Annotated in this window: 204 protein-coding genes, 10 pseudogenes and 1 riboswitch; of the genes and pseudogenes, 123 read left to right on the top strand and 91 right to left on the bottom strand. The window is 70.9% G+C overall.

The features are described from left to right. Nucleotides 1-44 precede the first annotated feature (44 nt). The 3 genes from ACFY1J_RS11360 to ACFY1J_RS11350 all read left to right on the top strand — a co-directional run bounded on the left by ACFY1J_RS11360 (nt 45) and on the right by ACFY1J_RS11350 (nt 1779). Entirely contained in the window at nt 45-1118 is a 1074-nt protein-coding gene (locus ACFY1J_RS11360; RefSeq protein WP_390706048.1) for an NAD(+)/NADH kinase, read from the top strand. Nucleotides 1119-1220: 102 nt separating this feature from the next. After that, on the top strand, nt 1221-1535 hold the full coding sequence (locus tag ACFY1J_RS11355) for a DUF6400 family protein (RefSeq protein WP_390706049.1): 315 nt from the start codon (nt 1221-1223) through the stop codon (nt 1533-1535). Continuing rightward, nucleotides 1522-1779 (top strand): hypothetical protein, encoded by a 258-nt coding sequence (locus ACFY1J_RS11350; RefSeq protein ID WP_390706050.1) that lies wholly within the window; start codon nt 1522-1524, stop codon nt 1777-1779. The genes ACFY1J_RS11355 and ACFY1J_RS11350 overlap by 14 nt, the downstream gene beginning before the upstream one ends. A gap of 84 nt (nt 1780-1863) precedes the next feature. On the opposite strand, the gene bla is transcribed toward ACFY1J_RS11350, so the two are convergent. Then, a complete protein-coding gene (gene bla / locus ACFY1J_RS11345) occupies nt 1864-2763 on the bottom strand; it encodes a class A beta-lactamase (RefSeq protein ID WP_390706253.1) in 900 nt (299 codons plus the stop codon). A gap of 99 nt (nt 2764-2862) precedes the next feature. On the opposite strand from bla, the gene ACFY1J_RS11340 reads away from it, so the two are divergent. Together ACFY1J_RS11340 and ACFY1J_RS11335 are read left to right on the top strand one after the other, a co-directional pair. Then, the gene (locus ACFY1J_RS11340) at nt 2863-3867 is read left to right on the top strand and encodes a LysR family transcriptional regulator (RefSeq protein WP_390706051.1); all 1005 of its coding nucleotides are present in this window, start codon (nt 2863-2865) and stop codon (nt 3865-3867) included. Further along, nucleotides 3864-4787, top strand: coding sequence for a serine hydrolase (locus ACFY1J_RS11335; RefSeq protein WP_390706052.1), 924 nt, complete (start codon nt 3864-3866; stop codon nt 4785-4787). Before ACFY1J_RS11340 ends, ACFY1J_RS11335 begins: the two co-directional genes overlap by 4 nt. Before the next feature lie 29 nt (nt 4788-4816). Here ACFY1J_RS11335 and ACFY1J_RS11330 read toward each other — a convergent pair whose 3' ends face one another. Continuing rightward, a complete protein-coding gene (locus ACFY1J_RS11330) occupies nt 4817-5734 on the bottom strand; it encodes an SGNH/GDSL hydrolase family protein (RefSeq protein WP_390706053.1) in 918 nt (305 codons plus the stop codon). Between the two features lie 375 nt (nt 5735-6109). Here ACFY1J_RS11330 and ACFY1J_RS11325 point away from each other — a divergent pair, with 375 nt between their 5' ends. Together ACFY1J_RS11325 and ACFY1J_RS11320 are read left to right on the top strand one after the other, a co-directional pair. Beyond that, complete coding sequence (locus ACFY1J_RS11325) at nt 6110-6949, top strand: chitosanase (RefSeq protein WP_390706054.1); 840 nt, start codon at nt 6110-6112, stop codon at nt 6947-6949. A gap of 261 nt (nt 6950-7210) precedes the next feature. Beyond that, nucleotides 7211-8410 carry an acyltransferase family protein gene (locus ACFY1J_RS11320; protein ID WP_390731107.1) on the top strand — a complete coding sequence of 400 codons (1200 nt, stop codon included), beginning with the start codon at nt 7211-7213 and terminating at the stop codon, nt 8408-8410. A 19-nt stretch (nt 8411-8429) separates the two neighbouring features. Here ACFY1J_RS11320 and ACFY1J_RS11315 read toward each other — a convergent pair whose 3' ends face one another. Further along, nucleotides 8430-8636 carry a twin-arginine translocase TatA/TatE family subunit gene (locus tag ACFY1J_RS11315; protein WP_363297924.1) on the bottom strand — a complete coding sequence of 69 codons (207 nt, stop codon included), beginning with the start codon at nt 8634-8636 and terminating at the stop codon, nt 8430-8432. Nucleotides 8637-8780: 144 nt separating this feature from the next. Between ACFY1J_RS11315 and ACFY1J_RS11310 the strand changes: the two genes are divergently transcribed. Continuing rightward, nucleotides 8781-9308 (top strand): STM3941 family protein, encoded by a 528-nt coding sequence (locus tag ACFY1J_RS11310; protein WP_390706056.1) that lies wholly within the window; start codon nt 8781-8783, stop codon nt 9306-9308. A gap of 181 nt (nt 9309-9489) precedes the next feature. Continuing rightward, nucleotides 9490-10191, top strand: a complete 702-nt coding sequence (locus ACFY1J_RS11305; RefSeq protein ID WP_390706057.1) for a DNA polymerase beta superfamily protein — start codon at nt 9490-9492, stop codon at nt 10189-10191. 9 nt (nt 10192-10200) lie between these two features. Here ACFY1J_RS11305 and ACFY1J_RS11300 read toward each other — a convergent pair whose 3' ends face one another. The 3 genes from ACFY1J_RS11300 to ACFY1J_RS11290 form a co-directional block, all read right to left on the bottom strand. Continuing rightward, the gene (locus tag ACFY1J_RS11300) at nt 10201-10569 is read right to left on the bottom strand and encodes an ArsR/SmtB family transcription factor (protein ID WP_390731106.1); all 369 of its coding nucleotides are present in this window, start codon (nt 10567-10569) and stop codon (nt 10201-10203) included. Between the two features lie 194 nt (nt 10570-10763). Beyond that, nucleotides 10764-11138, bottom strand: a complete 375-nt coding sequence (locus tag ACFY1J_RS11295) for a hypothetical protein (protein ID WP_390706254.1) — start codon at nt 11136-11138, stop codon at nt 10764-10766. Nucleotides 11139-11349: 211 nt separating this feature from the next. After that, on the bottom strand, nt 11350-12186 hold the full coding sequence (locus tag ACFY1J_RS11290; protein WP_390731105.1) for a maleylpyruvate isomerase family mycothiol-dependent enzyme: 837 nt from the start codon (nt 12184-12186) through the stop codon (nt 11350-11352). Nucleotides 12187-12542: 356 nt separating this feature from the next. Between ACFY1J_RS11290 and ACFY1J_RS11285 the strand changes: the two genes are divergently transcribed. The 13 genes and pseudogenes from ACFY1J_RS11285 to ACFY1J_RS11225 all read left to right on the top strand — a co-directional run. Further along, complete coding sequence (locus tag ACFY1J_RS11285) at nt 12543-13466, top strand: hypothetical protein (RefSeq protein ID WP_390731104.1); 924 nt, start codon at nt 12543-12545, stop codon at nt 13464-13466. 211 nt (nt 13467-13677) lie between these two features. Further along, on the top strand, nt 13678-13935 hold the full coding sequence (locus ACFY1J_RS11280) for a hypothetical protein (RefSeq protein WP_390706061.1): 258 nt from the start codon (nt 13678-13680) through the stop codon (nt 13933-13935). Further along, entirely contained in the window at nt 13935-15611 is a 1677-nt protein-coding gene (locus tag ACFY1J_RS11275) for a heavy metal translocating P-type ATPase (protein ID WP_390731103.1), read from the top strand. Before ACFY1J_RS11280 ends, ACFY1J_RS11275 begins: the two co-directional genes overlap by 1 nt. After that, complete coding sequence (locus tag ACFY1J_RS11270; RefSeq protein ID WP_390731102.1) at nt 15608-16129, top strand: copper chaperone PCu(A)C; 522 nt, start codon at nt 15608-15610, stop codon at nt 16127-16129. The genes ACFY1J_RS11275 and ACFY1J_RS11270 overlap by 4 nt, the downstream gene beginning before the upstream one ends. A 23-nt stretch (nt 16130-16152) precedes the next feature. Continuing rightward, complete coding sequence (locus ACFY1J_RS11265) at nt 16153-16836, top strand: hypothetical protein (protein ID WP_390731101.1); 684 nt, start codon at nt 16153-16155, stop codon at nt 16834-16836. Nucleotides 16837-17003: 167 nt separating this feature from the next. Continuing rightward, entirely contained in the window at nt 17004-17618 is a 615-nt protein-coding gene (locus ACFY1J_RS11260; RefSeq protein WP_390731100.1) for a sigma-70 family RNA polymerase sigma factor, read from the top strand. 199 nt (nt 17619-17817) lie between these two features. Beyond that, the gene (locus ACFY1J_RS11255; protein WP_390731099.1) at nt 17818-18891 is read left to right on the top strand and encodes an ABC transporter substrate-binding protein; all 1074 of its coding nucleotides are present in this window, start codon (nt 17818-17820) and stop codon (nt 18889-18891) included. A 2-nt stretch (nt 18892-18893) separates the two neighbouring features. Next, nucleotides 18894-19976 carry a FecCD family ABC transporter permease gene (locus ACFY1J_RS11250; protein ID WP_390731098.1) on the top strand — a complete coding sequence of 361 codons (1083 nt, stop codon included), beginning with the start codon at nt 18894-18896 and terminating at the stop codon, nt 19974-19976. Beyond that, a complete protein-coding gene (locus ACFY1J_RS11245) occupies nt 19973-20803 on the top strand; it encodes an ABC transporter ATP-binding protein (RefSeq protein ID WP_390731097.1) in 831 nt (276 codons plus the stop codon). Before ACFY1J_RS11250 ends, ACFY1J_RS11245 begins: the two co-directional genes overlap by 4 nt. Nucleotides 20804-20806: 3 nt before the next feature. Beyond that, a complete protein-coding gene (locus ACFY1J_RS11240; RefSeq protein WP_390731096.1) occupies nt 20807-22183 on the top strand; it encodes an MFS transporter in 1377 nt (458 codons plus the stop codon). A gap of 65 nt (nt 22184-22248) precedes the next feature. Then, nucleotides 22249-24075, top strand: a complete 1827-nt coding sequence (asnB, locus tag ACFY1J_RS11235; RefSeq protein ID WP_390731095.1) for an asparagine synthase (glutamine-hydrolyzing) — start codon at nt 22249-22251, stop codon at nt 24073-24075. Nucleotides 24076-24086: 11 nt separating this feature from the next. Continuing rightward, a complete protein-coding gene (locus ACFY1J_RS11230; protein WP_390706071.1) occupies nt 24087-25352 on the top strand; it encodes a cytochrome P450 in 1266 nt (421 codons plus the stop codon). Between the two features lie 62 nt (nt 25353-25414). Next, nucleotides 25415-26341, top strand: a pseudogene (locus ACFY1J_RS11225) (L-tyrosine/L-tryptophan isonitrile synthase family protein); the annotation flags it as partial. Nucleotides 26342-26347: 6 nt separating this feature from the next. Here ACFY1J_RS11225 and ACFY1J_RS11220 read toward each other — a convergent pair. The 4 genes from ACFY1J_RS11220 to ACFY1J_RS11205 all read right to left on the bottom strand — a co-directional run bounded on the left by ACFY1J_RS11220 (nt 26348) and on the right by ACFY1J_RS11205 (nt 28180). After that, entirely contained in the window at nt 26348-26626 is a 279-nt protein-coding gene (locus ACFY1J_RS11220) for a SpoIIE family protein phosphatase (protein WP_390731222.1), read from the bottom strand. Continuing rightward, the gene (locus tag ACFY1J_RS11215; protein ID WP_390706072.1) at nt 26623-27117 is read right to left on the bottom strand and encodes a hypothetical protein; all 495 of its coding nucleotides are present in this window, start codon (nt 27115-27117) and stop codon (nt 26623-26625) included. Before ACFY1J_RS11215 ends, ACFY1J_RS11220 begins: the two co-directional genes overlap by 4 nt. Before the next feature lie 316 nt (nt 27118-27433). Next, the gene (locus ACFY1J_RS11210; RefSeq protein ID WP_390706073.1) at nt 27434-27655 is read right to left on the bottom strand and encodes a hypothetical protein; all 222 of its coding nucleotides are present in this window, start codon (nt 27653-27655) and stop codon (nt 27434-27436) included. 99 nt (nt 27656-27754) lie between these two features. Next, nucleotides 27755-28180, bottom strand: coding sequence for an ATP-binding protein (locus ACFY1J_RS11205; protein WP_390706074.1), 426 nt, complete (start codon nt 28178-28180; stop codon nt 27755-27757). 187 nt (nt 28181-28367) lie between these two features. Between ACFY1J_RS11205 and ACFY1J_RS11200 the strand changes: the two genes are divergently transcribed. Together ACFY1J_RS11200 and glpK are read left to right on the top strand one after the other, a co-directional pair. Further along, complete coding sequence (locus ACFY1J_RS11200) at nt 28368-29135, top strand: IclR family transcriptional regulator (RefSeq protein WP_363297915.1); 768 nt, start codon at nt 28368-28370, stop codon at nt 29133-29135. Between the two features lie 39 nt (nt 29136-29174). Continuing rightward, entirely contained in the window at nt 29175-30689 is a 1515-nt protein-coding gene (gene glpK / locus ACFY1J_RS11195; protein ID WP_390706075.1) for a glycerol kinase GlpK, read from the top strand. A 129-nt stretch (nt 30690-30818) separates the two neighbouring features. Here the strand turns inward: glpK and ACFY1J_RS11190 are convergent, their stop codons facing one another. The 5 genes from ACFY1J_RS11190 to ACFY1J_RS11170 form a co-directional block, all read right to left on the bottom strand. Next, nucleotides 30819-32156 carry a jacalin-like lectin gene (locus ACFY1J_RS11190; RefSeq protein ID WP_390706076.1) on the bottom strand — a complete coding sequence of 446 codons (1338 nt, stop codon included), beginning with the start codon at nt 32154-32156 and terminating at the stop codon, nt 30819-30821. A gap of 232 nt (nt 32157-32388) precedes the next feature. Further along, nucleotides 32389-33804: a diacylglycerol/lipid kinase family protein gene (locus tag ACFY1J_RS11185; protein ID WP_390706077.1), complete on the bottom strand. Its 1416-nt coding sequence runs from the start codon at nt 33802-33804 to the stop codon at nt 32389-32391. A gap of 25 nt (nt 33805-33829) precedes the next feature. Then, nucleotides 33830-34195 carry a hypothetical protein gene (locus tag ACFY1J_RS11180; RefSeq protein ID WP_390706078.1) on the bottom strand — a complete coding sequence of 122 codons (366 nt, stop codon included), beginning with the start codon at nt 34193-34195 and terminating at the stop codon, nt 33830-33832. A 78-nt stretch (nt 34196-34273) separates the two neighbouring features. Then, nucleotides 34274-34957 (bottom strand): TNT domain-containing protein, encoded by a 684-nt coding sequence (locus tag ACFY1J_RS11175; protein ID WP_390706079.1) that lies wholly within the window; start codon nt 34955-34957, stop codon nt 34274-34276. Nucleotides 34958-35640: 683 nt separating this feature from the next. Beyond that, complete coding sequence (locus ACFY1J_RS11170) at nt 35641-36201, bottom strand: hypothetical protein (RefSeq protein ID WP_390706080.1); 561 nt, start codon at nt 36199-36201, stop codon at nt 35641-35643. Nucleotides 36202-36297: 96 nt separating this feature from the next. On the opposite strand from ACFY1J_RS11170, the gene ACFY1J_RS11165 reads away from it, so the two are divergent. Beyond that, the gene (locus ACFY1J_RS11165; protein ID WP_390706081.1) at nt 36298-36810 is read left to right on the top strand and encodes a PadR family transcriptional regulator; all 513 of its coding nucleotides are present in this window, start codon (nt 36298-36300) and stop codon (nt 36808-36810) included. 53 nt (nt 36811-36863) lie between these two features. Continuing rightward, nucleotides 36864-37448: a TetR/AcrR family transcriptional regulator gene (locus ACFY1J_RS11160; RefSeq protein ID WP_363297906.1), complete on the top strand. Its 585-nt coding sequence runs from the start codon at nt 36864-36866 to the stop codon at nt 37446-37448. Between the two features lie 189 nt (nt 37449-37637). Here ACFY1J_RS11160 and ACFY1J_RS11155 read toward each other — a convergent pair whose 3' ends face one another. Next, on the bottom strand, nt 37638-38063 hold the full coding sequence (locus ACFY1J_RS11155; RefSeq protein WP_390706082.1) for a tautomerase enzyme: 426 nt from the start codon (nt 38061-38063) through the stop codon (nt 37638-37640). A 172-nt stretch (nt 38064-38235) separates the two neighbouring features. On the opposite strand from ACFY1J_RS11155, the gene ACFY1J_RS11150 reads away from it, so the two are divergent. Further along, nucleotides 38236-39441, top strand: coding sequence for a cysteine desulfurase-like protein (locus tag ACFY1J_RS11150; protein ID WP_390706256.1), 1206 nt, complete (start codon nt 38236-38238; stop codon nt 39439-39441). A 6-nt stretch (nt 39442-39447) separates the two neighbouring features. On the opposite strand, the gene ACFY1J_RS11145 is transcribed toward ACFY1J_RS11150, so the two are convergent. Then, nucleotides 39448-40020, bottom strand: a complete 573-nt coding sequence (locus tag ACFY1J_RS11145; RefSeq protein ID WP_390706083.1) for a histidine phosphatase family protein — start codon at nt 40018-40020, stop codon at nt 39448-39450. A 120-nt stretch (nt 40021-40140) separates the two neighbouring features. After that, on the bottom strand, nt 40141-40512 hold the full coding sequence (locus ACFY1J_RS11140) for a winged helix-turn-helix transcriptional regulator (RefSeq protein ID WP_390706084.1): 372 nt from the start codon (nt 40510-40512) through the stop codon (nt 40141-40143). Between the two features lie 122 nt (nt 40513-40634). Here ACFY1J_RS11140 and ACFY1J_RS11135 point away from each other — a divergent pair, with 122 nt between their 5' ends. Then, entirely contained in the window at nt 40635-41285 is a 651-nt protein-coding gene (locus tag ACFY1J_RS11135; protein WP_390706085.1) for an FMN-dependent NADH-azoreductase, read from the top strand. Nucleotides 41286-41398: 113 nt separating this feature from the next. Here the strand turns inward: ACFY1J_RS11135 and ACFY1J_RS11130 are convergent, their stop codons facing one another. From ACFY1J_RS11130 to ACFY1J_RS11120, 3 genes are all read right to left on the bottom strand, one after another. Beyond that, nucleotides 41399-42298: a squalene/phytoene synthase family protein gene (locus ACFY1J_RS11130; protein ID WP_390706086.1), complete on the bottom strand. Its 900-nt coding sequence runs from the start codon at nt 42296-42298 to the stop codon at nt 41399-41401. A gap of 16 nt (nt 42299-42314) precedes the next feature. Next, on the bottom strand, nt 42315-42614 hold the full coding sequence (locus ACFY1J_RS11125; protein ID WP_390706087.1) for a hypothetical protein: 300 nt from the start codon (nt 42612-42614) through the stop codon (nt 42315-42317). Between the two features lie 129 nt (nt 42615-42743). Continuing rightward, nucleotides 42744-42959 carry a DUF4177 domain-containing protein gene (locus tag ACFY1J_RS11120; RefSeq protein WP_363297899.1) on the bottom strand — a complete coding sequence of 72 codons (216 nt, stop codon included), beginning with the start codon at nt 42957-42959 and terminating at the stop codon, nt 42744-42746. A 190-nt stretch (nt 42960-43149) separates the two neighbouring features. On the opposite strand from ACFY1J_RS11120, the gene ACFY1J_RS11115 reads away from it, so the two are divergent. From ACFY1J_RS11115 to ACFY1J_RS11075, 9 genes and pseudogenes are all read left to right on the top strand, one after another. Beyond that, a complete protein-coding gene (locus tag ACFY1J_RS11115; RefSeq protein WP_390706088.1) occupies nt 43150-43779 on the top strand; it encodes a DUF6629 family protein in 630 nt (209 codons plus the stop codon). A gap of 79 nt (nt 43780-43858) precedes the next feature. Next, nucleotides 43859-44404: a kinase gene (locus ACFY1J_RS11110; RefSeq protein ID WP_390706089.1), complete on the top strand. Its 546-nt coding sequence runs from the start codon at nt 43859-43861 to the stop codon at nt 44402-44404. 147 nt (nt 44405-44551) lie between these two features. After that, the gene (rpmG, locus tag ACFY1J_RS11105; RefSeq protein WP_390706090.1) at nt 44552-44716 is read left to right on the top strand and encodes a 50S ribosomal protein L33; all 165 of its coding nucleotides are present in this window, start codon (nt 44552-44554) and stop codon (nt 44714-44716) included. 53 nt (nt 44717-44769) lie between these two features. Then, nucleotides 44770-45030: a type B 50S ribosomal protein L31 gene (locus ACFY1J_RS11100; protein WP_390706091.1), complete on the top strand. Its 261-nt coding sequence runs from the start codon at nt 44770-44772 to the stop codon at nt 45028-45030. Between the two features lie 74 nt (nt 45031-45104). Further along, the gene (gene ykgO / locus ACFY1J_RS11095; RefSeq protein ID WP_046586208.1) at nt 45105-45227 is read left to right on the top strand and encodes a type B 50S ribosomal protein L36; all 123 of its coding nucleotides are present in this window, start codon (nt 45105-45107) and stop codon (nt 45225-45227) included. 210 nt (nt 45228-45437) lie between these two features. Further along, nucleotides 45438-45944: a SigE family RNA polymerase sigma factor gene (locus ACFY1J_RS11090; RefSeq protein ID WP_361613839.1), complete on the top strand. Its 507-nt coding sequence runs from the start codon at nt 45438-45440 to the stop codon at nt 45942-45944. 10 nt (nt 45945-45954) lie between these two features. Continuing rightward, nucleotides 45955-46479, top strand: coding sequence for a hypothetical protein (locus tag ACFY1J_RS11085; RefSeq protein ID WP_390706092.1), 525 nt, complete (start codon nt 45955-45957; stop codon nt 46477-46479). Nucleotides 46480-46559: 80 nt separating this feature from the next. After that, nucleotides 46560-47853 (top strand): annotated as a pseudogene (locus ACFY1J_RS11080) (glycosyltransferase). Next, nucleotides 47850-49124, top strand: a complete 1275-nt coding sequence (locus tag ACFY1J_RS11075) for a hypothetical protein (protein ID WP_390731094.1) — start codon at nt 47850-47852, stop codon at nt 49122-49124. The pseudogene ACFY1J_RS11080 and the gene ACFY1J_RS11075 overlap by 4 nt, the downstream one beginning before the upstream one ends. Here the strand turns inward: ACFY1J_RS11075 and ACFY1J_RS11070 are convergent, their stop codons facing one another. Together ACFY1J_RS11070 and ACFY1J_RS11065 are read right to left on the bottom strand one after the other, a co-directional pair. Beyond that, on the bottom strand, nt 49125-49328 hold the full coding sequence (locus ACFY1J_RS11070) for a hypothetical protein (protein ID WP_390731093.1): 204 nt from the start codon (nt 49326-49328) through the stop codon (nt 49125-49127). It lies immediately after the preceding gene. Then, nucleotides 49325-49618: a DUF6215 domain-containing protein gene (locus ACFY1J_RS11065; protein WP_390706095.1), complete on the bottom strand. Its 294-nt coding sequence runs from the start codon at nt 49616-49618 to the stop codon at nt 49325-49327. The genes ACFY1J_RS11070 and ACFY1J_RS11065 overlap by 4 nt, the downstream gene beginning before the upstream one ends. 94 nt (nt 49619-49712) lie before the next feature. On the opposite strand from ACFY1J_RS11065, the gene ACFY1J_RS11060 reads away from it, so the two are divergent. The 5 genes from ACFY1J_RS11060 (at nt 49713) to ACFY1J_RS11040 (ending at nt 55832) form a co-directional block, all read left to right on the top strand. Then, nucleotides 49713-49913, top strand: coding sequence for a DUF6229 family protein (locus tag ACFY1J_RS11060; protein WP_363297890.1), 201 nt, complete (start codon nt 49713-49715; stop codon nt 49911-49913). A 171-nt stretch (nt 49914-50084) separates the two neighbouring features. Continuing rightward, on the top strand, nt 50085-52985 hold the full coding sequence (locus ACFY1J_RS11055; RefSeq protein ID WP_390731092.1) for a type 2 lanthipeptide synthetase LanM family protein: 2901 nt from the start codon (nt 50085-50087) through the stop codon (nt 52983-52985). Between the two features lie 82 nt (nt 52986-53067). Next, entirely contained in the window at nt 53068-53628 is a 561-nt protein-coding gene (locus ACFY1J_RS11050; RefSeq protein ID WP_390706097.1) for an SMI1/KNR4 family protein, read from the top strand. Further along, complete coding sequence (locus tag ACFY1J_RS11045; RefSeq protein ID WP_390731091.1) at nt 53628-54875, top strand: DUF4241 domain-containing protein; 1248 nt, start codon at nt 53628-53630, stop codon at nt 54873-54875. Before ACFY1J_RS11050 ends, ACFY1J_RS11045 begins: the two co-directional genes overlap by 1 nt. Nucleotides 54876-54989: 114 nt before the next feature. After that, entirely contained in the window at nt 54990-55832 is an 843-nt protein-coding gene (locus ACFY1J_RS11040; protein ID WP_390731090.1) for a hypothetical protein, read from the top strand. A 440-nt stretch (nt 55833-56272) separates the two neighbouring features. Here the strand turns inward: ACFY1J_RS11040 and ACFY1J_RS11035 are convergent, their stop codons facing one another. Further along, entirely contained in the window at nt 56273-56884 is a 612-nt protein-coding gene (locus ACFY1J_RS11035; protein ID WP_390731221.1) for a restriction endonuclease, read from the bottom strand. 305 nt (nt 56885-57189) lie between these two features. Here ACFY1J_RS11035 and ACFY1J_RS11030 point away from each other — a divergent pair, with 305 nt between their 5' ends. Together ACFY1J_RS11030 and ACFY1J_RS11025 are read left to right on the top strand one after the other, a co-directional pair. Beyond that, nucleotides 57190-57987 (top strand): SAM-dependent methyltransferase, encoded by a 798-nt coding sequence (locus ACFY1J_RS11030; RefSeq protein ID WP_390731089.1) that lies wholly within the window; start codon nt 57190-57192, stop codon nt 57985-57987. Nucleotides 57988-58045: 58 nt separating this feature from the next. Beyond that, on the top strand, nt 58046-58705 hold the full coding sequence (locus ACFY1J_RS11025; protein ID WP_390731088.1) for a hypothetical protein: 660 nt from the start codon (nt 58046-58048) through the stop codon (nt 58703-58705). A gap of 28 nt (nt 58706-58733) precedes the next feature. Here the strand turns inward: ACFY1J_RS11025 and ACFY1J_RS11020 are convergent, their stop codons facing one another. Genes ACFY1J_RS11020 through ACFY1J_RS11010 form a run of 3 tightly spaced genes read right to left on the bottom strand, consistent with a single transcriptional unit; the run spans nt 58734 to nt 59832 of the window. Continuing rightward, the gene (locus tag ACFY1J_RS11020; RefSeq protein ID WP_390731087.1) at nt 58734-59237 is read right to left on the bottom strand and encodes a hypothetical protein; all 504 of its coding nucleotides are present in this window, start codon (nt 59235-59237) and stop codon (nt 58734-58736) included. 22 nt (nt 59238-59259) lie between these two features. Next, the gene (locus ACFY1J_RS11015) at nt 59260-59619 is read right to left on the bottom strand and encodes a hypothetical protein (RefSeq protein WP_390731086.1); all 360 of its coding nucleotides are present in this window, start codon (nt 59617-59619) and stop codon (nt 59260-59262) included. Between the two features lie 42 nt (nt 59620-59661). Then, the gene (locus tag ACFY1J_RS11010) at nt 59662-59832 is read right to left on the bottom strand and encodes a hypothetical protein (RefSeq protein ID WP_390731085.1); all 171 of its coding nucleotides are present in this window, start codon (nt 59830-59832) and stop codon (nt 59662-59664) included. A 340-nt stretch (nt 59833-60172) separates the two neighbouring features. On the opposite strand from ACFY1J_RS11010, the gene ACFY1J_RS11005 reads away from it, so the two are divergent. Next, nucleotides 60173-61684 (top strand): hypothetical protein, encoded by a 1512-nt coding sequence (locus ACFY1J_RS11005; RefSeq protein ID WP_390731084.1) that lies wholly within the window; start codon nt 60173-60175, stop codon nt 61682-61684. Between the two features lie 3 nt (nt 61685-61687). On the opposite strand, the gene ACFY1J_RS11000 is transcribed toward ACFY1J_RS11005, so the two are convergent. From ACFY1J_RS11000 to ACFY1J_RS10990, 3 genes are all read right to left on the bottom strand, one after another. Then, on the bottom strand, nt 61688-63334 hold the full coding sequence (locus ACFY1J_RS11000) for an APC family permease (protein WP_390731083.1): 1647 nt from the start codon (nt 63332-63334) through the stop codon (nt 61688-61690). Between the two features lie 138 nt (nt 63335-63472). Further along, entirely contained in the window at nt 63473-64009 is a 537-nt protein-coding gene (locus tag ACFY1J_RS10995) for a hypothetical protein (RefSeq protein WP_390731082.1), read from the bottom strand. After that, nucleotides 64006-64278 carry a hypothetical protein gene (locus ACFY1J_RS10990; protein WP_390706108.1) on the bottom strand — a complete coding sequence of 91 codons (273 nt, stop codon included), beginning with the start codon at nt 64276-64278 and terminating at the stop codon, nt 64006-64008. The genes ACFY1J_RS10995 and ACFY1J_RS10990 overlap by 4 nt, the downstream gene beginning before the upstream one ends. Before the next feature lie 355 nt (nt 64279-64633). Between ACFY1J_RS10990 and ACFY1J_RS10985 the strand changes: the two genes are divergently transcribed. From ACFY1J_RS10985 to ACFY1J_RS10975, 3 genes are all read left to right on the top strand, one after another. Beyond that, complete coding sequence (locus tag ACFY1J_RS10985) at nt 64634-65866, top strand: FAD-dependent oxidoreductase (protein ID WP_390731081.1); 1233 nt, start codon at nt 64634-64636, stop codon at nt 65864-65866. 138 nt (nt 65867-66004) lie between these two features. Beyond that, nucleotides 66005-67237 (top strand): glycoside hydrolase family 88 protein, encoded by a 1233-nt coding sequence (locus ACFY1J_RS10980; RefSeq protein ID WP_390731080.1) that lies wholly within the window; start codon nt 66005-66007, stop codon nt 67235-67237. A 98-nt stretch (nt 67238-67335) separates the two neighbouring features. Beyond that, nucleotides 67336-69033, top strand: a complete 1698-nt coding sequence (locus ACFY1J_RS10975) for a hypothetical protein (RefSeq protein WP_390731079.1) — start codon at nt 67336-67338, stop codon at nt 69031-69033. 44 nt (nt 69034-69077) lie between these two features. Here the strand turns inward: ACFY1J_RS10975 and ACFY1J_RS10970 are convergent, their stop codons facing one another. After that, complete coding sequence (locus ACFY1J_RS10970) at nt 69078-69470, bottom strand: DUF3883 domain-containing protein (protein WP_390706112.1); 393 nt, start codon at nt 69468-69470, stop codon at nt 69078-69080. Nucleotides 69471-69660: 190 nt separating this feature from the next. Here ACFY1J_RS10970 and ACFY1J_RS10965 point away from each other — a divergent pair, with 190 nt between their 5' ends. After that, nucleotides 69661-70836 carry a S1 family peptidase gene (locus ACFY1J_RS10965; protein ID WP_390731078.1) on the top strand — a complete coding sequence of 392 codons (1176 nt, stop codon included), beginning with the start codon at nt 69661-69663 and terminating at the stop codon, nt 70834-70836. 178 nt (nt 70837-71014) lie between these two features. After that, the gene (locus tag ACFY1J_RS10960; RefSeq protein ID WP_390731220.1) at nt 71015-73300 is read left to right on the top strand and encodes an AbfB domain-containing protein; all 2286 of its coding nucleotides are present in this window, start codon (nt 71015-71017) and stop codon (nt 73298-73300) included. A gap of 22 nt (nt 73301-73322) precedes the next feature. Here ACFY1J_RS10960 and ACFY1J_RS10955 read toward each other — a convergent pair whose 3' ends face one another. Both ACFY1J_RS10955 and ACFY1J_RS10950 read right to left on the bottom strand, forming a co-directional pair. Next, complete coding sequence (locus ACFY1J_RS10955; RefSeq protein WP_390706114.1) at nt 73323-73478, bottom strand: DUF6131 family protein; 156 nt, start codon at nt 73476-73478, stop codon at nt 73323-73325. 95 nt (nt 73479-73573) lie between these two features. After that, nucleotides 73574-74179, bottom strand: coding sequence for a TetR/AcrR family transcriptional regulator (locus ACFY1J_RS10950; RefSeq protein ID WP_390706115.1), 606 nt, complete (start codon nt 74177-74179; stop codon nt 73574-73576). A 178-nt stretch (nt 74180-74357) separates the two neighbouring features. Between ACFY1J_RS10950 and ACFY1J_RS10945 the strand changes: the two genes are divergently transcribed. After that, on the top strand, nt 74358-75149 hold the full coding sequence (locus ACFY1J_RS10945; RefSeq protein WP_390731077.1) for an SDR family NAD(P)-dependent oxidoreductase: 792 nt from the start codon (nt 74358-74360) through the stop codon (nt 75147-75149). A 300-nt stretch (nt 75150-75449) separates the two neighbouring features. On the opposite strand, the gene ACFY1J_RS10940 is transcribed toward ACFY1J_RS10945, so the two are convergent. The 6 genes and pseudogenes from ACFY1J_RS10940 to ACFY1J_RS10915 all read right to left on the bottom strand — a co-directional run bounded on the left by ACFY1J_RS10940 (nt 75450) and on the right by ACFY1J_RS10915 (nt 81964). After that, a complete protein-coding gene (locus ACFY1J_RS10940) occupies nt 75450-76067 on the bottom strand; it encodes a hypothetical protein (RefSeq protein WP_390706117.1) in 618 nt (205 codons plus the stop codon). Continuing rightward, nucleotides 76064-77770, bottom strand: coding sequence for a PHP domain-containing protein (locus tag ACFY1J_RS10935; RefSeq protein ID WP_390731076.1), 1707 nt, complete (start codon nt 77768-77770; stop codon nt 76064-76066). Before ACFY1J_RS10935 ends, ACFY1J_RS10940 begins: the two co-directional genes overlap by 4 nt. Before the next feature lie 163 nt (nt 77771-77933). Then, nucleotides 77934-78065: pseudogene (locus tag ACFY1J_RS10930) on the bottom strand (cold shock domain-containing protein); the annotation flags it as partial. A 118-nt stretch (nt 78066-78183) separates the two neighbouring features. Beyond that, nucleotides 78184-79626, bottom strand: a complete 1443-nt coding sequence (gene argG / locus ACFY1J_RS10925) for an argininosuccinate synthase (protein ID WP_390731075.1) — start codon at nt 79624-79626, stop codon at nt 78184-78186. Between the two features lie 143 nt (nt 79627-79769). Then, the gene (locus tag ACFY1J_RS10920) at nt 79770-81368 is read right to left on the bottom strand and encodes a glycerol-3-phosphate dehydrogenase/oxidase (RefSeq protein WP_390731074.1); all 1599 of its coding nucleotides are present in this window, start codon (nt 81366-81368) and stop codon (nt 79770-79772) included. Beyond that, a complete protein-coding gene (locus ACFY1J_RS10915; RefSeq protein ID WP_390706120.1) occupies nt 81365-81964 on the bottom strand; it encodes a TetR/AcrR family transcriptional regulator in 600 nt (199 codons plus the stop codon). The genes ACFY1J_RS10920 and ACFY1J_RS10915 overlap by 4 nt, the downstream gene beginning before the upstream one ends. 78 nt (nt 81965-82042) lie before the next feature. Here ACFY1J_RS10915 and ACFY1J_RS10910 point away from each other — a divergent pair, with 78 nt between their 5' ends. Continuing rightward, complete coding sequence (locus tag ACFY1J_RS10910; RefSeq protein ID WP_390731073.1) at nt 82043-83638, top strand: FAD-binding oxidoreductase; 1596 nt, start codon at nt 82043-82045, stop codon at nt 83636-83638. Nucleotides 83639-83721: 83 nt separating this feature from the next. Further along, the gene (locus tag ACFY1J_RS10905; RefSeq protein WP_390706122.1) at nt 83722-84603 is read left to right on the top strand and encodes a YegS/Rv2252/BmrU family lipid kinase; all 882 of its coding nucleotides are present in this window, start codon (nt 83722-83724) and stop codon (nt 84601-84603) included. Nucleotides 84604-84657: 54 nt separating this feature from the next. On the opposite strand, the gene ACFY1J_RS10900 is transcribed toward ACFY1J_RS10905, so the two are convergent. From ACFY1J_RS10900 to ACFY1J_RS10870, 7 genes are all read right to left on the bottom strand, one after another. Then, entirely contained in the window at nt 84658-86661 is a 2004-nt protein-coding gene (locus ACFY1J_RS10900) for an acetoacetate--CoA ligase (protein ID WP_390706123.1), read from the bottom strand. Beyond that, the gene (locus tag ACFY1J_RS10895) at nt 86658-87287 is read right to left on the bottom strand and encodes an RBBP9/YdeN family alpha/beta hydrolase (RefSeq protein ID WP_390731072.1); all 630 of its coding nucleotides are present in this window, start codon (nt 87285-87287) and stop codon (nt 86658-86660) included. Before ACFY1J_RS10895 ends, ACFY1J_RS10900 begins: the two co-directional genes overlap by 4 nt. A gap of 8 nt (nt 87288-87295) precedes the next feature. After that, the gene (locus ACFY1J_RS10890; protein ID WP_390706125.1) at nt 87296-88636 is read right to left on the bottom strand and encodes an MFS transporter; all 1341 of its coding nucleotides are present in this window, start codon (nt 88634-88636) and stop codon (nt 87296-87298) included. Between the two features lie 34 nt (nt 88637-88670). Continuing rightward, complete coding sequence (locus ACFY1J_RS10885; RefSeq protein WP_390706126.1) at nt 88671-89591, bottom strand: TauD/TfdA dioxygenase family protein; 921 nt, start codon at nt 89589-89591, stop codon at nt 88671-88673. A 20-nt stretch (nt 89592-89611) separates the two neighbouring features. Then, nucleotides 89612-90586: a quinone oxidoreductase family protein gene (locus ACFY1J_RS10880; RefSeq protein ID WP_390706127.1), complete on the bottom strand. Its 975-nt coding sequence runs from the start codon at nt 90584-90586 to the stop codon at nt 89612-89614. Nucleotides 90587-90629: 43 nt separating this feature from the next. After that, a complete protein-coding gene (locus ACFY1J_RS10875; protein WP_390731071.1) occupies nt 90630-91688 on the bottom strand; it encodes a 3-keto-5-aminohexanoate cleavage protein in 1059 nt (352 codons plus the stop codon). A gap of 344 nt (nt 91689-92032) precedes the next feature. After that, nucleotides 92033-93043 (bottom strand): AraC family transcriptional regulator, encoded by a 1011-nt coding sequence (locus ACFY1J_RS10870; RefSeq protein WP_390706129.1) that lies wholly within the window; start codon nt 93041-93043, stop codon nt 92033-92035. A gap of 176 nt (nt 93044-93219) precedes the next feature. Here ACFY1J_RS10870 and ACFY1J_RS10865 point away from each other — a divergent pair, with 176 nt between their 5' ends. Beyond that, on the top strand, nt 93220-94350 hold the full coding sequence (locus ACFY1J_RS10865; RefSeq protein WP_390731070.1) for a TauD/TfdA family dioxygenase: 1131 nt from the start codon (nt 93220-93222) through the stop codon (nt 94348-94350). Between the two features lie 58 nt (nt 94351-94408). Here ACFY1J_RS10865 and ACFY1J_RS10860 read toward each other — a convergent pair whose 3' ends face one another. From ACFY1J_RS10860 to ACFY1J_RS10850, 3 genes are read right to left on the bottom strand one after another with little or no spacing between them, the layout of a single operon-like run. Beyond that, a complete protein-coding gene (locus tag ACFY1J_RS10860; protein WP_390731069.1) occupies nt 94409-95260 on the bottom strand; it encodes a GNAT family N-acetyltransferase in 852 nt (283 codons plus the stop codon). Between the two features lie 6 nt (nt 95261-95266). Continuing rightward, nucleotides 95267-96400, bottom strand: coding sequence for a DUF6745 domain-containing protein (locus ACFY1J_RS10855; RefSeq protein ID WP_390731068.1), 1134 nt, complete (start codon nt 96398-96400; stop codon nt 95267-95269). 32 nt (nt 96401-96432) lie between these two features. Beyond that, complete coding sequence (locus ACFY1J_RS10850) at nt 96433-96759, bottom strand: hypothetical protein (RefSeq protein ID WP_390706133.1); 327 nt, start codon at nt 96757-96759, stop codon at nt 96433-96435. 195 nt (nt 96760-96954) lie between these two features. On the opposite strand from ACFY1J_RS10850, the gene ACFY1J_RS10845 reads away from it, so the two are divergent. From ACFY1J_RS10845 to ACFY1J_RS10810, 8 genes are all read left to right on the top strand, one after another. Beyond that, nucleotides 96955-97914, top strand: a complete 960-nt coding sequence (locus ACFY1J_RS10845; RefSeq protein WP_390706134.1) for an STM4015 family protein — start codon at nt 96955-96957, stop codon at nt 97912-97914. Between the two features lie 11 nt (nt 97915-97925). Further along, entirely contained in the window at nt 97926-98876 is a 951-nt protein-coding gene (locus tag ACFY1J_RS10840) for an STM4015 family protein (RefSeq protein ID WP_390731067.1), read from the top strand. Next, the gene (locus tag ACFY1J_RS10835; protein ID WP_390706136.1) at nt 98857-100062 is read left to right on the top strand and encodes an STM4014 family protein; all 1206 of its coding nucleotides are present in this window, start codon (nt 98857-98859) and stop codon (nt 100060-100062) included. Before ACFY1J_RS10840 ends, ACFY1J_RS10835 begins: the two co-directional genes overlap by 20 nt. A 109-nt stretch (nt 100063-100171) precedes the next feature. Then, nucleotides 100172-100999: an STM4013/SEN3800 family hydrolase gene (locus tag ACFY1J_RS10830; protein ID WP_390706137.1), complete on the top strand. Its 828-nt coding sequence runs from the start codon at nt 100172-100174 to the stop codon at nt 100997-100999. Continuing rightward, on the top strand, nt 100996-102339 hold the full coding sequence (locus tag ACFY1J_RS10825; RefSeq protein ID WP_390706138.1) for an STM4012 family radical SAM protein: 1344 nt from the start codon (nt 100996-100998) through the stop codon (nt 102337-102339). Before ACFY1J_RS10830 ends, ACFY1J_RS10825 begins: the two co-directional genes overlap by 4 nt. Before the next feature lie 10 nt (nt 102340-102349). Next, nucleotides 102350-103237, top strand: a complete 888-nt coding sequence (locus tag ACFY1J_RS10820; RefSeq protein ID WP_390706139.1) for an STM4011 family radical SAM protein — start codon at nt 102350-102352, stop codon at nt 103235-103237. 75 nt (nt 103238-103312) lie between these two features. After that, a riboswitch (cobalamin riboswitch) is annotated at nt 103313-103454 on the top strand. A 35-nt stretch (nt 103455-103489) separates the two neighbouring features. Beyond that, nucleotides 103490-103711, top strand: coding sequence for a CbtB-domain containing protein (locus ACFY1J_RS10815; RefSeq protein WP_031170427.1), 222 nt, complete (start codon nt 103490-103492; stop codon nt 103709-103711). Nucleotides 103712-103732: 21 nt separating this feature from the next. Continuing rightward, on the top strand, nt 103733-104485 hold the full coding sequence (locus ACFY1J_RS10810; protein ID WP_390706140.1) for a CbtA family protein: 753 nt from the start codon (nt 103733-103735) through the stop codon (nt 104483-104485). 104 nt (nt 104486-104589) lie between these two features. Here ACFY1J_RS10810 and ACFY1J_RS10805 read toward each other — a convergent pair. Next, nucleotides 104590-105156 (bottom strand): annotated as a pseudogene (locus ACFY1J_RS10805) (thioesterase family protein); the annotation flags it as partial. A gap of 30 nt (nt 105157-105186) precedes the next feature. Here ACFY1J_RS10805 and ACFY1J_RS10800 point away from each other — a divergent pair. The 7 genes from ACFY1J_RS10800 to ACFY1J_RS10770 all read left to right on the top strand — a co-directional run bounded on the left by ACFY1J_RS10800 (nt 105187) and on the right by ACFY1J_RS10770 (nt 111895). After that, nucleotides 105187-105306, top strand: a complete 120-nt coding sequence (locus ACFY1J_RS10800; protein ID WP_390731066.1) for a hypothetical protein — start codon at nt 105187-105189, stop codon at nt 105304-105306. 35 nt (nt 105307-105341) lie between these two features. Beyond that, entirely contained in the window at nt 105342-105695 is a 354-nt protein-coding gene (locus ACFY1J_RS10795; protein ID WP_390731065.1) for a VOC family protein, read from the top strand. Nucleotides 105696-105997: 302 nt separating this feature from the next. Next, entirely contained in the window at nt 105998-106375 is a 378-nt protein-coding gene (locus tag ACFY1J_RS10790) for a hypothetical protein (RefSeq protein WP_390731064.1), read from the top strand. Nucleotides 106376-106394: 19 nt separating this feature from the next. Beyond that, nucleotides 106395-106970 carry a hypothetical protein gene (locus tag ACFY1J_RS10785; RefSeq protein WP_390731063.1) on the top strand — a complete coding sequence of 192 codons (576 nt, stop codon included), beginning with the start codon at nt 106395-106397 and terminating at the stop codon, nt 106968-106970. 171 nt (nt 106971-107141) lie between these two features. Further along, nucleotides 107142-109205, top strand: a complete 2064-nt coding sequence (locus ACFY1J_RS10780) for a discoidin domain-containing protein (protein ID WP_390731062.1) — start codon at nt 107142-107144, stop codon at nt 109203-109205. Nucleotides 109206-109520: 315 nt separating this feature from the next. Then, nucleotides 109521-111335, top strand: coding sequence for an ABC transporter ATP-binding protein (locus ACFY1J_RS10775; protein ID WP_390706145.1), 1815 nt, complete (start codon nt 109521-109523; stop codon nt 111333-111335). An 86-nt stretch (nt 111336-111421) separates the two neighbouring features. Further along, complete coding sequence (locus tag ACFY1J_RS10770; protein WP_390706146.1) at nt 111422-111895, top strand: carboxymuconolactone decarboxylase family protein; 474 nt, start codon at nt 111422-111424, stop codon at nt 111893-111895. Between the two features lie 92 nt (nt 111896-111987). Here the strand turns inward: ACFY1J_RS10770 and ACFY1J_RS10765 are convergent, their stop codons facing one another. After that, a complete protein-coding gene (locus tag ACFY1J_RS10765) occupies nt 111988-112608 on the bottom strand; it encodes a TetR/AcrR family transcriptional regulator (protein ID WP_390706147.1) in 621 nt (206 codons plus the stop codon). 307 nt (nt 112609-112915) lie between these two features. On the opposite strand from ACFY1J_RS10765, the gene ACFY1J_RS10760 reads away from it, so the two are divergent. Continuing rightward, nucleotides 112916-114991 (top strand): MMPL family transporter, encoded by a 2076-nt coding sequence (locus tag ACFY1J_RS10760; protein ID WP_390706148.1) that lies wholly within the window; start codon nt 112916-112918, stop codon nt 114989-114991. A gap of 84 nt (nt 114992-115075) precedes the next feature. After that, a complete protein-coding gene (locus ACFY1J_RS10755; protein ID WP_390706149.1) occupies nt 115076-115807 on the top strand; it encodes a hypothetical protein in 732 nt (243 codons plus the stop codon). Between the two features lie 24 nt (nt 115808-115831). Here ACFY1J_RS10755 and ACFY1J_RS10750 read toward each other — a convergent pair whose 3' ends face one another. Then, the gene (locus ACFY1J_RS10750) at nt 115832-116722 is read right to left on the bottom strand and encodes an NAD(P)H-binding protein (RefSeq protein ID WP_390731061.1); all 891 of its coding nucleotides are present in this window, start codon (nt 116720-116722) and stop codon (nt 115832-115834) included. A gap of 166 nt (nt 116723-116888) precedes the next feature. Between ACFY1J_RS10750 and ACFY1J_RS10745 the strand changes: the two genes are divergently transcribed. The 3 genes from ACFY1J_RS10745 to ACFY1J_RS10735 are packed head-to-tail and all read left to right on the top strand — an operon-like array spanning nt 116889 to nt 118780. Further along, nucleotides 116889-117815 carry a LysR family transcriptional regulator gene (locus tag ACFY1J_RS10745; RefSeq protein WP_390731060.1) on the top strand — a complete coding sequence of 309 codons (927 nt, stop codon included), beginning with the start codon at nt 116889-116891 and terminating at the stop codon, nt 117813-117815. A gap of 31 nt (nt 117816-117846) precedes the next feature. Further along, nucleotides 117847-118335 (top strand): ATP-binding protein, encoded by a 489-nt coding sequence (locus ACFY1J_RS10740; RefSeq protein WP_390706152.1) that lies wholly within the window; start codon nt 117847-117849, stop codon nt 118333-118335. A 1-nt stretch (nt 118336) separates the two neighbouring features. Beyond that, a complete protein-coding gene (locus tag ACFY1J_RS10735) occupies nt 118337-118780 on the top strand; it encodes a Fur family transcriptional regulator (RefSeq protein ID WP_390706153.1) in 444 nt (147 codons plus the stop codon). Nucleotides 118781-118817: 37 nt separating this feature from the next. Here the strand turns inward: ACFY1J_RS10735 and ACFY1J_RS10730 are convergent, their stop codons facing one another. The 3 genes from ACFY1J_RS10730 to ACFY1J_RS10720 are packed head-to-tail and all read right to left on the bottom strand — an operon-like array spanning nt 118818 to nt 122832. Then, nucleotides 118818-120695 carry a GMC family oxidoreductase N-terminal domain-containing protein gene (locus ACFY1J_RS10730; protein ID WP_390731059.1) on the bottom strand — a complete coding sequence of 626 codons (1878 nt, stop codon included), beginning with the start codon at nt 120693-120695 and terminating at the stop codon, nt 118818-118820. Then, nucleotides 120692-122149, bottom strand: a complete 1458-nt coding sequence (locus ACFY1J_RS10725) for a hypothetical protein (RefSeq protein ID WP_390731058.1) — start codon at nt 122147-122149, stop codon at nt 120692-120694. The genes ACFY1J_RS10730 and ACFY1J_RS10725 overlap by 4 nt, the downstream gene beginning before the upstream one ends. Next, on the bottom strand, nt 122146-122832 hold the full coding sequence (locus ACFY1J_RS10720) for a FadR/GntR family transcriptional regulator (RefSeq protein WP_390706156.1): 687 nt from the start codon (nt 122830-122832) through the stop codon (nt 122146-122148). The genes ACFY1J_RS10725 and ACFY1J_RS10720 overlap by 4 nt, the downstream gene beginning before the upstream one ends. A gap of 147 nt (nt 122833-122979) precedes the next feature. Between ACFY1J_RS10720 and ACFY1J_RS10715 the strand changes: the two are divergent. The 3 genes and pseudogenes from ACFY1J_RS10715 to ACFY1J_RS10705 all read left to right on the top strand — a co-directional run. Continuing rightward, a pseudogene (locus tag ACFY1J_RS10715) lies at nt 122980-123488 on the top strand (ABC transporter permease); the annotation flags it as partial. Further along, nucleotides 123458-124185, top strand: a pseudogene (locus ACFY1J_RS10710) (Gfo/Idh/MocA family protein); the annotation flags it as partial. The pseudogenes ACFY1J_RS10715 and ACFY1J_RS10710, both read left to right, overlap by 31 nt. Beyond that, nucleotides 124170-124490, top strand: coding sequence for an EboA domain-containing protein (locus ACFY1J_RS10705; protein ID WP_390731219.1), 321 nt, complete (start codon nt 124170-124172; stop codon nt 124488-124490). The pseudogene ACFY1J_RS10710 and the gene ACFY1J_RS10705, both read left to right, overlap by 16 nt. 26 nt (nt 124491-124516) lie before the next feature. Here the strand turns inward: ACFY1J_RS10705 and ACFY1J_RS10700 are convergent, their stop codons facing one another. Both ACFY1J_RS10700 and ACFY1J_RS10695 read right to left on the bottom strand, forming a co-directional pair. Next, complete coding sequence (locus ACFY1J_RS10700; protein ID WP_390731057.1) at nt 124517-125449, bottom strand: SGNH/GDSL hydrolase family protein; 933 nt, start codon at nt 125447-125449, stop codon at nt 124517-124519. A gap of 187 nt (nt 125450-125636) precedes the next feature. Continuing rightward, nucleotides 125637-126104 carry a winged helix-turn-helix transcriptional regulator gene (locus ACFY1J_RS10695; RefSeq protein ID WP_390706158.1) on the bottom strand — a complete coding sequence of 156 codons (468 nt, stop codon included), beginning with the start codon at nt 126102-126104 and terminating at the stop codon, nt 125637-125639. Between the two features lie 93 nt (nt 126105-126197). Between ACFY1J_RS10695 and ACFY1J_RS10690 the strand changes: the two genes are divergently transcribed. After that, nucleotides 126198-126707: a PaaI family thioesterase gene (locus ACFY1J_RS10690; protein WP_390731056.1), complete on the top strand. Its 510-nt coding sequence runs from the start codon at nt 126198-126200 to the stop codon at nt 126705-126707. A gap of 22 nt (nt 126708-126729) precedes the next feature. On the opposite strand, the gene ACFY1J_RS10685 is transcribed toward ACFY1J_RS10690, so the two are convergent. The 5 genes from ACFY1J_RS10685 to ACFY1J_RS10665 form a co-directional block, all read right to left on the bottom strand. Then, entirely contained in the window at nt 126730-127029 is a 300-nt protein-coding gene (locus tag ACFY1J_RS10685; protein WP_390731055.1) for a hypothetical protein, read from the bottom strand. After that, nucleotides 127026-127640: a hypothetical protein gene (locus ACFY1J_RS10680; RefSeq protein WP_390731054.1), complete on the bottom strand. Its 615-nt coding sequence runs from the start codon at nt 127638-127640 to the stop codon at nt 127026-127028. The genes ACFY1J_RS10685 and ACFY1J_RS10680 overlap by 4 nt, the downstream gene beginning before the upstream one ends. Before the next feature lie 159 nt (nt 127641-127799). After that, entirely contained in the window at nt 127800-128066 is a 267-nt protein-coding gene (locus ACFY1J_RS10675; protein ID WP_390731053.1) for an SHOCT domain-containing protein, read from the bottom strand. Between the two features lie 126 nt (nt 128067-128192). After that, nucleotides 128193-129473, bottom strand: a complete 1281-nt coding sequence (locus ACFY1J_RS10670; protein ID WP_390706163.1) for an MFS transporter — start codon at nt 129471-129473, stop codon at nt 128193-128195. Further along, entirely contained in the window at nt 129470-130849 is a 1380-nt protein-coding gene (locus tag ACFY1J_RS10665; RefSeq protein ID WP_390731052.1) for a rhodanese-like domain-containing protein, read from the bottom strand. Before ACFY1J_RS10665 ends, ACFY1J_RS10670 begins: the two co-directional genes overlap by 4 nt. Before the next feature lie 88 nt (nt 130850-130937). On the opposite strand from ACFY1J_RS10665, the gene ACFY1J_RS10660 reads away from it, so the two are divergent. The 7 genes from ACFY1J_RS10660 (at nt 130938) to ACFY1J_RS10630 (ending at nt 138291) form a co-directional block, all read left to right on the top strand. Beyond that, a complete protein-coding gene (locus ACFY1J_RS10660) occupies nt 130938-131615 on the top strand; it encodes an ArsR/SmtB family transcription factor (RefSeq protein ID WP_390731051.1) in 678 nt (225 codons plus the stop codon). Continuing rightward, nucleotides 131612-132868 (top strand): MFS transporter, encoded by a 1257-nt coding sequence (locus tag ACFY1J_RS10655; RefSeq protein WP_390731050.1) that lies wholly within the window; start codon nt 131612-131614, stop codon nt 132866-132868. Before ACFY1J_RS10660 ends, ACFY1J_RS10655 begins: the two co-directional genes overlap by 4 nt. Beyond that, nucleotides 132865-133164 (top strand): sulfurtransferase TusA family protein, encoded by a 300-nt coding sequence (locus ACFY1J_RS10650; protein WP_390731049.1) that lies wholly within the window; start codon nt 132865-132867, stop codon nt 133162-133164. Before ACFY1J_RS10655 ends, ACFY1J_RS10650 begins: the two co-directional genes overlap by 4 nt. Before the next feature lie 94 nt (nt 133165-133258). Next, nucleotides 133259-134434, top strand: coding sequence for a PP2C family protein-serine/threonine phosphatase (locus ACFY1J_RS10645; protein ID WP_390731218.1), 1176 nt, complete (start codon nt 133259-133261; stop codon nt 134432-134434). 78 nt (nt 134435-134512) lie between these two features. Next, nucleotides 134513-136966 (top strand): tetratricopeptide repeat protein, encoded by a 2454-nt coding sequence (locus tag ACFY1J_RS10640; protein WP_390706168.1) that lies wholly within the window; start codon nt 134513-134515, stop codon nt 136964-136966. Beyond that, nucleotides 136959-138056, top strand: a complete 1098-nt coding sequence (gene amcB, locus ACFY1J_RS10635; protein WP_390706169.1) for a cyclophane-forming radical SAM peptide maturase AmcB — start codon at nt 136959-136961, stop codon at nt 138054-138056. Before ACFY1J_RS10640 ends, amcB begins: the two co-directional genes overlap by 8 nt. Next, nucleotides 138040-138291: a hypothetical protein gene (locus ACFY1J_RS10630; RefSeq protein ID WP_390706170.1), complete on the top strand. Its 252-nt coding sequence runs from the start codon at nt 138040-138042 to the stop codon at nt 138289-138291. The genes amcB and ACFY1J_RS10630 overlap by 17 nt, the downstream gene beginning before the upstream one ends. Before the next feature lie 35 nt (nt 138292-138326). Here ACFY1J_RS10630 and gap (ACFY1J_RS10625) read toward each other — a convergent pair whose 3' ends face one another. Continuing rightward, on the bottom strand, nt 138327-139325 hold the full coding sequence (gene gap, locus ACFY1J_RS10625) for a type I glyceraldehyde-3-phosphate dehydrogenase (protein ID WP_390706171.1): 999 nt from the start codon (nt 139323-139325) through the stop codon (nt 138327-138329). Nucleotides 139326-139452: 127 nt separating this feature from the next. Continuing rightward, on the bottom strand, nt 139453-140409 hold the full coding sequence (locus ACFY1J_RS10620; RefSeq protein ID WP_390706172.1) for a GlxA family transcriptional regulator: 957 nt from the start codon (nt 140407-140409) through the stop codon (nt 139453-139455). Between the two features lie 84 nt (nt 140410-140493). Between ACFY1J_RS10620 and ACFY1J_RS10615 the strand changes: the two genes are divergently transcribed. Further along, the gene (locus tag ACFY1J_RS10615) at nt 140494-141351 is read left to right on the top strand and encodes a DMT family transporter (RefSeq protein WP_390706173.1); all 858 of its coding nucleotides are present in this window, start codon (nt 140494-140496) and stop codon (nt 141349-141351) included. Nucleotides 141352-141366: 15 nt separating this feature from the next. Here ACFY1J_RS10615 and ACFY1J_RS10610 read toward each other — a convergent pair. The 3 genes and pseudogenes from ACFY1J_RS10610 to ACFY1J_RS10600 all read right to left on the bottom strand — a co-directional run bounded on the left by ACFY1J_RS10610 (nt 141367) and on the right by ACFY1J_RS10600 (nt 144345). Beyond that, nucleotides 141367-142258: pseudogene (locus ACFY1J_RS10610) on the bottom strand (phosphorothioated DNA-binding restriction endonuclease). 76 nt (nt 142259-142334) lie between these two features. Then, nucleotides 142335-142904, bottom strand: a complete 570-nt coding sequence (locus ACFY1J_RS10605) for a hypothetical protein (RefSeq protein WP_390706175.1) — start codon at nt 142902-142904, stop codon at nt 142335-142337. A 103-nt stretch (nt 142905-143007) separates the two neighbouring features. Further along, nucleotides 143008-144345 carry a lanthionine synthetase LanC family protein gene (locus ACFY1J_RS10600; RefSeq protein WP_390706176.1) on the bottom strand — a complete coding sequence of 446 codons (1338 nt, stop codon included), beginning with the start codon at nt 144343-144345 and terminating at the stop codon, nt 143008-143010. Between the two features lie 188 nt (nt 144346-144533). On the opposite strand from ACFY1J_RS10600, the pseudogene ACFY1J_RS10595 reads away from it, so the two are divergent. The 8 genes and pseudogenes from ACFY1J_RS10595 to ACFY1J_RS10560 all read left to right on the top strand — a co-directional run. Then, nucleotides 144534-145143: pseudogene (locus tag ACFY1J_RS10595) on the top strand (DJ-1/PfpI family protein); the annotation flags it as partial. Next, nucleotides 145112-145393 carry a hypothetical protein gene (locus tag ACFY1J_RS10590; RefSeq protein WP_390706262.1) on the top strand — a complete coding sequence of 94 codons (282 nt, stop codon included), beginning with the start codon at nt 145112-145114 and terminating at the stop codon, nt 145391-145393. The pseudogene ACFY1J_RS10595 and the gene ACFY1J_RS10590, both read left to right, overlap by 32 nt. Before the next feature lie 100 nt (nt 145394-145493). Beyond that, nucleotides 145494-146699: an MFS transporter gene (locus ACFY1J_RS10585; protein WP_390706177.1), complete on the top strand. Its 1206-nt coding sequence runs from the start codon at nt 145494-145496 to the stop codon at nt 146697-146699. A 68-nt stretch (nt 146700-146767) separates the two neighbouring features. Further along, complete coding sequence (locus tag ACFY1J_RS10580) at nt 146768-147736, top strand: cyclase family protein (RefSeq protein ID WP_390731217.1); 969 nt, start codon at nt 146768-146770, stop codon at nt 147734-147736. Nucleotides 147737-147925: 189 nt separating this feature from the next. After that, nucleotides 147926-150754 carry a SpoIIE family protein phosphatase gene (locus ACFY1J_RS10575; RefSeq protein WP_390731048.1) on the top strand — a complete coding sequence of 943 codons (2829 nt, stop codon included), beginning with the start codon at nt 147926-147928 and terminating at the stop codon, nt 150752-150754. Nucleotides 150755-150883: 129 nt separating this feature from the next. Then, nucleotides 150884-152449: a sugar ABC transporter ATP-binding protein gene (locus ACFY1J_RS10570; RefSeq protein ID WP_390731047.1), complete on the top strand. Its 1566-nt coding sequence runs from the start codon at nt 150884-150886 to the stop codon at nt 152447-152449. Then, nucleotides 152446-153522 (top strand): ABC transporter permease, encoded by a 1077-nt coding sequence (locus ACFY1J_RS10565; protein WP_390731046.1) that lies wholly within the window; start codon nt 152446-152448, stop codon nt 153520-153522. Before ACFY1J_RS10570 ends, ACFY1J_RS10565 begins: the two co-directional genes overlap by 4 nt. A 43-nt stretch (nt 153523-153565) precedes the next feature. Then, nucleotides 153566-154729 (top strand): substrate-binding domain-containing protein, encoded by a 1164-nt coding sequence (locus ACFY1J_RS10560; protein WP_390731045.1) that lies wholly within the window; start codon nt 153566-153568, stop codon nt 154727-154729. 56 nt (nt 154730-154785) lie between these two features. On the opposite strand, the gene ACFY1J_RS10555 is transcribed toward ACFY1J_RS10560, so the two are convergent. Next, nucleotides 154786-155046, bottom strand: a complete 261-nt coding sequence (locus ACFY1J_RS10555) for a thioesterase family protein (protein WP_390731044.1) — start codon at nt 155044-155046, stop codon at nt 154786-154788. Between the two features lie 63 nt (nt 155047-155109). Here ACFY1J_RS10555 and ACFY1J_RS10550 point away from each other — a divergent pair, with 63 nt between their 5' ends. Both ACFY1J_RS10550 and ACFY1J_RS10545 read left to right on the top strand, forming a co-directional pair. Continuing rightward, on the top strand, nt 155110-155742 hold the full coding sequence (locus ACFY1J_RS10550; protein WP_390731043.1) for a DUF1345 domain-containing protein: 633 nt from the start codon (nt 155110-155112) through the stop codon (nt 155740-155742). Between the two features lie 120 nt (nt 155743-155862). Then, nucleotides 155863-156819, top strand: a complete 957-nt coding sequence (locus tag ACFY1J_RS10545) for a Dyp-type peroxidase (RefSeq protein WP_390731042.1) — start codon at nt 155863-155865, stop codon at nt 156817-156819. Nucleotides 156820-157083: 264 nt separating this feature from the next. Here ACFY1J_RS10545 and ACFY1J_RS10540 read toward each other — a convergent pair whose 3' ends face one another. Continuing rightward, nucleotides 157084-158688 (bottom strand): adenosine deaminase, encoded by a 1605-nt coding sequence (locus ACFY1J_RS10540; protein WP_390731041.1) that lies wholly within the window; start codon nt 158686-158688, stop codon nt 157084-157086. A gap of 142 nt (nt 158689-158830) precedes the next feature. Between ACFY1J_RS10540 and ACFY1J_RS10535 the strand changes: the two genes are divergently transcribed. The 3 genes from ACFY1J_RS10535 (at nt 158831) to ACFY1J_RS10525 (ending at nt 162558) form a co-directional block, all read left to right on the top strand. After that, complete coding sequence (locus tag ACFY1J_RS10535) at nt 158831-159997, top strand: AMP-binding protein (protein ID WP_390731040.1); 1167 nt, start codon at nt 158831-158833, stop codon at nt 159995-159997. Nucleotides 159998-160275: 278 nt separating this feature from the next. After that, the gene (gene ctaD / locus ACFY1J_RS10530; protein ID WP_390731216.1) at nt 160276-161973 is read left to right on the top strand and encodes a cytochrome c oxidase subunit I; all 1698 of its coding nucleotides are present in this window, start codon (nt 160276-160278) and stop codon (nt 161971-161973) included. Nucleotides 161974-161976: 3 nt separating this feature from the next. Next, a complete protein-coding gene (locus tag ACFY1J_RS10525) occupies nt 161977-162558 on the top strand; it encodes a hypothetical protein (RefSeq protein WP_390731039.1) in 582 nt (193 codons plus the stop codon). A 36-nt stretch (nt 162559-162594) separates the two neighbouring features. Here the strand turns inward: ACFY1J_RS10525 and ACFY1J_RS10520 are convergent, their stop codons facing one another. Continuing rightward, nucleotides 162595-164058 (bottom strand): membrane-associated oxidoreductase, encoded by a 1464-nt coding sequence (locus ACFY1J_RS10520; protein WP_390731038.1) that lies wholly within the window; start codon nt 164056-164058, stop codon nt 162595-162597. A 313-nt stretch (nt 164059-164371) separates the two neighbouring features. Between ACFY1J_RS10520 and ACFY1J_RS10515 the strand changes: the two genes are divergently transcribed. Both ACFY1J_RS10515 and ACFY1J_RS10510 read left to right on the top strand, forming a co-directional pair. Beyond that, the gene (locus ACFY1J_RS10515) at nt 164372-164815 is read left to right on the top strand and encodes a VOC family protein (RefSeq protein ID WP_390706187.1); all 444 of its coding nucleotides are present in this window, start codon (nt 164372-164374) and stop codon (nt 164813-164815) included. Between the two features lie 76 nt (nt 164816-164891). After that, a complete protein-coding gene (locus ACFY1J_RS10510) occupies nt 164892-166379 on the top strand; it encodes a dihydrolipoyl dehydrogenase family protein (RefSeq protein WP_390706188.1) in 1488 nt (495 codons plus the stop codon). Nucleotides 166380-166443: 64 nt separating this feature from the next. Here ACFY1J_RS10510 and ACFY1J_RS10505 read toward each other — a convergent pair whose 3' ends face one another. The 6 genes and pseudogenes from ACFY1J_RS10505 to ACFY1J_RS10480 all read right to left on the bottom strand — a co-directional run bounded on the left by ACFY1J_RS10505 (nt 166444) and on the right by ACFY1J_RS10480 (nt 173865). Next, nucleotides 166444-167322, bottom strand: a complete 879-nt coding sequence (locus tag ACFY1J_RS10505) for a sugar phosphate isomerase/epimerase family protein (RefSeq protein WP_390706189.1) — start codon at nt 167320-167322, stop codon at nt 166444-166446. Continuing rightward, nucleotides 167319-167777: pseudogene (locus ACFY1J_RS10500) on the bottom strand (Gfo/Idh/MocA family oxidoreductase); the annotation flags it as partial. The gene ACFY1J_RS10505 and the pseudogene ACFY1J_RS10500, both read right to left, overlap by 4 nt. Before the next feature lie 70 nt (nt 167778-167847). Further along, entirely contained in the window at nt 167848-169950 is a 2103-nt protein-coding gene (gene ligA / locus ACFY1J_RS10495; protein WP_390706190.1) for an NAD-dependent DNA ligase LigA, read from the bottom strand. Between the two features lie 425 nt (nt 169951-170375). Beyond that, complete coding sequence (locus ACFY1J_RS10490; protein WP_390706191.1) at nt 170376-171389, bottom strand: VOC family protein; 1014 nt, start codon at nt 171387-171389, stop codon at nt 170376-170378. Beyond that, on the bottom strand, nt 171386-172231 hold the full coding sequence (locus ACFY1J_RS10485) for an alpha/beta fold hydrolase (protein WP_390706265.1): 846 nt from the start codon (nt 172229-172231) through the stop codon (nt 171386-171388). Before ACFY1J_RS10485 ends, ACFY1J_RS10490 begins: the two co-directional genes overlap by 4 nt. A 35-nt stretch (nt 172232-172266) precedes the next feature. After that, nucleotides 172267-173865, bottom strand: a complete 1599-nt coding sequence (locus tag ACFY1J_RS10480) for a bifunctional 3-(3-hydroxy-phenyl)propionate/3-hydroxycinnamic acid hydroxylase (protein WP_390706192.1) — start codon at nt 173863-173865, stop codon at nt 172267-172269. Between the two features lie 122 nt (nt 173866-173987). Here ACFY1J_RS10480 and ACFY1J_RS10475 point away from each other — a divergent pair, with 122 nt between their 5' ends. Genes ACFY1J_RS10475 through ACFY1J_RS10465 form a run of 3 tightly spaced genes read left to right on the top strand, consistent with a single transcriptional unit; the run spans nt 173988 to nt 176503 of the window. Beyond that, entirely contained in the window at nt 173988-174623 is a 636-nt protein-coding gene (locus ACFY1J_RS10475; RefSeq protein ID WP_390706193.1) for a TetR/AcrR family transcriptional regulator, read from the top strand. Next, a complete protein-coding gene (locus ACFY1J_RS10470) occupies nt 174620-175408 on the top strand; it encodes a 2-keto-4-pentenoate hydratase (RefSeq protein WP_390706194.1) in 789 nt (262 codons plus the stop codon). Before ACFY1J_RS10475 ends, ACFY1J_RS10470 begins: the two co-directional genes overlap by 4 nt. Before the next feature lie 48 nt (nt 175409-175456). After that, nucleotides 175457-176503, top strand: a complete 1047-nt coding sequence (locus ACFY1J_RS10465) for an amidohydrolase family protein (RefSeq protein ID WP_390706195.1) — start codon at nt 175457-175459, stop codon at nt 176501-176503. A 43-nt stretch (nt 176504-176546) separates the two neighbouring features. Here the strand turns inward: ACFY1J_RS10465 and dmpG are convergent, their stop codons facing one another. From dmpG to ACFY1J_RS10450, 3 genes are read right to left on the bottom strand one after another with little or no spacing between them, the layout of a single operon-like run. Next, nucleotides 176547-177566 carry a 4-hydroxy-2-oxovalerate aldolase gene (gene dmpG, locus ACFY1J_RS10460; RefSeq protein ID WP_390731037.1) on the bottom strand — a complete coding sequence of 340 codons (1020 nt, stop codon included), beginning with the start codon at nt 177564-177566 and terminating at the stop codon, nt 176547-176549. Beyond that, nucleotides 177563-178507, bottom strand: a complete 945-nt coding sequence (locus ACFY1J_RS10455; RefSeq protein WP_390706197.1) for an acetaldehyde dehydrogenase (acetylating) — start codon at nt 178505-178507, stop codon at nt 177563-177565. Before ACFY1J_RS10455 ends, dmpG begins: the two co-directional genes overlap by 4 nt. Then, nucleotides 178504-179325, bottom strand: coding sequence for a 2-keto-4-pentenoate hydratase (locus ACFY1J_RS10450; RefSeq protein WP_390706266.1), 822 nt, complete (start codon nt 179323-179325; stop codon nt 178504-178506). The genes ACFY1J_RS10455 and ACFY1J_RS10450 overlap by 4 nt, the downstream gene beginning before the upstream one ends. Nucleotides 179326-179462: 137 nt before the next feature. Between ACFY1J_RS10450 and ACFY1J_RS10445 the strand changes: the two genes are divergently transcribed. From ACFY1J_RS10445 to ACFY1J_RS10435, 3 genes are all read left to right on the top strand, one after another. Continuing rightward, a complete protein-coding gene (locus ACFY1J_RS10445; protein WP_390706267.1) occupies nt 179463-180188 on the top strand; it encodes an IclR family transcriptional regulator in 726 nt (241 codons plus the stop codon). Between the two features lie 129 nt (nt 180189-180317). Continuing rightward, the gene (locus ACFY1J_RS10440; RefSeq protein ID WP_390706198.1) at nt 180318-180761 is read left to right on the top strand and encodes a universal stress protein; all 444 of its coding nucleotides are present in this window, start codon (nt 180318-180320) and stop codon (nt 180759-180761) included. Nucleotides 180762-180848: 87 nt separating this feature from the next. Further along, entirely contained in the window at nt 180849-181712 is an 864-nt protein-coding gene (locus tag ACFY1J_RS10435; protein WP_390706199.1) for a pyridoxamine 5'-phosphate oxidase family protein, read from the top strand. An 11-nt stretch (nt 181713-181723) separates the two neighbouring features. Here the strand turns inward: ACFY1J_RS10435 and ACFY1J_RS10430 are convergent, their stop codons facing one another. Further along, the gene (locus ACFY1J_RS10430) at nt 181724-182452 is read right to left on the bottom strand and encodes a CBS domain-containing protein (protein WP_390706200.1); all 729 of its coding nucleotides are present in this window, start codon (nt 182450-182452) and stop codon (nt 181724-181726) included. A 298-nt stretch (nt 182453-182750) separates the two neighbouring features. Between ACFY1J_RS10430 and ACFY1J_RS10425 the strand changes: the two genes are divergently transcribed. From ACFY1J_RS10425 to ACFY1J_RS10415, 3 genes are all read left to right on the top strand, one after another. Continuing rightward, entirely contained in the window at nt 182751-183653 is a 903-nt protein-coding gene (locus ACFY1J_RS10425; RefSeq protein WP_390731215.1) for a universal stress protein, read from the top strand. 46 nt (nt 183654-183699) lie between these two features. Next, complete coding sequence (locus ACFY1J_RS10420) at nt 183700-184590, top strand: universal stress protein (RefSeq protein ID WP_390731036.1); 891 nt, start codon at nt 183700-183702, stop codon at nt 184588-184590. Nucleotides 184591-184656: 66 nt separating this feature from the next. Beyond that, a complete protein-coding gene (locus ACFY1J_RS10415; protein ID WP_390706202.1) occupies nt 184657-185658 on the top strand; it encodes an Acg family FMN-binding oxidoreductase in 1002 nt (333 codons plus the stop codon). A gap of 23 nt (nt 185659-185681) precedes the next feature. On the opposite strand, the gene ACFY1J_RS10410 is transcribed toward ACFY1J_RS10415, so the two are convergent. The 5 genes from ACFY1J_RS10410 to ACFY1J_RS10390 form a co-directional block, all read right to left on the bottom strand. Beyond that, nucleotides 185682-186662: a GerMN domain-containing protein gene (locus ACFY1J_RS10410; protein WP_390731035.1), complete on the bottom strand. Its 981-nt coding sequence runs from the start codon at nt 186660-186662 to the stop codon at nt 185682-185684. A gap of 124 nt (nt 186663-186786) precedes the next feature. After that, nucleotides 186787-189237 (bottom strand): SpoIIE family protein phosphatase, encoded by a 2451-nt coding sequence (locus tag ACFY1J_RS10405; protein ID WP_390706204.1) that lies wholly within the window; start codon nt 189235-189237, stop codon nt 186787-186789. A gap of 160 nt (nt 189238-189397) precedes the next feature. Continuing rightward, nucleotides 189398-192085 (bottom strand): bifunctional acetaldehyde-CoA/alcohol dehydrogenase, encoded by a 2688-nt coding sequence (gene adhE, locus ACFY1J_RS10400; protein WP_390731034.1) that lies wholly within the window; start codon nt 192083-192085, stop codon nt 189398-189400. Nucleotides 192086-192266: 181 nt separating this feature from the next. Then, nucleotides 192267-192668, bottom strand: coding sequence for a hypothetical protein (locus ACFY1J_RS10395; RefSeq protein ID WP_390706206.1), 402 nt, complete (start codon nt 192666-192668; stop codon nt 192267-192269). Nucleotides 192669-192766: 98 nt separating this feature from the next. Beyond that, complete coding sequence (locus ACFY1J_RS10390; protein WP_390706207.1) at nt 192767-193471, bottom strand: response regulator; 705 nt, start codon at nt 193469-193471, stop codon at nt 192767-192769. Between the two features lie 212 nt (nt 193472-193683). Here ACFY1J_RS10390 and pflB point away from each other — a divergent pair, with 212 nt between their 5' ends. The 9 genes from pflB to ACFY1J_RS10345 all read left to right on the top strand — a co-directional run bounded on the left by pflB (nt 193684) and on the right by ACFY1J_RS10345 (nt 204841). Continuing rightward, the gene (gene pflB, locus ACFY1J_RS10385; protein ID WP_390731033.1) at nt 193684-195942 is read left to right on the top strand and encodes a formate C-acetyltransferase; all 2259 of its coding nucleotides are present in this window, start codon (nt 193684-193686) and stop codon (nt 195940-195942) included. Continuing rightward, nucleotides 195939-196676 (top strand): pyruvate formate-lyase-activating protein, encoded by a 738-nt coding sequence (pflA, locus tag ACFY1J_RS10380; protein ID WP_390706209.1) that lies wholly within the window; start codon nt 195939-195941, stop codon nt 196674-196676. The genes pflB and pflA overlap by 4 nt, the downstream gene beginning before the upstream one ends. Nucleotides 196677-196851: 175 nt before the next feature. After that, complete coding sequence (locus ACFY1J_RS10375) at nt 196852-197757, top strand: universal stress protein (RefSeq protein WP_390706210.1); 906 nt, start codon at nt 196852-196854, stop codon at nt 197755-197757. Nucleotides 197758-197781: 24 nt separating this feature from the next. After that, on the top strand, nt 197782-198804 hold the full coding sequence (adhP, locus tag ACFY1J_RS10370) for an alcohol dehydrogenase AdhP (RefSeq protein WP_363297762.1): 1023 nt from the start codon (nt 197782-197784) through the stop codon (nt 198802-198804). Next, a complete protein-coding gene (locus ACFY1J_RS10365) occupies nt 198801-199682 on the top strand; it encodes a universal stress protein (RefSeq protein WP_390706211.1) in 882 nt (293 codons plus the stop codon). The genes adhP and ACFY1J_RS10365 overlap by 4 nt, the downstream gene beginning before the upstream one ends. 69 nt (nt 199683-199751) lie before the next feature. Beyond that, entirely contained in the window at nt 199752-200765 is a 1014-nt protein-coding gene (gap, locus tag ACFY1J_RS10360) for a type I glyceraldehyde-3-phosphate dehydrogenase (protein ID WP_390706212.1), read from the top strand. Nucleotides 200766-200888: 123 nt separating this feature from the next. Then, on the top strand, nt 200889-203585 hold the full coding sequence (locus ACFY1J_RS10355; RefSeq protein ID WP_390731032.1) for a GNAT family N-acetyltransferase: 2697 nt from the start codon (nt 200889-200891) through the stop codon (nt 203583-203585). Nucleotides 203586-203598: 13 nt separating this feature from the next. Further along, nucleotides 203599-204327, top strand: coding sequence for a CBS domain-containing protein (locus ACFY1J_RS10350; protein ID WP_390731031.1), 729 nt, complete (start codon nt 203599-203601; stop codon nt 204325-204327). Between the two features lie 16 nt (nt 204328-204343). Further along, nucleotides 204344-204841, top strand: coding sequence for a flavodoxin domain-containing protein (locus ACFY1J_RS10345; RefSeq protein ID WP_390706215.1), 498 nt, complete (start codon nt 204344-204346; stop codon nt 204839-204841). A 52-nt stretch (nt 204842-204893) separates the two neighbouring features. Here the strand turns inward: ACFY1J_RS10345 and ppdK are convergent, their stop codons facing one another. Together ppdK and ACFY1J_RS10335 are read right to left on the bottom strand one after the other, a co-directional pair. Continuing rightward, nucleotides 204894-207581, bottom strand: a complete 2688-nt coding sequence (ppdK, locus tag ACFY1J_RS10340) for a pyruvate, phosphate dikinase (protein ID WP_390731030.1) — start codon at nt 207579-207581, stop codon at nt 204894-204896. A 167-nt stretch (nt 207582-207748) separates the two neighbouring features. Next, a complete protein-coding gene (locus tag ACFY1J_RS10335; RefSeq protein ID WP_390706217.1) occupies nt 207749-208414 on the bottom strand; it encodes a CBS domain-containing protein in 666 nt (221 codons plus the stop codon). Nucleotides 208415-209002: 588 nt separating this feature from the next. Here ACFY1J_RS10335 and ACFY1J_RS10330 point away from each other — a divergent pair. Next, nucleotides 209003-209212, top strand: a complete 210-nt coding sequence (locus tag ACFY1J_RS10330; RefSeq protein ID WP_390706218.1) for a hypothetical protein — start codon at nt 209003-209005, stop codon at nt 209210-209212. 167 nt (nt 209213-209379) lie between these two features. Continuing rightward, nucleotides 209380-210255 (top strand): universal stress protein, encoded by an 876-nt coding sequence (locus tag ACFY1J_RS10325; RefSeq protein ID WP_390706219.1) that lies wholly within the window; start codon nt 209380-209382, stop codon nt 210253-210255. 5 nt (nt 210256-210260) lie between these two features. Here the strand turns inward: ACFY1J_RS10325 and ACFY1J_RS10320 are convergent, their stop codons facing one another. The 4 genes and pseudogenes from ACFY1J_RS10320 to ACFY1J_RS10305 form a co-directional block, all read right to left on the bottom strand. Continuing rightward, nucleotides 210261-211571: a sensor histidine kinase gene (locus ACFY1J_RS10320; protein WP_390731029.1), complete on the bottom strand. Its 1311-nt coding sequence runs from the start codon at nt 211569-211571 to the stop codon at nt 210261-210263. 7 nt (nt 211572-211578) lie between these two features. Next, nucleotides 211579-212232, bottom strand: a complete 654-nt coding sequence (locus ACFY1J_RS10315) for a response regulator transcription factor (RefSeq protein ID WP_390706221.1) — start codon at nt 212230-212232, stop codon at nt 211579-211581. Between the two features lie 425 nt (nt 212233-212657). Then, nucleotides 212658-214940, bottom strand: a complete 2283-nt coding sequence (locus ACFY1J_RS10310) for a LuxR C-terminal-related transcriptional regulator (RefSeq protein ID WP_390706269.1) — start codon at nt 214938-214940, stop codon at nt 212658-212660. Between the two features lie 129 nt (nt 214941-215069). Continuing rightward, nucleotides 215070-215522: pseudogene (locus ACFY1J_RS10305) on the bottom strand (ATP-binding protein); the annotation flags it as partial. 570 nt (nt 215523-216092) lie between these two features. On the opposite strand from ACFY1J_RS10305, the gene ACFY1J_RS10300 reads away from it, so the two are divergent. Then, complete coding sequence (locus ACFY1J_RS10300; protein WP_390706222.1) at nt 216093-217223, top strand: ParB/RepB/Spo0J family partition protein; 1131 nt, start codon at nt 216093-216095, stop codon at nt 217221-217223. A 214-nt stretch (nt 217224-217437) separates the two neighbouring features. Next, on the top strand, nt 217438-226327 hold an 8890-nt coding region (locus ACFY1J_RS10295; RefSeq protein ID WP_390731028.1), incomplete at its 3' end, for an amino acid adenylation domain-containing protein.

The raw sequence follows: 226327 nt of genomic DNA, 5'->3' as shown, positions 1-226327 counted from the left end.
AGTGAGGATTACTGGCCGTTCCGCTGGGTTGTCTGGAGGCAGATATGACGGTGAATCGGCTCGGCCTGGTCGTCCACAGCGGGCGTCCGGAAGCCGTGGAGGCCGCACGGATCGTACGCGCGTGGTGTGCCGAGCACGACGTGCCGTGTACGGACATCGACGTGTGGCGCGACGGCGGCAGGCACAGTACGCGTGACGAACTCGACGCCGCGGGCGACCCGGACCTCATCGTCACGCTGGGGGGCGACGGCACGTTCCTGCGCGGCGCCCGGCTGGCCGCCGCCAACGACTCCCTGGTTCTGGGCTTCGACCTGGGACGGGTGGGCTTCCTCACGGAGGCCCCCGTGGCAGCGGTGCGTTCGGCTCTGGACGCCGTCCGGGAGGGGCGGCACCAGGTCGAGAAGCGCATGCTGCTCACGATGCGCGCGTCGTGCCGCCTCGAAGTGCCCTCGGACGTGGAGGGTCTGTTGCAGTACGGCCGCGGCCCGCTGCTGCCGCCACCGAGTGTGCGCCCCGAGTGCGAGGCCGACAGGGACTGGGGCATCCCCCTTCATGTCACGGCGCTCAACGACGTCGTCGTCGAGAAGCTGTCGCGGGACCGGCAGGTCTCGGTCGGCGTCTACATCTCCGGCAGGCTCCTCGCGTCCTACTCCGCCGACGCGCTGCTGGTCGCCACACCCACGGGCTCGACCGCCTACAGCTTCGCCGCCGGCGGCCCGGTCGTGTCGCCCCGCTCGGAGGCGCTGGTCTTCACACCGGTCGCTCCGCACATGACCTTCAACCGGTCGGTCGTCACGGCCCCCGACGAGCCCATCGGACTGCGTGTGCTCGAACGCTCCGGCCGGGCGGCGGTCAGTGTGGACGGCCAGGTGCGTGGCGTGCTCGATCCGGGGGACTGGATCGGGGTGTACGCCGCGCCGCAGAGACTGCGGGCCGTACGGCTCGGGCCCATGGACTTCTACGGCCGTCTGCGCGAGCGGATGAACCTGACCGACGCCCCGGCCGCCGTGGCCGACGGGACCGCCGCTCCGCTGTGGTCGGTCACCACCCCTCCGCCCGGCGACCTCGCCCACCTCGAATTCCTGAGGGGACCGGACGATCCGTCCCGGGTTCCCTAGGTACGGCCCACGGCTAGGTACGCCCCACGGCCCGGAGGACGGGCTGTGACTTCCCCCACCTGCCCTTGCCGCAGGCCAGGGGGCCTACCTAGGTTCGGTGACATGTCCTCCCATGGCCCCGCCCATCCTGTCGATCCGGACGAACCCGACGCGGTGCGCGGGAACGGCGCCGGACGACCGGACACCTCCGCGCCGGTCGACTTCTCCGTCGACCTCGGCGCCCACGAGGTGCTGCGGCGGGCCCATGTCCTGGACGCCCTCGGCCCCGACTGGGATCCCGTCGCCGTGCTCCAGGACGAGGAGGCGGCCTACGACCTGCTGTACTCCGGCCTCAGCGAGGAGCAGCGACAGATCTACGACGACCTGGTCGCGGCCGGTGTGCTGCCGAGGAGGGGAGACGGCAGTGCTGCCGCTTGACCCGCAGGCCGACATCGGGCGCCGCGCCTGGGTGAGCTGCCCGAACTGCGACGACAGCCAGGGGTGCGACACCTGCGAGCAGCGCCGCACCTGCTCCGAGCACTGGCGGTATCTGCTCCGTAACACCGGCAGCCTGCTCCATCTGCAGTGTCCGTCGTGCGGCCACATCTGGGAGCACGAGACCGGCTTCGGCGCGACCCGCTCCCGCTGGGAGCGCATCACCAGCGGCCTGCGCCGACAATGATCGGCAGTCGCGCCACGTAGGACTCGGTGTTACGTACGGCGACCGGGCGGTCCCCTCCCGCAAGCGCATCCGGCAGTGACCGCCTCACTCTCCCGGCGCGAGCGCGTGCGCGAGAATCCGGGCCGCGGACTCGATCAGTGCGTTGTCCACGGGCGCGTCCCGATTGGACTTCGACGACAGCACGGCCAGTACGACCGGTGTGCGCCGCGTGGTCCAGGCGACGCCGATGTCGTTCGCAGTCGCATAGTCACCGGTGCCTGTCTTGTCCGCGACGACCCAGCCGCCGGGCAGGCCCGCGCGGAACCGCCCGCCGCTGGTGGTGTTGCCCTTCATCCAGGTGACCAGTCGCTCGCGATCGCCGTCGGCCAGGGCCCGGCCCAGCGTCAGTCGTTCGATGCATCCGCCGATCGCCGCCGGTGTGGTGGTGTCGCGTAGATCACCGGGCACGGCCGTGTTCAGGTCGGTCTCCCAGCGGTCGAGGCGGCTCACCCGGTCGCCGATCGAACGGAAGAACCCGGTGAGCCCGGCCGGCCCGCCGATCTCGCGCAGCAGCAGGTTTCCCGCCGTGTTGTCGCTGTACTGGATCGCGGCCGCGCACAGGTCGGCCACCGACATGCCGGTTTCGACGTGCGCCTCGGTCCTCGGGGAGTTCGGCAGGAGGTCCGCGGGCGGGTAGTGGATCACCTTGTCCAGCGGTGAGCAGTGGCCATGAGCGCGCAGGACCGCCGCGGCGGCGACCGCCTTGAACGTCGAGCACATCGCGAAGCGCTCCCGCGCCCGATGGGAAACCACCTGCCCGGTGCGGACGTTACGGGCGTACACGCCGAGGCGAGCGGCGTACCGCCGTTCGAGGTCACGCAACTCGCCTTCGGCACTGCGCAGTTGGGGCGACGTCCGCGCCGAGGCCGACGACGTCGTGACAACAGGGGTGAGTACGGCGGCGGAGGCGGCGAGGCCGGCCTTGAACAGGCCGCGGCGCGGCATGGATGCGGAAGTGGTCATGTGCAGAGGTAAACAGCAGAACCCCACTCATGTCCAAGAGTGAACTTTGAACGCACCATAACCAATTGATATGACTGCTGGATGGACCTGCTCGCACACCTTGAGGCCTACGTCGCGGTCGTCGACGAGTCGAGCTTCTCGCGCGCGGCCGACCGGCTCGGGATCGCCCAGCCGCTCCTCAGCCGGCGTATCAAGACGCTGGAGGCGCACTTCGGCGGCTCGCTGTTCGACCGTTCACGGCGTCGGATCACGACCACCGAGTTCGGCGTACTGCTGCTGCCGTACGCCCAGGACGTGCTGGACCGGGCCCAGCGGCTGCGGCATGTCGCGCGGTCGGCCCGTGAGGCGGCGGCAGGCGCGGTCGGAGTGCCTGCGGACTGCGGTCCGGCGGCCCTGGCGCGCGTCATGCGGGCGGGCGCCGAGCACGGCACCACGCTGCGCGTGCACGAACTGCCGCCGCGGGAGCGGCTGGTGGGTCTGGCCGACGGATCGCTGACGTACGCACTGCTGCGCGTGCCCCCGGAGCACGCCGCGCTCCGCGTGCCCCTCGGTCTGGCCTCCGCGCCGCCCGACGGGCCGGACGGTACCCGCACCGGACCGGTCGAGGGCGGCGGGCAGCGGCCTCGTCCGCGTGCGGTCCACCTCGAGGACCTGCGGCCCGCACGCGGCCGACTCCGGCGGCCGGCCGCGGTTCCGATCCTCACCATGGTGGAGGACCAGGTCCCCTACGCGCAGGACCGGCTGACCCGGGCGGCCGCGCGGGCCGGGCTGCCCGAGGGTCTGATCCGTCCGGCCGGCCCCACGGCGACGGCGCCGGCCGAGACCCTGGCCGGCCGGGTGACCCTGCTCTGCGCGGAGCCCTACGCGCGGCTGCACGGGGCGAGTTGGGCGCCGCTCGCCGACGCGTTGCTGCACCGGGGATACGACTTCGGCACCACACGGCGTCAGGAGGGCGTGACGAGCGTGCCGGACTGGCTGGTCACGTTGCTGGCGGCCGCCGTCGGAGCCGCGCGGAACACCCCGGCCGCGCAGCCGCCCGGGACACAGCGCCGGGACGCCTCCGCACGGCTGGCGGCGCACGGATGAGCCCCCGCCCGAGCCATGTCGCGAGCGACGGCGCCCTGCTGGACGTCGCCGAGGCGATCGCCGCGGACTGGGCGGCCCTCGGAGTCCACGGCTCGTTCCTCGCCCGCGGCATCGACACCGGCGAGCAGCTCGGCTTCGACGTCGACGAACCCGTGCCCCTGGCCTCGGTGGTGAAGGTCCCGCTGGCCCTCGTGGCACTGGACCGGATCGCGAGCGGGGAACTCGACCCGGCACGGCCGGTGACCGTCGAGCCGGACGCGAGCAGTGTCGGTGCCACCGGGCTCGCCGCGTTCCGGCACCCGGCCACCGTGGCCGTCGGCGACCTCCTCTTCCTCATGCTCTCGGTGAGCGACAACGCCGCTGCCGACGCGCTGCTGGACCTCCTGCCGGTGGAGGACGTCGATGCCCGTCTGCGCACCTGGGGGTGCTCCGGCATCCGGGTGCGCCACCGGCTCAACCGCATGTACGAATGCGCCGCCGGCGCGGCGGGCAACGACTTCTCGCTCGCCCTCGAACTGGCCATCCGTGACGACCGCTCGGGGCGTCACTCCATCGAGACGCTGGATCCGGCCCACGCCAACCTAGGCACCGCGGCGGCGCTCGTCGATCTCCTGGAGCGCGTGTGGCAAGACAAGATCGCGCATCCCGACGCCACCTCCGAACTGCGCAGACTCATGGGCCTGCAGGTCTTCACCCAGCGGCTCGCGAGCGAACTGCGCGCGGACACGCTCCGGGTGAGCGGCAAGACCGGAACCTTCCTCCACCTCAGGCATGAGATCGGCGTCGTGGAGGCCGAGTCCGGCGACCGGGTGGCGCTGGCCGCGCTCACCCGCTCCGACCGCCGGGCCAAGCTGGCGCCGGACGTCGACCTGGCGATCGGAATCGGCGCACGGCAGGCCTTCGAGGCGCTACGCCGCTGAAGCGCGTCGCCTTTTGGCCACCGGTCTGCTCAGTCGCGTCCGCGTCCCTTCCCCAGGCGTTCCAGTACCGCACCCGCCATGGCTTGCTCACCCTTGGCGTTGGGGTGTGCGGGGGCCGCGGGCGAGGCCGGCTGCAGCGGTTCGATCCAGCGGTCGGCCGGGGCCTTGCACATGTCGTGGTCGCGCGTGGGCGCGTAGGTGTCGACGTACTCCGCGTGGTTCCAGGCGGCGACCAGACGCAGCATGACGTTCAGGCGCTTCTCGGTGTCCCGCAGATAGGGGAAGTCCTTCGACGCGAACGGCACCGAGGGGTAGCAGCCGGTGCCGTCGTCGGGCAGGAGGTCCGGGTAGCCGACGACGAGCACCCGGGCGTGCGGCGCCCTGGCGTGCACGGCGCGCAGCACACGGTCGACCTTCGGCGCGGTCTGGACGATGTCGAGCGTCAACTGGTCGATCCCGGACGAGGCGTAGTAGCGCTCGCAGGGGTTTCCCGACAGGTCCTGGGCGGCGAGCCGGGCGCAGGCCTGGATGATGGAGCCGAAGCCGACGTCGTTGCCGCCGATCTGGACCGTCACCAGGTCGGTGTCCCGCCGCACCGCGTCGAGTTGGGGACCGTTGGTGCCCTGCGGCTTCCACATCTCCTCGGTGGTCGCACCGGCGCAGCTCACGTCCTTGAACGCGGACACACCGCGCTGCGCCGCCACCAGCGAGGGGTAATTGTGGTCGGAGCGGGCGCAGTTGGCGTCCACCTGCTGCGGGATGAGCGGGCCCGAGGTGTAGGAGTCCCCGAGCGACACGTACTGCGTGTCGTGGCCGCGTCCCGCGTCGTGCGCGGAGGCCGGTACGGCGGAAGCGGCGACGAGCGTGCAGCCGCCGAGCGCCGCCCCCACCGCGACCGGCCACCGCCGACGTCTGGCCGCTTCTTCCGGCTTCGTGTCGTTCAGCATCGAAGACCCCCCTGAGCACGGAACTTCGCGCGCAGCCGCCACCAGGAGCGGCTCTCGCGCGTTCGACCAGGCTTGTATACCGTTCGGTATGTCCCGGGGGCCAGAGGTCGGAACCGAGTAACAGACCGGACAGGGGCGAAGGGCAACAGGGCGCCGATGCGTTCAGGTTGCTGCCCACTCCCGCTCCTCGCCGCCCGCCGTGTTGCCGCGCGGGCCGTCCGGGCGAGCCGACTCGCCCCTTGAGTCACGACTTCGGCTTGTTCGATGCTACGAACTTCCGCCGTAGGGCTTCCGGCGGGGCATCTAATAGGAAACCTTCCTATCAGTACGCTAGAAGGAACAACCTTCCACCCCCCACTTCCAGTTGGAGCCCCCGTGGTGCAACTCGACGATCACGCAGCATCCCCGTCCGGCCCCTCCCGCCGGACCTTCGTCGCCCTGACCGGCGCCGTGGCCCTCGGCGGTTTCCTGGCCGCGCAGCACGCCACGGCGGCGCAGGCGGCCGCCCCGGGCCTCGACGACCCGGCGAAGAAGGAAATCGCCATGAAGCTCGTGTCGAGCGCGGAGAACTCCTCGCTCGACTGGAAGGCGCAGTACAAGTACATCGAGGACATAGGTGACGGCCGTGGCTACACCGCCGGCATCATCGGCTTCTGTTCCGGCACCGGCGACATGCTCGACCTCGTACAGCTCTACACCGACCGCAAGCCCGGCAACGTCCTCGCCAAGTACCTGCCGGCACTGCGCCGCGTCAACGGCAGCGACTCGCACGACGGACTCGACCCGAACTTCCCCAGGGACTGGCGCAAGGCCGCACAGGACTCGGCGTTCCAGCAGGCGCAGAACGACGAGCGCGACCGCGTCTACTTCAACCCCGCGGTGCGACAGGGCAAGGCGGACGGACTGCGGGCGCTCGGCCAGTTCACGTACTACGACGCCATCGTCATGCACGGCGACGGCAGCGACCCCACCAGCTTCAGCAGCATCCGCAAGCGGGCGCTGCGCCAGGCGAAGCCGCCGGCGCAGGGCGGCAACGAGACGACGTACCTCAACGCCTTCCTCGACGCCCGGGTGTGGGCCATGAAGCAGGAGGAGGCCCACAGCGACACCAGCCGGGTCGACACCGAGCAGCGCGTCTTCCTGCGCAAGGGCAACTTCGACCTGAACACGCCGCTGGACTGGAAGGTCTACGGCGACAGTTATCACATCGGCTGATCGCAGGGGCGCGAGGACAACACGAGGCGCCGGGACGGCCCGACCGCAGTCGGACCGTCCCGGCGCCTCACGCTGCTCCGCGGCGTTGCCCAGGCCCCCGCTCGGTCAGCCATTCGGGTGTGTTCCCCGCCGTGGAGCGTGTGAGGTCGACGATGTTCTTCGGCACAGGTGTGATGTTTGTTAAAACGCCGGAATGAAAGGGGGCGAATGGGCAACGTTCCCTTTCATGCCCCAAACGAACCTCCCCCGGCAGGTGACACGATGACGACGGCGACCAGGGTGCCGAGGCCACCGTCCACCAACGCCACCGCAGCCGACCCCACGACTTCTCAACCCGCCGCGATGCCCTCGCTGCCGTCCCTGACCGGACTGCGGTGGGTGGCCGCGCTGCTGGTCTTCGGACTGCATGTGCGCAACTTCGGCTACTTCGGAGGCGACGGCGGCCGGATCGTGACATGGGGACTGGGGGCCGGCGCCGTCGGCGTCTCGTTCTTCTTCGTTCTGTCCGGGTTCGTACTGACTTGGTCCGCGCGGCCGAACGACCGCGCGCTCGCCTTCTGGCGGCGCCGCATCGCCCGTATCTACCCGGTCCATCTGGCCACCGCCGCGATCGCGCTGCTGATGGCGTACACGCTGGCCCGCCAGCCGAAGCCGACGCTGCCCCAGGCCCTGGCCAACGTCCTGCTGGTGCATTCCTGGTGGCGCCCGTGGTGGCAGACGCTGGACCCGGTCAGCTGGTCGCTGGCCTGTGAGGCGTTCTTCTACGCCACCTTCCCGCTGCTGGCACTCCTGCTGCGCCGCCTCGGCCCCCGGGGGCTGACGGCTCTGGTCGGGATCTCGGCACTTTCGGTCCTCGTGCTGGCCTGGGCGGAGGCGCACCACTGGGCGGACCAGCCGATCAGCTCCTTCCCCGCCGCCCGGCTGCCCGAGTTCGTCCTCGGCGCCGCCTCGGCCAGGCTGGTGCTGCTGGGCCGGTGGCGCGGCCCCGGCCTGGAAGCCTCCCTGGCCCTCGCCATCATCGGCTACTTCTTCGTCCCTCAGGTCACCGCCGGATACCCCGCCACCGCCTGCACCCTCACCGGCTTCGCCCTGCTCATCCCGGCGGCCGCCGTGGCGGACCTGCGCGGCCTGCCCTCCCTGTGGCGCGGCCGGCGGATGGTCCGGCTCGGTGAACTCTCGTTCGCCTTCTACATGGCCCACCTGCTGGTGCTGCGCGCCGCCACCAGCGTGCTCGGCAAGTACCCGCACTTCGGCGTGGCGGCGGGGCTGGCCGTCACCGCCGCCCTGTTCACGGTGTCCCTCGTCCTGTCGTGGGTCCTGTACGAGGCGGTGGAGCGCCCCGCGAGGCGACTGCTCCTCCGCAAGCGCCGCTCCGTCAAGCCCCAGCCGACGCCACCCGCCGCGGCAAAGCCCGCGCCGCTCAGCAGGTGCACCGAGGACACTCAGCAGACCGGCGACTGAACCGACGAGTTCGACACGCTCAGGAGCGGGGCGGGTCATCGCGGTCGACGACGGTGCCCGGGATGACCTTCCCCGGGCCGGTGTCCTCGTCCTTCAGTGCCCTCGCCTCGCTCTTGAAGATGCGGGCCGCCTTGCCGGCCGACCGCGTCAGCTCGGGGAGTTTCTTGATCCCCAGGACCACGACGACCACCAGGAGGATCAGGGCCAGCTCGCTCAAGCCGAACATCAGGTTGCTTCCTTCCGCAATCTACAGTGCTGTAGAAGTGTCTCCCGCGAGGCGATCACTCAACAAGCCCTCGCGGGAATCCGGCCCCGGCCGGCGGTCATCGACTGTCTGAGCCGACGCTCATCGACTGTCTAGAGTGACCCCGTGACCAACGAACCCGCGGAACCGCCCAGAACCGTCTACCCGTCCTCCATACGTCGCACCGCGCTCGTCGCCCTCGGCTCGATCGTGTTCGTGGTGCTGTGCGCATGGGCTCTGCTCGGCCATTCCAGCATCAAGGCCGTCCTCGCGGGCGCGGTGGGCGTGCCGTTCTTCGGTCTGTGCGCCGCCGTCGCGATCGGCCGTCTCGTACGACGGCGGCCCGAGCTGGTCATCACCGGCGAGGGTGTGACCCATGCGATGCTCGGCTCGATCAGCTGGACGGAGATCGCCGCGGTCGGGATCCGGGAGATCAAGGTCAGTTCAAGGCCCCAGCGCATGATCGAGCTGATCCTCCACGACCCCGGCGCCTACCTCGCGCGCGCACCACGCATGGCTCGCGTCACCGGCAAGGCCAACCTGCGCCTGGGCTACAGCCCGGCGACCATCTCCGCGACCACGCTCCCGGTCGGTGTGGACGAGGTGCTGGCGACCATGCGCCATCACCACCCCGAGTTGAACATCGGCCGCTAGGACGACGAGCCCCGCCGATTACATGGGCGCTGATGCTACATGGCGTGTATGCGTCAAATGGGTCAGCGTGCCCGTCGGTGAATATCCGGGTGACCGCCGCCCGGCACGTCAAGACAATGGAGCCCACGCACCAGGCTCACTGCGCAAGTACAAGGGCGCAAGCACAGGAAGGCGGCCGCCCGTGACCGTCCCGAACGTCATCCTGTCCGGGATCGTCGGTTCCACCGCGTACGGACTCGCTCACGAGGGCTCCGACGTCGACCGCCTCGGCGTCTTCGCCGTACCCACCGCGGAACTGCACGGTCTGCACCGGCCGAAGGAGTCCCACGTCACCACCAAGCCCGACCGCACCCTGCACGAGGCTGCCAAGTGGTGCCGCCTCGCCCTCGGCGGCAATCCGACGGCGATGGAACTGGTGTGGCTTCCGGACGAGTTGTACGAGGTGCGGACGCCGTTCGGGGACGAGCTGATCGGCATACGGTCCTCGCTGCTGTGCGCCAAGCGCGTCAGGGACGCCTATCTCGGCTATGCCACACAGCAGTTCCGGCGCCTGGAGGCCCGCGGCGACGGATCGTTCTCCGCGGACACCCGCAAGCGCACCGCCAAGCACGCCCGGCACCTGAAGCGGCTGTGCCACCAGGGCCTGGAGCTGTATGCCACCGGCCGGCTGACCATCCGGGTTGAGAACCCGCAGGAGTACCACGACTTCGGTGAGCGCGTGGCCGCCGACGCGTCCGCTGCTCTGCCCGTGCTCCGGGCCTACCAGGCCGCGTTCGACGAGACGACCAGCGTGCTTCCGGAGCAACCGGACGAGGCGGCCGCCGAAGCGTGGCTGCGCCGAGTACGGGGCCACCTGTATGCCGAGGCGCCGGCGCGGGGATGACCTCGGCCGTCACCTGTGACTGCTGGTGGTGGTCGTTGGCGGTAGGGACGAGGGAGCCTGTTGCAGCGCGGCCAGCAACTCGTTCCGGCCGACGAGCAGTTCGGTGAGGATGCGGCGGGCGGCGGCCAGCAGTTCGGCGACGTCACCGCCGGCCAGTGCGTAGAGGACCGTGGAGCCCTCCCGGGTGGACACGACGATCCCCGATCGTCTCAGCACCGCCAACTGCTGCGAGAGGCTGGACGGTTCGATCTCGATGTCCGCCAGCAGATCCCGTACGGGGACGGGGCCGTGCTGCAGCAGCTCCAGGACCCTGATGCGTACCGGGTGACCGAGCATGCGGAAGAACTCCGCCTTGGCCTGGTAGAGGGGGACTTGCACGCGTTCGCTCCCTGCCGGGTCGGAGTGGTCGCCAGGATGCGGCGGCACCCGAAGGTGCCGCCGCTCGATCCGGCTTCATGAGTCGATCCTTGTCGCCCGGGACCGTACGCATCCACGAGTTGGGGTCATGCTGATCTCGTGACTTGAAGAAGTCTTCACGTTCTGGGCATGCGTGTGCCCGGGCCTACGACCGCTCAGACCTCGATCTGTTCCTCCACCCGCTTCAGCTGGTGCCGGGCCATGGCCAGATTGGACCGGGACTTGTCGAGCACGAGATAGAGGAACAGCCCATTGCCGTTGCGCCCGCTGACCAGGCGGATCAGGTGATACTGCCCCTCAAGCGTGATCAGGATGTCCTGAATGTCGCCCTTAAGGCCCAACTGATCCATCGTGCGCACCTTGGCGCGGATGACATCCGTGTTGCCCGCCGAGGCGATGTTCAGGTCGAGGTCCTTGTTCCCGCCCAGAGTGCCCAGCGCCATGCCGCTGGTGTAGTCGACGACCGCTGCCCCGAGCGCCCCCTCGACCGAGGCCATGATCTCCTTTAAGGACACTTCGACATTCGCCATCGTGCCTCCCCTTGGTTGTCGGCTGCGGCGGCGCGGCGCATTGCCGTCCCGCCCGGTGGTTGCACCGTAGACATGCATATGCAGCCCGATGGGGGCGTCTCCGGGACTGACGGCCGATGCCTGATAGATCACATAAGACGACTGATCTTGAATCGAGGGACGATCGACTTCGATTGACTCGGACCGGCGACCGACGGCGTCACGCCAGGGGTCAGGGCGCGGTGAACAGGTTCGGGAAGCGTGGCGCGAGCCAGGGCTTGCGTCCCCAGGCGACGATCTGCCCCCGCGCCATGGCCGGCCACGGGCTGCGCCGGCCCAGCGCGACGAGCAGGAAGGCGACGGGCTCGATGAGGATGGTGCAGTCCGGGCGCTCCTGCGGCTCCGCAGTCACCCGCACGGTGCCGTCCGCCAGGGTCACGCCGAACGCCGTGCCGCCCCTGAGTCGCACGGTGTAGCGGGCGGTGAGACCGGCCGTGGCGGCCGCGTCGGCCACGCGCGGCATGACCGAGAGCATGAACGGCATGCACAGCCCGACACGGTCCGGGTCGATCATGTGCGGGCGCTTCACCGCGCGAGCGAGGTCGTAGCCGTGGCCCAGCATGTGGGTGAGCAGGTAGGACGCGAGAACGGGTCTGGTCAGGGGGCCGAGCGGCGTGACGAGCGGAGTGTCGCAGGCGGTCGGGTCGGCCGCGGCCCGCGCCACGGCGGCCAGGAAGGCGTCGGCCTGCTCGGTGATCACCGCCGCCAGTGGATCCGCCCGGCGCTCCCCGTAGGTGGCGAGGGACTGTTCATTGGCGGCGGCCAGGCTCTGGGGTGTTCCGTCCCCATAGGGGCGCTCACGCCCGGCCGCGAGGTCGGCCATCAGCTCATTGGCCAGTGCCAGATGGGCGGCCGCCTCGCCGAGGGTCCACTCGGATCCCGGTACGGGGACGGTCGTGTCGGGCACGCCCCGCACCAGCGCGGCGATGTCTCCTGCGGTCTCACGTATCGCCTGCCCGAGCCCTTCGGGCAAGGGCTCCCTGATGTCCTGCCGTACCGTCGGACGCACGCCGCACGCTCCCGTTCTGCCTGCCGCGCCCATCGCGCGCCGGGGTACCCAATCAGACTCGGCGCCCCGCGACAAGCCTCGGCGCACGGCTTCGCGGGGCGGCCCCCGGCGCAGGCCAGGGGCGGCTGCCCGCCCGCCCTGGTGCGCCGAAGAGGTCCTTTGCGCGACTCGATGTGCCGAACAGGTGAAGAATTGACGGGAGTTGTGAAAGGCGGCAAGAATTCGCTTACTTCGCTGGGCCTGAAGCGAGCGAAGTGACGCGAGTGACTCGGTCGTCCACGCCCTTCATGGTGTCTGCCCGTGTCGGCGCTCGCGGTCCACCACCTCCCACACCTTCACCTTCACAGAGGCTTATCTTGTCGCGTTCGCATCAATCGAGAACTCTGGCTGCTCTCGCAGCAACCGCTTTCACCGGCGCGCTCGTCCCCCTGGTCGCGGCCGGTGCCGCAAGCGCCACCACGGCCGCCGACTGCCAGTCCGCCACCGTCCAGTACCGCATCGTCGACGCCGACGGAAAGCCCGTCGGCGCGGACTGGACCTCGCAGGGCGGGTTCCACCAGTGGGACAGCGCTCCTGGAACCGTGGAGGTCCGGCTCGCCCCGGGCCAGACCGTGGGCGACGGCTGCAAGTACCCCGTCTCCCTCGCCGAATACACCACCGAGGGCTCGAACTGGTACACCTCCGGTCACCAGACCCTGGTCGACAAGGCCACCGTCTACCTCACCGCTGCCGACGTGGCCGGCTCGGACGACGCGAAGCGGACCTGGCAGCAGCTCTCCGTGCAGACGCCCCACTGCTACGGCCAGATCGACCTGTACGGCGACGACGTCTCGTACGACGGCAAGACCGGTGAGGGCCACGGCCCCGTTCCCTACCAGCCGGACAACGTCATCACCCCCTACCACCTGATAGCCGCGTGGAACGGCGGGGACAAGGCGTGCACCCCCGGCACCCCTGACTCGCCCACCCCTACACCGTCCGAGCCGACCCCGTCCACGCCCGCGACCCCGACCACTCCGGCGCACAGCACGCCGCCGAGCCACGCGACCACTCCGCCGACCACCCCCAAGCCCTCCACCACGCCGCCCACGACGCCGGACGTGCCCCCGCTCCAGTCGACACCGCCCACCACCCCGAAGCCGTCGCCCAGCGACAGCAAGCCGCCCCTGGCCGAGACGGGCGCGAGCGCCCCGGTCGGCCTGATCGCCGGCGCCGCCGCCCTGGTGATCGTCGCCGGAGCCGGAGCGGTCTACATGACCAGCCGCACGCGCCGCTCATGACCCGGGGCCACGGGATCGTCCTCGTGCTCTGACACACCCCGCCGGCTCCGCCTCCGTACCGGCCCGGAGGCGGAGCCGGCGCCTTCGGGCCGGAGAGAGGGCCGGGCGCTTCGCGTGACGCGCGCCATACCCGTGCCCCGGAACTCGGCCGCCGGTCGCTCCGACTCCTGAAGCGGTACGGAGGTACGGACGTGATCTGGAGACGCGGTTGATGGACGATTCTCGGCAGCCTTCCCTCGGCAAGGGCCCGTTGCCGCTGCGCAGGCTGCTGCCTCCGCCCGCCCTCTGCGGGTTCCTCGTGCTGCTGGCGCTGCTGTTCACGGTGTCGTACGCCGTCGGCGCCTCGGTCGGACCCGTCGCCCCCGGTATGCACGGCACCGGGACGAGCCGTGGAGGCGAGGGCGATGGCGGCGGAGGCGGCGGGGGAGGAGGCATGGACATGGGGGACATGCACGGGGGAAGCCACTGATGGGTGCGGAACAGCTGGACGATCGTGGGCAACGGCAGGACCGGGAGCGGCTGTTGGTCACAGCGCTGCTCGCGATGCCGGTGCTCGTCCTGTCCATGGTGCCGGGCCTGCAGTTCCGCAACTGGCAGTGGCTGTGCTTCGTGCTGGCCGCGCCGGTCGCGGTGTGGAGCGCGTGGCCGTTCCATGTGCGGGCGGTGCGCGGGCTTCGGAATGCGTCGGCGACCATGGACACGCTGGTGTCGCTGTGCGTGGCGGTCTCCTTCGCATGGTCGGCGTACGCGCTCTTCCTCGGCGGTGCGGGCGAGCCCGGCATGCGGATGCCCTTCAGTCTGGTGCCCAACGCGTTTCAGGGCACCCCCTACGTCCACCTCGAAGCGGTCGTCGGAGTACCGCTGTTCGTGCTCACCGGGCGCTTCCTGGAAGCACGCCTCCGAGGCGATACGCAGGCGGCCCTGCGGTCGCCGATACAGCGGCTCGCGGACTCGGCCGCGGGCGTCTTCGTGCCTGTCGTGCCGGCGCTGGCCGTCACGGCACTCGGCTTCTGGCTCGGCGCCGGAGCCGATCCGCAGGTGGCCGTCTCCGCGTGCGTCGCCGTTCTGGTCGGGGCCTGCCCGTGCGTTCTCGGTCTGGCGACGCCGACCGCGGTGATGGCGGCCACCGGCCGGGGTGCCCGACTGGGTGTACTGGTCACCGGTCCGCAGGCCCTGGAGGCGCTCAGGCACATCGATACCGTCGTCCTCGACAAGACCGGCACGCTCACGTCCGGCCACATGAGTGTCGTCCGGGTCACCGCCGTACCGGACGGTCTCGGCCGTGACGCGCTGCTGCGGCTGGCCGGAGCAGTGGAGCAGGGCTCGGAACACCCGCTCGGCCGGGCCGTCCTGGCATACGCCCGCCGCGAGCTGCCCGGGCAGCGGCTGCCGGACGTGACCGGGTTCCGCGCGCTGCCGGGGCGGGGCGTGCGCGGCAGGGTCGAGGGGCGCCTGGTCGAAGTCCTTGCCGTGGACGGCGAGTTGCCCGCGTCCCTCGCTGCCGCCCTGCCGGTCGGCGAAGCCTCCGCCCACACACCCGTCCTGGTTCGCGTGGACGGCGTGGCCGAAGCCCTGCTCGAAGTCAGCGACGTCATACGGCCGGGCAGTTACCGGGTCGTGGAGCGGCTCCGGCGTCTTGGTGTGCGCCCCATGCTCGTCACCGGCGACGCGCCCGTGCCCGCCCGAGCCGTCGCCGAGGCGCTGGGCATCGACGACCTGCACTCCCGCCGCACCCCCGAGGACAAGGCCGCCCTCGTACGCGACCTGCAGCAACAGGGCCACCGCGTCGCGGTTGTCGGCGACGGCGTGAACGATGCCGCCGCACTGGCCGACGCCGACCTCGGCATCGCCATGGGCAACGGCGCCGACCTCGCCGTCCGGGCCGCCGACGTGACGCTGGCGCGCGGCGAGATCGACGCCCTCCCGGACGTGATCCGCCTCGCCCGCCGCACGCTGCGCACGATCCGCGCCAATCTCGTATGGGCCCTCGGCTACAACGTCGTCACCCTCCCGCTCGCCATGGTCGGCCTGCTCGACCCGATGCTCGCCGCGGCGGCCATGGCGGCCGGCTCGCTGCTGGTGGTCGGCAACAGCCTGCGGCTCCGAGCGTGGCAGCCCTCACCCGCCCGGAGGCCCACCCGTTGACCGAACAGCACCCCTGGCGGCCCACCCGCCGCCGGCTGACCGACACCCTGCTCGCCGCGATCGCTCCGCTCGCCGCGTGCGGCCTCGCCCTGGCCGGACTGACCATCTGGGTCGGTGCCGGGAAGGCGGGCAGCCCCGCACGGATCACCGTCTCGGCCGGGCGGGTCTTCCTGCCGTACGGCGACAGTACGGAGACCGCCGCCTTCTTCGACCTCACCAACCTCGGCGGCGTGGACGACCGGCTGGTCAGGGTGACGTCTCCGGCGGCCCGGGGTGAGATCACCCTCAGCCGTCATCGCACCACCCGAAGCGGGGCCGCCTACAAGGCCGACACGGCCTCGGCCACCGTCCCGGCGGGCGGGAAACTGGCCATGTCCCGGCACGGCGTGGACGTGAGCCTGCGTGCCGGGGCAAGGTGGCAGACGGGTGACCTCGTCTCGTTCACCCTGCACTTCGAGCGCAGTGGGACGGTCCGGGCCGTCGCCGTGGTGGTCCGGCCCGGCGGGCGTGCCTCGTGACCCGGATGCGAGGATGAGGCGCCATGACAGCAGGGTGGTGTTCTCGCACGATACGGGCCGCGGTGTTCGCGGCCGTGTGCGTGCTGCTCGCCGCCCTGGGCCACGTGCTGATGTCCGGGTCCGACGTGCCCGGCTGGACGCTGGCCGGTGGGGCGGCGGTGACCGGTGGCGCGGGCTGGTGTCTGGCGGGCCGTGAGCGCGGCCTGCTGTTGATCGTGACCGTTGTGGTCGCCGCCCAGACGCTGCTGCACGAGGCGTTCTCACTCGCCCAGTCGGCAGTGGACGGCCCGTCCTCCACGGACATGAGCGCCATGGACTCCATGGACATGGGCTCCATGGATATGGGACACATGGGCTCGGGACACATGGCCGCGCCCCACATGGGCGCAAACCACATGAACGCGCCCCACATGGGCCACTCGACGGGCGCAGACTCGTCGTCCCTCGGCATGCTCGCCGCCCACCTGCTCGCCGCGGTGCTGTGCGGGCTGTGGCTGGCCTACGGCGAGAAGGCCGCGTTCCGCATCCTGAGGGCCGTGGCCGGCCGGCTGGCGGCGCCCCTGCGGCTGCTGCTTGGCCTGCCCGTCACCCCGGACCGGCCGCGGCTCCGTGTGCCGCGCCGCTGCTCGGACCGCACGCCGCGGCGCCTCCTTCTGGCCGACTCGATCACTTCTCGGGGCCCGCCCGTGGGGACCGCTGTCGTCTGAGGACAGCTGGATCACCCGAGGTCGCGCAGTCGCGCCTCGGGTCACGGCCGTACGCACGCACAAGCGCCCCGGCGCGCAAGCGGCGTAGGCCGTCTCCCCACTCACCGGACCGTTCGCGCGTGCGCGCGCCATCGGTCCGGATCACGGATGACCGAGAAGGACACCAGGTGACCATCCCTGCCCTGCCCACCTCGCGCCGCAAAGGCGACAACACCGGAGCGCTCGACGAGTCGACCACCGCATGGGCGCTCGCCGCACGAGGCGGAGACACGGACGCCGTCGAGCACTTCGTCCGCGCCCTGCACCGCGACGTCCATCGCTATGTCGCCCACCTCTGCGCCGACCCCCAGGCGGTCGACGACCTGGCGCAGGACACGTTTCTGCGGGCTCTCGGCAGCCTGCACCGCTTCGAGGGCCGCTCCTCGGCGCGCGCCTGGCTGCTCTCCATCGCGCGCCGCGCCGTGATCGACAGCTATCGGTACGCCGCAGCCAGGCCGCGCCTGTCCGACGTACCGGACTGGCAAGTGGCCGTGGAACTCGCCCAGCCGCAGAACCTGCCCGGCTTCGACGACGGCATAGCCCTGCTCGATCTGCTGGCGTCGTTGCCGGACGAGCGACGGGACGCGTTCGTCCTGACCCAACTGGTGGGCCTGCCCTACGCGGAGGCGGCCGAGGTCAGCGACTGCCCGGTCGGCACGGTCCGCTCGCGCGTGGCCCGTGCCCGGGCGACCCTGATGGATCTGCTGGACGAGACGGACAAACCTGCTGTCGCGGCCGCCTGAGCCGGCTGCTGCGAGGGGCCGGTCCCGGTGACAGCCGGAGCCGACCCCTCGTCAGCGCCCATGCGCCACCGACAGCGAATCATTCGAGTCATTCGAGACGGACTGCCAACCGGCGGGAACTCACGACGCGTTCGTCCCGACTACTGGACCGGGTGACGGAAATTCGCCCCGTGTACCGAGTAGATCCTGGAGATTTTCAATGCGTTCTCGTGTGTGGGCCGGTACGGCGGCCGTCGTATTCGGCGGCCTGCTGGCGGCGGGGTGCGGAGGTGCGGGGAAGGGGAAGGAGACGGCGGACGCGAACGCCGGAAAGGCCGGCTCCAGCGCCTACCCGGTCTCCGTCACCGACTGCGCGGGTGCGAGGACCACCTTCTCCGCCGCACCGGCGAGGATCGTCACGAGCAACGCCTCCAGCCTGGAGCTGCTGCTCCGCCTCGGTGCCGGTGACAAGGTGATCGGCACCGGTTTCCCGCCCGGCAGGGGCACCCTGCCCGGCGCCCTGGACGCGCAGGCCAGGAACGTGAAGGTACTCAGCCGGAGCGTGATCCCGAAGGAGAAACTGCTCGGCTCGGGTGCCGACCTGTACATCGACACCTTCGCCTCCATGGGGAGCATGGGCGGCGGCATGGGGGACGCGCCGACGGCGGCGGAGTTCAAGGCGGCCGGGATCAAGCACATCTACCTGAAATCCACCGCCTGCGCCGCGCAGAGCAAGGACCCGGTGACCGATTTCTCCGCGGTGGAGGCCGACATCACCTCCCTCGGCGCCGTCACCGGAACCCGTGCACGGGCCAAGGAGATCGTCGCCGGGATGAAGAAGAAGGTGGACGCCGTCCAGAAGGCGGTCGGCGGCACGGCCGAGAGCAAGCGGCCGACGTACTTCTTCTTCGACTACGACGCCGGTACCAAGCAGCCCACCGTCGTCTGCAACCGCCAGATCGCCAACGCCGTGATCACCTTGGCCGGTGCCCGCAACGTCTTCGCCGACTGCGACGGCGACTACAAGCAGGTCGGCTGGGAGGACGTGATCGCCAAGAACCCCGACTGGATCCAGCTCGGGGTGCGCAACAGGGGCAGCGCGGCGGCGAACGAGAAGGCGTTCGACGAGGCCGAGCACTGGCTCAGGTCCAACACCGCCACCACGGGTCTGAAGGCGGTGCGGGAAGGCCACTTCCTGCGCATCGGCTCCGAACCGACCACCATCGCGGGGGTCGAGAACGCCGACACGGTCGAGGCCATCGCCAAGACCCTCCATCCGGGCAAGGTCGGCTAGCCGTGCTGTCCGCACTCTCCCCGTCCCGGCGCCGGGCGTCGGCCGGGAAACGTGAGGCGCGCGGCCTGCCCGCCGCGCCGCTCGCCCTGGCGCTCGGGATCGCGCTGCTCGTGGCGCTGACCGTGGCGGTGGGCCGTGGCTCGACCTCCATCCCGCCCGGCGAGGTCTGGAGCGCGGTGTGGCGACGGCTGTCCGGCGACGCGCCACGCCCCGGCACGGACGACCTCATCGTGTGGCAACTACGGCTGCCCCGCGCCCTGTTGGCCGCGCTCGTCGGCGCCGGCCTCGGACTCGTGGGTACGGCCATGCAGGCACTGGTGCGCAACCCGCTCGCCGACCCGTACTTCCTGGGCATCTCCAACGGCGCCTCACTCGGCGCCGTCGCCGCGATCGTGCTCGGCGTCGGCGCGGGCGGGGCCCTGGGCCTCGGGCTGTCCGGTGCGGCCTTCGCCGGTGCGCTGGCCACCTTCGCACTCGTGTGGGCCGTGGCCCGGCGTGGCGGAGGATTCGCACCGCTGAGACTGGTGCTGGCCGGTATCGCGGTGGGCCAGTTCCTGTCCGGCTTCACCAGCTATCTCGTGCTGCAGACCGGGGACGAGCAGCAGACCCACAGCGTGCTGTTCTGGCTGATGGGCAGCCTCAGCGGGGCGAGTTGGCCGCTGCTGGCGGCTCCCGCGGCAGCCGTGCCCGTCACCCTGCTGTGGCTGCAGGCACGCGCCCGGGCTCTCAACGCCCTGACCATGGGCGACGAGACGGCGGCCGGGCTCGGTGTGGACGCCACCCGGCTGCGCCGCGAACTGTTCACGATCACCAGCGTGTTGACCGGCGTACTCGTCGCGGTGTCGGGTGCGATCGCGTTCGTCGCCCTGATGGTGCCGCACGCCTGCCGGCTCGTCGTCGGCGGTGACCATCGCCGACTGCTGCCCGTGTCCGCCCTGTTCGGAGCGCTGCTGCTGGTCGTGGTGGACATCGTCTGCCGCACAGTCATGGACACCCAGGAGCTCCCGGTCGGTGTGGTCACCTCGCTGATCGGGGCTCCGGCCCTGCTGTATCTGCTGGATCGGCGCCTCGGGAGCGGCAGTTGAGAATCGACATCGAGGACCTGCACGTCGCCTACGCCGGCCGCACGGTCGTGGCGGGGGCCCATCTGGTGGCGGCCGAGGGCGAGATCACGGGACTCGTCGGCCCGAACGGAAGCGGCAAGTCCACGCTCCTGCGCACCGTCTACCGGCATGTGAAGCCGACGGCCGGACGGGTCCTGCTCTCCGGCACGGATCTGCGCGAGCTGACCCCGGTCCGGTCGGCGCGGCACGTGGCCGCGCTTCCGCAGGAGCGAGGGGGCGATTTCGAGCTGACCGTGCACGAGGTCGTCGCCATGGGCCGTACGCCCTACAAACGGGCCTTCGCCGCGGAGGACGCCGCCGACCGGGACATCGTCGCCCGTGCCCTGGCGGACGTCGGCATGAGCGAACAGGCCGGACGCCGGTTCACGGACCTGTCCGGCGGGGAACGCCAACGTGTCCTGCTGGCCCGTGCGTTCGCGCAGAACCCGGACGTTCTGGTCCTGGACGAGCCGACCAACCACCTCGACATCCGCCACCAGGTGGAACTGCTCGCCCTGCTGCGGGCTCACCGCCGTACGACCCTGGTGTCGCTGCACGATCTGAACGCGGCAGCGTCCGTCTGCGACCGCCTGCACGTGCTGCACGCCGGGCAGGTGGTCGCCTCCGGTCCACCGCGCGACGTCCTCACGCCCGCGCTGATGGCCGAGGTGTTCGGCGTCAGCGCGGCCGTCGTCGACCACCCGCTCACCGGTGACCCGCTGATCGCCTTCGACCACCGGGCGTCGGCCGACGCGGAACCGTCCCGGGCGGCGCGGTCACCAACAGGGCGCACACGAATCGGCGGCTGACCCATGACACTTCGCAAGGATGAGGACCGCTGGCTGCTGGTCGCCGTGGCGGGCGTGCTGGCGTTCGTGGCGATGCTGGACATGAACATCGTCAACGTGGCCCTCGCGGACCTCGCGGACAGCTTCCACATCCCCGCCGCGACCGCTCAGTGGGCCGTGCTTGCCTATCAACTCCCCGTCGTCGCCCTGCTGTTGCCTGCGGGGCGGTGGCTGGACGGCGTCGGGCTGCGTTCCGCCGTGCTGTTCGCGACGGCCGGTTTCGGAGTGTGCAGTGTGCTCGCGGCCGCCGCGCCCTGGGTGGCCTGGCTGATCGCGGCCCGCCTGGCGCAGGGCGTCTTCGGTGCGGTGTTGTTCGTGCTGATGCCGGTCCTGGCCGTCCGTTCCGTACGGCCGCAGTCGCGCGGACGGGCGATGAGCGTGCCCGCGACGCTGGGTCCGCTCGGGGCAGTGACCGGACCGGCCGTCGGCGGCCTGCTGCTGGACCACTGGGGCTGGCATGCCGTCTTCCTGGTCAAGGTCCCGTTCTGTGTGCTCGCCCTCGTTGTGACCCGGAGGGCGATGCCGGGCGACGGCCGGCTGCGGCTGCCCGACCGCCGGTCACTGCTGGACGCGCTGCTGGTGGCCACCGGTGTGGCGGTGCTGTTGCTGGCGCTGACCTCGGCATCGGACGGTCCGTCCCGGCTGCCGCTCGCCATCGCGGCCGTCCCGCCGCTGTGGTGGTGGGCGCGAGGACCGGGCGGCCGCCCGGTGGCCGGGGTGCTGCGGACGGCCGGCCTGCTGCGGGCGCACGGGGCGGTGCTGGCCCTGGCGGCCGGGTTCGCCGCGATGCACTACGTCGTCGCCCTGCACCTCCAGCGCGACGACGGAGTGAGCGCCACGACGACCGGGCTGACCGTCCTCGCCTTCCCGCTCGGCATGGGGCTGGCCGGGCCGCTCGGCGGGCGGCTGGCCGACCGGTACGGGGCGCGCCCGGTCGCGGTCACGGGCGCCGTGCTCACCACGGCCGGCCTGCTCCTGCTCGTCCCGCTGGGAGACGACTGGTCGCCGTGGCAGGTGGCCTGGCGGCTGGCCCTGGCCGGCGTAGGGATGGGCCTCAACGGCGGCCCGACCCAGGCCCTGGTCATGGGTGCCGCCCCGCCGGACCGCACGGCGAGCGTCGGATCCACCGCGCAACTCGCCCGCAGTCTCGGTTTCACCCTCGGCCCCGCGCTCGCCACGGCCGTATGGGGACTCACCGGGCCCGACAAGGGCGTACACACCGGGCTCGCCCTGGCCGCCACGGCCGCCTGTCTCGCCGTACCCCTGCTCGCCGTGCCCGGACGACGGCGTGCCCCGGCACCGGGCACGACCACGGACACGGCACCCGCCGCTCGTCCTTGACCGACGAGCGGTCCGATCCACCGACGCGGCGCCCCGCCGCCCGTCCCTGACCCCGGAGTCGTCCCATGTGCGGAATCACCGGCTGGGTGTCCTTCCATCACGACGCCCGCACCCGCGCCCCGGTCATCGAGGCCATGACCGCCACCCTCACACCCCGCGGCCCCGACGCGGGCGGCGTCTGGCTCGGTGAGCACGCCGCGATCGGGCACCGCCGCCTGGCCGTCATCGACCTGGCCGGCGGGGTGCAGCCGATGACCGACCGGCCCGACCGGCCGACGGCCGTGCTCAGTTACAGCGGCGAGGTCTACAACCACCACGCGTTGCGGGCCGAACTGCGCGGCAGAGGGCATCGCTTCGACACCCGCAGCGACACCGAGGTGGTGCTGCGGGCGTACGCCGAGTGGGGCGAGGACGTCGCCGACCACCTGGAGGGCATGTTCGCCCTCGCGGTCTGGGACGCGTGTGCCCAGCGGCTGGTGCTGGTGCGCGACCGGCTCGGCGTCAAGCCCTTGTTCTGGGCGGCCGTCGACGGCGGCCTGGCCTTCGCCTCCGAGCCCAAGGCCCTGTTCGCCCACCCCGAGATCAGGCCCGAGGTGGATGCCGACGGGCTGCGCGAGGCGTACAGCCTGCTGTTCAACACCGGGCCCACGGTGTGGTCCGGGGTGCGGGAGGTCGAACCGGGTGGCGTGCTCGTGCTGGACCGCGACGGCATCCGCGAGCGCCGCTACTGGCAGTTGACGGCGGGAACGCACGACGACGACCAGGACGCGACGGTGGAGCGGATCCGCGAACTGGTGGGCGCCGCGGCCCGCAGCCAACTGGAGGCCGACGTCCCGCTGTGCAGCCTGCTGTCCGGCGGCATCGACTCCACTGTCCTGACCGCCCTGCTCGCCGGCGAACTCCGGCTGCGCGAAGGTCCGGACGCCCGCATCCGCTCGTACGCCGTCGACTACAGCGACCAGGCCGAACGCTTCACGGGTGACGTGCTGCGCACCGGTCACGACACCCCGTACGCCACCGAGGCGGGCGCCTTCATCGGAACCGACCACAGCACGGTCGTACTGGACCCGAGAGCGCTCCTCGATCCCGAACATCGCAGGGCGGTGGTCGTGGCCCGCGACTCGCCGATCGGCGTCGGCGACATGGACACCTCGCTGTATCTGCTCTTCGGCCAGATACGGCGACACTCCACCGTCGCCCTGTCCGGAGAGGCCGCCGACGAGGTCTTCGGCGGCTACCCCTGGTTCCACAACCCCAAGGCCCTCGCCGCCCCGGCCTTCCCCTGGCTGCTGGTGACGGGCGACGAGGCCGCCATGCCCCTGAACCCGGAACTCGACCTGCGCATCGGCGAGTTCCGCAAGGACACGTACCGCAGCGCGCTGGCCGCCGTACCGCACCTGGACGACGAGAACCCCGTCGAACACCGGCAGCGCGAGATGCAGCACCTGTCGCTGACCCGCTGGCTGCGTCAACTCCTGCACCGCAAGGACCGGTTGAGCATGGCGCAGGGTCTTGAGGTGCGCGTCCCCTACTGCGACCACCGCCTCGTCGAGTACGCCTTCACCACCCCCTGGGCGTTGAAGAGCTTCGACGGCCGGGAGAAGAGCCTGCTCCGGGCGGCGGGCACCGGACTCGCCCCCGACTCCGTGCTGCACCGCCCCAAGAACCACTACCCGGCCACCCACCACCCCGCCTACAACCGCGGCCTGCAGAACATGGCCCGCGACGCGCTGGCCACCGAACAGGTGCGTGCCCTGGCCGACGAGTCCCTCGTCAAGCCCTGCCTCGACACCCCGCCCGACCGACTGGAGTGGGGCCACCGTCTGCGCCTCGAACGCGTCGTCGACCTCGCCCTGTGGCTGGACCACTACCGGCCCGAACTCGCCCTCTGAGGAGCCTCGGCATGACCATCCAGGAAGAACCCCCACCGGCCGCGGCCCCGGAGACGCTCCCCGACCCCGTCCCGCTGACCGGCTGCCCCTACAAGGCCGACCCGTACCCCCTGTACCAGCGCATGCGCGAGGCCGGACCGGTCCACCGCGTCCTCTTCCCCAGCGGCGTACGGGCCTGGCTCGTCACCGGTTACGACGCCGCGCACGCCGCCCTGAACGACGACCGCCTCGGCAAGAACCACGACCGGGGCAACGACCGCTGGCGCGCCCGCGCCTCGATCATGCCGGAGCCGCAGCACTCCCAGCTCCAGGTCCATCTCCTCCACCAGGACCCGCCGAAACACACCCGCATGCGGCGCTACGTCACCGACGCGTTCACCCCGCGCCGCATCGAGCAACTCCGCCCCCGCTTCCAGGAACTGGCCGACGCGCTTGTCGACGCCCTGCCCGAACAGGGACCCGCCGATCTCGTCACCGGCTTCGCCGCCCCCTTCCCCTTCCAGGTCCTGGCCGAGGTCATCGGCCTCCCACCCGAGCTCGCGGCTCGCTTCGACCGCGACTGGGGCAAGGTCGTCCAGCCGGTCGGCCCCACCGACCCAGGACGCCCGCGGTACGAGGCGCGGCTGCACGGCCTGCAGAGCTATATCGCCGAAGTCGTCGCCCACAAGCGGGAGTACGGGGACGACGACCTGCTCGGCCGTCTCGTGCTGGCCCGCGACCGCCGCGAACTCTCCCCGGAGGAACTGGACTCGATGGTCTTCCAGCTCCTCGTGGCCGGACAGGAACCGGTCACCAACCAGATCACCACGGCCCTGACAGCCCTGTTCCGGCACCCCGACCAGTCGGCCCGGCTACGGGACGAGCCGGACCTCCTGCCCCGCGCGGTCGAGGAACTCCTCCGCTACGACAGCGCCTTCGAGCTGACCACCTGGCGCTTCTTCGCCGAGGACAGCGACCTGCACGGAACCCGCGTCCCGGCCGGTGACTCGGTGATCGTCTCCCTGTGCGCGGCGAACCGCGACCCCCGCCGCTTCCCCGAGCCCGACACCCTCGACCTCGACCGCAGCCCCAACCCCCATCTCGCCTTCGGCCACGGAATCCACTTCTGCCCCGGCGCCGCCCTCGCCCGCACCGAACTCCAGATCGCCCTGAGCACTCTGCTCACCCGTCTGCCCGGACTCCACCTGGCCATCAGGGACGAGGACATCGAGTGGACCCCGGCCGTCCTCGGCCGCGGCACCACCCACCTGCCGGTCGCCTACGACCGACGTCGCTGACGCCGGCCCGGCGCCGACGCCAACCCATGTCCGACATGCCCGCATCCCACCCGGAGACCAGCATGCCCCTGACGACCCTGCCGGACGACACCCGCACCACGGCCATCAGCATCGCGATCCTCGACCTGCTCCTGCCACACCACCGCACGACCGACGACGCCCCCGCCTCCGCGGAGGCGTTCCCCCACCAACTGCGCCGGATCACCCGCTTCGTACACGACGGTGCCCCCGTCGTGTTCACCCTGCCCGGCTTCCCCTGCAAGTCCCCGAACCCGGCAAAGGTGCTCGGTCATCTCCCCGACCAGGCGGAACGCCTCTCCCTCGGCTTCCTGAACACCCTGTGCACCGAGATCGAGCGGATCCACCCGCCCGGCGCCCGCGTGATCATCTGCTCCGACGGCCATGTCTTCGGAGACCTGATCAACGTCCCCGACCCGCACATCGACGCCTACGCCGACGAACTGCGCCTGCTCATCGCCGAGTCGGGACTGGACAGACTCTCCGTCTTCGACCTGCGCGACGTGCTCGGCGACATCCCGTCCGACGCGAAGCGCGCCCATGTCCACGAGCGCTACGCCCCCGCCCTGGACGCCCTGCGCGGCGAGATCCGCACCGACGAGCACGCCCTCGCGCTCTATCGGGGGATCACCCGCTTCCTGGTCGAGGACACCGCCGACCACCCGGGCACCCGCTCGGCGCTCCAACGCGCCTGCCGCCGACGAGCGTACGGCGTCATCCAGCGCAGCCGGGCCTGGGGCAACCTGCTCGCCGAACACCACCCCCACGCCGTACGCCTGTCGATCCACCCCCAGCCGGTCGGCGCCCCCAAGTTCGGTATCCGCCTCCTCGACGCACCCGACGCCTGGACCACACCCTGGCACTCCAGTGCCCTCCTCCGCCCGGACGGCACTTGGACCCTGATGCCCCGGGCCCGGGCGGCCGGACTGGGACGCCTTGTGCGACGGGACGGCAGAGCCAGCCACTTCGAGGGCTGGTCAAGAGGGTACGGAGGACTGCCCCTTGGAGCGCAGCAGGAACACCGTGACATCGTCCGTGCACTGGCCGGTGGGCCAGGCGCAAGGGACGAGGCCGTCGATGAGGCCGTCGGTGTGGAGCGCGACGAGGGAACCCCTGGGCAGGGGAGCGGCGGTGAGGGGGTACCGGGCGTGTGTGTCGATGCCCAGGAGCGGCCCGGGTTCGAAGTCCAGGATGCGGGCCCGCCGTGGTGTGTGGCGCAGGAGGGGAGGTACGTGACCCGCATTGGCGAGGGTCAGTTCACCGCGGCGGAGGTCGACTTGGCATAGAGGCAGGCGACGAGCAGGTCGGAGTCCAGGTCGACCAGTAGCCGGTCGGTGCGGGCCAGGACCTGTCGCGCGGTGTCGCCTCGTGCGCGTGGTCGGCGGGCCGCATCAGCGCGATGGCGCCCCAGCAGCGGCGTGCCCCGGTCAGTGGGGCCGCGGCGAGGGCGAAGGGGTAGGGCAGGACCGCGGCGGTGCGGGGATATCGGCGCGCCATCTCGTCCTGGTTCCCGACCCACACGAGCACGTTCCGCCGGATCGCGTCGGTGACCGGGAGGGGGGGCGGTCAGCGAGAGCCGTTGCCATGGCGCGGTGAATTCGACGGGAAGCCCGCACAGTGCCACCGGACGCAGCATCGCGGCGGCCTCCTCGATCAGGAACACACCACCGTTCGCGGCACCGGTGCGGCGGACGACGTCGGCCAGCGCCGTCGCCAGGGCGTCGTCGGGGGATCCGCCACCGCTCATACAAGGACGATATGCCCAAATGGCCGACCGCGTTCGGTCAGGACTGTCGAGCGTGCGACCCGCTGACGGAGCGGCAGAACCGGGGGACCGGCCGCTCCCCGAAACAGGGTCCCGGCCCCTCCCGAAAACCGGATGACCCGCAGGGGCGGCCCACGCTACGGTCTCCCTTGTTCAGGTGCGCAGGCAGCGGCTACTTCGCCTCTCAAGCGGGTAACGCGGGTTCGAATCCCGCCGCCGGTACCGGCCGGTGTCGTCCAGTGGCCCAGGACGCCTACGGTGCCGCCGCCGACCTCGATCTCTGAACATCCGGGACACGTCACTTCTGCTGCGGGCCCCACTGATCCGGCCCGACCTCGCGCCATTCGATCAGCGGTGAATGCGCGACCTCGTCCGGGTCGATGTCCAGCCCGGCCCGGCGCAGGAACTCGGCGACATCCGGAACGCCGTACGCAAGCCCGAGGATCTCGCCGTCCACCCGCACCCGGCGGCCTCCGCTCGGTGAGGGCGGCGAGACCACGACGCGAAACTGCCTGGTCACATCACCAGCATCAGGCGGTCGGTCCGGACGCGCATCCGGCGGGGCGTCGCCCTCGACAATCCGGTCGCAGGCAGTGGCCCCGCGTAGGCCGGACCGTGCTCACACCGCCACCAGGTCGGCCCACCGGGTGACCCCACCGCACTGGATGCGCACGCCGTGCCGAGCGGACAGTGCGTGGACGATCTGCTTGCCCCGGCCGTGCTCGTCCGGGTCGATTCCGTCGGGCGACTGCCCCGCAGCCAGTACGGGTCCCGCGTCGGTCACCTCCACGCGCAGGGTCCTGAGCTCGTCACGCAGGCCCCATGACAGCCGCAGCTCCGCCGGCGGCAGAGCATGGACGAGTGCGTTGGTGAGCAGCTCAGTCACCACCAGGATCGTGTCCTCGACGATCTCCGGAGACACGTTCCAGGCGGCCAGGACCGCCCTCACACGCCGGCGTATGGCCGAGACGGCGCCGGCGACGGGCGGCAACGGAAAGACGTGTTCGACTACCCCCCGAGGCCTGATTTCGAGCTGTGCCGCCATGTGCTCTCCTCCGGTGAGCGCTGCCGGCGGGTCGCCGGGGCTCAGTGCGCTTTCCCGCACGTTAGGCAGGCGCGCGGAGCCGGTCAATGAACAGTGGTCGGCATTGTCGAACGGTGGCTCTGACCTGGTGCTGAGCCGGTGACCTGCACGTAAGGCGGTCCCTCCACGGGCGTATTAGGCTCGTTTCATGGCCGGCCCAGTCCAGTCGATCGAACGGGCGGCGGCAATTCTGCGCCTGCTCGCTGGTGGGCCCCGTCGGCTCGGGCTCGGCGAGGTGGCGGCCTCGCTCGGGCTGGCGAAGGGCACCGCCCACGGTATTCTGCGCACGCTCCAGCACGTGGACTTCGTGGAGCAGGACGCGGCGACGGGAAAGTACCAGCTCGGGGCCGCGCTGCTGCATCTCGGCACGAGTTACCTGGACGTCAACGAGCTGCGGTCGCGCTCCATCAACTGGGCCGACGCCCTGGCCGCCCGCAGCGGGGAGGCCGTCCGCCTGGGCACCCCCCTGGAGGGCAGGGTCCTGGTCGTCCACCACGTCTTCCGGCCGGACGACACGCTCCAGACCCTGGACGTGGGCGCACTGCTGCCGCTGCACGCCTCCTCGCTCGGCAAGGTTCTGCTGGCCTTCGGGACCGCCCCTCTGGAGGCGGTTCTCGAATTCGGGCTGGAGACCTACACACGGCACACGATCGTCGACCCGGAGGAGCTCTCCCGGGCGCTCGCCGAGGTCCGGGAACTCGGGTGGGCCGCCGAGGTCCAGGAAATGAGCATGGGCGAGGCCGGCGTCGCCTCACCGATCCGAGGGCACGGAGGTCTTGTCGTGGGCGCCATCGGACTGTCCGGGCCGGTCGAGCGGATCTGCGACAGCCAGGGCCGTCCCCTCCCGAACCTGATCACCCTGCTCCGTGAGGCCGCACGGGCGATCTCCAGAGACCTGGGCGCAGCTCGCTGGTAGCCACCCGCCTCTTCGACACATCGGAAGGCAGAGCTGATCATGGTTGAACGGTATGTAATGTCCATCGATCAGGGCACCACCTCCACTCGATGCATTCTGTTCGACCAGCAGGGGCGGCTGGTGACAGTCGCGCAGCGTGAGCACCAGCAGCACTTCCCCAAGCCCGGATGGGTCGAGCACGACGCCCTGGAGATCTGGCGCAATCTGCAGCGCATCGTGCCCGAAGCCCTGTCCGGCACCGGGGTGGGCGCGAAGGACGTCGCCTCGATCGGTATCGCCAACCAGCGGGAGACGACGGTGCTCTGGGACCGGCGCACGGGTGCCCCGCTGGACAAGGCCATCGTCTGGCAGGACATCCGCACGGCACCGCTCGTCGAGGAACTGGGACAGCGCCCCGGCGAGGAGTTCTTCGTGGAGCGTTGCGGTCTGCCGCCCTCGACCTACTTCTCCGCACTGCGGCTGCGCTGGCTGTTCGATCACGTTGACGGGCTCGAACAGCGTGCCCGGGACGGCGAGGTGCTCTTCGGCACGATGGAGACCTGGCTCATCTGGAACCTCACCGGGGGAGCGGACGGCGGCCTGCACATCACCGACCCCACCAACGCCAGCCGCACGATGCTGATGAACATCCGTACGCTCACCTGGGACGAGGAGCTGCTGGAGTTCTTCGGGGTGCCCCGCACGATGCTGCCCGAGATCCGGTCGTCCGCCGAACGGTACGGCGCTGCCCGCCTGGTGCTCCCGGGCGTCCCCATCACGGCGGCCCTCGGCGACCAGCAGGCCGCCCTGTTCGGCCAGACCTGCTTCTCCCCGGGAGAGGTGAAGTGCACCTACGGCACGGGCAGCTTTCTGCTGCTCAACACCGGTACCGATGTCGTGCGGTCCCGCAACGGGCTGCTCACGACCGTGGGTTACAAGATCGGGGACCAGGCCCCCGTCTACGCCTTGGAAGGTTCGATCGCCGTCACCGGCTCACTGGTCCAGTGGTTCCGGGACCGTCTGGGCCTGATCAGCAGCGCGCCGGAGATCGAGACCCTCGCGCGCACGGTCGAGGACAACGGCGGCTGCTACATCGTCCCCGCGTTCTCCGGTCTGTTCGCACCTCACTGGCGCAGCGACGCGCGCGGTGTCATCGTCGGCCTCACCTCGTACATCACCAGGGGACACCTGGCCCGAGCCGTCCTTGAGGCGACCGGCTGGCAGACCCGCGAGGTCGTCGACGCGATGAACGCCGACTTCTCGGTCCCCCTGAAGCAACTCAAGGTGGACGGCGGGATGACGGCGGACAACCTGCTCATGCAGTTCGTCGCCGATGTGCTCGACGTGCCCGTGGTACGACCCATGGTCGCCGAAACGGTCTCCCTCGGCGCTGCCTACGCCGCCGGGCTCGCCGCCGGTTACTGGTCGGACCTGGAGGTCCTGCGCCGCCACTGGCACCGGGCCGCCCAGTGGCTGCCGGACATGGACCCCGAGCGCAGGGAGCGGGAGTACGCGGACTGGAAGCGGGCCGTCGAGCGCTCGCTGGGCTGGGTCAGATCGTCGAAGTCGTCTTGACCGGGGAACTCCGGTCCGCCGGTGGCCCGTACGCCTGGAGTCGCTTCCGTCCCACAGGTGTACGGGCTTGGCCGGCCGGCCGTCATGGGGACGGCGCCCGATGGATGTGCTTGGTGTCAGCGCTTGGTGTCAGCGCTTGGTGTAGATGAAGCCGACCTTGTCGAGCTCGTCGCCCGAACGTCCATGGAAGCCGGCGATCTGCCAGCCGGACGGTGCCGTACGGGTCACGCAGTCCGAAGTGGTGGTACCGCCCGCGAGGGTGCGGCCCAGGTTGGTGGTGAACCTGGCGTAGAAGATCCGGGTACGACTGTCCTTCACGCCTTCGCAGAGGTAGGCGGTCGTCACATATTCGCCGCTGCCCAGTGTCAGCGACGATGCCGTGCCGCCGGTTCCGCCGTGGGTGAGCGTGGTGCCGTTGCTCAGGGTGATGCCGACCTGGTCGACCCGTGACCCGGAGCGCAGCGCGACGGTGGTGGCGCGGGCGCCGGCGGGGACCTTGTCGATGTCCTGGTAGTAGTCGCCGTGCGGACCGCCGAACTGGTCGCCGAGCTGGAAGTCCGGGTTCTGCGACCAGGAGAAGCCGACCGTGATCGGGTCGTGGTCCGAGAGCATGAGCCCGTCGGAGGTCAGGAACTTGGCGTGCTCGTTGTTGTACGAGGTGGCGTTCAGCGTGACGAGCCTGCTGCCGCGGTACAGGACCTTGTCCACGACCTCACAGGTGTTCGGCACGGTGGCGCCCGTCTGGTCGCAGACCAGCGCGTCACTGCCCTTGGCCGGCGGTGTGCCGCCGCGGATCAGCTGCACCCAGGCGTCGGTCAGCCCGTTGGCCGCGGCGAACTCGGCGATGGTGTCGCCGGTGCGGGTGTAGCGGGTGTTGGTGTCACCCATGACCACGACCGCGTTGCCCGCCGAGTGCGACTGGATGAACGACGTGATCTGGTTCAGGTTGTCCGCGCGCGAGGCGAGGTCGCCGTCGTTCGTACCCGCGTTGGTGTGCAGGTTGTAGAAGTCGACGTACACACCCTCGGCGAGGCGTTCACGCATGAAGGAGAAGCCCTTCGGGGTGAGACAGTCGCCGGAGTCGAGCTGGCAGGAGTTCCACTTCACGCGCTCGAAGTCGTCACCGTCCCAGGCGTAGTCGGAGACGGTGTTGAGCCCACTGCCGATGCCCGCGCCGCCGCTGGTGGCGGTGCGGTAGGGGTGGGTGTCGGTGGAGTACAGGTACGCGTGGTAGTTGAAGTCCTCCTGGACGTTGACGATGTCGTACGGTGCGACGCGCCGGCCGATCTCCGTCGTGCTGGTGTCGCGCGGTGTCGATGCGCTGGACAGGGATTCCGGAAGGCCGGCGACGTTGTACGTGAGCACGCTGAACGTGCCCGAGCCGGCAGCCGCGGCCGGCGTGGCTGCTGTCGTGAGCCCGCCGAGGGCGGCGACCGCGGCCGCCAGGCAGGCGACGAGTCTGCGCATGGGGGTGTCTCCTACGGGGGGTGGACCGATCGGGGTGTGAGCATGCCAAAACTTAGCGGCAAACGCTTTCTGCGCACCCTCTTCGCGCCCGTCCAATCGGGGAATTCCATGTGACGAGGAATAGATCAACTACCGTTTGGAGACGGTTGGTTCACTTGTGCGCGGGTGGAAAGGGCTTGTAGCGGCAGCCACTTGCACCTGCACTCGCCCTTGCAGAGGCAGGCGCTTGCCGCTACCGGCTCTGCCGGCGCTTCGGGAGGGCCGTCCGCCCCACCGTCGCCGCCAGTTTGCGCAGCCGCCGCCACTCCAGGGGCGGTGTGACCGCGGGGACGCCGGGCCTGGTGCGGGGGACCCGGACCCGCAGGGCGCCGGGTCGGATGCGGCAGTCGACCGGTGCGGGCAGCACCAGGGCCTCGCCGTCCACGCCGGCCTCGACATCCCCTTTGTCGCAGTCGACGACGACCTGCCGGGCGGTGACCGCGGTGAGCCCCTCGGCATTCCGTCCGCGCAGCAGTCCGGCAGCGTGGGCAGCGCTCTCCACCTTGACGCTGAGCACCCCGAGCACGCCCAGGTCCATCCGCTCCCGATAGCCGAGGCCCGCCACGTCGTCCATGCGGTAGGGGTTGTTGCTGACCAGGACGGCTTGGGGCGTGTCGATGACGATGTCGGGGCCGCCGGTGCCCGCGACGCGCGCGGTGAGCCGCGGCCCACGCTCGTGGGTGAGCAGTTCGGGCAGCAGATCCAGAGTCGTGCGCACCTTGTCGTCCCGGTACGCGGGGCTCTGCACGACCGCGGCGTACGCCCCGAAGGACGCGTTGTTCACGAAGGGGTGCTCGCCCGCGAAGCCGAGGTCGACCCGGAGCTCGACCCCGTCGCGGAGCGCGTCCAGACATGCCGAGGGGTCGCCGCGATCGAGCCCGAGGTCCATGGCGAAGTGGTTGCGGGTCCCGGCGCAGATCACCAGGAACGGCACGTCGTGCTCCGCGGCGACGGCCGCGACCCGCGCCTGCGTCCCGTCCCCGCCGGCGACTCCGAGCAGATCGGCGCCTTCCGCGAGGGCGGCACGGGCCAGCGCCACGACGTCTTCGGGTCCGTCCGTCCGGCCGGTGCCGAGCAGATGCACGCGGGCTCCGAGTTCCTCGGCCTTCGCCTTCAGCCCGAACCGCTCGACCTTCCCGCCCCCGGAACACGGGTTCATGATCAGATACGGCTGTGCCGGAGGCGGCGTCTCGTACTCGACGACCCGTACGACGTGCGACCGCGTGCCGCTGAGCGCGACCTTCCCGGTCCACACGGCAAGTCCCCACAGGGCCAGCAACAGGACCGGCAGCCACAGCAGCCGCGCCACGGCGAAGAGCACGATCGCGGCGGCGGGCGCGGCGAGCGCAAGCACTCCCGCGGCGGCCCGGAGCCAACCCCGCCGGGTGAGCGTCCACCACAGCGCCGCCAGGCTCACGGCGATCGACAGTCCCCCGACCAGCACGAGTACCACCCCGGCCGAGGACGCGGTGCCGAGCGGTGCGATCACGGCCAGCCCGGCGAACGTCAACGACGCCCGCGCCGCCCACCGTTGCCGCGCGTGCGCCCGCTCGTCCAGCCCCGAGCCCGTACGCGGACCGCTTCCAGGATCCGCGCCCTTGTCCTTCAAGCCCTGCTCCGCCTTTCCAGTGAGCTCAGGAGCCGGCGTCCTCGTCGCCCTCGTGCCGTGCCGCGCGCCCGAAGTCCTCCCAGGCCTGCCGCTGGATCTCCGCGCTGTCCGCGAGCAGATCCTCCAGGGGCGCTGCCTTCCCGGTCGGCGGAGCGAGTGCCTGCGTGAGCATGTCGTAGAGGTACGCGCAGGCGTCGGCCTCGGTGGCGAATCGCCGTACGACACTGTCCTGGGAGCGTTCGCTCAGGCCGACGCACCAACTGTCCGCCGTACGACGCAGAAAGTAATGGGCATCGGGTCGGGCGGGTACGGCGGGGACACCGGCGATCTCGTAGAACGCCTCGGGAACGCCCGCCTCGCGGAGTCTTTCGACGAGTGCTGCTCTGTCCATCAGGTCGGTCGGTCCTGTCCGTGGTCGCCCGGGTGGTCTCCGGCGCTGCTGCCCGAGACCACCCAGCGTCTGCCGCAGTCAGGTTACCGGCAGCTCTTCCAGGTCCTTCGACATGACGAGCTGGGGGATCGGCTTGTCCGTGAGGTACTGGAGCCCCAGGCCGGGCTGGCCGAACCAGGGCCTGATCGGGCCCGCGTGGACGGTGAACGACTTGAGGACCCGGTAGAGGTGATAGCTGTACGGGTGGGCGGGGTCGAAGGTGTCGAGGTTGCTCGGCGGAATCGCGCGCTTGGCGTACGGCGTGCCCGCGGGCGCGAGGAAGCGGCCGAAGCCGCTGCCGAAGAGGTCGAGCAACTGCCCTGCGCGGAGCGTCAGATCACGCTCGACCGGCTTGCCGTTCTGGAGGACGAAGCCGTTGTTGTCGGGGTACCACCAGCCGGACTTCTCCGTCTGCGGATCCGTCTGCCAGTAGCAGCCGAGGAACCAGTAGGCGTCCGTCCCGTCCGTGCGGTGATAGCCCTTCAGCATCTGGCCGAGGGCGCCCGTGCGGGGAAGGTCCGCCGGTCCCAGCCGCCAGTCGTCCATGAAGTACTTCTGGAGCGCCGGTGGCGCGGAGTTGTTCCCGCGGCCGCGGTGCTCGGTCGGGCAGTGAGCGATGCCGACCGCACCCTGCTGGGCGGCTTGAGCCGTGGCCGGTGCGATGCCGACCATCAGGAGCAGCCATGCGAGGGTGCTCCCCATGAGAGCGCGCAGTACGCGCATCCGTTATCCCTTCTCCTGCTGGCGCCGACCGGCGCCCGCGCTTCGATGCAGGGCCCAGTTCAGGGGCGGCATATGCGGGAGGACCGAAGAAAACGCAGCCTGTCACCCGAACCGGTGGGCACAATTCATCGAATGGCCGAAGGGCCGGACACCGCGCAGCCGGGCGGTGCTTGAGGAAGACAAGGGGAGGCCACGCATGGAGGTCCGATCGGTCGTCGGACGAGGTGTCCGCGTGGGCGCGCGGCTCGGGGCATGGCCCGCGGGGATCCTCGCCGGCGGGTGCCTGGTCGTCGCCTTCGTCTTCCTGGTCGGGGGCCGATGGGGGACCGTGCGCACGCTCGTCAATTGGGGTGTCGTAGCCGCGCTTGCGAGCATGGCGGCAGGCGTGGTGCTGGGCGCCGGCGCAGCGCTCATGTTGGCGGTCGCACCCCAGCGGCTGCTCGTGCGTCCCGTGCTCAGGGGCACGCTCGCGGGGCTCACCGCCGGTCTGCCGCTCGCGGCACTTTCGGTCGCCTTCCTGTCAGGGGACGGCTACTCCCTTGCGAGCTACCCCCCTTCGATTCATGTCCTTACGTGGACCGTGCCGCTGGTGATCGCTCTGGTGGTGGCCGCGCACAGCGGCGAGATTGCCGGGGCCAGGGCCGCCGGGGGTGGGGTGCGGGCCGAAGTCGTGCGCGGGGTCGTCACTGGGCCACCTGCCCGGCCTTGGCCTGGACGTAGGAGACGTAGCGGATGGTGAACACCATCGGGACGGCGAAGCCCGCGATCTGGATGACCGTCGCGGTGGTGGAGTGGGCATCTCCGGCATGTGCCACCAGGGCGAGGACGACGGCGGTCAGGACGAAGGCCGCGGTCCATACGGCGGTGATGACGACGTTGGTGCGGATGAACGGCTTGAGCTTCCAGACCTCGGGCGGGGTGGTGCGCTTGGCGATGCCCAGGGTGAACGGCCTGCCGATGGCCAGCGAGACGCCCGCGATCACCGCGAGGGTGCCCGAGGAGAGAGCCGCGGAGTAGTCGTGCACACCGGAGTGGGGATCGGCGAAGGCGACGACGGCCAGTACGGCGAAGAAGACCGCCGAGCCCAACTCGATGATCAGCGCGTCGAATCCGCTGCCTGCCCTGACCTGCTGGGCGACGAGCGCCACGGCGACCACCAGTGCGGCCAGTGCTGCCCACTGCCAGTCCCCCGAGGGGAGTGCGGCGAAGACGATCCACGGCAGGAACGTACGCAGGTAGGACATGGTCTCTCCGTTTCGGGGCTTCTCATTTGACATGTCAAAAGTAGAATGTCCAGCATCGACATGTCAACACTGGAATATGAGAGGTACAGTGGAGGCATGAGCCTCAGACACGCACTGCTCGGTCTCCTCTCGGAGCGCCCCGCCAGCGGTTACGACCTGCTGAAACGGTTCGAGACCTCGCTGGCCAACGTCTGGCCGGCCACACAGAGCCAGATCTACACGGAGCTGACCAAGCTGGCCGACACCGGACTGATCACGGTGGCGGCCGAGGGGCCGCGCGGCCGCAAGGAGTACGCCCTCACCGAGGGCGGCCTGGCCGAACTGCGGCACTGGCTGACCGAGACGAAGCCGCAGCGCAACACCCGTAGTGATCTGCTGCTGCGGGTCTTCTTCCTCGGAGTGCTCAAGCCGGAGCAGGCGCGCGCGTACCTGACCGGGCTCACCGAGTTGTCCGAGCAGAGTTACGCGGAGCTCGACCAGCTGGCGCGGGACATCGACTGGGACGACGACAACCTCTCCGTCTACGGCCGGATCGCCCTGGAATACGGCCTGCGCTTCAACGCCATGCGTCGGGAGTGGGCCCGGTGGGCCGCCGACCAGATCCCGTAGGGAGTAGACTATGACGGTCGTTATATCCGGCGGAGTGCGAGGAGAATCCGCAGGTGAACCAGACCAGTCCGCAGACGCGTGAACGGATCGTGGCCGGCGCGGCCGACATGATCAGTCGACGTGGCCTGAATGCGACCAGCATCCGAGAGATGGCCAAGCATGCCAAGGCTCCGCTCGGCTCGACCTACCACTACTTCCCGGACGGCAAGCAGCAACTCGCCACGGAAGCCGTCCGCTACGCCGGTGAGACCGTCGCGCGGATTCTGCGCAAGGAACTGCGGGCGGGCCCGGCCGCCGGCCTGCGGGCCTTCCTCGACCTGTGGCGCAAGGTCGTCGTCGACACCGAGTTCCGTGCCGGATGCCCTGTCCTGGCGGTCTCCATCGAGGAGCCGCCGACCGACGAGGTCCCCGCGGCCGTGGCGGCGGCCGCCGAGATCTTCGACGAGTGGGAGGGCCTGCTCGCAGGGTCCCTGCGCGAGCACGGCGCCGACCCCGACCAGGCCGCGCAGCTCGCCACCCTCGTTGTGGCGGCCGTTGAGGGGACGGTCGCCATGTGCCGCGCCAAGCGCAGCACCCAGCCGCTCGACCACACCGCCGAGCAACTGCAGAAGCTGGTTCTCGCAGCGATCAAGGACTGAGTCGCTGCGCCAGGGGGGGCGTTTGGATCATCCCGGCGTCGCGAGCCCTGGCACGTACTCCCCCAAGCTCTTCGGGCAGGGGCCCCCAGCCGCGTTGTCGTCACTCGCCGACTCCCCCAAGTTCTCGGCTTCGCTCGACCAGGGGCACCCCCATGACCCCGCTCGGGGTCGGCCAGACCGCACCGTTGGTCACGGCCGGCCTGATCCAAACGACACCCCCTGGCCGCGGACGCCTCCGTCGCCGACCGTCGCGCGGACCGCCTTGACCTTCTCCTCGGTGAACACGCCGCTGTCCAGGAGCGACAGAATGGACAGCACGCCGCCGCGGGAGCCCCAGCTGCCCTCCTGGGTGACTCGGAAGTTGACCCACCAGGTCGGTGGCGGCTCCTCAAGGCCGCAGGCCCGCGCCATCGCGGCCAGGACGCGCTCGATGACCTCGGCGCGGACTTCCTGACGCCAGTCCCCGTCCAAGTGCACCTGGAACCCGCCCCGCGCGGCCGGGGCGAACTGGCCGACCTCCGGTACCAGAACGGCATCCGTCAGTGTCTCGGCCGGCGTGCGCCGCTGTTCGAGGTCCAGGCGTCCCTCACGGGCAACCACGGTGATCACGGTCACGGCAACCTCCTATGGCAGTCGTTATAGGGGCAGCGTGCACCGGATTATGACGAGTGTTATAAGGGTCTTCGGTGCTGTAAGGAGTCCTGGGCACTGTCATGGGGGAGAACCGGATGACATGCTTCCCGCGCACTTCGACTTCGACCCGGACCAGTCCTGGACAGGAGCACCCGTGAGCTACGACGTCACCGGCGTCCGCGCCCAGTTCCCCGCCCTCGCCGCCGGCATCGCCCACTTCGACGGCCCCGGAGGCACACAGACCCCGCAGCCGGTCATCCGGGCCATCTCCGACGCCCTCGCCCATCCCTTGTCCAACCGCGGCCACGAGATGGTGGGGGAGGCCAACGCCGAGGCGATCGTCGTCGAGAGCCGTCGTGCGATGGCGGACCTGCTGGCCGCCGACCCCGCAGGGATCGTCTTCGGCCGCAGCGCCACGCAGCTCACCTACGATTTCTCCCGCACCCTCGCCAAGAGCTGGGCCGCCGGCGACGAGGTGGTCGTCACCCGGCTCGACCACGACTCCAACATCCGGCCCTGGATCCAGGCCGCGCAGCAGACCGGTGCCATCGTCCGGTGGGCCGAGTTCGACCCCGCGACGGGCGAACTGACCGCCGACGACATCCGCGCCGTGCTCTGCGAGCGCACCCGGCTGGTCGCCGTCACCGCCGCGTCCAACCTGATCGGCACCCGGCCCCCGATCGCCGAGATCTCCCGTTCGGTGCACGAGGCCGGCGCGCTGCTGTACGTCGACGGCGTCCACCACGCCGCCCACTCCCTGGTCGACATCGACCGGCTCGGCGCGGACTTCTACACCTGCTCGCCGTACAAGTTCCTCGGCCCCCATCACGGCGTCCTCGCCGCCCGTCCCGAGCTGCTGGAATCCCTCCACCCGGACAAGCTGCTCCCGTCGACCGACACGGTTCCGGAGCGCTTCGAACTCGGCACCCTGCCCTATGAGTTCCTCGCCGGTACGCGCGCGGCGGTCGACTTTCTCGCTGGCCTCGACAGCACGGCGACGGGCACGCGCCGGGAGCGACTGGCCGCCGCGGCCGCGGCCCTCGAAGGACATGAGGACGCGCTGCGGACGCGGATCGACAAGGGCATGTCGGGACTGGAGGGGATCACGATCCACTCCCGCGCGGCCGACCGCACCCCGACCCTGCTCCTCACCTTCGAGGGCCGCGACGCGACGGACGCCTACCGCTTCCTGGCGGCCCGCGGCGTGCACGCACCCGCCGGCTCCTTCTACGCGCTCGAAGCCTCCCGGCACCTCGGCCTGGGCGACACCGGCGGTCTGCGGGTGGGTCTCGCGCCGTACAACGACGCGGCGGACGTCGACCGGCTCCTGGAAGGTCTCGCCGACTTCCTGCGGTCCTGAGGTACGTCAGGCCGCCCCGAGCCGGCCCCCCAGGCCCACGTTCCAGCGTCCCGCGCGACCGCTGAACTCGGTTGCGGTCAGGGGCGGTACGTCGAGACGCCAGAAGGCGGACTCCGGCGCTCCGAGCACACGCAGGGTCGCGGCACGGACGATCTCCGGCTCCACCACCGCCACGGTACGGCCGGAGAACTGTGCGGCCCCGTCCAGCCAGTGCGCAACGCGCAGGCACAGCTCGTGCACCGACTCCCCGCCGTGCGGCGCCGCCTGAGGATCCGTCAGCCAGCGAGCCATTCCGTCCGGCTCGACGGTGCTGACTTCGTCCAGGGTGCGGCCTCGCCAGCGGCCCATGTCCAAGCCGTTCAGCGAAGGCGAGTCGGTGGCGTCGAGGCCGAGCGCCGAAGCCGTCTCCCGACAGCGGACGGTGGGGGAGGCGAGGGTGCGGTCGGCGGCCGGGAGCGCATCGGCGGCCGAGCGGGCACGGGCCGTGCCGGCCGAGTCGAGCGGGGACCCGTCGTCGAAACGGGCCTGACGGAGGGCCGCGTTCATCGCCGGCGAGATCAACAACACCCGACTGGTCATCCATTGACTCCATTGCTCAAGCACCGCTGCTCAGGTGTGCGTCCGGGGCCGACCTGTGCGCCCTTGGTCGTACCCCCCTGTACGGCGATCGGGCCGTCGCCGGTGCGCCGGCCACGACCGTCACTTCCAGGCCGTCTCCACGCAGGGCCGGGTCTCCGGCAAGTGCTTCTTCGCCCACTCTCCGAGCTCCTTGAGCGCGGGCTCCAGCGCGGCCCCGGACTCGGTCAGCCGGTAGGAGACCCGCAGCGGCGGTCCTTCGTCGACCTCGCGCACCACGAGTCCGGCGGCGCCCAGCTCGGCCAGCCGGTCGGAGAGCATGCGCTCGCTGATGCCGGGGACGGCCCGGCGCAGATCGGCGAAATGTGCCGGTTGTTCCACCAGTACGGCCACGATCGGGCCGCTCCAGCGCTTACCGAGCAGCTGGAAGACGCGAGTGATGCCGTCGTCCACTCGCTTGCATGCCGCCACGTCGTGGTTCTGATCCGCCGCCATGGGATCAGGGTATCGCCCTGCCATGAGGGGGTGAAAAAAAGTAAGTACCTGTGTTAGATATAGCTGAGTACGAAAACTCAGCCCGTGGGCCTCGCCTCGGGCTCGCTCTTCTGGAGACACGCATGGCCACCTTGCTGCACATCGACTCGTCCGTCTTCCCGAGCGGGGGCTCCGCCTCCCGTGCCGTCGCGGAGGCCTTCCGCAAGACCTGGCAGGAGCAGCACCCCGACGGCACGGTGATCTACCGCGACCTGGCCTCGAACCCGGTCCCGCACATCACCGCCGATGCCCACACCGCCGGATTCGCCGATCCCGCGGCGCACACCCCGGAGCAGGCGGCGGCCTTCGCCGAGCGCGTGAAGCTGATCGAGGAGCTGGAGCAGGCGGACGCGGTGCTGATCGGCGCGCCGATGTACAACTTCACGATCCCGTCGACCCTCAAGGCATGGCTGGACAACGTGATCCTGATCGGCCGTACCGCCGGTGAGGCCCACTCCGCCAAGGGCACCCCCGTCACCGTCGTGGCCAGCCGCGGCGGCTCCTACGCGCCGGGCACCCCGCGCGAGCCCTTCGAGTACGTCCAGAACTACCTGACGGCGATCCTCGCCGACACCCTCGCCCTGGACCTGGACTTCATCGTCCCCGAACTCACCCTGGCCCCCCACAACCCGGCCATGGCCGAACTCGTGCCGCTCTTCGAGTCCTCCCGCGAACGCGCCCTGCAGGACGCGGCGGCCAAGGCGAAGGCTCTTGCCGAGCGTCTTGCCGCGTAACAGCGGCTGACTCGGCGACTGCTCAGCCGCCGGTTGCTCGAACGGGGAGCGGGCGAGCACGAGGAACGCTCCGCTCGTCGCGTGCGTCCGCTCCCCGTTCGGCCGCTGTCTACTTACGCCTTACGCCGACGAGCGCTCATGAGTACCCGCAGCGCAGCCACCGGCGACGGGCTCGCCGAGCCGTGCAGCAAGCGTGGCCCCCGCGCGAGTACCGCTTTCGCGGTCAGCAGTTCCATGTCGACCAGGGCGGTCAACAGCACCCGGCCGGGGGCCGTGGTCAGGGCGGGCAGCTCCCGAGCGGCCGCCAACGAGGCTCGGGCTGCGGCGACTTGGTGGCTCACCAACTCGGCGAGGCCCGCCGGCACCCGGCCCGCGGCCAGGTCTTCGAGGGTGACGGCGTGGCGTGCCAGCGCCTCGTCGGAGATGCCGATCCGGCCCTCACGCAGGTCCTCGGCCAGGTCGTTGACGAAGTCCAGCCGTTGACTTCCGTCGATGAGCGTCCGACACGCTGCCCGGAACGGGGCAGTGTCCGTGTCCGGCCCCAGCAGCACGCCGACCAGCATGAAGGCCGGCAGCGAATAGGCATCCAGGTAGGCCTGGTAGTCGGCCTCCGAGGCGAAGCGGTCGCACTCCAACTCCGCGGTGGCGGTGCACAGATACGACTCCACCGCCTCGCGCAGCCGCGGATGGGCGGCCGCGGAGTGCACGAGCGTGCGGACCAGAGGATCGTCACTCACCCCGGAGTCCAGCCCCTTGCGAACCTGCTGTTCCCACGCTGCCCAGGCCGCGAACCGCAGTGCCTCGGGACCGGAGTCCAGCAGGTTGTCACCGTGATCCATCACGGCCGTCGCCGCGACCACGTGCGGCAGCAACGACCGCGGCAACAGCAGCCGGGCCGCCAGGTAGGCGGTACGGCGGGCGTGCGCCACGAGCGCGCGTTGAGCGTCGTAGTCGCTGCGCAACTGCGGGTCCCGTATCCCCGCCGCATCAAGACTCTGGTTCCACGCGCTCATGGGGATGATCGTAGGCCTACTTCCGGAGGGCCCATGTCCGGTACAGGTGCTGCCACTCGTCGAGGGCGACCGGGCGCTCGTCGGGCGCGTCGGATTCCCACATGATCCAGCACCCGGCGTGCTCAAGTGCGGTGCGTACGACGGCCAGGAGCGGCACCAACCGCTCGGCGCTCGCCATTCCCCAGGGTCCGCCGTGGTGAAGGAGCCGCCACACGTCGTACTCGGTGCCCTCCATCCAGCCAGCGCAATACGCTGCCTCGGAGACCTCCGACATCGCCTCGGCGAGGGCGCGCTGCTGCGGGGTTAGGTCGGTCATGCGGCCCAGTATCGGCTCTCGGTGGGCGGCGTGGACCCGGAGTTGACGGTGTCGACGTGGACAGTGGCACCCGGCCGCCCGCTTCCCTCCGCGCGGCCGGGTGCGTGGGATGGTCTGCGGTCGGGGCCGTCAGCCGCGCGGGCGCTCGAAGGTCAGGAGGAGGCCCTCGACGGCTCCGGGGCCTATGCGGCCCTTGACGTCGGCGGAGGTGATGGCCTTGAGGGCCCAGCCGTCCTCCGCGTGCTTGTTGAGGACCTTCTCCAGCTTGTCGCTGTCCAGGGCGTCGCCGATCAGCGACTCCCGGAAGGTGACGACCTTGTACTCGTATGTGTAGGGGCTGCTCATGGTGCGGAGTCCTCCTGCGGGTCGGCCCGGTCGGGCCGGGGTGCGATGGCCGGGGTCAGCCAATCATCCCCGGGGGCCGATGGGTACCTCGGGGCGGCTGTCGTGTCACCCGGGCCGCCTGGGTATCAAGGACGCAGCGTGATCCGCGGCGAGGGCGGATGCGCACGACGACGGACCTCATGGTGGCGTGATGTGCTGGAGTGCGACGGCCGATCTCGTGGCCGGCACCGGTGTGGCGGCCATAGGGGTGGCCTGTGTGGCACGCGTACGCAGGCGCCGGGATCTTCCGCTCGCGGCCCTGCCGTTGCTGCTCGGGGCCCATCAGATCGTCGAGTCGATGGTCTGGGAAGCGGGCGGTGGCAGCGGACCCGCCACCGTCGTCTGGACCGTCATCGCGCTGCCGCTGCCGGCCGTCTGGGTCCCGGTGGCCGTGGTGTGTGCCGCCCCGCCGGGGGCCCGGCGTCGGCTGACGCTCCCCCTCGCGGCCGGAGTGCTGACGGGCGTGGTGCTCGCGTACGCCGTTGCCACCGGCCCGGTGACGGCCGAGATCCGCGGCCGCACGGTCGGCTACGCGGTCGACCTCTCCCATCCGCAACTGCTCGTCGCGGGCTACCTGCTGGCCACCGTCGGCCCGTTGCTCCTGTCCGGTGACCGGCGGGTGGTGGTGCTGGGGATCGTGGTCGCCGTCGGCGCGCTTGTCTGCTGGACCCTGTGGCGCCTGGAGTTCGTCTCGACCTGGTGTGCCCTCGCGGCGGTGTGTTCGGTGGTCCTGCTCGGTTGGGCGGGTGCGCGCCCGATCACCTCGGAGGTGCGTACCTGAAGCGGCTGGTTGACCGCGCAGGTGGGCGCGTCAGCCCGCCGTCGGCCCTCGCGGCGCGCGAGCCGGTAGCGTGCCGCGGATGAAGGCAGGCACCGAAGTGACCCGGCTGGTCGTGCTGCGCGGCAACAGTGCCTCGGGCAAGTCGTCCGTCGCGGCCGGATTGCGTGACAGATTCGGCCGCGGTCTGGCGATCGTGGGTCAGGACAACCTACGCCGCGTCGTGCTGCGGGAACACGATCGGCCGGGTGGCGCGAACATCGGTCTGATCGACACCGTTGCGCGCTACGCCCTGGACGCCGGTTATCACGTGGTCCTGGAAGGCATCCTGTACGCCGATCACTATGGCGACATGCCGGCCCGGCTGAGGGCGGACCACCGCGGACCCACCCACGGCTACTACCTGGACGTGCCGCTCACCGAAACCCTGACCCGGCACGTCGGCAAGCCGATCGCCGACGAGGTCGGAGAAGCGGACCTGCGCGCGTGGTACCGGCCGCTCGATCTGCTGCCCGGGGGCGTCGAGTCCGTCATCGGTGCCGACAGCACGCTCACCGAGACCGTCGGCCGCATCATGCGGGACACGGGCCTGGCCGGCCTTTCTGTCGTCGAGCGGCACGGTCTGTGACCGTGCAGGAGCGGGCCGGAGTCGGTCGTCCCGCGTACAGCTCCTCACCTCCCACTCGGAACCCGGGAATGCGGCGACGAGAGCGGCTGTTACATCGGTAGCTGACATGCCCGGGTCAAGATCGGGATGTGAGTGAAGGAGGAACTCATGGCACGCACCAACACGCGCCCCGTGGTCAGGCTGAAGTCGACGGCGGGGACCGGAGTCACCTATGTGACGCGCAAGAGCCGTCTCAACAACCCCGACCGGCTCGAACTGCGGAAGTTCGACCGAGTGGCGGGGGCACACGTCCTGTTCCGCGAGGAGCGCTGAACCCGGCCGCTGCCGCGGACGCAGTCGCCACGCACGCACGAGGAGGAAAACCCATGAGGCCTGGCATTCACCCCGAGTCCCGCCCGGTCGTCTTCCGCGACCGCGCCGCCGACGTCACGTTCCTGACCCGCTCCACGGCGGACTCGACCCGGACGATCGAGTGGGAGGACGGCAACACCTACCCGCTGATCGACGTCGAGATCTCGTCGGCCAGCCACCCGTTCCACACCGGAAACACCCGCGTCGTGGACACCGCAGGCCGGGTGGAGCGGTTCGAGCGGCGATACGGCCGTACCGCCTCGGCCGGGCGCTGAGCGCCGACCGCGGTCCGGCTCCCGAAGGAGCCCAAAGGAGTTCGAAGGAGCCCGAAGGAGAGGAGCAGGCAGCCATGAAGGTGCGCAAGTCTCTGCGCTCGCTGAAGTCCAAGCCCGGCGCGCAGGTGGTACGTCGCCGGGGCGTGACCTTCGTCGTGAACAAGAAGAATCCGCGCTTCAAGGCGCGCCAAGGCTGACGCAAGGCGCGTCAGGACCGACGGGCCGGGGCTGAGCGGCCCCCGACCCGTCCCCTCCGATGGCCTCGGACCGCGAGAGCGGTCCGAGGCCATCGGCATGCCCGGGCCCCGCCTCACGTGACGCGGATCACGCTCGCCGAGTGCAGCGCCGTGGGCAGGCCAGTGCCTTTTCCCTGATGTAGACAGCCGGCAAGAACGGGGACCGCAGGGATGGAGCAGACAAGGGCCGGTGAGTACGACGAGTTCGTGGCGGCCCGTTGGTCGGGGTTGTTCCATCTGGCCCGTCTGCTCACCGGAGGTGATCGGCATCGGGCCGAGGATCTGTTGCAGGAGTCATTGGTCAAGCTGTGGTTCGTCTGGCCGAAGATCGCCGACGAGGCGCCGGAGGCGTACGTACGCAAGGTGCTGGCCCGCGCCGCCGGACGCTCGGCCCGGCGTCGGTGGTGGGGCGAGCGCCCCGTGGAGGAACTGCCCGAGGTGGCCGCGACGGGCGACATGTCGGCGACCGTGGCCGAGCGTTCGCGACTGGAGGCGGCACTCGCCCAGCTGAGTCCGCGGCAGCGGGCGGCCGTGGTCCTGCGCTATTACCAGGACCTGCCCGACCGGCAGGTCGCCGAGGTGCTGGGGTGCCCCGTGGGCACCGCGCGGTCCCATGCCTCGCGTGGAGTGGCCCGGCTGCGTCAGCTCCTGGCCGACGTCATCGAGCCGGTGAGGTGAGGAAGGAGCCATGGACCACTTCGAGCGACAGTTGGCGCAACTGATGCACAGCGCCCAGGAGCACACCCCCTTCGAGCCCGAGCAGCGGGAGCGGCTGCGGGCCGGTGTCCGGTCCCGCAGGCGTGTCCGCGCCGTACAGAGGGCCGCCGGTTCCGCCCTGGCGGTCGCGGGACTCGGCATCGTCATCCTCCTGTGGCCCCACACCCCGGTCAGGAACGAACCCAGCGGTCCCCACCCGCGACCCGCGACCAGTCCCTCGGACCCCGCCACCACGTCACCCACGCCGGACGCCACCGAGAGCGAGACCCCCTCCTCGTCCGCGACCACGATCCCTCCGTACACCGGTGGCCCGCCGACGACCTCCGCGCCGCCTGCCACGGACGGGAGTTCGGACCCGAGCAACCCACCCGCGACCGAGTCGGCGGACACGGCCACCTCGGGGAGCACTGTCACCACGCCCCCGCCCTCGGCGTCCTCGACGGCACGGGTCGACACGTCCAGCGAACCTTCGTCGGTGGTCAGTCCGAGCGGTTAGCACGCGCGGCACTCGCCCCGGAGCCCGCTCTTCCCCACCTCACCTCCTTATCCGACTCAGCCCCCCGGTGTGCCTTCGGCATGCCCTGCGAACGATCACAAACAAGGAACAACGTGACGAATCCAAGGTCGGCCTCAGCGCTGGACATCGCCCCTCTGCCACCACGGTCACCACTGCCGACGCAGCATGGCGAGCCCGTGCTGGACGTGGCGGTGCCGGTGTTCAACGAGGAGACGGACCTTGAGCCGAACGTGAGGCGGCTCCACGCGCATCTGTGGGAGACGTTCCCCTACCCGTTCCGGATCACCGTCGCCGACAACGCCAGCACCGACGCAACCCCGCGGATCGCCGCGCGCCTCGCCGAGGAACTGCCCGAAGTGGAGTGGATACGACTGCCCGAGAAGGGGCGCGGCCGGGCGCTGCACGCGGCCTGGTCTGCATCGCGGGCCCCTGTCGTCGCCTATGTCGACGTGGATCTGTCCACCGGTCTTGCGGCGCTGCTGCCCCTCGTCGCCCCGCTGATCTCGGGCCACTCCGACCTCGCCATCGGCACACGTCTGGCCCCCGGCTCACGGGTGGTCCGCGGACCCAAGCGGGAGGTCGTCTCGCGCGGCTACAACGCCCTGTTGCGCTGCACGCTCGCCGTGGGGTTCTCGGACGCCCAGTGCGGATTCAAGGCGATACGGCGCGACGTCGCGGAGCGGCTGTTGCCGCTCGTGCGCGACTCCGGCTGGTTCTTCGACACCGAGCTGCTGGTGATCGCCGAGCGGGCCGGGCTGCGTATCCATGAAGTGCCGGTCGACTGGATCGACGACCCGGACAGCCGGGTCGACATCCGCGCCACCGTGCTCGCCGATCTGCGTGGCATCGCCAGGGTCGCCAGGGCATTGGCCCGTGGCACGCTCCCCTGGGCCGCGCTGACGCGGAGCAGAGCCGGTGAGTCACCCGGCGGGCAGGCCAGGCAACTGGCGTGGTTCGCGGTCATAGGAGCGGTGAGCACGCTCGCGCATCTGCTGCTGTTCACGGCGCTACGCCCGGCCGCCGGGCAGCAGGCCGCCAACGCCCCTTGCCCTACTGGCCTGTTCGATCGTCAACACGGCCGCCAACCGGCGACTCACCTTCCGGCTGCGCGGGCGGGACGGCGGGCTGCGCCATCAGGCCAGAGGACTGGTGACCTTCGTCGTCGGCCTGACGCTGACCGCGGGCTCGCTCGCCGCCCTGCACCTCGCGGCGCCCACGGCCGGCCACGGCGCCGAACTCGCCGTACTGGCCGCCGCCCATCTCGCCGCGGCGCTGCTGCGGTTCCTGCTCATGCGGGCCTGGGTGTTCCGCGCCCGACCCCGCCGACACCTGACAGGACCCGCCGCTTCATGAACTCCCGCACCGACCCGATGCCGAACTTCACGTCAGCCGCTCTGCCTGGCCATGAGCCCCCGTCGTTCCCGGCTCCAGGCCCAAGCCACCGCATACGCGAAACGGCCCGTCACTACGCCCCCGCCCTGGCCCTGTACGGCGCCCTGAAGCTCCTCGGCTTCTGCACCTTCATGTACCTGCTGCACTCCGCAGGGGACTACCGTACGAAGCACCCGCGCTTCGGCGGCGGAGCGCATGCGTGGGACGTCCTGGGCACCTGGGACGGCTGGTGGTACCAGCAGATCGCGTTGCACGGATACCACCCGGAGCTGGTGCCGGTCCCCGGTGCCACCGGACTGATCACCCTTGAGGGCAATTCGGCGGCGTTCTTCCCGCTCTACCCCGCGTTGATGCGGCTCACCTCCGAGATCACCGGACTCGGCCCGTACGGCGCAGGCCTGGTGGTCTCCGTCGTCGCCTCGTTCGTCGCGGCCATGGGGATCTTCGCGGTCGCCGAGTTGCTCGGTGGCTCGCGAGCCGGGCTGGCCGCGGCCGGCCTGTGGGCCGTATGGCCCGGTTCCGGCGTGGAGTGGGCGGTCTACTCCGACTCCCTCTACGTGGCTCTCGCCGCCTGGGCCTGCTACGCCGTACTCACCCGCCGTTGGCTCACCGCAGGTCTTCTCACCTGCGCGGCGGGACTCAACCGCCCGACGGCCGCCGCCCTGATCGCGGCGCTCGCCGTCGCCGCGGTCAGCGCACTGCGCCACCGTCGGGACGGCGTCCTGCGCCCGCTGGCCGCGATGGCCCTGGCACCGCTCGGCCTGCTGGGATATCTGGCCTGGGTCGGCCACCGAATGGGCGACTACGGCGGCTACTTCAAGCTCCAGGCCGGTGCCTGGGCGCATGAGTTCGACTACGGCCGGCAGACCCTGGATGTGCTGACATCCGTCCCGGTGGGTCACTTCGACTATCTCTTCGCGTTCCCCTTCGAGGATGTCATCGGCGTCGGAACGGTACTGCTGGCCGCCGCGCTCATCCCCCTGCTCATCCGGCTGCGGCCCCCGGTGGTGCTGGTCGTCCACACCGTCCTCACCATCGCCCTGGTTCTGAGCAGCCAGCAGATCTTCGGCAACGTCTCGCGCTATCTGCTCCCGGCCTTCCCGCTGTTCATCCCCCTCGCCATGGCCCTGCGCCGTCTCAGCCTGCCGCTCCAGTGCACGCTGCTCGGCATCGCCGCTCTGGCCTCCGGCTCCTACGCGGGCTATGCCCTCTTCGAGCTCGGCGTGCCGTAGTCAGCCGGCGGTCCAGCCCATCAGGCAGCGGGCGATGCCCCCGGGGCCGGTATCGGCCTTGCTGCCGTTGAGCGTGATGGCGATGGTCCGGTCCGAGTAGAGGACCGCCTGGTGTCCCAGGACCGTTTGCTTCTGCGCGCTCCCGCCCATGAGGTCGGCCATCTCGGTGACCGAGAGGTCGTCGTCGGAAGCCGAAAGCTTCACAGAGTAGGACGGTTCAGCGCCGTGCACAGCTGCGCCCCGGACACACGCTTCGACGACTGCTTCTTCGTAGGAGTGCTTGTGACATGAGTGCTTGAGCAGGCAGTCGGCTTGCTGTTCGCGCCCGATGCGCGCGCTGCGGAGCCTAATCGGTGATCGTCTTGTGGGGAAACAGAGTTATGACTGTGAAGATCAGGCTTGCGGCGAACCCAAGTCGGGCGCGCCCTGTGCCGGGGGCCGTGCCGTCGCCCCGGACGCCTCACGGACCACGACACACCGCACGAACAACGCATGACTGTGGCCGGATTAGCCGTCTGAGGGGTGTTCGAAGCCGGTGATACTCAGGGCTGGGCAATCCGCCCGATTTCCTACGTCCGGAGGCCGCTGATGCCCCAGACCCGTGTTCACACCGCCGCCGTGCTCGACGCCTGGCTGTCGGGTGCCGAGAGCGCGTACGGCCAGATCAACCCCGCCGGGCCGCTCTACGTCGGCGGCGCAGCCGCAGAGGCCGCGCTGACCGACCCGAGCGACTCCCTCTACGGCTTCTGTTCCAGCCCGAGCGGGTCGCGCGGCAGTTGGTGCTGCTGATCGCCTGGGGCGTCACCAGACCCTGGGGCGCCACCACGGAGTGAGGTCCGAAGACAGGAGCGTGGGGAACCGCGTGCCGAGCACGGCCGGTCGCGCGGTTCCCCACGTGGGTTCGGGGCGTCTGGCAGGGCGCGGACGCGCGGCGGAATGCGGAATGGGGGCGGTGGACGGGTGAGCGGATCGGCGCCGGAACAGATGGAACAGATGGAGCAGGCGGAGCAGGCGGAACAGGCAGACGAAGCGGGAGGGGGAAGAAAGAGCGACGAGACGGAGTGGTTCACCCAGCCCGTACGCGGCATCGCCCGTCCCTGGCGGGAGGACCTTGCCCGGCGGCTGACTGCCGTGGACGCGTTGGGCTCCGCGGAGCGGGACGTGGTGCTGGAGGCCGGCCACACCGCCCTGCTCAGGTCCCTGCACGCGAAGCTGTCCCGGCTGTTCCTGATCGAACTGCACGCACTGCGTATGGCGGCGGGCGCCGGGCCCGCCGACGGCGGCGCGACCGGGGCCGGCTCCGACACGGACACATGGGCCTCGTTCATCGAGCAGGCCTGCGAGGAGGGCTATCTCGACCGGCTGGCCGTCAGATACCCCACCCTCGGCTCGCGGATCGCGACCGTGGCACGGCTGTCGGTGGCGGCGACAGCGAGCTTCGCCGAACGGCTCGCCGTGGACCGCGAGTTGCTGCGGACATTGCTGGGTGCGCCCGCGGGGGAGTTGCGCGGGGTCGCGTTCGGGGCGGGCGACAGTCACCGCGGCGGGCTGACCGTCAGCCGGGTGGACTTCGTCGGCGGCAGCGTCATGTACAAACCCCGGCCGTCCGAGGCCGATGTGGCACTGGGCGCGCTGCTGGACGAACTGTTCGAGGGCTTCCCCGGTGCCCCGGCGCCGCACGAGCGCATCCGGGTGCCGCGCACACTGGCGCGCGAGGGCTACGGCTGGGCCGAGTTCGTCCGCCACCGCTACTGCGCGGACGACGCCGAACTCACCGCGTTCTACCGCAACATCGGTCACTGGCTGGCCGTCCTGCGCTTCACCGGCGGCACCGACATGCACGCCGAGAACATGATCGCCGCGGGCCCGGTGCCGGTGATCGTGGACGCCGAGACACTCTTCGACGCCCCCGCGCCCTTCCCGCCCAGCGGCCGGGGCGACGCCGTGGACGTGGCCGCAGCGGCCATCCGCCGTACGGTGCTGCGTACCGGACTGCTGCCCGTACGCGGCACCGGCTTCGCGCTCGGCGGGGTGGACATCTCCGGGGTCGGGGCGCTGCCCGGCCAGCAGCCGCTGATCCCGAATCCGGTGATCGCGGACGGCGGCACCGCCGCGGCCCGCTTCGAGGTGGACCTGGTGGCCATGCCCGGCGCGGGCAACCACCCCAGCCCCACACCGGTGCTGAGCGCGTACTGGGACCGGATCCTGGCGGGCTTCCGCGAGATGACGGCGTATCTGCACCGGCCCGGGAACGACCCGCATCTCCTGCTGCGCCGCTTCGAGGGCGCCCAGGCGCGACGCATCCTGCGGCCCACACAGGCGTACGTCGACATCGGCCGGATGCTGTGGCACCCCGCCTCCTTGCACGACGAGCCGACGGCCGTCGAGCGCGCCCGGGACATCCTGCTGCGCAACGCCGAGGTGCTGCCCGGCGCACCGACGGACCGCGCCGCCATCGACGGCGAGATCGCGGAACTGCTCGCCGGCGACGTACCGATGTTCACCTTCACCGTGGACGCGGCGGCCGTACGGACCACGGTCGAGGACTGGCGCACCGCCGACCTGGCGCTGGAGGAGTCGGTGATCCAGGACGCGCTGGTGGGCGCCTACCTCAATGAGCGTTCCCTGCCCGCGCGGGTGCAGGAGGCCGCCCGCGACCCGCACGCCCGCGACCGGGAGCGGCGCCGCCGTGAGTCGGCCGCGCAGATGGTACGGCGGCTGTGCGACGGTGCGGTGCGCGGCGAGGACGGTACGGTCACCTGGATCAGCCCCGTCTTCACCCCGGCCGGATGGTCCATCCGAGTACTCCCCGCCGACCTCTACACCGGGCAGGGCGGAGTTGCCCTGACCCTCGCCGAGTACGTGACCGAGGTGCGGGCAGGCAGGGCGGACGAGGTGCCGGGCGTCGCCGAGACGTACGAGGGGGCACTGCGGGTGCTGCTCAGCACCGAGGACAAGACGCCGACGCCGTCACCCGGGGCGTTCAGCGGTGCCGCCTCCCAGGTGTGGACGTGGCTCGCGCTGCACCGGGTGCTCGGTGAGGACCGGCTGCTGGAACGGGCCGCCGAAAGAGCGCTGCTGCTCGCCGAGGGGCGACTGGTCGAGGACGACATCGAGGTGGACCTCCTCAACGGGGCGGCCGGCGGAATCGTCCCCCTGCTCAACCTGGCCGCGGCGACCGGACAGGACCGCTGGCTCGGCGCCGCCGCGCACATCGGCCGCCGGCTGGCCGGGCTGGCCACGGTCGACGCGAACGGCGCCCGCTGGACGACCCGGCTCAACCCCGAGGGCATCGGCGGATTCGCCCACGGCGCCACCGGTATCGGCTGGGCGCTGGCCCGGCTCGCCCTGAGCGACGCGGGTTCCGCGGCGGACCGGCGTGGCTGGACCCACCTCGCCGAACGGGCCATCTACTACCAGGAGTCCCTCTACCGGCCCGAGCACGGCAACTGGCTCGACGTACGCGTCGGCGCCGAGGAGGACTTCTTCACCAGTTGGTGCCACGGCAGCGCGGGCGTCGGCATCGGCATGCTCGACCTCCACCGGCGCGCCGGCGATCCCGCCCACCTCGACATGGCCCGGCGCGCGGCACGCGCCTGCGCCGCCGAGGGTTTCGGCTGGAGCCATACTCTGTGCCATGGCGACCTCGGCCTGTGGGAGTTCCTGACGTCGATGGACTTCGGTGACCCGGCCGGCCTCGACGGCGAGCTCCTCACGGGCCTCGAACAACGGGGCCCGGTAGGCGGCTTGGCCCGCGAGGCGTTCTCGCCCAGCCTCATGTCCGGACTCTCAGGAGTCCTCCACACCCTGCTCCGCATGCACCCCGCGGCCACCCTGCCCAACCCCCTGCTCCTGGACTGATGCCTGGGCACCGGCAGGGGGGCGGACCCGAACCGACGTCGGCCCAGCACGCGGTGTCAGTGGTGGCTGCTTTCATGGCCCCATGAACACCGAGCAAGCGGATCCGGCCGAACTCAAGGCTCTTCGTGCCGCGTTCGACGTGGACGACGGCGAGTCGGCACTGGGCTGGGAGAAGGTCCATGCGTTCGAAGCACGGCACGGCATCGTGCTGCCCGAGCCGTACCGGAGTTTCGTCGCCGAAGTGACCGACGGCTCCTACGCCGGGCCGCCGGACCATGGCCTGCTGGGGCTGGGCGAGCTGCCCGACGACTGGGGCGGGGAGGCCGGGGAGCGCGACCTGAGCCGGCCGTTTCCGCTGGTGGAGGAGTGGCTGTGGGAGGACGCCGAGGACGAGCCGGACGACTCCGCCCTCGACGCCGTCTTCAACCACGGCTCCCTGGTGCTCGGCACCGACGGCTGCGGCATGTACTGGCACCTCGTCGTCACCGGCCCGCACCGCGGCCGGATATGGAACATCACGGACGTCGGCGCCGCCCCCTTCGGCGCCGAGTTCGGACACACCACCGCGGCCGGCGGGTTTGCCGGCTGGGTCGCCCACTGGGCGGAGGCCAAGCCGTGGTTCGACCAGGAGGCCGTGTCCTGATGAGCGACGAGAAGATCATCGACGTTGCCTACGGCGAGGGATGGGACGCCTCCCGCGCGGCCGTGCTCGGACCGATCGGCACCGCCGAGGCGGCCGGACGGGACGCGGCGGGGGAGCCCTACGCGGTGGTGCTCCGGCCGCGTGACGGTGCCGAAGTGATCGTCGCGCACCTGCACCACGCCCGCGACTACATAGGACTGTGGCTGTACGACACTCGGGGGCGCCGGTGCGTCGAGGTGGACCTGCGACGCCTGGCGCAGGACCGGCTCTTCCTGCTCTACCGCCGCGTCTGGGTCTACGAGAACGACGAGGCGCCGGAGTTCGCGCCGGACGCGGCGCGCGTGACCCTCCATCTCCGGCCCGACGGGAAGGGACGACAGATCGTCGAGCCCAAGGGCGACGGGGGCGGCTCGCGGCACACCATCGCCGATCTTCCTGAAGCGCAGCGGTGGTTCTCGCCTCCGGCCTTCGGGCAGTGGCTGCGCCTGCTTCCGGCGCTGTGCATCGAAGGCGCCGCCGACCACGAACTGCGGGAGAGCGCGGACCAGCCGGACGACGAGCGTGCCGAGCCCAACTGGCATACGCCCGAGGGGCTGCGGCCACGACACCTGGACGAGCTGTTCACCGCGGGGGCGCGATTCTCGGACCGCGACGAGGTGTACACCGTCCGCGAACCGACGGCGGCCGGCACGCTGCGGCTGCCCAGCGGCCGACTGGTGGCGCGCGACCCCACGTACGACACGTGCGAGCAGGACACCGGCTTCACCGTGACCGTGCCGCCCGGCGACTATCCCGTGCAGATCGCCTCCGCCGGGTACGACACCGAATTCTGGGGCAAGTCGATGACCATCGACGAGGACACCGCCGTCCGCATCCTGGTCTCCGACCGGCCGACGGTCGGCTGGGAGCCGGCCCTGCTCGACGGCCAGGACACGCGCCTGCTGCGGGAGGGCGAGTTCTACGGCTTCGGGGTGGACAGCGGGACCGGCGCGTTCGTCGATGCCGGCACGGCAGGCGAGCTCGGGCGGCGCTACGGCGAAGGCATGGCGAACGGCACGCTGGAGTTGGCCACGGACGAGAACGGCGTCCACATCCTGGAGGACCCGGCTACCGGGACCAACCTCATCGCCTACCCGAGCGGCCGAGGCGACGGCTCGTACCCCGTGTGGATCGGCCGGGACGCGGACGGTGCCGTCACCTGCTTCGTGGCGGACATGCTGATCCTGAACGACGCCGAGCTGCTGTAGCCTGCGCCGCCCTGCGCCTCGCCTCGTATGTCCTCGCCCCGGCCCGTGCCCGACCGCCGGGTGGGACGGCGTTTCGCCCGCCTGCCCGGCCCGGCCCCGGTCCAGGCTCGGCGCGTGGGGCAGCCCGAGCAGCGCGCCGAGGGCGCGGGACCTTTTACCACCCGGGTCACCTGGCGACTCCCCGGCGGTGACACCGCCGTCCGGGAGTCACGGACCGCGCGTCGGCGCGGGGTGCTCGCCGTCCGCCCGCCCGGGGCGGCGGCCGTCCGGCACACCCGAGCGGACCCGGCGGCCATCGCCCGGCTGCGCAGGCTCAACACCCTTGCCGGGATCGCCTTCACGATCGGCGGGGCCCTCTTCGCGGCCGGCGCGGCGGTCGCCGAGTTCGGCTCCGGCGACGCCACGTCGTCCGCCTCGGTCTACTTCGCGGGCGGCCTGTTCTTCAACACCGGCGGATACGTCTCGCTGCTCCAGGTGATCAACGCACCGCGCCATGTCGCCGGTGGCGAAGGCCGGCTCATCACCCGCCGCTGGCGTTGGTGGAGCTACGAGCCGATGAGGGTGGACTGGCTGAGCACCTTCGTGCTCTTCCTGGGCACACTCGTCTTCGCGGTGAACCTGCTGGACTCCTTCCTGAAGGGGCTGAGCGTCCAGCAGGTCAACCGGCTGATCCGGGTGCCCGACGTGATCGGTTGTGCGCTCTTCCTGGCCTCCGGACACCTGGCGTTCGTCGAGATCTGTCACGGCGGCCTCTGCGTCCGCCGGCGCAGCCTCGGCTGGTGGGTGGTTGCGGTGAATCAGCTCGGTTCCGTCCTCTTCATGGTCTCGGCCCTGGCCGCCTTCACCCGTCCCGCCACCGGCTTGCTGGTCAACACCGACATCGCGAACTGGGGCACACTCACGGGCGCCCTGTGCTTCTCGCTCGGTGGGCTGCTCCAGCTCTTCGAACACCCCTAGGGCAGCCGCGGAGCGACTTGGCCGGCACCCAGTTACGGCGAGGACAGCGAGAAGCACCCCGCAGTCCTCGCCGCGAGGGCCGTCATAGCAGTGGTGGGGCGGGGGGAAGCGCGGGGTGCGACGGCATGGCCGGTCTCGCCACCGGCGTGCCGGACTCGAAGGAACCGATGGAGTGCCCCGTCTGCATCACTGCGTCGAGGTCGCGCCGTATGCTCGCGGCAGCGTCGCGGACCCGCGCGGGCACATCACCGCGCTCGGCAATGAGCTGGTGATAGATGGGGGCGTCCTGAAACATGGGCAACGTGGCCTTCCGATCGGCGGTTTCAACCGCTTTGCAACGGCTGCCGAGTGTACGGCCCCCCATCACCACCCGTGTCCACGGGATCGCCCCCTGAGATGCCGCCGACAACTCCGTTCTCGCTGAGTACCGGGCCTGCCGTTCAGGACAGCGCCGAGCGCCGGTGCGGCGGTGGCATTGCGCGCAACAGCTCCCACAGGGGGCGCGAGCCGGATGCCCATACGCCCAGCGTCCGGCGGTCGACGACATGCAGGCGCTGCTGTTCGGCGAACGCGACCGCCGGTGCGGTGACTCTTCCGTTCGTCACGATCACCGCGACGTCCGCGCCGTGCACCTGCCGGGCCGTCCCGTTGAGCACTTGAAGATCCGGCGTGCCCACGGCCGAGCCCCGTACCCCGTTGCGGCGGTGCTTGCACTGGATCACCCACCGTCGCCCGAACGGGTCCGTCGCCTTCACGTCCGCGCCCAGATCCCCACCGCCGCCGACCCGTTGCGCGTCCGCACAGCCGTCCCTGCGCATCAGGTCCCGTATCGCGTCCTCGAACCGGGCATGATGCAGCGCATCCAACTGCGGCAGCGCATACCTCAGGCCCTGTGCGCGAACAGCCTCCCATCGGGCCCGTTGTTGCCGGTTGCAGAACCAGCCGACGGCTGCGAGCACGGCGAGCACCAGGCCGGCGACCAGGACCCACCAGTGCGCCAGCAGCCAGTTGACCACCATCACCACCAGCCCGATGACTGCGACGCCCGCCAAGAGAAGCCCGATCAGCCGGGCGTCCCGCTGCTGCTGCCGCCTGCTGGGCCGTCGAGTACGCCGCCGCGCGGGCGACCGCCGCCGGGTCACCGCTGCCCCCTGGCCGAGCGCAACCGGATCGGACACCGCACGCGCAACCGGACTCCGGACATGACAGCCTCCCCCTGGTAGCACTGACAAGCAGTCAGGGAATCATCACACAAGGTGAGCGAGGAAGACGGGAACAGGTCTCCTTACCTGCAACTCCGCTCCTGTGCACGGTAGTTGGTGTGCGAAACTGTTGGCACCGTTGAGAGGAGCGCGGTGTGACCCAGGACGGCGTGCGTGCCGAGGAGATAGACACCAGCAGGCCGCATCCTGCCCGGATCTACGACTACTTGTTGGGCGGCAAGGACAACTACGAGGTGGACCGCGAGGCCGGCGAGGAACTCGCCGCCGCGGCGCCCGAGGTCCGGATCGGTGTGCGGGCCAACCGCGCCTTCATGCAGAGGGCTGTCCAGTACGTCGTCGGCAGCGGTGTCCGTCAGATCCTCGATGTCGGTACCGGGCTGCCCACCTCGCCGAACGTGCACGAGATCGCTCAGGACGCGGCACCGGACGTGCGCGTCGCGTACGTCGACAACGATCCCATCGTGAGCGCGCACGGCAACGCGCTGTTGAGCCGCTCCGGCTCGACCAGCATCGTGCTCGGCGACCTGCGCGACCCGCGGGCCATCGTGGATCACCCCGACGTCCGCCAGGTCATCGACTTCGACGAGCCGGTCGCCCTGCTCCTCGTCGCCGTCCTGCACTTCCTCACCGACGCGGAGCAGCCCACGGAGGTGGTCGCCACCCTGCGCGACGCACTTTCGCCCGGCAGCTTCCTGGTGCTCTCGCATGCCACGGGCGACTTCGCCGATCGCAGTGGGGCGCAGGCCATCTACAACAGGGCCACGGCCACGCTGAATCTGCGGTCCCGCGCCGAGGTGGAGCGATTCTTCGACGGCTTCGAACTGATCGAACCGGGCCTGGCCCAGGTTCCGTTCTGGCGCCCGGACGCACCGCCACCGGCCAGATCCGCCGAGATCGGCTTCTACGGGGGCGTGGCGCGCAAGGCCGGCTGAATGGCCGAGGTCATCGCAACGGGACGGCTGGAGAAGCCGGGACGGTCATACTGTGCGCATGCATCTCGGGGTGGTCACGGCGATTCTCTACTGCCTGCAGTTCAGCCGGGAGCTGAGTGACGAAGAGGTCGAGCGCATCGCCGGCATGGTCATGGAGCGGCCGATCTACGACCTCACCGTCGAGGAGCAGTACGCGGGCATCGAGGCCGCCCTGACCGTGGACGCCTGGGAGCAGGACCTGTCCTGGCAACCGCACGACGAGCCGGCCGTACGGGATTTCCTGCGGCGCCTGCTGGAGCGTCTGGACGCGCTGCGGCCGTGGCAGGAACCGCCGACGCGCAGCCTCGGGTTCGACCGCTGGCAGGAGTACAAACGCGGGGCGCTCCTGGCTCACGTACGGCTGTACTCGCCGGCGCAGGACACTCTGCACGCCAGGCTGCGCACCGTACCCGAGGACGAGCACCGGCTGCGGGCGGTGGTGCTGCGGCTGCGCTCCGGGGACGAAGTCGCCGTGGTGGCACCGCCCTTGCCAAAGGGATACGACGCGGTGCTGATGGCCGTGCCACCGCATCGGCCCGCCGCGCAGGTGATCGAGGCGTTCGTGACCCACACGGGATATGAGCGCGAGCGGGTGTCCGAGGCGGTACGACGGCGGTGGGGACGGGGCAGGCAACGGGAGGGAAAGCTGCCTCCCGGGCTGCGGCCACTGCGCGACTGAACCGGGCGCCCTTCAACCGACGCCGAGGTCACCGCTGCGGGGAGACGACCTGGTCGTGCACCGCGGCATACAGCTTCGACATGGCATCCCGGACCCGTTCGAGATCCTCGTCGTCCAGCGCGGCGAGGGCATTGGCCGCCGCCTCGCGCACCGGATGGGGTACTTCGTCCTCGGCCGCGAGCCGATAGGCGACGGTGCGGCGTGCGGCGCGCTCGTCGTCCGTGACGCCACCGACGTTCATCGGGAAGACGGCCGCCTGGTAGTTGGCCACGCCGACGAGGACGCCGTGCGCGATGCCGTCGGCGTAGCCGCGCGTCGTCGCCTCCTGCCGGGCGGCACGGAAACCGGCCATGGCCCGCCGCCGAACGAGCAACGCGCCGACGACGGAACCCGCCCCGGCGATCACCCCTACGACCAGTGCCACGATCCAGCCGCCGAGCAGAGCGCCGAGAAGTCCGCCCGATGCGGTCACCAGGCAGGCTATGCCGACGGTCACCAGCACGAGGGCGCGTTCGGGTGTCAGGGTCTTCACGCCGTGCAGTCTGCCAGGCCGGTCAGCGCCGTATCGATGTCTCGTTCTCTTCCCTCCCACGGAAATTCCTTGGGACGTTGTCGATCTCGTACGGGAACATGGGGCTGTGCCACTGCCCTACGTCCACCGCGTCACCAAGTACGACCCCACCGACCGTGACGAACACGGCCACTACACCGGCGATGAGGACGTCGTCAGCGATCACGGCGAGGTCGAGTCGGCCTGTCTTGAGGCCGTCGAGGCATTCGCCACGGAAGCCGGTGTCGACCGCTTGTCCGTACGCGAGCCACAGATCCCCGCCCGTCTGCACTTCGGTGCCCAGCCGCCTATGAGGGACTTCGGGCTGGAGGGACTCCTCCCGGCCGGCCTGGCCGGCTTTCACGACGGAGCGGAGATATCGCTCGCCACGGGGCTGGAGCTGGTGCTACGTCGGCAGCAACCGGCCCTGCGAGAAGGCGCCGGCGCGGACCCGCGCGCTCGGCTGTTCCCGGAACGCCTGACCGCTTCCCCGTACGACATGGAAACGGACGGGGAACAGCAGGTCCAGCGACCCGGGCGACGACGAGTTCTGGGCCGGCCTGCACTGGTCGGTCACCTCGGGACGCGCCGGGCTCCTGGAGGAGACCTACGTCGAAGGTGCCTCACGCCGGCACCGCCTCACCTCCGCCACGATCGACTCGGTACGGGCCGGGATCGCTCCCCGCGCCCGGCCGGCCGTGTGGCCGGACCTGTCCTCCGACATCGAGTTGGCCGCCCCGATCTCGGGTGCGGAAACCGCGGCGCTCCTGGCCGCGTACACGGACGAGCGTGTGCCCTTGTTCACCGCCGTCATGCCCGACGCGGACGCACTGGTACGCGCCCGCCGGCGCACCGATCCGACGCCGGGTGGCCGGAGTTGGGCCTTCCGCAAGACCCTTCGGCGAGATGATACTTCCGTGAATCGTGTGCTGTACGGGCTCGCCCTCAACCCGTCCCTCCCGGCCGGGCTGGTCGACAGGCTGATCGAGATCGCGGACACCGAACTCGCCGAGGCTCTCGCGTACCGTCACGACCTGAGCCATGCCCAGGCGGTGGCGCTGGCCGGGCGCGTCGAGGAGGCAGCGGTGCAACTTGCCTACGAGGGCAGGCTGACCGTTGCCGACATCGATCCGGTGGCACAGCCGCGGGCCGCGCTCGCCCTGCTGGAAGAGAACGCGGGCAGCCCGGAGTGGGCCCGCCGGCTCGCCACGGACCCGGTCGTGGAGCACCGGGAGCGACTGGCTGCCTGTCCCGGCCTTCCGTCCGACGTCCTGGAGACACTCGCCGCCGACCCGGACGTACGAGTCGTCGCGGAACTCGCGCTGTGGACGACGCCGGACATGGCGGCCCGGCTCGCGCGGCACCCGCACGCCGAAGTCCGCAGCGCGGTGGCGGCCAACGAGTCGACGCCACCGGATGTCCTCGCGATGCTGGCTACGGGTGAGGGCATACCGCCGGCCCAGCGGTGCCTGGTCTGCGATCGCGAGGCCACGCCCTTCGTGCACGATCCGAACTGCCCACGGCCCGACTGCGATCTGCTGCCGGGCGCCGCGTGCGACGGTTCCCACGAGTCCACCCTTGACGCGCTGCGGGAGAGGGCGCTGCGCAACCCGGCCACACCGATCGACGTTCTCATCGGCCTTTCCGACCACTCCTCACCGGTGCTGCGCTGGGAGTTGGCCGCCCGCCCCGACCTGCCGCCGCGGCTCTGCGAACGGCTTGCCGATGATCCCGCTCCCGGTGTCCGGGCCGACCTCGCGAAGAATCCCGTGATCGGTGAGGCAGTGATGCGCGTGCTGGCCACCGACCCCAGCCCGGATGTGCGGCGCAGCGTCGCACTCAACCCGAACGTGCCCCTCGATCTGCTCACCGACCTGGCCGACACCGCAAAGATCGGCTCGACCCTGCTGCCCCGGATCGCCGCCGCTTCTCCGGCGGAGGTCATGAACCTGGCCAAGTCCCCGCATCCGGGCGTACGGATGCTCGTGGCCGAACGACGTGACCTGCCGGACGAGATCCGCGACGTACTTGCCGTCGACCCCGACGCGAAGGTGCTCAAGTCGATCGCGGGGCACCCGGGGCTCTCCGAAGCCCAGTTGTGCTCCATGGTCGACCGGCACGGCGTCCGGGTCGCCGCCAAGGTGGCGGCCAACCCGGACACGCCGCCCGCGCTGCTGGAGGAGCTGACACGGCATGAACCGCCGGTGCAGAAGGCGTTCCGCGTGGTGGCCCGGCACCGTAACGCCACACCCCTGGCGCTGCTGGTCTGCCTCGCGGACAGGCAGGCCCGGCCGATGGCCGCCCGGCATCCTGCCCTGCCGCCCGACGTCCTGATCGAGCTGCTCGGCGACGAGGACCGGCAGGTGGTCGAGGCGGCCGCCGCGAACCCCGCGCTGCCGCTCGCGGTGATGTCCGAGCTGGTGCCCTGACCCTCAGACGACGCCCTCCTCCTCCGGCACGACGACCTGGTCGACCATGTGCTGGATCTGTTCCGTCGGCAGCGCGACCGCCATGGCCCAGTAGTAGATGCCGACGCTGAAGGCGGCCGTGACGGCGATGTCCCACCACAACGGGAACCACGGGTGCTTGAGGGGCCCGAAGTCGCTGAGGTAGACGATCAGCCCCATGCCGATGAGGTAGGCGGGCAGCCACTGGGCCGCGCGCAGGTCGAGCTGGGGCGTGATGGGGTTCATCTTGAACACCCGGTTGGCGATCAGGATGACGTAGCCGATCAGGATCGCGACGCCGAGCTTCCAGTCGGTGGCCCAACCGGACCACAGGATCAGCAGGTTGGCGACGATGAAGGCGAGCGGCGACATCCAGCTGCCGCCGGGCAGCCGGTAGGGACGGTGCGCGTCGGGCAACCGCCTGCGGAACACACCGAAGGACAGCGGAGCACCGGCGTACATGAGCACACTGGCGCTGGTGATCAGTCCGACGAGGGAGCGCCAGCTGGGGAACGGCAGGAAGCAGATGCACCCGATGACGAACGCGGTGATCAGGCCGATCCAGGGGACTCCGCGCCGGTTGGTGGCCTCGAACGCGGAGGGAACGTAGCCGTTGCGGCTGAGGCCGTAGGAGACCCGGGAGGATCCGGTGATGTAGATCAGACCGGTCCCGGCGGGGGAGACGACGGCGTCGAGGTAGAGGATCGTGGCCAGCCAGCCAAGACCGATGAGCGTGGCGACCTGGGCGAACGGACCGCTCAGGGCGGTGAACGCGGAGGTGGCCCAGTGGCTGCCGATCTGCGAGGCGGGCAGCGCGGCGAGGAACGTGACCTGGAGGAGGATGTAGATCACGATGCCGATGACGATCGATCCGATCACCGCCCGCGGGATGTCGCGCTTGGGATGGGCGCTCTCACCGGCGAGCTGGTCGGCCTGCTCGAAGCCCAGCAGCGCGAAGATGATGCCGCTGGTGGAGACGGCGGACAGGATGCCCTTGGCTCCGTAGGGGGCGAATCCGTCGGCCGCGGTGAAGTTGCTCGTGTGGAACTGGGCAACGGCCAACACGAAGATCGTCAGCAGCGGGACGCCGACCTTCCACCAGGTCGCCGCGCTGTTGGTGCGGGCGAGCAGACGGATGCTGAGGAAGTTGATGGCCGTGATGACCGCCATCAGTCCCACCGCGACGGCGATGCCGGGCGGGGTCAGGACGTGCTCGCCGCCCTTGATCTTCTCCCAGCCGCTGGCCCAGGAGTAGTGCTGGGCGTAGGTGATCATCGCCAGCACCTCGATGGGTGCCACCGTGGCAGCCTGCAGCCAGGAGAACCAGCCGAAGGAGGCGCCCGCGGCTCCGCCGTAGGCGTAGTGGGGGAAGCGGGCGGTCCCGCCGGAGACCGGATACATCCCGCCGAGCTCGGCGTGCACCAGTGCCAGGATCAGGATCGCGAGGCCGCCGATGCCCCAGGAGATGATCGCCGCGGGCCCGGCCGCCGCCAGGGCTGCCTGTGCGCCGAACAGCCACCCGGAGCCGATGATCGACCCCTCCGAGGCCCAGATGAGGCCGATGAAGCCGATCTCGCGCCTCAGGCCCGGCCGATGGGTTCCCGCGGAAGGCGACTTTTCCGATACGGCCATGTGCCACACCCCCTGACAAGGGTGATGCCCCTCTCCATCGTGCCACCGTGCGAGGCACTCGGCCGTGGCCGTGAGCTGGAAAATTGACCTGCGCGTGGGCTGTCGCGGACCTGGTCACCGTGGGGGAGACGCTCAACGTCAGCGTGGTGGGTCCGCGTCGGGGCAGCCCGTCAGTTGGCGTGACGACCATTGGAGGTGCAGGAGCTTGTAGGCGCGGCGGAAGATGTAGGCCGCCGTGGGCAGTTCGACGAAGACGGCCAGCCCGGCGGACGCCCAGACGTCGGGCGTACCGACGGCGAGTGACGCATCGAACCACGCGTCGCACACGAGCAGCACCGCGGACGCCAGTGCCGGGATCACCACGGCACGGTGCCGGCGAAAACCGAGGACGGCCGTGGCCGCGAAGGCGGTGAGCAGCAGCAGGTCGAAGCCGACCCAGGTCACCCGCCAGGAGTGGACCTGATAGTCGGAGGGGAGCGTCAGGCCGAGGATCACCGTCCAGGGAATCAGCCCCAGCGCGGACGCGGCCAGCAGCTTTATGGTGTGCCGACGGCGCCGCTCGAACTGTTCGTCCCGGCCGGGGTGGCGCGCGGCGGCGGAGCGTACCGGCGGGGCGGTCTCCATACGCGGGCGCGGGGCGGCGGCCGCCGCCGGATTGCTGGTTGCCTGGCTCATCGCCGGACCGGTTCCTCGACCGATCCGCGCGTCCGTGCCGCGGGGTACCGGCTCGCCGTGCGGCCGGCGGTCAGCCAGCCGAGAGTGGCCAGCAGCACTCCGGCCAGGGCGTTCGGGAGCTGCCGGCTCAGCAGCATCACGAGGGCCGCCGCGTCCAGGCCCACGACCAGCAGAACCAGTACGGCACGGCGCCGTGCGGCCCGTGGATCCCCAATCGCCCGTCGACGGCCGGGACGGGCGTGCAGCAGGCCGGGTGTGAGAACGCTCATCGCCGTCACCTCTCCCGGCACTCTGGGGTGTGGTCCATGTCCGCCTCCAGCGAAAATCGCGGATGCACACGACAACCGAGGAAGCCCGCGCCGGTATTTCCGGATCCCGCCCGGAGAGCCGTCGTCGGCGCGTGACGTGGGACACACACTCCCCGAGCCCGTCTGCGCGGCCCTGAGTTCACCTTCTTACGATCAGCGAAGCGGATGGAGGCCGACTCGGCTGTCGCTCGATTCCAAGCGGCGGTACGCGTCGGCCGTACGTGGATCAGGGAGCGTCGACAAGTCGATCCGGGCAGGCGGGAGTATGATATTCATCGGGTGATGAATTACTGCTCTCCGGAAAGGCAGGGCCGTGATGGAGCGGACCACGTGCTGTGTGGTGGGAGGTGGCCCCGCCGGCATGGTGCTCGCGCTGCTGCTGGCGCGGGCCGGCGTCGCGGTGACGGTGCTGGAGAAGCACGGCGACTTCCTGCGTGACTTCCGCGGCGACACCGTGCACCCCTCGACGCTGGCGTTGCTCGACGACCTGGGTCTGGCCGAGCGCTTCGCGCAGTTGCTGCAGCGCAGGGTGCGTACCGTCCAACTGCCCATCGGGGCCGGCCGGTCGGCGGTCACCGTCGCGGACCTCGCGGTGCTGCGCGGCCCGTACAACTACGTTGCGATGGTGCCCCAGTGGGACCTGCTGGACCTCCTCGCGGACGAGGCCCGGCGCGAGCCGTCCTTCGACCTGCGGATGAACACCGAGGCAACCTCCTTCCTGGTCGAGGGCGGACGGGTGACCGGAGTGCGCTACCGCACCTCCGACGGCGCCACCGGCGAGCTGCGTGCCGTCCTCACGGTCGCCTGCGACGGCCGCGGATCGCTGGCCCGCTCCCGGCCGGAGCTGGGGCTGCGCCGGTTCGGCTGCCCGATGGACGCCTGGTGGTTCCGGCTGCCGCGGCACGAGGGCGATCCGAGCGGGCTCGTCGGCGGCGCGGGCGACCACTTCCTGACCGCGATGATCGACCGCGGGGACTACTGGCAGTGCGCCGCGCTCATTCCCAAGGGCACCGACGCGGAGCGCCGGGCCGCCGGTCTCGGCCGATTCCGGGCCGACTTCGCCGCCGCGGTCCCCTGGGTCGCGGACCGTACGGACCACCTGCGCTCATGGGACGAGGTCAAGCTCCTCGACGTACGTCTGGACCGGCTGCGCCGCTGGCATCGCCCGGGACTGCTGTGCATCGGTGACGCCGCGCACGCGATGTCCCCGGTCTTCGGCATCGGGATCAACCTCGCCGTGGAGGACGCGGTGGCCGCCGCCCGGTACCTCGTCGAGCCGCTGCGCCGCGGGAGCGTGGGCCTGCACGACGTACGCGGTCTGCAGCGCCGCCGCCTGCTCACCACGGTCGTCACACAGGGGCTCCAACGGATCGCCCATGCCCGTGTCATCGCTCCCGTCCTGCAGGGGCAGCCGCCCCTCGGCAGCGTGGAACGCGCCCGGCGCATGGCCGGTCTGCTCACCGGGTCACGGTTCGTACGCCGTCTGCCCGCGTACTTCATCGGGTACGGCGCGCTGCGTGAGCGTCCACCGGCCGTGGCTGTCCGATAGCCGCGGAGCGTCAGCCGCGAGGCGTGGCGTGACATTCACATACATGAAAGCTGCTCACGTGGGTGTACAGCCTCGGAGCTGCTGTGCAAGGCTCACGTCAACGTCCTTGCACCGCAGCCTCGTTGAGGGAAGGCGCCCATGAGTGTTTCCCGGCGTACTGTGCTGGCCTCGGCCGCCGGAGTCGCGACCGCGTGTGCCGCTACCGAGCAGACCGCGCAGGCAGCCGATCATCCGGCGTCGGTGACCGCTGTGCGCGTCCTGCGGGACGCGGCCGACTATGCGGTCGGGAAACTCGCGGCAGTCGGGCCCGGAGTCAGTGCCTTCCCCGTCGGGACGAAGTTCGAGAAATGGGTGTACTCCCAGAACGGGGACTGGGTCGGCGGCTTCTGGCCGGGGACGCTCTGGATGGCTTACCTCCACAGCGGGGACGACGCGTTCCGTACGCTGGCCCTCGATGCGGCGGGGCGGCTCGCTCCCCGCCGGTACGACACCACCACCCACGACCTCGGCTTCCTCTTCTCTCCCTCCTGGGTCACGGCCTGGCGTCTCACGGGTGACGACAAGTGGCGGACGGGCGCTGTGCAGGCGGCCGACTCCCTGCTGCGGCGGTACAACCCGCGCGGGCACTTCATCCGGGCATGGGGCGCGCTGAACGATCCGCACAACGCCGGCCGGATCATCATCGACACGATGATGAACCTCGACCTGCTGGCCTTCGCGAGCCGGCAGACAGGCGACGAGAAGTACCTTCGGGCCGCGGTGGACCACGCGAACACCGCTCAGCGGGTGTTTCCCCGCGCGGACGGGTCGACCCCGCACGCCTTCGACCTCGATCCGGACACGGGCGCGCCCGTCGGTCCCGCCACGGTGCAGGGCTACAGCTCCTCGTCCTGCTGGTCACGCGGGCAGGCGTGGGGGATCTACGGGTTCACGACGATCTACCGCCGGACCGGTGAGCGGCAGTTCCTGGCAACCGCCGGCCGACTGGCGGACTTCGCGCTGGGCGCGTTGAGCGGTGACTGGATTCCGGTCTGGGACTACCGGGCACCCCAGCAGCCCCATGACATCAAGGACGCGTCGGCCGGCGCGATCATGGCCTGCGGGCTGCTCGACCTGTCCGCCGCGACCGGCAGACGCCACTACCGCGAGGCGGCACTGCGCCTGCTCGTCGCGCTCTCGCAGACCTGCCTGACCAGGAAGTCGTCCCGTGCCGAAGCGGTCGTGGCCCGCTGCACGCGCAACCGGCCGGCCGAGGACGGGATCGAGATATCGCTCCCCTACGCCGACTACTACCTGCTGGAGGGCATCCTCCGCGTCCTCGAGCCGCAGGAGGTCGACCGGGCCATCGACCTGTCGACGGTACCCGCGTGAGACGACCTGAGGCGAAGCCGCCGAGGCCGCCGCGGGTACATCGCAACATTCCGGATGAACAGCGAGTTTTCCGTCGGCCCGGATAGGGTCGGAACACTGTGAACTACTACGAGCTGGGCAGCCACCGCCGACGCGTGACGACATCGTCCCCCGAGGCCCAGACCTGGTTCGACCGCGGACTGGTGTGGACGTACGCCTTCAACCACGAGGAGGCCGTCCGCTGCTTCGAACGCGCCGCCGAGGCCGATCCCGACTGCGCCATGGCCCACTGGGGCATGGCCTACGCCCTGGGCCCCAACTACAACAAACCCTGGGAGTTCTTCGACGAGCACGACCTGGCGCGGACCGTCGAACGCACCCACGCCGCCGTCGAGCGCGCGCACGCCACGGCGGCGTCCGCCACCCCGGTGGAGCGCGCCCTGATCGACGCGCTGCGCACCCGCTACCCGCGGGCTGTGGCCGAGGACCTCGCGGGTCTGTCGGTGTGGAGTGCCGCCTATGCCGAGAGCATGCGGGCCGTCCACCAACTGGCGCCCGACGACCTCGACGTGGCGACCCTGTACGTGGACGCCTTGATGAACCTCACCCCCTGGCAGCTGTGGGACATCCGCACCGGCCTCCCGGCCGCGGAGGCACGCACGCCGGAGGCCAGGGACGTGCTCCAGCGGGCGATGGCGACGGAGGCGGGCACATCGCATCCCGGCCTGCTGCACATGTACGTCCACCTGATGGAGATGTCCCCGACGCCCGAGGCGGCCCTGACGGCCGCCGACCGGCTGCGGGGTCTGGTGCCCGACGCCGGACACCTGCAGCACATGCCGTCCCATCTGGAAGTGCTGTGCGGCGACTACCGGAGAGTGGTTTCCGACAACGCCGCGGCGATCGCCGCCGACGAGAAGTACCACGCGCGCGAAGGCGCCTTGAACTTCTACACCCTGTATCGCTGCCACAACTACCACTTCCGGATCTACGGCGCGATGTTCCTCGGCCGCCTCCAGGACGCGCTCGACACGGCGGAGCGGCTCGAAGCCGCAGTGCCGGAGGAACTGCTGCGTGTGGAGAGCCCGCCCATGGCCGACTGGCTGGAGGGATTCCTCGCGATGCGGGTGCACGTCCTGATCCGCTTCGGACGGTGGGACGACGTGCTGCGCCTGCCCATGCCCGCCGACCCGCGGCTGTACTGCGTCAGCACCGCGATGCTGCACTACGCGCGCGGCGTCGCGCTCTCCGCCACCGGCAGGATCGCCGAAGCGGAGGAGGAGCGTGCGCTCTTCCGGGAGGCAGTGACCCGGGTCCCGCGGACACGCATGCTGTTCAACAACACGTGCGCGGACATCCTGGCCATCGCCTCGGAGATGCTCGACGGCGAACTGGACTACCGCAAGGGCGACTACGACGCCGCCTTCGCCGCGCTGCGCCGCTCGATCGAGCTGGACGACAACCTCCCCTACGACGAACCGTGGGGGTGGATGCAGCCGACCCGGCACGCCTACGGCGCGCTGCTGCTGGAGCGGGGCCTGATCGCGGAGGCCGAGGCGGTCTACCGCGCCGACCTGGGCCTGGACGACACGCTTCCCCGGCCGCAGCAACACCCCAACAACGTCTGGTCGTTGCACGGGTACCACGAGTGTCTCCAACGACTCGGCCGGACCGGTGAGGCACAGATCGTGGCCCAGCAGCTGAAGTTCGCGGCAGCGACGGCGGACGTGCCGATCACGGCGTCCTGCTTCTGCCGTCTGGACGCGGGGCCGCACGACGACGCCTCGGGTGACGGCTGCTGCACACCACGGGCGTGAGGTGAGTTCCCGTGGTGTCCGGCGCCGCCGCCGTACCGCGGAACTCAGTGCAGCCGCTCGGCCACGTCGTACTCGGCCGCCTTGAACGTGGGCCAGTACGTGATCTGGGGCTTGGACCGCTCGATCATCGCCAGCAGCGCCTGTCCGTGCAGGACGCGCACCGCGACCTTGGCGCCGTCGCGGCCCGCGAGGTTGTCGACCACGTAGAGGTAGTAGTGCTCGGGGTCGGCCTTCGCGGCTGTCACCTGCCGCTGTTCCAGCGGCAGCGCCTCGCTGCGCGCCGAGCGGCTGAAGGCCTTCACCTCGATCATCCGCGGCGGACTCTCGACGTCGTACGGGAGGCCCGAGGTGCGGACGTCCTTGGGATCACGTCCGGCGGCCCGCTCCAAGGCCATCACATGCGTGATGGCAGCCTGTTCCGTCTCCCTGTTGCCCACGGCACCCCCTCGTCGCGGCTACCCATGATGCCGTGAAGCTCCTCGGCTCGGGAAGCGATTCCGATTCGCCGCTGCATTGGCATGGACCTGACGGCCAGGGGTGGCTAGGCTCTGCTGCGCCATGAATGAGAGCGCTCTCGGGAATCGGCTGTTCCATCCCCCACTCCTGGAACGACGAAGGGCAACTCCCATGAGACGCACGAGAATCGCGCACGTCGGCCTGGCTGTTCTGCTGCTGCTCGGCGGCCTGGGTGCAGCAGGTACGTTCCCCGCCTCGGCGAGCGGCTCCGAGGCCGCGTCCGCCGAACCCGCAGCGTCCGCCGCACCCGCTTCCGACGGCGTGCTGTCCGCCATGCAGCGTGCTTTCGGCCTGTCCCGCGACCAGGCCGAGGCGCGGCTCGCGGCCGAGCGGACCGCCGCGGCGCTCGCTCCGAAGGCACGCCGCGCGGCCGGTGCCGCCTATGCGGGCTCCTGGTTCGACGACTCGCGCGGTCGTCTGACGGTGGCGCTCACACCGGACGCGTCGGCCGCCACCCGCCGCACGATCCGGAGCGCCGGGGCCGGCATCCGCACGGTCGAGCACAGCCTGCGGCAGCTGAACGCGGCGAAGGCGCGCATCGACCGGCTGTCCGCCCCTTCCGGGGTGAGCAGCTGGCGCGTCGATCCGATGGCCAACACCGTCGTCGTCGACGTCGTCCGCGACCGCCGAGCTGACAACGATGTCCAACGCTTTGTGTCCCGGGCCCGCGAGTCGGGTCCCGTGACCGTCGAGACCGTCGCCGCGGCGCCGCAGACCTTCGCCGCGGGCACGGTCGGCGGCGACCCTTACTACACGGGCAACGTCCGCTGCTCCATCGGGTTCTCGGTGTACGGCGGCTTCGTCACCGCCGGTCACTGCGGCCGGCCGGGCGCCGGGGTCAGCGGCTGGGACGGCTCGTACATCGGTACCTTCCAGGGCTCCTCGTTCCCGGGCGACGACTATGCCTGGGTCAGCGTGGGCAGCGGGTGGTGGACGGTGCCGGTCGTGCTGGGCTGGGGCACCGTGCCCGACCAGCTCGTGCGCGGCTCGGCCGAAGCTCCCGTCGGCTCCTCGATCTGCCGTTCGGGATCGACGTCGCACTGGCACTGCGGGACGGTGCTGGCCAAGAACGAGACCGTCAACTACAGCCAGGGCACGGTGTATCAGCTGACGAAGACGAGTGTCTGCGCCGAACCCGGCGACTCCGGAGGGTCGTTCATCAGCGGAGACCAGGCGCAGGGCGTCACCTCGGGCGGTTGGGGCAACTGCGCCGGCGGCGGTGAGACCTGGTTCCAGCCGGTCAACGAGATCCTCAACCGCTACGGGCTGACCCTGCACACCTACTGACCGCTCGCCCGCGGTCGCGTCCCTGGGGTTCCGCGCGAGGTCCGGCGGAACCCCACCGCCGCCGTGCCGTACACACCAGGGAGCAGACATCATGGTGAGACTCCTGTCCCCCCGATCGTCCTCGACCCCCGGGCCGCGCCGGACCTGGAGCCGACTACTGGCCACCGCCGCGGTGTTGATGCTGACCGTCACCGTCCTGCTGGCCTCCGGCGCTCACCCCTCCCGTGCCGCCGAGGCCGCCTGGACCCCCAAACCCGCGCCGATGTCCACCCCGTGGACGGACCAGGTCTCCGTGGACCACCCCCTGCCGGACTATCCGCGCCCGCAGCTCACCCGCCCCGACTGGGCCGATCTGAACGGCATTTGGGACTTCGCGGTCACCTCCCGAGACGCCGCTCGGCCCGCGACGTTCGGCGAGCGGATCCGTGTGCCGTTCGTGCCGGAGTCCGCGCTCTCCGGCGTCCAGCGCAAGATCACCGGGAACGACAAGCTCTGGTACAAGCGCGCCTTCACCGTGCCCGCCGGCTGGCGCGGGCGTCACATCCAGCTCAACTTCGGTGCCTCCGACTGGGAGACGACCGTCTGGATCAACGGCCGGCAGGCGGGCGCCGCACACCGCGGCGGCTACGACTCCTTCTCGTACGACATCACGCCCCTGCTGAACGACGGCACCAACACCGTCGTCGTGTCCGTGTACGACCCGACGGAGACCGGCGGCCAGGCCATCGGCAAGCAGCGTGTCCAGGACGTCACCCCGCACCCCGGCCACAGCATCGTCTACACCGCCTCGTCGGGCATCTGGCAGACGGTCTGGCTGGAACCGACCGCCGCGGCGCACATCACGCGGCTCGACATGGTCCCGCACCTGGAGGACGGCACACTGCACGTGACGGTGCGCGGCGCCGCGGCCCAGGGCGCGCCCGTCAAGGTCACGGTCTCCAGCGGGGGCACCCCCGTCGGCAGCGCCACGGGCACGGTCGGCACCGAATTCTCCGTGCCCGTGCCGAACACTCACCTGTGGACGCCCGACGACCCCTTCCTCTACGACATCACCGCCCAGCTGACCGGGAGCGCCGACGCCGACCGGGTCGGCGGTTACGCCGGTATGCGCTCGATCGCGGTGAAGGATGTGAACGGGGTGCGCCGGCCCGTGCTCAACGGCCGGTTCGTCTTCCAGACGGGCACCCTGGACCAGGGCTACTGGCCGGACGGCATCTACACCGCGCCCACCGACGACGCCCTCAGGTTCGACCTCCAGAAGCACAAGGACCTCGGCTTCAACATGGTGCGCAAACACATCAAGGTGGAGCCGCAGCGCTGGTTCTACTGGGCGGACCGGCTCGGGCTGCTGGTGTGGCAGGACATGCCGTCCATGGACAGCGCAAGGACTCCGGACGGCGCGGCCCGCACCCAGTGGGAGAGCGAGTACCGGGCCGTCATCGACCAGCACCGCAGCTCGCCCGCGCTGATCCAGTGGGTCGACCAGAACGAGGGCTGGGGCCAGTACGACCAGGCGCGCATCGCGGACATGGTCAAGGCGTACGACCCCTCGCGCCTCGTCGACAACATGAGCGGGGTCAACTGCTGCGGTGCCCAGGACGGCGGCAACGGCGACGTGATCGACAACCACAACTACGTCGGACCCGGCAACACCCCGACGGAGCCGGTACGTGCCTCGGTGCTGGGCGAGTACGGCGGCCTCGGCTACCGGGTTCCCGGCCACGAGTGGTACCCGGGTGGCGGCTTCAGCTATGAGGACCAGCCCAGTCCGGCGGCTCTCGACGACCGGCTCGTCGGCCTGCTGGACGGCATCCGGGAGAACTCCATGCCTGCGGGTGGTCTGTCGGCCTCCGTCTACACGCAGATCACCGATGTGGAGAACGAGGCGAACGGGCTGATGACCTACGACCGCCAGGTCGTCAAGGTCGACGAGGCCCGTGTCCGGGCGGCCAACCAGGCGCTGATCGCCGCGTCCCGTACGCTCGGGCCGACGGTGAAGCTGCCGCTGGAGCAGTATGTGTCGATCCGAGTCACCACACCCGGCTACACCGACCGTTACATCCGTCACTACGACGGGCTCGGCTACACCGAGGTGGTGACCGCGGAAAGCGGCGCCCTGCTGAAGCAGGACGCCACCTGGAAGGTGAGGCCGGGCCTCGCGAACAAGCTCTGCTACTCCTTCGAGTCCCGCAATTACCCGGGTGAATACCTCCGCCACCGCGACTTCCGTGTCCGGCGCGAGGCGGGCGACGACTCCGCGCTCTACAAGGCCGACGCGACCTGGTGCCCCGTCCAGGGCAGCGGAGGCATCCGGTTCTCGGCGTCCGACTACCCGGGCCAGTATCTGCGGCACATGAACGCCGAGCTGTGGCTGGCACAGCGGGGCGGCTCGCACGCCTGGGACAGCCCGGGCAGCTTCACCGAGGACACCACCTGGGCCGTCGAAGGCCCCTGGGCACCCTGAACACGGGAGTTGCCCTCCGTGACTACCAGTAATGACGTCGGCCGGCCACCGCGTGCCCCATGGAGCCCAGGATCCAGAAAATGGCACCGAGCACCATGAGAATGACTCCGATGGTCCACAGAATCGAGATTCCGGTGACGAAGCCGACAACGAGCAGGACAAGACCGAGGATAAGCATGACCGCCTCCTCTGCTGACTACTGAGGTGTCTCCGAGTTCGGGTACCCCCAGGAACGTTCGACTATCTGCTCGGCACCCGAAATTCCCACCATGCTCAGCCCTGTGTGACGAGCCCTTGGCCGGCGGACTCGTCGGCGGCTCCCCGTGCCACCAGCAGAAGGGCGTCGACGAGGTCGTCCGCCGGGCTGCCGGTGGCCAGGCGCCGCAGTTGCAGGCCCATCACCACGGCGACGGTGGTGGCCGCGAGGCGTTCCGCGTCCGGGACGCCCAGGGCGGTGAGGATCTGGGCGGCGAGCCGGTCGTAGGCCCGGAACGCCTCCGACGCCGCCTCGCGCAGCCGTTCGTCGCGCCCGGCGTGGATGTACAGCTCGAAGGGCGCGAGATGCGCGGTGTCCAGGGCCGTACCGCAGGCCACCTGGCCGGCCAGGGACGCCGCGTCGTCTATGTCGAGGTTCTCGGTCTGGCACTGGTCGGCCAGCTCGGTGAAGTGCCGGGCCTCCTCGCGCACGAAGTACAGCAGGCTCTCGCGCAGCAGATCGTGCTGCGTCTCGAAGTGATATGTGACGGAGCCGAGCGAGACGCCGGCCTCCTTGGCGATCCGTCTGTTGGTGACCGCCGCGACCCCACCGTCGCCGATGATCTGCAGGACGGCGGTGATGATGCGCTGACGTGTCGGGGTGGTGAGGGCGGCCTTGGGCATGCCGCCCATTGTTCCACCCGTGGTGTGCGCCGGATGACGTACGAGGTCACAGCGGTGCGGTCGGGCTGATGGCACCTCAGCCCCGCCACTCCGGCGGGGTGTTGGCGGGGGCCGCCGGTGGACAGGAACCCCCGCCCTCCCTATTGTTCGTTCGAACGAACAGGACCGGAGGGTAGTCGTGCACATCGCTGGGACAACCGTTCTGCTGACCGGAGTCACGGGCGGCATCGGAGGGGCGCTGGCCGCCGAGCTGTCGGCCCGGGGCGCGGATCTCGTCCTCACCGGTCGCCGCCGCGAGGCGCTGGACCCGCTGGCCGAGCGCTTCGGTGCCCGGACGATCCTTGCCGACCTCGCCGATCCGGACGATGTGCAACGCCTCGCCGCTGAGGCTGCGGGCACGCAGATCCTCATCGCCAACGCGGCCCTGCCCTCCAGCGGCGACGTACTGGACTACACGCCGGAGCAGATCGACAGGTCGATCGCCGTCAACCTGCGCGCGCCCGCGATGCTCGCGCGCCTGCTCGCCGAGGACATGGTGGCGGCGGGGCGCGGGCACATCTGCTTCGTCGGATCACTGTCGGGAATGGCCGCCACCAAGTCGTCGTCGATGTACACCGCGACGAAGTTCGGGCTGCGCGGCTTCTCCCTGTCCTTCCGCCAGGATCTGCACGGCACGGGTGTGGGTGTCTCGATCGTCCAGCCCGGCTTCGTACGCGAACTGGGCATGTTCGCGAACACGGGCTCCTCGACGCCGGGCGGCGTACGCACCGTTGCGCCGGAGCGGGTCGTCAAGGGCGTGCTGCGCGCGATCGAGCGTGACGTCGCCGAGATCAACGTCGCCCCGCTGGAGCTGAAGTTCCTCACCAAGATCGCTTCGCAGTTTCCGGGGTTCGCGGAGCGGATGCAGCGGCTGGCGGCACCGGACCGGACGATGAAGGTGATCGTGGAGGCACAACGGACCAGCCGCTGAGCCGCATGCCGTCCGCCCTGCGCTCGGGAGTCTGCACCTCATGCCGTGTCAGCTTCAAGCAGCACCCGTATCCGGCGCTGGAGCACCTGTGCCCGAACTGCGCCCGGCCCATGAGGTGTGCCGGGCGCGACTTCGCTCCGCCGCCGAAGCGGGATGTTCGGGCGTGGTCCGTGGTGGCCGCGGTCCTGGGCGAGGGCCTTCGATATGAAGGACGAGAGGTATGCGGGTGCGGCAAGGAGCCGAAGTATCGTCCGCGGACGCGCGCCGAACCGCGAGTACGCCGCAATCGCCGCCCCGCCCTCACGCGTGGTCGGCGCAGCACGGGGTGGGATTGGGTACCTCGAAGGGGGCCAGTGTGCCGCCTGCGGCCGGGACGAGGGCGAGGGTCAGGTGGCCGTCTCGCCACTCGGGGCGTACATGGTCGCGGGTGAGGACGGGTGTGGCGGGCTCGGGTCCGTCCGCCGTCGGTGCGCCGACCACGACGAGCCGGTCGATGGCGGTCAGGGCGAGCAGGTCGGCCACGGTGACCGTGCCGGTGAGGTGATCGACTCCCGGGAAGAGCACCGCTCGCCCGCCTCGGCGGTGGGCGTGTTCCTCCGCTGCCAGCATGGCCGCATGGGCGGCGGGTTCGGCGCCGTACGAGCGGCCGGCCAGGGCCGCGCCCATGCCGGGGTCTGCCGGCGCGACGACATGCGACCACGTGATGGCGGCGGTCCGGGCGTCCGGGAGCGCGAAGGAGACGGCCGTACCCCGACGCTCGTCGGTGCGGATCAGGTGCGTGCAGGCGAGAGTGCCCTGCGGGAGGCCGAGCCGTGTCACCAGGTCGTGGATCAGGTGGTCGGCCTCCCGCAGGCTCGCCGTCCCGGCGTCCACCCCGATCACGGAGTGGACGCCGGGCGCGCCGTGTGGTGCGCTCATGCGGGCAGGACCCACATGGGGTTGGAGTAGAACCACAGGTCCTTCCACGGGTCGGCGTCCCCGACCACGTCCATGGCCGGTCCCGCCGGGTCCACGGAGGCACCGCGCAGGCCGACGGCCGTACGGTTGCCGTCGGTGCCGCGCAGCCGGACGTAGCACGGCTTGTCGACCTGACCCAGGGAGTAGGTCAGCCGGACGCGGCCGCTGGACTTGTTGACCTCGAACGACGTCACGACCTTGGTGTCCGGCGTCGCCAGGGCGTCCCGGTCGGAGACCGGACCCGTGACATCACCCTGGATGACGTCGACACGGGCCAGGGCCGGCACGAACTGCGCCCAGTTGGGACCGTTGGCGAGGCTGATCTCGACGACCAGGTCGACCCGGCTGCCCCGGCGCACCGTCAGCGCGCCGCCGAGGGTGACCCCACGCGAGCCGGAGCGCAGCTGGGCGTCCAGGCCGCTGATGAGGCCGCCGTGGTCGACCCAGACACGGCCGGCACGGATGCCGTCCATGACCGCCTTGTACGAGAAGGACGCGGCGCCGACGTGGGTGCGGGAGTACTGGCCCGGCCAGAAGTCCGTGTCGCCGAGGTTGAGGCCGCCGCCGTAGACCGGGTCGTTGTAGCGGCCGTTGCCGGCGAAGTCGCTGTTCGGGCCGCGCACCGCGCTGTCGGCGTACACATTGTGGGAGTCCGAGTTGGCGGTGATCCACCACGGCTTGCCCTCGGCCAGCAGGCTGTCCCACAGACCGCCGACGGTGGCGGTCATCCAGTCGAAGCCGCCCCAGGTGCGGTAGCTCTCCAGCGGGTAGCCGGCGAAGGAGTCGGCGCCGGGGCTGTTGTCGTAGATGCCGCGCGCGGAACCCGCGCCGTTGGGGGCGGGAAAGCCGCCGGCCTGGTGGCCGGGGGCACCCTCCATGCCGACGGCGATGGTCGGCTGGGCGTCGCGCCAGGCGCGGATCTCGTGCGGGGAGTCGATGCCCTTGCGGGCGGGGTGGTTGGCCAGGAACAGTACGTCCTTCACCCGGCGGCGCTGCACCTGCTCGGCGAGGAAGTTGACGCCCGCGATGGCGAGCGCCTCATTGGCCGGGGTGCCGGCAGAGGCCTTCTTCACCGAGCCGTCGAAGGAGTTCTCGAACTCCTTCAGCACCGCCACCTCGTTCTTGCCGGGGTGGACGAAGACCGTACCGTGCTCGGCGGCCGGGATGTTCCACTCCAGGCCCTGGAAGACCAGGGTGTCGTCGATCCGGTCGCGGGCCTCGACGATGTCCGGATTGACCTTCTCCACACCGATCTTGGCGTGCGTGTCGCTGCCGTGGTCGGTGATCACCATCCAGTCCAGGCCGTGCGCGTTCGCCTGTCGCACCTGGTCGATGACCCGGTACTTGGCGTCGGAGCTGTACTGCGTGTGGATGTGGTGGTCACCGGCGAGCCACAGATACCCACCGGAGCGCTCGTCGTGGTGCGCCGCGGACGCGGGCACCGCTGCCGCGGCCTGACCCGCGCCGCCGAGGACGCTGCCGGCGGCGAGGCCCGCGCCCAGCAGCCCGGTGCGGCGCAGCATCGAGCGACGCGAGAGCTGGCTCGGAGTCAGTTCCTCGTCGGGGACCGACATGTCGAGGGCGGGCGGAAGGGAGGAGGCGTCGCCGCTCCCGTGGTGGTGGTGATGGTGGTGACCGTCGTCGTGTCTGTGGCCGTGGCTCATGCTCAACTCCCGCGGGCGGCAGGGACGTACACGCTTGGGACGTGCAGATTCTGAGAAGGCCGCATGAACGACGGAGAACCGGGTGATGGTGTGACGCGGAACGGTTGATGTGCGACGAGGGGACGTCGCCCTGCTCGACCGATCGGCCGGAAACCCGGCCGTGTCAGGTGGAGCGAGGCACGATGCTCACCGCGCGGTGGTCGTACCCGTCCAGTTCGAAGCCGGGGGCTTCCCACTTGAGGCCGACCTGTTGGCCGGGTGGCAGCGTGCGGAGGCCGGTCTTTTGGATGTCGGAGACTGCGGTGCCGCCGGCCCCTTGACTGCCGGAGTTCTGCAAGGGAAAGGCCGGCTCCACGCCCTGGGCGTCGAGCCGGCCTCTGCTGCTTGCCGAGCGTTCCGCTCGGCGGGGTCGGTCAGTCCGTGCCCGACTCCATCGCGGCGCGGTCAAGGAGTTCGTCGTCGTCGGCCTCGCCGCGGGAGGCGATGGCCTCGGCGCCGCCCTCCGGCATGCTGCCGATCAGCCCGGTCGCGGCCGCCTGGGCGGCACCGATGGCGGGATTGGCGGTGCCGATCAGGCCGAGCCCGGCGTACTGCTCCAGCTTGGCGCGCGAGTCGGCGATGTCGAGGTTGCGCATGGTGAGCTGGCCGATGCGGTCCACGGGGCCGAACGCCGAGTCCTCGGTGCGCTCCATCGACAACTTGTCCGGGTGGTAGCTGAACGCCGGGCCCGTGGTGTCGAGGATCGAGTAGTCCTCGCCGCGCCGCAGCCGCAGTGTCACCTCACCGGTGACGGCCGCGCCGACCCAGCGCTGCAGCGACTCCCGGATCATGAGCGCCTGCGGGTCCAGCCAGCGGCCCTCGTACATCAGCCGGCCGAGGCGCCGCCCCTCGCTGTGGTACTGGGCGAGGGTGTCCTCGTTGTGGATCGCGTTGACCAGACGCTCGTACGCGGCGTGCAGCAGGGCCATGCCGGGCGCCTCGTAGATGCCGCGGCTCTTGGCCTCGATGATCCGGTTCTCGATCTGGTCCGACATGCCCAGGCCGTGGCGGCCGCCGATGGCGTTCGCCTCCATCACCAGGTCGACGGGGGAGCCGAACTCCTTGCCGTTGATCGTCACCGGGCGGCCCTGTTCGAAGCCGATCGTCACGTCCTCGGGGAGGATCTCGACCGCGGGGTCCCAGAACCGTACGCCCATGATCGGCTCCACGGTCTCCACGCCGTTGTCCAGGTGCTCCAGGGTCTTGGCCTCGTGCGTGGCACCCCAGATGTTGGCGTCGGTGGAGTACGCCTTCTCCGTGCTGTCGCGGTAGGGCAGCCCGTGGGCGAGCAGCCACTCCGACATCTCCTTGCGGCCGCCCAGTTCGGTCACGAAGGCCGCGTCCAGCCAGGGCTTGTAGATCCGCAGATGCGGGTTGGCGAGCAGGCCGTAACGGTAGAACCGCTCGATGTCGTTGCCCTTGAAGGTCGACCCGTCGCCCCAGATCTGTACGTCGTCCTCAAGCATCGCCCGGACCAGGAGCGTGCCCGTGACGGCACGGCCGAGCGGGGTGGTGTTGAAGTAGGCGCGCCCGCCCGTGCGGATGTGGAACGCCCCGCAGGTGAGCGCGGCCAGGCCCTCCTCGACCAGTGCGGCGCGGCAGTCGACCAGGCGTGCGATCTCGGCGCCGTAGGTCTTCGCGCGGCCGGGCACCGAGGCGATGTCGGGCTCGTCGTACTGGCCGATGTCGGCGGTGTAGGTGCACGGGACGGCGCCCTTGTCGCGCATCCACGCGACGGCGACCGAGGTGTCGAGGCCGCCCGAGAAGGCGATGCCGACGCGATCGCCGACGGGAAGGGAGGTGAGGACCTTGGACATGGGAAGAGTATGCATGGAAACGCATGAACATGCAAAGGGTGTGTGCGACGCCTCGGCGTGGCGCCGCGAGCGACCGGGCGGTGCGGGCCGCAGGTGACATGGCGGCTGCCGTGCTCGGGCACGGCAGCCGCCATGTGCCGGTCTCAGCCCTGCCCTGCCAGGGCTTCGCCGAGGATTTCCTCCGCGGTCTTCAGGGCCGCGGCGCGGTCCTCGGTGACCAGGCCGATGCGCGTGCGTCGATCGAGCAGGTCGGCGGCGTCGAGTGCGCCTTCGTGCCGTACGGCCCAGAGCAACTCGGCGCGGGTGACGGGGTGGTCGGGCAGCACGAGGTCCCCTAGGTGCGGGTTCTGTGCGGCCAGGGCCTGGACGGCCGCCGCCTCGGTGCCGTAGCGCCGGACCAGGCGCCGCGGTGCGGGCAGAGTGGCGAGCCGGGCCGCAGCGGCGGCGCCGACGAGCGGGAGCGCGGCGGTGGGGGAGGGCCCGGCGTGCAGACGGCCGGCGGAGGCGGCGGCGTCGACGGCGTCCTCGGCCATGCGCCGGTAGGTGGTGAGTTTGCCGCCGACCACGGTGACGACGCCGTCCGGTGACGTCAGTACCGCGTGCCGCCGGGAGATGTCGGCGGTGCGGGACTCCTCGCCCGAGCCTGTCGGCGTGGTGTCCAGCAGGGGCCGTAGCCCGGCGAAGGCGCCCACGACGTCGGCACGGTGGACCGGGACGTCCAGGACGGAACCGAGGACGTCGAGCAGGAAGCCGATGTCGGTCTCCGGGACCTTAGGCACATCGGGCACGGGGCCGTCGACGGGTTCGTCGGTGAGGCCGACGTACACCCGGCCGTCACCCTGCGGCAGGACGAGGACGAAACGGTTGGTCTCGCCGGGGATCGGTATGTGCATCCCGGCCGGCAGCGAGCCCAGGCGCTCGGCGCGCAGCACCAGGTGGGTGCCCCGCGAGGGCCGGATCCGGATGCCGTCGACCAGTTCGCCCGCCCACACACCCGATGCGTTGATCACGGCGCGGGCGCGGATCTCGCCCTCCTCGCCGGTGAGTTCGTCGCGGACGCGGGCCCCTGTTCCGGTCAGCTCCAGTGCCCTGACCCGGGTGAGGATGCGGGCGCCCTTGGCGGCTGCGGTGCGGGCGAGGGCGGTCACCAGGCGGGCGTCGTCGGTGAGCCTGCCGTCCCAGGACAGCAGGCCTCCGCGCAGGCCGTCGGTGCGCAGGGCGGGGGCCAGGTTGCGGGTCTCCACCGCGGACAGCCGGCGCGGGCCCGGCAGGGTGGCGCGGGCCGTGCGGGCCGCCAGGCGCAGGCCGTCACCGGCCCGGAACCCGGCCCAGGCCAGAGCCGCCTGTCCGCGTGACACCAGCGGGGTCAGGGGGAGGACGAACGGCTGGGCACCGACCAGGTGGGGTGCGGTGCGCTCCATCAGCACGCCCCGCTCGACGGCGCTCTCGTGGGCCACGTCGAGCTGTCCCGAGGCCAGATAGCGCAGGCCTCCGTGGATCAGCTTCGAGCTCCAGCGCGAGGTGCCGAAGGCCAGGTCGTGGGCGTCCACGGCGGCGACCGTCAGTCCGCGGGCGGCGGCGTCGAGGGCGGCTCCGGCGCCGGTGGCGCCGAGCCCGACGACCAGGACGTCCACGGCCGGTCCGCCCACGGTCCGGGCCAGGTCGCGGGTGCGGCGTGCGGCGGACAGCGACGAACCGGGGACGGGCGCGGCGAGGTGGGCCGGGCTGCTGGTGGGGCTCATGGGGTGAGGGTCCTCTCCAGGATGGTCCGCAGCTCCGTGAGGAAGGCGGCGGTGGTCAGGTCCGGGTCGTCCTCGTCGGTCATGGTCCGCAGCGACAGGGTGAAGGACTGGACGATCAGAAGAAGGGATCGTGCCTGTCTGCCGGGGTGGCAGGCGCGCACCGATCCGTCGGCGTGTCCGTCGCGCAGGCCGGTGGCCAGAAGCTCCAGGAGGGCGTTCTGGCTCGCGCCGCGGCGGTCCAGTACGTAGGGCAGGAGCAGTTCGGGGTCGACGTCGACGATCTTGCGGAAGAGCGGGTGGTCGCGGAACGCCCGCACCCCGCCCACGAGTCCCTCGACGATCAGATCGCGCGCCGATCGGTCCGGGCTGGGCTCGGGCATGGCGCGGGTGGCCACGTCGACCCACTCGCGCGTCATCAGGTCGCCGACGAGTGTGCGTACGTCCGGCCAGCGCCGGTACAGCGTCATGCGCGAGACGCCCGCACGGCGGGCCACGTCGGTCAGGGTGGTGCGGCGCACGCCGACGGCCAGGACGCAGTCGCGCACCGCGTCGAGCACCGGATCGCTGTCCGCATGGTTGTGACGAATAGGCGTCATGTGTAACAGTGTAACGCCCTTGCGGCGGCGCCCGGCAGACGGGCACGACGCGGAAACGACCGATGAGGACAAACCGCCATGGACATGCTGTGGAGTGGCTGGGGTGACCCGGCCAAGGCGGCACCGCTGCCCGAGACGGTGATCGGGCTGCTGCGCGATCTGCTGGGCGTCAAGCCCCGTAGCGCACCCCCGCTGCGGCTGGAGGAGATCGCCGTCCCCGGCACCCCTCTCGACTCCGCCGTACTCGAAGAACTGTCCGCGGCCGTCGGCGGCGGGGCACACGTTTGTACGGACGCGGAGACCCGTGTCCGGCACACCCGCGGCAAGTCCACGCCCGACCTCCTGCGGATCCGCGTCGGAGACGTCACCGACACCCCGGCGGCCGTAGTCCTCCCGGCCGCACACGACGAGGTGCTGGCCGTCCTGCGCGTGTGCGCCCGATACGGCCTCGGTGCCGTCCCGTTCGGCGGCGGCACGTCCGTCGTCGGCGGCCTGGCCCCCGAGCGGCGAGGACCGTTCGTCGCCCTGGACCTGCGCCGCATGGACCGACTGGTCGACGTCGACCCGGTCTCCCGCACGGCGACCCTGCAGCCGGGCCTGCGCGCCCCCGAGGCCGAACGCCTGCTGGCCGAACACGGCTTCACGCTCGGCCACTTCCCGCAGTCCTACGAGTGGGCCACCATCGGCGGATTCGCCGCGGCCCGCTCCAGTGGTCAGGCCTCCGCCGGATACGGCCGCTTCGACGAAATGGTGCTGGGCCTCACCCTCGCCACTCCCGAGGGCACCCTCGACGTCGGCCGCGCTCCGCGCTCCGCCGCGGGCCCCGACCTGCGCCAGCTGATCCTCGGCTCCGAGGGCGCGCTCGGCGTGATCACCTCGGTCACCGTGCGCGTACGGCCGCAGCCGCGCGCCCGACACTACGAAGGCTGGCGCTTCGCCTCCTTCGAGGAGGGCGGCGCCGCACTGCGCCGGCTCGCCCAGGACGGACCGCGCCCCACGGTGCTGCGCCTGTCCGACGAGACCGAGACGCTGATCGGTCTCGCCCAGCCCGACGCGATCGGAGCGGACGGTCTGCAGCAGAGCGCCGGCTGCCTCGCGATCGTCGGGTTCGAGGGCACCGAGGAGGACACCGCCCACCGCAAGGAGTCGGCCGCTGCCGTCCTGCGCGAGTGCGGCGGCACCTACGTGGGAACGGAGCCGGGAGAGCGCTGGGCCCACGGCCGGTACTCGGCGCCCTACCTGCGGGACGCGCTGCTGGACGCGGGCGCGTTCGCCGAGACGCTGGAGACGGCCGCCTTCTGGTCGCGGATCCCCGAGCTGTACAACGCGGTCCGCACGGCACTGACCACCGCCCTCACCGAGGCCGGCACACCGCCCCTGGTCATGTGCCACATCTCCCACGTCTACGAGAACGGCGCCTCGCTGTACTTCACCGTCGTCAGCGCACAGGGCGACGACCCCGTCGCCCACTGGGCCCCGGCCAAGGAAGCGGCCAACGAGGCGATCCTCGCCGCCGGCGGCACGATCAGCCACCACCACGGCGTGGGCACCGACCACCGCGACTGGTACGTCCGGGAGGTCGGCACCCTGGGCATCGAAGCCCTGCGGGCCGTCAAGCGCAGACTGGACCCCGACCAGCTGCTCAACCCGGGCGTCCTCCTGCCCACCGACTGACCCGACCCGCCGACCGACCCCGCCCCTCGTCCGTACAGCCCCAGCACACCGGCTCCCGAATCACCGCCTCCGGAGGCTCACCCATGCGACAGTTCACCGCCGTCGTCAACCCCACCGCGGGCGGATCCAGCGCGGCGGCCGCGCTGATCCAGGTGGCACGCGTGCTGCGCGAGGCCGGGGCGGAACTGGAGACGGAGTACAGCCGCAGCCTGGCCCACGCCCAGGACATCGCCCGCGGCGCGGGGGAGCGGGGCCGGGTGGTGCTCGCCGTCGGCGGTGACGGCATCACCGGCGGCATCGGCGGCGCGCTCAGCGGCACCGACACCGTGTTCGGCATCGTCCCGGCCGGACGGGGCAACGACTTTGCGCGGGCGCTGGAGCTGCCCTCCGACCCGGACGCCCTGGCCCGGATCCTGCTCGACCGGGAGCCGCGCCCGGTCGACACCATCGAGGTGCGCTCGGCCGTCCACGACGGGACGGTCGTCCTCGGCAGCGTGTACGCGGGCGTCGACGCGCTGGCCAACCGCCACGCCAACCACGCCCGACTGCTCAAGGGCGCCGCCTCCTACTACGCGGGAGGGCTGCGGGCCGTGACCACGTGGCGCCCGGCGGACTACCGGATCACCGTGGACGGAGAGGAGCACGCCCTGCGCGGCTACACCGTCGTGGCCGCCAACTCCGCCTACTACGGCTCCGGCCGCATGATCGCCCCCGGAGCCCGCGTGGACGACGGCCTGCTGGAGGTCGTGATGATCCGCGAGGCCCCGCGCCACCTCTTCTTCACCCTGATGAACGAGCTCAAGTCCGGCGCCCACGTCGCGCGCCCGGAGGTCCGCATCCTGAGGGGCCGCGAAATCCGCATCGAGGCCGACCGCCCGGTGCCGTACGGCGCCGACGGCGAGGTGGAGGCGGTGCTCCCCGTCACGGTGAAGGTGCTGCCCGGCGCGCTGAAGGTGCTGCACTGACGACTGGCTGACGGCGCTGTACCGACGACCGGGCGATGCGTCACACATGTCAGCTCATCGCTGCCCCGCATCCGCATCCGCGGCCCGGCGTGCCGCGAAGTCGGCGAACCAGGACAGCATCCCGAAGTGCGTGACCGCCCCTTCGCTGCCGACATCGGCGACGCGAGCACCCTGCAGGATCCGTTTGACCGGCACCTCCAGCTTCTTCCCGGTCACCGTGCGCGGAACGGCGGGCACCGGCACGATCGCGTCGGGTACGTGCCGCGGGGACAGTTCCCGTCTGATCGCTGCCGTGATCCGTTGCCGCAGGCCGTCGTCGAGTGCCGCGCCGTCGGCCGTCACCACGAACAGCGGCATGTAGTAGTCACCGTCGTCCAGTTCGACGCCGACGACCAGACTGTCCACGACGCCCGGCACCTGTTCCACCACGGAGTAGATGTCGGCCGACCCCATCCGCACTCCCATGCGGTTGAGCGTGGAGTCCGAGCGCCCCGACACCACGAGCGACAGGTCCTTGTCGATGGTGATCCAGTCGCCGTGACGCCAGACGCCGGGATAGGTGTCGAAGTAACTCGCCCGGTAGCGGACGTCGTCGGGGTCGTCCACGAACCGCAGTGGCATGGACGGCAGCGGGGCCGTCACCACCAGTTCACCCTGCTCACCGGTCAGGGGCCGGCCCTCCACGTCCCACGAGGCCAGGGCCACGCCCAGGGAGGGACACGAAATGCGTCCCGCACGGACCGGGAGCAGGGGTGAGCCGCCCGCGAGTGCCGAACAGACGTCGGTTCCGCCGCAGATCGACTGGAGCTGGACGCCAGGGGCGAGCCGGTCGTACACCCAGTGCCAGGTGCTCCGTGCCATAGCCGACCCGGTCTGTACGACGGAACGCAGCGCACCCAGGTCGAGGTCGGCGGCCGGGTGCAGGCCCGAACGTTCCACGGCCGCGAGGTAGGCCGCGCCGACACCGACCACGGTGGCCCGGGTGCGCTCCGCGACCCGCCACACGCCGGCCGCGTCGGGGTGGGTGGGGCTGCCGTCGTACAGGACGACCGTGCTGCCGTGGAGCAGCCCGCCGACGAGGAAGTTCCACACCATCCAGCTCGTGGAGGTGACGAACAGATACCGGTCCTCGGGGCGCAGGTCGACGCCCAGCCCCAGCGCCTTCAGGAGTTCCACGACGATGCCGCCGTGCCCCTGCACGATGCCCTTGGGGATGCCGGTGGTGCCCGACGACCACAGGATCCACAGAGGATGGTCGAAGGGTACGTCGGCGAAGACCGGCGCCGCCTCGGTCGTCGGCAGCGCCGACCACACGCGGACGGCGACGTCGGAGCGCATCGGCCGCTCCAGGGATGTGCCGGGGAACAGGTGGTCGACGAGCAGCAGGTGACGGACCGTTGGCAGACTGTCCAACAGCTCGGCGACCGTGGTCCGCCTGTCGTACTCCTTGCCCCCGTAGCGGTATCCGTCCACGGCGATGAGGACGGTCGGCCGGGCCTGGCCGAGGCGGGCGAGCACGCTGGGCGTGCCGAAGTCGGGGGAGCACGCCGTCCATACGGCCCCCACGGCGGTGGTGGCCAGCAGGGCCACCACCGCCTGCGGCAGGTTGGTGAGATATCCGGCGACGCAGTCGCCGGGCCCAACGCCCATGTCGCGCAGTGCCGCCGCGACATCGGCGACATCACGGCGCAGTTGCTCCCACGACGTCTCGACCGGGGCGCCGTCCTCGGTCACGCTCACCAGCGCCGGACGCGCGTCGGTGGCCTGCGCGAGGCAGCGTTCCGCGAAGTTCAGTCGTGCGCCGGTGAACCAGCGGGCGCCCGGCATGGTGGCTTCGGCCAGTACCTCGTCGCACCCGGACACCGAGTCCAGCCCGTAGAACTCCCAGACGGCCGACCAGAATCCCGTCAGGTCGGTGGCGCTCCACCGCCACAGCGTGGCGTAGTCGGGGAAGTCCAGCCCCCGGGTCTCCGCCAGCCATTCCATGAACACGGCGACGTTGGAGTCCTCCAGTTCACGGCGGCCGGGAGACCAGAGCGGTTCAGTCTCCATGCTCATGCGTGCCGTCCCGTGGCCGGCATGGGGAGCGCAGTGCCGGCCGATGACCGAGGCGTCGTACGGCCGGACTCCAACTCGCGCAGGAGATCCTCCGCGAGGGACCAGTCACCGTGTCCGGATGCCGGGTTGAGGTGCCCGACGGGGCCGAGGGACACGAGGTGGCTGCCCCAGTCGCGCGCGAGTTCCGCGACGCGCTCGGCGGCGGCGAGCGGGTCGTTCGCGCTGGCCGCCACCACGCTGGGGAACGGCAGCGGACGGCGGGGTACGGGCGTCCAGCCGTGCTCCGCCAGTGCGCCGGGGGTGGGGTAGCCCTCCGGGAGGGGGGTCTCGAAGTCCGGCGGCGTCGCGAGCAGGGCGCCGCGGACCTCCGCGTGATGCCGTTGTGCCCAGTGCACCGTGGTCATCACGCCCGCACTGTGGGCGACCAGGACGACGGGCCCCGCCACAGAGGCGAGCGTGGTGGCCAGGTTGGCGACCTGGGCGTCGCGGCTGAGGCGGTCCTGCGCCACCGGGGGAGTGACACGGACGCTCCGGCCGGCTTGGGCGAGCCGAGTGGCCAGCTGCGTCTGCCAGTGTTCGGGGATGTGGTCGCGCAGGCCGGGGACGATCACCACGGTGGGTGCCATAGAGCGGGTCATGAGGAGACCTCCGATGGTGTCCGCGTCTCGGCACGTGCGGCGAGACCGGTGATACGGAGCAGATCGCGTTCGTACCAGTGGCGCCCGATGAGGAAGGCGACGCTGGCCGCGACCGCGGTGAGCGGCACGACGCGCAGGGCGCCGAGCAGTCCGATGCGGTCCGCGAGGGCGCCGGTGACGGCGGGTCCGGGTGCCAGTCCGAGCAGGCTGTTGGCGAGCGTGAGGGTGGCGAAGGCGGTCGCGGCGACGGATGCGGGGGTCAGATTGGCGACCATGGCGGCCGCCGGTCCGGCCGTGCCGGCCGACAGCAGGCACCCGGCGGCCAGAGCGGCCAACTGGGCCGGGCCGGTGGGCAGTCGGAAGGCGAGCGACAGCAGGACGAGTGAGCTCAGGCTGCAGGCGACGGCCACGCCCCACTTGCGGATGGGGGCGGTGGCGCTGATGCGGTCGGAGGCGATGCCACCGGCGATCATCCCGATGCCGATGATCAGCGCGAAGACGCCCGCGACCGCGCCCGCCCGTGCGGGGGCCATGTGGTAATAGCGGTCGAAGAAACTGGGCAGCCAGGCCAGGAGCGTGGCGGCCACGAACAGTTGAAGGCCGCTGCCGATGTAGGCGCTGATGACGGAGACGGAGGAGAACAGCCGGGGCAGATGACCGCGCAGCGGTTCATGCGTGGTCGTGCCGTCGGTGTCGTTCGCCGACCGTCCTTGCGGCTTCAGTCTGCTCTCCTTGACGACTATTCCGTACACCGCGGCGAGCACCAGCCCGAACAGGCCCATCGCCGCGAACGCCCAGCGCCATCCGGCGACTTGGGCCACGGCCCCGCCGAGGGCGACGCCGAGTACGGAGCCGAAGGCCCCGCCGGCGATGAACGCGCCGGAGAGAGTGGCCCGCATGGTGAGCGGGAAGATGCTGAGGACCACGGCGATGCCCACGCTGCCGTACGCGGCCTCACCGATGCCGACGAAGAGGCGGCCGACGAACATCTCGCCGTAGTTCGCGGAGATCGCGCAGCCCAGGGTGGCCAGGCTCCACAGCACGGCGGCGATGAGCAGGCTGCGGACCCGCCCCCACCGGTCGGCCACCAGGGACATGGGGAAGGTGAGCACCCCGACCGTCAGCGCCACCACACCGCTGAGCGATCCCAGTGCGGCGTCCGACAGCAGCCATTGCGCCTTCAGCATCGGGAAGACGGCGTTGAGCACCTGTCGGGACATGTAGTCGGACAGGAGCAGGCCGAAACCGAGCGCGAAGACGGTCCACGCATAGCCCCGGGACACGGGCCAGACCGGTACGGACGGGTCCGTGGCGGGCGCAGTGGTGTGAAACTCCATTGTCATCACCTCGACTGCTTGATTGAGGGGCAGGTCAGAACGGTCTGTCGCCGACGATCCCGGCGCGCTCCATCTTGCGGACGGCGGGCCAGTAGTCCTGGACGGCGTAGTGCTGGGTGGAGCGGTTGTCCCAGATGGCGACGCTGTTCGGCCGCCAGCGGAAGCGCACCTGGTGCTCGGGGATCGCCGCCTGGCTGATCAGATAGGTGAGCAACTGGCTCGCGCCCGGTGCGTAGTCCTGTCCGAAGCGGACGTTGCGTGGCGTGTGGTAGTTGACGAAATGGGTGGCGAACGCGTTGACGAAGAGGATCTTCTCGGCGGTCTCCGGGTGGGTGCGGACGACGGGGTGCTCGGCGTCGGGGAACCGCTCCTTGAGCGCGTGGCGCTGCTCCTCGGGCAGTATGGCGCCGAAGGAGGCCTCGATGCTGTGCCGGGCGCGCAGCCCCTCGATCTGTGACTTGATGTGCTCGGGAAGCCGCCGGTAGGCCTCGGCCATGTTGACCCAGATCGTGTCGCCGCCCACCGGGGGAGACTCGATGCAGCGGAGCACGGCGCCCATAGACGGGTTGGTGCGCCAGGTGCCGTCGGTGTGCAGGGCGTTCTCGTAGTGCTCGGCCGGGCTGTCCAGGTCCTTGTAGATGCGCACCAGCCCGGGGTGGTCGGGGTCGCTGCCGGCGACGGGGTGGTCCTCCAGCGGACCGAACCGCTCGGCGAAGGCGACATGGTCGGCACGCGTGATGTCCTGGTCCCGCAGGAACAGAACCTTGTACTGCAGCAGCAGGCTTCTGAGCTGTGCGAACAGGCCGTCGTCGCGGGCGGCGTCGGCCAGGTTCACGCCGCTGAGCTCGGCGCCGATCGTGCAGGTGAGCGGCTCGACCTCGATCGAGGTGCGCAGGGCGGCCGGGCGGACGAGCGCCGGGGCCCGCCCTTGTGACGGTGAGAGGGTGTCTGGCATGGGTGATCACTCCCTGGGTTTCACAGGACGAAGACGGACGAGCCCGTGGTCCGGCCGGCCTCCAGATTGCGATGGGCCTGTACGGCGTCCGAGAGGTCGTAGCGCTGGTTGATCTCGATGGCGATGCGGCCCGCGGCGACGTGGCCGAACAGCTCCCCGGCCAGGGCGTCGCGCTCGGCCGGGTCGGCGATGTAGTCGGCAAGGGCGGGGCGTGTGACGAACAGCGAGCCGTGGACGGCGAGTTGCATGGCGTCGATCGGTGGCACGGGTCCGGACGCGGTGCCGAAGCACACCAGCAGGCCACGGCGGGCCAGCGACGCCAGCGAGCCGGCGAAGGTGTCCTTGCCGATGCTGTCGAGGACGACCGGGACGCCCGCGCCGTCGGTCAGCTCGCGGACCCGGGCGGGTACGTCCTCGTGCCGGTAGCGGATGACGTGCTCGCATCCGTGCGCCAGGGCGATCTCCGCCTTCTCCTCGCTGGAGACCGTCCCGATCACACGGATGCCGAGCAGCGCGGCCCACTGCGAGACGATCAGGCCCACACCGCCGGCCGCGGCGTGCAGCAGCACGGTGTCCCCGGGCCGCAACGGGTGGATCCTGCGCAGCAGATAGGCCGCCGTCAGGCCGCGCATGGTCATCGCGGCCGCCGTCTCGCAGCCGATCTCGGGGGGCAGCCCGATCAGGTGCGAGGCGTCCATGACGCGCTCGGTGCTGTAGGCGCCGAGCGGGCTTCCGGTGTACGTCACCCGGTCTCCCGCGGCGACGTGGGTGACGCCCTCGCCGACCGCCTCCACCACGCCCGCGGCCTCGACACCGATGCCGTCGGGCAGGCGTACCGGGTAGAGCCCGGTACGGAAGTAGGTGTCGGCGAAATTGAGCCCCACCGCCTCGTGCCTGATGCGTACCTGGCCCGGGCCCGGATCTCCGACCCTCACCTCCTCCCAGGTCAGGACGTCGGGTCCACCGGTTTCGTAGAAGCGGACGGCGTTGGCCACGAAGAGCTCCGAAGGGTCGTACGGGTGGGGGAGGGCGGGCCGGTCAGGCGGAGACGTCGCGCAGCATGAAGCCGCGCCGGCCGGGACGGCGGTTGGGCACCATGCCGAGCCGGGCGAGGGTCTCGTCGGCGTCCGCGTAGTACTCGCCGAGCTTGTAGATCCGCTTGGCGTCGGCCCCGGTGGCGATCTCGCGGCCGAGCGCCTCGGAGATCTTGACCATCTGCTCGACCTGCGCCACCGACGACATGCGCTCCCCCTTGCCGCGCCAGAGGTTGTCCTCGTTGCCGACGCGGACGTGCTGGCCGAGGGCGATGGCGACGGCGTTCATGGGGGCCACGGCGCGCATGGAGCTCTCGATGGTGAGGACGGCGCCGTCCGGGACGCGGCGGATGAACTCGACCAGGTCGGCAGGGTGCCGTCCGGCGAAACCGCCGCCGATGGCGACGTAGTTGAGGATCAGCGGGCCGGTGTAGAGGCCGGCGCGGATCAGTCGCTCGACGGTCTCCAGCTGCGCCAGGTGGGCCAGCTGGAAGTGCGGCTGGATGCCGTTCGCGTGCAGCCGCTTGAGGTGTTCGAGATAGAACTCCGGACCGGCCTCGACGACCATGTCGCGGTAGGCCCGGTAGTAGTCCGGCTTCGCGATCGAGGTGCCCTCCAGATCGTCGTCGTTCATGATCTCGACGATGTTCATCTGGCTGGTGTTGATGGCCATCGTGACCTGGTCCGGGGCCGGGTCGAGCTCGGCCAGCAGATGGCGGGTGTCGTAGGCGAGCCACTTCGCGTCGCCGCCCTCGCCCTCCGGAGCGAAGGAAATGGAGCCGCCGATCTGCAGGACCATGTCCGGCACCGCCTCGCGCAGCCGGCCCAGCAGCTCGTTGAACATCGACATCCGCTTGGAGCCCCGGCCGTCGAGCTCGCGTACATGGATGTGCAGCACCGTGGCCCCGGCGTTGTAGCAGTCGACAGCGGCCTGTACGTGCTCGTCCATCGTGACCGGAATGTCGTCCGCGTCCCCGGGCAGCCATTCCGGGCCGTACGGGGCGGCCTGGATCACCAGCCTTTCCTGGTTTTCGGGGAACAGCGAGTCGTCGTGGAAGTGCACGATGCATCTCCTTGTCGATAAGTCGAGTGGGGTGATCGCGTGCCGAGAGCATCGGCGGACGCGAAGACCGGGACGCGGGCGGCAGCTGACTGCGCCGGTCGTGAGAGGGACGGGTGCGACGCACCCGGGTGGGAATTGCGGTCGGCTCGGAGAAGCACGCCCAAGGGGAGTGACGGAGCATGCCCTCCGGACCGACCGGCTGTGCGGTGGTGTCACCGTAGGGCGGTCACTTCCGGCCCGCTTGCCCTGGAGGGACAGGTGACTTGTCATTTGGGGACACGAGGCCCGCACGTGTCACCCACGGCCGGCCGGAGCCTCCGGGCCGATGGGCGTCGGCTGCCCTGTCAGTCCCGGGATGCGGCTCGCGCCTTGCGCCACTCCCGCGGGCCGGTCCCGAACTGCTCACGGAACCACCGCGAGAACGCGCTCAGCGAGGAGAAGCCCAGCAGGGTCGAGACCTCGGTCAGCGACCGGTTGGGATTCGCCACGAACCGTTCGGCGAGCGCCGTACGGGTGGAGTTGAGCAGCGACGAGAACGTCTGGCCCGATCGGGCAAGATGCCGGTGCACGGTGCGCCGGTCCACGCCGAGGCTGCGCGCGACCTGTTCGATGGAGCACCGGCCGGTCGGCAGGAGCGCCTCGATCAGCTCGCGCACCCGATCCGCCTCGCCGCCCTCGGGGGGAGCCGCGATGGGCTCGAAGAGCTGCCGGGTGTAGCTGCGCAGTTGCGCATCCGCCATGGCATTGGGGGCATCCAGGTCCTCGGTGTACAGGATGATGCCGTTGGAGCACCGGTCGAACTGCGTCAGCGGCCCGAAGAGACGGCGGTGCGTCCCGGTGTCCTTCGGCGCCGGGTGGGCGAAGCAAACCGACGCCGGCCGCCACTGGCTGCCCAGGAATCCGCACAGGATGCGGTGGAAGGCGCCCACGGCGAGTTCCACCGCCTGCCGGACCGGTGCCGTCTCACCCACCCGGATGTCCACCTTGAGGGTGGCGACCCCATTCGCCTCGGACAGGCGGGTGCTGAGGGCCTCGTTGTAGGTGTGCTGGTGGCGGATGAGCAGGTCCAGGGCGCTGCGGACGTCGGGCTCCTCCCGTACGAGCAGACTGATGGGGCCCAGATTGGAGAAGCGGCGCCGCTCCGCAAGCAGGAGGCCGAAGTCGTCGCGACCGCAGGCCACGGCCGTGAGCTCGAGCAGCCGGGCCACGGCCGCGCCGGAGATCCACCGGTCCTGCACGGCCAGGTCGGCCGTGTCCAGGCCGACGCCCCGCATGAGCGCGCGGGGATCGAGACCGAAGGACCGGCTCAGCTCCACATAGCCGTTCAGCGCGGCGGTGCGGGACAGGGGCCTCATGCGTACTCTCCAGGGACGGGTCCCCAGAAGTTAAGTTTCCCGTCCCCTCGGGTCAAGCATCGCGCGCAACCGATCCATACCATCCCTGCAACGCGAGCCCGGTCGGCACACGGGCCGCACGTCCATCGCCCACACGCCCGACGGCCGTACCGGTGCGTCAGACAGGGAGGCGGCACATGGCCCAGCCGGCACACTCGAGGATCGGCCCGGTCCAGCCCTTCACCGGCCCCGCTCTGTGGTACGGCCCCGACCTCGCGGGCCGCGAGGACTGGGTCGTACGGCTCACAGCGCACCACCGCGACGAGCAGCGCGCCGCCCTGCGTACCGCCCGTGCCCGGGGCACCACCCTGCTCAGGATGACCAGGGACGACTTCCCTCTGCCCGACCTCAGCGCCGAGCTGGAGCACGCGGCCGCGCAGCTGCGCGCCGGCCGCGGCTTCGTCCTGATCCGCGGCCTGCCGGTGGACGGGCTCGGCGACACGGACGCGAGCACCGTGCTGCGCGGTGTCGGCCAGTACCTGGGGCGGCCGGTGCCGCAGACCGCCGACGGACGCACGCTGTGCCACATCCGGGAGGCGGACCCCAGGGAGGACTCCCTCCGCCCGCCCCCGTACCGGACCCGGGCGGGGCTGCCGCTCCACACGGACGAGTCGGACCTGCTCGGCCTGCTGTGCCTGCGGCCGGCCCGCTCCGGCGGACGCACGGTCCTGGCCAGTGCGGCAGCCGTGCACAACACGATGCTCGCCGCCCGGCCCGACTTCACCCGGCGCCTCTACGACACCTACTTCTTCGCCCAGTTCGAGGAGAAGGACGTCCCGGGCGAACGGTCCTATCTGGGCGCCCCGCTCATCACCCGGCACGGCACCCGGGCCAGCATGCGATACGACCGGGAGCGCCTGGAGGCGGGAGAGGCCCTCCTCCAGGACGGGCGCAGGACGGGCCCGCCCGACGCGGACCGGGAGCTGTTCGACCTCGTGGACGCGACGGCCGCCTCCCCGGCCGTCCGGCTGGACCTGGACCTGCGGGCGGGTGACCTGCTGCTGGTGGACAACCACGTCGTCCTCCACGGCCGCACCCCCTTCGAGGACCACCCCGAGCCCGGGAGCAAACGCCACCTGCTGCGCCTGTGGCTGGCCCGGCAGGAGGCACCCCCGGCGCCCGACGGACCCGCCGAACGCCATGGCGCTCCGCACACACGCGTCGGCATCCCGCCGCGCGACGTCATTCGCCCCCGGCCGCTGCGCCCTGCGCACACTTCGCTGAGGAGGTCGGGAAGGCCGCGGCCGACACCGGGGCCACCTGCCTGACCACGGGACAGTGCGGCCGGCTGATTTTTCCGTCGGCTGCGGATGCGGTGCTCCGCGTTCACGACCGCGCGGGTTGGTCGGCGATCATCAGGGTGATGTCGGCAGGGCGGAAGCCCAGGCGCGCGTAGATACGGGCGACGGCGTCCTCCGCATACGCGAGGAAGACGGTGCGCACCCCGTGGTCGCGGGCGTGGGTGGCCAGAGCCGTCGTGACGGCCGCGGCCAAGCCCTGGCGGCGTGCGGTGGGGAGGGTGCCGATGCCGCCGATCTCGGTGGTGCCGCCTGCCGGGTGGTAGTGGCCGGCGGCGAGCGGGGTGCCGTCCGGCGCGAGGGCGGCGACGAGTTGCTTGTGCCCGGCGCGGATGCCGGGGCGGATGGTCTCGACGGTGCCGTCCGCGATCAACTTCTCGGCCTCCGCTCGCAGTTCCGTCGGCCCTGCGCAGCCCGCCGCCGTGTTCTCGGCGAAGGCCAGGCGGGGCAGGGCGAGGACTGCGGACAGGGCCGGATCGTCCGCCGTCAGCGCACGGATCGTGACGCCGGACGGCAGGGGCTGTGCGGGCAGCCGATGGTGGGGGTCGAGGGCCATCAACGGGCGCTGCGCAACGGGGAGACCGGCGGCCTCGATGCGGGCGCGGAGAGTGGGGGCCGCCTCGGCCAGCCACTCGAAGGCCTCCGGTACGCCGAGTTCGCGCTGCCGGGCGCGCACCCGGGCGATGTCGGCCGCGGTGATGCTCCCGGAGCCCTCCGCGGTGGGTTGAGCGTGGTTCGGACCGCCGTAATAGGGGGCTCCCGGGTCCTTTCGTACGAACAGGCGTAGCGGGCCGAACTCTTCGGCGTCGGCGAAGAGCAGGGGCACGGTGGCGTAGTACCGCTCGATACGGGCACACAGCGAGTCGCTCATCCGGCGCATCCCGCCTCACGTCTGCCGCAGCGGCGCATACGTCTCCGCCGCCACCCCGAACGTCCAGGCGACGCCCTCGCGAGCCGTACGGGTTGTCGGCGGGACGCGCAGCCAGTAGGTGCGCCGGGTTCCGTCCGGCTCCGGCGTGGAGTTGATGACCTCCACCATCACGACCGCCTCGTCGCCGTCCAGGTCAATCCGCCAGAGCGTGCCCGTCTCGTCCTGGTGCACGGGGCGTGCTCCGGAGTTCTCCAGGTAGCGGTCGTAGCCGTAGTACTCCAGCATCACCCGGCGCAGCTCGGCGTTCTCCTCGGCGCGGATCCGCTCCGGCGTCAGGGTACGAAGCTCCGCGAGGAAGGCGGCCGGAACGGGCATGCCGCGCCAGGCGTACAGGGCGAAGCCGTCGGGATAGGCGAGGGCCGGGCCGTCCCCACGGTCCAGGCGGCCCGCTTCGTCGCGGTGCAGGGCGGTGGGGCGTTCGCATACGACCGCCACCTTGGCGAACGGCCACCACCAGCCGGCGCTCCGGCACACTTCGCCCAGTCCGTCCAGCGGAGCCCGGTCGGTGGGGAAGGCGGCGAGCCAGGGCGCGTCGTGCTGGCCCAGTACGGCGTCCAGCAGGAGCAGCCGGATCTCCGCCTCTTCGCGGGAGCGGGCAGCCCGTGTCGCCCCATCCGGCGTTCCGGCTTCCTCGGACGCGCCGGGACCCGCAGCCCCGCCGGCGCCGCCCGGGGCTGTGCCGGTGAGCTCTTCCAGCACGCCTTGGCGGATGCGCTCCACCAGCGCCTGCGTGTTCTCCCACAGCAGACCGCCGGTGACCGCCCAGTGCGCCGACCAGCCCACCGCCCCCAACTCCGCGTGGAGTCGGCCGCGTTCGACCGCCCAGGGAGCCGTGCGCACCGCCTCCCGGACGCTGGGGCCGGTGTCCTCCATGCCGCGTATCAGAGTGATCGCCTCGCGGGGCGAGCCGGCCCACACCACGCGCTCCGGCTCCAGGAGCCCGGCCCGTCGATAGGCCAGGCGCACGCCCCGCTCGGCGCGCTCCCGGTCGGCGGGAGTTGTCTCCGCGGCACACGCGCGCCAGAGCGCGGTCTCCTCGAACACCCCGGCCCCTGTGCCGAGTTCCGCCGCGCTGTCCACGTTGCTCATCGTCTGCTCCGTCACCTTCCGCCGTACCTCGCTCAGTCCGCCACGATCCGCACGGACCCCGGCACGTACTCCCGCTGCCGGATCACCCGGTACCACCCCTTGGGCAGGGCGATCGCCGCGTGCTCCTCGTGGACCACTCGGCCGCCCTGGGGCAGGTGCAGCAGCATCGGCCCGAACGGCCCCGGCTCCCGCACCAGTTCACCCGGCCCGACGACCGCGTGCGCATGACCGGTGACCTCGCCGAGCGCCAGGACGAGCCGGCCCCGCCCGTCACGTGGCTCCCTCGGTGCCGCGGCGACATGCGACGGCACCGCCTCCGTCGCCACGGGCACGATCAGCACGTCTCCCTGCCGGTACACGGCATGCCTCCCCTCCGGCCGGGGCACCGCGCACCGGCCTCATGCCACAGACAGTAGAAGCCGCCACTGACAACGGGCCGTACCCGCCACTGACAACGGGCCGTACCAAGGCCCCCCGCACCCCGTTGTCAGTTCCTCTTGGTAGAACTGCGGCATCACGGAACGGACGACCCACTTCTCCACAGGAGCAGCCGCATGACCATCGGTTCCCACCTCGACGCGCTGTACCGGCTGCCTGCCCACACCTTCCCCGGCCCGGACGCCCGCACGGACGACCTGCCCGAGGCGGAGTCCGTCGCCTGGCGCATCACCAGCGACGTGTACGACGCGGACGAGGACTGGACGGAGGCCTTCGCCCGCTTCTGCGCCGCCGTCGACACCACCCGCGTGCGGGCCCTGATAGTCGGTGCCTGGCAGGAGGCGTACGACACCGACCCGGCCGAGGTGATCGCGGCGCTGCTGGCCGCGCGGGACCGATTCCCCGCCCTGCGGGCGCTGTTCGTGGGCGACATGGTCATGGAGGAGTGCGAGATCTCCTGGATCAACCAGACGGATGTCACCCCGCTCCTGGCCGGCTTCCCGGACCTGGAGGAGTTCGGTGTGCGCGGCGGATCAGGGCTGCGCTTCCCCGCCCTGCGCCACACCGGGCTGCGCCGGCTCACCATGGAGAGCGGCGGCCTGCCCGCCGAGGTCGTCCGGGGCGTGGGCGCCAGCGACCTGCCCGCGCTGGAGCAGCTCGACCTGTGGCTGGGCACCCCCGACTACGGCGGTGACAGCGAGGCCGGCGACCTGGAGCCGATCCTGTCCGGCGCCCGGCTGCCGCGCCTGCGCCATCTGGCGCTGCGCAACAGCGAGATGCAGGACGCCGTCGCCGCCGCGGTCGCCGCCGCACCGGTCGTCGCCCGGCTGGAGGTGCTGGACCTGTCCATGGGCGTCCTGTCGGACGAGGGCGGCGCCGCCCTGCTCGCCGGTCAGCCGCTCACCCACCTCAAGCGGCTCGACCTCCACCACCACTACCTCAGCGAGCCGCTGCTGGAGCGGATACGCCAGACCCTGGAGCTCGCGGGCGTCGATGTGGACCTCGACCGCGACGACGCCGACGAGGACCAGGACGACGACGGCACGGTGTGGCGGTATGTGGCCGTGGGCGAGTGAGCCCGAGCCCCATGAGCCACTACCCCTCGTACCTCAAGCGGTTCCACGGTCTGCCCGTACGCCTCTTCGACGTGGATGGTGACGGCCGTGGCCGGCCCCGTCCCGAACCCGCCTCGGTCGCGTGGAAGCTGAGCGCCGACCGTCAGCATGCCTTCGAACCGCTCTGGCAGCGGTTCCTCGACGAGGTCCACGCCGAGGAGGTCACCGCGCTCGTCATCGGCGCCTGGTGGCAGTCGTGGGACGAACACGGCATCGACCCCGTGCTCGACCTGCTCACGGCCGAGGCACATCGGTTCCCGCGGCTGCGCGCCCTGTTCCTCGCGGACGTCGAGTCCGAGGAGACCGAGATCTCCTGGATCCGCCAGGGTCACCTTTCCCGCGTCCTGCGCGCCTGGCCCGAACTGGAGGAGATCGGGGTACGCGGAGGCGAGGGGCTGGTGATCGAGCCCGTGCGCCACGACCGGCTGCGCACCCTGCGCATCGAGTCCGGGGGGATGCCCGCGCAGCCCGTACGCGCCCTGGCCGCCTGCACGTTCCCGGCCCTGCGCCACCTGGAGTTGTGGCTGGGCACCCCCGATTTCGGCGGCGACTGCGAGGCCGAGGACGTCACCGCGCTCCTCACCGCGCTGGGCCACTGCCCCGAACTGCGACACCTGGGGGTGAAGAACAGCGACATCCAGGACGCCGTGGCCGCCGCGGTGGCCCAGGCACCTGTCGTCGCGGGCCTCACCTCGCTCGACCTGAGCATGGGCACCCTCGGGGACGAGGGCGCGGGCGCGCTCCTTTCGGGTCAGCCCCTGACCCATCTGCGCGCTCTCGACCTGCGGTACAACTTCCTGAGCGACGAACTGGCCCAGCGCCTGCGCGAAACGCTGGAGCCGCACGGAGTCGATCTCGCACTCACTGCGGCGCCCCGCAGCTCGTACAACCCCGAGGCACGCTATGTCGCCGTCGGCGAATGACCCGGGCCCGCGCTTCGTGGTCGTGGGCAACCCCGAGAACCGCCGTGTCACCCTCTTCGGGGACGCGGTGCGCGCGGCCGGACTCGCCGCTCCGCGCATCGTCGCCTGGACCGACGTGCTGCGCGCGGGCGGAGCCGAGTCCGGGGCTGAGTTCGCGGCCGAGTTCGGGGCCGAGGAGATCGTCCGGATCGACTCGCCCGGTGAGAACGCCGAGGTCGACCGGTTGCTGCGCGGTGCCCAGGACCCCACCCGGGTCGAGGGTTCGGCACGCTGGTACGCCGGGTTCATGACCGCGCTGCGTCGGCTGCGCGGCGGCATCCGGCTCGACGACCCGGCCGACCTCCCCGTCCTCTTCGACAAGCGGCGCTGCCACGCCGTGCTCGACGCGGCCGGCGTGCCGGTGCCCGACTCGCCCACCTCGGGGCCGGAAGCCGCACCGGTGCGCGGCTGGGACGACGTACGGGCGCTGATGCGGGAACACCGCATGCCCCGGCTGTTCGTCAAACCCGCGCACGGTTCGTCCGCTTCGGGTGTGCTCGCCGTGGAGTCGGGCGGCGGCGGCCGGATCAGGGCGACCACATCCGTGGAACGCGCGCCGGACGGCCGCCTCTACAACTCCCTCAAGGTGCGCCGCTACGAACGCGAGGCGGACATCGCGGCCGTCGTCGACGCGCTCGCCCCGGACGGGCTGCATCTGGAACGCTGGCTGCCGAAGGCCTCCCAGGAGGGGCGCGCGGCCGACTTGCGGGTCGTCGTCGTGGCCGGCCGCGCCACCCACGCGGTCGTCCGCACCAGCCGCTCACCCCTGACCAATCTCCACCTCGGCGGCCGCCGGGGCGATCTCGACGCGGCCCGGCAGGCCGTCGAGGCGGCGGGCGCGCGCTGGACCGATCTGCTCGACGTGTGCGAGCGGGCCGCGGCCTGCTTCCCGCGCACGCTCTGCGTCGGCGTCGATCTGCTGCCCGCCGTGGGCTGGCGCCGAGCGGCGGTGGGCGAGGTGAACGCGTTCGGCGACCTGCTGCCGCGCCTCACCGGCCTGCCCGGCAGCGGCGCCGAGGGCCTCGACACCTACGCCACCCAGGTGGCCGCCGCGCTGCGCCGCTTCGCCCCGGACCGGCCGGCCGCCTCTTCGCACCACCAGTACAGAGAAGGAAACCCGCATGCCCTCGCCCGCCCCGACGCCTGAGCCGCTCGCACTCCGGAGCACCCCCACCGCGCCTCAAGCGCCGGGCGAGCCGGATGAGCCCCCCGCGCAGGGTGCGCCGCATCAGCCGCATGTTCCGCACGCGCCGGACATGAACGAGATCGTCGGCAGCCACGACATCCTCCTGGTCACCCTCGACACCCTCCGCCACGACGTCGCCGCCGAACTGGCCGCGGCGGGCCGCCTGCCGAACCTGGCCCGTCATCTCCCCGGCGGCCGCTGGGAGAAGCGCCACGCCCCGGGCAGCTTCACCTATGCCTCCCACCAGGCGATCTTCGCGGGCTTCCTGCCCACCCCGGCCGCCCCCGGCCCGCATCCGCGGCTGTTCGCGGCGGGCTTCGCGGGCAGCGAGACCACCGCCGCGGGCACCTTCGTCTACGACACCCCGGATCTCGTCTCCGGCCTCGCCAAGGTGGGCTATCACACCGTGTGCATCGGAGGCGTGGGCTTCTTCAACAAGCTCGGCCCCCTGGGCTCGGTGCTGCCCGGCCTGTTCCATGAGTCCCACTGGGCCCCGGAGTTCGGCGTCACCGACCCCGACTCCTTCGAGAACCAGGTGGCGTGCGCCGAACGCGTCGTACGCGAACTTCCCACGGAACAACGGCTGTTCCTCTTCGTCAACGTGTCCGCCCTGCACCAGCCGAACTGGTTCCACCTGCCCGGCGCGACCCGCGAGGCCGGGGACACCCGCGCCACGCACGCCGCCGCCCTGGAGTACGTGGACCGGCACATCGGACGGCTCTTCGCCGCCGCGAGCAGCAGACGCCGCTGCTTCGCCGTCGTCTGTTCCGACCACGGCACCGCCTACGGCGACGACGGATACACCGGCCACCGCCTCGGCCACGAGTCCGTCTGGACCGTGCCCTACGCCCACTTCTTCCTGGACCCCGCATCCCGCCCGACGGAGGCCGCCCGATGACCACCGCCGAGCAGACGACGGCGACCAGCCCCTACCAGAGCTACGTGTACGCCTACCCCCACAAGACCGCCTACCGCCGGCTCCACGACCGCCCCCTGCTGAACACCCTCTGGGCGGCCGAGCCCAAGGACACCCTCTCCCTCTACCTCCACATCCCCTTCTGCGAAGTCCGCTGCGGTTTCTGCAACCTCTTCACCCGCATCGGCGCCCCCGACGGCCTGACCGGCGCCTACCTGGACGCCCTGGAACGCCAGGCGGGGGCCGTACGCGAAGCGCTCGGAGACACGGACGAGGTCCGCTTCGCCACGGCGGCCTTCGGCGGCGGCACCCCGACCTTCCTCACCGCCACCGAGCTCGAACGGCTGTGTGGCATCGCCGAACACCGCATGGGCGCCGACCTGAGCGCCGTCCCGCTGTCGGTCGAGGCCTCCCCGGCCACCGCCACCGCCGACCGGCTCACGGTCCTCGCCGACCGCGGCACCACCCGGCTGAGCCTGGGCGTGCAGAGCTTCGTCGACTCCGAGGCCCGTGCCGCCGTACGCCCGCAGCGCCGCGCCGACGTGGAGTCGGCCCTCGCCCGCATCCGTGACACCGGCATTCCCGTCCTCAACATCGACCTCATCTACGGCATCGACGGCCAGACGGAACGGACCTGGCTGCACTCCCTCGACGCCGCCCTCGCCTGGCGTCCCGAGGAGCTCTACCTCTACCCCCTCTACGTCCGCCCCCTGACCGGCCTGGGCCGACGCGGTAGCGGCCCCGACCCCGCCTGGGACGAACAGCGGCTGCGCCTGTACCGCGTCGGCCGCGACCACCTTCTCGCGCACGGCTACACCCAGCAGTCCATGCGCATGTTCCGCCGCACCGACGCCCCGCCCCAGGGCGCCGACGACTACGCCTGCCAGACCGACGGGATGATCGGCCTCGGCTGCGGCGCCCGCTCCTACACGGCCGCTCTGCACTACTCCTTCGACTACGCCGTGGACATGCACGAGATACGCGCGATCATCGACGACTACGTGTCCCGCCCGGCCGCCGACTTCGCCCACGCCGAGTACGGCCGCCCCATCGACACCGACGAGGCCCGCCGCCGGCACCTCCTGCAGTCCCTGCTCCAGGCCGAGGGCCTGCGCCTCGACGACTACCGTGCCCGCTTCGGCACCACCCCCGCCGACCACTTCGGCCCCGAACTCGCCCGCTTCGCCGACCTGGGCTGGCTGACCGACGACCGCGCGACCCTCAGACTCACCCCCGAGGGACTCGCCCACTCCGACGCGATCGGCCCCGACCTGTTCTCGCCGGCGGTCCGGGCCGCCATGGCCGCCTACGAGAGGAAGTGACCGGCCCGCCATGGACCTCACCCTCCTCTACCGGGGCCCCCTCGCCTCCTGCGACTACGACTGCCCCTACTGCCCCTTCGCCAAGCGGCGCGACACGGGCGCCCAACTGCGCGCGGACCGCGCCTCCTTGGAGCGCTTCGCGGCCTGGGCCCGGCAGCAGACCGGCGACCGCCTGTCCCTCCTGTTCACCCCCTGGGGAGAGGGCCTGGTCCGCTCCTGGTACCGGCGCACCCTCGCCGAGCTGTCCCACCTGCCGCACATCCGGCGCGTGGCGATCCAGACCAACCTCAGCTGCCGTACCGACTGGCTCGCCGAGGCCGAGCGCGACACGCTGGCCCTGTGGTGCACCTACCACCCGGGACAGACCCCGTACGACCGCTTCCTCACCAAATGCCGCGAACTGGCCGAGCGCGGCATCCGCTTCAGCGTCGGCATCGTCGGCCTGCCCGACCATCTCGACGGGGCCCGGCGCCTGCGCGCCGACCTGCCCGAGCACGTCTACCTGTGGGTCAACGCCGCCGAGGGACACACCTACACCGACGCGGAGGCCGACCGGTGGACGGCCCTGGACCCGCTCTTCCCGTACAGCCGGCACCCGCACACCAGCGCGGGACTGCCCTGCCGCACCGGCGACTCCGTGATCTCCGTCGACGGCGAAGGCACCGTCCGCCGCTGCCACTTCGTGCCCACCCCGCTCGGCAACCTCTACGACGGCTCCTACCGCACCGCCCTGCGCCCCCGCCCCTGCCCACTCGCCGCCTGCGACTGCCACATCGGCTATGTGCACCTGGAGACGCTGCCCCTGTACGACGTCTTCGCGGGCGGGGTCCTGGAGCGCATCCCGGCCACGGTCCCCGCGACCCCGATCCTGCACCTGTCACACCTGACGGGGAGTTGATCCCACGCCCGCTCCGTCGGACCGCCCGCCGGGAGAGGAAGATCACGCCTGGTGGGTGCGGTCTTGGCCATGCTCCCGACACGCGGTACCGTCGGTTCGATATCGACGACGGCGAGACGGAAGCCGGTGGGAATCCGGCACGGTCGCGCCACTGTATGCGAAGGGCCCCTCGGGCGTTTCGTGAGTCAGACCCGTGGCCGTCGTCCAGTGCACCACCGAGATGGGACGCGAACTCCCAGAGGAGGCCCTGCCATGGCGCAGACCGTCGCCCAGCCGACAGCCACCACCCCCGTAGTTCCCGCCACGCTGCCGCTGAAGGCGATAGCACCCTGGGCGGTCTTCTTCGGCATCCTGATGCTGGTCCTGCTGTACTTCGTCGGCGCCGAGCAGGGCGCCACCTCCGTGTTCAACGGCACGGACGTCCACGAGTGGGTGCACGACGCCCGCCATCTGCTCGGTTTCCCCTGCCACTGACGCGAGGGGCGCCGCACAACCATGAACTCCACAACCGTAAGAAACCTCCTCGTGCGGGGCATGCTCGCCGGCCTGGGCGCCGGCGTGCTCGCCCTCGTCGTCGCCTACTTCCTCGGTGAGCCGAGTGTCGACAACGCGATCAGCTTCGAGGAGGCGCACTCCCACGAGCACGAGATGGAGGTCGTCTCCCGCTCCCTGCAGTCCACCGCCGGACTCGCCACCGGCGTCCTGGTCTACGGGGTCGCCTTCGGCGGCATCGCGGCGCTCGCGTTCTGCTTCGCGCTCGGCCGCGTCGGCCGGTTCAGCCCCCGGGCGACCGCGCTGCTGCTGTCCGGCTGCGCACTGCTGGCCGTGTACGTCGTGCCGTTCATCAAGTACCCCGCCAATCCGCCCTCCGTGGGCGACCCCGACACCATCGGCAAGCGCACCACCCTGTACTTCCTGATGATGGCGCTCAGCGTCCTCCTCGCGATCGCCGCCACCATCCTGGGCAAGCGGCTCGCGCCCTCGCTGGGCACTTGGTACGCGACCGTCGCCGCGGTGGCGGCCTTCGCCGTCGCCATCGGGCTCGCGTTCGCGTTCCTGCCCGTCATCAACGAGGTACCGAAGGACTTCCCGGCGACCCTGCTGTGGCGCTTCCGGCTCTCCGCGCTGGCCATCCAGACGGTGCTGTGGGTCGGATTCGGTCTCGTCTTCGGCGAGTTGGCCGAGCGACTGCTCAATCCCAAGCCCGCGACAGCCTCGTCCGCACGGACAGTTCCAGCCGCGCACTGATCCCTGCAGGACACAAGAGGGCCCTTCGGAACCATCCGGGGGCCCTCTCGCGAGGTCGTGCAGCACGGTGCTGGTGGAAGCGGATCCCGCCTGCCTGCGCCGGCTCAGCGGTCCGGCTGAGGGCGGACGGTCAGGATCTGCTGGGCGTGGCCGACGGGGCCGTCGACGTCGTGCAGGACGGTGCTGGTCAGGCCCTGGCCGGTGGGGCCGAAGGTGACGGTGGTGTCCAAGCCCGTCCAGGTGCCCCGGGGCCGGCGGTGCAGGTGGACGGTCAGATCGACGTTGGGGAACATCCACTCCGTGGGCGGCTGTCGTACGGCGATGCCATCGGCCGTGTCGACGAGAGCGAGATAGGACGCGAGCGGGCTGCTCGGCTCGTCGGCGACGAGGGCGAGCGGGGTGGAGACCCAGGCCGTGGTGCGGCCCGGCCGGGGTGGGCCGACCGGGCGGACGTCGAGGGAGGCGATGTAGCCGCCGGGCCACACGTCGGCCATCGGCCACGCGGCGAGGCTCTCCGGCGGGGCGAGCCGCTCGCCGGGGCCTCCTGCCACGGCGGTGGTGTCAAGCGCCGCGAGCAGCCAGGCGCGGGCGCGGACCACCGGGCGGTCGGCGATCCGTACGACCGCTTCGAGGAGTTCGATGGTGCGGCCGGGGCGCACGGTCTCCGACGGCTGTTCGGCGCGCCCGACTACTTCGTACGGGTGGCCGTCGCCGACCTGCCGGCGCACGAGGCGTTCCTCAGCCAACGGGTCATGACGATCCCGCGGATCAAGAACGTCACGTCGCCCTTCACGATGAAGACCGTCAAGCCGGGGTTGTAGAGCCCGCCCGGCCGCCGTCCTGGCAAGATGGCGGCATGGAACGTGTGCTTGGAATCGGTGGTTACTTCATGCGGGCCGCCGACCCGGCGGCGCTGAGCGCGTGGTACCGCGATTGCCTGGGCCTGGACGCCGACGAGAACGGCCTGTGGAGCCAGGGAGCCGGGCCGACGGTGTTCGCGCCGTTCGAGTCCGAGACCGACTACTTCGGGTCCCGCGCCCAGCAGACCATGCTCAACTTCCGGGTCCGCGACCTGGACGCGATGCTCGCGCAACTGCGCGCCGAGGGAGCGGACGTGGCCGAAGAGACGCAGGACATGGAGGGCATCGGCCGATTCGGCTGGGTCACCGACCCCGAGGGCAACCGAATCGAACTGTGGCAGCCTGCCTGACCTCGTCTTCAACAGGCGGTGAGGTACGCGTCGCTGTTCACCGACCGACTGCTGGTCACCCTGGTCCACCTGCGCACCGGTTTGCCCCACGAGGCCCTCGGCGTGATCCATCAGGACGGGTCCCTCGCGATCGCCGGGCAATCGGCGAGATCAGACGGGGCACCGAAGCCCAGGTCCATCGGCCGAAGGCCGCACACCCCGGGCCGTCACCGTGAGCCCGGGCGGCGCCCTCAGCGGCGTCCGAGGCCGGCGTGCGCGAATATCCTGGGCGGCCCGCGGTCGTCGCGAAAGCAAGGATGGCCATGACCCGCAGCACACCACCCCGCCCCCTGGACATCGAGGCGGAGTTCCCCGAGCTGGCCGACCACCGGGCTGTCTGCACCCGGCTTCACCCGCGTCCCGGAGTGCCGAAGCCCGGCGAGAGTTCCGTGGGTGGTCCCCTCCTGTGGCCCATGGATGAGTTGTGGCCGGTCTGCCGGAAGCCGCATCCGCGCAGCAGGGGCCGGCGGATCGAGGACGTTCACGAGCAGCGCCGTGTGCTCGCGCAAGCCTGGCTGCCGGGTGACGCGGGGCCCACGGACGAGGAGCGGGGCGTCCTGAGGTCACTCGGGCGCGAGCACCGCGTGCCTGGGGTCGACGACACCGATCCCATCCCCCTCCTGCCGCTGGCGCAGCTGTGAAGGACGCGACCTTCTTCAGGTGCTGTGGTGCCCGTTCGACGCGCACGGCTCACCGCCCGCACCGGACGTGCACCTGGTCTGGCGCACTGCGGCCGAGGTCGGTGAGCTCTTGGCCCGGCCGCCGCTCCCCGCGCTGGTCGGCTACGAGGGATACGTACCGGAACCCTGCACGCTCCACCCCGAACAGGTGACGGAGCACGAGTGGGCCGAACTGTTGCCCACGGACCTGCAACTGCGCATCGAGGAGTGGGAGGAGGCGCTTGGGGAGGAGGCCGACGAGGAAGAGCCGCTCTCCTACGACGGGGACTTTTCCGTCGCCCCCGGCTGGAAGGCCGGCGGCTTCGCGGCTTGGGGTGTGACCGGGCCCCGTGAGGTCGTCTGCCCGTGCGGCAGTCCCATGGAACTGCTGCTGACCATCGCCTCCGCCGAGTGGGGAGGCGTCCGCAGCAGTTGGACCCCGCTCGAAGACCGCGCGCGGGCGGGCACGTACGGCCTGAACGTACCCACCCGGGTGAGCGTCGGCAGAGGTGGCCACCTCGACGTCTTCGTCTGCTCGGCCGATCCCACCCATGGCCACGAGCCCAGCCTCCAGTAGGGAGTTGGGGGCCGCCGTTCGGCAGGTCGACCGTTCACGCCTATTGACTCCGCGTGCAACAGTGGCGATCCTCGTCGGCATATCTTGCGCGGGTCATGTCAAGTCGGGTGGGTCTGCTGGCCACGTCCCGGCTCGTCGGCCGCGCTTCCGCCGACCGAGGGACGTGGGTGTGTGACCGTGACCGGACGCCCGTACCGCAGACGCAAAGACGTCACCGTGGTCTCGCTGCTCCTCCTCGTACTGGCCGCAGTCCTTGGCCCCACCCCGAGTTCGGCGGCCGGCAACGACTGGTGGGTTCCGACCGCACGACCCACGCCGGACTCCCAGATCAATGTCACCGGCGAGCCGTTCACCGGCACCGACGCCAGGGGCGACGTACGCGGTTTCGTCGACGCCCACGACCACCTGTTCGCCAACGAGGCCTTCGGCGGGCGGCTCATCTGCGGCAAGACGTTCTCCGAGGCAGGGATCGCCGACGCGCTCAAGGACTGTCCCGAGCACTACCCCGACGGTTCCCTCGCGATCTTCGACTTCATCACCAAGGGCGGTGACGGCAGACACGACCCGGTCGGCTGGCCCACGTTCAAGGACTGGCCGGCGCACGACTCGCTGACCCACCAGCAGAACTACTACGCCTGGGTGGAACGGTCCTGGCGCGGCGGCCAACGGGTGCTCGTCAACGACCTCGTCACCAACGGTGTCATCTGCTCGGTCTACTTCTTCAAGGACCGCAGCTGCGACGAGATGACGTCGATCCGGCTGCAGGCGCGGATGACGTACGACCTGCAGGCCTACATCGACAAGATGTACGGCGGCCCGGGCAAGGGCTGGTTCAGGATCGTCACCGACAGCGCGCAGGCCCGCGACGTCATCAAGCAGGGCAAGCTGGCGGTCATCCTGGGAGTGGAGACCTCCGAACCCTTCGGCTGCAAGCAGATCCTGGACATCGCTCAGTGCAGCAAGGCGGACATCGACGCCGGCCTGGACGAGCTGTACTCGCTGGGCGTGCGCAGCATGTTCCTGTGCCACAAGTTCGACAATGCGCTGTGCGGTGTCCGCTTCGACTCCGGCAGCCTCGGAACGGCCATCAACGTCGGGCAGTTCCTGTCCACCGGCACCTTCTGGAAGACCGAGAAGTGCACCGGCCCCCAGCACGACAACCCCATCGGCTCGGCCGCGGCGCCCGGGGCCGAGGCGAAACTCCCGGCGGGCGTGAGCGTCCCCTCGTACGCCTCGGACGCGCAGTGCAATGCCCGCGGGCTCACCGACCTCGGTGAGTACGCCGTACGCGGCATGATGAAACGCAAGATGATGCTGGAGATCGACCACATGAGCGTCAAGGCCGTCGGCCGCGCGCTCGACATCTTCGAGTCGCAGGCGTACCCCGGCGTCATCTCCTCGCACAGCTGGATGGACCTGAACTGGACCGAACGGGTCTACGGCCTCGGCGGATTCATCGCCCAGTACATGCACGGCTCGGAGGGCTTCGTGGCCGAGGCGAACCGTACGAAGGCGCTGCGGGACAAGTACGACGTCGGCTACGGCTACGGCACCGACATGAACGGCGTCGGCGGCTGGCCGGGGCCCCGCGGCGCGGATGCCCCCAACAAGGTCGTGTACCCCTTCCGCAGTGTCGACGGCGGATCCGTCATCGACCGGCAGACCACCGGCCGGCGCACCTGGGACCTGAACACCGACGGAGCCGCGCACTACGGACTCGTCCCGGACTGGATCGAGGACATCCGGCTCGTCGGCGGCCAGGACGTGGTGAAGGACCTCTTCCGCGGTGCCCAGTCCTACCTCGACACCTGGGGAGCCACCGAGCGGCACCAGGCCGGGGTCGACCTGGCCAAGGGCGCCGAGACCACGGCCAGTTCGACGGAGTGGAACCCGTTCACGAGCTATGCGCCGAGCCGGGCCGTGGACGGATCCCGGGACACCCGCTGGGCCAGTGACTGGAGCAACGACCAGTGGCTGCGTATCGACCTGGGCTCCACCAACCGGGTCGGTCGCGTCACGCTCGACTGGGAGCGCGCGTACGGGAAGTCGTACCGTATCGAGCTCTCCACCGACGGCGCGCACTGGCAGACCGCCTGGTCCACCACCTCCGGCGACGGCGGCCTGGACACCGCGCTGTTCACCGGCACACCCGCCCGCTACGTCCGCGTCCAGGGCGTGGAACGCGGGACCGGCTGGGGCTACTCGCTCCACGAGGTCGGCGTCTACAGCTCCTGACCGCGGCGTGCCCGGTCTGTCCGCCCACCGCGGGCAGGCAGGCCGGGCACGCCTGTGACGGACCGTGTCCGATCTGCGTGGAAAACGCTTGGACTGTGCGGGCCCCGTTGCGGGACACTGCGATTCCTGGCCCGCCCCGTACTGATACTTCGGCGTTTCCACGAATTTGCGTGGGGGCGCCCTCGTCGTGCCCGCAAGCCGGAGGACGCCCGACCGAGGGCACTTCCCGAACCACCGCTCCGCACGGCTGCCGAGGCAAGGCAGCTCACGGAACCAGCACGTGGCAGGCCGCCCTACGACACCTACAGGGTTGGGATGGGATCGCCCGAATCACGTGAGGCTCCGCCGCGCAAGGGCTCGGTGCTGCTCGCACTGCGTTACTACGGAAGGGAGTTGGCCCGGCTCCGGCGATGGACGGTGCCCGCCATGCTGCTGCCGGCGCTGGGGAACATCGGCATCAACTACCTGGCGCCACTGGTCGTTGCCAAGCTCGTCGGACGCATCGCCGACGACAATGACATCGCGATGGGCTCGACACTGACCTACGTCCTCGTCTTCGCCGGAGTGCTGCTGCTCTCGGAGACGCTGTGGCGCATCGGCCTGCACTGCCTCAACCGCTGTGACGCGCTGGGCATCGAGCACATGTACGTCATCGGTATGGACGAGCTGTTCGCCAAGGATGCCGCGTTCTTCCACGACAACTTCGCAGGCTCGCTGACCAAGCGGGTCCTGAGCTTCGCCTCCCGCTTCGAGGAGTTCGTCGACACGCTGACGTTCCAGATCGTGGGCAGCCTCGTGCCACTGCTGTTCGGATCGGTGGTGCTGTGGCGTTACGAGCCGATGCTGGTCGTCGGCCTCCTGGTGATGATTGCGCTGACGGCGGTGTGCGTCGTGCCCCTGATCCGCCGCCGCCAGGCGCTCGTCGACCAGCGCGAGGCGGCGATCGCCCGGGTGTCGGGCCATGTCGCCGACAGCCTGATGAACATGGACACGGTCCGGGCCTTCGCCGCGGAAGAACGCGAGGCCGCCGAACACCGCTCCCGTGTCGCCGAGTCGAGGCGGCTCACACTGCGGTCATGGGACTACGGCAACCTGCGCATCGACACGCTGGTCGCACCGATGTCCGTGCTGACCAATGCGCTGGGTCTGCTGCTCGCGATCGCGTTCGGCGGAGGCAGCCACGGCGTGGAGGCGGTCGTCGTCGCCTTCACGTACTACACCAACGCGACACGCATCATGTTCGAGTTCAACCAGATCTACCGCCGACTGGAGAGCTCGATGACGGAGGCCGCGCAGTTCACCGAACTGCTGCTGGTGCCGCCGACCGTGCTCGACTCGGCGACGCCGGAGCCGCTGCTGCGCGAGGCCGCCGACGTCCGCTTCGAGAAGGTGACCTTCGCCCATGGCGGCGCGCAGCCCCTCTTCGAAGGACTCGACCTGGACGTGCCGAGCGGGGCGAAGATCGGACTCGTCGGCCGGTCCGGTGGGGGCAAGACCACGCTCACCCGGCTGTTGCTGCGGATGACCGACATCGACGGCGGCCGCATCCTGATCGGCGGACAGGACATCGGCAGACTGCGCCAGGCCGACCTGCGCAGCCTGATCGCGTATGTGCCGCAGGACCCGGCGATGTTCCACCGGACCCTGCGGGACAACATCGCGTTCGCCCGGCCGAACGCCACCGACGCCGAGATCCGGCGCGCGGCGGAGGCGGCGCACGTCACGGAGTTCGCCGATGCGCTGCCCGACGGCTTCGAGACCATGGTGGGGGAGCGCGGCGTCAAGCTGTCCGGCGGGCAGCGCCAACGGGTCGCCCTTGCCAGGGCGATTCTGCGGGACGCGCCGATCCTGCTGCTCGACGAGGCGACCAGCGCCCTGGACTCCGAGAGCGAGATCCTGATCCAGGAGGCGCTGTGGCGGCTCATGGACGGGCGGACGGCGCTCGTGGTGGCACACCGCCTGAGCACGGTCGCCACCATGGACCGGCTGATCGTCCTGGACCGCGGACGGATCGTCGAGCAGGGCACACACCAGGAACTGCTCGCGACGGACGGCACCTACGCGAAGCTGTGGCAGCACCAGTCGGGGGGCTTCCTCGATGACAGTCCGGCACGGGCCGACCTGCACTGAACACACGTCACAGACGCTTCTGTCACATCGTGCCGAGCAGATCCGTCAAGGAGGTGTACCCACCGGCAACGGCATAGGAGATCACGATGGACGCTCGCCTGAATGTGTTCGGCAACCCGGTCGCGGCCAAGGTCTTGAGGCACATCAATTCGGCCGGAAAGGTGGTCAGCGACTCGACGTTGCCGGCCGCGACCCAGGAACTGGTGAAGATCCGCGCCAGCCAGATCAACGGCTGCGGCTTCTGCACCGACATGCACACCAAGGACGCCGCCCACGCCGGGGAAACCTCGACGCGCCTCAACCTGATCGCCGCCTGGCGCGAGGCGAAGGTGTTCACCGAGGCAGAGCGTGCTGCCCTGGAGCTGACGGAGCAGGGCACCCGCATCGCGGACGCGGCCGGTGGCGTCACGGCCGAGGCCTGGGCCAACGCCGCCAAGCACTACGACGAGGACCAGCTCGCCGCCCTGGTGTCCCTCATCGCCGTCATCAACACCTACAACCGTGTGAACGTCATCGTCCAGCAGCCGGCCGGCGACTACCAGCCCGGCCAGTTCGGATGACTCGGACAAGGCCAGTTCGGACAACTGGACAACTCGGATAACGAGGCGTACCCGCCCCGGGCCGCTCCCACCGGCCCGGGGCGCCCTTTGACCTACGGGGCGGGGGTGCCCAGTTCGCGCAGGATGTCGAAGGCGCGCAGCAGTGGTGCCGGGCCCGAGTCCTCGATGCCCGACGCGCGGCGCGCACGGCGGGTCCGCAGTACCGCCCGCACCGCCGACAGGGCCCCGCACGCGATCACGGCTGCCCTGAGGTCGGCGTCGGGCGTGTCCGGCGGCAGGCGGCGCAGCACCAGAGCGGTCAGGCGTTCCTCGAAGTCCGAGAAGGCCTGTACGAGCCGTGTCGTGACGACGTTCTCGATGTCCTCCAGCGGGTGGCTGAGGGCGGTCAGCGTGGACGCGGCGAACGGCTTCGCGGCCGCCAGCAGGGCGTTGCACACCGCGTCCAGCGGATCCTCGTCGGCGGGCCGCTCGGCCAACGCGTTCTCGACGTAGGCGAACAGTTCGACGCCGTCCGGCAGCAGCAGCGCTTCCTTGCTGTCGAAGTAGCGGAAGAACGTCCGCACGGAGACGTTCGCGTACGCGGCGATGTCCGCGACGGTGGTGCCTTCGAAGCCGCGCTCCTTGAACAGGCGTGCACCGCCTTCGAGCAGCAGGCGCCGCGTCTCCTCCTTCTTGCGTTCGCGCAGTCCCGCGGGGGCGTTCTCACTCGGCATGTCAGGAAGCCTCCGACATGGTGTCCCGGCTGTCAATTGACACTCGTGTCATGAACGGTCCGGTGGAGTGCGCACGGAGTCGACGACGTAGAAGTGTCCACGATGCCAATTGTCATGCGTGCCACTTTGTCTCTAGAGTTCGTGTCACTCGTGACACTTTCATTGGGAGACCACCGTGGCCCGACCCCAACAACCGTCCCTGGCGGCTGAACCGGACGCCGACCGGCACCGGCAGAGCACCGCGGTTCCCGCTGCCCGATCCGGGCTCGGTCGTCTCGGGGCTCTCTGTGCCCGGCGCCCGGCAACGGTGATCGCCCTCTGGCTGCTCGTCCTGGCCGCCGCCCTCGCCGGACGCCATATCGCCTCGCCCACCTTCAGCGACCAGGTCAGCCTGCCCGGCACCGCCTCCCACACCGGCGCCGACCTGCTCGCCACCTCGATGCCCGGAGCCGGCCGGCCCAACGGCAAAGTGGTCTTCCACACCGACTCCGGCACCGTGGCCGAGCAGCGGTCCGCACTGGACCGGACGCTGGCAGACCTGCGCGACCTCCCGCACGTCACCTCGGTCTCCGCACCGGTGACCAGCAGCGACGGACGCACCGCCTACACCACGGTCTCCTTCGACCAGCAGCTCAAGGACCTCGGCCACGCCTACACCGCCCAACTGGACACCGCCACCGAGCCGGCCCGTGCGGCGGGGCTCGGTGTCGCGTACGGCGGTGACCTCGAACAGGTCGTCCGAACCCCCGCCAACGACAAGCTGAGCGAGATCGTCGGCATGGTCACTGCTCTCGCGATCCTGCTGCTCGCCTTCGGCAGCGTCCTCGCCGCGCTGTTGCCCCTGGTGACCGCGCTGATCAGCGTCGGTGTGGGACTGGGCGTCGTCGGCATCGTCGCCGCCACCATGTCCTTCGCGACGTCGGCGACCACACTGGCCACCATGATCGGGCTGGGCGTGGGCATCGACTACGCCCTGTTCCTGACCACCCGCTTCCGACAGGACCTCATCGACGGCCACGGCCCGGTCGAGGCCGCCGCCCGCACCGCACGCAGCAGCGGACGAGCCGTCCTCGTGGCGGCCGTGACCGTCGCCGTCGCGATGCTCAGCCTCTACGCGTGCGGGCTGAGCTTCATCGGCAAGCTCGGCCTGGCGGCCACCGTCGCCGTGCTCGTCACCGCTGCCGCCGCCCTCACCCTGGTGCCGGCGGCACTGGGCCTGGTCGGCCGGCACATCGACCGGGTGCGCCTGCGCCGCCGCCCGGTCGCCGAGAGCGCGGGCGAACGCGACGGCTGGCACCGCTACGCGGAACTGGTCGCCCGGCGGCCCTGGACGTTCCTGGCCGTCGGCCTCGCCGTGCTCACCGTCTGCGCGGCACCGCTGGTGTCGATGCGCCTCGGACACGTGGACGCCGGCGCGGACCGGCCGGGCAGCAGCACCCGTACCGCGTACGACTGGATCGCGCACGCGCCCGGTCGGGGCTTCGGGCCGGGTGCGAACGGCCAGGTCGTCACCGTCGTCGACCTCCGCCACGCGGGTACGTCGGCCGACCGCGTCGCCGACGACGTCACACGGGCCCTGAAGGACACGCGGAAAGTGGCGTCGTTCACCTCCGTCCAGCCGAGCAGCGACGGCAGGATCCTCGTCACCACCCTGACACCGACCACGGGTCCGCAGGACGCCGCCACCGGCGCCCTGCTCGACACCCTGTCCGGACAGACACTGCCGAAAGCCCTCGACGGTACCGGCGCCCAGGCCTATCTGACCGGCACCGTGGCGGGCCAGGCCGACTTCCGCGGCACCGTCGGCGAACGGCTGCCGATCGTCATCGGCATCGTCCTGGTCCTCGCCTTCCTGCTGCTCATGGCGGTCTTCCGCAGCGTGGTGATCCCGCTCAAGGCCGTCGTCCTGAACCTGTTCACGACCGCCGCGTCCTACGGCGTCCTGGTCGCCGTCTTCCAGTGGGGCTGGGGCGACCGTCTCCTGGGCCTGTCCGAGCCGGTGCCCATCGAGTCGTACGTCCCGATGATGATGTTCGCCATCGTCTTCGGGCTCTCCATGGACTACGAGATCTTCCTGCTCTCCCGGATCGCCGAGACCTGGCAGCGCACGCAGGACAACCGGCTCGCGGTCGGCGAGGGGCTGTCCGCCACAGCGCGTGTGATCTCCAGCGCGGCCTTCATCATGACGGCGGTGTTCCTGTCCTTCACCACCTCGCCGACCGTGGTGGTGAAGATGCTCGCCCTGGGGCTGGCGATCAGCGTCATCCTCGATGCGACCGTGGTCCGCCTGATCCTGGTGCCGTCCGCCATGTTCCTGATGGGGCGGGCCAATTGGTGGATGCCGCGCCGCCTCGACCGCGTCCTCCCGCACCTGCAAGCCTGACCTTGCGGAACCGCCGCCGCGGCACTGCCCGCCATACGCCCCGACCCGTCCCGTCCTGCCCCGACCGATCCGGAGTACGTGACCTTGAACCGTCGTAGGAAGACCATCACCGCTGTCGCGGGCGCCGTGGCCGTGGCCGTAGCCGTCTGCGCCACAAATCTGGTCGTCGAGCACCGGGCCGAGCAACGGGTCGCCGAGGTGGCGTCGTGCCGTCTGAAGGCCCGAGGGCCGGTGCACGCCGACCTCACCACCCCGCTCGCCGGGCTTCGCACTCTCGGCGGTGACGTCGGTGACATCGACGTCCGCGCCGAAGGGGTCCGGCGCCGGGACGTGGTGATGGACGTCGCCGTCTCCTTGAAGGACGTCACCACGGACGGCGCCAGCGACGGCGGCACCGCCAACGCCACCATCGCCTACGACCAACTCGGCCGCCAGATGGGCTCGTTGGGCGACGGACTGACACCGGGCGGCCGGGACGGCGACCTCACGCTCAGTGGCAGCGTCGGCAGCCTGGGCCTGCCCGTCACCGTCGTGGCGAAGCTGTCGACCCGGACGAACGCGGTCACCATCACCCCGACGACCGTGACGGTCCTCGGGCGCAGCGTCCCGGTCGACGATCTGACCGCCCTGCCGGCCGCCGCCCACCTGAAGGACGAGCTGAAGCCACGCACCGTCGCCGTCACCGGACTGCCCCGGGGTGTCGCCCTGACATCGGCGCACGCCGGGGACGACGGCCTGGTCCTGGACTTCTCGATAGCGCGCCAGGCTGCTCCGCACACGGCCAACCGCTCCGGGAGCGGCTGCGCGGCGGCGTGACCCGCCCGCCTGGGCGCCGGACCTCTAGCCCAGGACGGCAGGCCTGAGCACGTCCTCGCACCACTGGCGGAAACCGGTGGGCGCGTCCTCGGGAGTGCTCGGCTGGACGGCACCGTAGAAGCCCTGGTCGTTCAGGGCCTCGGTCATGTCGGCCAGGCCCTGGGCCCAGGCCTCGCTCGCCCCGAAGCGCAGCGCCGTCGCCCGGTAGTCCGCGGTGCTGGTCGGCCGGAGGCGCACCGGGCGGTCCAGCACCTCGGAGACGACACGGGCCATGTCCTCGGGCGACAGGTCGTCGGGTCCGACCAGGGGGACGTCGCCCTGCCCGGTCCAGGACCCGTCCAGCAGCAGCCGGGCCGCGGTGGCGGCTACGTCGCGGGCGGCGCAGGTCCGCAGAACGCGGTCCTTCGCCAGGGCCAGGAAGAGGACACCGGCATCGCGGATCGACTCGGCCTGGCCCAGCAGGTTCTCCATCAGGAACGGCGGGCACAGCGCCCGGTAGTGCACACCCGTGGCGGCGATCGCCTCGTCCATGGCGAGCGACGCCGATATCTGCCCGGCGTTCTTCGCCACGCCGCGGCCCAGGGTCGAGACACTGACGACCCGCTCGACGCCGTGCCGCCCCATCACCTCGCGCAGTGGCTCGGTGAAGTGCCGGAAGTGGCCCTCGACGCTGTCGGCCGACGGTGCCGGCGGAACCAGCCAGAACAGTCGGTCCGCGTCCGCGCAGGCCGCCTTCAGTACGGCGGGGTCGGCATGCGATCCCTGTACGACCTCGACGCGTCCGCGCACCCGAGCGGCCAGACGGGCGGCGTCGCGTGCGATCACCCGGATCTGCGCCGTGCCGCTCGGGGCGTCGAGGAGGCGGTCGAGGACCTGCCGTCCGATCTGTCCGGTGGGGGTGGTGACGACGATCACGAACAACTCCAAGAGGGATTCGGGGGGTTCAAGGGATTCAGACACATGCGCGCTTGATGCCGTCGAGCCTGCTGCGCTCCGCGCACGAAGTGAAGGATCGATCGGCTTCCGCTTGTTACCCTCACGGCAATACCGAGCGGAGCGAACAGGAACAGAGGGGGAGTGCATGGAATCCCGCCCACTGCGCTATTTCGTCGCCGTCGCCGAGGAACTCAACTTCACCCGCGCCGCCGAGCGGCTCGGCATCTCCCCGCCGCCCCTCTCCCGCGCGATCCGTCAGCTGGAGAAGGAACTGGGCATCGCCCTGTTCGAGCGGACCACGCACAGCGTGACGCTGACTCCGGCCGGAACGGTGCTCCTCGCCGAGTCGAGGATCGCCCTCGACGCCCTTCAGGCCGCCGGGCGGCGAGCCCAGCGCGCGGCCGCCCCGGAGCCGAAGCTCGTGCTGGCCGTCAAGGCCGACGGCGACGCGGGACTGCTGGAGCCGATGCTGGCGCGCTACGCGTCGGAGCTGCAGGCCGTGCCGGTCGCCGTCCGGCTGTGCGGCTGGCACGAACAGCCGCGACTGCTGCGCCTGGGGGAAGCCGACGCGGCCCTGGTCCACGAGCCCTTCGACCGCACCGGCCTCGACGCCGAGACCCTCACGGCCGAACCGCGCGTCGCGGCCTTCGCCGCCACCGACCCGCTTGCCGCCCGGGACCGTCTGACACTCGCCGACCTCGGCCTGCGTCCCGGTGATCTGCACCGGTACCTCGACGAGATCCGCAGCGAGAGCCGTGACCTCGCCCAGCTGCTCACGCTCGTGGGACTGGGCAAAGGATCCACGCCCCTGCTGCCGGCCTCCGTCGCCGCGCGCTATCCGCGTCCGGGCGTCGTCTACCGGCCCGTACCCGACGCGCCGCCCGCGGTCCTGGCCATCGCCTGGCCCCAGCAGTCCCGCTCGACGGCGACGGCGGCACTCGTCCGGGTCGCCATGGCTGTGGCCGACGCGGGGCGGGCAGGCGGCTGGCCGGGAGATCGTTTGAATGAGTCAGGAAGAATGATGTCATCCAAACACTTGACCGACTCCAGAAAAGAGATACGTTCTAAGTAGTGCTTATGTCCGTTTCTCGAAGGCGCCCCCCATGTACCGCGCAGTTTCCCCCGACCCCCTGGCGGCGGGGGTGGAATCGTTCGTGGCCGGACCCTGGGCGCTGCCCTGGTCTTCGACGGCTTGCGCCCGGGCGCGGTCGGCCATACGTGAGGTGCTCCCTCGATGGGGCCTCGCCGGACTTGTCCCCACCACCGAGCTGCTGGTCAGCGAGCTGGTGTGCAATGCGCTGCGGCACGCCGTCGGCCCGCTGAGCCTCACGCTCGAGCGCGTGTCAGCGGTGCGCTGCGTGGTCACCGACGGTTCTTCGACGCTTCCCCGCCCGACCGACGCCGACGTCGAGGACGAGAGCGGCCGCGGACTGGCGCTCGTGGACACGTTGGCCGCACGCTGGGGCTGCGAGCCGGGGCCGGTGGGCAAGAGCGTGTGGTTCGAGCTCTCCGCGGACGCGGACCCACCTCGGGTGGGCGGAAGTGACGCCCTGGACTGCCCGCAGGCGGCTGGGGCCGGAAGGGCGGGCTGACATGACGGCCGCGGCGGAGACCGAGGAGCCGATGGCACTGGCCGCGGCACGACTCAGGTCGGCAGGGATGCGGGTGACCGCTCCGCGGATGGCGATGCTCATGGCCGTCGACGAGTCGTCCGGCCACCTCGACGCCGACACCCTGCGCGAGCGCGCCCAGCGGGTCACGGGCCGGCTGTCCCTGCAAGCCACGTACAACGTGCTGCGCGCCCTCACGGACGCCGGTCTGGTCCGCTGCACTCAGATCGCCGGTCACCCCGCGCGTTACGAGACCGAACGCCACGACAATCACCACCACTTCGTGTGCCGCCACTGTGGCCACATCCGCGACGTGGAGTGCGCCAAAGGCGCGGCCCCTTGCATGGACCCGCAACTGCCGGAGGAGTACGACACACAAGAGGCCGCGGTGACGTTCTGGGGCCTGTGCCCCGGCTGCCGGGACTAGACACCCGCATCGCCGTCCACGCCGCTCGGTGAGCTTCTCAGGCGTCTCGTCGCTGGGATTCGGCCCGCCCCCGCTCCAGATACGCCCCCGTGATCGCCAGGGCCGCCGCCATGATGCTCAGTTGTGGATTCACCTCTGGGCAGCCGGGGAGTACGGCCGCGTCCGTGATCAACACCCCTTGGATGCCGCGCAGTTGTCCGTTCGCGTTCGCCGGGAAGCGCTGTGGGTCCGCTCCCGCTGCCACCGTGCCTGTGGGGTGGTAGGCCGAGAGGTGGAGTTGGCGGGCGCTCGTGTTGGTGAGGACGGTGTCCAGTTCTGGGAGGGTGCGTACCCGGGGCGTCGTGGGGATGCCGGTGAGTACCTCCTCGGCGCCCGCGGCGAACAGGAGCTCGCCCATGGCGCGTACCGCTCGCAGCAGACGGCCGGCGTCGCGGTCGTCGAGGTCGTAGCGGAGCAGGGTGCGGTCGCGGCCGAGGACACGGCCCGACGGCCGGTCGGCGATCATCGCGCCCAGGGTGGCGAGCCGGTCGGCGCTCTCCAGTTCGCGGCGCAGTTCGGCGCCCAGTCCGGGCAGCACGAACGAGCCCATGCCGGGCGGGGTGGCGGTGGCCTCGATCAGGACCCCCGCGCCGTGATGCTCCTCCACGCCGACGCTCTGCAGCACGCCCTCCCAGGCGGTGACCGGCTCGGCGAAGCGCCCGGCGACGCTCGTGGCCGGGTGCACGCTCAGGTTGCGGCCGAGTCGGGGGTGTCCGCCGAGACCCGAACGGCGCAGGAGCGGCGGCGACTGCAGCGCGCCCGCGGCGACGACGACCAAGGGTGCGAGGATCTCGAACGCGCCGTCGTCGCGGCGTACGCGCACGCCTGCCGCACGCGGCCCCCCGGGCCGGTCCCGGTCGGCGAGGATGCGCTCCACCCGAGCGCCGGTCACGATGCGGGCACCGGCGGCGCAGGCGTCGGGCAGCACGGACAGCTGCACGCTCTGCTTGGCACCGGTCGGACAGCCCACGACACACTGACAAGACCCTTTGCACCCGGGCGCGTTGCGACGCAGGGGCGCGGCACGCCAGCCCAGCGTATGTGCCCCGGTGAGTGCGACGCGGCCGTTGTTGCCGAGGACGTCCACGGGTTGAGTGGCCACGCGCAGGGAACGCTCGACCTCGTCGAGGTGGCCGCCGAAGTCATCGGCGAGAACGAAGCCGAAGTCCTTGCTCCAGCGGGCGAGGACATGGTCCGGAGTGCGGTAGCAGGTGCCGGAGTTGACGACAGTCGTACCACCGACCGCTCGGCCGATTGGCAGGAGTAGCGGAGGGCGGCCTACAGCGATGGTCGCTCCGCCGTCCCGGTAGAGCTCCGTGAACCGCTCCAGAGGCGTGCGCTGTCCGAACCACTCGGTGGAGTAGTGCTCGCCCTCTTCCAGGACGACGACATCGAGCCCGGCCCGGGCCAGGGTCCGCGCGGCCATGGCTCCGCCCGCGCCCGAACCGATGACGACGGCGTCGGCGGTGGAGCGCGTGGGCCATGCGTGTGCGGACGTGCAGTCGAGCGGGGGGTCCTGGCGGGTGAGACCGGGGGCGGTGGGGCTCGGGGTGGTGAGGTCGTCGTGGAGCATCCGCTCCGTGCCGGCCGCCAGGAGGACGGGCACCTTGAGCACATCGAGGAGCGGGCGGAGCGAGGGCCGTGCGTCGAGTCCCCGGAGTAGGGACTCGCGCTCGTGAGGCGTGAGCCCGGCCAGTCCGCGTCCGGTCCGTGCCAGCGCGTAGACGTCCAGGCCGCGCACAGCCGCCCGCAGACCGGCCCGGGCAGGAAGCGGCATCGAGGCGAGGACCGTCTCCAGCCTCGCGGGGACGCGTGCGGTCCAGTCCGAGGTGCCCTCGTCGGCGATCAGGGCGGCCACCAGGCCGTCGAGGCTCATCGGGTGCCCACCTCCGCGTGGGCCGTGCCGTCGAGCGTCCACTCGGCCTCGGTGCGCCAGCCGCCGAGCCACCACCGCTCCAACAGGATCTGTGCGTCGGCGCGCTCGCTGTTGCGGCAGATCGCGTGGGTGCCGTCCGGGTCGGTGTAGTCCAGCGCGAGCGTGCGGTCCTCGGGCTGGGTGACGTCGACGCGGATCCGGCGCAGGCCGGCGCGGCCGGTGGTCGTCCAGGTGGGCAGGCCGATGGTGGTACGGAACCGCCCAAGACCCGCCCAGCCGAGCGCGGGGCGCTCCGGGCGGCGCGGCCAGGTGCGGTCGCCTCGGCGCAGACGGAGAAAGACCAAAGGTGGCAGCCGGCGCAGGCCGGGGCGCATGGAGACGGCGGCCACGATCTCCAGGACGTCCCCGCCACCGAGGTCCGCGTGCAACCAGGCCCAGCGCCGGGCATTGCCGTGACCGTAGATCCGAGCCGAGGCGCCCGGGGCCGAGGAGAGCTTCAGTGTCGTGTCGTCATGGGTGAACGTGCCGTCGTAGGAGGCCCGGGCCGCGGGGAGGATCTGGGCGGCGGGGAGTAGTTGCCGGCGCCAGGACCATCGAGGGAAGGTGAACAGCGGCTCGTCCATGGGGTGTTCGGCGAGGTCCCAGCGCAGGGCGCCGTCCTCCGCCGAGCCGGTCAGGCGTCCGGGCGCCGCCGCAACCCCGTCCGTGCTGAATCCCGCATCGTCGGCGGTCCACGGGGCGGGGCCGAAGCGGGCGTGCCGCACGGGCCCGTCCTTGGGGAACACCGCGGCCCAGCCGTGCGCGTACGGCTCGGACCCGTCGGCGGGCGCGGTGAGTTCGTGGTGGAGCCACAGCCCGCTGCCGGACGACGGGTCGGTGACGGTGGTGTACCAGACCTCGGTACGGCCCGGCTCGCCCTTCCAGCGGGGCGCGAGGAACGCGCCGGGATCCTCCCGCCGTGGGAAGCGGAAACTCGCGAGGAACGGAACGAGCTGCGTGGCCAGGGGAAAACGGAGCGTCCCGGTGCCGACCCGCGCGCCGTCCTCGTACAGCGTGTACGGCAGTACGGTCATCGAGGCCACGGGCCTGCGCGGCGTCACGGACTTCCAGCCGTCGAGCGTCAGTCGGCGGCCTTCGGCGGTGAACGCGATGCGGTAGCGGATACGGCGCCGAGCCAGCGGTGATATCTCCAACTCACCCTCGGCGCCCGCGTCGTCGGCCCAGCCGGCGATCCGTACGCGGCCGGTGGCTCGGGCCTCGGTCGTCCCCGTCAGCCGCATGACACGACCCGCCGAGACCTTCAGGTCCAGGCGGACGCGGCGGGTGCGGTCCTCGGCGTCGAGTCGCAGCGTGCCGAGCATCGTCTCGGTGAAGACGGTGCCGCGCGCGAGGGTGTTGCCACTCGTGCCCGTGCCCGTGTCCGTGCCCGCGCCCGAGGGGACGTCCGTGCTCATGAGAGGCCCTCCAACATGATGCGCTCGGTCGCGGTCAGGTACTCCTCGGCCGCCCGTCGTGCGCCCGCCTCGTCACCGGCGTCGATGGCATCGACCACCGGCTCCAGACGCGCGTGGGCGACCGCGGCGTCCGTGAACGGGCCGACGAGTGCGGCACGTACCGGCAGATAGGCATTGAAGAGGGTGTTCGTCAGCAGGACATAGACCCGGTTGCCGGTGGCGCGGGCCAGGGCCCGGTGCACCTCGATGTCCGCGAGCTGTACGGCGTCGGCGTCCTTCGCCTCCCGGACCGTCGCCAACAGGGCGCGCAGTTCAGCGCGTTGCCGGACGGTCGCGCGGGCGGCGGCGCGCTCGGCGATCAACGCGCCGATGCTGCGCCGTACTTCGAAGATCTCCCCGATCCAGTCCGGGCTGTGCCGCACGAGCATCGGCAGCAGATCCGCTCCGCCGAGGCGCAGATAGTCCCGCACGCGGGTGCCGACGCCGTGCCGGGTCTCCAGCAGTCCTGCCTGCACGAGGCGGCCGAAGGCGTGCTTGAGGGTGGTGCGCGTGACGCCGTAGCCGTCCGCGAGCGTCCGTTCTGGTGGCAGATAACTTCCGGCTGGATGCTGCCCGTCGAGGATCTCCTCGCGCAGCCGGTTCTCCAGGACGTCGACGATGGTTTCGCGGGGCAGTGCCTCCACGCCGTCCTCCCAAGTGGCTCAGTGGATGAGCCACTCAACCAATCCGTGGCGGTGAAGTCAATGGTGTTACCGCGGTGTTGACGTATCCGCAATCAAGGGCGTGGTTGTCGGCAAGCTTTGTCCTGTGAGTGGAAAAAGCTGACAGGAACCGACGGCCGCACCCAGATCGTCACCGTCGACGGCGTCCTCAAGCTCGGTGAACGTGACTCCTACGTGCTGGGCGTCCCGCCTTTCGTCCTGGTGTTCGCGATCGTGACGATCCTCGGCCGGCTGCTGCTCAACCGCACCACCTTCGGCCGCCGCACCGTCGCCGTCGGCGGAGACGCCGAGGCCGCGCGGCTCGCCGGCATCGACGTCCGGCGCCAGCGGCTGTACCTCTACCTCCTGTCCGGGCTGTGCTGCGGCATCGCCGCCTTCCTGCTGATCGTCCTGTCCGGCTCGGGCCAGAACACCAACGGCAATCTCTACGAACTCGACGCCATCGCGGCCGCGATCATCGGCGGCACCCTGCTCAGCGGGGGCGCGGCACCATCACCGGCTCTGTGCTCGGTGTCCTGATCTTCACCACGATCACCAACATCTTCGCCCTGAACAACCTCCAGAGCGACGTCCAGCAGATCGCCACGATCTGCCCCGGCAGCCGGTCCTCGCGGTGATCTGCGGTCGCGACGGTGCGGCAGCGCGGGCGGCTGCCGACCGGCAGGGATGGGCGGCGGTCGAGACCGACTGGCGTGCGCTGGTCGCCCGGGACGACGTCGATCTCGTCGACATCTGCACCCCCGGCGACAGCCACGCCGAGATCGCGATCGCCGCGCTGGCCGCGGGCAAGCACGTCCTGTGCGAAAAGCCTCTCGCGAACACCGCCGAGGAGGCCGAGACCATGAACAGGGCGGCCGAAGAGGCCTACAGGCGCGGGCAAGTGCGATGGTGGGCTTCAACTACCGCCGTGTGCCCGCGACCGCGCCCGCCCGGCGGATGGTCGCCGACGGCCGGCTCGGCGCCCTGCGTCGTGTGCGGGTGTCGTACCTCCAGGACTGGCTGGTGGACCCGGACTTCCCGCTGACCTGGCGGCAGCGCAGGGAGCTGGCCGGCTCCGGCTCGCTCGGCGACCTCGGTGCGCACATCGTCGACCTCGCCCAGTACCTGGCCGGGCAGCGGCCGGCCGGAGTCTCCGCCCTGACGCACACCTTCGTGCGCGAGCGCCCACTCCCCGGCGGGCCCACCAGCGGCCCGAGCGCGGTGTCGGCGCGGGGCACCGGCACGGTCACCGTGGACGACGCCGCCCTCTTCACGGGCCGCTTCGCCTCCGGCGCCCTCGCCTCCTTCGAGGCCACCCGCTGTGCCACCGGCCGCACACCCGGCTCCTCGTCGCCGCCCTCGGCCCCTACGCGGCCCGCCACCCCGACGCCCACGGCTGGCGGCAGGCCGTACTGAAGTGCCTGTTCACCGGCGTCCCCGTCGACGCCGTGGCCGGCCTCGACGAGCGGGCCCGCGGGGATGCCGAACTCGCCCGGATGCTCGCCGACTTCGCCGCCGAGCGCACCGCCGCCGACCGCCCCGTGCCCCGGGATCTGCCCCGTGTCCTGGCCCTGGCCGCCACCCGGGCCGCCCTCGACGACCTGCCCGGCATCGGGCAACTCCTGGACGACGAGGGCTAGAAGCTCCACCACCTGGACCACCACGGTCAGGGGCCGACCGCCCGGAGCACGGCGGCCGCCATGCCGCGCTCGCCGCGTTCGTTGGGGTGGACGGCGGCTGCCGGGCTGCTCGGCCTGAGGGGTTCGATCCAGCGAGTGGCCGCCGTGGAGCAGGCGTCGTGGCCGATCGACGGGGTGAACGTGTCGACGTAGGTCGCCCCCGCGGCTTCGGCGTGTTCCCGGAGCATGGCGTTGAGCTGCCGTTCCGTCTCGCGAAGGAAGGTCACGTCGCCGGGCGCGAGGGGCATGTCCGAGCCGCAGCCGGCGCCCTTGGCGGGCAGGATCGCCGGGTAACCGACGAGGTAGATGCGGGCCTTGGGCGCCCGGTGCTTGACGTCGTTCAGGGCGCGGGCGAGATGGTCACCCGCGGTGCGGATCTTCCGGGCGACTTCGGCGCCGTCGCCGGGCGCGTATCGCTCCTTGCAGGGTGCCTGGCCGTTGATGTTCGTGACTTTGGCCGCCGCTTTGTAGAGCTCCCCGGTGGTGACGCACTTGGCCACCATGATGCTGAAGCCGATGTCGTTTCCGCCGATCCCGAGGGTGACCAGGGCGGTCGCGGCCGTCAGCGCGGAGAACTGGGCGGGGTTGGTGCCGTCGTTCGTGGGCTGGGGCCCGGTGAGGTTGCCGATCGTGGCGGCGCTACAGCTGGCGTCGCGGAAGTCGGCCGCCCTGATGCCGAGTTGCTTCGCCACGAGTGCGGGGTAGTTGCGGGAGGAGCGTTCGCAGCCGGCGGGCTTACCCGTCTGGTCGGGAATCCGGGGGCCGGAGGTGAAGGAGTCGCCGAGCGCGACGTACGGCCCTTTGGACGGACGCCCGCCGTCGCCGCCACTGCCGGTCAGGTCCCCTCCGATGCCGACGGCCGTGACCAGTACGCCGCATGCCAGCGCCCCGGCCAGGCCGGTTCGTGCCAACGGTCCCATGGTGGTGTCCTGTCTTCGTCGACCTGGACCTGGTCACGAGCAGTGCCATCCGGGTCACCTGCTCCGGACGCGTGGCGTGCTCCAGAATATCGCGTCGGCGTCTGCGCCGAGACTTGAGCCGTGCCCGTCCGGGCCCGTGCGGATGGCCGCGCCCCTGCGGGCGTACCGCGCATGCGGATGTACGGCGTCAGGCCAGGCGCCGGGCGCCGGGTCCCGGGCGTGCGGTGACGTCCTTCGGGGTCAGGGCGGCATGGTCGTCGGTGCACTCGACGACCACCCGCACCGGCGCCCCGCACTCGGTGTGCCGCAGGTCCAGCACGGGGCCCCGGGGATCGGGGGCGTATGTCTCGCCCCACTGACGCAGGGCGACGAGGACCGGCCAGAGGTCCCACCCCTTGCGGGTCAGCCGGTACTCGTTGCGGGAGCGGCTGCCCGGCTCCTGGTAGGGAACGGCGGTGAGGATGCCGGCCGCGGTCAGCTTCCTGAGCCGGTCGCTCAGGACCGCTTCCGACAGACCGATGTGGCGCCGGAAGTCGTCGAACCGTCGTACGCCGTTGGCGGCGTCGCGCACGATCAGCAGTGTCCACTTCTCCCCGACCACGTCGAGCGTCCGCTGGACGGTGCAGTTCTCGGTACTGACCTCAAGCCACTCCATCCAGCCATGGTAGAGGTCTGACTTCGGCATTGACAGTCAGGTGACCCGACAGCTAGCTTCGATCGACGAAGTCAGCTGGGAGGCGCCGAAGACATGGGACGTACACGGACGTACGAGTGGGAAGACCCCGCGGTCACGGCGGCCGCCGTCGGACGCACCTCCGGCCTGGACTTCCTGCGTGAGATGCAGACGGGCCGCCTCCCCGGGCCGCCCATCCTGGCCACCGTGGACTTCGCCCTGGACGAGGTGGACGAGGGCCGGGTGGTCTTCTCCCTGCTGCCGGGCGAGGAGCACTACAACCCGATCGGCAGCGTGCACGGCGGCGTCTACGCCACCCTCCTCGACTCGGCGGCGGGCTGCGCCGTCCACTCGACGCTTCCGCCGGGCATGGGCTACACCTCGCTCGACCTGACGGTGAAGTTCCTGAGGCGGGTCACGGTGGACACGGGCCGGGTGCGGGCCATCGGCACGGTGGTGAACCGGAGCCGTCAGACGGCGCTCGCCGAGGCAAGGCTGGTCGACGCACAGGACCGACTGCTGGCCCACGCCACCAGCAGCTGCATGCTGCTCCCGGTGCCTGCCGCGGAGGCCGGCGACGGGTGATCGTGAGCCTTCGAGCCCGGGTTCAGCGGGATCGCCAGAGCCGGGCGATGCCGGCCACCAGCGACGACGCTTCCACGGTCGCCGTCGTACCGGCTGCCACGCACCAACTCGTCATGGGCCGCAGTACGGACTCGCCGGCGTGCGCGAGCGCGGACACCGGTGTCCCCACCCAACGGCTCAGATCGCCCGGCAACTTGGGGTCGAGTTCGATGGTCACCCTGACGTAACGGGTGTGCAGATGGGTGACTTTGGCGGGTCGGGATGCGGCTGGGTAGGGTCCGCGCTGCAGCGCGGCCCGGTAGGTGTCCTTGCGCTGGTTCACGCCTTGTCCTGACGCTTGATGAGCTCGTCCGCGAGTTCCATGTAGGCCGAGCCCTTGACCTGGATCGGGCTGCCGAACGACTGGGCGTACAGGTCGAGCCGCGGAATGTGGGTGGACAACACGTCGAAGCCGCGCTCGCTGAGTGCCTCGCGGGCGTCGGCATCGGGACCGGTACGGGTGGCGTCCGGACGGTTGGTGCGGTTCAGCAGGACGGCGGCGCGGGCCGGCTGGGCGCGCAACGACTGCATGTCGCCCATCTCGCCGCCGATGGGTGCCATGCGATCCAGCTCGATGGGGGCCGGGGTCACCGGCACGATCCACTCACTCGCGTACCTCATGATGCTCCGGGTGATGTGGGCGTGGTCCTCCATCTGCGGGGCGTCGAACACCACGGCCTGCCGATTGCCGAGGAAGTCGTTCACGCGCCGGTGCACATCACCCACCGGAAGGGCGATCACCGGAAACGGAAACCCGCCCGCCAGTTCGCTCCAGCGCAGCGCGGACGAGGCGGGGTCACTGTCCACCAGCAGTGGTGGCATGCCCGACTCGTGCAGCGCGTGGGCCAGCCAGACCGCGCTGGTCGTCTTTCCCACACCCGGTTTCAGGTTCACAAAGGCATAGCTGAACAACACAAGGGTGGACGCTAACGGCCACGGGCGGCGGGCCGCTGTCGGCGCGAGGCACAGCGACGCCCCGTTCACTCTGGGGCGCCGGTGACTCAGTCGAATGGACTACCGGTCAGCGGCGGCCGACGGCCACGCGGCCCCCGGTCACCTGGGCCGCGGCCGGTGAGCGGCCAGTTGCTTGCGCATCTCGGCGTAGGTTTCGGGGTCGATCTCGCCGGCGGCGAAGCGGTGGTCGAGGACCTCCTCCGGTGTCTCCCGCGATGTCGGCCCTCGGTCCGTGTCGTCCCGGCGGGAGGTGGAGTGCTGGGTGAGGCGGGCAACCGCCCACACCACCAGACCGATCAGTGCGATCCACAGCAGCGGCATGAAGGCCATCCAGGCCCAGCCACTGCCGCCGTCCCAGTACATCACTGCAGGTCACCTCCTTCGGGAGGCTTCTTCTGATCTCCACTGTCCGGCCGCCCCGGGGACACTGCCAAGGGCCGTTCGGCCCCGCCCCCGGACCACTCGGCACCTCCGCACCCGCCGGGGGCCGGATCAGTGCGTGCCGGGCCTGTGCTCGCTGATCCAGCGGGCGGCGAGCAGCCCGGAGCCGGCGGTGAGGACAGCGGCCGCGATGACGGTCGCGTTGAGCCCGAAGGCGTCCGCGAGGAGGCCGGCCACCAGGGCGCCGACGGCGTAGCCGATGTCGCGCCAGAAGCGGTAGGTCCCGAGTGCGTTGGCACGCCAGGCGGGGTGGGCATGGTCGGAGACCGCGGCGATCAGGGCCGGGTAGACCATGGCGGTGCCCAGACCGAGAGCGACGGCGGACAGGACACCGGCCAGCAGTGGGCGGTCGAGCAGTGCCAGGGCGAGGACGAATCCACCGGCCTGGACGAGCATGCCCGTGACGATCAGGGGCTTGCGGCCGATGCGGTCGGCGAGGTGGCCGGTGGGGATCTGACCGATGCCCCACAGGATGGGGTAGAGGCCCTTGATCAGACCGATGGCGGCGAAGCCGAGGCCGTGTTCGGTGAAGAGCAGCGGGAAGACGCCCCAGGTCAGACCGTCGTTCAGATTGTTGACCAGGCCGGCCTGGCTGGCGCCGCGCAGGGAGCGGTTGCGCCAGGAGGTGCGGGCGAAGACGGCGGCCAGTGTGGTGTCCTCACCGGTCGGCAGGGGCTTGGCGTGCTGGGCGAGTTCGAGGGCGACGTGCGCGGCGGTGTCACGGACGATCACGGACAGACCGAGCCCGGCGGCGACGAAGACGACGCCGATGAGTTCGGGGGCGGGGCGCAGGCCATAGGCGGTGGCGAGGTAGCCGGTGAGCAGGGCGGTGACCCCGACGGCGGTGTAGCCGGCGGCCTCGTTGACGCCGGTGGCCAGTCCGCGCCGTGCGGGGCCGACGAGGTCGATCTTCATGTTGACGGTCATCGACCAGGTCAGACCCTGGTTGACACCGAGCAGGACATTCGCGGCGACGATCCAGCCCCAGGACGGCGCCCAGGCAAGCGCGAAGGGCACGGGCACACCGATCAGCCAGCCGGTGACCAGGAGCTGTTTGCGGCGGAAGCGGGCGGTCAGCGCCCCGGCGGCGAGGTTGGTCAGCGCCTTGGTGACACCGAAGGCGATGATGAAGGAGAAGACGGCCAGGTCGCTGGTCAGATGGAAGACATCGGCGCCGATCAGCGGGACTGTGGTGCGTTCCAGGCCGACCAGGCCGCCGACGCAGACGTTGACGACGACGAGCAGGGTGAACTGCGGCCAGTTCTCCCGGAGGCCCAGCCGTATCGGCGGGTCGGGAGTGGTCGTGGCGGCCGGGTGGTGGGAGGTGCTCACGACTGAACGCCCTCCGTGCCCTCGGCGAGCCGCTGACCATGGGCGGCGGCGTAGTCGGCGGGCCCGCCGTCGAGCACCGCCACATCAAAGTGGCCCGCGCGTTCCAGCAGACTGGCGGCGGTCATGGCCCGCTCGCCGTGGCCGCAGGCCACGACCGCGCCCTCGGGGGCGTCGACGGCGCGGGCGCCGAGGCTCGCGAGCTCGATGTGCACGGCGCCCGGGACATGCCCGGCCGCGAACTCGGAGCTCTGACGGACGTCGACATAGGGCCGGTCCGCGGTGCGGTCGGCCGTGATGAACGCGGTGGTGGCCTGCGGGTTGCCGGCCGCGAGCCAGGCCCGCATGCCCCCGGCCAGGTGTCCGGACAGCCGTTCGTAGCCGATCTTGTACGCCTGCCAGACGATCTCGGCGGGCTCCTGGTCCTCGGCGGTGACGAACGCGATCGGGGCGGCCTCGGGCAGCAGCCAGCCCAGCCAGGTGGCGAACTGGTCGCGCAGCGGGATGGAGAGCGCACCGGGGATGTGTCCGGCGGCGAAGTCCGCGGCCGGCCGGACGTCGACCACCTGACCGCCCTGTGCGAGCAGGCCGGCCACCTGTCCGGCGGTGAGGTCGGGCAGCGCCGGAGTGCCGGTCAGGATGCCCGGGCCCTTGCGGTTGGCCTCGGCGAGCCGGTCGAAGTACGCCGGGTAGCTGCCCAGGCCGCTCAGCAGCCGTCGTACGAAGGTGTCCTCGTCCGGGGCGGTCAGGAGCGGGTTGCTCTGCTTCTGCGCGCCGATGGTGGAGGTGCGCTCGTTGCCCGGTGGCGCCGAGCAGAAGGAGCCGGCTCCGTGGGTGGGCCACACCCGGGTCTCGTCGGGCAGTGCGGCCAGCCGCCGCAGTGAGCGGTACTGGGCGCGGGCCAGTTCCTCGGTGCGGTCGGCTCCGAGGAGGTCGGTGCGGGCGGCGGAGTTCACGATCATCGAGCCGCCGGTGAACACCCCCAGTTCGTGGTCGCCGTCGAGCAGCAGGAACGACAGGTGCTCGTCGGTGTGGCCGGGCGTGGCCAGGGCGCGCAGGGTCAGGCCGCCGAGGTCCGTCTCGTCGCCGTCGGCCAGCGGCGTGTGGGGGAAGACCCGCCGGCCGGCGGCGGACGCCAGCACGCGCGCGCCGTCGTCGTGCGCCAGCTGGACGGCGCCGGAGAGGAAGTCCGCGTGCAGATGTGTGTCGGCCGCGAACGCGACGGTCAGGCCGCGCCGGTCCGCGGCCTTCCGCAGGGCGCGCAGGTCACGGGCGGCGTCCACGGCCAGGGCGCGCCCGTCGCCGAGGTCGACGAGGTAGGCGCTGTTGCCGAGTCCGGCGTCGACCAGGGGTATCAGGTGGTCGTCGGCAAACCCCATCAGGTCCTCCAAGGTTCGGATGCGAGGCGGCGTGTGGTCACAGCACCCTTCTTCATCTACACTATTCCATGGATTTATGGAGGATAAAATGGCGGGAAGCAACTCGACCGGTACGAAGGCGCAGCTGTACGACGCGTTCGCAGTCGGCGGCAAGGCGCTGGCCAGCGGAAAACGCCTGGAACTGCTCGACCTGCTCGCCCAGGGCGAGCGCACGGTCGACGCTCTCGCCAAGGCGGCGGGACTGAACCTGACGACGGCCTCGGCACATCTGCAGACGCTCAAGCAGGCCGGGTTCGTCGCCACCCGCCGCGAGGGCGTCCGCATCCACTACCGGCTCGCGGGCGACGACGTCGCCCAGCTGTTCGCGCTGCTGCGCAAGGTCGCCGAACGCCACCAGGCCAGCGTGTCCGGCGCCCGGGACGCCTACCTCGGCGAGGACGGCGCGGCCGAGGTCACCCACGAAGAGCTGCGCGCCCGCGCGGCCGCCGGAGACGTACTGGTGCTGGACGTGCGGCCGATGGAGGAGTACCGGGCGGGACACATCCCCGGTGCACGCTCCATCCCGGTCGACGAACTGGCCGACCGGATCAACGAGTTGCCCGAGGACACCGACATCGTCGTGTACTGCCGGGGCGAGTACTGCGTACTCGCCTACGACGCGGTACGGCTGCTGACCGACCGCGGCCGGCGGGCGATCCGCCTGAACGACGGCATGCTGGAGTGGCGACTGGCCGAACTGCCCGTCGAGGCGACGGACTTGGCATGACGAGTACGCAATCAGCCGGTCCGTCCTCCATATCGGATGTCGTTCCGGCCCAGCGGCGCATCCTGCGCGTGCTGGTCGCCACTCAGGTCCTCAGCGGTGCCGGGCTCGCCGCCGGTGTCACCGTCGGTGCCCTGCTCGCGCAGGACATGCTCGGGACCACCAGTCTCGCCGGGCTGCCCAGTGCCCTGTTCACCGCCGGGTCCGCGCTCGCCGCCGTCGCCGTCGGCCGTATCTCCCAGGCCCGCGGCCGCCGCCCCGGTCTGGCCACCGGATACCTCACCGGAGCCATCGGCAGCGCCGGCGTCATCACCGCCGCCGTCCTCGACAATTCCGTTCTGCTGTTCCTCGCGCTGTTCGTCTACGGCGCCGGCACCGCCACCAACCTCCAGGCCCGCTACGCCGGAGCGGACCTCGCCGACCCCGCCCACCGTGCCCGCGCCGTCTCCACCGTCCTGGTCGCGACCACGCTCGGGGGCGTCGTCGGCCCCAACCTCGCCTCACCCACCGGCGACCTCGCACACGGCCTCGGCATTCCCCGCCTGGCCGGACCCTTCCTGCTGGCAGGCGCCGCCTACGGGCTGGCGGCCCTCGTCCTGGCCGTGTGGCTGCGCCCCGACCCCCTCCTGCTCGCCCGCACCCTCGACCAGCAACGTGCCACGACGACCGACGAGACACAGCGAGCCGCATCGACGGCCGAACGGCGCCGCCCCGGAGTCGTACTGGGCGCACTGATCATGGTCCTGAGCCAGGTGGTGATGGTCGCGATCATGACGATGACGCCCGTCCATATGCACGACCACGGACACGGCACCGCCGCCTCCGGACTCGTCATCGCCATCCACGTCGGTGCGATGTACCTCCCCTCACCGCTCACCGGCCGGCTCGTCGACCGCTACGGCCGCATCCCGGTCGCCGCCGGATCCGGCGTCACGCTCCTCGCCGCCGGCATCCTTGCCGCCGCCGCGCCCGGCGACTCCGTCGCGCTGCTGGCCCTCGCGCTGGCCCTGCTGGGAATCGGCTGGAACCTCGGCCTGATCTCCGGCACCGCGATTATCACCGACGCCGTGCCGCTCGCCGCCCGCGCCAGGACGCAGGGCCTGGTCGATGTCTCGATCGCCATCGCCGGCACCACCGGCGGCCTAGCCTCCGGCATCATCGTCCACGCCGCGAGCTACCCCGTCCTCGCCCTCACCGGCGGCATCCTCGCCCTGGCCGTCCTGCCCGCCATCGCCGCCTCCGCGAGCAGCCGATGACCCTCCACCCCGCCCCCGCACCCGCCCCCGACCTCACCGTCGACGGCAGCGGACTGCTCTGCGTCACCCTGCTGCTCAAGCTCCGCGCCGCCATCGACGGCGCACGGCCCGGCACCGTCGTACACGTCATCGCCACCGACCCGGCCGCCCCCCTCGACCTGCCCGCCTGGTGCCATATGACCGGCCACGACTACCTCGGCCCCGTCCCGGGCGACCGCCCGGTGTACGCCGTCCGGCCGGCCGCCGACGCACGCCTCATCCGCACCGACGCCCCCTGGCACACCGCCGACCACTGACCTGCGCCGAGCCGCGTGATGCCGGCCGACAGCACCCCGCGGGCGGCCCTGCCCGGGACGGTGCAATCTGGAAGATGTGGATGTCCGGCAAGGCATGGCCGGCCGGCGGCAGCCGTGGCAGTCGAGCCATGCGCTGCTGATGATCCCGATCGCGCTCATCCTGGTGATCACGATGGTGGACCAGCTGGTCCCGGCCGACATCCATCTCGGTCCGCTCCTGGTCATCGCCCCCGCGATCACCGTTTCCTTCGCGGGTCCCTGGGTGACCGGGCTGATCGGGTTCCTGGCCGTGACGGCGCAGGCGTACATCGGCTGGCACTTCGGCGTGCTGTTCTCACGCAACGTCCTGGTGCAGAGCCTTGCCCTGGCGGTGCTGTCGGCGCTCACGGTGTTCTACTGCGTCGTACGTGAGCGACGACTGCGCCAACTGGCACAGGTGCGTGCGGTCGCCGAGGCCGCACAGCACGTCCTGCTGTGGCCGCTGCCCGAGCGGATCGGTCCGCTGACGATCGCCTGCCTGTACCTGGCCGCCGAGGACGAGGCCCAGATCGGCGGTGATCTGTACGCCGCGACCTCGACCGACACCGGCGTACGGGTCGTGATCGGCGACGTACGGGGCAAAGGCCTGTCCGCCATCGGCGAGGCCGCCCTCATCATCGGGGCCTTCCGCGAGGCCGCCCACGAGCACACCCTCCTGCCCGAGCTGGCCGCCGCGCTGGAGCGGAGCGTGGCCCGGAATCTGCCCGACCTCGTGCCCGAGGAGGAGACGGGGGAGCGGTTCGCCACCGTGCTGCTGGTGGAGATGCCGGACGAGGGCCGTCTCACGCGGATCCTCAGCTGCGGTCACCCTCCGCCCCTGCTGCTGAGCCCCGCCGGGACCGTCACCGTTCCGGTGCACCCCGCGCCCCCGCTGGGCATCGGCGCGCCGACACCCACCGAGTACACCCTCGACGTGTTCTCCTTCGAGCCCGAGGACACCCTCCTGCTGTACACCGACGGTGTCATCGAGGCCCGCGATCCCGGCGGCGTCTTCTACCCACTCGCGGAACGGGCCGCGCAGTGGGCCGGCAGCGCTCCCGAAGAGCTCCTGCACCACCTCCGCCGTGACCTCCTCGCCCACGTCGGCGGGCGCCTGGAGGACGACGCCGCGATCATCGCGCTCTGCCGCACGCCCGAAACCCACCGCCACCGACGGGGCACCCACATGGGCCGGTCCGCTCACGGCACCGGAAATGCCGTGCCGCTTCAGACGCACACCCTGCCGGACTGAGGCGTCAACCGGCAACACGCCTTGGTCACTTGGAGACATCGGGTACACCTGCAAGGCACTGGACTCCATGATGGAGCCATGCGGGACGATGTGGAACCGGTCCTGGGCGACCGAGCCGATCCTGGGGGCCGACGCGTCGCCGGCGTGACCGTCGGAGCGGACCTGGTCGACTTCCGCGGCGGCCGCTTCCACGGAGACGTCGTCGCGAAGAAGGTGGAGCACCACCACTACACGGCACCGGCCACCGACGCTCTGCAGTCGCTTCCCGCGGCTGCCCGGGGATTCGTCGGGCGCCACGACGAATTGCACGCGCTGCTCCAGAGCCTGGACCCCGCGGCTTCGAGCCACGGCACCGTGGTCATCTCCGCAGTCGCCGGACTCGGTGGCGTCGGCAAGACGGCACTGGCCGTACGGGCCGCGCACATCGCGAAGGACCGGGGACTGTTCCCGGCGGGAGTCGTCTTCCTCGACCTCCATGGATACGACGAGACTCCCGTCACGCCGGGAGAGGCGCTGGAGCAACTGCTCACGGCCTTCGGCGTCCCTGGCGAGCACATGCCCGCAAGCGCCGACGCACGTGCCGGTCTGTACCGTTCCGTCCTGACGGAGATCGCCGAGGAGCGGGGCGCCCTGCTGATCGTCGCGGACAACGCCTCGCGCCCGTCGCAGGTACGGCCCCTGCTGCCCGGTCACCCGCGGCACCGGGTCCTGGTCACCTCCCGCGACACCCTCTCCCAGCTCGGCGCCCAGCTGCTCCATCTCGGCGTGCTGCCCGCACAGGTCGCGGTGGAGGCCCTGAACACGGCTCTGCGGACGGCCGATCCCCATGACTCCCGCGTCGATCGGGAGGAGAACGAGGCACAACGGTTGAGCGCCTTGTGCGGACACCTGCCCCTCGCGCTGCACATCGCCGCCGCCCTCCTCGTCAACGACCCGGGCAAACCGGTGGCCGAACTCGCGGACGAACTCGCCGACGCGGCGACCCGCATCGACCAACTCGACGACGGAGAACGGGCCATCAGGGCGGCCTTCGACATGTCGTACCGGCGACTGGACGACGGATCCGCGCGCCTGTTCCGGCTGCTCGCCCTGGCCCCGGGCCCCGAGGTCGGCATGGAAGCCCTCACGGCACTCGGCGGTCGCACACCCGCACCGCGTGCCCTCGACACCCTGGTCAGAGCCCACTTGATCGAACCCGGCCTCAGCCGCGGCCGCTGGCGCATGCACGACCTCGTACGCGTCTACGGCATGGCGAAGACACAGGAGAACGCCGAGTTCAAGGACGAGGGGCAGGCAGCACGTGCGCGGCTGCTCGACCAGTACCACGAGCGAGTCCTCGACAGCCACGCCTACCTCAAACCGATGTCCGGGCACACTCGGGGCGGAGGCTTTCGCGACCGGGAACAGGCACTGCGGTGGCTCGACACGGAACGCGTCGGACTCGTCGCCGCCGCCCAGTGGGCCGCCGATCCCGCACATGCCGAGCCCGGAGTGCGCTTCGCTCTGAGCCTGTGCCACTACCTGGGCTGGCGAAATCACTTCGCCGACGCCGCAGTTGTGTACCGGCACGTGCTGGACGGCGCACGCCTGTTGGAAGATCCGTACTACGAGGGAATGGCCCACGACAACCTCGGCATCGCCCTGCGTCACCTGCGGCTCCTCGACGAGGCCATAGCGGCGCACCGGCGCGCCCTGGAGCTGTTCGCGGACCTGGACTCCCCTCTCGGCCAGGGCAGGGCCTGGTACAACCTGGGCAGCGCCCTGCAAGAAGCCCACCACCATGACCAGGCGTTGGAGGCGTTCGAGGAAGCCGACGGGCTCTTGAACGAGTCGGGAGCGCAGTACACCGCGGCCCTGGCCCAGAACGGGCGGGCCACGGTCCACCTCAAGACCGGGCATTTCCACAAGGCACTTGACTGTCTGAACCCTGCCCGCGATCTGTTCAGGTCCATCGGGGACATGTACCTCGAAGCCGTCACCACCAACAACCTCGGGCGTGCCCAAAGGGGACTCGGGCACCTGGACGAGTCACGTCTGGACCATGCCCGCGCCATGGAACTCTTCCAGGCCGTGGGCCACGACCAACGCGCGGCCATCGCCCGGAACGACCACGCACTCACCCTCCGCGCCATGGGCCGGCTGCAACAGGCTCTTGTGGAGCATGCCGAGGCACTACGGGCCGTGCGCGAGCAGCGAGCGCAGTACCGTGAGGCGATCATCCTCAACGACCTCGGGGTGACCCTCCGCCGGGCGGGGCGCCACAAGGAAGCCGCCGAGTGCCATCAAAGCGCCCTGACGCTGCACCGCGTTGTCTTCTCGGATCCCCATGGGCAAGCCCAGTCACTGGACCTGTATGCCGTCGCGGCACAGGCCCTGGGCCGGTCCGACGACGCGCTGCGTGCGTGGGGGGATGCGGTCCGTCTGTACCGGGAGGCCGACGCGGAGGACGCGGCGCAGGCTGCGCTGCGACGCATCGAGGGCGCCGGCAGGGACGCGCGCGGCCCCCGGAGCCAGGAAGCCGCACATGGTTGAGCTGGCCCGGACGGCTACCGTCGTGTACCTCCAACCCGTGACACTGTGCAATCTCGACTGCTCGTACTGCTACCTCCCCCAACGCGCGGTGCACCGGCGCATGTCCGTGGATGTGGCCGATGCCGTGGCGCGAGCGGTGGAGTCATGGTCCGACCTCCACCCCGTGCGCGTGGTGTGGCACGGGGGAGAGCCACTCGCACTCGGTCTCCGGGGATTCGCGGAACTGCTCGGTCGCTTCACCGAGCGCCGGCACCGCGGCGGACATGCCGTTCAGACGAACGCCACGCTCATCGACGAGGCCTGGTGCGAGCTGTTCCTCCGGCACCGGATCAATGTGACGGTCAGCCTGGACGGCCCACGACACCTGAACCGTGCCCGCCTCACGCGGGGCGGAGGGGAGAGCTTCGACGCCGCTCTTCGCGGCATCGCCCTGCTGCGTAGACATCGGATCCCGTTCGGGGCCATCGCGGTGGTCGAGGAGCCGGATCCGCAGCTCGCCATCGAGGTGTACGACTGGTTCGCGCAGCTGGGGTGTCAGGTGCTCGGCATCAACATCGTGGAACGCAAGGGCACACGCACCACGGCCTCGGTCGACGACGACCGTGTCACCGCCTTCTGGGCCGCCCTGGCAGCCCGGTGGAGAGACGACGACCGGCGCCTGCGCATAAGGGAGTTCGACCACGCCGCCCGCTATGTGGCCGCGGCGCGCACGGATCAGCTGGCACAACGAACCGCGGCAGCCTACGACCCCATGCCGATGATCGGGTGGGACGGCGATGTGACGGTACTGGGTCCGGACCTGACAGGGTGTGACTCCCCACGCCTCGGGGCGCTGAGCGTGGGCAACGTCGGCGAGACCGATCTCGCGGAACTGGTACGGCGAGCCCCGGAGGTGACGTGGGTGGCGGAGGCGCTACGCGGCTTCTCCGAATGCCGCCGTGTCTGCGATCACTTCGCCTACTGCCTCGGCGGCCAGCCGTCGAACAAGTACTTCGAGACCGGCCGATTCGACGTCACGGAAACCGTGTACTGCCGCAACAGCAAGAAGCGACTCATGGAGGGGCTGATCCACAGTGACCGACAAGCCTGAGGCCGGCGAGGATCTTCCCACCCGCGCCGATGTCCTGGTCTCCGCCGACATCGCCGATTGGGGCGACGGGACGGACTATTCCTCCTACCGTCGGCGCCCGCTTCGGCGACCGGCCGATGCCCATGAGGCTCCGAAAGCTCCAGAGGCGGTTCCTGAAGCCGACGCGGACAACACTGCCGAAGGAGAAGGAAACGATGACGAGGAGGCGGCCACCGAGACGCCTCCCGGCACCTGACCAGTTCGACACGCACCGTATGCGCGCCGCAGGGGTCAGCGAGCGGCGAGCAGTTCCAGCGTGTCGATCACGCGGTTCGAGAAACCCCACTCGTTGTCGTACCAGGCGACCACCTTGACATGGCGGCCGTCCACCCGGGTGAGGGCCGAGTCGAAGATCGACGAGGCCGGGTTGCCCGTGATGTCGGAGGAGACGAGGGCGTCGTCCGAGTACTCCAGGATGCCGGCGAGCGGCCCCTCCGCCGCGGCGCGGTACGCCGCCAGCACGTCGTCGCGCGTCACGTCGCGGGCGACGGTCGTGTTGAGCTCGACGATCGAGCCCACCGGAACCGGCACACGGATCGAGTCGCCCGACAGCTTGCCGTCGAGGTTCGGCAGCACGAGGCCGATCGCCTTGGCGGCGCCCGTCGTGGTCGGCACGATGTTCACGGCGGCGGCGCGGGCGCGACGGGCGTCGCGGTGCGGACCGTCCTGCAGGTTCTGCTCCTGCGTGTAGGCGTGCACCGTCGTCATGAAGCCGTGCTCGATGCCCGCGAGTTCGTCGAGCACCGCGGCCAGTGGCGCGAGCGCGTTGGTCGTGCACGAGGCGTTGGAGACGATCGTGTGCAGGTCCGGGTCGTACGCGTCGGTGTTGACCCCGTACGCGAGCGTGACATCGGCGCCGTCCGACGGCGCACTGACGAGCACCTTCTTCGCACCCGCGTCGAGGTGGGCGCGGGCGGCCTTGGCCGACGTGAAGCGGCCGGTCGCCTCCAGCACGATGTCCACGCCGAGTTCGGCCCACGGCAGCTGCGCCGGTTCGCGCTCGGCGAGCACCGTGATACGACGGCCGTCCACGACGAGGACGTTGCCGTCGACGGACACCGGGCGACCGAGCCGGCCGGCGGTCGTGTCGTAGGCGAGCAGCCGCGCGAGGGTGGCGGGCTCCGTGAGGTCGTTGACGGCGACGACCTCCAGGCCGCTGTCGCGCTCCAGCAGCGCGCGCAGCACATTGCGTCCGATGCGGCCGAATCCATTGATGGCGATGCGAGTCATAAGTGGCGTCCCTTCGGTTCGACACCAGCGTCGTGTGCGCCAGTTGCCGGTGACAGCGGCGCGATCGCCATGGTTCAAAAGGATCGCGCCACGCGGCGGTGCGCTGCTCGCTGCGCCACTTGCCGCGCTACTCGCCGCGGGTGAAGGTGCGCCGGTACTCGCTCGGGGTGGTGCCGAGGATGCGCTGGAAGTGCAGCCGCAGATTCGCACCGGTGCCCAGTCCGACATCGGTGGCGATCTGCTCGACGCCGCGTTCCGAGCGCTCCAGCAGCTCACGGGCCATGTCGATGCGGGCGCGCATGACCCACTGCATCGGCGTGTATCCGGTGTCCTCGGCGAAGCGGCGCGAGAACGTACGAGGCGAGACGGCCGCGTGCCGGGCGAGCACCGTGAGGGTGAGGGGCTCGTCCAGCCGGTGCAGCGCCCACTCGCGGGTGGCGGCGAACCGCTCGCCCAGCGGCTCGGGCACGCTGCGCGGCACATACTGCGCCTGACCGCCGCTGCGGTAGGGGGCCGCGACCAGCCGCCGGGCCGCGTGGTTCGACGCGGCCACCCCGCGGTCGCCGCGCAGAATGTGCAGGCACAGGTCGATGCCCGAGGCGGCGCCGGCCGACGTCAGCACACTGCCCTCGTCGACGAACAGCACGTTCTCGTCCACCCGGACCAGCGGATGCTTCGCCGCGAGTGCCCGCGCGTAGTGCCAGTGCGTGGTGGCCCGCTTGCCGTCGAGCAGACCCGTGGCGGCCAGCGCGAAGGCACCCGTCGAGATGGCGGCGAGCCGCGCGCCCCGGTCGTGGGCGGTGATCAGCGCGTCGACCACGGCCCGCGGGGGATCGTCCCGGTCCGGAAACCGGTAGCCGGGAATGAAGACGATGTCCGCCCACGCGAGCGCGTCGAGGCCGTGGGCGACGTGGTACGACAGGCCGTCACCGCCGGTCACGAGGCCGGGTGCGGCGCCGCACACCCGCACCTCGTACGGCATGCTCGCACGGGTCGTGAACACCTGCGCGGGAATGCCGACATCGAGCGGCTTCGCCCCTTCGAGCACGAGGACGGCGACGCGACGAAGCCGGGAGACTGGCACGGGGACAGGGTATGCGGGGCGACACAGGCGATGCGTGCCGGTCGGTGGCGGGAGGATGCGTGGCGGGCGGGGCATGGTGGCTGTGTGATCGTGCTCGCTGTCGTCTGCGCTGTGACGGGGGCCGCCAGCAATGCGGTGGGAACGGCGTTCCAGCGGAAGGCCGCCTCATCCGTGTCCCGGGGCGGCGGCTTTCGTCTGCTGGCCGCACTCGTACGGCGCCCTGCCTGGGCGATCGGCATCGCCGGCGTCATGGGCGCCGCCCTGTTCCAAGCCCTGGCCCTGGTGAACGGGCCCATGGCCCTGGTCCAGCCGCTCTTCATCCTGGAACTGCCGTTCGCCCTGCTGGTGGCCGCTCCGCTGATGCACCGCAGGCTGCCCGCGAAAGGCTGGTGGGCGGTCGGGGCAGTGGTCACCGGACTGGCCGTGGTCCTGGCCGCGGCAGCGCCGGCGGGCACCCGGAACCAGGCGGCCATGGTGCGCTGGGTGCCGGTCCTGGCGCTGCTGCTGGGAGCGATGGCGGCGGCCGTCGTCCTGGCCCGACCGGCACGCTCGCCGCTCTTTCGCGCGGCCACCCTCGCCACGGCCGCCGCGATCGGCAACGCCCTGACCGCCGCACTCATGAAGTCGGCCACGGGGCGGCTCGCCGACGCCGGTCTTCCCGCGTTCCTCGCCACCTGGCAGACGTACGGCTTCGCCCTCGTCGGCATCTGTGCGGTCCTGCTCCTGGAGAACTCCCTGCAGGCCGGTTCACTGGCCGCCTCACGGCCCGCGCTGACCATCGGTGACGCGACGATGAGCCTCGTCCTGGGCGTGATCCTGTTCAGTGAGCACATCCGCACGGGCTGGTGGATCGTGCCGGAGGCGGCGGGCGCCCTGCTGATCGTGTGGGGCGTCGTCCGGCTCACCCGCGTGGTACCTCACCTCATCGAGCTCGCTCACTAGGTGGTGGAGCCGTGGTCAGACGGCGGTGGCCGGGCGTGGGATGCCGTGGAAGACCTGGCGGGTGTGCCAGTCGCGGTGGGCCGCCGCGACGGGCCGGGCGCCGGACTGAGGACCGATCAGCGGTCGGCCCGCGAGGGCTATGACGTGTTCGCGGGCGGCGGGGCTGTGGCCGACGAAGCGCTGCGAGACCAGGATGCGATGACCGTCGCCGACGCCGAGGACACCCTTGTCGAAGAGCTTGTGGTGCAGCGAGCACAGACACAGACCGTTGTCGACGTCGTCCGGACCGCCGAACGCCCACCATCGCACGTGCGCGGCCTCCAGCCCGACCGGCAGCGCGCCGATCCTGCCGTCGTAACCGCAGAAGGCGCATCGGTACTCGTACGCGGTCAGCACCAGCTCCCGCATCCGCCGGTCCCGCTGCCGCCTCGCTGTGGAGAACTGCTCGGCCTGCGCCGGCTCCAGCTGCAGTCCGACGGCTTCACACAGCTCGGTGTGGAGCGAGGACGGGAAGTGCAGGTCGAGCAGCAAACGCGCCATCCTGCCGAGCAGCGGCGGTTCGCGTCGCAACGCCGCCCTCAGCTCCGGCGCGAGCCGTCCGGTGGCACCCGTCTCCCGGAGATCCCGCACCCCGGGTCCGGGACTGCCCGGCCCGCGGTCGGTACGCACTTCCCAGACGCCGTCACTGACCAGGTGGTGGAAGGGGTAGGCAGGCGTCGTCCTGTTGGGCGGCCCGTACTCGGTCAACAGCCGCTGCAGATCCTCCTCCACGGCGCTGTACCGCAGCCCGCCGTCGGAGTCCTCCTGAAACCGGCCGAGGGCGTACAGGAGCAGCAGCGGCTTGTGGGGAGCGCGCGCCGCTCCTGGTCCACTGCCTCAACTTCGCGGTGCGCTCGAGCCAGTCCATGGCTGATGATCGTAGTGAGTCGTGCCGGCCACCACTGAGCCGGTGACGGGGAGGGCGCCAGGGCCCGGTCAGTGCCTCAGCCGTCGTCGGGCGGCCGGCCCGGCAGCCGGCGGCGCGCCCACTTCTCCGCCTGATCGGCATGCGCCATCAGACGGGCCTCTCTCCGCGGACGCCATGTCAGGTCGGCGATGAACAGCGCCACCACCACCCAGGAGGACACGGCCTCCCCGGTCGACCCATGCAAGGTGTCGTTCAGCGCGACGAACACCGACACCACGGCAGCGAACAGCACCACCCACCGCACCCACCCACCGCGCTCCCGGGTCTGGCGCAGCCCGTCCGCATAGGCGACGACGGCGGGAGCCAGGCGGGCGTCGCCGATGTCCTCACCGCGCCGGGTGGAGCGTACGACCGCCGCTCGCTCGGCACGGCTCAGTTCCTCTGTGCCGGGCCAGGCCCTGCTCATGCGACGGGCCATCATGGGGCCGTAGAACACGGCCAGTACGAGGAACACCACGGCGGCGATCGGCCAGGCGCCCGACTCGATGAGGGCGAATGCACCGGCGAACAGGCCGGTGGGGACTCCGACACCAAGTGCCCTGCCGACCGGCTTCCTTTCCCACACCCAGCCCGGAATCACCGCCATGGGCTCATGGTGGCAGCAGGGGCGGGCAAGCGATCGGATCACCGCACCGGCGCGTCGGCGCGGAGTCCGGCCCCCGTCGGCACGGGACGAGCCGCCGCTCCTCTCACAAGGCCGTACTGCGCAGCTGTGGCGGCACTGCCCACCACTGGTCCGGGCGGTCCACCACCACTGCGTCCGGGCCGGTTTCGAGGAACCGGGCGAGGCGGAGCAGGTACGCCGCGATGCCCGCCGCGCCCTGCATCCACGTCGTGCCCGGCGGCAGGAGCGATGGGTCCTTGCGGTGTTCCAGGAAGCGCCAGCGGGCGCCCGCCTCGTCCCTGATCGCCCGCTCCACCAGCGCGTCGCCCATCGTGCGCGCCGCCTGAAGGAGGGTCTCGGCTCGTGGCGTGCCCGCGCAGTCCTGTGCCGCGTCCAGCAGTACGTCCCCTACGCCCGCCGTTCCGCAGCAGCGGCCGTCGTTGTCCCAGAAGCCCGGCCGCAGGCGTTCCGGGACTCCCGAGGTGAGGATCGAGGTCAGGCAGCGCTGGCGGAGTTCGCCGACGTCGAGGCCCGCCACCTCGGTCACGCCCGCGTGTGACAGCGCCGAGAACAGATGGGAGGTGCCCGCCGGGCCGTGGCACCAGGTGTACGTCACCGGCTCCACCTCCCGTTTCGACGGCGGGATCGTGTGCGGGACGATGAAGCCGCCGTCCTCCAACGAGCCTACGGACAGCACGTGTTGGGCTCCCCGCACCGCGGCCTCGACGAAGTCCTCCCGATGCAGCGCCGCACCGGCCACGGCCAGCGCGGCGGCCACTCCGGAGGTGCCGTGCGAGTAGTTCGGTGCCCGCGACACCGTGCCCGGCGCCATCCCCCAGTCCAGGCCCGCTTGTGTCCGGTCCGCCGTGCGCAGCAGGGCCTCACCGCCTGTTGTCGCGATGGCCTCCGCGAACTCACCGCCCGCCCAGATGGCGGTCATCACCACACCGGCGGACCCCATGATGATGTCGTTGAGGGGCGCGTCGGAACCCGGTTCGAATTCCAGGGTGGTCTTCCAGCCTTCGGGAGTGGCCAGGCCGGCCAGGCGCCGCAGCGCGGTCGACTCCCTGCCCGGGGCGAGCAGCTTCAGCGCCATGGTGTCGCCTGCCAGGCCGTCGTACAGCGATGGTTCCGTTCTGCCCTCGGCCTCCTGCGACAGCCTGGTCACGATCCCCGTCGCCAGTGTCCGCTCGCTGTCGCTCCATGCCCTGTACTGCTCGATCTCCGCCAACACCGGGGCGAGACCGGCAATCCCCGCGTACAGCGAGTCCCGATCCTTCGGCGGTGCCGGGTCCTGGCCTTCCTCCGGCGCCGAATCGGGCACCGTTTCCGGCAGCCAAGGGCCCTTGTCATCGAGGACCTGCTTCAACACCCATGACCAGGCGGCCTCTCCCAGCTCCCGGTACGCGTCGCTCGTCACCACCCGGACACGCTACAGCGGCCCGCTCCCGAAGGGCACCTGCACAAGGGCTGGCGAGATCCCGTTGAAGGGTGTCACGAACGCCCCTGGGGGCGAGCGGTCCCCAGGCCCAGCGTGGCGAGCGGAGCCGACCGGCGTCGGCTCGACCACGACCTCGGAGACAACTCACCCCCGACTTGAAAGACATACACATGCACGTTCAGATCGTTCTGTTCGACGGGTTCGACCCGCTCGACGTGATCGCCCCCTACGAAGTCCTCCACGCCGGAGGGAGCGCCTTTGGCGGCGTGGTGACGGTGGAACTGGTCTCCGCCGAGGGCCCGCGGGAGGTGGTCAGCGGTACCGGAGGTCTGGCGCTGCGCGCCACCTCCGCCCTGGATCCGGACCGTCCCGGTCCGGTCCTGGTCCCCGGCGCCTCGGGCCCCCTCGGCGAGCCGGGTGAGACGCCCGACCAGGACGCCGGCGCGGAGGCACATTGGCAGCAGGACGAGTTCATCCCCGTGCTGCTGGGCCGCACGCCGACCACCGAACTGCCCCGACTGCTCAAGGCGGCCATCGACAATCCGCGGATCACCATGACGGCGGGTCTGCGGCGGCTCCCTGGTGCTGGCGATGGCCGGTCTGATCGAGGGACGCAACGCCACGACCCACCACATGGGCCTGGACATGCTGGATGCCACCGGCGTCCACGCCGTGCGCGCCCGGGTGGTCGACGACGGTGACCTGGTCACCGGAGCCGGCGTCACCTCGGGCCTGGACCTGGGCCTGTATCTGCTGGAGCGCGAGGTCGGTCAAAACCTGGGACCTGACCATCGCCACCCCCATCGGGCGGATCGAGCCCGTCATCGAACTGCGCCGTGAAGCAGGGCGGCTGACCGGGATCGCTCACGGGGCCGGCGAGCAGATCCCCCTCGTGGACGTCGGCGTCGAGGGCCGGACGCTGACCTGGAAACAGTCCGTCACCCGGCCGATGCACCTGAACCTGACGTTCACCGTGACCGTCGTCGGTGACACCCTCACGGGGACCTCGAAGGCACCGGACCCTCGTTGACGGGGCCGGTCCGGTCGTGCGGCGGCGCCTGTGGCCATCACATCGATCTCGCCGCCGCCAAGTTGGCCGCCGTGTCCCATACGGATGCCTATGGTGGGGTGTGATCACCAGTGACACCGTCCGCCGTCGGCAGGGCCACCGGCCCGGGTACAAGGCCGCGGCGGGTGTCTTCGCCGTCGGCATGATGGGGACCACCCTGCCGACGCCGCTGTACGGGTTGTACCGGCAGCAGATCGGGTTCTCCGAGCTCACCGTCACCGTGGTGTTCGCCGTCTACGCGGTGGGTGTCATCACCGCTCTGCTGATCGCCGGTGGCTTCTCCGACGTGCTGGGGCGGCGTCCGGTGCTGCTGGGCGCGCTCGCCCTGGCCGCGCTCAGCGCGCTGTGCTTCCTGTTCGAGGGCGGACTGCCGCTGCTGTACGTGGGCCGGGTGCTGTCGGGCTTCTCGGCGGGGCTGCTCAGCGGAACGGGCACCGCGACCGTTCTCGATCTGGCACCGGCCGGGCGGCGTGCACGTGCCGCACTGGCGGCGACCGCGGCCAACATGGGGGGCCTGGGACTCGGACCTCTGGTCTCCGGCTTCCTGGCCCAGTACGCGCCCTGGCCGCTCAAGCTGCCCTTCGTCGTGCATCTGGTGCTCGTGGCGGTCGCCGTCGCGGTCACCTGCCTCCTGCCCGAGACCGTGCACCGCACCGGGCCCCGGGCCCCGGTGCGGCCGCAGGGCATGACCGTCCCACCCGAGGTGCGCGGCGTGTTCGCGCCCTGCGCCCTGGCAGCCTTCGCGGGCTTTTCCCTGCTCGGCCTGTTCACGGCGGTGGCCCCGGCCTTCCTCGCCCAGACGCTCGGCGAACACAACCTGGCGGTGGTCGGTGCCGTCGTCTTCTGTGTGTTCGGCGCCTCGACCTGTGGCCAGGTGCTCATGGGTCGCGTCGGGGCGCGCAGGGCGCTGCCGTGGGGGTGCCTGGTGCTCGTCACGGGCCTCCTCGTCATCGCGGTCTCGCTGCTCATGACGTCCTTCCCGGTGTTGCTGCTGGGCGCGGTGACGGGCGGCGTGGGGCAGGGCATGGCGTTCCGCGCGGGCCTGACGGCGGTGAGCTCCGCGGCGCCCGAGGCGCAGCGGGGCGCCACCATCTCGGCGTTCTTCGTCGTCGCGTATGTGGGGATCTCCCTGCCGGTCGTCGGGGTGGGTGCCCTGACGGAGGCGCTGGGGGTGCGCAATGCCGGTCTGGTGTTCGCGGGGTGCGTGGTCCTGCTGGTTGCGGCAGTGGGCCTCCGGGTGAGGCGCCACCCACCCCGAGACCTGTGAGGCGGGTGTGTGCGACGCTGGAGTTCTGATCATCACAGCGACTCCGTGACCGGGAGTGGTGGGTGCAGATGAGCTCCGGCTTCACCGACGGTCCGCGGCCCGCGCCGACTGCTCCCGGCAACGGGCCCGCCGTCTCCCGGCAGGAGTTCGACGCACTGTTCGAGGCGGTCCGTACGTGGGGGCGCTGGGCCACGGCCGACCGTGGTGCCTGGAACCGGGTCACCGCGGACCACGTGCGCCGGGCCGCGGCACGCGTGCGGTCCGGGACCGTCGTGCCTCTGGGGCTGCCCTGGAACACCCGCCCCGGCCCCGACAACCGCCGTCCCGCCGAGCACCGTATGACCGATCTCGGTGATGTGGAGCCGCCCGAACCCTCCACCCACAAGGACTTCATCGGCGCGGACTACCACGGCAAGGCGGTCACCCATCTGGACGCCCTGTGCCACATCGCCTACCGGGGGCGGCTCTACGACGGCCGGACGGCGAACGAGGTCGTGGACGCCGCCGGTGCCCGCTTCGGCGCGGTGTCGGCGCTGGGGCCTTTCGTCGCCACGGGGGTGCTGCTCGACCTCGCCGCAGTCGCCGGGCTCCGCTGGCTGGAACCGGGGCAGGCGGTCCATGCGCGGGACATCCTCGCGGCGGAGAAGGCGCTGGGCGTGACGATCGGCGAGGGCGACGCGCTGCTGCTGCGCTCCGGTCATGTCCGCCGCCGGAAGGAACTCGGCGCCTGGGATCCCGGCACGGCGAGCGCCGGCCTTCATGTGGACGCCGTACCGCTGCTGGCCGAGCGCGGTGTCGCGCTGCTCGGCGCGGACGGTGACAGCGATGTGCGGCCCTCGCCCGTGGACGGCGTCCACTCCCCGGTGCATGCCCTGGCCGTGGCGGCGATGGGGGTGCCGCTGCTGGACAACCTCGACCTGGAGGCGCTGTCCGTCGCGACGGCCGAGGCGCGGCGGTACGCGTTCCTTTTCGTCCTGTCACCGCTGAACGTGCCGGGCGGGACGGGCTCTCCCGTCAATCCGGTCGCGGTTCTGTGACCGGTCGCGGTGCGGTGATCAGTGGTCTCGTCGGTCTCGTCGGTCATGGCATGCGTCGACGGACCGTCCCGACCGGTCACTGAGTGTGAGCGATTTTGCCATCGTGACTGGCGGACCGTATGACCGTATTCTCATCAATACCGGGTTTTTCAGGGCGATCCGATAGCGCGTGTGTGAGCGAGGCAGAGCGTGGTGCGGTCCGGCGGGGAACCGACGCCCACGGGACGTGCGACAAGCGGCACAGGGCCCGTACGTACCCGTGAACGGTTCCTGCAGGGTGAGACGGTCGAGGAAGGCGTACGGGCGCCGATCCTGGGCTCCTGGCAGCGCTGCCGGACCCTGGGCCTCTCGCCGGACCAGTCCGGCCTCCCCTTCCGCGAGGATCTCGACACGGACGGCAGACTCGTCCACGCGGCCGTCCCGGTGCTCGACCGGCTGCAGTCCAGATTCACCGGCAGCGCGATGAACATCTCCATCGCCGACGCGCACGGAGCCGTCCTCCTGCGCCGCTTCGGCGATGCCTCCCTGGCCCGGACCTTCCCCGCGATCCAGCGCGTCCCGGGATTCGTGTTCGCCGAGCAGTACGCCGGGACCAATGGCATCGGGCTCGCGCTGGCGGAACGTCAACTCGTCCGGGTCTGCGGGGCCGAGCACTTCGCCGAGCGTTCTCAGGGCAGCGCCTGCCGTGCGCTGCCCGTCCGCGATCCGCTCAGCGGACGCATCGAAGGCGTCCTGTGCTTCGGTTATCCGCGGGACGCCGAGCATCCGGCCCTCGCCATCGTGATCCGCGAGGCGGCCGAGGCCATCGAACGGCGGCTGCTGGGCCAGAGTTCCGTGCGTGAGCGTGCGCTGCTGCGGGCGTACCTGGACGCGAGGACCGATGCCGCCGCGGGTCCTCACCACCGCATCGGCGTGGACGAACTGGCCCCCGAGCTGCACCCCCGTGACCGGGCAGCCCTCCTGGAGAGGGCTGCCGAGCTGATCTCCTGCGCCCAGCGGGCCGCGGCGCACATGCGCCTGTCCGACGGCCGGCAGATCACGCTGGTGAGCCGCCCGACGACCAGCGCCTCGGGGGTGGAGGGCGTCGCCATCGAAGCCGTTCTCACCGGCCCCGCACCCCGGCCACCCGTCACCATCCCGCATCAGCCGGACGAGGGCGTCGACGGCTCGGAGCACGCACCCCTCCCCGTCGGCCCGCCGCCCGGACAGGCTTCCGCGCTCCCGGTACCGGACCGCGTCCTCGCCGCCCCGGTGCGCACGTTCGTCGGCAGCGGCTCGATGACGGACCTTCAGCCCGGCTCCCGGCCGCCCACGAGAGGGCTCGTCCTGGTGGGGGAGCCGTACGTGGGGGAGTACGCCCTCGCCGCGCGGCGCCGACTGGAACTGCTGTCCGAGGCCAGCGCCCGCATCGGCACCACCCTGGACGTGCGCCGGACGGCCGAGGAACTCGCCGAGACGGCGATCCCGCGACTGGCCGACTTCGTCACCATCGACCTGCCCGAGGCCGTACTGCGCGGCGAGGCGTCCGCCGACCCGGAGAGCGATCTGCGGCGCACGGTGGTCCGCGGCATCCGCGACGACCTTCCCTTCAGCCCGGTCGGCACGCGGATGGACTTCGGCCCGACCACGCCGCAGCTGCGATGCCTGACCAGCCGGCAGGCGGTACTGGAACCGGACCTGAAAGTCGCCGCGGGCTGGCTCGCCCAGGACCCCGAGCTCGGCGAGCGGCTGCTGGCCTCCGTGCACTCCCTCATCACCGTTCCCCTCGTCGCCCGCGGCGTCGTCCTGGGAGTCGCCGGCTTCTACCGCTCGCAGGACCCGCACCCCTTCGGCGACGACGACCGGTCACTGGCCCAGGAACTCGCCGCGCGCGCCGCCCTGTCCATGGACAACGCCCGGCGCTACACGCACGAGCGCGCCATGGTCCTGGCGCTGCAGCGCAGCCTGCTCCCGCACGGTCTGCCCGATCAGGACGCCGTCGACGTTGCCCACCGCTACATGCCCGCCGAATCCGATGTGGGCGGGGACTGGTACGACGTCATCCCCCTCTCCGGCAACCGTGTCGGCCTCTTCGTCGGGGACGTCATCGGCCACGGCATGCTCTCCGCCGCCACCATGGGCCGCCTGCGCACTGCCGCGCGGAGCTTCGCCGAACTCGACTTCCCCCCGGACGAAGTACTCGCCCATCTCGACAACGTCGTGGGCCGCCTCGACCGGGAGGACCCCGAGACCGAGGACTTCGGCATCATCGGAGCGACCTGTCTGTACGCGGTCTACGACCCGACGTCCCAGCAGTGCGCCATGGCCCGCGCCGGTCACCCCCCGCCCGCGCTCGTCCGCCCCGACGGCACCGTGTCGTTCCCCGACCTGCCCGCCGGTCCCCCGCTCGGCCTCGGCGGCCTGCCCTTCGAGTCCGCCGAGTTCCACCTGCCGGAGGACAGCCGACTGGTCCTGTACACCGACGGACTGATCGAGGACCGCGACCGCGACGTCGACGAAGTGCTCCGCAGTCTGTGCGGTGCCCTGGCGCACCCCGAGCACTCGCCCGAGGAGACCTGTCAGGCCGTTCTGGATCTTGTGGCTCCCGACCACCCCTACGACGACATCGCCCTGCTCGTCGCCCGCACCCACGCCGTGGCCGTCGACCGCATCGCCACCTGGGACCTGGCCTCGGACCCGGCTCTCGTCGGGGAAGTCCGGGCAGGCGCCGTGCGGCAGTTGGCCGACTGGGGACTCGACGAGACCGCCTTCGCCGCCGAACTGATTCTCAGTGAGCTGGTGACGAACGCCGTCCGCCACGGTGCGGGGCCCATCCGGGTACGGCTGCTGCACGGCCGCAACCTGATCTGCGAGGTCTCCGACACCAGCAACACCGCCCCGCATCTGCGCCGGGCCGCCACCACCGACGAGGGCGGGCGGGGCCTGTTCCTCGTCGCGCAGCTGTCCCAGAGCTGGGGGACGCGCTACACCTCGCAGGGCAAGGTCATCTGGGCCGAATGCGCGCTGGCCGCGGCCTGACGGTCCGTCCATCCGCCGGATCGCGAGGCGCTGCGGAATGTTCGGAATTCCTGGATTTGCTCCGCTAATATCCCTTATGCATCAGAGACATGTGTTTTCGAAGACGAATATGTAATCCGAGACGAACCCATGGACGACCCCATCAGGCCGATCTCCGGAGTCGGAGCCGAACCGCTGGTCCGCATCCGCGGTCTCGGCAAGCGCTTCGGCGGAACCCTCGCGCTGGCCGGGATCGACCTCGACGTCCCCGCCGGCAGTGTGCTCGCGCTCCTCGGCCCCAACGGCGCCGGAAAGTCCACACTCATCAAGGTGCTCGCGGGTGTCCATCACGCCGACACCGGACAGATCACCGTCGCCGGGCACCCGCTCGGCACCCGGGAGGCGTCCCGCGGCATGTCCTTCATCCACCAGGATCTCGGCCTGGTGGAGTGGATGACGGTCGCCGAGAACATCGCACTGACCGCCGGTTACCCACGCCGGGCCGGACTGATCTCCTGGCGGCGCACCGAAGAGCGCTGCACCGACGCCCTGCGGCTCGTCGCGGGACATCTCGACCCCGGCGCCCCCATCGCCCAACTGGCCCCCGCCGACCGCTCGTTGGTCGCCATCGCGCGAGCCCTCGCGGCCCGGGCGAAGCTCATCGTCCTCGACGAGCCGACCGCCCGTCTCCCCGCGGTGGACTGCGCCCGGCTCTTCGGCGTCCTGCACGCCCTGCGTGACCGGGGACACGGCATCCTCTACGTCACCCACCGGCTCGACGAGGTGTACGAGGTGGCCGACACCTTCGCGGTCCTGCGCGACGGGCGCCTCGTCAGCCACGGCCCCCTAGCGGGCCACAGCCCCGCCCGCCTGGTGCGTGACATCGTCGGCGAGGAACCGACCGGCCTCCGCCCGGCCAGGGCTCGTACCGGCGTTCCTCCGGCCGGGGCGGGGAGGCCCGCCGTACCCACCGTCCTGGCCCTCGACCGCGTACGCACCCCCGGCGTGGGATCGGTCAGCCTGGAACTCGCCGCCGGGGAAGTCCTGGGCCTCGTCGGCCTGACGGGCGCGGGACACGCGGACCTGGGCCGGGCCCTCGCCGGTGCCCGCCCCCTGGTCGACGGCCGGGTGCTGCTCGGCGACCGCCCGTACCGCCCGCGCAACGTCGCGGACGCCGTCGCCCTCGGCGTCGGACTCGTCTGCGCCGACCGGCAACGCGAGGGCTGCGCCGCCGAACTGACGGTGCGGGAGAACCTGCTGGCCAACCCACGCGTCGGCGGCCTGCCCGCGCTGCGCTGGATCAGCCCCCGCGGGGAACGCGCCGTCGCCACCGTCCTGATCGACCGCTACTCGGTGCGCCCCCACGACAGCGAGGTCCCCATCGCCACGCTGTCGGGCGGCAATCAGCAGAAGGTCATGATCGGCCGGTGGCTGCGTCCGGGACTGCGTCTGCTCATCCTCGAGGAGCCCACCGCAAGCGTGGACATCGGCGCGAAGACCGCGGTGTACCGCCTGCTCGACCAGGCGCTGGACGCCGGCCTCGGCGCCCTGCTCATCTCCACCGACTTCGAGGAAGTCACCCATGTGTGCGGCCGCGCCCTGGTCTTCGTCCGCGGGTCCGTGACGGCCGAGCTGAGTGGCGCGGGCCTGACGGTCTCCGGGCTCATCCGGGCGGCCTCCGCCCTGCCCGCCTGCGGAACCGCGACCGGCTCGTGACCGCCGCCCCCTCCCCGCCCCGACCGCGACGGCACCGCCCGGGCGGCCACCTCGTCTCCGCCTATGGCCTGCTCGCGCTCACGGGCCTGCTCTTCCTGGCCTTCTCCCTTGCACTGCCCCGTACCTTTCCCACCCGGGAAACCGTCGACTCGATCCTGTCCACCCAGTCGATCCCTGCCATCCTCGCGCTCGCCGCCATGGTCCCCATCGTGACCCGGGCGTTCGACCTCTCCATCGGGTACGTCCTCGGACTCGCGCACGTCATGGTGCTGCAGCTCATCGTCAACGCACACTGGCCCTGGCCGTTGGCCTGCCTCGCCGTGCTCGTCGGAGCGGGCGTCGTGGGTGTCCTCAACGGCGTCATCGTCGAGTTCGGGCGGATCGACTCCTTCATCGCCACCCTCGGAACCGGCAGCATGCTGTACGCCGTGACCGGATGGGTCACCGGCGGCGGACGCATCGTCCCCGGCGTCCAAGGCCTCCCGGCCGCCTTCACCGACCTCTACGACTCCACGTTCCTCGGCCTGCCTGTCCCCGCCTTCTATGTGCTGGCCCTCGCAGCCGTCCTCTGGCTGGTGCTGGAGCGGCTGCCACTCGGCCGCAGCCTGTACGTCATCGGATCGAATCCGCGGGCCGCCGACCTCGTCGGCATCCCGACCCGTACGTACACCGTCTACGCCTTCACCGCCTCGGGGCTGATCACCGGCTTCGCCGGCATCCTGCTCGCGGCCCAGCTGCGGGTCGGCAACCCGAGTGTCGGCCTGGACTATCTGCTGCCCGCCTTCGCCGGCGCCCTCCTCGGCTCCACCGCGGTGAGACCCGGCCGCCCCAATGCCCTGGGCACGCTCGTCGCCGTCGCCGTCCTGGCCGTCGGCCTCACCGGCATCGGCCAGCTGGGCGGCGCCTTCTGGACGGTCCCGCTGTTCTACGGCGGCACCCTGCTCCTCGCCGTCGGCCTGGCCGGCTACTCCGCCCGCCGCCGTCTGCGCACGGGCGCCGCCGCCCGAGACATGCCCGCCGCACCGCCCCCGCCCCCGGACCAGGACGGAGGCGCACAGGGCGCCACCCCGTAACCGGTCGTTTCCTCCCGCTCCCCCTCCCTTCCGAGGAGTTCCCGTGTACGGCACCCGCAGGGCCGCCCTCGGCCGCGTCACAGTCCGCCGCACCGCCGCGGCCGTACTGGCAGCCACGGCCACCCTCGCCGGCTGCGAACGCGGCTCCTCGGAGGTCCCGGCGGACGCCACCACGGGTGCGTCGGGCTGCCCCGCCGTCCACGCCAAGGCCCGGGCCGCGGTCAAGCAGGCCGAGAAGACGGACATCCCCTGGAACGGACCGACCGGCGGACCCGCAGCGGTGTCCGGCAGAAGCGTCGTCTTCGTGGCCCAGACCATGACCAATCCCGGAGTAGCAGGCGCCGCGAACGGCGTACGGGACGCCGCGCGCGTGATCGGCTGGGACGTCCGGGTGATCGACGGCGGCGGCACCCCCGCCGGCATCCAGGCAGCCATGAGCGAAGCCGTGGCCCTCAAGCCCTCGGGCATCGTCATCGGAGGCTTCGACCCCGACTCGACCTCTCAGCAGGTCGCCCGCGCCGAGGAGGACGGCATCCCGCTCATCGGCTGGCACGCACTCCCGTCCCCCGGTCCCAGCCGGCACCCCCGGCTCTTCACCAATGTCACCACCCGGGTGGAGGACGTGGCCGCCATCAGCGCCCAGTGGGTCATCTCCCACTCCACCGGGCACGCCGGAGTGGTGCTCTTCACCGACGCCTCGATCCCCTTCGCCCGGGACAAGTCCGAACTGATCCGCAAGGACCTCGCCACCTGCCCGGGGGTGCAGCTCCTCGCGTACGAGAACATCCCGATCGCGGACGCGAGCAGCCGCACACCCCGGGAGGTCTCCTCGCTCCTGTCCCGCTTCCAGAGCAAGTGGACCCACTCCGTCGCCATCAACGACCTGTACTTCGCCGATGCCGCCCCCGCCTTCCGTGCCGCCGGCAAGAAGGGCTCCGGCCCGCCCTTCAACATCGGCGCGGGCGACGGCGACCCGTCCGCCTTCCAGCGCATCGAGAGCGGGCAGTACCAGACCGCCACGGTTCCCGAGCCGCTGTCCCTGCAGGGCTGGCAGATCATCGACGAGTTCAACCGCGCCTACTCCGGCCGGCCCGCCAGCGGTTATGTCGCCCCCGTCCACCTGGCCACGGCCGCCAACAGCGACAGCGCCACGACCTGGGACCCGTCGGGCTACCGGGAGGGCTACCGACGGATCTGGGGCCGGTGACCGCGTCCGTCGGTGTGCCGGAACGCCGTCGCCCGGCGCCCGAGGTGCGGCGGCACTCAGCGGCCGTTCGACAAAAACCGCTCCCGGTCGACGACCGCCCGGTCGATCTCACCCTCCGCGACCAACCTCCCCGAACCGTCGACGGCCCGTACCCGGAACGTGAGGCGCCGGCCCGCGGCGGCCGGTGGTTCGGCGAAGACATCCACGCACTCGCCGACCCGTGTGGCCCGCACGTGCTCGACACGCAGCGCCGTACCCACCGTTGTCCGACCCGTCTCGACGAACGGCGTGGCGGCCTCGGTCACCTCATGGCGCATCGCATCACGCTAGCTCGCCATGGCGGCGGCGGCATCCAGCCGCTGGGACTACCGTGGTGGTCCGTGAGGACCTGGTTGCCCCTGGACGCCGTACCCCGCCTCGTCGGCGCGGTGGTCTTCGGAGCCGTAGTGGGCGCGGCCGTCGGACTGCCGATCGATCCGGTGCTGGGGGTCCTCGCGGGCATCGCCGCAACGGGGCTGATCTTCGTCCTGGCAGGCTGGCTGGTGCTGTGGCCGATGGACGCGACCGCCACCCACCGCAATGCCCGGCGCGAGGACTTCCGGCCCCTCGCCGAGGAATCCGTGATCGTCGCGGTGGCCCTGTGCGGACTGATCGCCATCGTGCTGATGCTCGTGCGCAGCCGGTCCGAGACCGGCCACGCCGCAGCCGCGACCGCGCTCGGCGGCGTCTTCATGGCATGGGCCGCGCTGCACCTGATGTACGCCACACGTTATGCCGCCGTGTACTACGAGACGGCCGGCGGGATCGACTTCAACTCGGACCGCCCACCGGCGTACCGGGACTTCTTCTACTTCAGCTACAACCTCGGCATGACGTACCAGGTGTCCGACAACAACGTGTCGAGTTCGGCCATCCGTGCGATCGTGCTGCGGCACACCCTGATCTCGTACGTCTTCGGCACCAGCATCCTCGCCACCGCCATCAACCTCGTGGTGGGCATCGTCAGCGGCTGAGGCCGTACGCGCGCGAACTCACCCGAGTCGCAGCAGGACGAAAAACGAGCAGCATGAAGTGAGGGGCATTTCGTTCCGACGACGACAGGTTTCCTTCGCACCCCGTGAGGAGGCGGGCTCGTGCTCGAGTTGCAGCCCGTGATCGTTCCGCCTGCCCAAGCCGCCCTGTTCCTCGTGGCCACCATCACGCCAGGCCGCGAGGAGACCGTCCGGGACCTGCTGGAGGATGTCTCGGGCCTGTGCCGCTCGGTCGCCTTCCGCGCGCCCGACGACGAACTCAGCTGCGTCGTCGGCATCGGATCGGAGGCCTGGGACCGGCTGTTCAGCGGGCCGCGCCCGCGGGAGCTGCACCCGTTCGTGGAACTGGCCGGTGAGCGCCACCGGGCCCCGGCAACGCCGGGAGACCTGCTGTTCCATGTGCGCGGCCGCCGTACGGACCTCTGTTTCGAACTGGCCCGGCTGATCGCGCAGCGGCTGAGCGGTGCGGTCACGGTGGTCGACGAAGTGCATGGCTTCAAGTACTTCGACGAGCGCGACCTGCTCGGCTTCGTCGACGGCAGCGAGAACCCCGGCGGCCGGGTCGCGGCCGATGCCGCGCTCATCGGCGACGAGGACCCCGACTTCAGAGGTGGCAGCTATGTGATCGTGCAGAAGTACCTGCACGACATGGCGGCGTGGAACGCCCTGTCGACGGAGGCTCAGGACAAGGTCATCGGACGGACCAAGCTGACCAACGTCGAACTCCCCGACGACATCAAGCCTGCCGACTCGCACGTGGCGCTCAACACCATCACCGACGAGGACGGCAACGAGCGCAAGATCATTCGCGAGAACATGCCGTTCGGCAGCATCGGAGAGGGCGAGTTCGGCACGTACTTCATCGGCTATGCCCGTACGCCCGACGTGACCGAGCAGATGCTCAGGCACATGTTCCTCGGCGACGGCGGAGCCAAGCACGACCGCATCCTCGACTACTCGACCGCGGTCACCGGATGCCTCTTCCACGTGCCCACGGTCACCTTCCTCGACGACCTTCCCGCGGCTCCCGCCACGGAAGCCGCGGAGGCGGTCGGGTGACCTGCGCCGAATCGCGTCACCGTGGGCTCTGTGGAATCGTGGGTGGTCGGAACGCAGGATGCTTTCTGATGCGCCGTATCCGTGGGAGGTGGCCATGTCCTCGAAGCGACGCCGGAAGAAGAAGTCCCGTCGTAAGCACGCCGCGAACCACGGGCGCCGTCCGCAGTGCTAGTGAAGCAGTGCTGGTGACAGGGTAGGGGTGGGCCGGGTGCACGCCCGTCGGCGGTGCACCCGTGTGGGGTGGGCGTGCACCCATGCGGGGCGTCAGGCGCCGTTGCGACGGAATGCGCGTTCGAAGGACGCGAAGGCGGCCTCCTGGCGCCACTCGACTGCCGCCTTGGGGCTGGACGCGAGCAGGTCACGGCAGCGCCGGCTGGGCACGGGTGCGCCGAGCACGTCCCCCTGGCAGGCGGCGACGGGGTGGTAGCCGATGGCCGTCGGGTTGCCCCGCCACAGGCCGGCGCCGCGCAGGAAGGCGTACTGGATGGAGGCGCGGGCCACATCCTTGAGCCGGGGGTAGGACAGCGCGTAGGTGTCGTGGGCGTACTGGTATTCGTGGCTGATGTCGATGCGGGAGACGCCGGGGTCGTCGGTGGCCAGGACGATGGGGACGCCGTAGGCGCGATATGTCTGGAAGGGGTGCTCGGCGCCCTTGATGCCGAGGATCTGGGCGTTGCTGGAGAAGGGCACCTCGACGGCCACCTGGCGAGCGGCCATGGTGCGGCCGAGCGCCTGCCAGTCGTTCTCGTGGACGAAGTCGACGCCGTGCCCGATGCGCTCGGCGTGGGCGACGTTCACGGCCTCGTCGATGTGGAAGGTGAGGTCTTCCGGTTTGACCAGGCCGGGCCGCAACTCACCGGCGTGCAGGGTGACATGGGCGTGTGGGTACTGGGTGCGGAGATAGGCGATCATGTGCATCTGGAGGCTGTAGTCGCGCAGCGCGATCTCCCCGTCCTCGGGCTGGACCAGGTTGATGGCGACGAACCGTCCGTCGCGCTCGGCCAGGCGCATGCCCAGGGCGATCTGGGTGAAGACCCGCTCGGGCGCGGTGCCGCGCGAGACCTGCGAGATCCACCGCACCGTCAGACGGCAGCCGGGCCGCGGGCGATGGGTGCCGCAGCGCTCCTCGGCGCGGAACTCGGCGTCGGCGTCGTCGGCCTCCTTGCGCGCGTCGGCGACCACTTTGTCGAGCTTGCCGCCCGCGACGAGCTTGCTGTGCAGGCGGGCGAGGTCGCTGTCCCAGCCGACCTCGGCGGCGAGCCGGCGGGCGCCGTCGGAGGCGGGGGTGACCATGGTCTCCAGGTAGAACTGGTTCTGATCCACGATGCCCTCGGCGACTTGGGCGAGTTGCTTGCCCCGATGGTTCCCGGTGACCGCGCCGAACTTGCCGAACGTGGCGAAGAAGTGGTCGTGGCCGCTCTGGTCGGGCGGGAAGTCCTGCATGGACCACGCCCTGATCACTGCCTGACGGAAGGCGGGGTCGGTGCGGGTGTCCGCGGCAGGGCGGGTACCCGGTCCACAGGGCGGCTGGACGGCGGTCATCGTGGCCGTGTCGATGCACAGGCCGTCCTCGGCGGCGAGTTGGAGGAGGTACTCGGTCGCCACCGCGCCGGAGAGGTGGTTGTGCAGGTCCGCGCCCTTGGGCAGGTGCCGGAAGAAGTCCCGCTGCAGGCCGGGGTTGCCGTCGATGGAGCGCAGGTAGGCGTCGGTGCGGAACTCGCCGACCGTCACCGGCCGCGGCGGAGGCGGAAGGTCGACGCGTGCGGTGGTGGGCCGGGCGGCAGCGGGAGCGGCCGACAGCGGGGCAAGGAGCGCGGCCAGGGCGACCGTGCCCAGCCCGACGGGGAGAAGGGCCCGGTGCCGGTTCATGGTAAGGGGCGTTGGAGGGGTCACCCGGGCATCATGACCAGCGCGGCGGCCGGATTCCGGTAGGACCAGGGGTGTTTGGGCCACAGTCACCCGGTAGGGGCGGCGCACGGAGGCGCATTGCCCGGCCCGGCGCGGAGCTTGGATGAGCGCGGCCAACTCCGTGCTGGACGAGGACTCGGTCGTCCTCGCCGCACTGCCGCTGTTCCACGTCAACGTGCTCGTCGTCACGCTGCTGGCGCCGCTGCTCCGCGGGCAGCAGGTCGTGTGGGCGGGGCCGGCGGGCTATCGGGACCCCGCGCTCTACACGGACTTCTGGCGCATCGTCGAGCACTACCGGATCGCCACGATGAGTGCCGTACCCACCGTCTACTCGGTGCTGACCACCTGCCCCGTCGACGCGGACATCAGCTCGATGCGCTGCGCGATGGTCGGCGCCTCCGCACTGCCCGAAGGTGTGCGCACCGGCTTCGAGACGGCGACCGGGATACCGCTGCTCGAAGGCTATGGACTCACCGAGGCGACCTGCGCCGGCGTCCGCGGATTCCTGGGGGTCCGCAGGCCCGGTTCGGTCGGCCGGCGACTGCCGTACCAGGACATCAGGATCGTCGACGGTGAGCGGGACGTGCCGGCCGGTTCGGTCGGGTCCGTCCTCATCAGCGGTCCCACCGTCTTCCCCGGCCATGTCGAGGGCCGCGACGACGACGGCCACCGGATCAGCAGCCAGGGCAAGGTGGTCGACGGCTGGCTGGACACCGGCGACCTCGGCTACCTCGACGAGTACGGCTTCCTCCACCTCACCGGGCGAGCGAAGGACCTCATCGTCCGCGGGGGACACAACATCGACCCCCGGGTGATCGAGGACGCTCTGCTCGCGCACCGCGCGGTCACCGGCGCCCAGGCCGTCGGCCAGCCGGACGGGCGAGCCGGCGAGGTACCGGCGGCCTACGTGACCCTCTGCGACGGCACGGTCGGGGAGGACGACCTCCGCGCCTGGGCGGCCGCCCATGTCAGCGAGGCAGCCGCCGCTCCCAAGGCCGTCCGTGTCCTCGACGCGCTCCCGGTCACCGCGGTCGGCAAGCCGTACAAGCTTGCGCTGCGCGCCGATGCCACGCGACGTGTGCTGACCGAGGTCCTGGGCGACATCGAGGACGTCACCGAGGTGAGCGCCGACGCCGAGTCCGGGGCGGTGACGGTCACCGTGACGCTCCGTGCCCCGGCAGGGGCCGGCGTCATGGCCGAGGTGGAGCGCAGGGTCGGCCATTTCGCGGTGCCCTGCCGCATCGTCACCCGGCACCGAGGCGACGACTGACATACCGCAGTGCGCGGTCGACAACTCACGACGGAGCCCTGCGAATCGGGCAGTGCGCCGATACCGTCGTAAACGTTGGTATGTTGCCTCTCCGTTCTCCAGAAGTGGGCCACCTGGCCCTAGTCGCCGACGGTTCTGGGACTGTTCGGCCCTATCCGGCCCCGGCACCCCTCCGACGATCATGAGGCGGCGGCCGGGAAGGCCCGGTACCCACCCGCACTGTGCCACTTCCCGGTCGCCTTCACATGACACGAGGAGGGCACCGTCCGGTGGGCGAGATGCAGGAACAGCAGTTGGAGACATTGCGGCCGGCGGCCGTGGTGGTCTCCACGGCCGGAGTCATATCCGGGGACAGGGAGCAGACGGCCGGTCGGCGGTCGACGTGGGCGGAGTGGCTGACGACCACCGACCACAAGAAGATCGGGACGATGTACCTGGTGACCGCCTTCGCGTTCTTCATCGTCGGCGGTGTGATGGCACTGCTGATGCGCGCCGAACTGGCCCGCCCCGGCCTGCAGGTGATGACGAACGAGCAGTTCAACCAGGCGTTCACGATGCACGGCTCGATCATGCTGCTGATGTTCGCGATGCCGCTGTTCACCGGCTTCGCGAACTGGATCATGCCGCTCCAGATCGGCGCCCCGGACGTTGCCTTCCCGCGCCTGAACATGCTCGCCTACTGGCTCTTCCTGTTCGGCTCGTCGATCGCGGCGTTCGGCTTCCTCACCCCGGGCGGAGCGGCCGACTTCGGGTGGTTCCTGTACGCACCGCTGTCGGACGCCGTGCACTCGCCGGGCCTCGGCGCGGATCTGTGGATCATGGGCGTCGCGCTGTCCGGGTTCGGATCGATCGCCGGTGCGGTCAACTTCATCACGACGATCATCTGCATGCGCGCACCCGGCATGACGATGTTCCGTATGCCGATCTTCGTGTGGAACGTGCTGCTGACCGCGCTGCTGATCCTGATCGTGTTCCCGGTGCTGGCCGCGGCGCTGTTCGCGTTGGAGTGCGACCGCAAGTTCGGCAGTCACATCTTCGACGCGGCCAATGGCGGCGCACTGCTGTGGCAACACCTCTTCTGGTTCTTCGGCCATCCAGAGGTGTACATCCTGGCGTTGCCGTTCTTCGGCATCGTCTCCGAGGTCATCCCGGTCTTCTCCCGCAAGCCGATGTTCGGCTACCTGGGACTGATCGCCGCGACGATCGCGATCGCGGGTCTCTCGGTGACGGTGTGGGCCCACCACATGTATGTCACCGGCGGTGTGCTGCTGCCGTTCTTCTCGTTCATGACCTTCCTGATAGCCGTGCCGACCGGGGTGAAGTTCTTCAATTGGATCGGCACCATGTGGAAGGGCTCGCTGTCCTTCGAGACACCGATGCTGTGGACCACGGGCTTCCTGATCACATTCCTCTTCGGCGGTCTGACGGGCGTGATCCTGGCGTCACCGCCGCTGGACTTCCACCTCTCCGACTCGTACTTCGTCGTCGCCCACTTCCACTACACGGTCTTCGGTACGGTCGTGTACGCGATGTTCGCCGGCTTCCACTTCTGGTGGCCGAAGATGACGGGCAAGATGCTCGACGAACGCCTCGGCAAGATCACCTTCTGGACGCTCACCGTAGGATTCCACGGCACGTTCCTGGTCCAGCACTGGCTGGGGGCCGAGGGCATGCCGCGCCGTTACGCGGACTACCTCGCGGCCGACGGGTTCACCGCCCTGAACACGATCTCCACGATCAGCTCGTTCGTGCTGGGCCTGTCGATCCTGCCGTTCTTCTACAACGTCTGGAAGACCGCCAAGTACGGCAAGAAGATCGACGTCGACGACCCGTGGGGCTACGGCCGCTCGCTGGAGTGGGCGACCTCCTGCCCGCCGCCGCGCCACAACTTCGTCCGGCTTCCGCAGATCCGCAGCGAGTCCCCGGCGTTCGACCTGAACCACCCGGAGATCGCCGCTTTCGAGGCGGCGAGGTAGGCCATGCCGCAAGCCGTCCTCGCCATGGGAGTCGCAGTCACCACCGTGTCCGGCTGTGTCTGGTACGTACCGGCACTCGCCGACCTGCGCGCCGGCGCCGACCGGCCCGTCTCCCGGCGCAGTGCCGCCGCGGCCTGCCTCATCGGCTGGGGCACAGCAGGATGCGTCGCGGTGCTGTTTCTCGTCGCCGAGGGATGGTGGATTCCGTCCGCCGTGGCCGCGCTGGGCATTGCGGTCACGGCGGTCCTGCGGATACGCGCGGCCGTGCAACGGCGCCGGGAGCGGCACGAGGTCGCGCGCCAGTGGACGGAACTGCGTCACGATCAGCCCCCGCTCGACCCCGGTCGTGCCCGAAAGGCCGTTGCCGTCCTCATCGGCTGCGGGCTGACCGCGGCTTCGGTCCCCGTCTGCCTCTGGGCGGTCGCGGGCTCCGGGGCCGGCACGGGCTGGTGGGCGATGGCCGCCGTGCCGTCCACGATCGGTCTGTCCCTCGTCGTCGCGGTCACGTACATGCACGTGGTCCGGCATTCTACGGGGACTTCACCCACCCTCGTCGGGAGGGACCGCCGACCACGGCGACGATGACGTCACGGCTCTCACGGGCGCAGGCTGCTCCGCGTCTCACTGGCGGCTGATGGTCCGGGACATGCCGGCGACGACCGTGGTGGCAAGGATCCAGCCGGCAATGACGAGGGCGTAGGACAGTGTCTGGTACCAGCCGTCCGGAGCGAAGGCGCCCTCCTGCCCGAAGGAGATCACGGGGAGCAGCAGGTCGAGGGTGTAGAACACCGGGTTGAAGTGCGGGGCCTCGGACGCCTTGAGGGGACGGGGATGGTGCAGGGCGTAGGCGACCGAGCCGACCGTCAGCAGGGACAGCAGCCACGCGCCCGCGAGGAGGGGGCGGTAACCGTAGCCGACGGTCGCTTCCTGGAGGTGGCCCCAGGCGCGGGCGTACCAGGGAAGGGTGCTGCGGTGCCTGCGTAACTTGGCGAGTTGGACGACACGGGCACCGTGGTCGTCGCCGACGCGGCGATACGCGGCCGTCAACTGCTCGTAGGCATGGGGGAGATAGCCATCGCCGTCCCTGCGCAGCATGGGCAGACGGTGCTCGGCGGGTTCGTGCGGGGACAGGGTGCTGTAGCCGAGATTGTTGAGGAGCACCTCGCCCGGTACGACCTCCGGTTCGAAACTGAGCTTGTCGATCCGGGAACGGCGCAGATGGAGGGTTCCCTCGATCGGCCGACTCCGGTGGAGCCAGAGTTCCCCGATGCTGCAACTGCTGGCTCGCAGGGCTGTGTCCCCCGGGTTGGACAGGTGACTACGAGTCAGGTCCAGTCGGCCGGCTATCCGGGCGCCGCGCAGATCGACCTTGCCGCGGGCGTGCAGGGACCGGGCGAGAAAGTCGGCCTTCACCCCGAGCGACTGGGCGCGGAGGGCGACGCCGCCGGGGTTGCTGAACTCGGCGCCTTCGAAATTGACCACACCCCCGACTTCCATGCCGTTGAGCCGCGCCTCTCCCCGCACCCGCAACCGCGCTGCCCACAGGTCGAGGCCGATGATGGTCTGGTGGAGCTGGAGGGCGGGGAAAGGGGCATCGGCAGCGTTCAGTTCGACCCCGTCCAGGAAGAGGGCACCCGCGATCTGCGATCCGCCCAGCCTCACCGGGCCGCGTATCCGGCACTGCGTCATCCGCAGGGGGCCGTCGATGCGGGCGTTGTTGACCCGGATGGAGGGCAGCACGGAGTTTCTGAGGTTGAGCTGCCGCAGTCGGCATCCGTAGAGGTCGGGAGCCGCTTCGAAGTAGCAGTGGCTCAGCCGGACGGGCTGGTCGATCACCCCGTACGCGAGATTCAGTGTCCCGGTGACGCGAGCGCCGCGGATTCTGAGCGCGGCGATCTGCCCGTCCTCCTGCGGCGCACTCACCAGCAGTGCCTTCAGCACCGACGCACGGATGGTCCGCTGGGGCCCCCAGTCCGCTCCGGCGCCGGGATCTTCGCCCTCCGCCGCACGGAAGTCCACTGTCTCGCCGCGGGAATACGCCCTGCGCACCTGTTCCTCGGCGGGCGTCAAGTCGTCGAAGTCCATCAGCGGGGACTTTGACTTGACTCGCCGCACTTGTCAACTGGTTTCTGATGTAAAGGAATTGAGCCGCCGACCAGCGACGGCACCCGCGTAACCGGAGGAGCCGCGCAGGGCCCGGACGTGTGTGTGCCGCCGGGCCGACGCCGCGGACCGGCCTGCCCAAAGACCCCCCGGTGGGTACAGGCCCCCGCCCGCACCGCTCGCCGGACCGGCCGACCCGCGCGACAATGAGCAGGTGTCGTGGTGCCCGGTGCGGCCCACTACTGCGCGGGCTTCGGCGGGCCCAGCCGCCGCGTGTCCAAGGGAGCGGTCATCGATGGACATGAAGTTCGAGGTCGTGGTGATTCCGGTCGCCGACGTCGACCGGGCCAAGGGCTTCTATCAGGCGCTCGGATGGCGTCTCGACGCCGATTTCCCCGGCGAGGACGGCTTCCGGGTCGTGCAGTTCACCCCGCCCGGCTCGCAGGCGTCGGTCATCTTCGGCAAGGGCGTCACCGCGGCGGAACCGGGTTCCCTGCAGAACCTGTATCTCGTCGTCACCGACATCGACGCGGCCCGTGCCGAACTCGTCGACCGCGGGGCCGCTGTGTCCGAGGTGTTCCATGACGCCGGCGGGATCTTCCATCACAGCGGATCCGAGAAGCGCGTAGTCGGCCGCGCACCGGCACCGGGCGACTACGGCTCGTTCGCCACGTTCAGTGACCCCGACGGCAACACCTGGTTCCTGCAGGAGGTCAGGACCAAGGCACCTGGACGTTGACCGTGCCCACGACAGAGGTCCCGCAGCGTACGGGCCGGGGAGCGGAACCGCCTGCGGAGGACGCCGGAGGAGCTACATGAGTGCAGCCGTGGACCCCGAGCGGACCGAATGGGACGTGATCGTTCTGGGCGCCGCCGCCGCCGGGGAGAACGCCGCCCAGTACGCCACGCAGTTCTCGGGCCTGGACGCGGTGCTGGTCGAGGCGGAGCTGGTCGGCGGTGAGTGCTCGTACTGGGCGTGCATGCCCAGCAAGGCGCTGCTGCGGCCCGGCGAGATGCTGGAGAACTCCCGGCACGTGCCGGGAGTGGCCTCCCTGATCGCCCGACGCGGGTTGGACGTGTCCGCGGTCCTGGCCCGCCGGGACCGGGTCGTCAACGGACTCGACGACAGCTCGCAGGTCCAGTGGGCCCTGAACACCGGCATCGACGTGATCCGCGGCTACGGACGGCTCGACGGTGAGCGCACCCTGCGGGTCACCGTTGCCGGTGGCGACGAGCGCACCCTGGCCGCACGGCACGCCGTGGTGATCGACACCGGCTCGTGCACGGCGGTGCCGCCCCTTCCCGGTCTGGCCGACGCCCGGGCCTGGACCTCGCGCGACGTCACCAATCTGCACGAGGTGCCGCGCAGCGTGGTGATCCTGGGCGGCGGTGTGGTCGCCTGCGAGTCCGCCACCTGGCTGCAGTCCCTCGGTGTCGAGGTGACCGTCGTCTACCGCGGGACGGGTCTGATCCGCCGCGTCGAGCCCTTCGCCGGCCGGATGGTCGGGGACCGGCTGCGGGAGGCCGGGGTGAAGCTGGTCCCCGGCCGGTCGGTGAGCTCGGTGTCCCGGAAGAACCCGCGGGACACGGGAGTCGGCATGGTGCACGGCGGACCGGTCACCGTGGTGCTCGACGACAACGGCGAGATCACGGCGGACGAACTGGTGCTCGCCACCGGGCGCACCCCCAACACCCAGGACATCGGGCTGTCCACCGTCGGTCTGCCCGACGGCGGCTTCCTCACCGTCGACGACGAACAGGCCGTACAGGGCGTGGACGGTCAGTGGCTCTATGCCATCGGTGACGTCTGTGGGCGCGCGCTGCTCACGCACATGGGCAAGTACCAGGCGCGGATCGCCGGTGAGGTGATCGCGGCGCGCGCCCAGGGACGCATGCCCGCAGACCCGCTGAACACCGCGGACGGTCACCGCGGCAATCCGCAAGTGACGTTCACCGAACCGGAGGTGGGCTCGGCAGGCCTGACCGAGCAGCAGGCCCGCGCGGCGGGCCTCGACGTCGAGACCGTCGAGTACGACATGGCCGGCCTCGCCGGTACCTACGTGATGCGCGAGGACTATGTCGGCCGCGCCAAACTGGTCGTCGACCGGGCCACGGACACCATCGTGGGGGCGACCTTCGTGGGGTCCGGCATCGCGGACCTCGTGCACTCCGCGACGGTGGCCATCGTGGCGCGCGTACCGCTGTCCGTGCTGTGGCACGTCGTCCCGAGCTATCCGACGGCCGCCGAGGTCTGGCTGCGCCTGCTGGAGGGACTGCGCGCCCAACGCCACGCCGCGTCGTGACGGCCGGCCCACGGCAACCGGGCACCACCGTGGTGCTCGCCCTCGTCGAGGACGGACACCACGGTCAGTACCGCTGGGCGGCGGGGAGTTCCTTGGTGATGCGGTCGAGCATGAACGCCGAGGACTCGTGGGCGCGTTCCTCCCAGGCGAAGACGCACGCGGTGGCGACGCCGTCGAAGTCCAGCTCGCGCAGCGTGCCGAAGAACGCGTCCCAGTCGACCTCGCCCTGGCCGATGTCCAGGTGCTGGTGGATACGGGCCGCGGTGCCGGGCGGGTTGAGGATGTAGCGCAGGCCGGAGGAGCCCTTGTGGATGAAGGAGTCGGCGATGTGGACGTGCTGGAGCTTGTCTCCCGCGTAGTGCAGCATCGCCGCGATGTCGGCCGTGGGGTCGGCGCCCGACAGGTGGAAGGAGTGGGGCGCACAGTAGAGGTAGTTCACCCAGGGCTTGTTGATGGCGCGGACGAGGTCGACCGCCGGGGTGTTCTCCTCGCAGAAGTCGTCCGGATGTGCCTCCAGGTTGAGGGCGATGCCCTCCCGCTCGAAGAGCGGCAGGAGTTCCTCCAGCGAGCGCCAGAAGGCGGCCTCGCTCTCGGCGGCGCGCTCGGGGCGGCCGTTGAACTCCGAGTTCATCAGCGGGCATCCGAGGTCGGCGGTGATCTCGATCATGCGCTTCCAGTAGCGGACGGCGGCCTGCCGCTCGGTCTCGTCCGGTGAGGACCACTTGTAGAGGGGCAGCACCGAGGACAGCTGGACGCCGTGCGTGCGCAGGGACTTCTTCAGCTCGGTGATGCGCCCGTCGTCGGCGCGCGGATGCAGGAAGAACGGCATGAAGTCGTCGCGCGGGGACAACTCGATGTACTGATAGCCGAGTTCGGCCACCGTGCGGACCATGTCGTCCAGCGACAGGGCGCGGAACATGTACGGGTCGAGGGCGATTTTCATGCGGTGCCTCCATAGAAGGCAGGGCGGGGCTTCATGTCGACGGCGACGACCGTGCCGTCGGACTCCAGCGAGCGGACGGCGGCGTCGGTGATGACGGTGGCCGCGTAGCCGTCCCAGGCGGACGGGCCGGTGGGCTCGGCCCCCGCCGCCACAGCGCCGATCCACTCGCGGAACTCGGTGTCGAAGGCCTCGGCGAACCGGGCCTTCCAGTCCTGGAGTACGGCGGCTTCGAGCCGGCCCGCGGTGCGCACGCCCACGGTTGCCGGGTCGGGCAGCCGGACCAGGCCCTCCTCGCCGACGGTCTCGCACTGGATGTCGTAGCCGTACTGGCAGTTGACGAAGGCCTCCAGGTCGATGCGGACGCCGCCGGCCGTCTCGAAGTACATGATCTGGGGGTCCTTGAGGTGCTCGAACCGCTTGCTCGTGGCGCGCGGGGTGACCACCTGGGCGGAGAGGTTAGTCAGGACGTTCCAACAAGGCGCCCCGAGATGGAGGAGCGCCGACAGACAGGGGCGGGTGTCGAGGTCAGTCGAGGTGGTCGGCGACCAGTACCGCGAACTCGTCGGGTGTGGCGAGGCGGATGCCGAGGTCTTCGGCCTTGGCCCGCTTGGAACCGGCGTTTTCGCCGGCGACCACCAGGCTGGTCTTCTTGGAGACGCTGGAGGACGAACGGCCGCCTGCCCGCTCGATGAGTTCATTCATCTGATTGCGGCTCAACCGCTCCAGCGGCCCGGTCATCGCGCCGGTGACCACGACTGTCATCCCGGCGAGCGGACCGGCGGCGGGAGCGTCGGTTGTGGCAGCGTCGGTCGTGGCAGCGCCGGTCTCCGTGTCGGCTTCGGCGCTCGGCGGGGGAGTGGCGCCGGGTTCGGTCATGTTCACCCCGGCCGCGGCCAGCTTGTCGATCAGCGGGGCGAGTTCGGCCAGTTCCGCGACGATGGACGGCGCCTTCTCGGTGCCGATGCCCTCGACCTGTTGCAGCGCGTCGGCGTCGGCGGTGCGGATGTTGTCCATGGTGGCGAAGTGCCGGGCGATGCGTCGCGACATGGACCGGCCCGTGCCGCGGACGCCGAGTGCGCACAGTACCCGGGACAGCGGCCGCGTCCTGGCCGTGGCCAGGGCGGCCAGCAGGTTGTCAGTGCTCGTCTCGCCCATGCGATCCAGCGCGAGGAGCTGGTCGCGGGTGAGCGTGAACAGGTCGGCGAGATCGCTGACCAGACCGGCCTCGACGAGCTGCACGATGCGGGTGGTGCCAAGGCCCTCGATGTCGAGCTGGTCGCGGCCCACGGCGTAGGAGAGGGAGGCGACGAGATGACAGTTGCGGCCCTGCTCGCAGCGCCAGCGTTCCTGGCTGGTGTCGATCCCCGATCCACAGCGCGGACACGCCTCGGGGAACGCGATCGGCTCCTCGGCGCCGGTGCGCAGATGGGCAACAGGGGCTTCGACGCGGGGGATCACGTCGCCGGCGCGGTGGACCATGACATGGTCGCCCAGACGCAGATCACGGCGCGTGATGTCGGCCGGATTGTGGAGCGTCGCGTAGGTGATGGTGGAGCCGTCGATCTCCACCGGTTCCAGGACGGCGCGCGGGGCGATGATGCCGGTGCGGCCCACGTTCCACTCCACCTCCAGCAGCCGGGTGATCTTCTCGACGGCGGGCAGCTTGTAGGCGATCGCCCAGCGCGGGGCCCGCGAACCGTTTCCGGCGGCCTCCTGATCGGCGGCCAGATCCGCCTTGATGACGATGCCGTCGATACCGAAGGGCAGTTGGGCGCGCAGGGCGGCGATCTCCTGTACCCGGACCAGCACCTCGTCGGTGGTGGCCGTGGTGCCGGGCACCGCGGTGCCGGCGGTGGTGTGCACACCGAGCGTGGCGGCCAGCGCCATCAGCTCACTGTGGGCGAGGCCGTCCAGCCGTGTGGCGAAAGCGGGGTCGGTGTCGGGCAGCGGCAGCAGGCCGTAGCCGAAGAACGTCATCGCCACCGCGTATGCGCGGTCCTTGGCGCGCAGCGTGCCCGCCGCCGCGCCGCGGGCGTTGGCGAACGGCTGTCCGCCGTGCGCGGTGCGCGCCGTGTTGGCCTCCTCGAACTGCGCGCCGGTCATGAGGACTTCGCCCCGCACTTCCACGCTGACCGGTTCGGACAAGGTGGCGGGCAGCCCCTCGAGGGTGCCTATCGCGTGCGAGACGTCTTCGCCGGCCGTCCCGTCGCCACGGGTGATCAGCCGGGTCAGCCGGCCCTGGGTGTAGCGGGCCGCGACGGCGAGTCCGTCGAGCTTCGGCTCGATGCTGAATCGTTCCGCCTCATGGCCGATCCGGCGCGCCAGCGAGGCAGCCCACGCGGCGAACTGCTCCGGCGAGAACACGTTGTCCAGGCTCAGCATCGCCACCGTGTGGAGCACATCGCCCTCGGCCGCACCGCCGGCGACCTTCCCGGTCGGCGAGTCGGGCAGCACCTGGTCGGGATGCTCGGCCTCCCACGCGGCGATGCCCCGTACGAGCTTGTCGTAGGCGTCGTCGTCCAGGGGCGAGGCGCCGCCCGCGTAGTAGGCGGCAGCGGCCTTCACCGCGTCCTCGACCGCCTGCGCGTAGGCGGCGGCATCAACGATCTGCGCAATCGGTGTCGTCATGCCGGTCATCCTGCCTGCCACCACTGACAATGCCACCCTGGGAACTCACCACGTTCCTCTTCCCCACCACTTGGGAGGCAGAGGGTCCGCCGGGGCCGAGGTCGGCTGATCCGGGTGCAGTCCGAGCCGTCGTAGGGCATCCGCGCGGATGCGGACGGCGATCGTGCCGTACCAGTGCCCGTCGGGCTGCTTTCCGCACATGTGGTCGATCCGCACGTCCGACCCGGAAAAGGGCCACCAGTCGATGCCCCGGTCCCGCAGTCAATCCGCCACGAGCCGCGTCGGGCGTGGGCAGCCGGTGACGTTCTCGTAGCTGGACAAGGTGAGCCACTCGGAGGTGTGTTCGGACATATATGCATCATGCAGCACGGCCATGGCGGGGGACAGTGAATTGCCCGGACCCGCCAGGCAGCGCGAGGGACCGATCAGTCGTCGGGGATGCCGGCGCCGCTGAGCGCGGGGACGGTGTTCTCCGGGTGGGTGAGTGAGCGGGCCGCGAGACGGAACTGGTCGAGTTTGTCGATGATCGTCTGGCCGACTGGGGTGTGGCCCCAGATGCTGATGCCCTGGTGGGTGGTGGGCTGCCAGGTGCTCTCGTCGACGACGATCGGGTTCCAGCCGACTTCCCACTCGAAGCCCGAAGGGGTGCGGGCGTAGTAGGAGAGTTCCTTGTCGTTGGTGTGCCGGCCCACGGACAGGGCCATGTCGAAGCCGAGTTCATGCACCCGCTGATAGCCGCGGGCGAGGTCGTCGAGCGTGGCGACCTGGACGTTGAGGTGCTGGACCCGGGTGCGGACGGGATCGACGGGCAGGCCGCGGACGGCCGCGACGGCGATGGAGTGGTGGCGTTCGTTGACGCGCAGGAAGCGGATCTTGAGCTTGACGCCGCTGATGGTCTCGTCGATGTAGTCGGTGAGGCGGGCGTCGAAGACCGTGTTGAAGTAGCCGCGCAGCTGCGTCGGTCTGGTGGATGTGATCGCGACGTGGCCCATGCCGGAGTCGCCCGTGACGAAGCCGGAGGCCGTCATGCGCAGCGGTTCCGGTGACAACCGGGGCGTGGTGTAGATCTCCTGGGTGATGCCCTTGGGACCGGGGAAGCGCAGCAGGCGTTCGACGCCGCGCAGGGCGGCCTCCTCGGCGGTGCCCTCGACGCAGGGGACGCCGTGCGCGCGGACGCGGGCTTCGATCCGCTCGAAGGCGGTGTGGTCGTCCACGTGCCAGCCGGTCGTCACGACGTCCTCGGCCGGGCCCCGCCGGAGCAGGAAACGGCACTCCTGCTCGTCCAGGCGGAAGCGCATGACACCGGAGTCGAGCTCGTCGCGGTGCATGCCGATGGCATCGGTGCCGAAGCGGCGCCAGTCGGAGAAGTGACGGGTCTCGATGACGAGGTAACCGAGATGGACCGCGCCGAAGACCGAGTGACTACCTGGTGGGTTCATCGCCGGCCTGCCAGGAAGTCGGCGCAGAGCCGGTTGAAGAGCTCCGCGCGTTCGAACTGCACCCAGTGACCGGTGTTGGCGACCAGGTACAGGTCGCAGTTGGGCATGCGCTCGGCCAGCGTACGGCCGCCGCCGGGCCGGTTGACCTTGTCCGCGGCGCCCCACAGCACCAGCGTGGGGACGGGCAGCCGGGACAGGCGGTCGTCGCGGGTGAAGTCCATCTTCCACAGGGTGCGCAGGGCGTTCGGGCCGGACGGACGGCGCAGCGGCGGGGCCGCGACGACCTCCGGGTCGATGCTGTCCCGGTAACGCGCGTCGATGACGCTGTCCGGTACGTCGGCGGCGTTGAAGACGAGGTAGTTGCGGATGAACTTCTCCAGCTTCAGCCGCGAAGGGCCGTCCCCGGAGTAGTAGTTGAGCAGGCTGGTGAGACCCGGGGTGGGCAGGGCGCGGGTGGTGCCGACGCCACCGGGGCCCATGAGGACCATGCGGTCGACCCGGTCGGGGGTGTCCAGGGCGAGGCGCAGGGCGCAGGAGCCACCGTAGGAGTTGCCCACCAAGTGAGCCTTGTCCAGGCCGAGTCGATCCAGTACGCCGCGGATTCCGTCGGCGAGGTGGCCGAACGGGTCGGTGCCGTCGACCCCCTTGGTGCTGCGGCCGTAGCCCGGCAGGTCGGGGACGATGACCCGGTACTCCTTGGCCAACGAGGCGATGTTCCGGGCGTAGTTGGAGACGCCGGAGGCTCCCGGGCCGCCGCCGTGCAGCAGCAGGAGGGGCGGGCCGTCGCCGGTCTCCGCGACGAAGATCTTCTTGCCCGCTGAGTCGAGCAGCGACTCCCGCATCGGCGGAAGTTCGGTGTGCGTGGTCACGGTGGTCCTCACGGGGTGGTCGAGGCGGTCGGGCGGGGCACCGGGTTGAACCCAGCTGGGGGCGGGGGCAGTTGGGCGCCGGTGGACGCTGCCGCGTAGACGTAGGCGTCCGGGCGCAGGGCGAGAGTGGTCACCCGCCGCTCGTTCATCCAGGGCAGCAGGACGCCGTCGCTGTCGACGACCGTGCCCTCGGCAGGCCGGGAGCCGACCGGGGTGACGGTGAGCGCAGCGACACCCAGGCGTTCCCACGCGGGCTGCGCCACGGGGAAGCCACCGTGCAGGAGCAGCCACCGGCCGCCGAGCACATCGTCCAGGCGGACGCGGTTGCCGTCGGGTCCGGTCACCCGGGGCTGCGGTATCTGGTGCCCGGACGCCTTGGTGCGCGGCCGCGCCTGCAGGCCCTGGGCGTACTGCGCAACGGGTATCCAGCTCGACGCCTGCAGCCAGTTGCCGAAGCCGGGGAGGCGGTCGAGGGTCCGCAGGGCGGTGTTGCGGATCCGGGTGACCGGGATCCGTCGTTCGGTGATCATCCGCCCGACGAACACCGCCCGCCTGGTGACCTCCTTGACGTGCGGCTTCCGTTCGGCCTCGTAACTGTCGAGCACCGCCTCGGGCAACTCGCCCCGCAGCACCGCGTCGAGCTTCCAGCACAGATTGGCCACGTCCCGTACCCCGGCGGCCATGCCCTGCCCGATCCACGGCGGCATCGCGTGGGCGGCGTCGCCGGCGAGGAAGACCCGGCCCACCCGGAAGCGGCCGGCGAATCGGACGTGGTGGCTGTAGACGGTGGCGCGCAGCACCTTGATGTTGTCCCGCCCGATCCCGTACCGGGACACCAGCTCGTACACCGCGTCATCCGTGACCAGGTAGTTTTCGTCGTCGCCCGGCAGGATCGGGAACTCCCAGCGGTGGTGACCGAGCGGGGTCGGGCAGTCCACGGCCGGCCGGGCCGGATCGCAGCGGAAGCGCAGCTTGTCGTGGTCGGGCCAGGGCTTGAGCATCTCGGTGTCGACGACCACCCAGCGGTCCTCGTACGTCCGCCCCTCGTAGCCCACGTTCAGCTGGGCGCGAGTGAGGCTGGAGCCGCCGTCGGCCGCGATGACGTAGGCCGCACGCAGCCGCCGTACGGAGTCGTCGGCGCCGACCACGGTGAGCTCGACGCCGTCCGCGTCCTGGTGCAGGCGCAGGCACTCGTGCCGCAGCAGCACCTCCACATCGGGGTAGCGGTCGACCCCGTCACGCAGGACCTGCTCCAGCGCCGGCTGGTAGATGAACATCTGCGGCGGGTGCCCGTGGCCGCGAGGGACGGGGCGCACCCGGACGAACCGGCGGCCGTTCGCGTCGACGAAGTCCAGGGGGCGCTCGGCCAGCATGTCCTGCTTCAGCCGCTCGGCCAGGCCGATGCGCTGCCAGATCCGTACGACCTCTTCGTCGGTGGAGATGGCCCGCGCGCGGGAGAAGACCTCCGCGTCGCGCTCCACCACCACGACCCTGAGGCCCATGGCTCCCAGCAGGTTGGCCGCGGTCACTCCCGTCGGCCCGTAACCGATCACCGCAACGTCATACGCGTCGTTCCCGGCTCTGTCCCTGGCATTGATCCGGCTCACCGAGCCACCTCACTGTCGTCCCTGTCGGCTCTTGCTGTAGCGACCATTCCAATTGGAACAGCCGCTACGGTAAGCTCGGTGCCGGAGACGGTCAAGGGCAGGTACGACGGGAGGGCCAACCGATGACCAGGGCACAGACGACGCGCAAGAAGCGCGCCAACGGGGTGGAGTCACGGCAGCGAATCCTGGACGCCGCCGTGGAGATCGCCGGAGAACGTGGCTACGAGGGCACCTCGATCGCGGCGGTCAGCGCCAAGTGCGGGCTGCCCGCCAGCTCGATCTACTGGCACTTCAAGGACAAGGACGACCTGATCGCCGCGGTCATCGAGCGGAGCTTCGAGACCTGGCTGACGGCCGTCGTACTGCCGGGCGAGGAGACCGGTACGCCGCTGGAGCGGGCCACCGCCATGGCGGCGAACGTGGCGAGGTCGCTGGTCGACGCCCCGGACTTTCTGCGCCTCGGCCTGATGCTCGCCCTGGAGCGGCGCCCCGTCGAACCCCGGGGCCGGACCGTGTTCCTCCAGGTCCGCGCCATCGCCCGCGAGAAGATCATCGAAATGATCCGGACCCTCACCCCGGACCTGGACGAGAACGACGCACACACCCTCGCGGACTACGCGGTCGCCGGGGCCGACGGTCTGTTCATCAAGCGGGAGATCAGCGGCGGCGACACGTTCGACCTCGTGGCGATGTTCGAACTCCATGCGCGCTTGATCTACGAGGCGGCCCTGCGCATGACCGCGCGGAGCGAAGAATGATCCTGACGGACCGTCAACGCCAAGAGGCTGCCGCGCTGTTGCGCCGCGCCGAGCACCACGCGGCACCGATCGAGCCGCTGTCGGCCCTGCTGCCCGGCCTCGACCTGGCCGACGCCTACGCCGTCCAGCGGCACAACATCGCCCGCCGCCAGGCCGACGGAGCCACCGTCATCGGCCACAAGATCGGCCTCACCTCGACCGCGATGCAGCAACTCCTCGGCGTCACCGAGCCCGACTTCGGCCATCTGCTGGACGACATGGTCCACCGGGACGGCGCGCCTGTCTTCGCACATCACTACTGCCGGCCTCGCGTCGAACCGGAGATCTGCTTCCGGCTCTCCCACCCCCTGCGCGGCCCGGGCGTCACCGGTGACGACGTGCTGGCCGCCACCGACGCGGTCGCCCCGGCCCTGGAGATCGTCGACAGCCGCATCCGCGACTGGAACATCACCCTCGTGGACACGGTCGCCGACAACGCGAGCTCCGGAGGCCTTGTCCATGGCCCCTGGACCCCCCTCGGCGAGGCACCCGACCTCGCCTGCGTCACCGTCCGACTCCTCGTCGACGGCGAGCCCGTCGCGTCGGGCAGCGGCCGCGATGTGCTGGGCCATCCGGCCGCCGCCGTCGCCTGGCTGGCCAACACCCTCGCGCGGTACGACACCGCCCTGGAGCCCGGACAGGTCGTCCTGCCGGGCGCCATGACCACCGCCCCCTTCGTCGGCGCGGGCCAGAAGATCGAGGCGCGCTTCAGCGGCCTGGGTCCGGTCTCGGTGACCTTCGTCTGACACCTGCCCGAACCCCCGCACCCACCAAGAGAGCCAAGAGGTCACCGCATGCCCGCCTCACCTCGCCGGATCGACGTCCACCAGCACCTCGTCCCACCGCTGTACCGCGACCTGCTGGCGAGGGCGGGCATCACCGAGGCGGGCGGCCGCGCCCTGCCGGAGTGGAGTCCCGAGGGGGCACTGGACGTGATGGACCTGCTGGGCGCCACCACGGGCATCGTCTCCGTCTCCACCCCCGGCACCGGCTTCCTCACCGATCCGGACGAGGCCAGTGACCTGGCGCGTCGCCTCAACGACTACTGCGCCGCCCTCACCGCCGACTACCCCGGCCGCTTCGGCTACTTCGCCACCCTGCCGATGCCCGACATCCCCGCCTCCGCCGCCGAGGCCCGGCGGGCCCTCGACGAGTTGGGTGCCGACGGAGTCACCCTGCTCGCCAACAGCCAGGGCACTTATCTGGGCAGCGGCGGCCAGGAGGAGCTGTGGCGGACACTGGACGAGCGGGCCGCGGTCGTTCTCGTCCATCCCGCCGAACTGCCCGCACCGGCTGTGGACGGCATCCCGCCGTTCGCCGCCGACTTCCTGCTCGACACCACCAGGGCCGCCTACCTCCTCGTACGCAACGGCATCGTCCGGCGCCACCCGAACATCCGGTTCATCCTCAGCCACGCCGGCGGCTTCGTGCCCTACGCCTCCCATCGCATGGCCGTCTCCATCGCCGGCGGCAGCGGCCGCAGCCCTCTGGACGTCCTGGACGACTTCCGCGCCTTCTACTTCGACACCGCCCTGTCCTCCAGCCCGGCCGCACTGCCCACGCTGCTCGCCTTCGCCCGCCCCGGCCACATCCTCTTCGGCAGCGACTGGCCCTTCGCCCCCACGGCCGCCGGCCAGTACTTCGCCAACGGCCTCGACACCGGCGTCGATCCCGCCACCCTCGCGGCCGTCAACCGCACCAATGCCGAAGCCCTGTTCCCGCGCCTGGCCACAGCCCCCGCCCCGACTCCGGCCCGCCCGGCCCCGATACGCCTGCGGCAGGCCGCCCGGAGGACCGGCGCACGCCTCCTCTTCAAGCTGGTGCAGCCCGGCACCCGGTGAGACGAGTGACGGCCGGGCGCGCCCTCGCGCGCCCGGCCCTCGATCAGGAGGTGGTCTCCGCGCGGGCCACCAGATCCAGCGCGACGTCCGTGATCATGTCCTCCTGGCCGCCGACCATCCCCCGCCGGCCGACCTCGACCAGGATGCTGCGGGTGTCGAGCCCGTAGCGCGCGGCGGCGCTCTCGGCGTGGCGCAGGAAGCTGGAGTACACGCCCGCGTAGCCGAGGCTCAGCGTCTCCCGGTCCACCCGCACCTCACGGTCCTGCAGCGGTCGTACGAGATCGTCGGCCGCGTCCATGAGCGGGAACAGCTCGCAGCCGTGCTCCCAGCCCATCAGGTCGGCGACCGCGACGAACGCTTCCAGAGGGCAGTTGCCCGCCCCCGCGCCCTGGCCGGCGAGGGAGGCGTCGACCCGGATCGCGCCGCTCTCCACGGCGACGACCGTGTTGGCGACGCCGAGGGCGAGATTGTGGTGGGCGTGGATGCCGAGTTGGGTGGCCGGGTCCAGGACGTCCCGGTAGGCGCGGAAGCGGTCGCGTACGCCGTCCATGGTCAGCCTGCCGCCGGAGTCGGTGACGTACACGCAGTGGGCGCCGTAGGACTCCATCAGCTTGGCCTGGCGGGCCAGTTCGGCGGGCTCGGCCATATGGGACATCATCAGGAACCCGGCGACGTCCAGGCCCAGCTCCCGGGCGGCGGCGATGTGCTGGGCGGAGATGTCGGCCTCGGTGCAGTGGGTGGCGACGCGCACCGAGCGGATGCCCAGGGCGTGCGCCTGCTTGAGGTCATGGACCGTTCCGATGCCGGGCAGCAGCAGCGTCGTGGGAACCGCATGCCGTACGACTTCGGTGACGGCCTCGATCCACTCCCAGTCGGTGTGGGCACCGACGCCGTAGTTGATGCTGGAGCCGGCCAGACCGTCACCGTGGGCGATCTCGACGGCGGACACGCCGGCGGTGTCCAGGGCGGCGGCGATGGCCCGGGCCTGGCCGAGGGTGTAGCGGTGCCGGACGGCGTGCATGCCGTCCCGCAGGGTGACGTCCTGGACGTACAGAGCGGTCACTTGGCACCGTCCTTGCTGTGCTGCGCGGCCATGCGTTCGGCGGTGCGCAGTGCGGCCGAGGTCATGATGTCGAGGTTTCCGGCGTAGGCCGGGAGATAGTGTGCGGCGCCCTCGACCTCCAGGAAGACGGACACCTTGAGGGCCTCACCGGCCCCGGGCGCGAGGGCGCGCAGGGGATCGTCGTCCCGCACACGGTCGTACTGCACCTTCTGCTTCAGCCGGTAGCCCGGCACATACGCCTGGACGCGGCCGACCATCGCCTCGACCGACGCCGTGACGGCCTCGGTGGCGCAGTCGGACACCAGGCAGTGCACGGTGTCCCGCATGATCAGCGGGGGTTCGGCCGGGTTGAGGACGATGATCGCCTTGCCCCGGGCGGCACCGCCGACCTGCTCGATGGCCGCGCGGGTGGTCTCGGTGAACTCGTCGATGTTCGCCCGGGTGCCCGGCCCGGCGGAGCGGGAGGCGATCGAGGCGACGATCTCGCCGTAGTGGACCGGGGTGACGGCGCCGACCGCCGCGACGACGGGGATCGTGGCCTGGCCGCCGCAGGTGACCATGTTGACGTTCGGGGCGTCGAGGTGGGTGTCGCCGTTGACCGGCGGCACCACGTACGGTCCGAGCGCGGCCGGGGTGAGGTCGACGAGGGTGCGGCCCAGCGGGCGCAGCACCTCGTCGTGGTGGCGGTGGGCCCCGGCGGAGGTGGCGTCGAAGACGATCTCCACGTCGGCGAACTCGTCCAGCCCGATGAGCCCTTCGACCCCCTCGTGGGTGGTGGCGACCTTCAGCCGGCGAGCGCGGGCCAGGCCCTCGGAGTCCGGGTCGATACCGGCCATCGCCGTGACGTCGAGGCTCTCCGACCGGCGCAGAATCTTGATCAGGAGGTCGGTGCCGATATTGCCGGACCCGATGACGGCGACCTTGGTACGCGAGGTGCTCACTGGTCGTCCCCTTGTGCCGCGAACCCGACCCGCACGGAGCCCAGGCCCGAGACGTGCGCCTCGAACACGTCACCGGGCGCGGCCGGAGCCATCGGGCCCAGTGCCCCGGTCAGCACGAGATCGCCCGCCCGCAGGGGATCCCCCCGCTCCGCGAGCGCCGAGGCCAGCCAGGCCGCCGCGACGAGGGGACTGCCGAGGCATTCGGCGCCGGTGCCCTCCGAGACGGTGCGCCCGCCGCGGGTCATGGTCATCGTCACGGCGCGCAGGTCGACGCCGGTGAGCGGTACGGGTGTGGCGCCCAGGACGTACAGGCCGCAGGAGGCGTTGTCGGCGACGGTGTCGACCAGGGAGATGTCCCACCCGCGCACCCGGCTGTCGACGATCTCCAGGGCGGGCAGCGCGAAGTCCACCGCACGCAGCACGTCGACGACGGTGCACTCGCGGTGCGGCAGATCCCGGCAGAGCACCAGCGCGACCTCGGCCTCGACCTTGGGCTGCAGCAGCCGCCCGGCGGGGACGGCGCCGCCGTCGGGCACGGCCATGTCGGCGAACAGCGCACCGAAGTCGGGCTGATCCACGCCCAGTTGGCGCTGTACGGCCGGAGAGGTCAGGCCGATCTTCCGGCCCACGACCCGGCGTCCCGCGTCCTGGCCACGCCGGACGTTCAGCTGCTGCACGGCGTACGCGCTCTCCAGGTCGTCGTCGAACAGGGTCCGCACCGGCGGGCAGGCCGCCCCGGTGCGGGCGGCCTCGGCCAGCATGTCCGCGGCCTTGACCACGGCCGGTGGAACCGCGTCCGGACGGACGCGGTCGAGCATCGTCGACACGGGTTACCTCCCGAGGGGAAACAGATGGGGGAGCGGGGACCTGCGCCCCGGCATGTACACCGATATAGACAGCACCCTTTCCATCGGACAATGTTTGTTCCGTGACACGGAACAACGCGGCAGGCGGCATGCTGCAAAAGGCAGCCGTCATCCTTGAGTGCTTCAGTCCGAGTGGCGGTCCGTTCCGTCTGTCGGAACTATCGGAGCACACCGGCCTTCCCAAGCCGACGGTGCACCGGCTGGCGGCGGACCTCGTCCGGCTGGGCTGGCTGGAGCGGTCCGGTGCGCACTACCGGCTCGGCGCGAAGCTCTTCGAGCTCGGTTCGCTCGTGCCGCGCCGACGCGATCTGCGCGAAGCCGCCCTGCCGTTCCTGCAGGACCTGTTCGAAGCCACCCGCGAGACCGTCCATCTCGGCGTCCGCGAGGGCATGGAGGTGGTCTACCTCGAACGCATCCACGGCCACGAGGCACTCCAGCTGCCCTCCCGCATCGGCGGCAGCCTCCCGCTCACCTGCACCGGCGTGGGCAAGGCCCTGCTGGCCTTCTCCGGCTCGGAGCTCACGGAGGAGGTGCTCTCCCGTCCGCTGCCGAGCCTCACACCGCACTCGATCACCGATCCCGTACGGCTCCGCCTGGCCCTGGAGAAGACCCAGGTGTCGGGCCTCGCCTACGAGGAGCAGGAGGCCGCACTGGGCGTGAGCTGCATCGCCGCCCCCGTGTTCGCCAAGGACGCCACGGTGGTGGCCGCCCTCTCGGTGGCCGTGCCACGCCCACGCTTCAGCCCCGCCCAACTGGCCCCCGCGGTGCGTACGGCGGCTCTGGGGCTGTCCCGGGTTCTGCGCGGGGGTGGCTGAGCGGCTCCTCCACCGTGCCGAGCAGAAGCCCTGCCGGCACCCGTATGCCATGCCCCGGCCCTCTCCTCATGGCGCGCCGGGAAAGAGTGGCGCAGCGTGGAGGGTAGGACCACAGAAGAGGTGAGACACATGGACACCGATGCCTCGAAGCCTCGTGTCGTCGTGGGCGTCGACGGGTCGCCGTCCTCGAACGACGCGCTGCGGTGGGCCGTCCGCTACGCCGGCCTCATCGGCGCCGACGTCGACGTCGTGTCCGCGTGGGACCTGCCGGGCGGGCGCGTGTGGATGGCCCCGGCCATCGACGCCACCCTCGACGAGGAGAACGCCCGGCGAGGGTTTGCCGAGGAGCTGAGGGACGTGCTCGGTGACGAGGCCGCCGACGCCGTCAGGACCCACCTGGTGCAGGGCAACCCCGTCGACGTGCTGCTCAGGGCGGCCGAGGGCGCCGAGGTCCTGGTCGTCGGCAGTCATGGGCGAGGCGGCTTCGCACGGGCCCTGCTCGGCTCCGTCAGCCAGCATGTCGCACAGCACGCGAACTGCCCTGTCGTGATCATCCGTGAAGGAGTCTCGTGACCTACCGGCAGAGCATTCCGTCCGTGCGGCGGTGTGCTGCCCATGGCACGTTGGATACAGCGGCACTGTGCGGAAAGGGCGGCGGTCATGCGAGCACACCTCGGCGATCTACTCGTCATCGAAAGTCCGACGACCGGCGCCGCCCGACGTGACGGCGAGATCGTCGGACTCCACCACGAGGACGGAACGCCTCCCTACGACGTGCGTTGGTCGGACACCGATGAGGTGACGCTCGTGTTTCCCGGGCCCGACGCTCATGTCCGGCACGTCGAGGACGAGTCCGGTCGCGCCCAGCCGGGGCGCGGACCCAACCCCGGTGACATCGGACGACGCGTGGCCGCCGAACGCAGGCGGCAGGGGATGAGCCGGACCGAAACGGCCCGCCGCGCCGCGATGGCGCCCGACTATCTGGCCTACCTGGAGGAACACGCGGCCGACCCGACCGTGGCCACCCTGATCCGCCTGGCCGCCGCGCTGGGCACCAGCGTGGAAGCCCTGCGCGGGGGCGGCATGGAACTTCCTCCCGGCCGGGGCATGGCGCTTCTGCACCCTCAGCTGCTGCAGCTCAGCCCCGACGAATGCCGTGCCCGGCTTTCCACCCACGGCATCGGACGGATCGCGGTGACGACACCCGACGGCCCGGCGGTCGTCCCGGTCAACTACGTGGTCGTCGACGACTTGATCGTCTTTCGCACGGCGCCCGACTCGGTGCCCGCGGCGGCCGTGGGGAAGGAGGTCGCCTTCGAGATCGACCATGTGGACGAGGCCCTGAGCCAGGGCTGGAGCGTGCTCGCCGTCGGCCCGGCCCAGGTGGTCACGGACCCCGGCACCGTACGGCGGCTCAGCGAGGCCGCCTACGCCGGCTCATGGGCCGGCGGCCGGCGTGACATGTGGGTGTCGATCCAGCCGGCGCGGCTCACAGGCCGTCGTATCGGTACCGCCGGTATGTGAGCCGCCGCGCTTCACAGCCTGCGCAGCCAGTCGTCGGCCAGGCCGTGCAGGGCCTGTTCGGCGGGCTGGAGCCGGGTGTCGTCGAGTCGGTAGGTCAGGTGGTCGACGACGTCCACGACACCGTCGACGCGGCGTGTCATGCCGACCGCGATGGGGATGTCGCTGCGCCGTTCCATCCGGCCGCTGAGGGTGACCACACCGTTGAGGGCGGTGGCCTCGATGGTGTGCGGGGCGAGCCAGAGCGTGTTGACGAAGACCTCCTGGCGCACGTCGCGCTGGATCGCACTGTCGCTGCGCAGGAAGACCTGCAGCAGGTCGCGGCGGGTGACGATGCCGACGAGCCGGTCCTCCTCGTCGACGACGGGCAGCCGCTCGATGCGGTGCTCGGTCATCAGCCGTGCCGCCTCGGGGACGGTGGCGTCGGCCCGCACGGTGATCGCGGGGGCGGACATCGCCCCGCCGGCCGTGCGCGCCCGACTCTTGGCGGCGCGTTCCCGTACGGAGTGGCTGAGGCGGTGTGCCAGGGCGGCGAAGGTGCCGTGGGACCCGGTCGGGCGCGTCTGGTGGAGCATGAGATCGGTCTCGGAGATGACGCCGATGACCTTGTGGTCGTCGTCGATCACCGGGAGCCCGCTGATGCGGTGCTCGCCGAGCAGCCGGACGACTTCCTTGAAGGGCGTGCCGTGGACCGCCGTGACGACGTCGACGGTCATGAGAGCGCCGATCTTCGTGGGCTTCATGGCTGAACCTCCTGTCTGCCGTCAGCCAACGGTGCCTGTACCCACGCGTCCTGGATGACGGTCGTCGCAAACTCCCCGCGAAGGGCTTCGCCTTCAGCCTCCGGCGCCGGCCGTCGAGCGCACATGGGCTGAGCGGGCACGGCGCCGGGCCGAGAGGCCCTCAGGACACCTCCGCCCGGCCGTCGCCCAGGACGTGGGCCGGATGGTCCCGGGTGAGGCCCTGGCGGCCCCTGGCCGCCCGGTGACGGTGAGGTGAGGCTGGTAGTGCGAACCTGGCCCAACACCTGGAGTTGTCATGATGCTTCCGCCCGTCGTCGTAGGGGTGGACGGATCCCCCGAAAGCCTTGCCGCCGCACAATGGGCGGCCCGCGAGGCCGTACGCAGCGACCGTTCGCTGCGTCTGGTCCATGCCTGGAACCGCCACCCGCGCCCGCGGGACGGTGAGATCGAGAACGCCGCACGGAGGCATCTCGCACGCCGTGTCCTGCGTGAGGCGGAGGACGGGGTGCGCGCCGCGTGTCCCGAGGTCCGGCTGTACGACGAACTGGTCGAGGGGCCGGCGGTCGAGCGGCTGCGGGAGGCGGCCGAGGGGGCCGAACTGCTCGTGCTGGGGTCGCGGGGGCTGAGCGGTTTCACCGGGTTCCTGGTGGGTTCGGTCGCGGCGGGGGTGGTGGCGCGGGCGACGCGGCCGGTGGTTCTGGTGCGGGCCGGCGAGGACACGGCGGACGAGCATCTGCCCACCCCGGACGGCAGCGCCTCGACGACGACCGGTCACCGGGACGTGGTGCTGGGTATCGACCTGAGCGAGCCGTGCGACGAGGTCATCGACTTCGCCTTCGAGGCGGCGCGGCTGCGGCGGGCCCGGCTGAGGGCGGTGCACGCCTGGCAGCCGCCGGGGCCGCTGGGCCGGGGCGAGGGGGACATCGGGCTGGTCGACGATCCGCGGCGGGCCGAGGAGTGGCTCGGCTTCCTCCGGGCGGTGCTGGAGGTGTGGCGCGACAAGTATCCCGAGGTGGAAGTTCTGGAGACGGTGGTCGAGGACAAGCCGGCGAACGCGCTGCTGCGCGCGGCGACCGGGGCGAGCCTCCTGGTCGTGGGACACCACCTCGCGCAGCGGCGGATCGGCCCGCGCACCGGGCCCACCACCCACTCCGCCATCCAGCACGTCCACTGCCCCGTGGCCGTCGTGCCCTACTGGTGAGGGCGCGCGAGGACCACACCACGGAACCGGTGAGGAGGTGGAGGTCATGAAGAGGCCGGTGGTGGCCGGAGTGGACGGTTCACGCGAGAGCCTCGCCGCGGCCGACTGGGCGGCCAGGGAAGCGCTGCGACGAGGGGTGCCGCTGCGACTGGTGCACGCCTGGGAAGGGCTGCCCGAGGACGACCGCGATGCGGGCCTGCCCGAGGTGCGGGCACCGCAGTACCACGCACGACGCGTGCTGCGCGCAGCACTGGACCGGCTGAACGAGCGCTACCCACAGCTGTACATGGCCGCCGAACCGCTAGGCAGGCAGCCCGGTCCCGCGCTGATCGCCGAGGCGGACGACGCCGAGCTGCTGGTCATCGGCAGCCAGGGCCTCGCCGGCGTCGGCGGGTTCCTGTCCGGCTCGGTCGCCATGGCCACCGTGGCCCACGCCGAGCGACCGGTCGTCCTTGTGCGGGCCGGTGAGACGCCGGCGGACGAGCATCTGCCGGACGGCTCGTGCAGGGCGTCCACGCGTACGCCGTACCGTGACGTCGTCGCCGCGGTGGACGGGCCGTGCGACGACCTCCTGGATTTCGCCTTCCGTGCCGCCGAGCTCCGGAACGCGTCGCTGGAGGCCGTGCACGCCTGGCACGTGCCGCTCGGCCGGATCGGCCCCGGCAACGGGGAACGTGACCGCATCCGGGAGGAGGCGGCACGCGAGCTCACGGCACTGCTCGCGCCGTGGCGCGCGAAGTACCCCTCCGTGCGGGTCCGGGAGACGCTCCACGAGGGCCGTGCCGTCCATGTGGTCACGCGGGCCGCCGAGGGTGCCGGGCTGCTGGTGGTGGGCCGACGCAGGCGCCGTATCGCCGTCGGGTCGCACACCGGACCCGTGGCCCACGCACTCATCCACCACGTGCAACGGCCGGTCGCGCTCGTGCCGCACGACTGACGAGGCAACCAGGCCGGTGCGATGGCGCACATAAGGGTACATAGCTGGAGAAGGGCGTTACAGGTCATGTCCGTCGGCTGCACACACTCCCGTTACGCGTCCGGCTATCTGGTCCGGGCGGCCGTCTCCGCGCCTTCGGTGTACAACACCCAGCCGTGGGCCTTCGTCATGGACGACGACGGCAAGGGCCTCGAACTGCACACGGACCCGGCGCGACGCCTCCTGGTCCGCGATCCCCACGGCCGTGAAATGGTCGTCAGTTGCGGCGCCGCGCTCTTCAACGTCCGACTGGCCATGCGGCACCTGGGGTTCAACCCGGTCGTCGAGACCTTCCCCTGCCCCGCCGACCCCACCTACCTCGCCCGGGTGATGTGGGGCGCGTATGTCCGTCCGGGCCTCGACGAGCAGGATCTGTTCGAAGCACTGCGCCTGCGGCACAGCGCACGCGGACCGTTCCTGCCGGACCCGCTGCCCGCCACGCTCGCCGACGAGCTGGGCCGAGAGGCCAGGCGGGAGGGCGCCACGCTGCACTGGATCGACGACAGCACAGGCCGGCGGGAGCTGTCCCAGATGGTCCGGGCCGCCGAGGACGTGCACAGGACGGATCCGGCGCATGCAGCCGAACAGGCCGGATGGACCTGGCGACTCGCCCGGGCGCGCCGTGACGGTATTCCGGTCGGTACGGATGTGCACCACCCGGACTGCGTCCCGTTCGCCGGACGGGACTACGCCGACCTCACCCGGATGTTCCCCACACCTCCGCGGCGGTGGACCGGACGCTCGGGACGGGTGGCCGTACTCAGCACGGACCGCGACGACCGCTCGGCCTGGCTGCGGGCCGGCCAGGCACTCGAACGGGTCCTGCTGCACGCCGCCGCCCAGGACGTGATGGCGGCCTTCCACACCCAGCCATTGGAGATCGACCCGCTGCGGGTGCGGATCCGGCGGACACTGAGCGGGGGCGCGTTCCCGCAGATGATCCTCCGTCTGGGGTATGTGCCCTACGTACGCTCTCTGCCGCGGCGCCCGGTGACCGACGTACTCGCCTGGGAAGCCCGGACCTCCTGACCCTGCCCCCGTGGCCACCGCCTTCAGCGGTTCACGGTCAGCGGCACCGTGTCGACGGTGACGGGCCTGCCGTTCTTCGGCGAGACGTAGTACGCGGTGAGCAGGCCGGGTCCGGAGCGCACTGCCTTGTACGGGAACGACACGTCGAAGGTCCCACGCGTCCCCGTGCCGGACGTGGCCCGGACCAGCACGTCGGCAGCGGTACGCCCGGAGGCGTCGGTCAGCTTCAGCCGGAACTCGGCCTCGAAGGTGTCGGCGCTTCCCCGCACCCGCAGGGGGCTGTGGATGCCGTCACCGATGAGCGGGGACTCGACCAGCACGGCGGGCGAGACGTCCTCGAAGTCCGCCCGCCCCACCGGTCCGTTGAGGACGATGCCTTCGCCGCCGAAGGACGAGACCGGCCTGCCGTCGAGCTCGAAGCGGACCTTGTCGATGCCTGGGTAGCGGGTCACGGTGAACACGACCTGGGCCAGCCGCGCCCGCAGGGAGAGGGCGCCTCCGTCGTCGTCGTACCTGCTGGAGAGGTCCACGGTCGCGACGTGGTCGTGGACCGCGATCGAGTGCAGGGCCGTGCCCGACGGTATGGCCGTGGTGCGGTGATGCAGGCGTTCGTAGCGGCTGGGGCCGGCCAGGAGCGCGCGGACGGCCCCGGTGGCCGTGGCGGGGGCGGGCACGGTGCGGGGGGCGGGCGACATGTGCTCGCCGTTCAGGAAGTACACGCTCGTCGAGATCTGGTGTTCGGTGGCCGTCGGCGAGCCGCTTCCCGAAGCCCCGGGAGCGGTCGGCGACGCGCTGGCGGTCCCGGACGGAGCCGGTGTGCCCGAGGTCCCGCCCGACGTTCCTGATCCGACGGTGGACTGTCCGGGGCGTGTCGAAGCCTCCGGCCCGGCCGTACCGCCTCCCGTGCCGCAGGCGCCGACGGCGAGAAGCGGCAGGGCCAGGGCCGCGGTGAGCATCAGCGGGCGGCGCCCACGGGGACGCGAGGCCGGGGTTTCGCTGTTCATGGCTGCCTCCTCCGACGCTCTCAGCAAAACGCGTCGGGCGGCGGGCTCACAGGGACCGGACGGCACCGGTCCGGGGCCGAACGGCGGGCCGGGGAGGGTCGTTCGACGGTGACGGTGCCTGCCGTCATGCCCGCTTGCCGGGAAGTTCGATCTCTGCCCAGATGGTCTTCCCGTTCGTATGGTGCCGTGTGCCCCAGCGCTGGGCGAACTGGGCGACGAGCAGCAGGCCGCGGCCGCCCTCGTCGAACGTGCGGGCGCGTCGCAGGTGCGGGGCGGTGCTGGTGCCGTCGGACACCTCGCAGATGAGGGTGCTGTCGCGGATCAGACGCAGCTGGATGGGCGACTGCCCGTAGCGGATCGCGTTCGTGACGAGCTCGCTGACCACCAGTTCGGCCGTGAAGGCCACATCCGGCAGATGCCACGCGCTCAGCCGGGCCAGGACCTCCGCGCGGGCACCTGGGACCGCGGCCGGGTCGGAGGGCAGGTCCCATGTGGCCACCTGACTCGCGTCGAGGGCCCGGGTGCGGGCGACCAGCAGGGCGACGTCGTCCTGCGGCTGTGCGGGGAGCAGGGTGTGGATCACGCTGTCGCAGACGGCCTCCAGCGATTCGGCGGGCTGCTCAAGACACCTGCGCAGCAGCGCGAGGCCGGTGCCCAGGTCGTGCTCGCGGCCTTGCACCAGGCCGTCGGTGTAGAGGGCGAGGAGGCTGCCCGGGGGCAGGTCCCACTCGACGGTTTCGAAGGGCAGCCCGCCCACACCCAGGGGAGGGCCGGGAGGCAGTTCGACGAGGTCGACTGTGCCGTCCGTCGTGACGACGGCGGGCGGCGGGTGGCCCGCGGAGGCGGCCGCACACCGGCGCGAGACCGGGTCGTAGATCACGTACAGGCAGGTGGCGACGAAATCGGTGGGCATCTCCAGGTCGGACGCGTCCTCCTCGCTGCCGTCCTGCTGTGCCGCGATGTGGATGACCAGGTCGTCAAGATGCGTGAGGAGCTCGTCGGCGGGAAGGTCGACGTCGGCCAGCGTGCGTACCGCGGTCCGCAGGCGCCCCATGGTCGCGGAGGCCTGCAGGCCGTGTCCCACCACGTCTCCGACGACCAGTGCGACCCGGGCGCCCGACAGCGGGATCACGTCGAACCAGTCCCCGCCCAGCCCCGCACGCGTGCGGGCCGGAAGGTAGCGGTAGGCCACCTCGACCGCTTCCTGGGCGGCCAGCCGACGGGGGAGCAGGCTGCGCTGCAGGGCCAGGGCGGTGTTGCGTTCGAGGGTGTAGCGCCGGGCGTTGTCCACGGCCACGGCGGCCCGTGCGCCGATCTCCTCGGCGAGCAGGAGGTCGTCCTCCTCGAAGGGGTGCTGGCGCCGATGGCGGACGAGGACCGCCACACCGAGGGTGATCCCGCGGGCACGCAGCGGAATGACCATCAGCGAGTGGATACCGAACGCGCGGACGATTCCCGCCCGCTCGGGGTCGGCCTCCTGCCAGCTCCTGACGGTTTCGTCGATGGTGCGGTGCAGCGAGGGCCGGCCGGTGGCCAGGCAGCGGACGGGCGGCGCGGACTGCGGGTATTCGTCCACGTCCCCGGGCCGGATCAGCGCCTCGGGCACACCGGGCAGGACGGACTGCTGCGCCACCCGGCGCAGGGCGACGGTGCCCGAGAAGGAGGGCGCCGGCTCGATGCCGTGAAAGACGCCGTCCAGCAGGTCGATGGTGACGAAGTCGGCGAGCCGGCCCACCGCCACGTCGGCCATCTCCTGGGCCGTCCGCGTCACGTCCAGCGTGCTGCCCACCTGTGTGCTGACGTCGTTCAGCAGCGCGAGCCGCTCCCGGGCCAGGTGCTGCTCGGTGACGTCCAGCGCGGACAGCTCCACGTGCCGTATCTGCCCCGCCGGGGCCCTGAGCGGGGACACGGTGATGGACCAGACCCGCTCGCGGGCCTGTGGCCGGGTCTTGCCGCGCACATGGAACCGTTCGGGTTCTCCGGTCACGAACACGCGCCGCATGCCGTCCTCGACCGCCCGGCAGATGTGGGGCGGCAGGAGGTCGGTGACACGCCGACCGCGCATCTGCTCCTCGCTCAGGCCGAGCTCGCGTGTGGCGCCGGCGGTCGCCCGCACCGCCCGCAGAGAGGAGTCGTACACCATCACGGGCAGATGGCACTGCGCGAACGCTTCCTCCGCCGTCGCCAGGTCCGACGGCACCTGCTCAGGTGGTGTCGCCACGACGAGCTGCTGGGAGCGGCCCTTGCCGTCGAAGGACGGATACGCGTGCAGTTGTACTTCCACGGGCCGGCCGTCCCGGTGGCGGAGCAGGGTCGTCCTGCTCTGCCCGCCGAGAGCGGCGTGCAGGCCCTTCTCGACGTCGGCGCCCGAGCCCAGAAGACGGTGCACGGGGCGGCCCACGACCTCCTGGCGCGGGTAGCCGAGCAGACGCTCCGCACCCGCGCTCCAGTCGGTGACGATCCCCTGCGCGTCGACGACCGCGGTGGCTGGGGCGGCAGCCTCCGGGAGCGCTTCGGAGCCGCTGCCGCGTGGGGTGGCACCGTGCATGTCGATCATCGCCCAATCTGCCCCCATGGACACCCTGACCGCGGGGAGAACGCGGCGGCCGAGGCCACCGGGCGCACGCATGGCCGGCCTCTCCGCGTTCGGCCCCGTCATCCCACTTCTACCGTCCTTCCGCCGAGCCCGCGCGCCGTGCGCGGGCCCGGCCGTCCATCACGGCAGGTGGATCCCCTCAGGCCGGGGTCTTGCGGCCCCGGCCCGTGTCCGGCCGGTTCCGTACGGCGCCGTAGTACGCGGTGCGCATGATGTCCTGCATGTCGTCGAGCATCGGCATCCGCGGGTTGGCGGGTGCGCACTGGTCCTCGTACGCGTTCAGGGCCTGCTGGGGCAGGGCGTCGAGGAAGGCGCGTTCGTCGATGCCGAGGGCCTGGAACGACGGCTCGATGCCCACGGCGTCGCGGAGCCGTTCCACCGCGGCGGCCAGCGACTCCACCCCCTCCTGCGGGGTGCCGGCGGGCAGCCCGAGGGTGCGGGCGATGTCCTGGAAGCGTTCGGGGGCGCGGTAGCTCTCGTACTTGGGCCAGCCGGTGAGCTTCGTGGGGACCGTGCCGTTGTAGCGGATGACGTGCGGCAGGAGGACCGCGTTGGTGCGGCCGTGCGCGATGTGGAAGCTGGCGCCGAGGGTGTGCGACATGGCGTGGACGATGCCGAGGAAGGCATTGCCGAAGGCCATGCCGGCGATGGTGCCGGCGTTGTGCATCTTCTCCCGCGCGTCGGGGCGGCCCGTGCGGTTGTTCACCGCCGCTTCGATGTTCTCGAAGACGAGCCGGATCGCGTGCAGGGCCAAGCCGTCGGTGAAGTCGTTCGCGTACACGGACACATACGTCTCGATGGCGTGGGTGAGCGCGTCGAACCCGCTGTCGGCGGCCAGCGCGGGTGGCAGCTCCGTGGTGAGCAGCGGGTCGACGATGGCGACGCTGGGCGTCAGCGCGTAGTCGGCCAGCGGGTACTTCTTGCCGGTGGCCGGGTCGGAGATCACCGCGAAGGGGGTGACCTCGGCGCCGGTGCCCGACGTGGTGGGGATGCAGACCAGGCGGGCCCGGGCGCCCAGCACCGGGAAGCGGAAGGCGCGCTTGCGGATGTCGGAGAACTTCTGCCGCATGTCGGCGAAGTCGATGTCCGGGTGCTCGTACAGCAGCCACATCACCTTGGCGGCGTCCATCGGCGAGCCGCCGCCCAGCGCGATGATCGTGTCCGGGCGGAAGTCGTGCATCAGGCGGGCGCCCTGCCGGACGGATTCGATGCTCGGCTCCGGTTCCACGTTGTCGATGACCTGGAGCGTCGTCGGCTCGTGGCGCCGCTGCAGGACGCGGGTGACGCGGTCGACGAAGCCGAGGCGGGTCATGGTGGCGTCCGTGACGATCGTGACGCGGTGCACGTCCGGCATGGAGGCCAGATAGCGAATGGACTGCGGCTCGAAATAGATCTTCGGGGGCACCTTGAACCACTGCAGATTGTTGCGGCGCGCGCCGACCCGCTTGATGTTCAGCAGCTGGGCGGCGGAGACGTTGTTGGACACCGAGGTGTGGCCCCATGAGCCACAGCCGAGGGTGAGCGACGGCAGCAGGTTGTTGTAGATGCCGCCTATGGCGCCCTGCGAGGACGGGGAGTTGACGATGATCCGTACGGTCTTCAGCCGCTTGCCGTAGGCCTCGGCGATCGTCCGGTCCTCCGTGTGGATGACGGCGCTGTGGCCCTGCCCGTGGAAGGCGACCATGTCGGCGGCGAGGTCGAAGCCCTGCGCCTGCGAGCCCGCGCGCAGCACGGCGAGCACCGGGCAGAGCTTCTCGCGGGTCAACGGCTCGTCCGGACCGACGTGTTCGGCCTGGACGAGGATCAGCGAGGTGTCGGCGGGCACGGTGAAGCCGGCCTGTTCGGCGATCCACACCGGGCTCTGCCCGACGGCCGCGGCGTTGACCTTGGGTTCGCACCCCGAGTTCGCGGCCTGGCCGGGGAACAGGAACGCCTCCAGCTTCGCCTTCTCCTCGGCGGTCGCCAGATGGGCGTGCAGGGTGCGGAACTCGGCCAGTGCCGCGTCGTAGATCTCCTCGTCCAGGATGACGGCCTGTTCGGAGGCGCAGATCATGCCGTTGTCGAAGGACTTCGACAGCACCAGGTCATTGACGGCCCGGCGCAGCTTCGCGCTCTGGTGCACATAGGCGGGGACGTTGCCCGCGCCGACGCCGAGAGCCGGCTTGCCCGCCGAGTAGGCGGCCCGGACCATGGCGTTGCCGCCGGTGGCGAGGATCAGGGAGACACCGGGGTGGTGCATCAGGACGCTGGTCGCTTCCACCGACGGGGTCTCGATCCACTGGATGCAGTGCTCCGGCGCGCCGGCGGCGATGGCCGCGTCCCGTACGATCCGCGCCGCCTCGGTGCTGCACCGCTGGGCCGAGGGGTGGAAGGCGAAGACGACCGGGTTGCGTGTCTTCAGCGCCATCAGGGCCTTGAAGACGGTGGTGGAGGTCGGGTTGGTGACCGGCGTGATCGCGCAGACCACGCCGACGGGTTCGGCCACCTCGGTCATGTCCTCGATGTCGTCACGGGCGATCACACCGACGGTCTTCATGGGCGCGATGCTGTGCGTGACGTGCTCGCACGCGAACATGTTCTTGGCCGCCTTGTCCTCGAAGACGCCGCGCCCCGTCTCCTCGACCGCGAGGCGGGCCAGTGCCGTGTGCTGGTCCAGGGCTGCGACCGAGGCCTTCTTGACGATGTGGTCGATCTGCTCCTGCGTGAAGGCCTCGTAGTCGGCCAGCGCCTTGAGTCCCTGTGTGACCAACTGGTCCACGGCGATGGTGATGTCGGACGGTGCCCCGGCGGTGGCCGTGGCCTCGATTCCGGCGTCGTGACGGGTCATTGGGATACGCCTCCGTTGACGAGAGCCGGCAGGGTCGGCCGGCAGTGCATACGGGAGCGGCACCGAGAACCGGTGTCGCTCGTACTCTCCACCTTCGTCCGGCCGGGCCCGCCGCTCCCAGATGCCGATGGTCCCTGTCGGGGGCTGACCGGCACGGCGGGCCACGGCCGTTGGGGTGCCCCTACTGGTGCGATCCGTCGTCGGCCCGGCCGCCGCGCCACGGCGGCGGGGCGGCCGACCTGCGCGCCCCCTCCTTGCGGTGCAGGAACCGATTCACCTGGCCGCGCAGCCGGTCCGCCAACGAGTCCGCCAGTTCATGTGCCGTCGCCTCCCGGGCGTGCACGACGACGAGGGTGTTCCCCACCACGAGCTCCGCCCCGGCGAACCAGGGCTGCTCGGCGTGGTGCGCCACCGCCTTGACGACCCTCAGGGCGCCGCGGACGGCCGGCACCCCGGGGCGGCCGAGAACCGTGTCGACCTTGGCCCGCAGATACGCGAGTTCTTCCTCGCCCACCTCGCCTTCCGTGCGCACCCGCAGGTCGGCGGTGGTGCTGACGTGAGTGCCGGTGTCCTTGGCAGTCATGGGATCCGCTCCTTGAGATCGTTGGGCAGATCCAGACTTCTGCGAGCACCCTCTGCGGTACAGGGCTGTCAGGCCCTAGGGGTGGGGCCATCGGGCCTTCACCGCTGAGGCGGACGGTCCTGGGAGTCCCGTTGTTCCAGGTGCGAGGCGAGGACCGCGGCTTGGACGCGACGCTGTACGCCCAGCTTGGCCAGCATCCGTGAGATGTGGTTCTTGACCGTCTTCTCCGACAGATAGAGCTTCCTGCCGATCTCGCGGTTGGTCAGGCCCTCGCCGATCAGGGCGAGGATCTCCCGCTCGCGCGGCGACAGGCTCGCCAGCTCGGCCGGCACCTCCGGAGTGCCCACGGGGTCGGTGCGCAGTGACCGCATCAGGCGGGCCGTGGTCGCGGGGTCCAGCATCGACTGGCCCGAGGCGACGGTGCGCACCGCCGAGATGAGATCGGAGCCCTTGATCTGCTTGAGGACATAGCCCGAGGCGCCGGCCATGATCGCGTCCAGCAGCGCGTCCTCGTCATCGAACGAGGTCAGCATCAGACACGTGAGGTCCGGCATCTGGCTGCGCAGCTCCCGGCAGACCGTGATGCCGTCGCCGTCGGGGAGACGGACGTCGAGGACGGCGACGTGCGGCCGCAGGGCGGGGCCTCGGGCGAGTGCCTGCTCGACGGTGCCGGCGTCACCGACGACCGAGATGTCGGGCTCGGCGTCGAGCAGGTCGGTCAGGCCGCGCCGTACGACCTCGTGGTCGTCGACCAGGAACACGCGGACCGGGTCCTGCTCCGTGAAAGTGCGTGTCTGCGTCATGACGACCCCTTGTTCCCCGGACGAAGAACGACAAACCGTCGGCCTCCATGACGATCATCGCCTGCCCGGTCCCTGTGTACCGGTCCATATGTACCAGAGCCGATGGGCCCACCGGCGCACCCGGATGTGTCCCTGTCGGCACTCCCCGTGATCGTCACGAGCGACAAGGATCCGAAGTACAAGGAAGCGCCTAGGCGAGGAGAGAACCGACGATGACCGCAACCATGCCAGTCGGGAACCGCACGACGGACGCCTGGCGCGGCTTCACGGGCACCCACTGGCGCGAGGGGATCGACGTACGCGACTTCGTACAGGCCAACTACACCCCGTACGAGGGCGACGCCCGCTTCCTGAGCGGTCCGACCGAACGCACGCGCGCCGTCTGGGCCAAGGTGAGCGCACTCTTCCCGGAGGAACGGCGCAGGGGCATCCTCGACGTCGACACCGCCACCCCGTCGACCATCACCTCGCACGCGCCCGGCTACATCGACCGGGAGCGCGAGCTGATCGTCGGCCTGCAGACGGACGCACCCCTGAAGCGGGCGATCATGCCCACTGGTGGGCTGCGGATGGTGGAGAACGGCCTCAAGGCGTACGGCTACGAGCCCGACCCCTTCGTGACCAAGGTCTTCGGCACCTACCGCAAGACCCACAACGACGGCGTCTTCGACGCCTACACACCGGAGATGCGCGCCGCCCGCAAGGCCGCCGTCATCACCGGCCTCCCGGACGCCTACGGACGCGGCCGGATCATCGGCGACTACCGGCGTGTGGCGCTCTACGGCACCGACCGGCTGATCGCGGCCAAGCAGGCCGAAAAGGCCCGGCTGGACGGCGAGCCGTCGACCGAGCACATCATCCGCGACCGTGAGGAACTCGCCGAACAGATCAAGGCGCTGGGCGAGCTGACCCGCATGGCGGCGACATACGGCTGCGACGTGTCCCGCCCCGCCACCACCGCGCACGAGGCCGTCCAGTGGCTGTACCTCGCGTACCTGGCCGCGGTGAAGGAGCAGAACGGCGCCGCCATGTCGCTGGGCCGCACCTCGACCTTCCTGGACGTCTTCCTCCAGCGGGACCTGGACGACGGGACCATCGACGAGACGCGTGCCCAGGAACTGGTCGACGACTTCGTCATCAAGCTGCGGATCGTGCGCTTCCTGCGCACCCCCGAGTACGACGCCCTGTTCTCCGGCGACCCCACCTGGGTGACCGAGTCCATCGGCGGCATCGGCACGGACGGCCGTCCGCTGGTCACCCGCACCTCGTTCCGCTTCCTGCAGACCCTGTACAACCTGGGGCCCGCACCCGAGCCGAACCTGACCGTGCTGTGGTCGCCCCGGCTCCCGTCCGGGTTCAAGAGGTTCTGCGGTCAGGTCTCGGTCGACACCAGCGCCGTCCAGTACGAGTCCGACGAGCTGATGCGCCCGTGCACCGGCGACGACACCGCGATCGCCTGCTGTGTCTCGGCCATGGCGGTGGGCCGGCAGATGCAGTTCTTCGGGGCGCGGGTCAACCTCGCCAAGGCACTGCTGTACGCGATCAACGGCGGCCGGGACGAGATGACCGGCGAACAGATCGCCCCCGCGGCGCCCGCGCTGACGGGTGAGTACCTGGACTACGAGGAACTGGCCGCGGCGTACGACCGGATGCTCGACTGGCTGGCACGGACGTACGTCAACGCCCTCAACGTCATCCACTACATGCACGACAAGTACGCCTACGAGCGCCTTGAGATGGCCCTCCACGACTACCCCGTGCACCGCTTCATGGCCTGTGGCATCGCCGGTCTGTCCGTCGCCGCCGACAGCCTCTCCGCCGTCAAGTACGCGCGCGTGAAGGTCGTCCGGGACGCCACCGGACTGGCGGTGGACTACGAGGTCGAGGGCGACTACCCGGCGTACGGGAACAACGACGACCGCGCCGACACGCTCGCCGTCGACCTGGTCGATTCGTTCATGGCGAAGGTGCGCAAGCACCCCACCTACCGCAACGCCGAACACACCCAGTCGGTCCTCACCATCACCTCCAACGTCGTCTACGGCAAGCACACCGGCAACACCCCCGACGGGCGGCGCGCCGGTCAGCCCTTCGCACCCGGCGCCAACCCGATGAACGGCCGCGACCGGCACGGAGTGGCCGCATCCGCGCTCTCGGTCGCCAAGCTGCCGTACGAGCACGCCCGGGACGGCATCTCGCTGACCACCACCATCACCCCGGAGGGACTGGGCCACCGGCCGGAGGAACGCGCCGGGAACCTGGTCGGCATCCTCGACGCCTACACGGCGGCCGGCGGCTTCCACATGAACGTGAACGTCCTGGACCGCGCCAAGCTCGAGGACGCCATGGAACACCCGGAGAACTACCCGGACCTGACCATCCGCGTCTCCGGATACGCCGTGAACTTCGTCCGCCTGACCCGAGAGCAGCAGCTCGACGTGATCAGCCGCACCTTCCACGGATCGCTGTGAACACGACGACGAAAGGCCGGATCCACTCCTGGGACCTGTCCACCGGCGTGGACGGTCCCGGGACCCGGTTCGTCCTCTTCTTCAGCGGCTGCCCGCTGCGCTGCCTGTACTGCGCCAACCCGGACACCTGGCACATGCGCGACGGCAGGGAGGTCACGGTCGACGAGGTGATGGCCGAGATCGAGAAGTACCGGCCCTTCGTCACCACGGCCGGCGGCGGAGTGACCCTCACCGGCGGCGAACCGCTCCTCCAGTCGGCCTTCGCCGCGACGGTGCTCCGGCGCTGCAAGGAGGCCGGACTGCACACCGCCCTCGACACCTCCGGCTTCCTCGGCGCCCGAGCCACCGACGAACTCCTCGCGGACGTCGACCTGGTCCTGCTGGACATCAAGTCCTTCGACGTCAACACATACCGAAAGCTGACCGGAGGTGAACTCTCACCCACCCTGAACTTCGCCACCCGCCTCGACCGGCTCGGCATCCCGATGTGGATCCGCTACGTCCTGGTCGCCGGCTGGACCGACGCACCGGAACCCATCGACGGCCTGGCCCACTTCGTCGCCGGGCTCCCCGCCGTCCAGCGCGTCGACATCCTCCCGTTCCACAAACTCGGCGCCGCGAAGTACGACTCGCTCGGCATTCCCTTCCCCCTCAAGGACGCCCCCCGGCCGTCCGCCGAACTCATCGAGCGGGTGCGAGAGCAGTTCCGCGCTCAGGGGCTGGCGGCCCACTGACCTGCCGCGGCCTGCGGAGTTCGACAACAGTCCTTGGACACAGGGACGTTCAGCCCAACAGCCACCGACCTTCGGCATCCGGTGCAGCTCCTCGCGGAACGCCAGAGTGAGGTGTGTCAGGCAACAGCCGAACACGACTCCGGAATCGGATCCCTCGCGCCAGAAGGTGGAGATCATGCCCCGCACCGTCACCGTAGGTCTCGACGGCTCGCCCGAAAGCCGTGCCGCGGCCGAATGGGCAGCCCGGGAAGCCAAGTTGCTCGATCTTCCGCTGAAGATCGTCCATGTCTGGGAGCCGGTCCCCGAGCCCATGGCACAGGCCCCGCTGCTCGGGTCCGAGACCCACCAGCACTGGACCGAACGCATTCCTCGCGAGTCGGCCGACGGTCTGCGCCTGCGCCACCCCGGCGTCGAGGTCACCAGCGAGCAGCTCTCCGGCAGCCCCGGCGAGGCGTTGTCCGAGGCGGCGAAGACCGCCGAACTGCTCGTCCTCGGCTCGCGACGCCTAGGCGGCATCGGCGGCTTCATGATCGGCTCCGTCGGACTGAGCGTCGTCGCCCACGCCGAGCGGCCCGTCGTACTGGTCAGAGCGGCGGAACAGGCCGCCGACGAGCACGAGATGGACCCGGCGGGCATCCCGTCCGCCGCGACACCCTTCCGGCCCGTGGTCCTGGGCCTCGACACCGACCACCCCGACGAGACACTGATCCGGTTCGCCTTCGACGCCGCCGTACGCCGTGGCACGTCCCTGCGCGTCGTGCACGCCTGGTACCCGCCGCCGTACTACGCGTACGGCACACCGGCCAATCCCGCCCTCAACGAGGCGCTGGCCCTGAACGACGCCCAGACCCTGACCGTGGCGCTGCGCCCCTGGCGGCAGAAGTACCCGGACGTCGAGGTCACCGAGGAGTCCCGGTACGGCAGCCCCGCCGTGCACCTCGTCGAGGCCTCGCAGGCGGCCTCGCTGGTGGTCGTGGGCCGGCGGATCCGCCGCAGCCCCCTCGGCGCGCACATCGGCCACGTCACGCACGCCGTCCTGCACCACTCCACCGCCCCCGTCGCCGTCGTGGCCCACGGCTGACCCACTTGCTGAGGAGCAGACGTCATGAAGGCAGCGGTTGTACGGGCCTTTGGTGAGCCCCTGGTGATCGAGGAGCGTCCGGACCCGGAGCCGGGTGCCGGTCAGGTGCGGGTCCGGGTGGAGGCCTCCGGGCTGTGCCACACCGACATCCACGCGGCGCACGGTGACTGGCCGGTCCGGCCGAACCCGCCGTTCGTGCCCGGGCACGAGGGTGTGGGTGTGGTGGAGGCGCTCGGTGAGGGCGTCACGCACCTGAGCGTGGGGGACCGGGTGGCGGTCCCCTGGCTGGGGTGGGCGTGCGGGCGGTGCGAGCACTGCCTGTCCGGCTGGGAGACGCTGTGCGAGCGGCAGGTCAACACCGGGTACGGCTGTGACGGTGGGTATGCGGAGAAGATGCTGGCCTGGGCGGACTTCGCGCAGCCGGTGCCGCCGGGCATCAGCGCGGTGGAGGCGGCCCCGCTGACCTGTGCCGGGGTGACCACCTACAAGGCGCTCAAGGTCGCGCAGGTGCGGCCGGCGCAGTTGGTGGCCGTCTCCGGGATCGGCGGGCTGGGGCATCTGGCGGTGCAGTACGCGAAGATCGCCGGCGCGCAGGTGGCCGCGATCGACGTCACCGACGACAAGCTGGAGCTCGCCGCCGAGCTGGGCGCGGACCTGGTCATCGACGCCCGCACGGACGACGTGGGCAAGGTGCTCAAGCGGTACGGCGGCGCGCATGCGGCACTCGCGCTGGCCGTGAACGATGCCGCGTTCGAGGCGGTCAACGCGGGCCTGCGGCGCGGCGGGCGGCTGGTGATGGTGGCGCTGCCCGCGCACGGCACGGTGCGCGTCCCGATCTTCGACACGGTGCTGAACGGGACGTCCGTGATCGGTTCGATCGTGGGCACCCGGCAGGACCTGGCCGAGGTGTTCCAGCTGCACGCGGCCGGGCGGACACGGGTGATCTGCGAGACCCGTCCGCTGTCCTCGGTCAACGAATCCATCGACGAGGTGCTGCGCGGGCAGGTCAAGGCACGGATCGTGTTCGATCTCGGGGCGGGGCGGTGAGCGCGGTGGACCTGCCACTGGTCGTAGGGGTCGACGGGTCGGAGCCCAGTCTGCGGGCGGTGGACTGGGCGGCCGACGAGGCCGCACTGCGCGGGGTGCCGCTGCGGCTGGTGTACGCCTCGCTGTGGGAGCGCTACGAGGGCACCTCGCTGGCGCAGGATGTGGGCAGGCCGTCCGAGCAGGTGATGGCCGAGGACATCGTGGCCGCGGCCGCCCGCCGCGCGGCGCTGCGCCAGACCGGCGTGAAGATCTCCACAGACGTCCTGCCCGAAGAACCCGAATACGCACTCGTACGCGAGAGCCGTAACGCGTCCGCGCTGGTGATGGGCACCCGGGGCCGCAGCGGCATGGTCGAGATGCTGCTCGGTTCGGTCAGCCTGACCGTGGCCGCATACGCCCACTGCCCGGTCATCGTGCTCCGCGGCAGCCACGACAATCAGGCCCGCTCCGCAACGCACGGCCGGATCGCGGTGGGCGTCGGCGACAAGGCGGCCGACTCCGCGGCGGTGCGCTTCGCCCTGCGGGAGGCCGAACTGCGCGGCGTCGAGCTGGAAGCCGTACGCGCCTGGCGGTGCCCGGCGCACGAGACGACCGACCACCCGCTGCTGGCCGGAGAACCCGCCCGACTGCACGAGGAACGGGCTGTGGAAACGCTGGAGGAGGCGCTGCGGGACGCGCCGGAGCACGTACGACTGCGCCCGCACGCCGTCGAGGGCCACCCCCGCCGCGTCCTGCTGGCCGCCTCCCACGGTGCCGACCTGCTGGTCGTCGGCGCTCGGCGCCACCCGGACCACCTCGGGCTGCAACTCGGCCGCGTGGCCCACGGAGTCCTGCATCACGCGGCCTGCCCCGTCGTCGTCGTACCCGAGCAGCCCTGACCGACGCCGAGGTCACCGACCGGAGCCGGAACCCCTGAACACCCCTGACGCCGAAAGGAACCCACCACCATGACCGTACGCGTCGGCATCAACGGATTCGGCCGCATCGGCCGCACCTACCTGCGCGCGGCACTCGACCGCGCGGAAGCTGGCACCCAGGACGTCGAGGTCGTCGCGATCAACGACATCACCTCGCCCGCCACCCTCGCCCACCTGCTTGAGTACGACTCCACGTTCGGGCACATCGGACGCGACGTCGCGCACGACGACAGCTCGATCACCGTCGACGGCCGGCGCATCGCCGTCACCGCCGAGCGCGACCCGGCCGCCCTGCACTGGTCCGACTACGGCGCCGGCATCGTGATCGAGTCCACCGGACGCTTCCGCGACCGCGACTCCGCCGCCCTGCACCTCAAGGGCGGAGCCCACACCGTGCTGCTGTCGGCGCCGGGCAAGGACGTGGACGCCACCATCGTCATGGGCGTCAACGACGCCAACTACGACCGCCACCGCGACCGGATCGTCTCCGCCGCCTCCTGCACCACCAACTGCGTCGCCCCCATGGTCAAGGTCCTCGACGACGCCTTCGGCATCGAACGCGGCGTGATGACCACGATCCACGGCTACACCAACGACCAGTCCCTCCTCGACGGCCCGCACAAGGACCTGCGCCGGGCGCGCTCGGCTGCCCTGAGCATCATCCCGACCAGCACGGGCGCCGCACGCGCCGTGGGCCTGGTGGTGCCGGAACTGGCCGGGGCGCTGGACGGGATCGCGGTCCGTGTGCCCGTCGAGGACGGCTCACTGACCGACCTCGCGGTGGTGCTGAACCGCGAGGCGACCGTGGACGAGATCAACGCCGCGTTCGACGCGGCCGCCGAGGGCACGCTCAACGGCATCCTGCGCGTCTCGAAGGCCCCGATCGTCTCCCGCGACGTCATCGGCGACCCCTCGTCCTGCGTCTTCGACCCGGCCCTGACCCAGGCCAACGGAACCCTGGCCAAGATCTTCGGCTGGTACGACAACGAGTGGGGCTACACCAACCGACTCCTCGACCTCACGGCCCTCGTGGCCGACGAGTGACCGGCTCCGGGGCGGAGCACACATCAGGGCCGATCGGCCCCCCTCCGCCCCGGACAGCCCATGGGATCACATGCCACCCCGCCGGATGCTCGAAGTGGCAACCGGTTTTGGAGGAGACCCGCGATGAGGGACCACCTGCTCGACCGACCGCCCGCCCACGCACTGCTCGCGGACGGGACCACCGTGTGCATCCGGCCTGTCACGCCCGGAGACCACGACCAGTTGGAAGGGCTCTACGAGGAGATGTCCCCGGAGAACCTCCGTCTGAGGTTCTTCGTACCGAGCCGCCGGTCGGCCGCCATGGCCGCCGACCGGGCCTGCGCCCCCGCTCGTCCCGGCTACCGGGCCCTGCTGGCCGAGGCGAAGGAACAGGTGCTCGGCCTCGCCGAATACGACACCGGCGGGCAGGAGGGCGGCCCGGCGGAGATCTCCATCGCGGTCGCCGACGGACTGCACCACCGCGGAGTGGGAACCCTGCTCGTCGAACACCTGGTCTCCGCGGCCCGCGCCGACGGCATCACCACCTTCACGGCCGACGCGCTGAGCGAGAACAACAAGGTGCTCCGGCTCTTCGCCGACCTCGGCCTGCGCACCGTCCGCCGCTACGAGGGACCGGAAGTGCGCTGCACCATCCACCTCGACGAGGACGACACCTACCTCTCCGCGGTCGAGGCCCGCGGCCGCTCGGCCGACGTGGCCAGCCTCGAACCGCTGCTGCGCCCCGACGTGGTCGCCGTCGTCGGCGCCGGACGCAGGCCCGGCTCGGTGGGCCGGGCGATCCTGCACCATCTGCACTCCGGCGGCTTCACGCGCCGTCTGTTCGCCGTGAATCCGAGCATGTCGTCGGTACTCGGCGTGCAGTGCTACCCGTCCATCAGTGCCCTGCCCAAGACCCCGGACCTCGTGGTCGTGGCGGTGCCGGCCGCGGCGGTCCCGGCCACTGCCGAGGAGTGCGGCGCAGCGGGCGTGCGCGCGCTCGTCGTCGTCACGGCGGGACTCGACCACGCCCAGGCGCAGGCACTGCTGGCCGCCTGCCGCAGCTACGGCATGCGCCTGGTCGGCCCCAACTGCCTGGGCATCTCCAACATGGACCCCGAGCTGCGTCTCGACGCGACGTTCGCGGCCGATCATCCGCGGCCCGGCACCGCGGGCGTCGCCGTGCAGTCCGGCGGGGTCGGCATCGCCCTGCTGGACGGGCTGTCCCGGCTCGGCATCGGCGTGTCGTCCTTCGTCTCGCTCGGCGACAAGTACGACGTCAGCGGCAACGATCTGCTCCAGTGGTGGGAGAGCGACTGCCGCACCGACCTCGCCCTGCTGCATCTGGAGTCCTTCGGCAACCCGCGGGCCTTCTCCCGCACCGCCCGCCGGGTCACCCGCCGCATGCCGGTGCTGACCGTGGACGCCGGCCGGTCGGTGGCCGGACGGCGCGCCGCCGCCTCGCACACCGCTGCCGCCGCCACCCCCACCATGACCCGTGGGGCCCTGTTCACCCAGGCCGGCATCACCGCCACCCGCTCGATCGGTGAACTCCTGGAGACAGCGGCCCTGTTGCACTCCCAGCCGCTGCCCGAGGGGACCCGTGTCGCCATCGTCACCAACGCGGGCGGAGCCGGAGTGCTGGCCGCCGACGCCTGTGCGGAGGCGGGCCTCGCCCTGCCGTCGTTCACGCCCGCGATGACCGACGAACTGCTCGGCGTACTGCCCGAGGGGTCGGCCGTCGGCAACCCCGTCGACGCCACCGCCTCCGTCACCGAGGAACAGCTCACGGGGTGCCTGGACCGGCTCATGCGGTACCCGGGCATCGACGCCGTGCTGGTCGCCCTCGTCCCCACGGCAGTCGCCGTCGCCACGGGTGACGATCTGGTGCGGGCCGTCACCGAGGCACCCGCACGCCGGGCGAAGCCGGTGGCCGTCGTACGCCTGGAGCAGGACCTGCCGGTCCGGCTGCTCACCGCCGCCGGCGGGGGCACCGTCCCCGCCTACGCCGAACCGCAGGCCGCGGCACGCGCGTTGGCCCACGCGGCGCATCGCGCGGCCTGGCTCGCCCGCCCCGCGGGCACCGTACCGACGCTCGACGACGTCGACTCCGAGCGGGCGCGCGCGATCGTCGACGCCGACCTGGCCGAGCACCCGGACGGTGGCTGGCTCGACCCGAACGTCTGCGCCGACCTCCTGGCCTGCTACGGAATCCCGCAGATCCCGTGGGCGTGGGCCGAGACCGAGGACGAGGCCGTCCGCGCCGCGGAGCGGCTGCACGGCGCCGACGGGCGGGTCGTGATGAAGGCTCACTGGCCGGGCCTGGTCCACAAGAGCGAGCAGCACGCCGTCCATCTGGATCTGCGGGGCGAGTTCCAGGTCCGGGCCGCGTTCCGGGACCTGCAGACGCGCTTCGCCGGCCTGCTGACCGGGGTGGTCGTGCAGCCCCTCGCCGACCGCGGCACCGAGCTGTTCGCCGGTGTCGTCCAGGACCAGGTCTTCGGCCCGCTCGTCCTGTTCGGCCTCGGAGGCACGGCCACCGAGGTGCTGGCCGACCACGCGGCCCGGCTCGCCCCGCTCACCGACCACGACGTGCACGACCTGATCACATCCCCGCGCTGCGCACCCCTGCTGTTCGGCTCGGCCGGCCACCGGCCGATCGACCTGGACGACCTGGAGCAGGTGCTCCTGCGGCTGTCCCGGATGGCTGCGGACCTGCCGCAGCTCGCCGAGGCCGACTTCAACCCGGTCCTGGCGACACCGGGCGGGGTCACCGTCCTCGACGCGCGCGTGCGACTGCTGCCCCGTGGACCCCAGGACCCCTATCTGCGCCGACTCCGCTGAGGAGGTAAGGGACATGAAGCACGACAAGGTCGGCTCCGTGATGACGACGGACGTCGTCCACGCCGAGTACGCCACCCCGTTCAAGGAGGTCGTGCGACTCATCGCGGACCACCGGATCAGCGGACTGCCGGTCGTCGACGAGGACGACAAGGTCATCGGCGTCATCTCCGAGACGGACCTCGTGGTGCGGCAGGCGGCCACACCCGGCCCTTACGAACCGACGCGCCGCGCAGGGCTCGCACGGCTGACCCGCGGTGCCCGCAGGCGGGCCGCCAAGGCGAAGGCCCGTACGGCCGGACGGCTGATGTCGAGGCCGCCCGTCACGGTGCACGCCGACGCCACCATCGCGGAAGCGGCCCGGACCATGGCCGAGCGGCATGTGGAACGGCTCCCCGTCCTCGACGAGGAGGACCGCCTGGTCGGCATCGTCACCCGGCGCGACCTGCTCCAGGTGTTCCTTCGCCCGGACCGGGAGATCCGCGACGAGGTGATCGACGACATCCTGGGACGCATCCTGTGGCTGCCGGCCCGCAGCGTCGACGTCTCGGTGACGCAGGGCGTCGTCACACTCACCGGCCACATGGAACACAAGTCCGCCACGGAGATCGCCGTCTCCATGACCCGCCAGATCGACGGCGTGGTCGACGTGGTCGACAAGCTGACCTACCACCTGGACGACGCGCGCATACGCGCGGAACAGGCCCTGCACGGCGCAGCCGACGACTGGCTGCGCGGACCGTGAAAGGAGGCGTGCCGCCATGACCGGCACCGTGTTGGTCACCTACGGAACGACGAACGGATCGACGGCGAGGATCGCCGAGACCATCGAGGACGTCCTGCGCAAGGCCGGCCTGACGACCGAGGTCCTTCCGGCCCGGTCCGTGGCGAGTGTGGAGCCGTACGACGCGGTCGTGGTCGGCGGCGGGCTGTACGCCGGCCGCTGGCAGAAGGACGCCCGCCGGTTCGTCCGCCGGCACCGCCGCGCACTCGCCGAGCGGCCCGTGTGGTTCTTCAGCAGCGGCCCGCTCGACGCCTCCGCCTCCGAGCGGGACATCCCGCCCGTGCCCGGAGTGCGCCGCGCGATGACGCGGTTGGGCGTCCGGGAACACATCACCTTCGGCGGCTGCCTCGAAGACGGCGCGAAGGGGCGGATGGCCGGGATGATCCTTCGCTCCGGAAAGGGGGGTGACTTCCGGGACTTCGCCGCGATCGAGGCGTGGGCGGCGCGTGTCGCCGACGAACTCGGCCGCGCCTGATCTCGGTCCGTGTCCTCGCCGTCATGTCGTGCCGCACGACATGACGGCGCGGTCACCGGCTGTCGCTGCCGCCGGTCTTTGGCAGCGCGGCCCGGCCCGCCTCCAGACGGGCGACCGGTACACGGAACGGCGAGCAGGAGACGTAGTCCAGTCCCGCGGTGTGGAAGAAGCGCACCGAGTCGGGGTCGCCGCCGTGCTCGCCGCACACGCCGATCTTCAGGCCGGGGCGGGCGGCCCGGCCCTCGTCGGCGGCCATGCGGACCAGTCGGCCCACGCCGTCGCGGTCGATCGTCTCGAAGGGGGAGGCGGCGAAGACGCCCTTGTCGAGATAGGCGGAGAAGAACGCCGCCTCGACGTCGTCGCGGGAGAAGCCCCAGGTGGTCTGGGTCAGATCGTTCGTGCCGAAGGAGAAGAACTCCGCCTCCTCGGCGATCCGGCCCGCGGTCAGCGCGGCCCGCGGCAGCTCGATCATGGTGCCGATCGGGCATGCGACGGGCACGCCGGACTCCTCGGCGACCTCGGCCAGCACCCGCTCCACCTCGGCGCGGGCGAGCCGGAGTTCCTCGACGGCCCCGACCAGAGGCACCATGATCTCCGCACGTGGCGAGCCGCCGGCCCGGGTGCGTTCCACGACCGCCTCGGCGATCGCCCGTACCTGCATGGCGACCAGACCGGGAACCACCAGACCCAGGCGCACCCCGCGCAGGCCGAGCATCGGGTTGTCCTCGTGCATACGGTTCACCGCGTCCAGCAACTCCCTGTCGTGCACGTCCGGTTGATCGCCACGGGCCTCGGCGGCGGCGATACGGACGGCGAGTTCGGTGCGGTCGGGCAGGAACTCGTGCAGGGGCGGGTCCAGCAGCCGGATGGTGACCGGCAGCCCGTCCATCGCCGCCAGGATGCCGATGAAGTCCTGCCGCTGAAGGGGCAGAAGAGCCGCAAGCGCCCGCTCGCGCCCGGCGTCGTCGCGCGCGAGGATCATCTCCTCCACCAGCTTGCGCCGCTCGCCGAGGAACATGTGCTCGGTACGGCACAGCCCGATGCCCTGCGCGCCGAACCGGCGGGCGCGTGCCGCGTCCTCGGGGGTGTCGGCATTGGCCCGAACCTCCAGGCGCCGTACCGCGTCGGCCTGTTCCAGAGCGCGGGCGACCGCCGCGACCACGCCGTCCGACAGCTCGCCGGTCTCCAGATACCGCATCGCGGCGGAGGAGACCAGCGCGACGGCACCCGGGTACACCGCACCGGCGGAGCCGTCCACCGAGATGACCGTGCCCTCCTCGACGACCGTGCCGTCACGGGTGGTGAAGCGCCGTGCCCCGGTGTCCACGGCGAGTTCCTCCGCACCGCACACACAGACCTTGCCCATGCCACGGGCGACGACGGCCGCGTGACTGGTCTTGCCGCCGCGGCTGGTCAGCACGGCCTGCGCGGCGACCATGCCGGGCAGGTCGTCGGGGGTCGTCTCCTGGCGTACGAGAACCACCTGCTCGCCGTCGGCCGCGCGCCGTACGGCCTCCGCGGAGTCGAAGACCGCCGCGCCGACCGCCGCGCCCGGAGAGGCGGGGATGCCGTGGGCGAGGGCCGTGCCGGTCGCGGCGGCGTCGAAGCGGGGAAACATCAGCCGCGCGAGCCCCTCGCCGCCTACCCGGTCGAGTGCCTCGTCCTGGGTGATGAGACCTTCCTCGACCAGTTCGGCCGCGATCGCGAACGAGGCCTCGGCGGTGCGCTTGCCGACCCGGGTCTGCAGCATCCACAGCCGGCCGCGCTCGATCGTGAACTCGATGTCGCACAGGTCCCGGTAGTGCCGCTCCAGGGTCCGCATATGGTCGCGCAGCTGCAGATACGCGCGCGGGTCGAGCCGCTCCAGCTCGGCCAGTGTCACGGTGTTGCGGATGCCGGCGACCACGTCCTCGCCCTGGGCGTCGGGCAGATAGTCGCCGTACAGGCCGGGGCGCCCGGTGGCCGGGTCGCGCGTGAAGGCGACGCCGCTGCCCGAGTCCGTGCCCAGGTTGCCGAACACCATGCGCTGCACGGTGACCGCGGTGCCCAGGTCGTCGGGGATGTGCTCACGCCGCCGGTAGAGCCGGGCGCGCTCGCCGTTCCAGGAGCGGAACACCGCGAGGATCGCCAGGCGCAGCTGTTCGGCGGGGGACTGGGGGAAGTCCCGCCCCGTCTCCGCACGGACCAGGCGCTGGTACGCCTCCACGAGCCAGGCGAGGTCGCTCGCGTCCAGATGGACGTCGTCCGGGGCGTCGCGGGCTTCCTTGAGCCGCGTGATGGCCTCTTCGAACAGGGCCGCGTCGACACCCATCACGGTGCTGCCGAACATCTGGACGAGACGCCGGTAGGAGTCCCAGGCGAAACGATCACTGCCCGACGCCTTGGCCAGGCCCAGGACGGAGTCGTCGGTCAGGCCGATGTCCAGGACCGTCTCCATCATGCCGGGCATGGAGAAGCGCGCGCCGGAGCGCACGGACAGCAACAGCGGATCGTCCCGCTGCCCCAGCGACCGCCCGGCGGCGGCCTCCAGGGCGGACAGATGGCGGGACACCTCGTCCGCCATGCCCTCCGGCTCGACGCCGCTGGCCAGGAAGGCCTGGCAGGCCTCGGTGGTCACGGTGAAGCCAGGCGGTACCGGGAGCCCCAGCCGGGTCATCTCGGCGAGGTTCGCGCCCTTGCCGCCGAGCAGGTCGGCCATGTCACGGCCGCCCTCGGCGAAGTCGTACACGTATCGGACCATGACACCGGTCTCCTCCGTCCGACTGTAGGCTCCGAGCACCTCGGCGTCGAACGGTCGACAGGGCACGGGCGGCACCCGCCCCACCCGTCGACGCCCGCCAGATCCTCGATGCCCGGTCGAGACGCCGCCGGACCAGGTCCGAGTCCGTCACTCGTCGACGTATGTCATCACTGCGGGTCACTTCGCGCGGACGCCGGAACGAGGTGGCAGCGGACGTCGACGACGCCCTCCACGGCACGCGCCAGCCGCTCGGCCACGCCGACCAGGGCGGTGCCGTCGACCCACCCCGTCAGGGTCACGACACCCTCGCTGACCTCGACCTGGATGTGATCGGCGGACAGGGGGAACAGGCGCTCGACGACCTCCTGGCGCACCTCTTCGGTGAGTTCCTCGTCGCTGCGCAGGAACACCTTGAGCAGGTCGGCGCGGCTGACCACGCCTTCGAGCATGCCGATGTCGTTGATGACGGGCAGCCGCTTGACCTTGCGCTGGGCCATGATGCGCGCCGCCTCCGCCAGCGTGGCGTCGGCGTGCACGGTCACGGCCGGTGCGCTCATCAGCTCCTCGGCGGTCAGCCCGCCGGCCTTGGCCAGGTCGGCCAGCCGTTGCCGCTGGGTGAACCGGTCCGGGTCGCTGTCCCGGAACTCCTCCTTGGGGAGCAGATCGGCCTCGGACACGACGCCGATCACCCGGCCCTCGCCCTCCAGCACGGGAAGGGCACTGACCTTCCACTGCTCCATCAGCTCGACGACGTCCTTGAACGCGGCGTCGCGGCCGACGGCGACGACGGTGTGCGTCATCACATCGCTCACGGTGCGCGGGCTGTCGTACATGGTGTCCTCCTCGGAGGGTCGGGCGGGGTCGACAACTCCTCGACGCTCGCGTCGTCTTCGCGGATCGCAGACCGGGCGGTCCGGGCCGGAACGGCGGTCGTACGACGGCCTGTCGTTCCCCTCCGGAATGCCGTCCGCCCCCTGATCCCAGGGTCTGCCGGGCGGGGCCCGGGCACCACGGGCCGCTCGGGCACGGCAACGGGCCGTTCGGCCCCGTGGGGGCACGGTCCGGGCATGACAGGGCGGGAAGGACTCACCCGCTTCTCGCGGATCCTGATAGCGCGGTGCGCGACCGCCGCCGGCCGCTTCCCCGCGTCTGTGTCGGGTCCTTCCCGCCACCTCCAGCACACCACGGAAACGACCGCGCCACCAGGGCCGAACGGTCCCCACCTCAAAGATCAAGGCTGGGCGTCATGAGTCCTGTGCTGCTCCTTTCCCTGCGGGCCGCGTGACTCACAGGGCCGTACGGCCCTGCGCGGCAAGGACGTCCCGGGCCCCGGTCCGGGACCGCTCGGCTCATGTGGCCCGCGCGTCAACGGAGTTGGCTGTGAGTGAGGGAAACGACCCCGATGAGGGAGGGCGAGGACAGTGGGCACGAGCCTCACACCGGAGTTCTGGGAGCGCTTTTCGGTACTGCTGGTCATGGCGGTGGGCATGACGGCGATCCTCACCGCGGTGTTCACCACGGCGTTCGACGCGCTCACCGTCCGTCTGCGCGGCCGCCGCCCGCACGGCACGACGCCGCGGGCACCGCACCGGCCGGAACAGAACGACCACCGGATGTCCGCGCACTGCTGAGCGGCGTCCGGGCGGCGACCGTGCGCCCCGCACGGAAGGGCGCGGGCATGGGCCGAATGTCCCAGGCAAGGGCCGGCCTGCCCCTCGTCATGGCCGACACCAGGTGCAACCGTGGAATCGGACCCCTGCTGCACGACGTGGCAGTCCGACGAAAGGCGGTGGGGACGATGACGTTTCCCCTGGTCGTAGGCGTCGACGGATCGGACGGAAGCCTGCTGGCGGTCGACTGGGCGGTGGACGAGGCCGCCCGTCGCGACGCGCCGCTGCGGCTGGTCTACGCCTCCCGCTGGGAGCGCTACGAGACGGGCACGCCGTCGGACAACCTGGAACGTACCTCCGGGCGCGTGCTGGCCGAACACATCGTCGCCTCGGCGGCGGAGCGGGCCGCGCGGCGCAACCCGGAGGTGAAGGCCACCACCGACATCCTCCCCGACGACGCGGTGGACGCCCTGCTGCACGAGGGCAACAACGCCTCCGTCCTGGTGACCGGATCGCGCGGCCGCGGCGAACTGAAGGGGCTGCTCCTCGGCTCGGTCAGCCTGGCCGTGGCGGCCCGTGCGCAGTGCCCGGTGATCGTGGTCCGGGGCGACAAGGCGGGCCTGGCCGGCAGCCACGAGCGGATCCTGCTCGGCGCGGGGGACCCCGCCACCGGCGCGGAGGCCGTGCGGTTCGCCTTCCGCGAGGCCGAGGCACGCGGATGCACCCTGGACGTCGTCCGCGCCTGGCGCTGCCCCGCACACGAGAGCGCCGACCATGCCGCGCTCGCCGAGGAACCCGCCAGGCACCACGAGAAGCGGGCCTCGGCCCTGCTGGACGCGCTGCTGCACGACACGATGGCCGACCACCCGAACGTCAGAGTGCGCAGTGTGACGGTCGAGGGACCCGCTCACCGGGTCCTGGTGAACCGCTCGGCCGCCGCCGACCTCGTGATCGTGGGCGCCGAACGCAGGCACGGCCGTGTCGGTCTCCAGATCGGCCGGGTGGGCCACGCCCTGCTGCACCACGCGGGCTGCCCGGTGGCGATCGTGCCCCAGACGCTGTGAGGCGCTCAGCCGCTCTCCGGCGTGCGTGCGAGGAGTGAGTCGCCGGTGCGCGCGTTCGGCACATACGGCGGCTGGTGACCGCGAGGACCGACGTGGGACGCGCTTGCGCGTCGCAGCGGGAAGGCGGCCACCACGTACAAACCGCCTCCCGGGCGGGCGCGCGCGGTGAGGGTGGCGCCGTGCGCGGCCGCGATGGCTCGTACGATCGACAGGCCCAGGCCGTGGTGGTCGTCGCCCGCGGTGCGGTGCAGCCGCTGGAACGGCTCGAACAGCCGGTCCACCTGCTCGGGGGAGATCTCCTGACCCGTGTTGGCGACGGACACCACCGCGCGTCCGTTCTCGACCGCCGTGCGCAACTCCAGGAGCCCGCCGGGAACGTTGTAGTCCACGGCGTTGTCCAGCAGATTGGCCACCAGGCGTTCGACGAGCGCGGAGTCCCCTGTGAGAGCTGCCGACTCGATCGACGCCTCAAGCCGCAGCCCCCGCCGCTCGATCTTCGGACGGAAGGTGTCCACCACCTGCCGGGTGAGGACCGCCAGGTCCAATCGCTCCTGGCGGTCCACACCGCGCTCGCTGCTGGACAGGGTGAGCAGTGACTCCAGCAGGCGTGCCTGCTGCTTGCTGATCGTCAGGAGACGCTCGAAGTTCTCCCGGAACGAATCCAATGTGGCGTCGCGATCGATCAGCGACTCCTCCAGCAGCGCATGTTCCAGCGTGAGCGGTGTGCGCAACTCGTGTGCCGCGTTGGCGACGAAACGCTTGTGGGAGTCGAGCGCCGTCTCCAGCCGGCCGAGCAAACCGTCGACGGTGTCGGCGAGTTCGGTCAGCTCGTCGCGCGGGCCGCCGAAGGCCAGCCGTTCGTGCACGTTGCGTGCGGAGATGCGCCGGATGGTGGAGGTCATCGTGCGCAGCGGGCGCAGCACCCGCCCGGCCACCGCCCAGCCGAGCGCGATCGAGATCACCGTGGTGATGCCCAGCGCGATCCCCGACTGGACCAACAGGTCGTGCATCTGCGCCCCGTGCTGCCGGACCGACTGCTCGCCGAACTGCCGGGCCACGCCACCGATGTCCGGCGGCAGTCCCGCAGACGGCTTGTCGGGGTCGCTGCCGGGGGATTGCGGCCCGGCGCTCTTCGACTCGACCGTGATGAAGCTGCTCGTGGCATTGCTGACGAGCAGATAGGTGATCAGCAGCAGCACCGCACCCGAGAGGACGAAGAGGAACCCGTACAGCAGGGTCAGACGCAGCCGGATCCGCTTCGGGACCAGGAGGCGATACGCGGACTGCGGGAACCTGGTCAGGACTGACAGACGCATGAGCCCCTCAAATCCGGTAGCCGCCCCTGGGAACTGTCTCGATCAACGGCGGGTCGCCCAGCTTCGACCGCAGACGGTTGATCGTGGCCTTGACGGTCGTGGTGAACGGATCCGCCGCCTCGTCCCACACCCGCTCCAGCAGTTCCTCCGCCGACACGACCCGGCCGTCGGCGCCGAGCAGATACTCCAGGACGGCGAACTCCTTGGGGTTGAGCGGCAGCCGCCCGCCCGCCCGGGTGGCGATCCGCTGGGCGGGATCGAGCCGGAGCTCGCCGCGGACGAGGACCGTCGGCAGGGCCGTGTGCGGGCGCCGGGCGATCGCACGGATGCGTGCCACCAACTCGGCGTAGGCGAAGGGCTTGGGAAGATAGTCGTCCGCGCCGATGCTGAGACCCTCGACCCGGTCGGCGATCGTGCTCGACGCGGTCAGCATCAGCACCCGGGCATGCTGTGGCTGCCGCACCAGCGCGCTGCAGACCTCGTCGCCGTGCACCTTGGGCAGGTCCCGGTCGAGGATCACGACGTCGTAGTCGATCAATGACGTGTGTTCGAGCGCGTCCATGCCGTCGTAGACGACGTCCACGGCCATGCCCTCGCGGCGCAGCACCCTGGCCACGGAATCGGCCAGTTCGACATGGTCCTCGGCCACCAGCACTCTCATCGCCCACCCCCGGCGAGTCGTGCCGCGACCGGTGGGACGGGGCGGTGGAGACAGATCACTCTGGGAAGAGTGCCCAACGCCTGGTCACAGACCGGTCACAGCTCTCGTGTCGCTATGTCGTGCGTTGTCGTGTTGGACCTTTTCGCCTCCAGACGATACCTGCCGGCCCGATGCCCGGGCCGGGAACATCCGGCTGGGCAGCGCCTTCCTGCTCGACTCGCGCCGGTCACGCTCAGCCGCCCCGAGGGCGGCTTCGGACCGCGGTGTGACCGGACGCCCCGTAGTAATGGGTTCCGGTCGACCTCCCGTCCCGGCACCAGGAGGCTCACACAGTGGCTCAGGACAGGACCGGTGTGACGCACGCCCCGGCGAGCCCGCAGGTGCGGCGCGGAGTTCCCGCCGCGCCGCACCCTGGTGGCGAGGGCTCAACAGCGCACGCGTTCCCGGGCGTCGGTGACGCCGGCACCCGGCCGCTCGTCGCCGGTCCAGTGCGCGCCGTCCGCCTCCTCCGACTGCAATCGGGCTGCCAGGTCGGTGCGCCGGACCCTCAGCTTGCGGTAGACGCGGGTCAGATGCTGCTCGACCGTACTCATCGTGATGAACAGCTTGCTCGCGATCTGCCGGTTGGTGTGCCCGCGCGCGGCGAGCTTCGCCACGCGGAGCTCGGCGTCGCTGAGCCGACCGACGAGCTCGGGGTGGACGCCGCGTGTCCACGTCCGGTCGGCGAAGGAAACCGCCGCCCTGTCGCCGTTCGCCGGACCTTCCGGTTCCGCCGGCTGTATGCCGCACTCGCGCATCAGCTGCTGCGCCTGGCGCGCCAGCGTCCGCGATCCCCCTTCGTCCCCCAGATCCCGGTAGGCACCGGCCAGATCGTGCATCGCACGGGCCAGCTCCAGTCGGTGCCCCCGCTCCCGGAGGATCTCCACGGCCTCTCCGAGGAGGTTCGGCCGCTGCGGCGGCTCGACGGTGGCGGCGAGCATGCGCAGGCAGACGCCCCGCGTCCAGGGGCGCCCGGTGCCCACGCGGGAGAGCTGTTCCTGCGCCAGCGCACGCGCACGGCCGCCGTCCCCCAGCGACAGATAGACCTCGGCCGCGTCGGTCCGCCAGGGCACCAGCCCGGGCAGATCGAGATCCCAGCGGGCCATCAGCTCCCCGCACGCATGGAAGTCGTCGAGCGCGGGGTACGGATGTCCGGCCGCAAGGCGGTACTGACCGCGCGCCCGGAGATAGAGCAGCCCGGCCGGGGTCTGGAACGCGGCCTCGGGCACGGGGATGCTGAGCTGCGCGGCCGCCTCGTCGAGTCGCCCCAGCGCCGTCTTCGCCTGCAGGAAGGAGGCGACCGGCAGCGCGACGGCCGCTCCCCAGGCCTCCGGGGAGACCAGGGTGAGTGCGGTACGAGCCGCCTCCTCGGCCGCCTCCAGTCGGCCCAGCCTGATCTCGATGAGGGCCTTGACCGACGCGAACAGCGCCTGCCACATGGGGACTCGGCGTTCCGTGGCCTCCGCCAGGAACGTGTCGCACCAGAAGGCCGCTCGGATCAGGCCGTCGGCGAGCACGAGCGAGCCCAGGGCCGTCAGGACGGACGCCAGGACGTCGTCGTCCAGCCGGGCTCCCTGGAGTATCTGCTCCGTCCGGACCACCACGTCGTCGCTCGCCCTGCGGCCGAACACCGAGCCCAGCAGATCCCCGACTCGTCGCACCGTGCTCTGTGCCGGGGCCAGGGCCGGTGCGGAGCCCTGCTGAGGTCCGCCGGGTACGGCGGAGCGGACGGTGCCCCGCAGGCCCGGGTAGCCGTAGGCCATCCAGAGCCGGACGCGGTCGGACGACTGCGGTTCCCATGGCTCCGCCGACGGTCCGGCCGGCGCGGTGCCGTGCCTGCCCAGGGTGTCGAAGACCGCGAGTGCCTCGTCCACCTGACCGAACCAGAGGAGGTAGCCGATCAGGGCGTGGGTGTGGCCGGCCGGGAGGCGGCCGGTGAGTGCGGCGGCGGTGAGTTCGGGCAGATGCGCGGCCGCGGCGGACGGGTTGACCCGCCAGCCCGCACGGGCCAGCCCGATTCTGATCGCCAGCGCGTCCCGCTCGTCGGTGCAGATGTCGCGTGCCACACGCAGACAGTCGAGGGCCAGGTCGACATCGTCCTCGGCCAGCGCCCGGTCCGCCGCCTCCAGCAAGGTGGGCAGCAGCCACGGAGCCTCACCGGGCTTGACCGCGGCGATCAGATGGCGCGCCACGTCGGTCGCCGCGTTGCCGTGGTCGTGGAGCACCTGGGCCACACATGTCTCCACCTGGGAGCGCTGAGCGGCATCCATGCTCTGCAGTACCGCGTCGCGGGCCGCCTCGTGCCGGAACCAGCCGGAGTGCAGCAGGCCCGTCTCGGCGAGCGCGCCCAGGTGGCGCTGGGCGGAGTCCGAGTCGATGCCGAGTACGTCGGCAAGCTCGGCCGGCGAAGCGTGCGGGCCCAGCACCGCCAGCGCGCACGCGGTGTTCCTGAGCGATGTGTCGATGCGGTACAGGCACGTCGTCACGGCCTGTTCGAAGAAGGCACCCGGCACCGGCTCGACGGCGCCCGCCCCGGCCGCGGTGCTGTAGTCGTCGATCAGCGACCGCAGCAGCAGTGGGTTGCCGCCGCTGATCCGATGGAAGTCCCTCCAGTGGAAGTCCCCGGGGAACGAGCGGGCCGGCCACTCGTCCCGGGCGGACTGGATCATCTCCGTCACTCCGCGCCACGAGAGGAGATCGAGCCGGATACTCCGACAGCCGGGCAGTCGTAACAGCTCGGCCCGTGAGTGAAGATTTCCGGAAGGCACGCTGTTGCTCTCTCCGAGTACCACGAGTACCCGGCTGATCGCGATTCGCCGTGCCAGATAAAGCACGCATTCCATGGACTGTCCATCGGCATGATGGCTGTCATCAATGGTCAGTACCAGTGGAGTTTTCTTGGCTTTCGCCAAAAGAATTCCGCACAGCCGTGAAATGACATCCGGTGATGCCTGCGGAGCGCCTGCCGCCAGTTCGAGCAACTCGGTCGTGCGCGCGTCCTCCGTCGCCGGCAGATTCGCGCCGAGGAGCAGTTGCTCCATTACACCCAGCGGTAGGTCACGTTCCGCACTCGAGGCCGTGGCCTGGAGGAACAGTGCACCCGAGGCGGCGGCGCGCTCCCTGAAACTGTGCAGCAGCGCCGTCTTCCCGCTTGTCGCCGGTCCGCTGACAAACACCACTCCGCCGTGCCCCGCAATGCATGCGTCAAGCATGTCCTCCATGATTGTTAATTGTTTGTCGCGTTCAACCATCCTCATTTACGAGTCCCCCGTCGTAACCACCCTGACGCCTGATCGTCGGACAGCGATCCACGGAACCGAAGCCAACTATCGGATTCGGCTATGTCTGACTCGATTCTGCCACAGCGAATAGACGACTACCACAAGGATACGACATGTGCTTGCTGCATAAATGCAGTTGGTGTCGGTCTGTTTGATGAGCGGATTACATCGATCCGAATGGGATCGCGGGCCTGTGCTGCCATCACGCACGGTGAGCGGACACCCGGCTCCACCCGGGAGTCGTGTTCCATGCGCCACTCGTTCATCGTGCGCCTCGTCATGCTCAACCTGGGCCCCGATTGATCAGAAACGCCCCGGAGTCGATAGGGGCGGTAGGGGGGTACTCCGGCCAGTTGTGACTGGGGTACAAAAATCAAGTAATTGGAGATGTGTGCCAACGAATGGGCTGAGCAGCAGCCTTCGGATTCAGCACGGCCGACGACGGGGCTGATGTGTCTTGTACACGTCACATATGCCTGTCGGCGCAGTGGAGACGTGGACGGGCGCGGATGAATCCGAACGGGCAACGGGGAGCTGCAGTTGAAACCTGAGCACGCGCAATTCGATCAGAACACAGTCGTCGAGGTGGAGATCAGCTTGCTCTCGACGACCTACTCACCTCGCAGCTGCGGAACGGACCCGGAGCATGTGGAGGCGCTGGTCGTGGCAGAGACGACCCTGCCCCCGATCATCGTGCACCGGGCCACGATGCGCGTCATCGACGGCCTGCACCGGTTGCGGGCCGCCGAACGGCGTGGTCAGGAAAAGATCGCGGTCCGATTCTTCGACGGCACCGAATCCGATGCCTTTGTCCTGGCAGTGGAATCCAACATCGCGCATGGTCTCCCCCTGACGATGACGGACCGAAAACGCGCGGCCGGCCGCATCGTCACCTCCCACCCGCACTGGTCGGACCGGATGATCGCCTCGGTGACCGGCCTCGCCCCCGGAACCATCGCCGAGCTGCGCAGAAAATCACCGGGCGGACCGAACGCACAGGCGAGCCGGCTCGGCAAGGACGGCCGGGTCCGTCCACTCAACAGCACCGAGGGGCGCAGGCTCGCCAGCGAACTCATCGCCCAGGAACCAGGCCTGTCCCTACGCCAGATCGCCCGCGCGGCCGCCATATCGCCGGAGACCGCACGGGATGTCAGAAACCGAATGAGCCGCGGCGAAGATCCGCTGCGTATATCAAGCCGCAGAAGAAGCACGGAACAGGCATCCACAAACACACCGATCGCCCCCGGCACGACGACCGCAACCACCGCGACTCCCGCGTCGACCGACCGAACGCCGGTACAGAACCGCACCGCGGCCGTGGAACGCCTCAAGGCGGACCCGGCCCTGCGGTTCAGCGAGACCGGTCGCGCGCTGCTGCGGCTGCTCAACATCCATGCCATGAGCACTGAGGAGTGGCAAGAGATCATCGACAACGTCCCGTCGCACTGCGGCGGCATCGTGGCTGATCTGGCCAGTGAATGCGCGGGGATGTGGGCGGAACTCGTGCTCCGGGTGGAACGCAGGATGGCCGAAACACACAGCACGCCTCCGGCGCGTCCAAGCGTGGAATCCGGCCAGTTGGACACCGTGCCGACCAGGCGTGTCAGCCGCCAGGGCCGGCACGGCGGGCCGCCGGAGCACAGATACTCCGAGCCGGAGATCCGGGCATAGGAATGCCGCGTAATCGACCGTAGGAAAGCTGTATAGGGCTGTATGGAGCTGTGCAGCCGGGCAGTCGACAGGAACGGAGACAGAGTCGCCTCCGTATTCTTCGGCCGATTCACCCTTGCCCAAAACCGGATGACGTCATGGTCCGATTCTTAATTCCGCAGTAGTGGTAGCGGGTTGTGTTCTGTAGCGGGTTGTCTTCTATTGAAGGGGAACGATGAACGGCCACGCCGGTCACATCAATGTCGGTCAGCGCGTCGAAATATTCGGTGAGATCGACAGTGCAACCTTCGAGTTGGCGCTCAGGCAGGTCGTCACGCAGGCCATCGGTCCAGTCCCCGACTGGCACCTCCAGGCCGTCGACCTCACTGGCGAGAGCGACCCGCGCGGCGTCGCCGAGATGCTGATGCAGGCGGAACTGCAGCAGGTCAAGGAGCCCGCCGGCAACCGGCTTTTCTCATTCGGCCTTTTCAAGATTTCCCAGGAACGCCATATCTGGTTCCTCTGCTACAACCAGTTGCTGCTGGACTCCTCTGACTCTGGGTCTGGCTCTGGGTCTGGCTCTGGGTGCTTGCTGATCGCGCGCCGAGTCGCGGAGACCTACACGGACCTCCTTCGCCGGGAGCCCACCAACGCACCGAGGCCCGCCTCGTGGAGCACCCCGAGGGAACAGGGCACCTTCCAGGGGGACTCCGAGCCCTACGCACATGACCCGCGGCCCGGTACCCCCGTCCTGCGGGAGACCGGCCTCGTACCGCCGGCCACGGTGGCGACGCTCCGTACGGCGACACCCCAAGGCGAGACACGCTGGTCCAGCCTCATCGTCGCGGCGGTCGCGTCCTTCATGAGCCGGACGACAGGATCGCGTGCGGATGTCGTCCCGTATGTGAGCATCACGCCGATCGATGAGGAGCTCCGCTTCGGGGACCACGGCTGCGTCGTGGATCACCTGCCGGTTCGGCAGGTCGCGGAGTTCGCTGTGCGCGTGAGCGACTGGTCGATCGAGACCGGTGTACGGGTCACCGTGGACGCCAACTCCGACCGCTACGACGCCGACTGGGCCCGCGCGGCCCACCGCTGCATCGTGGGCTTCCTGGAGCAGGTTGCTGCCGACTCGTGCCTTGGGCTCAGCGAGGTTGATGTGCTGGGTGGGGTGGAGCGGTCTGTGGTGGTGGGGGAGTGGAATGCGACGGCGCGGTCGGTGTCGGTGGGTTCGGTGTTGGACCTTGTTGGGGCGCGGGTTGGGGTTGCGCCGGGTGTGGTTGCGGTGCGGTGTGGGGCCGAGGTGGTCTCGTATGGGGAGTTGGAGGTTCGGGCGAATCGGTTGGCTCGGTATTTGATCGGGTTGGGGGTTGGTCCGGAGTCGCGGGTTGGTCTGTGTCTGCCGCGTGGTGTCGAGATGGTTGTCGGCGAGTTGGCGGTGTGGAAGGCGGGCGGTGCGTTTGTGCCGCTGGATCGGGAGTATCCGGCGGATCGGTTGGCGTTCATGGTCGCCGACAGTGGTGCAGCCGTGGTGCTGAGCACGTCCGAGGCGGTGGACGGGCTCGCGCTGGGCGCGGAGCATGTGCTGCTGCTCGATGAGGTGGCGGACGCGATTGCCGCGGAGTCCGGGGAATCGCTGGGGTCGTCGCCGGAGCTCGACCAGCTGGCGTATGTCATCTACACGTCCGGGTCGACGGGGCGCCCGAAGGGTGTTGCTGTTGCACACCGCGGCCTGGTGAATCTGGCGGAGGCCATGCGGCCGGTGCTGGGTGTGGATGAGGGTGTCACCGCGTTGCAGTTTGCGTCGTTCAGCTTCGATGCGGCGGTTCTGGATGTGGTGGTGACGCTGGCTGCGGGTGGGACGCTGGCGATTGCCGGGAGTGAGGAGCGTACGGATCCTGCGGTGTTGGCGGAGATGATTCGTGCGGCGGGTGTGTCGGTGGCGAGTGTGGTGCCGTCGTTGCTCGGGGTGTTGGACCCGGTGTCGGTGCCCGGGGTGTCCAACTGGGTGTTGGGTGCTGAGCGGTTGAGTGCCGACCTGGCCGCACGCTGGCGGGGGCAGGCGCGGGTGTGGAACACCTATGGCCCGACCGAGGCGACGGTCATCACCACCGTCACACCGCTCGGTGAGGGCATCACCTCGCAGGACGCACCGCCCGCGATCGGCCGACCGCTACCCAACACCCATGTGTACGTGCTGGATGAGTTCCTGAGGCCGGTGCCGGTTGGTGTCGTGGGCGAGCTGTACATCGCGGGCTCCGGTCTGGCACGGGGATATGTGGGACGTGCGGATCTGACTGCGGAGCGGTTCGTGGCCTGCCCGTTCGTACCGGGGCAGCGGATGTACCGTTCCGGCGACCTGGCCCGCTGGTCGGCAGATGGGCAACTGCACTTCGCGGGTCGGGCGGACGAGCAGGTCAAGATCCGCGGCTTCCGCATCGAACTGGGCGAGGTCGAGGCCGTGTTGGCCTCCCATCCCGAGGTCGGCCAAGTCGCCGTCGTGGTCCATGAGGACCAGCGGAGCGAGAAGCGGCTGATCGCCTACGTCGTTCCTGCCCATGATGGACTCGACAGCGCTGTGCTGCGGGAGTTCGCGGCCAATCGCTTGCCCGAGTACATGGTTCCGTCGGCCGTGGTGGTGTTGGAGGCACTGCCGTTGACGGTCAACGGCAAGCTCGACCGTGCCGCCCTGCCCGCGCCCGACCTGTCCGGCCGCGGCGAGGGCCGTGCCCCGGCCACGCGCGACGAGGAGCTGTTCTGCCGGCTGTTCGCCGAGGTGCTGGGCCTTGAGCGGGTGGGCGTCGAGGACAGTTTCTTCGAGCTGGGCGGCGATTCGATTCTGTCGATGCTGTTGGTCTCCAGTGCCCGGCGGGCCGGCGTGGCGATCAGCACTCGCGAGGTGTTCGAGCTGCGCACCCCGGCCGCGGTGGCCGCGGTGGCCGTTCCCTTGACCGACGGCGCCTCGGTCGGTGAGATGGTCGCTGCCACGGGTGAGGTGCCCCTGACGCCGGTGATGCACGAGCTGCTGGCGCGGGTGAGCCCGGAGGATCTGGGTGAGGTGTACCAGTCGGCTCTGGTGTCAGTGCCGACCGGCCTGGATCTGGCAGTGCTGGTGGATGCCGTGCAGGCGCTGGTGGGCCGGCATGAGGCTTTGCGGGCGCGGCTGGAGACCGGGCCCTGGCGGCTGGTGGTGCCCGAGGCGGGCGCCGTGAAAGTCGACTCGTGGGTCCGGCGGGTCGATACGAGTGGCTTGGACGACGCGGGGCGGACGCGCCTGATCGAGGAGCAGACGCAGGCGGCCGTCGGGCGGCTCGACCCTCTTGCCGGGGTGATGGTGCAGGCGGTGTGGTTCGACGCCGGAGCTGACGCCGGTGGTCGGCTGCTGTTGGTGGTCGATCACCTTGTGGTGGACGGCGTCTCGTGGCGTGTCCTGCTGCCGGATCTGGCCGAGGCCTATGCGGCATTGGCGAGTGGCACGCAGCCCGAGCCCGGGTCGGTACCGATCCCGTTCCGGCACTGGGCGCAGGAGTTGGCAGCTCAGGCCCACGCCGAGGAACGGGTGGCGGAACTTCAGGCGTGGACGGAACTGGTGCAGGGCGGCGATGCGCTGCTGACGGACCGGCCGCTGAACGAGGACCTGAACCGAGGTGCCGAGGTCCGGCGGGTGACGGTCACTGTGCCGGCGGGGGTCACGTCGGCGTTGCTGACCGGTGTGCCTGCGGCCTTCCATGCGGGGGTCGACGATGTGCTGCTTGCCGGTCTGGCGGGGGCTCTGGGTGAGCGTTTCGGCCGCGGTCGGGGACTTGAGGGCGGTGCCCTGATCGATGTTGAGGGACATGGCCGCAAGGCTTTGGTCGAGGGGATGGATCTGTCGCGGACGGTGGGCTGGTTCACCAGTGTGCATCCGGTGCGGGTGGATGCGGCGGGTGTGGATCTGGCCGATGTCGTGGCGGGTGGTTCGGCTGCGGGTGTGCTGCTGAAGCGGGTCAAGGAGCAGGTGAGGGCGGTGCCGGGGGACGGGCTGGGCTATGGCCTGCTCCGCCACCTCAACCCGGAGACCGCCTCGGAGCTGGCGGCACTGCCGTCCGCGCAGGTCGGCTTCAACTACCTCGGCCGCTTCGTCGCTCGTGACGAGGAATGGCAGCTGGCCGAGGACGGGCTGGGTGAGGGTATCGCCGCCCAGGCGCCGGTGATGCACGCCTTGGAGGCGGAGGCGCTGGTTCAGGACCGTTCTGGTGGTCCGGTGTTGGTGTTGAGTGTGGCGTGGCCGGGTCGGTTGTTGGGTGAGGCGGAGGCGTGGGGGTTGGTGGAGGGCTGGGCGGCGATGCTGTCCGGTCTGGCCGCGCATGTCGCTGATGGGTCCGCCGGCGGATTCACGCCTTCTGATTTTGCGTTGGTGGCGTTGGAGCAGGCGCGGGTGGAGGAGTTGGAGGCGGCGCATCCGGGGCTGGTGGATGTGTTGCCGGTGGCGCCGTTGCAGGAGGGTCTGCTCTTTCATGCCTTGTATGACGAGCAGGGCACGGATGTGTATGTCGAGCAGATGCTGTTGGACCTGGAGGGGCCGCTGGATGCGGTGGTGTTGCGGGGGTCGTGGCAGGCGTTGATCGACCGGCATCCGAGTCTGCGTGCGGGTTTCCGGCAGCTTGCCGGTGTGGTTGAGCCGGTGCAGGTGGTGGTGGAGCGGGTCCAGTTGCCGTGGAGTGAGGAGGACCTGTCCGGGCTTGGGGCGGTGGAAGCCCAGGCGGTGTTGGAGGGGTTGGAGGTTGCGGAGCGGGCGCGGCGGTTCGATCTGGCACAGCCGCCGTTGCTGCGGGTGCTGCTGGTCAAGCTGGGCGAACAGCGCCACCGCATGGTCGTAACCCTGCACCACATCGTGCTGGACGGGTGGTCCCTGCCGATCCTGATGCGCGAGCTGTGGGCGGTCTACGAGGCTGGTGGGCATGCAGGTGGGCTGCCTCCGGTGCGTGGGCACCGGGAGCATCTGGCATGGCTGGCGAGGCAGGACAAGTCCGCCGCACGCGACGCCTGGCAGCAGGCCCTAACCGGTGCCGAGGAGCCCACACTGGTGGCGCCGCACGCACCCGAAGCGGCGGGGGACACCGGCCAGGTGGTCATCGCGCCGGACGAGGAGCTGACCGGTGCGCTCGAAGAGGCGGCTCGCCGGCATGACCTCACACTGAACACCTTGGTGCAGGGCGCCTGGGCGATAGTCGTGGGCAAGCTGACGTCCCGCCGCGACGTGGTGTTCGGCGCCACAGTGGCGGGTCGGCCCGCCGAGCTGTCGGGCATGCAGGACATGCTGGGGCTTTTCATCAACACCATTCCGGTACGGGTGCGGCTGGACCCGGCGCAGACCGTCGCCGACATGCTGGGCGAGCTGCAGGCGCAGCAGTCCGCGCTGCTGGATCACCAGCACTTGAGCCTGAGCGAGATCCAGCGAATCGCGGGGCCGGGCGCCACTTTCGACACCCTCATGGCATTCGAGAACTACCGGGCCGGCCAGAGCATCCCTCCCGCGCCACTGCGGCTTTCCAAGACCGGTGTGCGGGAGTCGACCAACTACCCGTTGACCCTGGGCGTGGAGCCGATCGGCGGGCTCAGGCTCCGCCTCGACCATCGCCGGGACGTCTTCGACACCGAGGCCGCTCAGACCCTGGCCGACCGGCTGTTGCGGGTGCTGGAGCAGGTTGCTGCCGACTCGTGCCTTGGGCTCAGCGAGGTTGATGTGCTGGGTGGGGTGGAGCGGTCTGTGGTGGTGGGGGAGTGGAATGCGACGGCGCGGTCGGTGTCGGTGGGTTCGGTGTTGGACCTTGTTGGGGCGCGGGTTGGGGTTGCGCCGGGTGTGGTTGCGGTGCGGTGTGGGGCCGAGGTGGTCTCGTATGGGGAGTTGGAGGTTCGGGCGAATCGGTTGGCTCGGTATTTGATCGGGTTGGGGGTTGGTCCGGAGTCGCGGGTTGGTCTGTGTCTGCCGCGTGGTGTCGAGATGGTTGTCGGCGAGTTGGCGGTGTGGAAGGCGGGCGGTGCGTTTGTGCCGCTGGATCGGGAGTATCCGGCGGATCGGTTGGCGTTCATGGTCGCCGACAGTGGGGCAGCCGTGGTGCTGAGCACTTCCGAGGCACTGGATGGGCTGACACTGGAGGCCCTCCACGTGGTGCTGCTGGATGAGGCCGCGGAGGCCATTGCCCAGGAGTCGGCAGAGGCTCCGAGCGTGTCGCTGACGGACGACCAGCTGGCGTATGTCATCTACACGTCCGGGTCGACGGGACGCCCGAAGGGTGTTGCGGTTACGCACCGCGGCCTGGTGAATCTGGCGGAGGCCATGCGGCCGGTGCTGGGTGTGGATGAGGGTGTCACCGCGTTGCAGTTCGCGTCGTTCAGCTTCGATGCGGCGGTGCTGGATGTGGTGGTGACGCTGGCTGCGGGTGGGACGCTGGCGATTGCCGGGAGTGAGGAGCGTACGGATCCTGCGGTGTTGGCGGAGATGATTCGTGCGGCGGGTGTGTCGGTGGCGAGTGTGGTGCCGTCGTTGCTCGGGGTGTTGGACCCGGTGTCGGTGCCCGGGGTGTCCAACTGGGTGTTGGGTGCTGAGCGGTTGAGTGCCGACCTGGCCGCACGCTGGCGGGGACAGGCGCGGGTGTGGAACACCTATGGCCCGACCGAGGCCACGGTCATCACCACCGTCACACCGCTCGGCGAGGGCATCACCTCGCAGGACGCACCGCCCGCCATCGGCCGACCCCTCGCCAACACCCAGATGTACGTGCTGGACGACTTCCTCCAGCCCGCGCCCATCGGAACTGTGGGCGAGGTCTACATCGCCGGGGTGGGGCTGGCTCGGGGCTACGTAGGCCGTCCGGGGCAGACGGCGGAGCGGTTCGTGGCCTGCCCGTTCGTACCGGGGCAGCGGATGTACCGTTCCGGCGACCTGGCCCGCTGGTCGGCAGATGGGCAACTGCACTTCGCGGGTCGGGCGGACGAGCAGGTCAAGATCCGCGGCTTCCGCATCGAACTGGGCGAGATCACCTCAGTCATCGCCGGGCACGGGCGGGTCGGCCAGGCGGCGGTTGTCGTGCGCGAGGACCAACTGGGCGAGCAGCGGCTGGTCGCCTATGTGGTGCCGGCCGCCGGTAGTGGCGAGGTCGATGTCGCGCAGCTCAGGGGGTACGCGGCTGACCGTCTGCCTGAGTACATGGTTCCGTCCGCGGTGGTGGTGCTGGATGCGCTGCCGTTGACCGTCAACGGCAAGCTCGACCGTGCCGCCCTGCCCGCGCCCGACCTGTCTGGCCGTAGCGAGGGCCGTGCCCCGGCCACAGCGCTTGAGGAGCTACTGTGCGGCCTGTTCGCCGAGGTGCTGGGTCTTGAGCGGGTGGGCGTCGAAGACAGCTTCTTCGAACTGGGCGGCGATTCGATTCTGTCGATGCTGCTGGTCTCCAGCGCGCGGCGGGCCGGCGTGGTGATCACGTCTCGGCAGGTGTTCGAGCGGCGCACTCCCGAGGGGCTTGCGGCTGTCGTCGGCGTGGCCGAAGAACTCGTGCCGAGCCGCGCTGTGTCTGGCGTCGGCGATATACCGGTGACCCCGGTGATGCACGAAGTTCTCGACCGGGTCGGGGCCGAGCGGGTGAGAGAGGTCGTTCAGTCGGCTCTGGTGACGGCGCCGAAGGGAACGGACTTCGCTGTTCTCACAGGTGCGTTGCGTGCTGTGGTGGATCGGCATGAGGCTTTGCGGGCGCGGCTGGAGACCGGGCCTTGGCGGCTGGTGGTGCCGGAGACGGACACTCTCGCGGTCGATGCGTGGGTCCGGCGGGTGCCTGCGGTTGGCCTCGACGATGAGGAACTGACCCGGCTGATCGAGGAGCAGGCGCAGTCGGCCGTCGCGCGGCTCGACCCTCTTGCCGGGGTGATGGTGCAGGCGGTGTGGTTCGACGCCGGGCCCGAGGCCGTTGGGCGGTTGCTGCTCGTGGCCAACCACCTGGTGATCGACACCGTTTCCTGGCAAGTGTTGCTCCCGGATCTTGCCGAGGCCTATGACGCTTTGGCCGGTGGCGGCCAGCCTGAGTTGGGGTCGGTGCCGATCTCGTTCCGGCACTGGGCGCAGGAGTTGGCCGCTCAGGCCCACGCCGAGGAACGGGTGGCGGAACTTCCGGCGTGGAGCGCTCTGTTGGAGGGCCCGCGGGCACCGCTGACTGACGAGCCCGTGGACCCGGCCCGGGACCTTGACTCCACCGTGCGGCGGGTGACGGTCACTGTGCCGGCGGGGGTCACGTCGGCGTTGCTGACCGGTGTGCCTGCGGCCTTCCATGCGGGGGTCGACGATGTGCTGCTTGCCGGTCTGGCGGGGGCTCTGGGTGAGCGTTTCGGCCGCGGTCGGGGACTTGAGGGCGGTGCCCTGATCGATGTTGAGGGACATGGCCGCAAGGCTTTGGTCGAGGGGATGGATCTGTCGCGGACGGTGGGCTGGTTCACCAGTGTGCATCCGGTGCGGGTGGATGCGGCGGGTGTGGATCTGGCCGATGTCGTGGCGGGTGGTTCGGCTGCGGGTGTGCTGCTGAAGCGGGTCAAGGAGCAGGTGAGGGCGGTGCCGGGGGACGGGCTGGGCTATGGCCTGCTCCGCCACCTCAACCCGGATACGGCTGACGTCCTGGCGGTACTTCCCTCGGCTCAGATCGGCTTCAACTACCTGGGCCGCGTCGCCGCCGTGCGAGCCGCACAAGGGCTGGACCGGGACTGGACACCGGTCCATGACAGCGAGCCCGGCGAGGGTGTGAGCGGAGAGTTTCCCGTACTCCACGCCTTGGAGGCGGAGGCGCTGGTTCAGGACCGTTCTGGTGGTCCGGTGTTGGTGTTGAGTGTGGCGTGGCCGGGTCGGTTGTTGGGTGAGGCGGAGGCGTGGGGGTTGGTGGAGGGCTGGGCGGCGATGCTGTCCGGTCTGGCCGCGCATGCCGCTGATGGGTCCGCCGGCGGATTCACGCCTTCTGATTTTGCGTTGGTGGCGTTGGAGCAGGCGCGGGTGGAGGAGTTGGAGGCGGCGTGTCCGGGGCTGGTGGATGTGTTGCCGGTGGCGCCGTTGCAGGAGGGTCTGCTCTTTCATGCCTTGTATGACGAGCAGGGCACGGATGTGTATGTCG

It is taken from the genome of Streptomyces sp. NPDC001406, from assembly GCF_042895285.1.
GTDB lineage: Bacteria > Actinomycetota > Actinomycetes > Streptomycetales > Streptomycetaceae > Streptomyces.
The sequence above is the reverse complement of the archived record's forward strand: the minus strand, read 5'-3'. Positions and strand labels throughout refer to the sequence as shown.

Bases quoted from the DNA above. Each gene is read 5' to 3' on its own strand.
- ACFY1J_RS10605 (WP_390706175.1), bottom strand. From the start codon at position 142,904: ATGGCGGTGATTCCGGGCTGGGTGTGGGAAAGGAAGCCGGTCGGCAGG.
- ACFY1J_RS11145 (WP_390706083.1), bottom strand. From the start codon at position 40,020: ATGACCAGTCGGGTGTTGTTGATCTCGCCGGCGATGAACGCGGCCCTC.
- ACFY1J_RS10485 (WP_390706265.1), bottom strand. From the start codon at position 172,231: ATGCGGGAGTCGCTGCTCGACTCAGCGGGCAAGAAGATCTTCGTCGCG.
- ACFY1J_RS11180 (WP_390706078.1), bottom strand. From the start codon at position 34,195: ATGGACAGAGCAGCACTCGTCGAAAGACTCCGCGAGGCGGGCGTTCCC.
- ACFY1J_RS10900 (WP_390706123.1), bottom strand. From the start codon at position 86,661: ATGAGCATGGAGACTGAACCGCTCTGGTCTCCCGGCCGCCGTGAACTG.
- ACFY1J_RS11230 (WP_390706071.1), top strand. From the start codon at position 24,087: ATGACCATCCAGGAAGAACCCCCACCGGCCGCGGCCCCGGAGACGCTC.
- ACFY1J_RS10985 (WP_390731081.1), top strand. From the start codon at position 64,634: ATGGAGCGGACCACGTGCTGTGTGGTGGGAGGTGGCCCCGCCGGCATG.
- ACFY1J_RS10315 (WP_390706221.1), bottom strand. From the start codon at position 212,232: ATGAGAGTGCTGGTGGCCGAGGACCATGTCGAACTGGCCGATTCCGTG.
- ACFY1J_RS10535 (WP_390731040.1), top strand. From the start codon at position 158,831: ATGAGCGCGGCCAACTCCGTGCTGGACGAGGACTCGGTCGTCCTCGCC.
- ACFY1J_RS10645 (WP_390731218.1), top strand. From the start codon at position 133,259: ATGGCCGGCCGGCGGCAGCCGTGGCAGTCGAGCCATGCGCTGCTGATG.
- ACFY1J_RS10410 (WP_390731035.1), bottom strand. From the start codon at position 186,662: ATGAACAGCGAAACCCCGGCCTCGCGTCCCCGTGGGCGCCGCCCGCTG.
- argG (WP_390731075.1), bottom strand. From the start codon at position 79,626: ATGTCCAAGGTCCTCACCTCCCTTCCCGTCGGCGATCGCGTCGGCATC.
- ACFY1J_RS10425 (WP_390731215.1), top strand. From the start codon at position 182,751: ATGCTTCCGCCCGTCGTCGTAGGGGTGGACGGATCCCCCGAAAGCCTT.
- ACFY1J_RS11360 (WP_390706048.1), top strand. From the start codon at position 45: ATGACGGTGAATCGGCTCGGCCTGGTCGTCCACAGCGGGCGTCCGGAA.
- ACFY1J_RS11115 (WP_390706088.1), top strand. From the start codon at position 43,150: ATGTGCTGGAGTGCGACGGCCGATCTCGTGGCCGGCACCGGTGTGGCG.
- ACFY1J_RS11170 (WP_390706080.1), bottom strand. From the start codon at position 36,201: ATGTCCTACCTGCGTACGTTCCTGCCGTGGATCGTCTTCGCCGCACTC.
- ACFY1J_RS11175 (WP_390706079.1), bottom strand. From the start codon at position 34,957: ATGCGCGTACTGCGCGCTCTCATGGGGAGCACCCTCGCATGGCTGCTC.
- ACFY1J_RS11335 (WP_390706052.1), top strand. From the start codon at position 3,864: ATGAGCCCCCGCCCGAGCCATGTCGCGAGCGACGGCGCCCTGCTGGAC.
- ACFY1J_RS10835 (WP_390706136.1), top strand. From the start codon at position 98,857: ATGTCGCCGTCGGCGAATGACCCGGGCCCGCGCTTCGTGGTCGTGGGC.
- ACFY1J_RS10795 (WP_390731065.1), top strand. From the start codon at position 105,342: ATGGAACGTGTGCTTGGAATCGGTGGTTACTTCATGCGGGCCGCCGAC.
- ACFY1J_RS11085 (WP_390706092.1), top strand. From the start codon at position 45,955: ATGGACCACTTCGAGCGACAGTTGGCGCAACTGATGCACAGCGCCCAG.
- ACFY1J_RS10350 (WP_390731031.1), top strand. From the start codon at position 203,599: ATGAAGCACGACAAGGTCGGCTCCGTGATGACGACGGACGTCGTCCAC.
- ACFY1J_RS10910 (WP_390731073.1), top strand. From the start codon at position 82,043: ATGGACATGCTGTGGAGTGGCTGGGGTGACCCGGCCAAGGCGGCACCG.
- ACFY1J_RS11200 (WP_363297915.1), top strand. From the start codon at position 28,368: ATGGCCGGCCCAGTCCAGTCGATCGAACGGGCGGCGGCAATTCTGCGC.
- ACFY1J_RS10885 (WP_390706126.1), bottom strand. From the start codon at position 89,591: ATGCCAGACACCCTCTCACCGTCACAAGGGCGGGCCCCGGCGCTCGTC.
- ACFY1J_RS11140 (WP_390706084.1), bottom strand. From the start codon at position 40,512: ATGGCGGCGGATCAGAACCACGACGTGGCGGCATGCAAGCGAGTGGAC.
- ACFY1J_RS10580 (WP_390731217.1), top strand. From the start codon at position 146,768: ATGAGCTCCGGCTTCACCGACGGTCCGCGGCCCGCGCCGACTGCTCCC.
- ACFY1J_RS10420 (WP_390731036.1), top strand. From the start codon at position 183,700: ATGAAGAGGCCGGTGGTGGCCGGAGTGGACGGTTCACGCGAGAGCCTC.
- ACFY1J_RS11280 (WP_390706061.1), top strand. From the start codon at position 13,678: ATGGACGATTCTCGGCAGCCTTCCCTCGGCAAGGGCCCGTTGCCGCTG.
- ACFY1J_RS10490 (WP_390706191.1), bottom strand. From the start codon at position 171,389: ATGAACCCACCAGGTAGTCACTCGGTCTTCGGCGCGGTCCATCTCGGT.
- ACFY1J_RS10815 (WP_031170427.1), top strand. From the start codon at position 103,490: ATGGCGCAGACCGTCGCCCAGCCGACAGCCACCACCCCCGTAGTTCCC.
- ACFY1J_RS11340 (WP_390706051.1), top strand. From the start codon at position 2,863: ATGGACCTGCTCGCACACCTTGAGGCCTACGTCGCGGTCGTCGACGAG.
- ACFY1J_RS11330 (WP_390706053.1), bottom strand. From the start codon at position 5,734: ATGCTGAACGACACGAAGCCGGAAGAAGCGGCCAGACGTCGGCGGTGG.
- ACFY1J_RS11355 (WP_390706049.1), top strand. From the start codon at position 1,221: ATGTCCTCCCATGGCCCCGCCCATCCTGTCGATCCGGACGAACCCGAC.
- ACFY1J_RS11100 (WP_390706091.1), top strand. From the start codon at position 44,770: ATGAGGCCTGGCATTCACCCCGAGTCCCGCCCGGTCGTCTTCCGCGAC.
- ACFY1J_RS10695 (WP_390706158.1), bottom strand. From the start codon at position 126,104: ATGGAGTGGCTTGAGGTCAGTACCGAGAACTGCACCGTCCAGCGGACG.
- ACFY1J_RS10440 (WP_390706198.1), top strand. From the start codon at position 180,318: ATGGACACCGATGCCTCGAAGCCTCGTGTCGTCGTGGGCGTCGACGGG.
- ACFY1J_RS10320 (WP_390731029.1), bottom strand. From the start codon at position 211,571: ATGCGTCTGTCAGTCCTGACCAGGTTCCCGCAGTCCGCGTATCGCCTC.
- ACFY1J_RS10355 (WP_390731032.1), top strand. From the start codon at position 200,889: ATGAGGGACCACCTGCTCGACCGACCGCCCGCCCACGCACTGCTCGCG.
- ACFY1J_RS10840 (WP_390731067.1), top strand. From the start codon at position 97,926: ATGAGCCACTACCCCTCGTACCTCAAGCGGTTCCACGGTCTGCCCGTA.
- ACFY1J_RS10640 (WP_390706168.1), top strand. From the start codon at position 134,513: ATGCGGGACGATGTGGAACCGGTCCTGGGCGACCGAGCCGATCCTGGG.
- ACFY1J_RS10950 (WP_390706115.1), bottom strand. From the start codon at position 74,179: ATGCCCAAGGCCGCCCTCACCACCCCGACACGTCAGCGCATCATCACC.
- ACFY1J_RS10870 (WP_390706129.1), bottom strand. From the start codon at position 93,043: ATGAGGCCCCTGTCCCGCACCGCCGCGCTGAACGGCTATGTGGAGCTG.
- ACFY1J_RS10570 (WP_390731047.1), top strand. From the start codon at position 150,884: ATGGACGACCCCATCAGGCCGATCTCCGGAGTCGGAGCCGAACCGCTG.
- ACFY1J_RS10650 (WP_390731049.1), top strand. From the start codon at position 132,865: ATGACCCTCCACCCCGCCCCCGCACCCGCCCCCGACCTCACCGTCGAC.
- ACFY1J_RS11050 (WP_390706097.1), top strand. From the start codon at position 53,068: ATGAACACCGAGCAAGCGGATCCGGCCGAACTCAAGGCTCTTCGTGCC.
- ACFY1J_RS11025 (WP_390731088.1), top strand. From the start codon at position 58,046: ATGCATCTCGGGGTGGTCACGGCGATTCTCTACTGCCTGCAGTTCAGC.
- ACFY1J_RS10890 (WP_390706125.1), bottom strand. From the start codon at position 88,636: ATGGAGTTTCACACCACTGCGCCCGCCACGGACCCGTCCGTACCGGTC.
- adhE (WP_390731034.1), bottom strand. From the start codon at position 192,085: ATGACCCGTCACGACGCCGGAATCGAGGCCACGGCCACCGCCGGGGCA.
- ACFY1J_RS11110 (WP_390706089.1), top strand. From the start codon at position 43,859: ATGAAGGCAGGCACCGAAGTGACCCGGCTGGTCGTGCTGCGCGGCAAC.
- ACFY1J_RS10450 (WP_390706266.1), bottom strand. From the start codon at position 179,325: ATGCTCGACCGCGTCCGTCCGGACGCGGTTCCACCGGCCGTGGTCAAG.
- ACFY1J_RS10435 (WP_390706199.1), top strand. From the start codon at position 180,849: ATGCGAGCACACCTCGGCGATCTACTCGTCATCGAAAGTCCGACGACC.
- ACFY1J_RS10405 (WP_390706204.1), bottom strand. From the start codon at position 189,237: ATGGGGGCAGATTGGGCGATGATCGACATGCACGGTGCCACCCCACGC.
- ACFY1J_RS10335 (WP_390706217.1), bottom strand. From the start codon at position 208,414: ATGTACGACAGCCCGCGCACCGTGAGCGATGTGATGACGCACACCGTC.
- ACFY1J_RS10470 (WP_390706194.1), top strand. From the start codon at position 174,620: ATGATCCTGACGGACCGTCAACGCCAAGAGGCTGCCGCGCTGTTGCGC.
- ACFY1J_RS10325 (WP_390706219.1), top strand. From the start codon at position 209,380: ATGACGTTTCCCCTGGTCGTAGGCGTCGACGGATCGGACGGAAGCCTG.
- ACFY1J_RS11000 (WP_390731083.1), bottom strand. From the start codon at position 63,334: ATGGCCGTATCGGAAAAGTCGCCTTCCGCGGGAACCCATCGGCCGGGC.
- ACFY1J_RS11165 (WP_390706081.1), top strand. From the start codon at position 36,298: ATGAGCCTCAGACACGCACTGCTCGGTCTCCTCTCGGAGCGCCCCGCC.
- gap (WP_390706171.1), bottom strand. From the start codon at position 139,325: ATGACTCGCATCGCCATCAATGGATTCGGCCGCATCGGACGCAATGTG.
- ACFY1J_RS10920 (WP_390731074.1), bottom strand. From the start codon at position 81,368: ATGAGCCCCACCAGCAGCCCGGCCCACCTCGCCGCGCCCGTCCCCGGT.
- ACFY1J_RS10965 (WP_390731078.1), top strand. From the start codon at position 69,661: ATGAGACGCACGAGAATCGCGCACGTCGGCCTGGCTGTTCTGCTGCTG.
- asnB (WP_390731095.1), top strand. From the start codon at position 22,249: ATGTGCGGAATCACCGGCTGGGTGTCCTTCCATCACGACGCCCGCACC.
- ACFY1J_RS10310 (WP_390706269.1), bottom strand. From the start codon at position 214,940: ATGATCCAGTCCGCCCGGGACGAGTGGCCGGCCCGCTCGTTCCCCGGG.
- ACFY1J_RS11240 (WP_390731096.1), top strand. From the start codon at position 20,807: ATGACACTTCGCAAGGATGAGGACCGCTGGCTGCTGGTCGCCGTGGCG.
- ACFY1J_RS11135 (WP_390706085.1), top strand. From the start codon at position 40,635: ATGGCCACCTTGCTGCACATCGACTCGTCCGTCTTCCCGAGCGGGGGC.
- ACFY1J_RS10525 (WP_390731039.1), top strand. From the start codon at position 161,977: ATGCCGCAAGCCGTCCTCGCCATGGGAGTCGCAGTCACCACCGTGTCC.
- ACFY1J_RS10740 (WP_390706152.1), top strand. From the start codon at position 117,847: ATGTACCGCGCAGTTTCCCCCGACCCCCTGGCGGCGGGGGTGGAATCG.
- ACFY1J_RS10765 (WP_390706147.1), bottom strand. From the start codon at position 112,608: ATGCCGAGTGAGAACGCCCCCGCGGGACTGCGCGAACGCAAGAAGGAG.
- ACFY1J_RS10655 (WP_390731050.1), top strand. From the start codon at position 131,612: ATGACGAGTACGCAATCAGCCGGTCCGTCCTCCATATCGGATGTCGTT.
- ACFY1J_RS10745 (WP_390731060.1), top strand. From the start codon at position 116,889: ATGGAATCCCGCCCACTGCGCTATTTCGTCGCCGTCGCCGAGGAACTC.
- ACFY1J_RS10980 (WP_390731080.1), top strand. From the start codon at position 66,005: ATGAGTGTTTCCCGGCGTACTGTGCTGGCCTCGGCCGCCGGAGTCGCG.
- ACFY1J_RS11275 (WP_390731103.1), top strand. From the start codon at position 13,935: ATGGGTGCGGAACAGCTGGACGATCGTGGGCAACGGCAGGACCGGGAG.
- ACFY1J_RS10855 (WP_390731068.1), bottom strand. From the start codon at position 96,400: ATGAGCAACGTGGACAGCGCGGCGGAACTCGGCACAGGGGCCGGGGTG.
- ACFY1J_RS11125 (WP_390706087.1), bottom strand. From the start codon at position 42,614: ATGACCGACCTAACCCCGCAGCAGCGCGCCCTCGCCGAGGCGATGTCG.
- ACFY1J_RS10730 (WP_390731059.1), bottom strand. From the start codon at position 120,695: ATGAGCCTCGACGGCCTGGTGGCCGCCCTGATCGCCGACGAGGGCACC.
- ACFY1J_RS10825 (WP_390706138.1), top strand. From the start codon at position 100,996: ATGACCACCGCCGAGCAGACGACGGCGACCAGCCCCTACCAGAGCTAC.
- ACFY1J_RS10395 (WP_390706206.1), bottom strand. From the start codon at position 192,668: ATGACTGCCAAGGACACCGGCACTCACGTCAGCACCACCGCCGACCTG.
- ACFY1J_RS10830 (WP_390706137.1), top strand. From the start codon at position 100,172: ATGAACGAGATCGTCGGCAGCCACGACATCCTCCTGGTCACCCTCGAC.
- bla (WP_390706253.1), bottom strand. From the start codon at position 2,763: ATGCCGCGCCGCGGCCTGTTCAAGGCCGGCCTCGCCGCCTCCGCCGCC.
- ACFY1J_RS11190 (WP_390706076.1), bottom strand. From the start codon at position 32,156: ATGCGCAGACTCGTCGCCTGCCTGGCGGCCGCGGTCGCCGCCCTCGGC.
- ACFY1J_RS10725 (WP_390731058.1), bottom strand. From the start codon at position 122,149: ATGAGCACGGACGTCCCCTCGGGCGCGGGCACGGACACGGGCACGGGC.
- glpK (WP_390706075.1), top strand. From the start codon at position 29,175: ATGGTTGAACGGTATGTAATGTCCATCGATCAGGGCACCACCTCCACT.
- ppdK (WP_390731030.1), bottom strand. From the start codon at position 207,581: ATGGTCCGATACGTGTACGACTTCGCCGAGGGCGGCCGTGACATGGCC.
- ACFY1J_RS10810 (WP_390706140.1), top strand. From the start codon at position 103,733: ATGAACTCCACAACCGTAAGAAACCTCCTCGTGCGGGGCATGCTCGCC.
- ACFY1J_RS11130 (WP_390706086.1), bottom strand. From the start codon at position 42,298: ATGAGCGCGTGGAACCAGAGTCTTGATGCGGCGGGGATACGGGACCCG.
- ctaD (WP_390731216.1), top strand. From the start codon at position 160,276: ATGCAGGAACAGCAGTTGGAGACATTGCGGCCGGCGGCCGTGGTGGTC.
- ACFY1J_RS10775 (WP_390706145.1), top strand. From the start codon at position 109,521: ATGGGATCGCCCGAATCACGTGAGGCTCCGCCGCGCAAGGGCTCGGTG.
- ACFY1J_RS10665 (WP_390731052.1), bottom strand. From the start codon at position 130,849: ATGGGGTTTGCCGACGACCACCTGATACCCCTGGTCGACGCCGGACTC.
- ACFY1J_RS10430 (WP_390706200.1), bottom strand. From the start codon at position 182,452: ATGAAGCCCACGAAGATCGGCGCTCTCATGACCGTCGACGTCGTCACG.
- amcB (WP_390706169.1), top strand. From the start codon at position 136,959: ATGGTTGAGCTGGCCCGGACGGCTACCGTCGTGTACCTCCAACCCGTG.
- ACFY1J_RS11255 (WP_390731099.1), top strand. From the start codon at position 17,818: ATGCGTTCTCGTGTGTGGGCCGGTACGGCGGCCGTCGTATTCGGCGGC.
- ACFY1J_RS10960 (WP_390731220.1), top strand. From the start codon at position 71,015: ATGCTGACCGTCACCGTCCTGCTGGCCTCCGGCGCTCACCCCTCCCGT.
- ACFY1J_RS10505 (WP_390706189.1), bottom strand. From the start codon at position 167,322: ATGAAAATCGCCCTCGACCCGTACATGTTCCGCGCCCTGTCGCTGGAC.
- rpmG (WP_390706090.1), top strand. From the start codon at position 44,552: ATGGCACGCACCAACACGCGCCCCGTGGTCAGGCTGAAGTCGACGGCG.
- ACFY1J_RS11265 (WP_390731101.1), top strand. From the start codon at position 16,153: ATGACAGCAGGGTGGTGTTCTCGCACGATACGGGCCGCGGTGTTCGCG.
- ACFY1J_RS11045 (WP_390731091.1), top strand. From the start codon at position 53,628: ATGAGCGACGAGAAGATCATCGACGTTGCCTACGGCGAGGGATGGGAC.
- ACFY1J_RS10540 (WP_390731041.1), bottom strand. From the start codon at position 158,688: ATGAACCGGCACCGGGCCCTTCTCCCCGTCGGGCTGGGCACGGTCGCC.
- ACFY1J_RS11060 (WP_363297890.1), top strand. From the start codon at position 49,713: ATGCCCCAGACCCGTGTTCACACCGCCGCCGTGCTCGACGCCTGGCTG.
- ACFY1J_RS11075 (WP_390731094.1), top strand. From the start codon at position 47,850: ATGAACTCCCGCACCGACCCGATGCCGAACTTCACGTCAGCCGCTCTG.
- ACFY1J_RS10510 (WP_390706188.1), top strand. From the start codon at position 164,892: ATGAGTGCAGCCGTGGACCCCGAGCGGACCGAATGGGACGTGATCGTT.
- ACFY1J_RS10415 (WP_390706202.1), top strand. From the start codon at position 184,657: ATGTCCGTCGGCTGCACACACTCCCGTTACGCGTCCGGCTATCTGGTC.
- ACFY1J_RS10465 (WP_390706195.1), top strand. From the start codon at position 175,457: ATGCCCGCCTCACCTCGCCGGATCGACGTCCACCAGCACCTCGTCCCA.
- ACFY1J_RS10935 (WP_390731076.1), bottom strand. From the start codon at position 77,770: ATGAGCCACGGCCACAGACACGACGACGGTCACCACCATCACCACCAC.
- ACFY1J_RS10520 (WP_390731038.1), bottom strand. From the start codon at position 164,058: ATGGACTTCGACGACTTGACGCCCGCCGAGGAACAGGTGCGCAGGGCG.
- ykgO (WP_046586208.1), top strand. From the start codon at position 45,105: ATGAAGGTGCGCAAGTCTCTGCGCTCGCTGAAGTCCAAGCCCGGCGCG.
- ACFY1J_RS10375 (WP_390706210.1), top strand. From the start codon at position 196,852: ATGCCCCGCACCGTCACCGTAGGTCTCGACGGCTCGCCCGAAAGCCGT.
- ACFY1J_RS10820 (WP_390706139.1), top strand. From the start codon at position 102,350: ATGGACCTCACCCTCCTCTACCGGGGCCCCCTCGCCTCCTGCGACTAC.
- ACFY1J_RS11065 (WP_390706095.1), bottom strand. From the start codon at position 49,618: ATGCGTTGTTCGTGCGGTGTGTCGTGGTCCGTGAGGCGTCCGGGGCGA.
- ACFY1J_RS10445 (WP_390706267.1), top strand. From the start codon at position 179,463: ATGCTGCAAAAGGCAGCCGTCATCCTTGAGTGCTTCAGTCCGAGTGGC.
- ACFY1J_RS11205 (WP_390706074.1), bottom strand. From the start codon at position 28,180: ATGGCGGCACAGCTCGAAATCAGGCCTCGGGGGGTAGTCGAACACGTC.
- ACFY1J_RS10995 (WP_390731082.1), bottom strand. From the start codon at position 64,009: ATGAGCCAGGCAACCAGCAATCCGGCGGCGGCCGCCGCCCCGCGCCCG.
- gap (WP_390706212.1), top strand. From the start codon at position 199,752: ATGACCGTACGCGTCGGCATCAACGGATTCGGCCGCATCGGCCGCACC.
- adhP (WP_363297762.1), top strand. From the start codon at position 197,782: ATGAAGGCAGCGGTTGTACGGGCCTTTGGTGAGCCCCTGGTGATCGAG.
- ACFY1J_RS10940 (WP_390706117.1), bottom strand. From the start codon at position 76,067: ATGAGCGCACCACACGGCGCGCCCGGCGTCCACTCCGTGATCGGGGTG.
- ACFY1J_RS10770 (WP_390706146.1), top strand. From the start codon at position 111,422: ATGGACGCTCGCCTGAATGTGTTCGGCAACCCGGTCGCGGCCAAGGTC.
- pflB (WP_390731033.1), top strand. From the start codon at position 193,684: ATGACCGCAACCATGCCAGTCGGGAACCGCACGACGGACGCCTGGCGC.
- ACFY1J_RS10790 (WP_390731064.1), top strand. From the start codon at position 105,998: ATGACCCGCAGCACACCACCCCGCCCCCTGGACATCGAGGCGGAGTTC.
- ACFY1J_RS10515 (WP_390706187.1), top strand. From the start codon at position 164,372: ATGGACATGAAGTTCGAGGTCGTGGTGATTCCGGTCGCCGACGTCGAC.
- ACFY1J_RS10690 (WP_390731056.1), top strand. From the start codon at position 126,198: ATGGGACGTACACGGACGTACGAGTGGGAAGACCCCGCGGTCACGGCG.
- ACFY1J_RS10905 (WP_390706122.1), top strand. From the start codon at position 83,722: ATGCGACAGTTCACCGCCGTCGTCAACCCCACCGCGGGCGGATCCAGC.
- ACFY1J_RS11315 (WP_363297924.1), bottom strand. From the start codon at position 8,636: ATGTTCGGCTTGAGCGAGCTGGCCCTGATCCTCCTGGTGGTCGTCGTG.
- ACFY1J_RS11215 (WP_390706072.1), bottom strand. From the start codon at position 27,117: ATGAGCGGTGGCGGATCCCCCGACGACGCCCTGGCGACGGCGCTGGCC.
- ACFY1J_RS10895 (WP_390731072.1), bottom strand. From the start codon at position 87,287: ATGGCACCCACCGTGGTGATCGTCCCCGGCCTGCGCGACCACATCCCC.
- ACFY1J_RS10475 (WP_390706193.1), top strand. From the start codon at position 173,988: ATGACCAGGGCACAGACGACGCGCAAGAAGCGCGCCAACGGGGTGGAG.
- ACFY1J_RS10955 (WP_390706114.1), bottom strand. From the start codon at position 73,478: ATGCTTATCCTCGGTCTTGTCCTGCTCGTTGTCGGCTTCGTCACCGGA.
- ACFY1J_RS10660 (WP_390731051.1), top strand. From the start codon at position 130,938: ATGGCGGGAAGCAACTCGACCGGTACGAAGGCGCAGCTGTACGACGCG.
- ligA (WP_390706190.1), bottom strand. From the start codon at position 169,950: ATGACGACACCGATTGCGCAGATCGTTGATGCCGCCGCCTACGCGCAG.
- ACFY1J_RS10865 (WP_390731070.1), top strand. From the start codon at position 93,220: ATGGCCCAGCCGGCACACTCGAGGATCGGCCCGGTCCAGCCCTTCACC.
- ACFY1J_RS11120 (WP_363297899.1), bottom strand. From the start codon at position 42,959: ATGAGCAGCCCCTACACATACGAGTACAAGGTCGTCACCTTCCGGGAG.
- ACFY1J_RS10915 (WP_390706120.1), bottom strand. From the start codon at position 81,964: ATGACGCCTATTCGTCACAACCATGCGGACAGCGATCCGGTGCTCGAC.
- ACFY1J_RS10735 (WP_390706153.1), top strand. From the start codon at position 118,337: ATGACGGCCGCGGCGGAGACCGAGGAGCCGATGGCACTGGCCGCGGCA.
- ACFY1J_RS11295 (WP_390706254.1), bottom strand. From the start codon at position 11,138: ATGGCGAATGTCGAAGTGTCCTTAAAGGAGATCATGGCCTCGGTCGAG.
- ACFY1J_RS10700 (WP_390731057.1), bottom strand. From the start codon at position 125,449: ATGGGACCGTTGGCACGAACCGGCCTGGCCGGGGCGCTGGCATGCGGC.
- ACFY1J_RS10845 (WP_390706134.1), top strand. From the start codon at position 96,955: ATGACCATCGGTTCCCACCTCGACGCGCTGTACCGGCTGCCTGCCCAC.
- ACFY1J_RS10555 (WP_390731044.1), bottom strand. From the start codon at position 155,046: ATGCGCCATGAGGTGACCGAGGCCGCCACGCCGTTCGTCGAGACGGGT.
- ACFY1J_RS11320 (WP_390731107.1), top strand. From the start codon at position 7,211: ATGACGACGGCGACCAGGGTGCCGAGGCCACCGTCCACCAACGCCACC.
- ACFY1J_RS10990 (WP_390706108.1), bottom strand. From the start codon at position 64,278: ATGAGCGTTCTCACACCCGGCCTGCTGCACGCCCGTCCCGGCCGTCGA.
- ACFY1J_RS10345 (WP_390706215.1), top strand. From the start codon at position 204,344: ATGACCGGCACCGTGTTGGTCACCTACGGAACGACGAACGGATCGACG.
- ACFY1J_RS11090 (WP_361613839.1), top strand. From the start codon at position 45,438: ATGGAGCAGACAAGGGCCGGTGAGTACGACGAGTTCGTGGCGGCCCGT.
- ACFY1J_RS10390 (WP_390706207.1), bottom strand. From the start codon at position 193,471: ATGACGCAGACACGCACTTTCACGGAGCAGGACCCGGTCCGCGTGTTC.
- ACFY1J_RS10860 (WP_390731069.1), bottom strand. From the start codon at position 95,260: ATGCGCCGGATGAGCGACTCGCTGTGTGCCCGTATCGAGCGGTACTAC.